A 211,047-nucleotide genomic window follows, 5' to 3' on the forward strand; every position below is an offset into this window, starting at 1 on the left:
TTTACTTACTTTTTGCTTTCTTTATATATTCTGACCTTCGGCCTAGCGTTTCTGGAAACCACCGCCAATCCTTATATTCTTTCCATGGGTGATCCGCAAACCGCAACCCGGCGCTTAAATCTGGCACAATCCTTTAACCCGCTCGGTTCCATCACCGGGATGTTTGTGGCCTCACAAATCGTGCTGACCAGTCTGGAATCCGACAAACGCGATGCGACCGGTAATCTGATCTTCACCACCCTGTCCGAAGCGGAAAAAGCCGCCGTGCGCACGCATGATCTGGAAATTATCCGTAATCCTTATCTGGTCGTCGGTCTGGTGGTGCTGGTCGTCATGCTGATTATCGCCTTATACAAAATGCCGAAAACCAAAGTGGAAGAAGGCACGCCAATCAGTTTTAAAACCTCTTTCAACCGTTTATACGCAAACGCCAAATACCGCGAAGGCGTTATCGCGCAGGTGTTCTATGTGGGCGTACAGATTATGTGCTGGACGTTTATTATTCAGTATGCGGAACGTTTAGGTTTTACCAAAGCGGAAGCGCAAAATTATAACATTATCGCCATGGCGCTGTTTATTACCAGCCGCTTTATCAGCACCAGTATCATGAAATTCTTAAGAGCGGAACTCATGCTGTATATATTTGCCTTAGGCGGTTTCTTCAGCATTCTGGGCGTAATGTTTATCGACGGGATCTGGGGATTATACTGCCTGATTTTAACCTCCGGCTTTATGTCGCTGATGTTCCCGACCATTTACGGCATCGCGTTATACGGCTTAAAAGAAGAATCCACCTTAGGTGCGGCGGGGCTGGTAATGGCAATTGTCGGCGGCGCACTGATGCCACCGCTACAGGGCATTATCATCGACCAAGGCGAAGTACTGGGCATGCCGGCGGTCAATTTCTCCTTCATCCTCCCACTGATTTGCTTTGTCATTATCGCCATCTACGGCTACAGAGCATGGAAAGTATTGAAATAAGATAAGCAATCATCTTGGAGAAAAAACATGCTGCACCGACATGCAGCATGTTTTAACCGTTCAGGCACTGTCTCGGTCGATTAAAACGGTGGGGAGTTCGATTCGTGTTTCGTCAAACAGGCGCTACATCTTTGCCGGTAAGCTCGCGGGCGTTGCGGTTTGATAAGTCGGCGGGCACTCCTGCCGCTTTTATCATACGAACGCCCGTTGTGCGGCATTATGACGATTCGCCTTTGCCCAGTCCCATTAAAATCGAACAATCCGGGCTGTCATTGCCTTTACAAGAACAATGCCAGCGTTGCAGTAATTTGAGCATGTTCTGCAAATCGGCGATTTTTTCTTGCAGTTCAAGAATATGCTGTTCAGTCAGGGCTTTTACTTCGCGACTGGTGCGATGCGGATCGTCGTTTAATTTCAGCAGTTGCGTAATCTGATGCAATGAAAAACCGACTTTACGCGCATTGCTGATAAAGGATAAACGGGTGAGATCCTGCGCCGAGTAAGCGCGGTAACCGGTTGCCGTACGTTGGGTTTTCGGCAGTAATCCGGCTTTCTCATAATCACGAATCTGCTTGGCCGATAACCCGGTTTTTGCTGCTGCCTGACTGATGTTCATGCTATTTCCTTTGTTATTAATCAATGCTAAGTCTAACCAAAGCGCCGCGCTTAAACAATCACTAAACAGGATAAAAAAACCACCGCACTTTACCTCTCAGAAAAAGCACGGCTCGCCGAAGTCTGCGCGTTGCCATGACGGTTATTTTAAAGAAATGTGATCAACATCACACTAAATGACAACAAATTGGGAACGTTCCCATTGCTAAAAAATCAGAACCTTTTATAATCTGCTTAATTTTTATCATCTCACCACCCGGCATCGAGGTTCCCATGGCGAAACAACCTATTAATCCGCACAATGTGGATAAATTAATCGAATATATCGGCGGGCGCGAAAATATCGCGACGGTCACCCATTGCATCACCCGCTTACGTTTTGTATTACATGACGAAAGCAAAATCGACAGCAAAGGCCTGGAAACCCTGCCGATGGTTAAAGCGAATTTCTCGACCGGCGGGCAATATCAAGTGGTTATCGGTCAGGAAGTGGGCGATTATTACAACATCCTGCTGCAAAAAACCGGTTTGGCAAGCGTGGACAAAGAACAGGTGAAAGCCGCCGCCCGCCAAAATCAAAAATGGTACGAAAGTCTGATTTCGCATATGGCGGATATTTTTATTCCGTTACTGCCGGCCTTAATCAGCGGCGGTCTGATTTTAGGTTTCCGCAACGTTATCGGCGATATTGCGATGATCGACGGCAAAACCTTAACCGAGACCAGTCCTTTCTGGGCCAGCATTCATAGTTTCCTCTGGCTTATCGGTGAGGCGATTTTCCATTTCCTGCCGGTGGGCATCTGCTGGTCTATTGCGCGCAAAATGGGCACCTCGCCGATCCTCGGCATTGTGCTTGGTATCACGCTGGTTTCACCACAATTAATGAACTCCTACGCGTTAGGTGTGCAGCTGCCGGAAAGCTGGGATTTCGGCTGGTTCGCCATTGAAAAAGTCGGCTATCAGGCACAGGTGATCCCGGCCATTATGGCGGGCTTAACCCTGTCTTATATTGAACGGGCGATGAACAAAATCGTGCCGGATTTTCTCAACCTGATTATCGTGCCGGTGGTATCGATTATTCTGGCGGTATTTCTGGCGCACACCATTATCGGCCCGCTCGGACGCGAAATCGGCAACGGCGTCGCCTTTGTGGTACGACACGCCATGACCGGCAGCTTCGCCCCTATCGGCGCGGCGCTGTTCGGTTTTCTGTATGCGCCGCTGGTGGTCACCGGCGTACACCAGACTTCGCTGGCCATCGATATGCAGATGATTCAAAACATGGGCGGCACGCCGGTGTGGCCGCTTATTGCGCTGTCAAATATCGCGCAGGCCTCCGCCGTACTTGCCATACTATTTATGAATAAAAAAGCGTCAGTGCGCGAAGTGGCGCTGCCGGCGGCGTTGTCCGCCTATTTAGGCGTAACTGAACCGGCGATGTACGGGATTAACCTGAAATACCGTTTCCCGATGTTATGCGCCATGATCGGTTCCGCCTGTGCGGCGCTGGTATGCGGTTTAGCCGGCGTGCTGGCAAGCAGTATCGGAGTCGGCGGTCTGCCGGGGATTTTGTCCATTCAGCATCAATTTTGGGGCGTGTTCGCGCTGGCGATGCTGGTGGCGATTCTCGTTCCGCTGTTACTGACCATGGCGATGTACAAACGCAAAGCGCTGCAAGGCGAAATCGAATAGCCGCACTGCCGGCATAAAGTGCGGTGCAAAAAACGGAAGAAAAAACCACCGCACTTTTTACTGACTATCAACCGATTTAAGGAACATAATATGCACGCAGACTGGTGGAAAAACGGGGTGATCTATCAGATTTATCCGAAATCCTTTCAAGACAGCACCGGCACGGGAACCGGCGATATTCAAGGCATCATCCGGCGACTGGATTATTTGCAGCAGCTCGATATCGACGGCATTTGGCTGACGCCGATGTACGTTTCGCCGCAAATCGACAACGGTTATGATATCGCGGATTACCGCAATATCGATCCCAGTTACGGCAGCATGGCGGATTTTGAACAGCTGGTCGCCGAAGCGCACCGGCGCCAGATCCGCATTATTATGGATATGGTATTTAACCACAGCTCGACGCAACATCCGTGGTTTAAACAGGGCGAAGATCCGCACAGCGACTATCACGATTATTACCTCTGGCGCGAACAGCCTACCAACTGGGCGTCCAAATTCGGCGGCAGCGCCTGGCAATGGTCGGACAAAGCGCAAAAATATTATCTGCACCTGTTCGCGCCGGAGCAGGCGGATCTCAACTGGGAAAATCCCAAACTGCGGCAGGAACTGTACGATATTTGCCGTTTCTGGGCGCAGAAAGGGGTGGACGGTCTGCGCCTGGATGTGGTTAATCTGATTTCCAAACCGGCGGTATATACCGACGACAACGAAGGCGACGGTCGCCGTTTCTACACCGACGGGCCGAAAATTCACCATTATTTACAGGACTTGAATAAACACGCCCTGACACCGTTCGGCTTAATGAGCGTGGGCGAGATGTCCTCTACCAAACTTGAACATTGCCAGCAATATGCCAATCTGGCCGGCAGCGAGCTTTCCATGACCTTTAATTTTCATCATTTGAAAGTGGATTACCCGAACGGCGAAAAATGGACTTACGCCAAGCCGGATTACGTGCAGCTGAAAGCCATTTTCAACTATTGGCAGCAAGGGATGCACAACCGCGCCTGGAACGCCCTGTTCTGGTGCAATCACGACCAGCCGCGTATTGTATCGCGCTTCGGCGATGAGGGCGCACGGCATAATGTTTCGGCGAAAATGCTGGCGATGCTGCTGCACGGCATGCAAGGCACGCCTTATATTTATCAGGGCGAAGAAATTGGCATGACCAATCCGAATTTCCGCACAATTGAGCAATATCGCGATGTGGAAAGCCTGAACGCATATCACGAGCTAAAGCAACAAGGTATTGAAGAAGCTATGATTCTAAAAATTCTGGCACAAAAATCGCGCGATAACAGCCGCACGCCGATGCAATGGTCAAACGCCGCACAAGCGGGATTCAGCAACGGCACGCCTTGGATCAGCGTTGCGGAAAACTATCCGCAGATTAATGTGGAAAACGCGTTAGCGGATAAAAATTCGGTCTTTTACTGCTATCAAACCCTTATCCGCCTGCGTAAACAATATCCGATTTTCACGGACGGCGATTATCAGGATCTGAACCCGACTCATCCGTCGCTATGGTGTTATCAGCGTCAGGCCGACGGTCATACCTTGCTGGTATTGGCGAATTTAAGCGACCGGCAGGATGTCTGCACCTTGCCTGCGGCATTACAGCAAAACAACTGGCGGAATTTAATGAACAATTATCCCGAGCCTGTTCAGTTCGACACCACAATCACCTTAAAACCCTATCAGGCGGTGTATTTATATTGTTAAAAACGGCCGAAAAAACCACCGCACTTTTGCCATCGTAAACGGGATCTAAACGCCGCGCTGCGTTTAGATCCGCCGCGATTACGCGTCATAAAGCTGATAATCCATTGATATACTTCATTAATTAACACGATTAAAACTATTTATTGATAGCGCGGAAAATATTTTTGCATTTTCTTATTTACGTCATATTGCTTTAGTTGTATGATACAACTCAATCAACACAACCTAAACAAGGAAACTCAGATGAAACGCAACACATTATATCTTTTTGACGTCAATGCCATTCTGCTGGATAACAACCTCAATTGTCCCACCGCTTCGTTTGTTCTCGGTTTTCCTGAATTTCTGGCTAAAATCGGCGGTGATAACATCAGAATATTCGTGCCGGCGCAGGATATTGCGCAACTGCCCGACATTGAACGCAAACTCGCAGCACTGAATATCCGCGATAAAATCGCCATTGTACATACCGATGACGAGATCATGCAGCACATCGCACATTCCTACGCAACCAACCATTACTTATTTATTCACCGGATCAGAATACAGCCGTCGCATTGCAAAAAACCGACCGCCGTGATTCTGATAGATAAACATGATGATCTTCTGCCGCAGAAAGATTGTCTGAACGTGCAAAACTATAATGAAATAAGCTATTTATTTTAAGCTGAAAAGATGATTTATGCGTCATAAAGGGATAGAATAAGCGCTGTCCCTTTGACTTTGCCAATACATGAAAAGCGCCAATGACCGATATTTATCAACATTTTAAAGATCATTTCATCCTGAACTATACCAGCGACATACCGCTTTATAAGCAGCTTGAAAATTATATCGTCGCCCAAATCCGCATCGGCACTTTCAAAGAAGGTGACAAAATGATTTCTGAAAATGAAATCTGTCAGTTATTCGATATCAGCCGCACCACGGTGCGTCAGGCAATGAACGGATTGTATGAAAAAGGCGTGATCATTCGTATCCGCGGTAAAGGCACTTTCGTGGCGAAAGAAAAAATTCAGTTTAATATCAACAACCTGTTCTATTTTACTCCAAGTATCATGGCGCTGGGTTTAGAGCCGTCCTCCACGATTGTCGGCTGTGAAGTTATCGACCCTACGGATGAGATCATGGAAAAACTGAAACTGACGGACAAAAGCCAAAAAGTCTTCCGCCTCACCCGGGTGAGAAAAGCCGATAATATTCCGGTTTCGCTGGATATCGCCTATATGCCTTATTATCTGTGTCAGGGCATTGAAAAAATTAATTTTGAGCACCGCTCTTTGTTCAATGTGCAGGAAAAAATCTACCAGCTCAGCCCGAAATATGCCAATTCGACCATTAACGCGATTTTGATTGATCATCCGAAAACCGCGAAATTACTGGAATCGAAAAAAGGTGCGGCGGGATTTCATATTCAGCTGACCTATTATCTGGAAGACGGCACCATTATGGAATTTACCGATTCCGTTACCCGCGCCGACAAATGTTCTTTTCAACTGACCATTACCAACGGTAAAAAAGAAGATTTGTCATTTTCTCAGTCATTTCATATTTAAAAGGAAAATATGGCCTTACACCGTTGCCCCGAATGCCGCCGCAAAATCAGCCAAAGCGCCCCGTTCTGCCCGCACTGCGGTTTCTCCTTTCAGGAAAAAGATCTGGCGCTTTACCGCCAAAAACTGGCACAACGCCGCCTGCACAATCAGGAAATCAACCGAAAGAGCGTAAAAATCCATCTATTCTGGCTGACAGTCTTTTCACTCGTCATCGGCATCGCCGCGTGGTGGCAGCGTTAGCCCAGATCCGCTTTTAGTAACACACTGTTATTAATGATAGAGGATCTACCGTCATTCCAGATAAAATACTTGCTCCAGCTCTTCAGAAATCGGGCTATTATCAGGATTAGACGGCATAATATCACGCATAAATGCCCACCATCGCTGACAGGCCGCCGTCTTGGCAATCGCGTTCCAACGGGCTTCATCCTCTAGTTCTACATATGCAAAGAGTAAATTACGCGTTTTATCCAAAAAAATAGAATAATGATGTGCACCATGCACTTTTAGTTCGGCCACTAATTCAGGGAAAATTTCATCGTGGCGTTTTTTATATTCATCATGACAATCAGGATTTACCTGCATAACAAAACCTTTTTTCAACATAATAATATTCCTTAATCAAATGGTATGAAAATATTAGCTCGCCATGCCTAAACCTACGATATTGGCCGCTAATACGATAATTAAACAACCGATACATAACACCCGGGTCGGTTTTACACCTGTGTTTCTCCATTCGTTTAAAACCAGTCCGACAATACCGCCACAGAGGACATAGAAACTCATATGTAACATCCAGCTCATAAAGCCGTATTCTGCCGGGATATTGGCATGCCCCCAAGCATAGAAGAAAAACTGGAAATACCACATAACGCCGCCTAATGCGGAGAATAAAAGATTGCTGCTTAACAAGCCTTTTGCTATATGCATATCCTTTTTAAACGATAACTCAGGTTTAATTGCCAAGCGGATAAAACAATAGCCTAAATTAATAAGCGCACCGCCTCCCATAATCACCACATAACTCGGTAATGCCACATATAACGGATCAACACCTAATTCAGCCGCCGTCTCATGCATCGGTGTAGCCGCGCTCATAGCAAAAGACATACCGGCAGAAAAAATACCGCACATAACGGCAAGCAATAGACCTTTTTTCAAATTAAATTCTTCTGCCGTAATTCCTATTGCTTTTTCTTTTAAAAGACCGGCATAGGACACGACGGCAACACCGATAACGGCAACAATCACCCCCAGCAGCGTCATTTTTCCACCGGTTGAAGCAATCAGGTCTCCAAAGCGTCCCTGAATGATCGGTGTCATTAACGTACCGACAATTAAAGTGATACCGATAGCGATACCGATCCCCATTGACATTCCGAGATAACGCATGGTTAACCCGTAACCGATATTTCCGATTCCCCACATGGCGCCAAATAAGAAAACCGGAATTAACACACTGCTGCTAAAAGATGCATAATAATTACAAAAATCAGGCAACAGAAAATAGCTAATCGACCAGGGTAATAAAATCCAGGAAAACAACCCTGCAACTGCCCACATAGTTTCCCATGACCAGCCGGCGACTTTTTTCAACGGCGCATAGAAACAGGCTGCCGATGTTGCACCGATAAAATGCCAGAAAATACCTAATAGAATCGAACCACTCATAATATTTCTCCTCTAATTCCTTTATAAAATTCGGCTCAATCCCGATGAAGAGATTGAAGCATTGTTCATTTATAACGTACCTTCCATCGGTACCACATCAAAACGTGCCGCCAGTAATTTAAATTGTTCATTGCTGATGGTTTGCCGTTTTCCCCCCATCGCAAGCACTTTTACCGCGATTTCCGCTGATTTTTCCGCAGTATCGATTAACCCAAACGCGTCATCTAAAGTGGCTCCCGTAGCAAATACGCCGTGAAACGCCCACAGAACAAGAGAATGTTTTGCCATCTCCTGCGCTGTGGCATAGCCAATTTCGTCTTTTCCCGGAACCATCCAAGGCAATACGCCGATACCATCCGGGAAAACCACCAAACATTCAGTACTCATTTCCCATAATTCTTTAGTAATGACTTCGCTTTTTAATTCCAGTACATAAGTCAATGCAATCAGGTTGGTCGCATGGCAATGCATAACAACCCGATCATGATTGCCGCTCACCCGCATACGCACAATATGGGATTGCAAATGAGCAGCCAGTTCTGAAGTCGGTACTCCCCCATTTATCAACCCCCACATAATGTAATAACCTTTACCCTGTTCATCGACTTTAATTACGGCTAACGTATCCGCAGGATCCAATTCGACATTACGGAAAAATTTACCGGAGCCGGTAACAATAAAGTAATGATTGGCTAACACGGAAACATCCTGAGTTAAAGGCTCATGACGGGGCTCCACATAAAAATCTGAGGCAAAAGAGGCGATATCATCATCTAATAGACGTAAACTAATATTTCCGCCATTGCGTTCATCCCAGCCTTTTCGCCACATATCACAAGTTGCTTTTACCATTGCCCGGACAAACCAAGAATTTAAAATACTCTGCATTTGAGCCCCCTTGAATTAACGTTGACTTAGTACATTTGCTTCATACTGACGAATATCATTTAACCAACGGCTGCCTACAGGCACATTATGACGTTCACAATACATATCCCATACAGCCTGCCAAGGCAGTGATTTCTGTTCTTCCAGTAATGCCAGTCTGGTTGTAAAATCTCGCGCATTTTCTGCATCAATCAATGTCGGAGTTGGTTCAAGCAGCGCTCGCAATAATGCTTTTTTCATATTGCGAGCACCGATAACCCAAGCGGCGATACGATTAATGGAAGCATCAAAAAAATCCAGACCGATATGTACCCGCTCAAATAATTTATGGCGAATAATTTCATTTGCGATCGCCTGCGTCTCATCATCCAGCAGCACAACATGATCGCTATCCCAGCGAACAGGCCGGCTGACATGTAATAACAAATGTTGAATAAATGGTAGCAATGCCGAAATTTTGTCCGAAATGACTTCAGTCGGATGATAGTGTCCGGCATCCAAACATAACGCAGTATGACGGGAAGTCGCATATGCCACATAAAACTCATTAGAACCCGCAGTATAAGATTCAACACCGATACCGAATAATTTGCTTTCCACGGCATCCAAATGATATTTCGGATCAATTTTTTCACACATAATCTCATCCAGAGATTCCACTAAACGTTGTCTTGGGGCAACTTTATCCACAACCAAATCTTTGCTACCGTCAGGCAGCCAGATATTCATAACAGAAGGGGTACCAAGTTCTTTACCAAAATATTCCGAAACCTTGCGACAGGCTTTGCCGTGTTCAATCCAAAAATCACGGATTTCTTTGTTTTGATGTGTTAATGTCGCGTCAGTGCTGAGCGGATGCGAAAAATAGGTCGGATTAAAATCTAAACCCAAATGTTGCTTCTTTGCCCAATTCACCCAATTAACAAAATGCTCGGGTTTAACTTCATTCCGTTCGACTTTCATGTCCGCCTCCAGATAGGAAGCATGCAGATTCAAGCGTTTCGGCCCCGGAATCAAACAAAAAGCCGCCTCTAAATCCGCGCGCAGTTCTTGCGGAGTCCGAGCTTTCCCCGGATAATTGCCGGTCGCCTGAATTCCGCCGGTTAAGCTACTGCCTACGGATTCAAATCCCCCAACATCATCCCCCTGCCAGCAATGCATTGAAATCGGCAGTATATCCAGCAACGCCATTGCGTTTTCAGTATCTACGCCGATATCGGCAAATTGTTGTTTCGCGAGTTGATACGTTTGATTTACCATTGTCATAATATGGTTCTCCCTGATTAGTTGAACTGATTAAATGCCTGCCATTGCTGATTAAAATCAGTATTTTCAAGCGATTGAGGATTTGCATAGAAATATTTAAGCGGAAATTTTTTGCTCACGATATTTCTGAATGCACGAACGTTTTTAATTTGATCCAATGCCATTAACTGACAACCTATATTCCCCAGTACGGAAGCTTCAACAGGGCCACTGACTACATTAACGTTGCATACGTCCGCACAAAGCTGATTTAAAAACGCATTCTGACTACCACCGCCAACAATATGTAAACAACTGATTGGTTTTTGTTGTAATGTGGCAAGTTGCTCAAAAACCTGACGGTATAACATGGCAAGGCTATCGAAAATACAACGCGCTAACTGCGCAGTAGTGAGAGGAATCGGTTGATGGTGCCGATAACAATATTGCTGAATACTTTCCACCATTGAAGGAGGATTCAGAAAACAGTCCGCATTAGGGTTAATTACACTGCGAAACGCCGTTTGCATCTGCACCTGACATATCAGTTCGGCAATATCCGTCACCTGACGTTCACTGCATAACCGGTTAAACAGCCAAAGCCCCATAATGTTCTTTAATACGCGATAATGCCCATCAATACCGCCTTCATTGGTGATATTAATATTCATGGCAAATTCATTATTACAAACCCGTTCGGTATCTAAGCCCATTAAAGACCAAGTTCCGGAACAGAGATACGCCGCCTGTTCATCAGATAACGGCGCAGAAATGACCGCACTTGCCGTATCATGACTGGCTACTGACATAACCGGCACGTTCACCGACTGATAATGCCATTCGCCGACTTGATGACCGGGGTGGCGAATCTCGCCGAACCAACTATGCGGCAATCCCAGATAATCCAACAAATCAGTATCCCAGTTATCGGTATTGACATTAACCAGCTGAGTTGTCGTTGCATTGGTATATTCTTGATTGAGACTGCCGGTTAAACGGTAATTAAGATAGTCGGGAAGCATGACGAAGTGCCGTACCTTCAATAACCACTCCGGCTTTTCATCTACCATCGCTTTAAGCTGGTACAAGGTATTAAAGCTTAAAAACTGAATACCGGTCTTCTGATAGATTACCGTTTTTCCCAGCGCCTGTATTACACCGGCCATCACGCCTTCCGTACGGGCATCACGATACGCATAAGCCGGTCCGACCAAACATCCCTGTTCGTCCAGCAACACATAATCCACACCCCAAGTATCAATACCAATACTGTGTAACGCCGTACCCGCATCCACAATCTTTTGCAATCCGGTAATAATTTCCTGTTCCAGGTACATCAAATCCCAGCAACTGTGTCCTTCTTTCTGCTGTAATTGATTTTTAAAACGATGAATTTCTTGCAGACTGATGTCATCATTATCCGATTGATAAGATGCAAGCATCACACGACCGCTTGATGCACCAAGATCTATCGCTGCAATATTAAATATGCTCATCTTCAATGCTCCTTTCACTGTAAGTCAGCTACAGTTTAGGTATCTTGCCGATGAGAAACCTGAGAATGGCTGCCACAATTTCCAAACCTGTGGCAATATTTTCAACTTTGATGTGATCCCTATCACAAATTTGAATATTAGCGCGGTTTCCTTAAAAATTTGATCCGACTCCGCCTTTTACTGCACAAAAATTCAAGATCTTGCAGCGCGAAATTCAATAAAATAGTTTCATGAATTTGCTGCATAGGAGACGAGCAATGATTCTTACTCTACTAGCATCAGAATTTTTCGTCGCGAAAGAACAACCGCTTACGGTTGAACCTCGCACTCCGCAACAGAACTTCCCCGAGCATACACATAATTTCGATGAGATCGTTATCGTTAGCCAAGGCAACGGCAGACATATTATCAACGGTTACCCACAGACATTACGACAGGGGATGATTTTATATATTGATGCAAAAGATCATCATCTTTATGAAAATGTCGATAATCTGTATCTCACCAATATTTTATTTCAATCCTATGATTTTCAGTATATCGCCAATATCAGTCAGGTGATAAACGCCATTAAAACCAACAATAACGGTAGCCAATGTATTAATCGAAAAGCATTGCACACATTGAAAAATCTGCTGGAACGACTGGAAAAAGAAACGGATAACTCCTTGCAAAAAGAATGCTTATTGCTGCGAATGCTTTCTTTTTTACAAAAACATCAATATGCTATTGAAGGCTTTGGTAATACGGAAAGAAAAATTCAGCAATTGCTACAGTGGCTGAAACATAACTTTACAGAAGAAATCAACTGGGAATCATTAGCACAACAATTTGATCTTCCGTTGCGCTCCCTGCACCGCTATATCAAAAATAATACCGGCTGCAGCCCGCAACACTATGTGACTAAATTAAAGCTCGCCGAGGCTTACTACCAATTACGTTATACAGATAAAAACATTACGGATATTGCTTATCAATGTGGCTTTAACGACAGCGGCTATTTTGCTACCTGTTTCAAAAACGAATTTATGATCAATCCGAAAGCACTAAGAGCAATGTGAAATGAAAACACCGATGACTTTATCTCATAGTAATTATTTCATTGCTGAAGAAAACCCGATTACGATAGAACGTCGTCATAATCAGGATTATTTTCCACTGCACAATCATGACTTTGACGAAATTGTTATTGTTTGTGCCGGAAATGGCATTCACGTCTGGAATAACCGGGTTTACCCGATTACCGCCGGCGATGTGCTGTATATTAATCATAGCGACGTGCATGCTTACGAAACGGTCGATCAGCTAAAACTGGACAATATTCTCTATCGCCGGGAAAAACTCACGCCGAATAATATTTTATTCGACTATCTGCCCGATGAACGGCTCACCGAGCAACAACGCCACACCAGAATCAATTTATCCTGTCTGCAGGAGCTTCAAGCCTTAGTGGCACAATTGGAAGCTGAATCTAAAAAAACCAACCAATCTTCCATTTATCTGGCGGAAACATTATTTACTCAACTGATTTTACTGTTGGATAGATACAGTTACACAGAAACAGTGCAGGATTCCGATGAACAGAAAATGGACAAATTATTCACCGCACTTTCACAGCATATTGACACCGCATTTAATCTGGAAAATTTCTGCGGCCAAAACAACCTTTCCGCCAGCTCATTACGCAGGCTGTTTAAACAACAGACTCATATGACCATCGGCCAATATTTACAACGGCTACGTTTATGCCAAACCATGACATTACTCAGAAACACGCAACTTTCCATCACGGAAATCGCCATAAAGTGCGGTTATGAAGACAGTAATTATTTTTCCACGGTTTTCCGTAAAGAAACGGCCTGTTCACCTTCCGAATACCGAGCCCAATTTATGCAGAAGCACTAAACACGGCTCTCAGCAAAAGTGCGGTAAAATTTTAACTTTTTTCACCGCACTTTTGCCCGTATTATTTTTGCATCTCTTCCGTTTTGTGCAGGCGTTGTTTATAGGCATAACTGCCCCATAACGCATAGGCTAAGGCTTCTTTTTTGATTTGTTCGGGAATATCCGCGCCGCTCAGCTCGCCTGTACGGTTATTGTAAATAAACCCGCGTGCCGGTTGTTCCTGCTGTAAAATCGCCACCTGATCGCCGCGCATATAAGCCAGCGTTTTGTCGAATTGCATCAGGGCGCGGTTCGGATCGGCCGGTTGGGTGAGGTCGTAGCCGAGCATCGGGTAATTGCCGCTGATGCCGATTAAAGACAGCAAAGTGGTCGGCATATCAATCTGACTGACCAGACGCGGATCCCGTTTCGCTTCAATGCCATCGCCGAGAATCAAGGCCGGAATATGAAAATGCGAAATCGGCACCAGGCTGTTGCCGTACACCCGCGAATCATGATCGGCGATAATCAGAAAGACCGTATCTTTCCAGTAGTCGGCCTGTTTGGCTAATTTGAAGAAATAGCCCAAGGCATAATCCGCGTATTTCGCCGCATTGTTGCGAGTAGCCTGCGGCTGTTCATACAGCTCAATTTTGCCCTCCGGAAACTCAAAAGGATCGTGATTGCTGGAGGTAAATACCAGACTGAAGAACGGCTTGCCCTCCTGATGCAGGCGTTTGAAAGTGTCGTCGGCTTTATCGAACAAGTCTTCATCGCTCATTCCCCAAGTGGCGACAAATTTCGGATGCGGAAAATCCTTTTCATCAATAATCTGCTGAAAACCGTTGCCGTAGAAAAAACTCGCCATGTTGTCGAAATGCTTTTCGCCGCCATAGATAAAGGAAGTCTGATAGCCTTGTTTCGCCAGTAAATCGGCGATGGTAAAAAAGCCGTTCTGGCTGCCGGATAATTTCACCACCGAACGCGCCGGCGTCGGCGTAAAACCGGCGGTGACGGCTTCAATGCCGCGTACCGAACGGGTGCCTGTGGCATACAGATTGTCAAACAGCCAGCCTTGTTTCGCCAGTTGGTCGAAATTCGGCGACAGCGGTAAACCGCCTAAGGTGCCGATAAATTGAGCGCCCAGACTTTCTTCCAGAATAATCACCAGGTTTTTCGGTTTGCCCTGATAGGTCGCATGGTTTTGCGTCAGCATCGGCAATGTGTCGGAAATATAATCGCTCTGCGGGCGGCCGCGCGCCTGTTTTAAGGTATCGACCACCTCTTCCAGCGACATTTTACCGTAGATTTCCGACGATTTATCTTCGTCTTTCATTTGCTGAATGGCAAAAATCACCGAATAACCGGAATTCAGCACCAGAGAATTAACCAGCGGATCGGAAGAAAACGCCACCATGGCAGGATTGATTCCGCGGTGCTGAAAACTCGAACGCGCGCCGATAAACGTCAACGCCGCCACCACCACAAATAACAGCGGGCGCCAGCGCCATGCCGGATAAGCCAGATTCCGCGTCACTTTGCCGGACAGTTTCCAGCAAAACAGGGCAAAAAGTGCGGTCAGAATCGGCGTTAAAATTAACGCGGCCGGATGTCCGTTCGCCAGCATCGTAAACACTTCTTTCGGGCTGACCAGATATTCTATAAATAAACGGTTCGGGCGAAAATCGTAAGTGTCGATAAAAGCCGGCGTACACAACTCCATAAACACGATAAAAACGCTGCTTAAGGTCAGCCAGAGGCGAACGAAAAAGCCGGCGGCACGCCCCGCTTTGCCCGCCCCGGAAAACAGACAGGCCACAATAATGGCGACGGAAAACAGCCAGCACAAACCGGCAATATCAATTCGTACGCCTTGCAGCAACAGCGGCAGCCAACCGTCAACCGCCTCGACCCGCTGCGCCTGCCACAACGACAAGCCGAGACGGCTTAAAGAAAGTATGAGCAAATTAAGACAGAAAAAAACAATAATCGGATAAAGCGGTCCGCAAGATTTTTTAAATGAGTACATTAAAGTGTCCTTTAGAATGGTTTTGGGCACCGAGTTAGACGGGAAAGTCGCGGAAAAGTTCTGCTCGCAAACAAGAATATTTTTTGACATAAAAAAAGATTTCCAGCCCAAAGGAGGAAATCTTTCTATTTTCAGACAGTGATAAGCGGTTAATTTTTCTCTACTTCCAGCCGCTCAAACGCCAGCACGCGACGTTCCAGCTGACGCAGCAGCAAGGTGGCGATGCCGGTAATCAGCAGATAAATCACGCCGGCGATGCCATAAATGGTCAGCGCATCATATTCCGTTCCGTAAAGCTGTCTGGCATAGCCCATAATATCCAGAATGGTAATGGTCGAGGCCAACGAAGTGCCTTTGAACACCAGAATAATTTCGTTGCTGTATGACGGCAGCGCACGCTTTAAGGCATAAGGAATCAGAATTTTTAAGGTTTGCCAGCGGCTCAACCCCAGCGCGGCGCAGCTTTCCCATTGTCCTTTGGCGATCGCTTTCACCGCGCCGTGAAATAACTGCGCCGAATAAGCCGCACTGTTTAACGCCAGCGTCAGCATCGCACAGAACCATGCGTTGGACAACAACGACCAGAACGGGCTGTTCACCACCCACTGAAACTGACCGGGGCCGTAATAAATCAAAAAGAACTGCACCAATAACGGCGTGCCGGTAAATAATGTCAGGTAAATATTGACCGCACTTTTCAGCAGCTTGTTTTGCATGGAAAGCAGAAAGGTTAAACCGACCGCCAGCACAAATGCAATCGCCAGCGCCACGACGGTGAGCAGCAGGCTGGTAGGAATCCCTTGCGCGATAGTCATAAAATAATCGTGAATCATTATTCCGTACCTCGCTCAAAACGGGTAAAGCGCCGCTCCAGTTGACGGATAATCACCTGGCTGACCAGCGTCACCGCCAGATAAATCAATGCGGCGAAACCATACCAAGTAAAAGGCTGATGCGTGTTGGTATTGATTAATTCCGCCTGCCGCATTAAATCCTGCACCCCGATCAGCGACACCAATGCGGTGTCTTTCAGCAATACCAGCCACTGATTACTGAGACCGGGCAGCGCATGGCGCCAGACCTGCGGCATAATGATATGCACAAAGGTATAGCTGCGGCTTAAGCCCAGTGCGGCGCCGGATTCCCATTGCCCCAGCGCAATGGCCTGAATCGCCCCGCGTAATGATTGCGACGCATAAGCCGCGAAAATAATCGACAGCGCCACCACCCCGCAACCGAACGGGCCGAATTCCACATAACGACCGGTAATAAGCTCCACCACTTCCGGCGCACCGAAATAAATTAAAAACACCACCAGAATTTCCGGCAGGCCGCGCAGTAAAGTAACGATAACCGCCGTCGGCCGGCGTACGCATGTCCATTTGCTGGTTTCCAGCACCACGAACAGCACCGCCAGAATCAGCCCCAATAATAACGAACACACCGCTAACCCGACCGTCATCAGGGTTGCGGTGTACATTAAAGGAAGATAATCAACGAACATACTGATTATTTCGTCATCCATTTATCATAAATTTTCTGATATTCGCCATTGGCTTTAATCGCGGCAATGCCTTTATTCAGACTGTCCAGCAGCGCAGTATTGGATTTATTGACCGCAATGCCCAGACCGTTATTGAAATAACGCTTATCCGTCACCCGTTCGCCGACGAAGCTCAGATCCGGATTTTTTTCAAACATATCGCGCAGCACGTCGGTATCCCCGAAAATCAGATCGATACGGCCGTTTTTCAAGTCAAGAATGGCATCCTGTACGCTGGCATAAGATTTCGCCGCATACTGTTTGGCTTCCGCATTCACATATTGCTGATAGGTGGTGCCGTTTTGTACGCCGACGGTTTTGGCGCTGGCTAAATCCGCTTTGCCTTTCACCGCAATAAAGCTGGCGGAACTTTCATAGTAAGGCGCGGAAAAGGCCACTTGCTTGGCGCGGGCTTCGGTAATATCGATGGCGGAAATTGCCGCATCAAAACCGCGGCCTTTGATTAAGCTCGGAATCAGGGCATCAAACGCCTGCGCCTTAAAATGGCAGGTCGCGTCGATTTCTTTACAAATCGCATTGGCGATATCCACATCAAAACCGATAATCGCGCCTTTGTCGTCAGTGGTTTCAAACGGCGGATAGCTCGGCTCCATCGCAAATGTGATGTCCTGTGCATTGGCAGCCAGCGCGGCGCCGGCTAATACGGCGGTTAAGACTAATTTCTTCATAATCAATTCCTTAATTCGAATGAGATAAATATTGTTTAAACTGTTCCGTCTGCGGATGGGCAAAGCAACCGGCATCGCCGATTTCCACAATATGACCCCGTTCCATATAAACCACTTTGGTCGCGACCTTTTTAGCCACCGCCACTTCATGCGTAACGATCACCTGCGTAATACCGGTTTCCTGCAACTCGCGGATAATTGATACAATCTGCGCGGTAATTTCCGGGTCCAGTGCGGCGGTCGGTTCATCAAACAGCAACACCTGCGGTTTCATCATCAAAGCACGGGCAATTGCCACCCGCTGTTGCTGCCCGCCGGATAAATGCAGCGGAAAACGCGCGCCGAATTCCTCCAGCCGTAAACGTTTCAGCAGCTCTACGGCATGGGCTTTGGCGTCTTCTTTATCCATACCGAGCACTTTAACCGGCGCTTCGATTAAATTCTCGATCACCGTCAAGTGCGGCCACAGATTATATTGCTGGAAAACCATGCCCACATCTTGACGCAGATGACGCATTTGTTTCGGGTTCGCCTTGGCGACGGAAAGATCGAATTTATTGTTGGCGATACTCAACTCGCCGGATTTTGGTACTTCCAATAAATTCAGGGTGCGGATAAGGGTGCTTTTGCCCGCCCCGCTGGGGCCTAATAAGACGACGGTATCGCCGTCTTCAGCGGTCAGATTGATATCAAACAACGCCTGCGACGCCCCGTAAAAAAAATTCAAATTTTTAACACTAATGGTCATGTTTATCGGTTATCTCTGTCTTTCGCAAAACTGAAAGAATATTAATATTTTTTGCATAAATATGCAATAAAATTTTATCCGGCAATAAAAAAGTGCGGTCGAAAATATCAAAATTTCCACCGCACTTTCGAACCGGTCATCGCGCCGGTAAGCAACGCCGCTTATTGGTGCTTCGCCATTTCAAATTCGATAATCATCATCAGAATATGAATCACTTTAATATGAATTTCCTGAATGCGGTCGGCATAACGGAAATGCGGCACACGGATTTCCACATCCGCCAGCCCCGCCATTTGCCCGCCGTCTTTGCCGGTCATGGCGATCACTTTCATGCCTTTTTCTTTCGCGGCTTTAATGGCGTTCAGCACATTTTTCGAATTGCCGGAAGTGGACAGCCCGAACAGCACATCGCCTTTTTGACCGACCGCTTCGATATAACGGGAAAAGACATAATCGTAACCGAAGTCGTTGCTCACGCAGCTTAAGTGGCTGACATCGGAAATGGCAATCGCCGGATAGCCCGGACGGTTTTCACGATAACGCCCGGTCAGCTCTTCGGCGAAATGCATGGCATCGCAATGGGAACCGCCGTTGCCGCAGGACAGCACTTTACCGCCCCGTTTGAAACTGTCGGCAATCAGCAACGCCGCCTGTTCAATCAGCTTAATATTATTGTCGTCATTGACAAAACGATCCAATACGCTCTGGGCTTCCACCAACTCGGCTTTGATTTGATCCAAATACATTCTGTTGTCTCCTTTTCGATCTATTGCATTGGTTTGATATTGCATTGGTTTGATCAAGCATTCCGGCTTGTAAATGCGAATAATTCTAAACTATTCCCGTTGCTTACGCTATTAAAGATTTCACCAAATCCGTCAAAAATGCCAACCGCACTTTATTCTCGCTCAAGGCTTTGACGAAGCGGAATTTGGTCGGGCCGTCGAAACGGTAAACCGTCGGTTCGGCGTTAATCAGATGCAGAAACTTCATCGGATCCGGATCCGCCGTCGGCGCAAACTCAATAAAACCGCCGTGCGCCGTCGCATCGATTTTAATGATTTTTAACGCTTTCGCCTGTAAGCGCAGCTCGGCGATTTGCAGCAGATTTTTGGTCGCCTCCGGCAGCAGACCGAAACGATCGATCAGTTCCACTTTCAGCTCGTCCAGTTCCTGCTTGCTGTCCGCACCGGCGATACGCTTATAAAAAGACAAGCGCATATTCACATCGCCGAGATAATCTTCCGGCAGCAGCGCCGGCACACGCAGATCAATGTCCACCTGTTGCTGGGTCAGTTCGTCCAGCGACGGTTCGCGCCCTTCTTTTAAGGCGTTGACCGCACTTTCCAGCAATTCCATATATAACGAAAAGCCGATACTTTCGATTTGTCCGCTTTGTTCATCACCAAGCAGTTCGCCGGCACCGCGAATTTCCAGATCATGGGTGGCCAACACAAAACCGGCGCCGAGATTATCCAGACTTTCCAGCGCTTCCAGCCGTTTCAGCGCATCTTTGCTCATCGCTTTCGGATGCGGCGTGAGTAAATAGGCATACGCCTGATGATGCGACCGCCCGACTCGCCCGCGCAACTGATGCAGCTGCGCCAGACCGAAATTATCCGCCCGTTCGATAATAATGGTATTCGCCGTCGGCACGTCGATACCGGTTTCGATAATGGTGGAACACACCAGCAGATTAAAACGCTGATGATAAAAATCCGACATCACCCGCTCCAGTTCGCGTTCACGCATTTGTCCGTGGCCGATGACAATGCGCGCCTCCGGAATAAGTGCGGTCAGTTTTTCCGCACAATTTTCAATACTCGCCACATCGTTATGCAGATAATAAACCTGCCCGCCGCGCAGAATTTCGCGCAATACGGCTTCGCGAATAATCACATCGTCGGTCTGACGCACGAAAGTACGAATGCTCAAACGGCGCGCCGGCGGGGTGGAAATAATCGACAGGTCGCGGATGCCGTTCATCGCCATATTCAGCGTGCGCGGAATCGGCGTGGCGGTGAGGGTTAAAATATCCACATTGGCGCGCAGCCGTTTGATTTTTTCCTTTTGCCGCACGCCGAAGCGGTGTTCTTCATCAATAATCAGCAGCCCCAAATCATGAAATTTGACTTCCGGTTGAATCAGTTTATGGGTGCCGATCAGAATATCGATCTTGCCCTGCGCCAGCTTTTCCAGAATCTGTTTCTGCTCTTTTGCACTGCGGAAACGCGACAGCATTTCCACATTAACCGGCAGATTGGCAAACCGGTCTTTAAAATTATCATAATGCTGCTGCGCCAGTAAGGTGGTCGGCACCAGCACGGCGACCTGTTTGTGATTCATCACCGCCAAAAAGGCTGCGCGCATCGCCACTTCGGTTTTGCCGAAACCGACATCACCGCACACCAGACGATCCATGGCTTTCGGCTGACACATATCGGCAATCACCGCATTAATCGCCATGGTTTGATCCGGCGTTTCCTCAAACGGGAAGGTGGCGGCAAACTGCATAAATTCGGCGCGATCATAATGAAAGGCGAAGCCCTGCTGCGCTTCCCGCTGCGCATACACATCCAGTAATTCCGCCGCCACGTCGCGGATTTTTTCCGCCGCTTTCTGGCGTGAACGCGCCCACGCATCACCGCCCAGTTTATGCAGCGGCGCGTTGTCTTCGGCGCCGCCCACATAACGGCTGATTAAATACAGCGAGGTGACCGGCACATACAGTTTGGCATCGCCGGCATATTCCAGCAACAGAAACTCCGCTTTCACGCCGCCGTTTTCCAGCGTCACCAGCCCGCCGTAACGCCCGACGCCGTGATCCAGATGCACCACCGGCTGGCCGATTTTCAGCTCCGCCAGATTACGGATTAAGGTATCCGGGTTGACGGCTTTGCGTTTGTCGCGGCTGCGTTGCTGCACTCGCTCCCCGAACAGTTCCGCTTCGCAGATAAGCGCCAGCGAACCTTGTTCGCGACGAAGGATAAAACCGTGTTCCAGGTTGCTTATCAGCAAACTTTGCGCCGCTTTGCCGGCATTCAGGGAATGGATCTGCTGCGGTTTGAGTTTCAACGGCGCCAGCAAATCCAGCAAGGTTTCGCGCCGCCCTTCGCTTTCCACCGCAAAAACGATTTGCCCGTCAAACTGTTGCATAAACTGACGCAGCGCCCGCAGCGGTTCTTTTTGCTGCGCCTGCACCGTCAGCGGCGGCAATGCCTCCAGCGGCAGGTTTTTCTGTCTGACGGAGGCGCGGGCGACTTTTTCCCGTTGCAGGCTGATACGCGGATACTGTTTAAGCTGCCGGTTCATGTCATCAACGGACAACCATAACGCATGCGGCGGCAACAGCGGGCGCATCGGATCCACCCGACGGCTGGCATAACGGTGTTCAATATCCTGGTAAAAACGTTGCGCCTGCGCCGGATTGCCTTCCAGCTCCACCACTAAACAGCCGGCGGGCAAATAATCGAACAGCGTCGCCATATGCTCAAAAAACAGCGGCTGCCAGTATTCAATGCCGGATACCAGCGTGCCTTTGCTTACCTGCTGGTAAATATGTTCCGGGTCGCGGCGGATTTCGCCGAAAGTTTCGCGAAAACGGCTGCGGAAAAACTCAATGCCTTTGCTGTCGCTCGGAAACTCGTGCGCCGGCAATAAATTCACCGCGTCAATGGCTTCCGCCGTGCGCTGGCTGTCCACATCAAAGGTGCGGATGCTGTCGATTTCATCATCGAAAAAATCCAGCCGGAACGGCACCGCACTGCCCATCGGAAATAAATCCAGCAAGGCGCCGCGCACCGCATATTCGCCATGCTCCAGCACCTGCTCCACCGCGCGATAACCGGCATTTTCCAGCTGTAAGCGCAGTTTGTCGATAACCAGCCGATCGCCTTTTTTAATCAACAGCACATGATGTTGTAGAAATTCCGGCGGACACAGACGCTGCATTAAGGTGGTGACCGGCAGGATAAAAATGCCTTGTTTGCTGTGCTGCAAGCGGAATAAGGCGCTTAAGCGGGCGGAAATAATTTCCTGATGCGGCGAAAAATTATCATACGGCAAAGTTTCCCAATCGGGAAAGATGCTGACAGGTCGTGTGCTGAACTCGCGCAATACTTTTTCCAAACGCACCGCACTTCGCATCTCCGGTGTGATCACTACGGTCATCCCGTTGTGTTGCTGAGCGATTTCTGCGATCACCAACGCATCGCTGTCGGCGATAACATTGGCGAGAATTTTGTGATCATGCGGGCGGGTCGGAATATCAGGATTAAAATACATCATAAAAGTGCGGTGGTTTTTTTCAACGTTTTTATTACATTCAAGTGTGGAATAGTTTAGCGGAAATTACAAAACTTGCAATGAAATACCTGTTTAAAAAAACAGGTATTTCAAGTGACTTTACGGCTTACTTCATCCCGCTTTCAAAGGCTCGGATTTTACGATAAGTCACCTCCAGATTGGCGCTGAAGATAATTTTTTTAATTTCTTTGACTTTGGCGGATTTGACAATCGTGCGCAGCGGTTGAAACTGCATATTACACATATACAGCTGCTGATGCGGCAGCATATTCTGCACAAAACGGGTAAGCGCGTGAATGCCGCCGGCATCTAGTACGGTCACCGCATCGCACTGCAAAACGATATGCTTGATTTCATGATCCGTATGCACGGTTTTTTCATGCAAATCGGCAAACAGGTTATCCGCCGCGGCAAAAAACAACGGGCCGCTGATACGATATACCAGAATATCGCTCAGATCTTCCGGATGGGCGATTTCGATGGATTTGGTCATTTCCGCCACCGTGCGGATAAACAGCAGGCTGGCCAGCAACACGCCGACAGTAATGGCAATTACCATATCGAAAATCACGGTCAGAATTAAGCAGGTCAGCAAAACCGCAATTTCATTACGTCCGGAGCGACGTATCAGCTGGATAATCTGCGGCAGATTCGCCATATTCCATGCCACGACCAGCAATAACGCCGCCATGGAAGACAACGGCAGGTAAGACAGCGCGCGGGCAAAAAACAGCAATGCGAACAGCACCAGCAACGCATGCACGATAGCGGCAAGCGGTGAGACGGCGCCGGCTTTCACATTGGCGGCGGAACGCGCAATCGCCGCCGTTGCCGTAATACCGCCTAAAAACGGTGAGGCGATATTGCCCAGCCCTTGCGCCAGCAATTCATTATTGGAATGGTGTTTGGTGCCGGTCATATTATCCAGCACCACTGCGCACAGTAAGGATTCAATCGCGCCCAATACCGCCATGGAAAACGCAGCGGGCAACAGCGCCTGCAATGTGTCGAAATTCCAGTTCACCGTTTCTCCCTGCGCATTCGGTATATTCCACGGCAATACCCACGCCGGCAATACATTCGGAATGCCATACCCGGTCGAGCCGTCGGGTAAGCTGTAACTGAACGCCGAGCCGATCGTGGCGATCTGAAAACCGCAATGTAGCAAAACCAGCGACAACAGCGTGCCGACAATCACCGCCGGCAAATGACCGGGCACCGGTAAACGCAGCTTATGCCACTGAGTCAGCACCAATAACGTGACGACGCCCACCAAGGTATCCGCCCAGTTAATCGTCGGCAGCGCGGCGAAAATGGTCTGAACTTTGCCGATATAATGCGCCGGCATCTCACCGATAGTCAGCCCGAAAAAATCTTTAATCTGCAACGTGGCAATCACAATACCGATACCGCAGGTAAAGCCAAGCGTCACCGGCAACGGGATATATTCGATCAAACGCCCCAAACGAAACAGCGCCATCAGCACAAGAATAATGCCGGACATTAGCGTTGCCATCAACAAACCGCTTAAACCGAATTGCTGCGTGATCGGATAAAGAATAACCACAAAGGCGGCCGTCGGCCCGGAAATATTAAAGCGCGAACCGCCGGTTAACGCGATCAGCGTCCCCGCCACAATCGCCGTATATAACCCGTGCTGCGGCGGCACCCCGCTGGCAATCGCCAGCGCCATGGATAACGGAATGGCAATTACACCGACGGTTAAACCGGCAATAATATCTCTGATCAGATGTTGTTTACTGTAACCCGCACGAAAGCTGTCGCGCAAAGCACTGAACGGTTTGACCGCAAGAAACACATTTTTTGTTAAAAACCATTTTTTTAACATAACTACCCTAATAGCATAAGCATAAAAAAATAAGGTCGTATTTTAGCTCAAAATTGGATAAAAAATGCTGTTTTAGCGCAATAAAAACAAAAAATACTTGACGAAAGGTGCGGAAATCTTTATATTTTCGCCCTGTCCAGAACCGGTGAGATGTCCGAGTGGTTGAAGGAGCACGCCTGGAAAGCGTGTATGTGCGAAAGTGCATCAGGGGTTCGAATCCCCTTCTCACCGCCATTCATACTTTTTCAATTTTTTCCTATTTTCCAACGCATTGAAAAACAATATTTTTGGCTTTTATATTTTTTCCGAGCCGTTTTGATTTCAGAAAAAATCCCAAATGATCCCGTTTGTCATGTATAGCAAATAAAAAATGATGTTTTAATTTTCAGGGATCATTCCATAAAAAACTTAGTAAAATCAACAGATAATATCGGCACACAAAAAAAGCCTGATTAAATAGCAGGCTTTTCGGTGATTCGGATACGTTTGGTATTAACGCGGCGGTTTACGAGCCGTTATTGTACGACAATCAAACCGAGGCAGCCTTTGTCCGCCAGCATTAAATCCGACGCGCCGAAAATAAACGGATAATTGTTCGACGACATATTGTCGAATTTAATCAGAATCCGTACCGTGCCGTTCACCTGAACTGTGTCTTTCCAACCGATTTCACTTTGCGCCAGCGGCTGATCGTCAATACTTTCAACAATGAATTTCGCCCCCTGCACCTTAAATCCCACCGGGGCAGAAGCGGTCAGCGTCCAGCGTTCGACAGAGCCGAGAGCGGCATTCACATCCACGCGGCGCGGGTCAAACCGCTGTTGGTTGAGCAGCGCATTGCCCGCATCAAGATGAAAAGTGCGCTCATTGGCGATATGGCTGTTCAACAATGTCGGCGCTTCAGTATTAAATTGCGCCGCCGGCTTGCCGTTAAAGGCGACCGCCAGCCCTTCCGGCCGCAGTTCGAGTACCGTATTATCAATCAGTTCATCATCGGCGCTAAAAAACTGACTGATTTTATTGATAAAATTGCGTTTTTTGCCGGTAATCAGCGTTGCGTTGCCGCCTTCGTTCAAATCCACCAGTAATTCGATTCGTTCGCCTGGGGCCAATGTCACCGCATTGACGGTTTTCGCCTGCGGCAGAAAACCCAAATCCTGCGCAATAATCTGGAACTCCCGTTCATCATCAAAACGCAGTTCATAGGCTCTTGATAAAGAGGCGTTCACCAAACGCAACCGAATCCAGCCCCGCGTCACGGTGATATAAGGCGCTTCCTGCCCGTTCACAAACAGCCGCTCGCCGAGAAAGTGCGGTTGATTTTGGTGAAATAATTGCACGCCTTCTGCGTTAAGCCGCATATCCTGCAAAATCAGCGGAATATCATCCACGCCGTATTTTTGCGGCAGGGACAGTTTCCGGCTGTCCTCATCTTCAATAATCCACAGCCCGGCTAAGCCGCGATAAGTCTGATAAGCCGAACTTGCCAGCGTGCAGGCATGATACCAGCAGGTTGCGGCGGGTTGGTTAATCGGCACAATCGGCGCCCAGATTTCGTTCGGTTTGAACGCGCGCGCCACGCCGCCGAATAGCTCTGCGCTTGCCTGCAAGCCCTGAATATTAATCGCCACGATCTGCGGCAAGTTATTGCGATAATTTAATTTGGCGAAGTCACCGCGACGAATTTTCACCGTCGGCCCCAGATAGGCGCCGTTAAATCCCCAGACTTCCGTATATTTTCCGGGAATCAGCTGGGTTTGCGTGCTTTCCATACCGAGAAACAGCGGTTTTCCGCGGCGGATTTCAATTAATCCCGGAATACGCAAGGGCTGGCGCTCGGCCGCCAGCAACGGCGCGGGAATGGCGGAAAATGCGCCGGCCAGCAATGCGGTTTTTAAAAGCTGACGACGGGAATAATGTTTCATGCTGCGTACCTGTCAGGATTAAGCCGGCGGATTGGACTGCGCCAGTTCGGCATCCAGTTCGGCGATGCGGCGCTGCATAATCTGATAACAATGTTCCGCCAGCTCGCGCACATTTTCTTTGCTATAACCGGATGTATCGACGGGGTCTAAAATTTCACAAATGACCTTGCCATTATGCCAACGGTTAAGATCCACCTGATTATGCGTGGTGGAACACACCACTGGCACAATCGGCACTCCGGCAGCGATGGCGGCATAAAAGGCGCCGGTTTTAAACGGCAGCAATCCGCGTCCGCGGCTGCGGGTGCCTTCCGGAAACATCCAGATAGAGAGCTTGTCATCATTAATCCGGCGCGCCAGCTCAGACATGGTGCTGTGCGCTTTGGTGCGGTTATCGCGATCCAGAAAAATATTTCCCGTCGCCCAATATAAAATACCGAAAAACGGCACCCAGATCAGGCTTTTTTTCCCGACACTCACCGTGCGCGGCATCACCATATAGGAAATGGTTACCATATCATAGTTATTCTGGTGATTGCCGATATAAATGCAAGGGCCGATATTGCCGGCATTCGGCGGAAAACGATGCTCGACCGCCAGCCCGAACAACGGGTATAAACGCCCGAACCAGCGCGCCACCGCACCGACATTGCTCGGATTCCGAAAGCGGATAAAAGAATAAAGCGTGCCGAGCAGGCAAATCAAAATACAACAACAGGTGATGACAATAATTCTTAGGATTTTCAGCATAATTCAAGACTCGAAAAAAATTTGCTCAAGTATAGCGAAAATAGGCAAATATGTGTAGAAATCGGGAGAAAAAATGATACTCTACGGAAAAAAATCACATCACCAACAGCTATGAAAAAAACATATTTTATCGCGGACTTACATCTCAGCGAAAACCGACCGCACTTAACCCGCCTGTTTACCGATTTTATGCGGCAAAAAGCGCCGCAGGCGGAAAAACTGTATATTTTAGGCGACTTATTCGATTTCTGGATCGGCGACGATGAACGCTCTCCCCTGATTGAACTGGTCCGTCATCATATCCAGCAACTGACGGACAACGGCATTCCGTGTTATTTTATTCACGGCAACCGGGATTTCCTGCTCGGGGAAAACTTCGCCCGCAGCTGCGGCCTGCAGCTCCTGCCGGAATATCAACGTATTGATTTATATGGCACGCCGACCTTAATTTGCCACGGCGATACGCTTTGCACCGACGATCACGCCTATCAGCAATACCGCCGCAAAGTACACCAACAATGGCGCCAACGGTTATTTTTGTGTTTACCGCTCAAAGTGCGGTTAAAAATCGCGCAGAAAATCCGGGCCAAAAGTCAGGCGGACAAAAAACAAAAATCCGAGCAGATTATGGATGTCACGCCGGATTTCGTATTGCAAATATTTGACCGCTTCCATGTCCGACAGCTGATTCACGGGCATACGCATCGGCAAAATATTCATAAAATCGAACCGCACTTTACCCGCATCGTGCTGGGCGATTGGGGCGAAACTGCCTCCGTACTGGAAGTTTCCGCGCACGATTTGCACTTTATCAACGAAAATTAGAAACGAATATTAAAAAAGGAGACCACAATGGCAGACCCGCATATTAAATCCCCGATGGACTTTTGGGATTATCTTACCGTAATCCTCTACCGCAGCGGCTTCGTTTTAGCCGCCATCATGACCGCATTGCTGCCCTACTACCCCGAACAGGCCTATACGGGATTATTAATCGCCGCCATGTGCTGCGCCTCATCCCTGCATATTTATCTGAAACACTTTCGTCTATTGCTACAGTTCGCCACCTGGAGCGCCCTGTTGTGCCACTTATTCGGTTTTCATGAACTGGCGCTGGGCGCGGTTTTCGTCACGCTGGGCGGCTTGGCTTATAAAGAATACTTTTGTTTTAAAATATTCTGCCTCAACCTGCAACCGTTGTTCCTCGCCCTGCTCTGGTTCAGCGCCCTATTTAATTTCACCTTTATTTTCAATATATTATCCGTTATCAGCAGCGTTTTATTCTTGCTTACCGCAATACAAAAATGGCGCATGCCGTTACATTTTGATATTGGTGATAAAATGAAGTATCAGGTTTAAACGCAAGCCAATTTTATCTGACGGTGATATTTTGAAGCGGCGATTGCTATGTTAGCGAGTAATGACTAATGCAGGAAAAGTAATAAAGTGCGGTAATTTCTAACATAATTTTCGCGGTGTGCTCATCCGAAAAAACACGCGTAAAAAGCACCGCACTTTTGGGGTAGGAGGTCGGGTTAATATTTTACGATATGGCCGTAACCTTCCAGAATTTGTTTGATATGTTCGAGGGATTCTTTAGTCGGCGGTTTGACATCTTCCAGCTCATATTTTTCGCCCATGGCCGCCCATTTATGCGCGCCCAAACGGTGATAAGGCAGCAGTTCCACCTTTTCGATATTGTTCATGCCCTGAATGAACTGGCCCAGCAAATGCACGTCATGATCGTTGTCCGTCCAGCCGGGTACCACGACATAGCGGATCCAGACCTTTTGATTGCGTTTTTGCAGGTATTTGGCGAATTCCAGCGTGCGTTTATTCGGTACGCCGATTAAATTCTGGTGAATTTTGTCGTTTAATTCTTTCAAATCCAGTAACACCAGATCCGTCACGTCGAGTAATTCGTCAATAACATGATCATAATGGCGCACAAAACCGTTGGTATCTAAGCAGGTGTGAATCCCGTTTGCTTTACAGGCCCGAAACCAGTCACGTACAAATTCGGCCTGCAAAATCGCTTCTCCACCGGATGCGGTGACACCGCCGCCGGAAGCGTTCATGAAATGGCGATAAGTCACCACTTCTTTCATAAGCTCTTCGACGGTAATTTCTTTGCCGCCGTGTAAATCCCAAGTGTCGCGATTATGGCAGTATTTACAACGCATCAGGCAGCCTTGTAAAAACAGGATAAAACGAATCCCCGGCCCATCCACGGTGCCGCAGGATTCATAAGAATGATAACGAGCCACAACAGACATAATGTTCCTTATTGATAAATAGCTGAGTAGAAAATAAAGTAAAAATCGATAGCATAATATGGGAAAATTCCCCTCTGTCAGACATAAAGGGGAATTTTCTGAAATAGTGCGGTTTAAAATCCGCAAAGATTATTTACCGTCCCACGCTTTGATCGCGTCATGGCGGATTTTAACACGACCTTGCGCGTCGTTTTTATAATAATCTTTTGCCAGTCCGCCTTCCCAGTCGCCGTAATTCGGGTTCGGCAGAACAATAAATTTTGTGCCGAACGCTTTACTGTTTTCAGCCACAAAAGCACGGCGTTCCGCATTGGATTTACGGTAAGTGGCATCGCCGAAATCGTTTAAGTTATCGCCGATATACAGCACGATTTCATAACCTTGCTGCTCAATTTCGGCAAAACGTACTGACTTATTCGATTTGTCTTTTTTCAGATATAATGTGTCGTCACCGACGCCGGTAAAGCCTAATTTTTTCATGTCATCCACAGTGCCGGCTTTTTCTCCCGCATCTTTCCGGTTGGAAACATAGAACATTTTGCCGCCGTGCGCATTGACATAATTATTGAATTCCACCGCTCCGGCAATGGCACCGGTCTGCCGCGCTTCAACCCAGCGGGTCCAGTCTGCGCCGTCGAAGGCTTTGCCGTTTTGCACCTGCCAGCCGGCATAAGCGCTGTTATCCACCATGGTTTCATCAAGATCGACGACAACGGCTTTTTTCTTTCCTTTGCTGACTTTAGCGTTATCAAACGCGACTTTTGCAATATTAAACGCCTGATACGCCAGCGCCTGATACTCACCGGACTGCTGCACCCAGTTCAGCCCCAATACGGCCTGTTCCTGCAGGCGGGCGTCACCTTCGATTTTATTGCCGCAGGCGGTCAACATAAAAGCGGATGCCAAAGCCAGTGTTGTGAGTTTAATCTTGATGTTTTTCATTCGATGTCTCCTTACATAAGGTGGAATAGTAGTGTTACGGATAATAAATAGACGACTGAATACAACGTTTACAACTTACATAAATGTAAGGGAACACTATATTTCATATATGTTCCCTTAGCAATCAATTACTTTATTCGGCGATAAGCGGTGCTGAAAATACCGTCTGTCAGCACGGATAATTATGATAAAACCACCTTACATAATTAACACTTACCGCCTTAACATTCACCGTTTACATTGACTGAGTAAATGTACGGGTAATGACGTCTTGCTGCTGCTCTCTGGTTAGCGAGTTGAAACGTACCGCATAACCGGAAACACGGATTGTCAGCTGAGGATATTTCTCAGGATGATCAATCGCATCCAATAAGGTTTCACGGTTTAATACGTTAACGTTCAAGTGCTGACCGCCTTCCACGGAGGCTTCGTGATGGAAGTAACCGTCCATTAAGCCGGCAAGATTGCGTTTTTGTGCGTCAATGTCTTTACCTAACGCATTCGGTACGATAGAGAAGGTATAAGAAATACCATCTTTTGCGTAAGCGAACGGCAGTTTGGCAACAGAAGTCAGCGAGGCAACCGCACCTTTCTGGTCACGACCGTGCATTGGGTTGGCACCCGGTCCGAATGGGGCGCCTGCACGACGACCATCCGGCGTATTACCGGTTTTCTTACCGTACACCACGTTAGAGGTAATGGTCAGCACGGATTGTGTCGGTGTCGCATTGCGGTATGTTTTGTGAGTCTGAATTTTCTTCATGAAACGTTCGACCAAATCAACCGCTAAGTCATCCACACGGCTGTCGTTGTTACCGAATTGCGGATATTCGCCTTCGATTTCAAAATCAATCGCCACATTGGAAGCCACAACATTGCCGTCTTTATCTTTGATATCACCGCGAACCGGTTTAACTTTCGCATATTTAATTGCCGCCAGAGAGTCTGCCGCCACGGAAAGCCCGGCGATACCGCAAGCCATGGTACGGAATACGTCACGATCATGGAACGCCATTAACGCCGCTTCATAGGCATATTTATCATGCATAAAGTGGATAATGTTCAATGCGGTCACATATTGGGTTGCCAACCAATCCATAAAATGATCCATACGATCCATCACGGTATCGAAATTCAGCACCTCATCGGTGATAGGTGCGGTTTTAGGGCCGACCTGTACGCCGGATTTTTCATCAACACCGCCGTTGATCGCATACAGCAGGGTTTTCGCCAGATTCGCACGGGCACCGAAGAACTGCATTTGTTTACCGACCACCATCGGGCTTACGCAGCAGGCAATCGCATAGTCATCGTTATTGAAATCAGGACGCATTAAATCGTCATTTTCATATTGTACGGATGAAGTATCAATAGACACTTTGGCGCAGAAACGTTTGAATGCTTCCGGCAACTGTTCTGACCACAGAATAGTTAAGTTCGGTTCAGGCGACGGCCCCATGGTATACAGCGTATGCAGCATACGGAAACTGTTTTTAGTCACCAAGGTACGACCGTCTAAGCCCATACCGGCTAAGGTTTCAGTTGCCCACATCGGGTCACCGGAGAATAATTGATCGTATTCAGGGGTACGCAAGAAACGCACCATACGCAGTTTCATGACTAAGTGGTCGATTAATTCCTGCGCTTCCTGTTCGGTAATTTTGCCGGCTTTTAAGTCACGTTCAATATAAATATCCAAGAAGCTGGATACGCGACCGAACGACATTGCCGCACCGTTTTGTGATTTCACCGCCGCAAGGTAGGCGAAATAAGTCCATTGTACCGCTTCCTGCGCGTTAGTCGCCGGATTGGAAATATCACAACCATAAGAGGCCGCCATTTCTTTGATTTTGCCTAAAGCACGGTGTTGTTCGGCGATTTCTTCACGCAGCTGAATGGTTGCCTGAATATCTTCACCGCTTTCCAGACGAGGCTGTAATGAAGTAAATTGTTTGAATTTATCTTTCATTAAGAAATCAACGCCATATACCGCCAGACGACGATAGTCACCGATAATACGACCACGGCCGTAAGCATCCGGCAAACCGGTAATCACGCCGGATTTACGGCAGCGCAAAATATCCGGCGTATAAACGTCAAATACCCCTTGGTTATGGGTTTTACGGTATTCCGTAAAGATATGTTCGATTTCAGGTTTTAATTCGCGACGATAAACCTGACATGAACCTTTCACCATCTTAATTCCGCCGAATGGCATGATCGCGCGTTTTAACGGCGCATCGGTTTGCAAACCGACGATTTTTTCCAATGCTTTGTTGATATAACCGGCTTTGTGCGAAGTAATGGTTGACGGTGTATCGGTGTCAATGTCATATGGTTCGTGTGTTTTATTCTCAACTTTAATTTTTTCCATGACATCATTCCATAATGCGGTGGTCGCTTCGGTCGCATCCGCCAGGAATGATTCATCGCCTTCATAAGGTGTGTAGTTTTTCTGGATAAAATCGCGTACGTTTACTTCGGTCTGCCAGTCTCCCGGCACAAACCCTTCCCACGCTTTCTGTTGAGCTTCTGTTAATTGAGTCATTGCTATAACTTCCTTCTCTAGTAGATAAATTTCAACAATGTAAAAACGGTGCCAAAATCAACCGCTCTTACCCCTAAACTAATGTGCATGCGGTTTATTGGTAAACCACTGCAGCAATGCGATACAAACCCCGCCGCCGACAATATTGCCCAAGGTAACGGGAATGAGATTTTTTACTACGAAATGATAAACGTCCAGATCCGCGAACTGCGCCGGATCCATTTCAATCGCCTGCCAGAATTCCGCCGAGCTGAAATGTGCGGTGAAAATTCCCATCGGAATCATAAACATATTCGCCACGCTATGCTCGAAACCGGAAGCCACAAACAGCCCGATCGGCAAAATCATAATAAAGGCTTTATCGGTTAAGGTTTTGCCCGCATAGGCCATCCAAATGGCGATACAGACCATAATGTTACACAGAATCCCTAAGCAAAAGGCTTCAAACCAAGTATGGTGAATTTTATGCTGTGCCGTGTTTAAAATGGTCAGCCCCCATTGTCCGTCAGCCGCCATTGTTTGACCGGCAAACCACACCAACAGAACAATCACGATTGCACCGACAAAGTTACCGCAATATACCACTGCCCAGTTACGCAGCATCTGGAAGGTATTAATCCGTCCGCCGGCGCGGGCAACCAGCGTCATGGTGGATGAAGTGAATAACTCACAACCGCATACCACGACCATAATCACACCGATGGAAAAAACCAATCCGCCGACCAGTTTAGTTAATCCCCATGGAGCGCCGGCGCTGCCGGTTTGAGTTGTCGTATAGAAGATAAATGCAAGGGCGATAAATGCGCCGGCGGAAATTGCCGATAAGAAAGAGTAGAATTGGTTTTTAGTGGCTTTATATGCACCGACGTCCTCGCCGATTTGCGCCATTTCTGTCGGGGTTGCCATCAGGCTGATTGAGTTTTCCGTTTTCATTATGTATCCCACAAGAATTAACTCCGCCTATTCTAAGGCATTCGGACAAAACTTTAAACTAAAAAAATTTTTATTTTTTATAAATTTTTTTAAAAATAGTCTTATTTAACATTTATTTAACATCGAGACCTGAAATAAATTTCTTGATTAACATTAACTTAACAAACACTTTCTCAAATTGCTATTTTAATGATTTTCTGCTAAAAATGTGCTCCATAAAACCCATTATAAACCAAGGATATTACTATGGCAGAAGAAACAATTTTCAGTAAAATCATCCGCAAAGAAATTCCCGCCGATATTGTCTATCAGGATGAACTGGTCACCGCTTTCCGTGATATTTCACCGCAAGCCAAAACCCACATTCTGATTATCCCGAACAAGCTGATTCCGACCGTTAACGATGTCACCGAGCAGGATGAAATCAGTCTGGGACGACTGTTTACCGTCGCCGCTAAACTGGCGGAGCAGGAAGGCATCGCACAAGACGGTTATCGCCTAATCGTCAACTGCAACAAACACGGCGGGCAGGAAGTGTTCCATGTGCATATGCACTTGGTCGGTGGCGAACCCTTAGGCAAAATGCTGGCGAAATAAACCTCATGAACAAAATACTTGCCTGCAGCATTCTGTGCGTTATGTTAACCGCCTGCGGTTCCACGCCGACACCGAATCTGGTGCACACCACAAAACCGATTCTGAATATGGAAGCGAATCTGGTCGATTTGATTGACGCCAGCGCCGAGCCTCATTCCGCCCGGATAAAAAATAAATCCGCACAACCGGTTAGCGTCGCCTATCATTTTTTCTGGTATGACAAAAACGGCGTAACGCAAAACCCGGACAGCGAGCTGAGCGCCTCGCCGTCGGTCAGCCTCATGCCGCAACAACAAACCGCACTTGAACTGCGCCGCCCGACAGCCGACAGCGTCAACTATCGTCTTTATTTACGCTTAAAATAAGGTTTACCATGTCCACACTGCTTATTGATTTGGCGGGTCAGGCGCTTACCCGGGAAGATGCGGAATTATTAGCGCACCCACTGATCGCCGGCGTCATTTTATTCAGCCGCAACTTTCACGATCGGGCGCAGATTCAGGCGCTGGTCAGTGCCATTCGTGACGTGAAACAAGACTTGCTGATCACCGTCGATCAGGAAGGCGGACGCGTACAGCGTTTTCGTGACGGCTTCACCCAACTGCCCGCGATGCAGGCTTTCGCCTCACTGATTACCGATCCCGCCCGACAGGCGGAAACGGCCTTACAGGCGGGCTGGCAAATGGCGGCGGAAATGACCGCACTTGGCATTGATTTAAGTTTCGCGCCGGTGCTGGATCTCGGTCATCAATGCAAAGCCATCGGCGATCGCAGCTTTCATACCGAATGCGCACCGACAATCCGCCTCGCCGCACAGTTTATCGCCGGCATGCATCAGGCGGGCATGGCGGCCACCGGCAAGCATTTTCCCGGCCATGGTCATGTACTGGCGGATTCGCATCTGGAAACCCCTTATGATGATCGCAGTCAGGCGGAAATTTTCAGCCGGGATATTCAGCCGTTCCGCCAACTGATCGCGCGCGGCTGTTTGGATGCGGTCATGCCGGCACATGTTATCTACACGCAGTGCGACGCCCAACCTGCCAGCGGTTCCGATTATTGGCTGAAGCAGATACTGCGCGAAACATTCCATTTTCAAGGGGCGATTTTTTCCGATGATCTGGGCATGAAAGGCGCCGGTTTTATGGGCGATTTTGTCAGTCGCTGCGCAAAAGCGCTGTACGCCGGCTGCGATTTACTGTTGCTGTGCAATGAACGCGACGGAGTGATTCAGGTGCTGGACAATTTCAAACCGCAGGAATCGGCACAGCAGGCCGCATTACGCCACACGCGGCGACAACGGCTGTTTAAACGGAAAACGCTCAGCTGGGATGAACTGCAACAGTCTGCCCGTTGGCGGGAAAATCATCAAAAACTGACCGCACTTCAGCAACACTGGCTGAGCGCGAAGGAATAACATGCCGCTTACGATTCCCTGCCGTCATTATCAGCAACAGGATTGCCGTTCCTGTCAATGGCTGGAAAAACCCTACGCACAGCAGCTGGCGGACAAGACCGCTCACCTGCAACGGCAACTTGCCGCGCTGGATCAAACCGCACTGGTTTGGCATACGCCCTATGCCTCGCCGCTAAACCGGTTTCGCAACAAAGCCAAAATGGCAGTCAGCGGCACGGTAGAACGCCCCGTGCTGGGCATTGTACCGGATCCGGCGAATCCGCAAAGTGCGGTGGATTTATGCGATTGTCCGCTCTACCCCGCTGCTTTCGCCGGGGTATTTCCAATCTTAAAGGATTTTATCGCCCGCGCCGGGCTAACCCCTTACAACACCGCCAAACAAAAAGGCGAGCTGAAATATATTCTGTTGACCGAAAGCCGTATCAGCGGCGAACTCATGCTGCGTTTCGTGCTGCGTTCGGATAACAAACTTCCGTTAATCCGGCGGGAGTTGCCCGCCTTGCGGGCGAAACTGCCGCAGCTGAAAGTGATCAGCCTGAATATTCAGCCGCAGCATGCGGCCATTCTGGAAGGCGAAACGGAAATCCTGCTGACCGAACAGCACAATCTGGCCGAATCCTTTAACCGTATTCCATTGTTTATTCGCCCGCAGGGATTCTTCCAGACTAATCCTGTTGTGGCGCAGGGATTATACGGCACCGCACAACAATGGATTAAGCCATTGCCCGTCCGCGGCGTTTGGGATTTATTCTGCGGGGTCGGCGGTTTCGGTTTGCATTGCGCCCATGCGTTGCAGCAGCAAGGAAACGATGTTGAGCTGACCGGTATCGAAATTGCACCTTCCGCCATTTTTGCCGCCGGGTTATCCGCACGGCAACTGAATCTCAAAAAGGTCAACTTTCAGTCGCTGGATGCCGCACAATTCGCCCTCGCCCAAAAACAAACGCCGGATCTGCTTATCGTCAACCCGCCCCGACGCGGCCTCGGCACACAATTAGCCCAATTTCTTAACCAATTACAACCGCACTTTATTCTCTATTCCAGCTGCAACGCGGTTTCAATGGCAAAGGATCTGACCTTCCTGACAAATTACCGCATGCAAAAAATCCAACTTTTCGACATGTTCCCTCATACTGCGCATTATGAAGTACTGGTGTTGTTAACCAGATGTTCTTAGCAATTCTCTCTTGATTATGTATTCTTTCCCACTGACATTTTATAACAAGACGCATGATGACTGACATGCGTCTTTATTTCGCCAAGGCTATGCTTTTTGAACTGCCGCTTCTTCAGCTGCAATTTTTTGGCCCGCCCATCCTTCCGCGGAATAAATACCTAGTTTATTTTTACGCATCTGTCGATCGAAAAAGGCAACAATAAAAGGGCAAAGGAATAATGTAATAATTGAAGCGGTCGCACATTGAGCGGTTGCTAACGGAACATGAGGCGCAAACATAGGGTCGGCATCAGCAACGGCAGCTGGTGTCATGGCTGAATTTAATGCTGTTGTGCCAATAGCCGCCCCCATTGCATTACGTTCCCTCTTCGGTAAGAAAATATTAAAAATATAGAAAAATACCGCCGCAGTAAGCGTGGATAACAAACCTAAAATAATACCTGACGCCCCGGCAACCAAAATGGTATTAATATCGGTACCGGATCCAATGGCAATCGTCATAAAGAAAATAATGACCGGTTGCGCTTTAGCACACAATGCTCGGAAAGTATTATCAATATTGCCCCAAATGAAACCTATCAGTAGCGGAATTAATGTCGCAACGACCGCCATAAACGGAATATTGGCTAAACCGCTTGCACCCAACGCAATCAAAGTAAAAAATGGCCCGTCATTCAGTGATAGAATAGAAATTGCCCCTGTATCGGTAGAGTTTCCAAATTGCGATGAAAGGGAAATATAAAGCGAACCGTTGGAATTTGTAATAGCAGCAATTAATACTATCGGAGATAATCCCCAAATGCCTTCCGGTCCAAAAAACATCCCCACAGACAATCCGACAGCGACACCTAAAACAAATTTAATCCCTGTTAATACTACACCTTTATACAGCGGCATTCCCACTTGTCTTATATTGATAGATGCACCGCATAAAATTAGAAAAATCCCCATCATGGCCGGTTGACCATTTTTGAACAGCCCACTGGTAAAACCGCCTATCTCAAAAAAGCCTGGGAAAAAATGTCTTAATGAAAACGGCAAGTAACAAAGGAATAATAACAAGCCCGCCGGGAATTTTCATCATTTTATCCATTAATCCAAGATCGATATGCCCTTCTTTATTACGTTTCAATTTAAACATAACTTGTCTCCTAATTATCATCCAGTAAGATCACGCTTTAATTAATAACGTTATTGTTTACGATACTTCGTATCAATCTCATTAATTCGTTTTACTTTGGGTACGGATCTCCCCTCTGCAAAGTCACACTTCAACCATACATCAATTAAAGATTTTGCTAGCTCAACACCAATGACACGTTCGCCCAAGCACATAATTTGGGCATTGTTACTTTTTCTTGAGCGTTCAGCAGAAAACACATCATGACATACCGCCGCCCGAATACCCGGTATCTTATTAGCGGTAATACACATGCCTATACCGGTACCACAGGTTAAAATACCTCGTTCATATTTTCCTTCAGCGACTGCAATTGCCACACTCTCGGCAACGTCAGGATAAAGAACAATGTCGCCTTCACCGGCACCGAAATCATCATATTCAACACCTAATTCATCCAAATGTTTCATAATTTCAACCTTTAAACGATAGGCCGCTTCATCACAACCAATTGCAATTTTCATATCCATTCTCCTGTTTATTAATTATCCGCGTCCCGACAAGCTTCAAGGAACAAGCGATCAACGATTTCACATGCCGTATTTTCGTTACCGGTCAGCCCGCCTTTTCCAATAATCGGCATGCTGTTATTAAATTTACCAATTAAACGTCCCACATCAGCTTGCGGAATAACATAATCAATGACTTCAATCGCGGAGACATCCAGTTGATTACATATATTCACCATCGTATCGCCGCCCGTTGCGTAAATACCGGCAAAACGCTCGAAACCGACAACGCTGAAAATTTCGGCAATAATCGTACCTAATCCCGCATTAATACGTTCAGCACTTTCACCATGAATATAATTACGTTTCTCATCTTCCTCATTTAAATTAAGTAAAGGCCCGTGTAGTGCAGTTTCAAGTAAGATTGCTCTTGGCGGCTGTTTATCTGACATGTAATTTTTAACGCGATTAATGATGCGTTTCGCCTCTTTATCCGCAATTTCGCCCCCTTCTATCAATAAAAGAGGATCGACGGAAATCACAGCGTTACGTTTATCACGACACAGCGCCTCCATCTGAAGTTTCGTCACCGAGGTTGCACTACCGGCAACAACCAACGCGGTTTTCCCCTCTGCACATTTATCCCCGTTTTTAGGTATATTCGGTTCTTCTTTATGAATAATTCCCCGATGAAAATTCAACGCGACCGTAAATGGACCGGGATCAACGGCTAAAATATTATTTTCAAGCAGTAAACAAGCATGCGCGATATTAGAAACGTCCTCTAACGTAATGGCGTCCACTACAATAATCTGATTGCCCTGCTTAATTTGCTCCATTAATGCGATCTTGATATCATAGATACCGTGCATTACATCATTGAGCCCGATAAGTCCGATTTTACGGTGCGTCTGAGTAGCCAATAGCGCGGGAATATACCCCTCTTTCACCGGAGTTCTGACATCTTGTGCCACCGGCGTACTTGTTAGTGCAACACCATCAATAACCGAATACCCACCAACCATAATGCGTCGGGATTGAGGCATCGCAGGCACAACAACCGCAATAAAATCTTCGGACAGAAGATCCAACATTGCGTCAATTTCCACGCCAATCCCGCCTCGCATAGTCGTATCAATACGTTTGGTAAAAAATTGGACGCCCATATTTTTTAAAACAGAAGTTGCGTCTTGCACATATTTATATGCTTCATGTTTCATTAACGGACGGCTGTTAGTACTGATTAAAACCGATTCAGAATCCATTTCGGAATTCAGTTTTTGAGCCGCTTCAGTATTAAAGAATACAGTGGTTTTAGAACCTGAACGCGCCAACAACACACCTGTTGTGGTCGCACCGGTCAAATCATCTGCTATAACTCCAATGACAGGCATAATATACCTCCTGAGATTTAAGAACTTTGCTGTTTATACACATTCAAAAGTGCGGTCAAAAATAACAACGTTTTTATATTGAGTTCCTTTTATTCATATATTTAGATGTGTATTCCGCGAGTACTTTGGTCGATTCAATCATACTGATGCCATTGGCAATATTTTTCCCTGCAATATCAAAAGCAGTACCATGGTCAACCGAACTACGCATAAACGGCAAACCAAAAGTAATGGTGACGGATTTTTCAAAATCATAAGTTTTACAGGCAATATGTCCCTGATCATGGTAAAGAGAAAGAATTGCATCATATTTACCCGATTTACCGATATGAAAGAGTGAATCGGCAGGAAGCGGACCAACCGCATTAATACCATGTTGTTTCGCTTCTTCCACTGCCGGAATCAGTTCGTTAATTTCCTCGCGCCCAAATAATCCGTTGTCGCCACCGTGCGGATTTAGCGCCGCAACTGCAATTAAAGGATTCTCAATACCGATATTTCTTAACTCCTGATCAATATTAACAATGCAATTCAAAACATTTTCTTTATTGGCGTATTTACATGCATCGATTAGTGACATATGACGACTAACGAAAAAAACTCTTAATTTATGACAGCTGAACATAGTCAAGCCATAAGATGAATTAGTCTCATTTTGATAAATTTCGGTATGTCCGGGTTCTTTCACGCCGACCAGTTTAATGGCTCCTTTGTGGATCGGCGCTGTTGAAACCGCATCAATTTTTTTTGCTAATCCCAGTTGAATAGATTTAATGATCCAATCGTAAGACATTTGTCCGGCCAGAGCCTGAACATCTCCCCATTTAATAGAGTCGATATCGTAATTACCAGTTTCCAAAACGTCTAAAGTACCAAACTCATAATCAGCTTCCGCAGGATCATTAATCTTTTTATATTTTGGAAAAACCCCTCTAACCTTGGCCGCTCTCTCTAAAATAGCAATGCTGCCAATAACAAAAGGTTTACAAACATCATGAATTTCTTTACACAGCATAGTGTCCATAACAATTTCTGGTCCGATACCAGCCGGATCACCTAGCGTTAATGCAATAACAGGTTTTATCATAAATCACTCCTTTCGATTTATTTTATACAAAGAAAATCGAAAATTATATTTGATCTTTCTTAAATGCTTATCAAGTCTTTTTTTATAAAAAATCATCACAATTGGATCTGGATCACAAAAATTATGTCAATTATATCCATTTATTTTCGTTTGCATTTAAAACGAAAATATTAGAGAATATAAAAAATCTAAGCGAGAAAGAAACCTATGAAATTTAGCGAAAAAGAGCAGAAAATTTTAGATTTACTGGAAGAACAAGGTCATGTGGACAATACGGAATTAAGCCATTATCTACAATGTTCTACAGTAACCATACGTACGATGATGAGATCACTGGAAAAACAAGGGCTATTGATCCGAACTCATGGTGGTGCAAGAAGTCTAGATAATCACTTAACTCTGACTGTTCCGGCCGGGAATATTTTTAAAGACAGTGAGAGTAAAATGAGGATTGCAGAACGCGCTTATCAATATATATCAGATAGGGACACGATTATTATCGATGAATCATCCAACAGTTATTACCTTGCTCAAGTAATAAAAAAATATGCAAATAAATATCTTATTGTCATTACCAATTCACTGGCTGTAGCGGCCGAACTATCAGAATGCAATTCTGTGGATGTCATTGCAATTGGAGGTATGCTTACTAAAAATCCTCCCGCTTTCGTTGGTGACTTTGCAATTAATACATTAAAAAATTTTAAGGCGGTAAAAGCATTTATCGGCGTACACGGGATCGATCCAGAAATAGGCATCACATCAATTGGTAATGAGCAGATGATGATCAAAAAATTAATTTTTGACATCACTCAACAAGTCTATGTATTGGCTTGCAGCAATAAATTTCGTACCGGATACTTATTGGTTTCTGCAAAATTGGAACAAATACACAAAATAATTACTGATACCGATATCAATCAAGATCACTATAAACAGATCTGTCAAAAAGTAAATTTAGACCTCGTTTAACCCATAAAATCAAGGCACCCAACCCGGATGCCTTGATGATACAGATGAGATAAATCAGAATAACCGTTTCGACATGGCCATTAAATCGGCTTTAAACTCACGGCGCATATTATTAATGGCGTCAATAATATCGTGGTGAACCAGTTGTTCGTTTTGGATGCCGACGCAATAACCGCCTTTCCCTTGCAGCAGCAAATCCACGGCATACACGCCCATACGGGAGGCCAGAATACGGTCAAAGGCGCAAGGCGTACCGCCGCGCTGGATATGCCCCAGTACAGTAGCACGGGTTTCATGGTGTACGCGCGATTCAATTTCTTTCGCCAAGGCATTTACATCACAAATTAATTCGGTAATCACAATCAGCGCATGTCGTTTGCCGTTTGCGATACTGCGTTCAATCTGTTGGATCAATTCTTCGCGGTTAAATTCCACTTCGGAGGCGACGATATATTCGCAGCCACCGGCAATTCCAGCGGAAATGGTTAAATCGCTGCAATGTCTGCCCATAATTTCCACAATGGAAATACGCTGGTGAGAACTTGAAGTATCGCGCAACCGGTCGATAGCTTCCACCGCAGTTTGCAAAGCAGTTTGATAACCGATGGTATAATCCGTTCCCGCCACGTCGTTATCAATGGTGCCCGGAATGCCGACGCAAGGAAAACCGTGTTCTTCGGTTAATAATTTCGCCCCCATATAGGAACCGTCACCGCCGATCACCACTAATGCGTCGATACCGTGCGAGCGCAGAATTTCCGCGCATTTGGCACGCACCGCAGGGTCTTTAAATTCCGGAAAACGCGCCGAACCTAAAAATGTGCCGCCGCGGTTAATCACATCGGATACGCTGTAACGGGTCAATTGTTTGATTTTATTGTGATATAAACCATGATAGCCGTCATAAATACCATACACGTCCAGCCCTTCCGCCAACGCAGAACGCACAACGCCGCGAATCGCGGCATTCATTCCCGGCGCATCGCCGCCACTTGTCAATACAGCAATTTTTTTAATCATAAATATACCTTATTAAACGTTACAATATAAAAACTGTCGCTAAGATTACACCATTCACCTAAGCCGCTCTAGCAAAATTTTTGTGAATTCTCACATATTTTGATTTAGGTCTAATTATGTTGCGCGGCGCTGAACGCTTATGGTTTGCCTTGCTGTTCCGTCTGCACCACACTGGTCGGTTCATGGTGAATCACAATATCGACCTGCGCAAACAATTCTCTTAACCGGCGTTCCAACTGATCCGTAATGGCATGCGCCTGCAAAAAAGACAGGTGATCATCCAGTTCCAGATGAAACTGGATAAAACGCACCGCACCGGAGCGTCGGGTGCGCAGATCATGAAAACCGAGAATCTGCGGATCGGATAAAATCAGCTGTTCGATGCGTTGGATTTCTGTCGGCGGCAGTGCCTGATCCAGCAATAACTGCACGGCATCAAATAACATTTTGCCCGCATTAAACAGAATATAAACCGCGATAAGAATCGCAAACAGCGCATCTGCGGCAATAAAGCCGTATGCGCTCAGCCCCAGCGAAATCAGGATCGCAATATTCATCAGCAAATCGGTCTGATAATGCAAACGATCCGCTTTAATCGCCGGACTGTCCGTCTGCCGGATTACGCGGCGTTGATAACACACCAACCCCAATGTGGCGACAATGGAAAAAAGTGTCACCGTAATCCCCAACGCCGTATTGCTTAACGGCTGAGGCGTATTTAAGCGGTGAATGCCCTGCAATAACAGGAAAATGGCGGAACCGGAAATAAACGCGCTTTGCGCCAGCGCCGCCAGCGATTCCGCTTTACCGTGTCCGAACGAGTGATTATGATCCGCCGGCATCAGCGCAAAACGCAAAATCAGCATATTCATGCAGGATGCCAGCAAATCCAGCAGGGAATCCGTGATCGACGCCAGCATACTGACAGAACCGGTCTGCCACCACGCAACGCCTTTAGCTAAAATCAGCACCAAGGCCGTCAACACCGCCAAATTTGCGGCTTTTTTTACCTGTAACGAATAAGTCCGCACTATTTTTCACAGCTCCATGGCCAGCTTGCCTGCTTCAGCTGCGCCATTTCCTTATCCGCAACATATTTTTTCAGATAACTGACGATTTTGCTTTTGCTCATATTCATCAGCTTTTTATTCTTGGCGATTTTTACCGAATACTGATATTGAATAAAGCCGCACAACGGTACATCTTTGCCCTTCGACACATCCACCCGCCAATCCTTATTCTGTGCGCTCGGCGGATAAATCACAAACCCATACAGCACATCATCCTGACGATAAAGATCAAAACGCGGCACGGCCGTATTTTGATACACCCGCCGGCGCAGCTGAATACGATCATCTAACGTTCGTTGCTGGCGGTTGCGATCCAATAATAATTCCACCGCACTTTTCCAATCCTGCGGCGTATCCTCTTTAGTAACATAAAAATAGCGCGCCATACTGCCTAAATCCTGCTGCGCGGCAAGATAGTAAGTGCGATTATTATGCCCGACCACCTGCGGCACGGACAATTCCGGCTGCGCGGCGCAGGCGGCAAGCAAAAGTGCGGTGCCGAAAAGCGATATTTTTTTTAACATCGCAACGATAGTCGGCAAGCCGCCGATATTCACTTTTTCTGTCATCTTATTCGCCCAAATCCCGTTTAAATACCAATTCATGGTTTGTCGATGCCGCACGGTCAAACCAATAACCGCCCAAATCAAAATCTTTCAGCTGCTCAACGGCGGTCAATCGGTGCTGAATGATGTAACGGCACATTAAACCGCGGGCTTTTTTGGCATAGAAACTGATGACTTTATAGCGACCGTTTTTATTGTCGAGAAAAACCGGTTTCACAATATCCGCTTTCAGCCCCTTTTCCTGCACGGCTTTATAATATTCATCGGAGGCCAGATTAATCAGCAGGTTGTCGCCCTGCTCGTCCAGCGCCTGCCGCAGGGAGCGGGTAATAATATCGCCCCAGAAATGATACAAATCACGCCCCTGTGCATTGGCAAGTTTAGCGCCCATTTCCAGACGATAAGGCTGCATTAGATCCAGCGGACGCAGCAGCCCGTATAAGCCGGACAACATTCTTAAATGCCGCTGTGCAAACCGAATATCCTCGCGCGACAGGCTTTCTGCCGCCAGCCCGGTATAAACATCGCCTTTGAAGGCATAAATCGCCGCGCGGGCGTTTTGTTCGTCATGATGTTTCTGCCATTGTGCAAAACGGGCGACATTTAAGCCCGCCAGTTTATCGCTGATCGACATCAGAGAGGCAAGTTGTGCCGGCGAAAGCTGACGGCAAAGCGCAATCAACTGTTCGCTGTAATCGGTTAAGTGCGGTTGAGAAAATTCGAATTTCGGCACCGCACTTTTGAAATCAAGGGTTTTCGCCGGAGAAATAATCGCGAGCATACTTCTTCCTTTTTATCTTTGTTATTCAACGGTTAACGGCAGCTGCCAATCGATAACCGGTAAATTATGCTGTTGTAAATACTGATTGGTTTTGGAGAAATGCCGACAGCCTAAAAAACCGCGGTGAGCGGAAAGCGGGGAAGGATGCGGCGCCGACAAAACGCAGTGTTTCGCGCGATCGATAAACTGCCCTTTACGCTGCGCATGGCTGCCCCATAACAGAAAAACCAAATGCTCCCGCTGCCGGTTTAAGGCGTTGATCACATGATCGGTAAAGGTTTCCCAGCCGAAATTGGCGTGGGAATGCGCCCGCCCGCGTTCGACCGTTAATACGGTATTGAGCAGCAGCACGCCCTGCTGCGCCCATTGCGCCAGATAACCGTGCTGCGGAATCTGAAAACCGGCAATATCAGCGGCAAGCTCTTTATACATATTGACTAACGAAGGCGGCGGCACGATGCCCGGCTTCACCGAAAACGCCAGCCCGTGCGCCTGATTAGGCCCGTGGTACGGATCCTGCCCTAAAATCACTACCTTAACCTGATCAAACTCCGTCAGTTTAAACGCATTAAACACCTCGGCGGCCGGCGGATAAACCGTTTTCCCCATCGCTCTTTCGTGCTGTACCTGCTGTAAAATATGCTGAAAGTAGGGTTGTTCTTTTTCTTTGCCGATTGCGTCTTTCCAGGTTTTCATATCACGCCTTATCCATTTATAATAGTGCAGAGATTATAAATAACCTGAGCTGAAATTAATAGTTCGTATTTGGAATAAATTGTTAAAATAAGGTTAAATAAAAGTTAATAAATATATCACAAGAATGCCTGTTCTTGTCGCAAAGTTGATGCATGTCAAAACATCTATTTTTCTTACAGTAAATTAATCTGATCCATATCAAAATAATTGAAAAGATAAAATTTCTTGATAAAATTTAGCCCAACTTAGCTTAATTAACACACAGCCAATCAGGAGGCACTTTATGATTAAAGGTATTCAAATTACTCAAGCTGCTAACGACAATTTATTAAACTCATTCTGGTTACTGGACAGCGAAAAAGGCGAAGCCCGTTGTTTGGCGGCCAAAGCGCAATACACGGAAGATCAGGTGGTTGCAGTGAGCGAATTAGGTCAAATCGAATATCGCGAATTACCGGTTGACGTCGCACCAACCGTCAAAGTTGAAGGCGGTCAGCACTTAAACGTTAACGTATTACGTCGCGAAACCTTGGAAGATGCAGTAAAACACCCGGAAAAATATCCGCAGCTGACCATCCGCGTTTCAGGCTATGCCGTGCGTTTCAACTCCCTGACACCGGAACAACAACGCGATGTTATCACCCGTACTTTCACGGAAAGTTTGTAATTTCTCGCTAAAATTTGCTTATTACGCTCCGCCCACTATCTGCGGAGCGTTTTTTATCTCTTGAATTTTTTAAGTAAACTCAAAATATTTTTCTATCCAAGCACATTGTGTACTGGCTTGTGGTAAATCATTCCTTCCTAAATTCTTCAATTAATTGCACGATAATGCTTTTCTGCGAATGACTAAGCTCTAACCAAGTTCTATCCAATTCATCCTGATTCCATTCAACACTATCCATACAATCCGCAAAAAAATAGCTAATTGGTGTTTTTAAAAACGTCGCAATCGCCACTAAATGCGCCACGTTGATTTTGTTGGTACCGCGTTCATAGCGAGAAAGTTGGGGCTGGGAAATATCCACATATTCGGAGAGTTTTTCAGCGGTAAAACCAAGCTCTTTGCGCTTTTTCTGAATCCGCTGACCGACTAATTTATCAATTTCACTTGGAACAAATTTTGCCATATCTCTACACTTAAAATATTCAATAAGTGCATATTTATAGTTATTTTCATTCTTGTAAAAAGCCACACAAAGGAATATAATGACAAAAATTATTCATTTATGTAATAAAACAAAGTAAGGAGCCTAAAAATGAATAAACTGAAAGCAATTTGGAATTTTTTATTTGGATTTAAAGGAAGAATCGGAAGATTGCATTTTGCGATTTTTTTACCCTTCTTAGTAATTTCATTTATGATATTCAATATGTTAGCCTTTGTTTCTTCAAAAGTACTCGCTCTTTCCTCGATAAAACAAACCAATACATACGAAATTATTCAAGCGATTGCTATTCTGCTCATAAGTTTTGTTTTTTATATACTTCTAAAGTATTCACATATTGTAAGACGCGTACATGACTACAATAAGTCTATAGGAAGCAGTGTGTTAGGCTCGACTATTATCATTTGTGAAATTTTGGTAACATTCCTCTCACTCCTTTCTTCTTTCATTTTAACTTCACATTCTCTTGAAGATATATATATAGCAATTACCTTACTAGGTTTCATAGGGTTAATCTGCCTTATTTCACTTATTTTTATAAAAGGGACAAAAGGTGAAAACCAATTTGGCAAAGAGCCTATTCCATTTTGGAAAAAACAAAACTCTGCATCACAACAGGAGTAAATTATGCATAAAGTAGGAAAATTAATGTTTTTAGCGATTGGTCTAGGGACTTCAAGTATGGCTTTAGCTGATTGGGACTCTGCCTATTATGAAGGTCAGGAAGATTGTCAATACCCATATTGTAGATGTACTTATTCCGTATATAACGGCTATCGATTTACTATTACAATAAGAGAAAATTACTGCCCATATAGTATCCAAGTTGATTTAGAACGGGGAAAATGGAAAAAATAAAATAAGCATTAGAATTTGATTAAATTGCGAAAACGATAGCAAACCTCAAGAATGTTTGAAGATTTATTTAAAAAGATTACACCTTCTTGAAAGAAGAAGTATAAGACAATATAGAAGATTTTAATTTTTATCTCTCTAAATGTCAAAGGTAAAGAACTATATGAAATCCTATACAGTTTAAAAGCCGGAATACTGAAAAAATACAACGCTAACTAGTAATTGCTGAAATTGAGATTACGCTTGAGACATTTTATTGCTTCATAAATTATGAGTCACATGGTTTGTCATTTGGCTCAAATTCAAAGTCAAAATGAGCCGAATAATTTCGTTATTCGGCTCATTCTATTTTTTAGTGCCAGAACGTCGAAAAAATGCGACACTTGGTTTGGTAAATACAATACGAATAAAAATTTACTAAAAAATTACCGCACTTTCCGCTATTCATATAGCGTACTCCTTGCTATTCAGGTACAATCCACCAGTTAAACTTTAGTGAAATCATGCTAACTGAAATATGAAGAACATACGTAACTTTTCTATTATTGCACATATTGACCACGGTAAATCCACCTTGTCGGATCGGCTGATTCAAACCTGCGGCGGGTTGTCTGATCGCGAAATGGCGGAGCAGGTGCTGGATTCCATGGATTTGGAACGTGAACGCGGAATTACTATTAAAGCCCAAAGCGTCACGTTAAATTATCGGGCTAAAAACGGCGAAACCTATCAACTGAATTTTATCGACACGCCGGGGCATGTTGACTTTTCTTACGAAGTATCCCGTTCTCTCGCCGCCTGTGAAGGTGCGCTGCTGGTGGTTGATGCCGGTCAGGGCGTGGAGGCGCAGACGCTGGCGAACTGTTATACCGCTATTGAAATGAATCTGGAAGTGGTTCCGATTTTAAATAAAATCGACCTGCCCGCCGCCGATCCGGAACGTGTCGCGGAAGAAATTGAAGATATTGTGGGAATCGATGCGCTGGATGCGGTGCGCTGTTCCGCCAAAACCGGGGTCGGTATCGAAGCGGTGCTGGAAGAAATCGTGCGCAAAATTCCTGCTCCGCAAGGCGATCCCGACGCACCGTTGCAAGCACTGATTATTGACTCTTGGTTTGATAATTATCTCGGCGTCGTCTCGCTGGTGCGGATTAAAAACGGTACGCTGCGCAAAGGCGATAAAATCAAAGTGATGTCCACCGGTCAGTCCTATAATGTCGACCGTCTGGGTATTTTCACCCCGAAACAAGTGGATACCGAACAGCTCAACTGCGGCGAAGTGGGTTGGGTAGTCTGTGCGATTAAAGATATTCTGGGGGCGCCGGTGGGCGATACCCTGACCTTACACAATCGCCCGGCAAGCTCGGTTTTACCGGGGTTTAAGAAAGTCAAACCGCAGGTTTACGCCGGCTTATTCCCGATCAGCTCCGATGATTATGAAGCCTTCCGCGATGCGCTGGGCAAACTGAGCCTGAACGATGCTTCTCTATTTTACGAACCGGAGAACTCCAGCGCGCTCGGTTTCGGTTTCCGCTGCGGTTTCCTCGGTTTGCTGCATATGGAAATCATTCAAGAGCGGCTGGAACGTGAATATAATCTGGATCTGATTACCACCGCACCGACCGTTGTCTATGAAGTGGAACTGACCAACGGCGAAGTGGTGTATGTGGACAGCCCGGCGAAACTGCCGCCGCTGAATAATATTGCGGAAATTCGCGAACCGATCGCCGAATGCAACATGCTGCTGCCGCAAAGTTATCTCGGTAATGTTATCACCCTTTGCGTGGAAAAACGCGGCGTGCAGACCAATATGGTATATCACGGCAATCAGGTCGCCTTGACTTATGAAATTCCGATGGGCGAAGTGGTGCTGGATTTCTTTGATCGCCTCAAATCCACTTCGCGCGGTTACGCCTCGCTGGATTACGGCTTTAAACGTTTTCAGGCAGCGGACATGGTGCGCGTGGATATTATGATCAACGGCGAACGGGTGGACGCGCTGGCATTAATCGTGCACAAAGATAACGCCCCGTACCGCGGCCGCGAACTGGTGGAAAAAATGCGCGAACTGATCCCGCGCCAGCAATTCGATATTGCCATTCAGGCCGCCATCGGCAACCACATTATTGCCCGTTCGACGGTTAAACAGCTGCGTAAAAACGTGCTGGCGAAATGCTACGGCGGCGATGTCAGCCGGAAGAAAAAGCTGTTGCAGAAACAGAAGGAAGGTAAGAAGCGCATGAAATCCTTAGGCAACGTGGAAGTGCCGCAGGAAGCGTTTCTGGCCATCTTACATGTGGGCAAAGATAAGTAAGGAATCATCAATGTCTAAATCAAATCTCGCTTTTATCATTCTGATTGCGGTCGGCTACGCGCTCTGGAAACTGCTTGATCATCTGGCGCTGCCGAATACCTTTACGATTTTATTGATTTTATTGACCGCACTTTGCGGCATATTATGGTGCTATCACCGCTTCGCCGTTTTGCCGAAACGCGCCAGACAAATCGCGCGCGCGGAACAACGCAGCGGCAAAACCCTAACCGACGCAGAAAAAAGTCAAATCGAACCGATCTCCGAAGGCGCGGAGTTTTTAGCCTCGCTGTTTCCGGTACTGGCTTTTGTGCTGATTCTGCGCTCCTTTCTGTTCGAACCGTTTCAGATTCCCTCCGGCTCGATGGAACCGACTTTACGCGTGGGCGATTTCCTGCTGGTGGAAAAATACGCCTACGGGATTAAAGATCCGGTGTTGCAGAACACGATCATCGAAACGGGCAAACCGCAGCGCGGCGATATTATCGTCTTTAAAGCGCCGCCGGAGCCGAATGTGGATTATATCAAACGCATCGTCGGCATTCCCGGCGACCGGATTCAGTATAACGAAGTGGATCGCCACATCACGCTGACCTACGGAAAAGACGGCAAAGAATGTACCGCCGATTGCATCAGCAAAGAGTTTGATTACAGCACGCCGCAGGAAGATACGGATTTCAACATTATCGTCGGACAGGATAACGCCGGCCTGCCGATTTACAGCAATCTGCATCCGCTGAAACTTACCGAAAGCGGCGATGTGACGCATCAGATTCACTGGGATCCGCAGCCGCCGAACGCCACCTATATGTACCGCGATTACGATTCGCAGCAAAATTATATTACCGAATGGGTGGTGCCGGAGGGTGAATATTTCGTGATGGGCGATAACCGCAATCACAGCGCAGACAGCCGCTTCTGGGGCTTTGTACCGGAAAAAAACATCGTCGGTAAAGCCTCGTATATTTGGTTGAGTCTGGACAAAAAACAAGGCGAGTGGCCGACCGGCATCCGAACCGAACGTATGTTCAGCAAAATCCGATAATCCTTATGAAAAATTTAGAACGACTACAACACAAAATCAATTACCGGTTTAACCGCAGCGCACTGTTAAAACAGGCGCTGACACACCGCAGCGCGGCGAAAAATCACAATGAGCGGCTGGAATTTCTGGGCGACGCCATCCTCAATTACACCATTGCCGACGCCTTATATCACCAGTTTCCACACTGTGACGAAGGGGAACTCAGCCGCATGCGCGCCACCTTGGTGCGCGAGCCGACCCTGGCCGAACTGGCGCGGGAATTTGAACTGGGCGATAATATGCTGTTAGGCCCCGGCGAGCTGAAAAGCGGCGGTTTTCGTCGTGAATCCATTCTTGCCGACTGCGTGGAAGCCATTATCGGCGCCATTTCGCAGGACAGCGATCTCAACACCGCCACCGCCACCGTTCGCATCTGGTATCAATCGCTGCTGCGAGACATCAAACCGGGCGATAATCAGAAAGACGCCAAAACCCGCCTGCAGGAATATCTACAGGGCCATCGCCTGCCCCTGCCGACCTATCATGTGGTGAATATTCAGGGCGAAGCGCATTGCCAGACCTTTACGGTGCAATGTAACGTGCAAAATATCGACCGCACTTTCAGCGCGACCGGCTCAAGCCGGCGTAAGGCGGAACAGGCCGTGGCGGAACAAATATTGAAACAACTGGACATCAAATGACATCAACACACCAAACTGACACGCCTGAAACCTATTGCGGTTTTATCGCCATTGTCGGGCGTCCGAATGTGGGCAAATCCACATTATTAAACAAAATTCTGGGGCAGAAAATCTCCATTACCTCGCGCAAAGCGCAAACCACCCGCCACCGCATTGTCGGCATTCACACCGAAGGCGCCTATCAGGCTGTGTATGTGGATACGCCGGGCCTGCATATTGAAGAAAAGCGCGCCATTAACCGTTTGATGAACCGTGCCGCCAGCAGCGCCATCGGCGATGTGGATCTGATTATTTTTGTGGTGGACGGTACCCACTGGAACGATGACGATGAAATGGTGCTGAACAAACTGCGTCAGGCCAAAGCGCCGGTGGTCTTGGCGATCAATAAAATCGACAACATCAAACACAAAGACGAACTGCTGCCGTTTATTACGCAGCTCAGTGCAAAATTCGATTTTAAAGACATTGTGCCGATTTCGGCCCAGCGCGGCAACAACGTGCAGAATCTGCAAAAAATCGTGCGCGGCTCCCTGCGCAAAGGCATTCACCACTTTCCGGAAGATTATGTCACCGACCGTTCGCAGCGCTTTATGGCCTCGGAAATTATCCGCGAAAAACTGATGCGTTTTATGGGCGAAGAATTGCCTTATGCCGTCACGGTGGAAATCGAGCAGTTCAAAACCAACGAACGCGGCACTTATGAAATCAATGGATTGATTTTAGTCGAGCGCGAAGGCCAAAAGAAAATGGTTATCGGCAATAAGGGACAAAAAATCAAAGTGATCGGCACCGAAGCCCGCGCAGATATGGAGCGCCTGTTTGACAATAAAGTGCATCTGGAACTGTGGGTGAAAGTCAAATCCGGCTGGGCGGACGACGAACGTGCGCTGCGCAGTCTGGGTTATATGGACGATTAGCGCCGACATATAAACGCAGAAAACGGGGCGAGGTTATTTCGCCCTGTTTTTTTATCTGCCGTCAAACCCGATCGCGCTTAGCAGTGCCGACAATTGACGGGCGAATGCCGCCGGATTCTCTTTATGCGCGTTATGCCCGGCGGCCGGAATCCGGGTCAGCGGCAACCCGCTCTGTTCGGCCATGCGGCAGAATTTTTCATCTTTTTCGCCGCAGAAATAAAAAATCGGCCATAAATTCGACCGCACTTTGGCGCGAAAATCCGGCTGTTTGGCAAGGGAGGTGGCGCGCAGCATGCGGGCAATGTTCTCGCCGCAATTCGCCGCCCGTTCACGGACTAACGCCTCGCGCTGATCTTCATGCAAATGGGCAAACACGCCCTGCCGATACCAATCCTGCAACACTTGCTGCGGCGGCTGTGTAGCAAAACGCTGCGCCCAGCGACAATCATGTTGCCAGCGCGCCTGTTTTTCCGGCGCCGATTGCAGCCCCAGATTTGCGCCTTCTAAAATCAGCCCCTGTAAATTGCCCTTGGCGCATTGTGCCTGCAACGCATAATATAAGGCTATCCGCCCGCCCAGCGAATAGCCCACCACAACATACGGGCGCCGCCCCACTGTTCGTTTAATGTTATCCGCCAGCCAATCCGCGCTCTGTTCAAAATCGTCAACCGCGATATTGCGCGCTTTACCGTGATAAGGCAAATCCAGCGCAATGCAGTCAAAGTGCGGTAGTTTTTCAATCAGTTTCCGCCAGTCGGCAGCGTTGCCGAGCAAGCCGTGCAGAAACACCAGGCAGGGCATCTCAGGCTCCGATAACGGCGTAACTGATCTGTTCGATCAGGCGTTTATAAATATTGCTGCCGTCGCTGGAGGCGACTTTGATCTCAATTAATGTGGTTTCGCGGCGCGAATAGGCATGTTTCAGCACCGAACTCAGATCCGCCCAAGTATAAGGACGGGCGTATTTCAGATCGAACATTGATGCCGCCTGCGAAAATTCCAGATTGTGCGGCATGCGGTAAAAACGATCTTTTAAGTCGGCGTCAACCGGCAGCATATCGAAAATCGCCCCACCGTTATTATTGATAATAAAAATAATCGTCGGTTGGTTGACATATTTAAACAATGCCAGCGAATTCAGATCATAAAGCGCGGAAGTATCGCCGATCATCGCCACCAAAGGCTGATTGGCGCCGACACCGAGCCCGGCGGCGGTGGCAAGCAGACCGTCAATGCCACTGGCACCGCGGTTGGTATAAACCGGATAGCCCTCCGGCAGCTTGGTCAGCGCGTCCACCAGACGCACAAATAAACTGTTGCCCAAAAACAGAATTCCGTTATTCGGCAATATCCGTTCGATATGATGAGCCAGCGACGCCTCGTTCAGATTGCCGCCAACTTGCTGTTCCACAAAGGTGGCGCAGAATTTTGCCAGCGCTAAAGGTTCAAGCAGCCAAGGCTTTTGCCGCAGCGGCGGATGGGCGCGCAGCCAGTGGTGAATTTTGGCATTAAAACGGGTATGCGCGTGATGATAAGGATCCACCGCCTTGCCGCTTTCTTCCACCACCCAGTATTCACCGTGAAATTCACTTAAAAACTGATTAATGCGCTTGCTGATAAATCGGGAACCGAGCTGAATCACAATATCGGCATCCAGCAATTTTTTTCTTACGGTTTGATTGGCAAGCCAGATATCCGCATACGGCAGGCTGGGTTCGACACCGGACTGAATGTCCGTCAGCAAAATCCAGCCCATGGTATTCGCCCAGGCGCTGATGCCCATCGCTTGTTCCAACGGCATTTTGCCCGCCACAATCACCCCGCGCTTAGTGCGCCAGTGATCCCAGTGTTCGTGCATCAACACTTCCTGTTGCAACGGCAAATGAACGCTGCGGGCTTTGTGCTGGCTCAACCAGCGCTGCACCTTCGCCAGCCAAGGGTGGCTATCGATTTCCTCGGGTTTCGCCGCATACAAGGGTTCGGCGAACGGCACATTGATATGCACTACGCCCGCCTGCCGTTTTTGCCGGTAACAGGCCTGTTCCAGCACGGAAATCAGCCAGTCCGCCGCATAATCCTCACTTGGACGCGGCAAATTCAGCGCAGCGATCGGATAATCGGCGAACATATGCGCCTGCACAATCGCCTGATTCGCGCCGCATTCCAGCAATTCCAGCGGACGATCGGCGGTTAATACGATTAAATTCACCGCACTTTGGCGCGCCTCCACAATGGCGGGATACAAATTCGCCGCCGCGGTGCCGGAGGTGACGATCACCGCCACCGGCGCGCCGACGGCTTTCGCCAGTCCGAGCGCAAAAAAGCCCAGTCCGCGCTCATCAAAATGAGTATGACAAACGGCACGGCGACCATCCTGCAAACGGGCGGCCTCAAGCGTTAACGGGGTGGAACGGGAACCCGGCGCGATACAAAAATGACTCACGCCCTGCCGGACAAGCGTTTCTAAAATCACTTTTGACCAACAACGATTAAATACACTGACAGACATAGTTGTTCTCCGTTTTTCATTCTTGTAATAATGAGACTAATCCTAACGCTTTACGTTCGATCTCCTGCCATTCTAGCAAGGGAACCGAACCTTCAACAATACCCGCGCCGGCAAATACGCGAATTTTATCCCCTTCGATAAAGGCGGAACGAATCGCCACGCAAAATTCCGCCCGCGCCGCCTCCATGATGCCTAATGCGCCGGCATACCAATCGCGATTAAACCCTTCCGTGCGGCGTAAAAAATCCAGCGCCGCCTGCTGAGGCAGACCGGCGACCGCGGCCGTCGGATGTATCGCCCGCAGACAGGTGTCATCCCCATAGCCGCTGTGCAGCTCGGCAACGATACGGCGTCTTAAATGCTGTACCTGACGCAGCCGTTTTAAGCCCAGTTCGGACACCGTCAAGCGACGGACATAGGGCTGTAGCTTGTGCCGGATATCATCCGCCACCAGTTGATTTTCATAAATATTTTTCTGATCCTGCAACAGCCATTGCCCCTGCTGACGGTTAAACTGCGCATCATCCGTCATCAGTGCCGTGCCGGCCAGCGCTTCGGTTTCCAGTTGTGTGCCTTCGCGCTGATATAAACGTTCCGGCGGCGAACCGACAAAGGCGCGCTCGGCATCCCACGCCCATAAAAAATGGTAACAGCCCAGATTGCGACGTTCGCTTTCCGCCAGAAAATCCTTGGCGTTCAGGCGGTGTGCCGTCTGAAAACAGGTTTCGTTCGCCAGTACGCTTTTGCGCAGTTCGCCGCCGCGAATCGCCTCCAGCGCCCGTTCGACCCATTGACACCAATCGGTCTGCGTCGCTTTTTGCGCGCACAGGCGGATTGTCTGGCGAACCGGGCAAAGTGCGGTCGTTTTATCAAACGTTTCCAGACAGCGCAACGCCGCCTGACATTCCTGCCGCAGCGGTTTGTCGTTATCAATAAACAGACTGACCGTCAATCGATTGTCCTGTTGGCGCAGCAACAGGCGCGGCAGAAAAAACTCGCCTTCGCCGTAAAATTTCAGGCCGCCGAGCAAAGGCAGCGCCAGCCGGCGCACAAAACGCTGCGCCAGATCCGGAGTCAAAAATGACCGCACTTTTCCTAACGCGGCGATTTGCCGGTGGCTGTCACGGCAATGAAAATAGAATTGGGGATAACTCTGCTGCGCTTTCAACCAACTCAGCATTTCCGCCGTCACCGCGGCCTCTATCCGAATCTCGCTGATTGGCCGCGTCTGCGGCTGATGAAGGCGAATCCGTTCCATTAACCGGTTCTTGATCGATTGCAAATTATCCATTGAGAAAAGCGTTGTTTTTAGCGATGAAATAAGTTAAAAATAAGCGTTAATTCTACCGCACTTTATAAGAATTTTTTACAAAATCTTTTCATCTTAAAAAAATAAGCGTAAAGTGCGGTGACAAAAACGCCATTTCCGTGCGCGAAGCGTGTCGAGTGCGGTATAACACGTCATTGACGGCCATTGTGCTTTCTCAATCACAAAGATATAAGGATTATCACCATGAAAACATTTCCTAAATCCGATAAGCTGGAACACGTCTGTTACGATATCCGCGGACCGGTACATAAAGAGGCGCTGCGGCTGGAAGAGGAAGGCAATAAAATCTTAAAACTGAATATCGGCAACCCCGCGCCTTTCGGCTTTGAGGCGCCGGATGAAATTCTGGTGGATATTCTGCGCAACCTGCCCGCCGCGCAAGGCTATTGCGATTCCAAAGGGCTGTATTCCGCGCGTAAAGCCATCGTGCAGTATTATCAGTCGAAAGGTATTCACGGTGCCACGGTCAACGATGTGTATATCGGCAACGGCGTTTCCGAGCTGATTATGATAGCCATGCAGGCGTTATTGAATAACGGCGACGAGGTGTTGATCCCAATGCCGGATTATCCGTTATGGACAGCGGCGGCAACGCTGGCGGGCGGTAAGGCGGTGCATTATCTGTGTGACGAACAGGCCGGCTGGTTTCCGGATATTGACGATATCAACAGCAAAATCACCACGCGCACTAAGGCGATTGTTATCATTAACCCGAATAATCCGACCGGTGCGGTGTACAGTAAAGCGCTGCTTGAACAGATCGTAGAAACGGCGCGCCGGCATAATCTGATTATCTTTGCCGATGAGATTTACGACAAAATTCTGTATGACGATGCGCAACATCATCACATTGCCGCACTAGCGCCGGATTTACTCACCATTACCCTTAACGGCCTGTCGAAAGCTTATCGGGTCGCCGGTTTCCGGCAGGGCTGGATGATTCTCAACGGGCCGAAAAAGAACGCCAAAGGCTATATCGAAGGGCTAGATATGCTGGCGTCCATGCGTCTGTGCGCCAATCATCCGATGCAGCATGCCATTCAAACCGCACTGGGCGGTTATCAAAGCATCAATGAATTTATTCTGCCGGGCGGGCGTTTGCTGGAACAGCGCAACAAAGCCTTTGAACTGATTAATCAGATTCCGGGCGTCAGCTGCGTTAAGCCGATGGGCGCGTTGTATATGTTCCCGAAAATCGACAGCAAAAAATTCAATATTTACGATGATGAAAAAATGGTGCTGGATTTATTGCGGCAGGAAAAAGTGTTGCTGGTACATGGACGCGGTTTTAACTGGCACGAGCCGGATCATTTCCGTATCGTCACCTTGCCTTATGTCCACCAGATCGAAGCCGCATTGACCAAATTTGCCCGTTTTTTACAGCATTATCGGCAATAGGCCGTGCAATCCCGTCGCCTAACCGCCGCTGCAACATAAAAACGGCGGTTTTTTAGTCGCCGAAATCCGGCGGTAAATGATGCAGCATGGATTTCCAGATCCCGCTGCTGCGCTCGCGGTTTTCATTCAGATAAGCGGCGGCTTTGTCTGCATCCCCTGCCTGACAACTGTCCCGTAATGCCTGATAAAACTGCAAAGTAAACTTTCTTGACTGTGCTTCGGAAAAGAATAACGAGGCGACCTGATGATATAACTCTTTAAAACTGTTTAAAATCAGCCCGTATACCGGCTTATTGGCCACAAAGGTGAAACTGCGGTATAAATTATAGTCGAATTCCGCATAAGCCTGCGGGGTATCTTCCAACTGCGGCAGGTTTTTAAATAAGGCCAGCGAGGCGGCCGCATCCAGTTGAATGGCTTCGGGAATATAATGTTCCCCCATTCGGGTACGCAGCGACACCACGTTGGTAATAATCACCGGAATGATGGATTTGTCCAGCTGAATCAAGGTGCGGATAATATTCGGCCCGGCCGTTTCCCACACATTGTTGACCCGGGTCGGTTTACCGTGCTGAATAATCAGCCAGCCGTCGCGCGCCAAACGTTGCAGCACCTCGCGCAGTGTGGTTCTGGTGACGCCGATTTTATCCGCCAGTTCCCGTTCGGCCGGCAGATCCGAGCCCGGCGGAAAATGATTATTCCAGATGCTTTTAACAATATATTCTTCGGCCAGACCGGCAGGGCTCTGCGCTTTGAGCAGCGGTTGATGATTATTCATGCGTTTCTTCTATATGAGATTGAAAAAATTGTGATATAGATAACAAAATAAAGATTTCTTATTATCCTTGAAAGCAGTATATATTACAATTACATGGATGCATTTTTTTATGTTAAGGTTGTAAATATTATGAGTTATACACAAGCATTTCTTAAAAACTTTTTAGGTTCCAGCCCCGATTGGTATAAATTATCTATTGTCGGGTTTCTTATTCTGAATCCGTTATTATTTTTTTTCGTCAGTCCCTTTCTTGCCGGTTGGGTGTTAGTCGCACAATTTATTTTTACCCTCGCCATGGCATTAAAATGCTATCCGTTGCAACCGGGCGGGCTGCTGGCGCTGGAAGCGGTGATCATCGGCATGACCAAGCCGGAACATGTGAAAGCCGAAATTATGGCTAACTTTGAAGTGATTCTGCTGCTGATGTTTATGGTCGCCGGCATCTATTTCATGAAACAACTGCTCTTATTCGTGTTCACCAAACTGCTGCTCAGCATCCGCTCCAAACTGGTACTTTCCCTTTCTTTTTGTCTCAGCGCCGCGTTTCTCTCCGCCTTCCTGGATGCGCTGACCGTCGTGGCGGTGATTATCAGCGTCGGTATGGGCTTTTACGGGGTATATCATAAAGTCGCCTCCGGAAAAAACTTCGACGATTCCGATGATATCAATGATGACAAACATATCGGCAATCGAAAAGAAACGCTGGAACAATTCAGAGCGTTTCTGCGCAGCCTGATGATGCACGCGGCAGTGGGTACCGCACTGGGCGGCGTCATGACTATGGTGGGCGAACCGCAGAACCTGATTATCGCGGAACAGGCGAAATGGGGCTTCGGCGAATTTTTCCTGCGCATGAGTCCGGTTACCGTGCCGGTATTGGTATGCGGCGTGCTGACCTGCGTATTGGTAGAAAAATTTCGTTTATTCGGTTACGGCGCAAAACTGCCGCGTAAAGTCTGGGGCGTATTAGCCAGATTTGATCGCAGCCGCGAACTGAAAATGAACAAGCAGGAACGCATTAAACTGGTGATTCAGGCGCTGGTCGGCATTTGGCTGGTTATCGGTCTGGCCTTTCATCTGGCGGCGGTCGGGCTTATCGGTTTAAGTATTATCATTTTCTGCACCGCACTTTGCGGCGTAACCAGCGAACATGCTCTGGGCAAAGCGTTTCAGGAATCCTTACCGTTTACCGCCCTGCTGGTCGTATTTTTCTCTGTGGTCGCCGTGATTATCGACCAGCAACTATTCGCACCGATCATTCATTTTGTTTTGTCTGCCAGCGAAAGCGCACAATTAATCCTGTTCTATATCTTCAACGGTGTACTGTCCGCGATTTCGGATAACGTATTCGTCGCCACGGTTTACATCAACGAAGCCAAAACCGCACTGGAACAGGGCGTCATTTCCCTAGGACAGTTCGAACTTATCGCGGTGGCGATCAACACCGGGACGAACCTGCCGTCGGTTGCCACACCGAACGGACAGGCGGCATTTTTATTCTTGCTCACTTCATCATTGGCACCGCTTATCCGCTTGTCTTACGGCAAAATGGTTTATATGGCATTGCCATACACCATTGTACTGTCATTGATAGGCCTACTTGCGGTAGAATATGTGCTGCCGGCGGTCACTCAGATGCTGACGCAGCTGGGGCTAATCATGCCGGTATAATGAAAAGATAAAGGACAAATAATGCTGAACTATTTAAAAGACTTATCAATACATCGCGCAGGCTGGCTGCTGCTGTTGCTGTCCGCACTGGCACTGGAAGGCAGTGCGCTTTACTTTCAGTACGGCATGGATTTGGCGCCCTGCGTCATGTGTATTTACGAACGTATAGCATTATTCGGTATCGCCGTTGCCGGGCTTATCGGGCTTATCGCGCCCCGTCTGCTGATTTTACGCCTGACCGCGTTATTAATCGGACTGGGCAGCGCCGTAAAAGGGCTGCTTCTGGCACTCAAGCATGTTGATTATCAGCTGCACCCCGCCCCTTGGAATCAATGTGCTTATAAAGCGGAGTTTCCCCACACCTTACCGCTGGATCAATGGTTTCCCGCAGTGTTCAGCCCTTACGGCTCCTGCTCGGATGTGGTGTGGGAACTCTGGGGACTGTCAATGGCACAATGGATTGCCGTGATCTTCGCTTTTTACACCCTGCTTTTCATCCTACTGCTGATAAGCCAGCTGAAAACAACTAAAAAGCGCCGCCTGCTGTTTAAATAATCTAAAAAAAGTGCGGTTTTTTTACCGCACTTTTCCAACTTTTTACCATCAACCTAACAACAAATATCCTGCACCACAAACTGCAGGGAGTGTCTTGCCCATAGTCGGATTTTTCGTTGTTTCAGGCGTTTCAGACGCAGTGCGCGTCCCTGCGATAAGCTGAACAGTTTACGGTTATTTTTTAAAAACGTTTTTCTTTTTACTGCCATAACAACCTCTTCGTTTATTTATTTTCCACTTGGTTATGTTTAATATCGTCGTCCGTCGCCGAAAGCGGTGTATATTGCGCCGCCGCGCCGTCATGCTGTGCCGTCGGTTGCGCGTCATTCTGTTCGGTCTGACTTTGCTGCACACGGTGATAATTGACAATACTGTTCATATACCGACGGATATTTTCCACATATTGAAACGCCTCGTAGCCGCGCGCATAACCGTATTTCAGATTAGTATAATGCCGTCTTTCCGCCAACAGCGGTAGATTTTTTTTCACATCCAGCCAATTATCCGGATCGCCGCCCAGATTTTTCGTCAGCCGGCGCGCATCCAGTAAATGCCCCAGCCCCATATTATATGCCGCTAAGGCAAACCAAATCCGATCCTCCGGCAAAATGCTGTCCGGCATTTGCCCCAGTAATAAATGCAAATATTCCGAACCGGCTTTAATACTCTGTTCCGGATCGCGCCGATTGCCGATTTTCATTCGATCGGCAGTGGCCTTGGTCAGCATCATCATGCCGCGAACGCCGGTGGGCGAAGTAGCATCCGGATTCCAGTGCGATTCCTGATACGCCACCGCCGCCAGCAAACGCCAGTCCAGCTCCCCCTTATATTTTTCGAACAACGGCGCGAATTTAGGCAGGGTCGTCTCAATCGCCGTCAGGTAAGAGCGGGTATCCACATAATCGAATTGCCCTAGATGATTAAAATATTTCTCTTCGATTCGCGCGATTAATCCGGTTTCAATCGCACCGTTCATAAAATCCAGCAATGCCGCCTGCAATTCGCTGTAGGAATTATTCGGCAAATACCAGTGTACGGTGGACTCATCAGTGACATCAAAGGCGACGGCGAGCTGAGGTTTAATTTGCTGGGTAATAGACACATCAATGGAATTTGCCACCGTATAATCAATTTTACCTTCCGCTACCTGTAGCAATAATTCTTCCTGCGTGTTATCCGCCACCGTCCAGCTCAACTGCGGATACTGCTCCTTAAAGGTCGCTAACAGCCCGTCAAGTTCCGAACCGGCAGCGATCACCAGTTTGCCGTTTAACTGCTGTAGCGAAAGCGGACGATTCTCCCCTTTGCGGTAAGCCAGCTGCCAGGATGCGGAATAATAAGCCGGGCCGATTTGAAAATTCTCCAGCCTGCCGGGCTGATACAGTAAATTGGCCGCCGCAATGTCGATCTGATGTTTCGCCAGCGCAGAAAACAACTCTTCGCCGGTAGCCATCGGACGCACTTCCAGTTCCACATTCAAATAATCGGCGAACGCTTTGCTTAATTCGTATTCCAGCCCGGACTGCCCTTCAATGCCGATAAAATAAGAAATCGGATTATTGATCGTGCCGACAATCAGCTTACCGCGGGATTGGATCGCGCTGTAGCGGTTTTCTTCCGACAGCATGATTTTCTGCCACGGAAACACCATGTCGATGGCCCACAGCAACAATGCAACGGCACCGATAATGCGTAGAAATAACCCTTTCACATGACACCTGCCAGATTAAAAACCGTTAACAATTTCACCGCACTTTTCAGGCGTCTTCGGACGGCCAGGCATGCACGACCGCTTTTACCAGCGTCGCTAACGGAATAGCAAAAAACACGCCCCAAAAGCCCCACAATCCGCCGAAAATCAGCACCGCAACGATAATGGTCAGCGGATGCAGATTAACCGCTTCGGAAAACAAAAACGGCACCAGCAAATTGCCGTCCAGCAGTTGTATGACCAGATAGGCGATCATCAGCGACCAGAATGTCGGCGTCGCACCGAACTGGAATATCGCCACCAGCACCACCGGTATCGTCACCAGCACCGCACCGATGTAAGGAATCAGCACCGAAAGCCCCACCGCCACCGCCAGCAGCAGCGGATAATTCAAACCGAAAAACAGAAAGATGACGTAGGTGATCACCGCGACAATCAGAATCTCGAAAATTTTACCGCGGATATAATTGGCGATCTGCAGCTGCATTTCCTGCCACACTTTATACGCCAGCGTGCGGTTGCGCGGTAAAAAACCGCTGATATAAGTCATCAGTTCCTGTTTATCCTTCAGCAGAAAAAACACCATCAGTGGCACCAAAAAGGCGTAAATCCCCAGCGTGACCAGACTGAGAATAGAGCTGACGGAAAACTTCAACGCAGATTCGCCGAAGCCCAGAATTTTACTTTTAATGCTGCTGAAAATCGCGTCAACCATTTGATAATCAACCACTTCCGGATAATCTTCCGGCAGAGAAAGCAGCCATTCGTTAAGCCGGTTGAACATATGCGGCAAATCGCTGAACAGATTTACGGTCTGATTGACCAGCGTCGGAATCAGCACCAGACTCGCCACCAGCACCAGCCCGGTAAAACTGCCCAGCACCAGAACGGTGGCCAACAGACGCGGACATTTCAGCTTTTCATTCAGAATGCGAATCGGCCATTCCAGTAAATACGCCAGCACAATCGCAATCAGCAACGGCGCCAGCAAATCACTGAAAAAATAAATCGCCACAAACCCAAACAGCAAAATGGCAAGCAGCGCCATCGCCTGCGGATCACTAAAACGGCGGTTATACCAATTTCTTAACATTTCCAGCATAAAATATCCTTACAACGAGCATTTCTACTGATTATAAGGTAAAATTTCAAGGATTTGTATCTGCAAAGGAGTTTTTCTATGAGCGTTAAAATCTATCATAACCCTCACTGTTCAAAAAGCCGCCAAACCTTGGCTCTGCTGGAACGGCACCACATCAACCCGGAAATCGAGTTATATCTGCAAAAACGCTATGGCGTGGCGGAACTGCAAGCGCTGGCGGACAAATTACAGGTCGGCAGCGTACGGGAAATGATGCGCACCAAAGATGAGCTGTACCGCACATTAAAGCTGGACGATACGACGCTCAGCGAACAACAGCTGTTGCAGGCTATCGCCGACCATTCCGCATTACTGGAACGGCCGATTGTGGTCAACGGTGAAAAAGCGAAAATCGGCCGCCCGCCAGAAAGTGTTTTAGCAATTTTATAATTTCGTTTATAATGACGCCCGCCCGAAACAGGGCGTTTATTTTATCAGGAGAGTTTATGAGCAAGAAACATCAACCGCATTTAGCGGTCAACAGCGAGGCCGGACAGCCGCCTGCCGCCTACCGGCACCATAAAGGCACGATTCGCGATAACGCACTGCAGGCCTTACTGCACGATCGCCTGTTTCGCCAGCGCATCGAGAAAAAACGCAAGGGAAAAGGCAGCTATCAGCGTAAAGCGAAACATGCCGGGAAATCACTCGAAAGCCCGATTATCAGATTTTTGGTGACAAAGATTTTATAATCGGGCTTTTTTTATTATGCAAACCACAGAGGTCATTATTATGTCAATAAAAACGGAAGTGTTATTCAGCAATAATTGGAATGTGCGTATCAGTGATCCGGGCGAAGAAGGCGCACGCAGCCATTTTTTTGAAAAAATTTATCTGACGCTGGAAGCCCATATTGACGGCGAAACGATCAGTTATGAATTTACCCGCAAAGTGGAAGATCAGGTCAAAATCAACCGCACTTTTACCGATTTGCAGGCATTATTTAAATTTTTGGGCGATTATCTGGATCCCGTCTCGCTCGGTTTCCTGGGCGTGAAAATCGGCAATCTGGGGGTCACGGTTTGATGTGAAAAGTGCGGTGAAAATTTTGGTATTTTTCACCGCACTTTTAACTTGCTAATTCCTTACCGAATACACCTTAAACTTTCCGGTTTTGGCCAGTACCTGATGCTGGCCGAAATGTTGATCCAGTAAATCGGGGTACGGCAGGAAGGCGTTTGCGACGAGGCGCAGTTCGCCGCCGGGGGTTAAATGCCATTTTGCCTGTCGGATTAATGTTTCCACCGCGCGGTAGGCGGTATCGATGCCGTCGTGAAACGGCGGATTGGAAATAATCAGTTCGAATTTGTCCGAAATCCGGGAAAACACGTCGCTTGCGATAACCTTGCCCCGCAATTGGTTTGCCGTCAATGTCCGCTCGGCGGAAGCCAGCGCCATGGCGTGAATATCCGTCATGGTGAGGTTGATTTGCGGGTTGCGCCGTTTGATATAGCTGCCGATCACTCCGGCACCGCAGCCGAGATCCAGCACATTGCCGCGTATGGGTTCATTTAAGGTGGAAAGCAGCAGTGCCGTACCGGCATCCAGTTCGTTGGCGCTGAACACACCCGGCAGGCTGTAAACGGTAAGGTTATCAAGCGGTCGATAGGTTTTCCAATAATGATCGGCTGCAAAGTGCGGTCGGTTTTGCAGCGAAAAATGATACAGCCCGCAACGACGGGCGCCGTCGATTTTCGCAATCTCACCGTAAGGCGTCAGCAGCGTTTCCGCCGAGCGCACGCCGCAACGGTTTTCTCCGATAATCAGCATTTCCTGCCCTTGCGGCGCCTGTGCCAGCAGCTGCATTAGCTGGAAATTGACTTCCTGTTTGTTTTTTGTCCAGTAATAAATCAGCAAATCCGCCTGTCCGCGAAAAAAGACGGAAAAATCCACCGCACTTTTGCCGTCAGCATAATCGAAATAACACGACCAAATTCGGACGGACTGCGCCGACCGTGCAAGCTGCGCCGGAAAATCATCATGGATCCCGCCGGCAATCAGCAGACTTTTACCGGCCAAAAAAGCCAAATGGCGTTCCAGAACCTGACTTTCGAGAGAAATCACCCTATCAATCCTCTACATTATTGGTTAAAATTGGCGCCTATTATAAAGGAAATCACATACCGATGAACAGACGCGATCTTCTCTTACAGGAAATGGGCATCACCCAATGGCGACTCAGCCGTCCCGCAGCATTGAAAGGTGCGGCGACGATGTCCGTCGGCCAGAATATCCGGTTGGTAATTATTGCCGAACAGGAAATTGCCAAAACACATCCGCTGCTCAACGACATTTTGCGCAGTATCGAAATGCCCGCGCAGGATTGCCTTTGCATCAATTTTGATTTTGCGCCGCTGCTTAACCTGCAACATTCGGTTCATTACTGGCTGCTGAGCGATAATGCGCAAAAAATCGACCGCACTTTGGTTTACTGTAAACAGGCGTTGGCGCAGTGGCAGTCGCCCGACTGGCCGACGCTGCAACAGGATCCGCAAGCCAAGCGCCGTTTATGGCAACAAATTCAACGGCAGGTCGATTGATGAAATTTAACGTTGCTGATCTTGAAGAGGCGGATTTTCCGCGCCTGTTCGCAATCGAACAAGCCGCTCACCTTGTGCCGTGGTCGTTCGGCACATTAAAAAACAATCAGGGCGAACGCTACCTCAATTTGAAAATCCGCAATCATCATGGCGAAATTCTCGGGTTTGCCATCTGCCAGACCGTGCTGGATGAAGCGACACTGTTCAACATCGCCATCGATCCGCCGTTTCAGGGGCAGGGTTTGGGCAAGTTACTGCTGGAGCATCTGATCGCACAATTGCGTCAGAAAGGCATCGCAACGCTCTGGCTGGAAGTGCGCCAATCGAATACCGGCGCCCAACATCTTTACCAACAATGCGGCTTTAATCAGGTGGATATGCGCAAAAATTACTATCCGACCCCGCAAGGCGGACGGGAAAACGCCATCGTCATGGCGTTATGTTTATAAAAGTGCGGTGCTTTTCGGCGCAGAATCGGCTAGCGAACTTTGGCCACCACTTCGCGGGTTAAGCGCCCGATTTCCGCCCAGTTTTTCGCTTCGATCAAGGATTTTTCCACAAACCACGAACCGCCGCAGGCAACGACATTGGCAATCGCCAGATAATCGGTAATATTCTGCACATTGATACCGCCGGTAGGCATAATCTGTAATTGCGCGTAAGGGCCAAGCAGAGCTTTAATCATTTTTACCCCGCCGCTGGCTTCTGCCGGGAAGAATTTCACCGCACTTAAGCCCATTTCCAACGCCGCTTCAATCGCCATCGGATTATTGACGCCCGGCGTAATCGGCAAATCCAGCGCCTGACAAAGCCGCACGATTTTCCGGTTAAATCCCGGCGTCACCACAAAATCCGCGCCGGCATTTTTCGCCTGCACCACCTGCTCGGCGGTCAATACCGTTCCTGCCGCAATCAGTATCTCCGACTGCTGACGGCGCAGCAAACGAATCGCCTCCGCCGCCGCGCCAGAACGGAAGGTAATTTCCACCACCGGCAAACCGTTTTCCGCCAAGGTGTGCGCCAGCGGCAGAATATCTTCCGCCTTATCCAGCGCAATCACAGGCACGACTTTAATCTGTCCGAGTTTTTCGATAATTTGTGCTGTTGTGTAAGTCATTAGCTATCCTCATTAAATGGTTTGATAAAATGCTGCGTCGCATAAGGCGGAATGATTGCGCCCTTGTGCTGAATGACAATGCCCGCCAGCTGATTTCCCTGCCGGCAACAATGCACCAAATCCTTTTGCAGCAGATAACCGTTTAAAAAACCGGCATTAAACGCATCGCCGGCAGAAGTGGTGTCCACCACCTGCGCCACCGCGGTCGTCGGCACGACGGTTTGTTCACCCTTATGCCACAAAATCGCACCGCACTTTCCCCGTTTCAGCACGATTTTACTCATGCCGTAGGCCGCTAAACGCCGCAAACATGCCTGCTCATCCGCATCGCCCCACAGCAAACGTTCATCGTCAACGGTGACCAACGCCACATCAACCTCCGGCAATAATGCCGCATAATACCGCTGTGCCTCCGCCTGATCCTGCCACAGAGACGGACGGTAATTACTGTCGAACACAATCTCAACGCCCGCCGCGCGTAACGATTTCAGCTGCTCAATCAGCAAAGTGCGGTCGTTTTGCGGCAAGATTGCCAGACTGATACCGCTTAAATACAGAATATCAACCTTAGCTAATTCCGATAAAACTTTAGGATAATCAGCATGTTGCAACAAATAGCGGGCGGCAGACTGCGCACGCCAGTACAAAAACGTCCGCTCCCCGTCGTTATCCAGCTGAATCAGATACAGCCCCGGCTGACGAACCGGATCACACAGCACCCAATCGGTGTTAATGCCTTCCGCCCGCCAACGCCGGCGCATCCCCTGACTTAATTTATCCGCCCCCAATACCGACACATAATGCACCTGAATCCGCTCCGGCAACGCCGTACGCGCCAGATAAACGGCGGTATTCAACGTATCGCCGCCGTAAGTCTGCCGCATCTCCCCGAACGGCGCACCATTCAGCTCAATCATACACTCACCAAGCAGGGCTATTTTTTTCATTGCACCACCTTATTTAAAATAATTTTCCGCATTGTGATAACAAATGTTACGCACCATATTTCCCAGCAGTTCAATGTCATGAGGAGCTTCCCCGTTCACAACCCATTTTCCTAACATGTCGCATACAATCCGGCGAAAATATTCATGCCGGGTATAAGACAGAAAACTACGGGAATCAGTCAGCATACCCACAAACTGGCTTAATAGCCCTAATTGAGCAAGCTGCTGCAGCTGGCGTTCCATTCCGTCTTTCTGATCATTAAACCACCAGCCCGAACCGAACTGAATTTTTCCTGCGACCCCACCGGTCTGGAAATTACCAATCATGGTCGCAATCATTTCGTTATCACGCGGATTTAGACAATACAAAATGGTTTTCGGCAGTTCATTATTTTGATCCATTGCATCCAATAGATGAGATAACGGCTCGGCAAAACTACGATCGGCAATAGAATCAAAGCCGGCATCTGCGCCCAATAACTTAAACATACGAGTGTTATTATTACGCAGCGCACCGATATGCATTTGCATAACCCATTGACGCTTAGAATATTCCGATGCAAGCCAAACAAAAAGTGCGGTCGAATATTGATCTATTTCTAACGTTGACAAGCGCTTACCGGCACGACGATCATACAAAATGCGATCCAATTCTTTTTCATCCGGAATCGGTGCAAAACGTACGATTTCCATACCGTGATCAGCCGCTTTGCAGCCATGTTGATCAAAATGGGCTAAGCGCTTAAATAACGCGTTTTTCAATGCACCGAAACTGTTAATGTCAGTATCCGAAACCTGTTCGAGCTGAACGAGATAGTCATTGAATTGCGGTAATTCAATTTTGACTATTTTATCTGGCCGCCATGTCGGCACCACCTGAATATCAAATGTTGTATCTTTTGCAATCGCTTTGTGGTATTCCAAACTATCAATAGGATCATCTGTGGTGCCGGATAATTTCACATTCATCTGCCGCATAATGCCACGCGCAGAAAATTCAGGCTGTTGCAGCATTTCATTACATTCATGCCAGATTTTGACCGCACTTTTTTCATTAAACAGTGTCTCGATACCAAACGGACGGCGCAATTCCAAATGTGTCCAGTGATAAATCGGATTGCCGATACACAAAGGAACGGTTTTCGCCCAAACCAAATATTTTTCATAATGATCGGCTTGTCCGGTAATAAAATGCTCTTCCACACCGGCAGAACGTAAAACCCGCCATTTATAATGATCCCCCTCCAGCCAAATTTCCGCCAAATCAGTAAATTGTCGGTTTTCGGCAATATCCTTCGGACTTAAATGGCAATGGTAATCAAAAATTGGCTGCGCTTTCGCATAATCATGATACAGCCGCCGGGAAATTTCATTTGACAGCAGAAAATCTTCACCCATGAACGTTTTCATCATTTATGCTCCCTTATACCCCGCTATAAGCGGAAAAACCGCCGTCGATCGGCAATACCACACCATTAATGAAACTGGCGTAGTTTTCATCCATTAGGAATAAAATCCCACCGATCAATTCATTTGCTTCGCCGAATCTTGCCATTGGGGTATTGGTCAGGATTTTATGCGCGCGCGGGGTTGGATTGCCGTTCGGATCAAATAACAACGCTCGGTTTTGATTGCCGACTAAAAAACCCGGCGCGATGGCATTACAACGGATTCCGACATGAGAAAAATAAACCGCCAGCCACTGGGTGAAATTACTGATCGCCGCTTTGGCGCCGGAATAAGCCGGAATTTTAGTCAGCGGCGTATAAGCGTTCATGCTGGAAATATTAATAATGTTCGCCCCTTTTTTGCCGATCATATCTTTAGCAAAAACCTGGGTCGGTAATAACGTCCCCAAATAATTCAGGTTAAACACAAACTCAATCCCGCTTTTGTCCAGCTCAAAAAATGATTTGGTCGTTTCGCTCAGATCGAATTCATGAAATTCGTTATCCGTGGTCGCTTTCGGATTATTACCGCCGGCGCCGTTAATCAGAATATCGCAAGTACCGAAATCTCTTGCAATAGCATCTCGCGCCGCCTGAATACTTTCCAGATCCAATACATTGGTCTGATAGGCTTTGGCAATATAACCCTGCTGAACAATTTCCTCCGCCGACTTACTTGCCGCCTCCAGATTAATATCCAGCAACGCCACTTTTGCTCCGGTTTTAGCAATTTCTTTGGCAAAATAAGCACATAACACGCCGCCGGCGCCGGTAATGATGACTAATTTATCTTTAAAATCATGATTTTTGGCAATACTCATGTTGATTTCTCCATGACAAGAAAAATAGGATATGAAAAACATATCCTACTGATTTAACCTTAGTTCCCCAATGCATCGATTTTTTCAATATATTGACCGATAACAGGGTCATTCTGTGCTTTATCATGCATTGGTTTGACCGCATCAATAAACGGCTGTTTATCTACGGTGACAAATTCCACACCCAGTTTTTCTTTGGCTTCTTTCACTTCCTTAGCCGTCATCTCAACCCACAGATCTTTATGATACATCATGGATTTATCCGCTGCTTCTTTCATAATTTTCTGTTGTTCCGGCGTTAATTTTGCCCATGTTTTTTCACTGATAACCAATACATCGGGAATAATGGTATGTTCATCTTCGCTAAAGAATTTCGCTACTTCACCGTGGCGCATTAACGTTAGTGCGGTTTGATTATTTTCTGCACCGTCCACAACGCCCTGCTGTAATGCGGTGTAAAGTTCACCAAACGCCAAAGGTGTTGGTGACGCGCCCAATAATTTCACCATCTCCAAGGCGCTCGGACTAGGTTGAACGCGAATTTTCATACCTTTCAAATCTGCCGGTGTTTTAATCGGTTTTTTGGCATAAAAACTCCGTGCACCGGCGTCATAATAAGTCAGACCGATAAATCCTTTGCCGGCGGAATTATTCAGAATCTTTTGTCCGACCTCCGCATCCTGTAGCACTTTATAATAGTGATCGCTGTTTTTAAACAAATAAGGTACGTTAAATGCGGCAAACGTCGGCTCAAACGCTTCCAGTTCACTGGCATTCGATTTTGCCATATCTAGGGAACCGGCTTGTAATAATTCCATGGATTCACGTTGATTACCGAGCTGACTGTTCGGATAAATCCGAATAATGAGGTCACCATCACTGGCTTTTTTTACTTCGTCAGCCATATACTGCATTGAAATATGCACCGGGTGGGTTTTATCATTATTATGACTGAGTTTCAGAACCGTTTTAGCCGACACGCCAACTGAAACCGCCGCCACTAATCCGCCGATAATCAAGGATAATGCCTTTTTTTTCATACACATAATTAAGTCTCCTTATTTGTTTGCATTAAATTATAGATCGCTACAACCACATACTTTTCACAGTAATTACCTCTCCATCGCCAAGATACTAAACCAATTAATAAAATTGCACCAATATATTTCATTAATTATGTGATGAAAGTCACATTTCACACAATTAAACATGCACAAAAAAATTAAAAACGCTATATTTGGTTTACCAATTTAATGTATTTCAACTAATAGGAGAAAGATCATATGGCCAGCAGACTCATATCCGCTCTTGATCGAATATTGGCAACTTTTTGCGTTGTCTTATGTTCCGCCCTTGTCTTATGTGTCGTATGGCAGGTATTTTCACGCTATGTATTAAATGATCCCAGCACAATAACAGATGAACTCGCCCGTTTCCTATTCATTTGGGTAGGCTTAATCGGCGCCGCTTACGGATTGGGACAGAAAAAGCATCTGGCGATCGATCTGCTTTTAACTAAATTAGAAAGTTCACCAATAAAACATACTGTTATGCAGATTATTATTACACTAATCGGCTTGGCATTTACCTTAATTATCATGTGTTACGGCGGTGGAAGACTGGTTTTCGATATCATGAAGGCCGGTCAGATTTCACCTGTTTTAGGAGTTGAAATGGGACTGGTTTACCTTGCGATTCCTATCAGCGGTTTCTTTATGCTTGTATTTCTAATCAGAGATCTTTTCAACGAATTCGGTCAATTATCGGCTAAAGATTAACAATTAAAAAGGTAAAATATTATGGAATGGTCAACAATCCTCGTTCTCTGCGGCAGTTTCTTTGCGCTTCTCGCTATTGGCACACCAATTTCCTTTGCAATTGGTATAGCATCATTATTAACCATTACAATGTCTATTCCCTTTGATTCTGCAATTGCGGTGATCTCACAAAAAATGGCATCTGGATTAGACAGTTTTTCACTGCTCGCCATTCCGTTTTTTATTCTGGCCGGTAATATTATGAATCGCGGCGGAATCGCATTACGCTTGGTTGAATTCGCTAAAGTACTGGGCGGGCGTCTACCGGGTTCGCTGGCTCATGTCAACGTATTGGCCAATATGATGTTCGGTTCGATTTCAGGTTCGGCCGTTGCAGCCACTGCCGCCGTCGGCAGCACGATGGGGCCTTTACAAAAGAAAGAAGGCTATGATCCGGCATTTTCCGCCGCAGTGAACATTACCTCATCCCCCACCGGATTGCTGATCCCGCCAAGTAACACTTTTATCGTTTATTCCTTGATTTCCGGCGGTACATCTATCGGCGCACTCTTTCTGGCCGGTTATATTCCCGGTATTCTGATGGGATTGGGCATTATGTTAGTGGCCGGTTTTATTGCCAAAAAACGCGGTTATCCGGTTTCACCGAAGCCTACTGCAAAAGAAGTTGTTCATAAAACGCTGGACGCTTTACCCAGTTTAGGGTTAGTCGTCGTCATTATCGGCGGCATTATTATCGGTATTTTCACCGCAACGGAAGCCTCCGCAATCGCCGTAGTTTACACATTAATTTTGTCGGTAGGAATTTATCGCGAAATTCCGTTAAAACAATTACCGTCAATTATTCTGGAAGCCATGGTCACAACCTCTATCGTGCTATTATTGATCGGTACGTCTATGGGGATGTCATGGGCGATGGCAAACGCAGATATTCCTTACATTATCAGTGACGCTTTATTAACGGTATCAGAAAATCCGATTATTATTCTGCTGATTATCAACCTAATTTTACTTATTGTCGGTACTTTTATGGATATGACGCCGGCATTATTGATTTTTACACCGATTTTCTTGCCGATAGCCTTGGAACTCGGCATGGATCCGGTACATTTCGGTATTTTAATGACATTTAACTTATCTATCGGAATTTGTACTCCGCCGGTAGGCAGTACCCTATTCGTCGGTTGTTCCGTTGCCGGTGTAAAAATCGATCGTGTGATTAAACCGTTACTTCCGTTTTACTCAGTACTGATCATCACCTTATTAATGGTTACGTTTATTCCGCAGCTGAGCTTATTGTTACCTCAATGGTTACTAGGCTACTAATTTTGGGAGTATCACAATGAAAACATTAAAAGCCGCTGGTTTTTTAACAAGACAACACAACCGCATTGATATTCAATGCGAACACGATATAACACTGCATATTTTTGTGCTGGAAGAAGATATTTTCCGTATTGCATTTACCAGAAACAATAAATTTAAAGTCCCGCATACCTGGGCAATCGCGCCAAATCAACAGGATGTGGAATGGCAAGGACGGGATAAATGGTCATCGGACGGTTTTTCACTGCCGGATTACCAATTCAGCCAAACAGAAAAAACACTGGAAATTTCGACCGCACTTTTGAAGGTCATTGTTCATCAACCACTCTATCTGGAATGGCAATATAAGAAAAACGGCAAATGGCAAACCTTTGTGACCGACAGAAAAACAGGCGCCTATTTATTCGGTATTTCCAACCCTCGGATTTCCCACTTTTTACAACGGGATACACAGGATCATTACTACGGACTGGGAGAAAAAACAGGAAATCTGAATCGCCACGGACGCCGATTCGAAATGCGAAACATTGATGCAATGGGTTATAACGCGGAATATATGGATCCGTTATATAAACATATTCCGTTTTATATTACCCACAGCTCGGAGGTCAGTTATGGTTTATATTATGACAACCTTGCGCCCTGCTGGTTTATTCTGGGCAGCGAAATCGATAACTATCACGCCTATTACCGCAATTATAAAACCGAAGACGGCGATCTTGATTACTATATGATTTTAGGTCCGCAAATATTAGCGGTAACAAAAAAATATACCAAATTAACCGGCGGTACGTTTTTCGGCCCGAAATGGAGTCTGGGTTACAGCGGTTCCACCATGAGTTATACCGATGCGCCGGACGCACAGCAACAATTAAAAAAATTCGTCGAGTTATGCCGTCAGCATGATATTCCCTGCGATTCATTTCAATTATCATCAGGTTATACGTCAATTAACGGTAAACGCTATGTGTTCAACTGGAATTACGATAAGATCCCTCAACCATTAGAGATGAGCGCAGATTTTCACCGTGCGGGCATGAAACTGGCAGCCAACATTAAACCCTGTTTGTTACAGGATCATCCTCGCTATGACGAGGCAGCAAAGCTTGGGTTGTTTGTTAAAGATTCCGCATCAGATAAGCCCGAACGTTCCATGTTCTGGGACGATGAGGGATCGCATCTGGACTTTACCAATCCGGATACCATACGCTGGTGGAAACAAAACGTCACAAAACAATTACTGGAATACGGCATTGATTCCACCTGGAATGATAACAATGAATTTGAAATCTGGGACGACAACGCAAAATGTCATTATTTCGGTAAAGGAATGCCAATTAAATTAATCCGTCCTTTACATCCTTTATTAATGATGAAATCGTCTTATGAAGCGCAACGAGAATTTGCGCCCCATTTACGTCCCTATCTGATTTCCCGCTCCGGAAGCCCCGGGATGAACCGTTATGTACAAACCTGGTCGGGCGACAATCGGACAAGCTGGAATACGTTAAAATACAATATCAAAATGGGATTGGGAATGAGTTTATCCGGCCTGTATAACATCGGTCATGATGTCGGTGGATTTTCGGGTAATAAACCCGATCCTGAATTATTTGTGCGCTGGGTGCAAAACGGTATCATGCATCCGCGTTTTACCATTCATTCCTGGAATGACGATAAAACAGTCAACGAACCTTGGATGTATCCTGAGGTCACCGACATTATCCGCGATACGATCAAATTACGTTATCGATTAATGCCTTATCTGTATAATATTTTCTGGCAGGCTCATTGCGAATTTGAACCGATGCTGCGTCCGACATTTTTAGATCACGAACATGACCCCCGCACTTTTGCAGAATGTGATGACTATCTGCTAGGAAAAGACTTGCTGGTTGCCTCTGTGGTTGAAGAACAGCAACGACACAGAGATGTCTATCTACCGCAAAATCATGTGGGATGGTTTGATTTTTATACTCATCAATGGTACGCAGGCGGCCAAACACTCACCGTTAATGCACCGCTGAATCAAATCCCGTTATTTGTAAAAGCCGGCGCCGTTATTCCGATGAGCGACAGAACTGCTTACGCCTGTGCGGAAAAAGATACCGTCAGAATCCTGGCAATTTATCCGTTTAAACAAAACGGCATAAGCGAATCAATAATTTTCGATGACGATGGAGAGAGTTTTGCATATCTCAATGGTGAATACCTCAAATTAACGATAAAATTAACCTGTGATTCAGCTGTCGTTGAATTAAATATTCATAAATCGGGAAATTGGCAACCGGCTTATAAACATTTACTCATCAGACTGCCTGATCACGAAAATAGAAAACTCGTTATAAATGGAAAACCAGTCAGTCAAGGAAGTCTGCTAAGTATGAACAAAATACCTAATGAGGTTTAACAAATGACAAAAAATGCAGAGTTACGCTCTTATAAAAAAATCGGTTCAATCCTACGGCAGGAACTGATTGACGGTGTTTATAAAATCGGAGACCGATTACCGCCGGAGCGAGATCTTGCAGAAAAAATGGATGTTAGCCGTACCGTTGTCCGCGAAGCCATTATTATGCTTGAACTGGAAAATCTAGTCTCCGTCCGAAAAGGTTCCGGTGTTTATGTCATCAATTTGCCACTGCGCCAAACAGCAACCGAAGCCTTTTATGAAGATGTAGGACCTTTTGAATTACTACAGGCCCGACAACTCATTGAAAGCAGCATTGCCGAATTTGCCGCCATACAGGCAAACCGCAGTGACATTCAACGGTTAAGAGAAATTCTGCACAACGAACGGATTATGCTGGAAGAAGATGACAGTGATTATTCTGCGGATGCGGAATTCCATAGTGCGATCGCAGAAATCACCCAGAATGAGGTACTGATTCAGACTCAGAAAAATTTATGGAAATACCGAAAAAATTCTATGTGGCAGGGCTTACATTCACATATTGCAGATCGGGAATACCGGAAACTGTGGTTAAAAGATCACGAACTTATTCTGAGCAGCATTCAACGTAAAAATCCCGCACTGGCTAAAAAAGCAATGTGGCAACACTTGGAAAACGTTAAACAGAAACTTTTTGAATTATCCGACGTGGAACATCCTGACTTCGACGGCTTTCTGTTTAATGTCAATCCCGTTGCCGTGGGACTTTAAACTAACAACATAATACAAGGAGTTTTCTATGGAACAAACCTGGCGTTGGTACGGGCCGAAGGATCCCGTCTCATTATCAGATATCAGACAAGCGGGGGCGACCGGTATTGTGACCGCACTTCATCATATTCCGAACGGGCAGGTCTGGAGTATCGAAGAAATTCAAAAACGCAAAGCGTTAATCGAACAGGCGGGGCTGAGTTGGTCGGTGGTGGAAAGCGTGCCGGTGCATGAAGAAATAAAAACGCAGACCGGCCGCTATCAAACCTGGATTGACAACTATAAACAGACGTTACGTCATCTGGCGCAATGCGGTATCGATACGGTTTGTTACAATTTTATGCCGGTTCTGGACTGGACAAGAACGGATTTGGCATACCAAATGCCGGACGGTTCCAAAGCCTTACGTTTCGATCAGATCGCATTTGCCGCTTTTGAACTGCATATTTTACAACGTCCGAACGCTGCGCAATCTTATACACCGGAAGAACAAGCCGCGGCGAAAACCTATTTTGAGCGGATGACAGCGCAGGACATTGAGCAGCTCACTCAAAACATCATTGCCGGTCTGCCGGGCGCGGAAGAAGGTTATACACTGGCCGAATTTCAGGGGCAGCTTGACCGTTATAAAGAGATTTCGGCAGAAAAATTCCGTACCCATTTGGCTTACTTCCTGAAAGAAATTATCCCGGTGGCGCAGGAAGTCGGCATCCGCATGGCGATTCACCCCGATGATCCGCCACGCCCGATTTTAGGTTTACCGCGGGTGGTTTCCACTATTGAGGATATGCAATGGTTTGTTGAAACCGAGCCGTTGCCGGCCAACGGCTTTACCATGTGTACCGGATCTTATGGCGTTCGTTCCGATAATGATCTGGTCAGCATGACGGAGAAATTCGCCGATCGCATTTATTTTGCCCATTTACGTTCCACCTGCCGTGAAGACAATCCGCTAAGTTTCCACGAAGCCGCTCATTTAGAGGGCGATGTGGATATGTTCCGGGTCACGAAAGCCTTATTAACGGAAGAATATCGCCGCAAGGCAAACGGTGATTCGCGCCTGATTCCGATGCGTCCGGATCATGGTCATCAGATGCTGGATGATCTACATAAAAAAACCAATCCGGGCTATTCCGCTATCGGCCGTTTAAAAGGGCTGGCGGAATTCCGCGGGTTGGAGCTGGCGCTGAAAAGAATCTTTTTTGACAAGTAAATTCCGTTGACTGCAACACAGGACGGGCTTTCACTTATAAAGCCCGTCTTGCTGCGATAATCTAAGCACAGGCTATGAATATCAAAACATATCGCGGTGAAGCGATATTATTTATCGTTACCCTGATCGCCGCTTCAGGCTGGTTCTTCTCCAAATATTCCATTGCGGAATTTCCGCCGTTGGGCTTTATCGGGCTGCGCTTTTCTGTTGCCGCGCTATTATTTCTGCCCTTTGCTTACCCGCAATTAAAACAACTCTCCAAACAGCAGATAATACGAGCCACCGCGGTCGGCCTGTGTTACACCTTTTATCTGACATTATGGCTGTTAGGCCTGCTAAACAGTCACCACTTCGGCGAAGGGGCTTTTTTGGTCAGCTTATCTATGCTGATTGCGCCGCTGTTATCCTGGTTGTTTTTCAAACAAGCACCGCATAAACTGTTTCGCTTATCCTTGCCCGCTGCCGCCTTGGGCTTGTATTTACTGTCTTATAAACCGGGCGGATTGAGCTTATCCCTCGGCAGTCTGATTTTTCTTTCCTCATCCCTGTCCGCCGCAATTTATTTTATTCTGAACAATAAATTCGCCCGCAATATTCCGGTTCTGTCATTAACCACCATTCAAATCGGCGTGGTCGGCCTTTGCTGTTCGCTGTATTCGCTGTGTTTTGAAAGCTGGTCGCAGCCGATTTCCGCTCAGGCGTGGCTGTGGTTTGCCGCCAGTGTGCTGATCGCAACCAATTTGCGTATGCTGTTACAAACGATGGGACAAAAATATTGTGATGTGACCAACGGCGCAATTATTATGATTTTAGAACCGGTGTGGACATTAATGCTGAGCGTGCTCATTCTGCACGAGACGTTGAGCGTTTATAAACTTGCCGGCTGCGCCTTGATTTTACTGGCATTAATTATTTATCGTCTACCCTGGCTGCGCACCAAAACAGACCGCTAGCGGCTTTACAACCAACGCCGCACTTTTCGACAATAGGCCCGGTATGCCTCACCGAACAGATTATTCAGCATATTCTCTTCCGGTTTGATCTGCAGATAATTCATCAGCAGCACAAATAACGGCAGACCGATTACCGCACTTAACGCGCCCAACCAGAGAAACCAGGCAATTAAAATAAGGAGCAGACTCAGATACATCGGATTGCGGCTAAGAGCATATACCCCGTTTGTCACTAAAACGGAGGATTTTTCAAGGCTTATCGGGCTAACCGTGGTGCCGCGATGATAAAACTGCCCTAAACCGGCCACAGCAATGCCAGCGGCAAGCAGTAATATGATAAAAACCCACCAAACAGACACGGAAAAAACATAAACGGGCGGCAAACACCCCATCAATGCGGCGCAGGCGATAAACAGCGGCGGCGGCGGAATGCGTATGCGTTTCATAGCAATGACCTGTTTTTGAATTGCAATGCTTAAATGAGTATCACCATACTAACAAAAAAGGCCTGAGGAAATACTCAGACCTTATGATAAAAACTATAAATTATTTAACCGCACTTGAATCAGTTGGGCTTCCAGCGGGCTGGCGTTGTGCAGCGCGTTTTCAAAACTGGTTTTGGCGCCGGCTTTATCGCCTTTGGCCAACAAAATATCACCGCGCATTAACTGTTTACGGCTTTCCCAGCTTTCGCCTTTCACCTGCTGCAAACTGTCCAGCGCCGCATCCAGCTGTTGCTGCTGGAGCTGAACCGCCGCTAAACGCAACAGACTGACTGAGGTCAGAATATCATCGGCGGATGCGCTTACCGCTTGTTTCAACAAATTTTCCGCTTGTGCAAAATCTTGTTTGTTGACCGCCGATTTGGCGGCATCCAGTAATGCGAACACCGCATAGCTGGTTTTATCATTATCTTTCACGAATTGCTCAAGCTTGGCGTTCTGCGCGGCAACGTCCTGCTGCGCGCCGTAAATCAATTGATCATATTGAGCCGAAATCCGCTGCATTTTACTCACCTGATGATCCTGCCAGTAGCGCCAGCCGAACACGCCGGCAAAGGTAAGCACCACGATCACAATGATGGATTTATAATTTTCTTTCCACCAGTTTTTCAGTTCGTTGAGTTCCTGTTCTTCTTCGACGGTGTACGCCATTTTTCTGTCCTCTTAGTAAAATTTCTCACTTAAATACTCAATCAGCGCAGATTGTGCCACAGTTTGCTGCTCGCCGCCACCGCGTAAATCCTTTAACACCACATTTTGCGTGGCCACCTCGCTTTCGCCCAGTACCAACGCAAATTTCGCGGCAAGTTTATCCGCACGTTTAAATTGTTTTTTAAAGTTTCCGCCGCTGCAATGGGTCATAATACGCAAGTGCGGTAGCGCGGTGCGCAGTTTTTCCGCCAGACGGAAAGCGGCAAGCGTCGTCCCTTCGCCGGCATACACCAAATAAATATCCACGGCATTGGGTAATACAATGTTTTTATTGACTTCCTGCACCAGCAGCACCAGACGCTCCAATCCCATAGCGAAACCAACGCCCTGTGTGGCATGACCGCCCAGTTGTTCCACCAGCCCGTCATAACGTCCGCCGCCACAAACCGTTCCTTGCGCGCCCAAGGCATCGGTGACCCACTCGAATACGGTTTTATTGTAATAATCCAGCCCACGCACCAGTTTCGGGTTAATCTCATAACCGATTCCCATGCCGTCCAGTAATTCGCACAACTGTTGGAAATGGGTACGGCTTTCATCATCCAGATAATCCAGCAATTTCGGCGCATCATTCAACACCGCCTGCAACGCCTGATTTTTAGTATCCAGAATCCGCAACGGATTTTTCACCAGACGTTCTTTTTCTTCCTCGCTCATCAGTGCGGTGTGTTTTGTCAAAAATTCCACCAAGGCAGAACGATAATTCGCCCGCGCCTGCGGCGAGCCGATAGAATTCAGCTGCAAAGACACATGCTGCTCAATGCCGAGCGCCTTCCAAAGACGGGCAGTCAACAGGATTAATTCCGCATCGATTTCCGGATTCGGGATACCGAAAATTTCCACGCCGGCCTGATGGAACTGGCGATAACGCCCTTTTTGCGGCCGTTCGTGGCGAAACATCGGGCCGAGATACCACAGCCGCTGTTCATTATTGTAAATCCAACCGTGTTCGATCGCCGCACGCACGCAGCCCGCCGTGCCTTCCGGACGCAGGGTTAATTGCTCGTCATTATCCCAAAAGGTGTACATTTCTTTGGACACCACATCCGTCACTTCGCCGATCGCGCGGGCGAACAACGGCGTCGCTTCCACAATCGGCATCCGCACTTCGGAATAGCCGTAACCGGCAAGCACGGTGCGAACTTTATCTTCAACCCATTGCCATAACGGACTTTCTGTCGGGGAACAATCGTTCATTCCCCGAATTGCTTGAATGGTTTTTGCCACAATATCTTCCTTAAATAATTCGGTTTTTCGAATCCTGTTGCGCCACTCTGGCACGGATTTTCGCTTCTAACTGATCAATCAGCGCGTCATTGTCAAAACGCTCTTTCTGCCGCTCGCCGTTAAGATAATAGCCGCTTTTTTTATTGCCGCCGGTTACGCCTAAATCGGAAACCAGCGCTTCGCCCGGGCCGTTTACCACGCAACCGATAATGGACACGTCCATCGGCGTAATAATATCTTCCAGACGCTGTTCCAGCGCATTGACCGTGCCGATTACATCAAATTCTTGACGGGAACAGGTCGGACAGGCGATAAAATTAATGCCGCGCGAACGAATGCGCAGGGATTTCAGAATATCGAAACCGACTTTGATTTCCTCCACCGGATCCGCCGCCAGCGAAACCCGCAGGGTATCGCCGATACCTTCCGCCAGTAGCATACCCAAACCGATGGCGGATTTCACCGCACCGGCACGCGCGCCGCCCGCTTCGGTAATTCCCAGATGCAGCGGCTGTTTAATCGCTTTAGCTAATAAGCGATAACTTTCCACCGCCAAAAACACATCGGAAGCCTTAACGCTGACTTTAAACTGATCAAAATTGAGGCTATCCAGAATCTCCACATGACGCAGCGCACTTTCCAATAGCGCTTCCGGAGTCGGTTCGCCGTATTTTTCCTGTAGATCTTTTTCCAGCGAGCCGGCATTCACCCCGATACGAATCGGGATATTGTTATCTTTGGCGCAATCCACCACCGCGCGGATCCGATCTTCACGGCCGATATTGCCGGGATTAATGCGCAGGCAATCTACGCCGTATTCCGCCACTTTCAGTGCGATGCGGTAATCAAAATGAATATCCGCCACCAGCGGAACCTGCACCTGCTGTTTAATGGCTTTAAACGCTTCGGCGGCGTCCATCGTCGGCACGGAAACCCGCACGATGTCCGCGCCCACGCGTTCCAGCGATTTAATCTGCGCCACCGTCGCCGCCACATCGGTGGTGCGGGTGTTGGTCATGGATTGCACCGCAATCGGCGCATCGCCGCCGATCGGCACATTGCCGACATAAATTTTGCTTGATTCACGGCGCTTAATCGTCGGTTTTGCTAACATCTTTTACTCTCTGCCTATTGCAATTTAAATTTCGCGACGCGACCGTCAACGGTTAACGGATAAAGCTCGCCTTTATAGGTGATTTTCACATTGCCCGGTGCACCGATAATCAGGGCATAAGGCGCGCCTTCATTAAAGCGGAGCACTTCACCCTGCTTATATTCTTTTTGCGCCAATACTTTGCGGTTGCCGTCTTTAACGCTGATCCAGCAATTCGGCCCGGTGATTTCAATTTGCAGCTCGGCGTTTGCCGTTGCCGAAACAGCGGAATTTTCCACCGCACTTTGCGCCTCATTCCCCGGCGTTTCACCGGCGCCGGTCGCGTTGATTTTATTCATTTCCGATTGCAGGGTTTGCGCCGATGTTCCCGCCGTGCTTTGCGGCTCCTGCGGCGAAAGGCTGTTCATGTTCCCATCGGTCGCCGCGTTAACGGCAGGCGGTGCAATCGGCTCGACCGCCACTGGCGCGCTGACTGCCGCGGCAGTTGTCTCCGGTGCTTGTTTTGCATCAGAAGTCGGCGTTTCACTGAGCGCCGGAGAAGCCGAATTTTCAACATAATGCTGCACCAGATGATCGCGCTCCGCATTGGATTTCTGATAATTTTCCCACCACCACATGGCGGTCATGCCGGTCAAAATCAGGATCACGATGACCGTAATATAGCCGACCCAGTGATTGTGCGAAGAATACTGATTCACCGCACGGGTCGCCCGCGCGTTTTTGCCCAAATCGTTATGCGTGGTTTCGCTGAGCGAAGTCACGGTGCCCAGCCAGTCCTGTTCCGGTAAACGCAGAAATTTCGCATAGTTTTTCACATAGCCTTTCATAAAAGTGGACGGGATCGACTTATGCGTAAATTCATTATTTTCAAGACATTGTAAAATTGAAGGACGTAAATTAATTTTTTCGGACACCTCTTCCAAAGAAAGGTTAAGAGCCTCTCTGGCTTGGCGAAAACGTTCGCCGAGGCTGAGTTCCGAATGTTCCTGACGGTGGGTTGGCGCGGTCATATGGGTTCTTCTTTAGTGTCTGATTTGAGTTAAAATTCAAATGCTAAAGTTTAAAGTCGCAGGGCATAATTTGCAACCGTTATTGTCGTGATCCGGCAAAAACCTGTTATTACAACCGGCAATGCGGCGCAATTTAACGCGGAGGCGTTGGTCCCGAAAGCGCCTGCAACGCCTCCGCCCGGGCGGGAGAAAGTTTCCCCAATAAAGCCAGATATTGCCGATAAAGTGCGGTGTTATTTTCCGATAATGCGCACAGCGCGATATTTTCGTAGGTATCGGCCTGATGATAGTAATCCGGCGTGTTCAGGGCGTGCTGAAACTGGGTATAAGCCTGTTCGAATTTGCCTTGCGAGCATAAAAACGTACCATAATTATTATACACATCACCCTGCTTTTTATCCGCCTTAATGGCGGATAAGTAGGCGCGTTCGGCTTGCGCCACATCGCCCTGCCGCTGATAATAATACGCCAGTGCGGCATGTACCAGATAATAATCCGGCGCATAAGAGAAAGCTTTATCGAAATTCAGCTTGGCCTGCGTCGGATTTTGCCGGTTCAGATAGCCCAGCCCCAATTCAACCCGCGCTTTGGCCGCCTGCTGTTTATCGAAATCCGCCGGCGCGGGCGATTGCACGCTGCACGCCGACAACATCAGAGAGAAAACCAAGAGAAATAAACGGTTGAATGTCGGTAGCATGTTCCTCTCCTTTTGCCGTCAACGCTATTGCACCTGAACGGCGTCAATCGGCGCGCCGAAACGTTTTTTCTGTGCCGTGCGTTTGGTACGGTCAATCACCTCTCCCGCCAGCTGACCGCACGCCGCGTCAATATCATCCCCGCGGGTTTTACGCACGATAACGGTAAAGCCATATTCCATCAGGGTTTTCTGGAAACGGTCGATACGCGTATTGGAGCTTTTCGCATAAGGCGCCTGCGGGAACGGATTCCACGGAATCAGATTGATTTTACAAGGCGTATTTTTCAGCACCGACGCCAGCTGGTGAGCATGTTCGATACCGTCATTAACATGATCCAGCATCACATATTCGATAGTGACTTTGCCGTGGTTGGCGTTGGATACGCTTAAATAACGATTAACCGATTCCATCAGCATTTTAATATTGTATTTTTTATTAATCGGCACGATCTCGTTACGCAGTTCATCGTTCGGCGCGTGCAGCGAAATCGCCAGCGCCACATCAATCGCCTCATGCAGTTTATCCAGCGCCGGCACCACGCCGGAGGTGGATAAGGTTACGCGGCGTTTCGACAGTCCGTAAGCGAAATCGTCCAGCATAATTTCCATCGCCGGCACCACATTCGCCACGTTCAGCAGCGGCTCGCCCATGCCCATCATCACCACATTGGTAATCGGACGCACACCGGTTAAGCCGAAATTACCGATAATTTTCGATGCCCGCCACACCTGACCGATAATTTCCGAGACCGTCAGATTGCGGTTAAATCCCTGTTGTGCGGTAGAACAGAAAGTACAGGCCAGCGCGCAGCCGACCTGCGAGGACACACACAGCGTGGCGCGATCCGCCTCCGGAATATACACCGTTTCCACCTGTTGATCGCCTACCTGCATCGCCCATTTAATCGTGCCGTCGGCCGAGCGTTGTTCCACCGCCACTTGCGGCGCGCGAATTTCCGCTACCGCTTTCAGCTTCTCGCGCAGGGGTTTGTTGATATTGGTCATATTATCGAAGTTATCTTCACCAAAATGGTAAATCCACTTCACTAATTGATCGGCGCGGAACGGTTTTTCGCCCAGCGCTTTAAAAAACTCGCGCATTTGCCGGCGGGTTAAATTCATTAAATTGATTTTTTCTGACATACTGTGCCTCGTTATTACACCTTGCGGCAATCTAAAAACAGGCAGCGATTGTACTGATTTCACCCCAATTAATCTAGCAGTTTTACGCCGTGATACAAAACAAAAGAAAAAACCACCGCACTTTTTTGCGATCCCGATCGTAATAATCACAGAAAGTGCGGTGATTTTTTTGTCCGTTTTTCTTATTTATCCGGCATTTCCTGTGCGCAGAACTGTTTTACATCTCCCAGCAATAAGGCATATTTGATCGTTGCCGGACTGGCTTCCAGCGCAATTTTCAGCACCATGGTCAACGGCACGGACAAAAACATGCCGACCGTGCCGAGCAGCCAGCCCCAGAATAACAGGGACAAAAACACCACCAGCGTGGACAACCCCAGTGTGCGCCCCATCATTTTCGGCTCCAGCATATTGCCCATTACCATATTGATGGCGATCACCCCGGCGGTTACGCTAAAGCCCGTGACAAAACCGTTCAGCAGAAAGGCCTGCAGGATAATCGGTATCGCGGCGATAATCGAACCGATATTCGGAATATAGTTGAGTAAAAAACTTAACGTCGCCCATAGCACGGCATATTGCACGCCGGTGATTTTCAGCAGTACGAAAACCAGCAGCCCGGTGGCCAGACTGACCAGCGTTTTCACTCCCAAATAGGTAATCACGCCCTGTAAAATCCGATCAATATACACGCTGTGCTGATTATCCTGATTTTCTGCACTGAACACTAACGCTAGTTTGCGTTTTGCCATCGGCGCTTCCAGCAGCATAAACACCACCACCAGAAACAACACAAAAACATTGGTGACCACGCCGGAAAAACTCAATAAAAAGTTACTGACGAAATTCATCAGCACGCTCGGATCAAAATGCTCCATCACCTGTTCGCGCGAAATGCCGAAAGACAGGTGAAAACGCCCGGCCAGCGCGGTGATATCCGCCAGACGCTGCGATAACAGATCCTTATACTGCGGTATGGAACGGGTAAATTCCTGCGCGGTACTGTTAATTAAGCCGATCAGAAAGAAAAAGATGATCAGAATCATCACAAATAACGCGCCGATTGCCAGCCAGTGCGGCACCTTGCGCGCGGTCATAAAATTGATAATCGGCGAACAGATAATGGCGATAAACAGTGACAGCAGAAACGGAACCGCAATTTCACTGGCGGATTTTACGCCGGCTAAAATAATCACCAGCGCGGCAATCCCCACCAGCAGCCTCAGTAATGTCGAATGCGTCTTGTCCATCGTTTAAACCGCTTCCTCGTTTTCTTCGCCGGTACGGATGCGGATCACCCGTTCCACGTCATAAATAAAAATTTTACCGTCACCGATTTTACCGGTCTGCGCGGTATCGATAATCGCCTCGATACATTGTTCCGTCAGTTCATCGGGGATCACGATTTCCATTTTGACTTTCGGCAGAAAATCCACCATATATTCCGCCCCGCGGTACAATTCGGTATGCCCTTTCTGGCGACCGAAACCGCGCACTTCGGTCACTGTCATGCCGGTAATGCCGATATCCGACAATGCCTCACGCACATCGTCCAGTTTGAACGGTTTGATAATCGCTTCGATTTTTTTCATCATAAAACTCCTCGCTTTTGTACCGCACTTTTTGCTTTGCCGCCGACACGGTTTCGGCCGCCGCTAACGTCGGGCGGATTTGGGTCTGAAACTTTCGATCACCGCGGCATTGGTGTCAATATAAATGCCGTCGATCAATTGTAAGCAATAGGGTACCGCGGCGAAGATCCCGCGCACCAGCACGTTGCCCTGCTCATCTTTCACCCCTTCCAGCGTTTCCTGAATCGCTTTCGGTTGTCCCGGCAGATTCAGAATCAGGCTGTTTTTACGGATAACGCCCACCTGACGGGATAAAATCGCGGTCGGCACAAAATGCAAACTCACCTGCCGCATCTGTTCGCCAAAGCCCGGCATTTCCCGATCCGCCACCGCTAAGGTCGCATCCGGCGTCACATCCCGTTTGGCAGGCCCGGTGCCGCCGGTCGTCAGCACCAGATGGCAGTGATGAACATCCACTAACTCGCATAACGTCCGTTCAATTATCTCCCGTTCATCCGGGATCAAACGGGTTTCCAGCGTAAAAGGCGCACTCAGCGCCCGTTCCAGCCAAGTTTGCAGAGCCGGGAGTCCTTGATCCTGATAAACACCTTGCGAGGCGCGATCAGAAACGGACACCAAGCCGATTTTTAAAAGTGCGGTCATTTTTTTCCTTATTTCTTAACGTTAAACATGATTTTCAGCCCTTCGCTTGCCATCTTTCTGGTGAATGCCGCGTTCTCAGAACGGGAATAACACTGGAACGAGGAAGATAGTCACCAGCATCACTAAAATCGTAAACGGCACGCCGACCTTAACAAAATCGCTGAATTTATAATTTGCCGGCCCCAGCACCATGGTATTGACCGGTGAGGAAATCGGCGTCATAAAGGCGGCGGAGGCGGCAACCGCAACGGTCATCGCAAAAGGCACCGGCGACAGATTCAAATGCTGCGCCATGGTGATGGCAATCGGCGCCATTAAAATCGCCGTCGCGGTATTCGAAATAAACAATCCGATCACGGCGGATAAAATAAACAGGCTGATTAAAATCCAGTGCTTACCCATTTCGCCGACGGTATTGATCATAAAATCCACAATCAAGTCTATGCCGCCGGTTTTCTGCAAGGCAATAGAAAACGGCATCATCCCGACAATCAGAATCAGGCTTGACCAATGAATCGAGCCGTAGGCGCTTTTGGCATCCACACAGCGGAATTTCGCCAGCAGCAGGCAGGCGATCAGCGCGGCGACCACATTCGGCACCACGCCGCTGACCATCAGCACCACCATCACAAAAATCGAGAATAATGCATGCGGCGCCTGACTTTGCGCCGGCACCGCACGTTCGATTTCCGCCGGGTAATCCAGCACAAAGAAGCTTTTCGTCTTATTGCGCATATCGCGGATCAGTTTCCAGGCGCCGATCACCAGCAACAAATCCCCGGCTTTCAGCGGCTCTTCCACTAAATTGCCGGTTAAAATTTCGTTATTGCGCTTAATGCCCACCACATTTAAGCCATAGCGGGAACGAAAACGCACTTCCGCGACGCTGCGGGTTAAATAATCGCTGTCGGGAATCGGCGTAACTTCAACCATGCCCATGGATTTCGATTGCTGGCTGAAATCATAACCGCGGATTTCCGCCGGTTCCAAATTGTGCTGACGACAGAATTCATCCAAATCCAGCTCCGGATTACTGATGTCGATTAATAAAATATCTTTTTCTTTGACTTCTTCTTTACCGAGGGAAGACAGCAGAAACACCGGGCGGAAACGTTTCCAGCGTTCAATCGCCAGCACATTGAGCCCGTAATTGGAACGCAAATGCAGCTCTTCCAGCGGCTGACCGATAAAATCCGAACCGGCGCGCACCACAAAGCGCTTCGTCCGCGCCTGCAAATTATATTCATCAATCAGTTCACGAATGGAACGCCGGCCAGCGGATTGATTGCGTTCATCCTCCGCACCGCCCAGCCAGTTGCGCGCGATCAGCATATACACAATGCCCATGATCAATACCACCAGACCGATAGGCGTAAACGAAAAGAAACTCAAACGCTCGCCCGTAGCCCGGATTAACTCGGCGTTCACCACCAGATTGGGCGGCGTGGCGATCAACGTCATCATGCCGCTGATAAGCCCGGCAAAACTGAGCGGCATCATCAAACGCCGCGCCGAAATATTCATTTTCTGGCAAATCACCAGCACCACCGGAATAAAAATCGCCACCACACCGGTAGAGCTCATAAAGGCGCCGAGGCCGGCCACCGCCAGCATCAATAAAATCAGCACGCGGGTTTCGCTGTTTTTCGACATTCTCAGCAGCCATTCGCTCACCTGATAGGCAATCCCGGTGCGCACCAGCCCTTCACCGACAATAAACAATAACGCAATCAGAATAATATTCGGATCACTGAACCCCGCCAATACTTCCTGCGTGGTGAGAATTCCGCTCAGACTGAATGCCAGCATCACCAGCAAGGCGATCACATCCATGCGGATTTTATTGCGTACAAATAAAACTATCGCAACGACAAGAAATGAAACCACCCAAAACAGAGGATCTGAAAATATCGTTTCCCGCCAATGTGCAAACAGTTCCGCCACCCTAACCTCCTTTTTGCTTTAATTTTATATCCGATGTTTGATTATACTTGTTCTAACAGTTTTCTGACAGGAGAAAAACTGCGCCGGTGCTGCGCCAAAGGGCCGAATTGCGCCAGTTTTTGCAAATGCAGTTTGGTCGGATAACCTTTATGCTGCGCAAAGGCATATTGCGGATACAAGCGATCCAGCGCCTGCATTTCCCGATCTCTTGCCACTTTGGCCAGAATTGAGGCGGCGCTGATTTCCGCCACCAGACGGTCGCCTTTCACCACCGCCCGCGTCGGTATATCCAATTGCGGCGTGCGGTTGCCGTCCACCAGCACAAAGTGCGGTTGAATTTTCAGCTGTTTTACCGCGCGTTGCATCGCAAGCATGGTGGCATGCAGAATATTGAGGCGATCGATTTCTTCCGCCTCGGCACGCCCCAGCGCCCAAGCCCGCGCTTTTTGTTTGATTTCCGCCTCCAGCAGCAAACGCTTTTTCTCCGATAAGGCTTTACTGTCGGCCAATCCCTCAATCGGATTATGCGGATCTAAAATGACCGCCGCGGTCACTACAGCGCCGACCAACGGCCCGCGCCCCACTTCATCCACGCCGGCGATGAGTTCATAATCAGGATAAATAAATGCGCTCATCGGCTATGCCTCCAACAAATCAATGACGGCCTGTGCGGCCTGTTTGTCCGCATCGCACTGAATTAATTGATGCAACGCGGTAAAACGCTGAATTAAATGATGCCGGTTTTGCACCGCACTTTCCGTTGTCGCCAGATAAGGCGACAGCGCCGCCGCCAGTTTTTCCGCGCTGCAATCCTGCTGAATCAGCTCCGGCACCAGCATTTCATCGGCCAGCAGATTCGGCAATGAAATATACCGGCTTTTTACCAGCCGTTTTGCCAGAAAATAGGTCAGCGGTTTCATGCGATAGCCCACCACCATCGGTGATTTACACAGCATACATTCCAGCGCCGCCGTGCCGGACGCCAATAAGGTCGCCTCGGCGGCTATCATCGCCTGACGGGCGTTGCCGTCCAGCAGCATAACCGCCAGCTCCGGCGCCACGCGGGCTTTAATCTGCTCAAACTGCTGACGGCGTTTATCATTAATCAGCGGTACTAAAAAATGGACATCCGGATAACTTTGCTGCAGCAATTGTGCGGCGCGCAAAAAAGGTTCGCTTAAAAATTCCACTTCGGCGCGACGGCTGCCGGGCAGCAGCGCAACATAACGCCGCTGCGGATCCAAACCCAATACCCGACAGGCCTCGGCACGATTCGGCTTCAGCGCAATCGCATCCGCCATGGTATGCCCGATAAAACGGCAAGGCACGTTAAAACGGTCATAAAAGGCTTTTTCAAAGGGCAAAAACGCCAGCACCAGATCCGTGGCTTTGGCAATTTTATGAATGCGTTTCTGGCGCCATGCCCATACCGACGGGCTGACATAATGCACGGTGCGGATGCCGGCGGCTTTGAGTTTTAACTCGATATCCAGATTAAAATCCGGCGCATCAATACCGATAAAAATATCCGGTTTCTGCGCCAGCATGGTATCGATTACCTGCCGGCGGATTTGCAGCAAACGGGGCAAATGTTTCACCACTTCCGCCAGCCCCATTACTGCGATCTCGTCCATATCCACCAACGTTTCGGCGCCTTCTTCCTGCATGTGTTTACCGGCGATCCCGATAAAACGCGCGTTCGGATAACGGATTTTCAGACTGCGGATCAAACCGGCGCCGAGAATATCGCCGGATACCTCGCCGGCGACCAGTGCGATAAGCGGTTGCTTAGTGATTGCTTGCATGGGTAAATTCCATAAAAAATAACCGCACTTTATGTTCCCAAAGTGCGGTTAAAAAATTAAACGTTTTGTGATCCTTAACGGATAATACCGCGCGTCGAGCGTTTGAAGAAATCCAGAAAGAAACTGATCGATGCTTCAGTCTGAGCATATTGTTCGATTTGCGGCATCGCTTCTTCTAAGGTTTTGCCGCTGCGGTAAATCAGTTTATACACGTTGCGGATCGCATGCAGCGCCGGTTTATCAAAACCGCGGCGTTTCAATCCTTCGATATTCACGCCGAAAGGCTGCGCATGGTTGCCCTGCGCCATGACATAAGGCGGCACATCCTGACTGACCATGGAGCCGCCGCCCAGCATAACGTGAGCGCCGATGATCACAAACTGGTGAATCGCCGACATGCCGCCGACCACAACAAAATCATCCAGTTCCACATGGCCGGCCAGCGTCGCGTTATTGGCCAGAATACAGCGGTTTTTGATTTGGCAGTCATGGGCGATGTGGGCGTTGATCATAAACAGGTTGTCGTCGCCCACCCGGGTCACGCCGCCGCCCTGTACGGTACCGCGATGAATGGTGACGCTTTCGCGGATGCGGTTACGGTTGCCGATCAAAGTTTTGGTCGGTTCGCCCTGATATTTCAAATCCTGATTAACTTCGCCGATACTGGCAAACTGAAAAATCTGATTGTCTTCACCGATTCGGGTGACGCCTTTTACCACGACATGTGAATGCAATACGGTTCCCTTACCGATTTCAACTTCCGAACTGATAATACAAAAAGGTCCGATAACCACGTTTTCACCGATCTTAGCCCCGTCCTCGACAATTGAAGTGGGATGAATTTTCGCACTTGGGTGGATCATTTTCGCTCCTTATCTGCGGGCACACATTAATTTTGCTTCACAGGCGATCTCGCCGTTTACCGTCGCCACGCCGGTAAATGCCGTTACCCCGCGACGTTCTTTAATCACCGTCACATTCAACTCCATTTGGTCTCCCGGCAATACCGGGCGTTTAAAGCGCGCTTCATCAATACCTGCAAAATAGAATAATTCTCCGCCTTTCAGCTCGTGCGTTTTGAACGCCAGAATCCCCATTGCCTGCGCCAGCGCTTCAAGGATCAACACACCGGGTAAAATCGGCTCGGCCGGAAAATGGCCGGTAAAACAGGGTTCGTTCACACTTATATTTTTTACTGCCTTAAGCCATTTCCCTTCTTCAAAATCCATAACACGGTCAACCAGTAAGAACGGATAACGATGCGGAAGCAAAGTCATAATCTCTTTTGCTTCAATAATTCTGCCTGCAGTATGTTCAGTTGTCACAATAACACCTTTCTTAAATAGAAAAATAATGAGAGAGTAAATCGGGTGAATTATACGATAATTAACAAATTAATACAAAATATCGCCGCGACAACAAAAAACCTTCTTGTTGTCACAAGAAGGTTTTTTAGTCAGCCCAGTTTTTTCTCAACCGCTTTCAGACGTTTATTCATTTTATCAATGTCCAGCGTTAAGGCCGCGGTTTTACGCCACGCTTTATTCGGCTGCAATGGAATGCCGGAAGAATACACTCCCGGTTCGGTAATCGGACGCATCACCATCCCCATGCCGGTAACGGTGACTTTGTCGCAGATTTCCATATGTCCGTTGAGCACGCTGGCGCCGCCAATCAGACAATAGCGGCCGACCTTCAGGCTGCCCGCCATAATCACCCCGCCGGCAACGGCCGTACCGGTGCCGATATGCACGTTATGCGCGATCTGACACAGATTGTCGATGATCACATTATCTTCGATCACCGTCGCATCCAGCGCGCCGCGATCGATACAGGTACAGGCGCCGATCTCCACATGATTGCCGATAATCACCGTGCCGGTCTGCGGAATTTTAATCCAGCGTCCGCGATCATTGGCATAACCGAAACCATCGGCACCGATCACCGCACCGGATTGAATCAGACAATGCCGTCCGATTTGCACCTCATGATAAACGCTGGCATTGGCCCAAAGCTGTGTGCCGCGACCGATGCGGGCATTTTTACCGACAAAACACCCCGCCCCGATGATCACATCGTCTTCCAGCACGACGCCCGCTTCAATCACGCTGTTGGCGCCCACGCAAACATTTTTGCCTAAACTGGCGGCGGGTGAAATTACCGCGCTCGGCGCAATGTCGGTCGCCGCTTTCGGCGTCGTGTCCATATATTGAGCTAAAACGGCATATGCCACATAAGGATCTTTGACAATCAACAGATTGCTGTGCGCGGCACAAAATTCGACGTCGCTTTCGCTGACAATCAGAATGCCGGCCTGAGATTGAGATAACAGTTCGCGGAATTTCACATTGGAAATAAACGTCAGCTGTTTTTCGCCCGCTTTATCCAGCGGCGCAATACTTTCCACAACGACATCGGCGTTACCGCGAACGGTAGCGCCGATTTGTTCCGCCAATTCCTTAAGAGAATATGCGCGCATTATTATTTAGCCTGTGCCGGTGCCGGAATGGCTTTTAACACCTCTTCGGTGATATTTTTGCCGTCGGCGGTATAAATCGCGGCTTTTTCATCAAGCACGGCGGTATAGTTTTTCGCTTTCGCCACTTCGGTCGCCGCGGTCTGAATGTCGCTCAGCAATTTCTGCTGAATCGCCATTTCTTTTTTCTGGCCGTCTTCGCGGAATTTCGCGACATTTTTCTGATGTTCATCCACTAAGGCTTTAAATTCTCCGTCGCGTTTCGCCGCTAATTTGGAAATTTCGTCCTGACGTTTTTTGATATCCGCCTGACGCAGTTTCGGCGCGTCTTTTTCCAATGCTTTCACTTTGCCGTCGATTTCTTTTTCAAAGGCAGCTTTCTTTTCCTGTAACGATTTTTCGACCGCTTGCAGTTTTTCCGCCGGTGCTTTGAATTCGTCATCTAACTTCTGTAATTCGATTTTACGCGCCGGGTGGTTGGCAAATAAATAATCCACATTGATAAATGCGATATTATCTTCGGCCATCGCCGCTGTGCTGAACGCTAACGCTAAAGAAAGTGCGGTTAATTTTACTGCTTTTTTCATTTTTATTTTCCTTAAAATAAAATAGGGTTAATTAATTTCTGTACTGCGCGCGGCAGTACAGACTTTCACTTAGACTGTATGACCGCGAATAAGTTCCGCTTAGAAGGTACCGCCGATACTGAACTGGAACTGTTCGATTTCGTCGCCGTCATATTTTTTAATCGGTTTCGCATAGGAGAACACCAACGGCCCGATCGGTGATTGCCACTGGAACGCCACGCCGGCAGCGGCTCTTACCCGCGAAGGATCACCGTAATCCGGCAGATTCGGATACAGCGATTTACCGTCGGATTTCCATTTCGTATTCCACACGCTGGCCGCATCCACAAACACCGAGGTTCTGACCGAACGCTGATTTTTATCCGCCACGAACGGCGTCGGTACGATTAATTCCGCGCTGGCGGTCAGCATGGCGTTCCCGCCGGTAATATCGTTATTGACATAGCAATAACCATTGGTGCCGCCCTGACAGCTGCCTTCTTTCCAATAAATCGCCTGCGGGCCGACCGCACCGTAGGCAAAACCGCGTAAACTGCCGATTCCGCCGGCGGTATAGTTCTGATAAAACGGCAGCCGTTTACCGCCGAAACCGTTGGCATAAGCCGCGCCTGCACGGGCGGACATCACCCAGGTCTGATCACGGTCCAACGGATAAAAGCCCTGCACATCGGCGCTGACTTTATAATATTTATTGTCGGAACCCGGAATCGTCACTTTACCGCCGAGCGAGGCTTTCATCCCGGAAGTCGGGAAATAACCGCGGTTTAAGCTGTTATAGTTCCAGCCGAAAGACAATTCAAAATCATGGGCTTTAAATTTCCAGCTGTCATAATTCATCGACTGGCGGTATAAATTACGGGTAAACTCAGGGGCGACATCCTTTAATTTATTATAAACGTAGCCTAAGCCCACATAATACGAGTTATTTTCATTGACCGGGAAGCCGAGCGTGCCGTTAATGCCATAAGTGGTACGGCTGTATGAGGCGGAGGTACTGCTTTTCGAGTTGTCATAGTCTTCAAAGAAAATATTCCCGCCCAGACTGACGCCGTCTTTGGTGAAATACGGTTCGGTATAGCCTAAATTCACGCTGGTACCGTAATCGTTACGGGAGCCGCCCAGGCTTACGGTGGATCCCATGCCGAGGAAGTTATCCTGTTTGATGCTCGCCTGATAGCTCAAACCGCTTTCGGTGCCGTAACCGATACCGAAGTTGATGCTGCCGGTATTGCGTTCTTTGACTTTGTAAATTACATCCAGTTCGTCATCCGTACCGGCGACATTTTCGTTGCGGGAATCCACGGTTTCAAAAAATCCGGTGCGTTCCAACCGCACTTTACCCAGTTCCACCAGTTTGGAAGACAGCCAAGTGCCTTCCTGCTGGCGCATTTCCTGACGTAAGGTACTGTCGGCACTGATGGTATTACCCTCGAAACGGATTTGGCGTACCGAATAGCGGCGTCCGGCATCCACGATAAAGGTTAATGCCACGCTGTGATTTTCATCATCGAATTCCGGGCTGACGTTAACCTGCGCATTGGCATAGCCCTGTTCGCCCAGCACCGATTTAATCCCCTCTTCGACCGCCGTGACATCGCTGCGGCGGAAAGTATCTTCAATTCGAATTTGTTGCAGAAGCGGTGACAGACGTTCCGACATCCCGCCGACGTTACCGATAATACGGGCGCTTTTTACCGTATATTTCTCGCCTTCATTGACTTTAATCAGCACCCGCGCTTCGGTCTGCTCATCGTTGAGTTGCACATCCGCATCGTCAATCCGGAATTTGGCATAACCGTTATCCAGATAATACGAACGCAGGGTTTCCAGATCCTTACCGAACTGGGTGCCGTCGAATTTATTACCGAAAAACTTCCACCAGGCATCCGGTTGCAATTCCATCTGTTCCTGCAGTTTACTGCTGCTGAACGCATTATTGCCCTCGAAAGTCACTCCCTTTAATAGTGCCACGTCATTTTCTTTGATCTGAATTTTAACTTCCGCCCGGTTATTCGGCAGCGTATTGACCACGGTTTCTACTTTGGCGTTATAGCGGCCGACACTTTTATAATGCTCCAGCAGGCTCTGACGAAAGGCCTCCAGTTTTTCCCGGTTCAGCACATCGCCGGCGGCAAACCCATTGGCGTTCAGGTTTTCTTTCAGCGCTTCATCGGGAATGGATTCGTTACCGTCTAACACCACATCGGCAATAATCGGCTTCTGCTGTACCGAAATCACCAGCGTATTGCCTTCCCGTGCGGCTCGTACATCTTCATAACCGCGCAAAAACAGCGTTTTCACCACATTGGCAATATCGCCGTCCGTCGCCCGTTGTCCGACACGTACAGGCAGGCCCGCCAGCACATTGGCCTCCGCCCCGGCCTGCACGCCGTCAACCCGAATATCCTGCACAACAAAAGGCGCGGCAACAACCGTTGTTGATCCGAAAAGTAAACTTGCAATTAAAAGTTTTTTCATTGTGACTTTTATCCTGTAAAAAGAAATAAATTATTATAAACGTAAAATATCGTTAAACAGCGCAAACGCCGTCAGCATTAACAGTAAAACCGCACCGATTCTATACGCAAAATTCTGAACCCGTTCCGACAGCGGCTTCCCTTTAACGGCCTCCGCCGCCAGAAACAACAGATGCCCGCCGTCTAATACGGGCAACGGAAACAAATTCATGATACCTAAATTGACACTGATCAGCGCCATAAAACTTAAGTAATAAACCAAACCGATTTCGGAAGACATTCCGGCGCCCTTCGCAATAGAGATCGGACCACTTAAATTGTTCAGAGAAAGATCGCCGCTGAATAATTTACCGATCACCTTAACCGTCAGCCAAGACAGCTGCACGGTTTTTTCCGCGCCTTTTTGCAATGCCTCAAAAATACCATATTTTAATTCAGTGCGATATGCCTCGGCAACGGGATGCAGCGTCGGTGACACGCCGACATACCACTTGCCCTTCCCGTCTCGCTCCGGTATCAGCGTTTTAGCCAGCCACTCGCCATTGCGCTCGACGTTCAGCGCAAAAGGCTCCCCTTTGGCCACAAGTTCGACAAAAGGCTGCCAGTCAATCGGCAAACCCTGTTCGTTATAAAGCTTATCACCGGTTAACAGCCCGGCTTTTGCGGCCGGCGAATTTTCCGCAACCTTAGACAAGGTCATCTCGACTTTAGTTCGCACCGGCACAATGCCCAACGCACCGAAAGCGCTTTCTTTTTCCGGGTCGAAACGCCAATCGGTTAAATTTAATACCTTATGCTGTTCAATGTTCGAACCGAAAGGCGATACGGTGATATCCACGCTGGCACTGCCGGTTTTGGTCGCCAGCAGCATATTAATGGTTTCCCAGTCAGGCGAAACGGTGCCGTCCACCGCAAGAATCTGGCTATTCGGCTGCATATCCGCCTGCGCGGCAATGGAATCCGGCCGGATTTCCGCGATCACCGGTTTTACACTCGGAATACCGACGGCATACACCAGCCAGTAAGCCAGTATGGCAAAAATAAAATTCGCCACCGGCCCTGCCGCCACCACAAACGCCCGCTGCGCTACGCTTTTGCTGTTAAAGGATTGGGATTTCAAGTGCGCCGGCACCGCTTCGTTGCGTTCATCCAGCATTTTGACATAGCCGCCGAGGGGAATTGCCGACAGCGCAAATTCGGTACCCTGCTTATCGACGCGCGACCACAGCACTTTACCGAACCCGAGAGAAAAACGATGTACTTTTATACCGCACTTTCTGGCCGCCCAGAAATGACCGTATTCGTGCACGGCAATCAATACGCCGATAACAATAATAAAAGAAACTAACGACCACAGAAATGACATGTAAAACCGTTCCTACAGGTAAAAATAAAAATAGGTAAAAAACGGTACCGCCGCGGTCAGGCTGTCAATACGATCCAAAATACCGCCGTGTCCGGGGATCAGATGACTGCTGTCTTTGATCCCGCTTTCGCGTTTAAACATGCTTTCGGTCAGATCACCCAGAATCGACACCGCAACCGTGCACACCGACAGCACAATAAACGGCGCAGTGGCGGAAGAAAACAGCTCATCGGGCACCAGTGCGATAAACAGCGCCGCCAGCACGGCGGCGGTAATCAGCCCGCCGATCACCCCTTGCCAGCTTTTATTCGGCGACACTTTCGGCGCCAGTTTATGCTTGCCGAACCGGCGACCGGCAAAATATGCGCCGGAATCCGCCGCCCACACCAGAATAAAAACATACAATAGCAGCATCACGCCGTGATAAGGGTGAGTAATATAGGCATCCAGCCGCAGACGCAGTACGCCGACTAAAAAAGGAATTAAGGTCAACAGGGCAAACACAAACTGCAACAGCGCAGACTTACCCCAGATTTTCACACTGGCCGGATAACTCAACACAAACCCCAGCGCCACCAGCCACCAAATCACGGCAACCAGCAAGAGCGGCTGTGCATAACCGCTGAATACCCGCCCGACATTCAGATAATCCGCCTCGCCGAAAAGCCAGAGAAATAAAAACGCACCGGCAAGCCCGGTAATCAATAAGCGCCAGAACCCCGTCTTAACCCGGGCAAACTGTGTCCATTCCCAGATTCCTAAGGTGACGACCGCGCCGACCGCCAGCGCAAAATAAAACGGTGAAAATAAAAATAAAGCGGCAAATACGGCGGCGATTAACACAATCGCCGATAACACGCGTTGTTTAAGCACAGTATGTTCCCCTTATTCGGTTCCGCCGAAACGACGGTTACGCTGCTGATACGCCACAACAGCCCGATTAAATTCCTGTTGGTTAAAATCCGGCCACAGCACATCGGAAAAATACAATTCCGCATAGGCTATCTGCCATAATAAAAAATTGCTGATCCGCTGCTCGCCGCTGGTGCGGATCAATAAATCCACCATGGGCTGCGCTTCGGTCACCAAATAACGCTGAAAAAGCGTCTCCGTAATCTCTGTGATCGCCAGCTGCCGTGCCTGAACCTGCGCGGCGATTTTCTGCGCCGCCTGCACAATATCCCAGCAACCGCCGTAATTGGCGGCGATATTGAGCGTAAGTGCGGTGTTTTTTTCCGTTAAATTTTCCGCATCGGTGATTTTTTCCCGCAGCCCGGCGCTGAAACGCGACGTATCGCCGATAATTTTCAGGCGAATATCATTTTTATGCAGTTTTTTCACTTCTCTCTCCAGCGCCTGCATAAATAATGTCATCAGCGCGTTGACTTCCTGCGCCGGCCGGTTCCAGTTTTCGCTGCTGAACGCATACAACGTTAAGACTTTTACCCCGATTTTACGGGCATACGTCACCGCTTCGCGCACCGCGGAAACACCGTTTTTATGCCCGAAAATACGCATTTTCCCTTTCTGTTTCGCCCACCGGCCGTTACCGTCCATAATAATGGCGACATGTTGCGGAATATTATTCGGATCAAGTTCTATCATGTTAATTTCGTTGTGGATTATCCAGCGTCATTTTGCCCGCCACTATACCACAGGGATGACAAGGTTAAAAAGCCAAAATCACTTGTTTTGCCAAAAGTCGCGCATTTTGATCCAATTGCAGCACATCCTCAATACTGTCAATCGGTTGCGGTGCGATTTTCTCCAGCACGGCGGCATTCACCGCGGCAATTTCGGTAAACCGGAGCCGAGCGTCTAAAAACGCTGCCACGGCAATTTCATTCGCCGCATTGAGCGCCGTGGTCGCATATTGTCCGGCGGCGAACGCCTCGATCGCCAGTTTCAAACAAGGATAGCGGCGGTAATCCGGCGGCAGAAAAGTCAGCCCGCTCAGCTGATAGAAATCCAATGCGCCGACACCGGCAAAAGTGCGGTTCGGATACGCCATGGTTTGCGCAATCGGCGTGCGCATATCCGGTTTGCCCATTTGCGCAATCACCGAACCGTCGCGATAGCGCACCATAGAGTGAATGATGGATTGCGGGTGAATAATCACTTCCATCTCGTCCGCCGAGGCATTAAACAGCCAGCGCGCTTCGATATATTCCAGTCCTTTATTCATCATCGTGGCGGAATCCACCGAGATTTTCCGCCCCATGGACCAGTTCGGATGCGCCACCGCCTGTGCCGGCGTAATGCTGTCGAATTGGCTTAAATCGGTATAACGGAACGGGCCGCCCGAACCGGTCAGCACAATTTTATCAATGCCTAATTCATGCAGCGGGCAAAACCCGATCTGTTGCTGGGCCTGCGGCGGTAAAGACTGAAAAATCGCATTGTGTTCGCTGTCCACCGGCAATAATTGCGCCCCGCTTTTTTTCACTTCATGGATAAACAGCCGACCGCAGGTAACCAGCGTTTCTTTGTTTGCCAGCAGTACCCGTTTACCGGCTTTCACCGCCGCAAGCGTAGGCAACAATCCCGCCGCACCGACAATCGCCGCCATCACCTGATCGGCCTCAGGGTGCGCCGCCAGCTCACAAATCGCCTGCGTGCCGGCCAGCACTTGCGTCGGCACACCAAGTGCGGTCAGTTTTATGCGCAAATCCTGCGCCGCCCGTTCATCATTCAGCGCGGCAAAGTGCGGTCGGAATTTCACGCATTGTTGCAGCATTAAATCCACGTTGCTTCCGCCTGCCAGCGCAAAAGCGCGGTATTGTGCGGGATTATGTTCGATCACAGACAGCGTACTGGCGCCGATTGAGCCGGTTGAACCGAGAATGACAAGATTTTGTTTATTTTGCATCATATTTTGACCGCACTGTTGCAGACATTGCCGGTTGGCGTTCCGTTTGCCGGAATCCGTCAACCGGTCAAGAAAAAGCGTAAAAAGGACGCTGAGTGCGTCCTTTGCCGAAAGCGAGGAAAATCAGAAGTCCATCAACTCTTTTTCTTTTTCCACCAGCGCTTCATCCACTTTCTTCACGAAAATATCGGTGATTTTCTGGATTTCATCCTGCGCTTTGCGTTCTTCATCTTCGCTGATTTCTTTGTCTTTCAACAGCGCTTTGATTTGATCGTTGGCATCGCGGCGTACGTTGCGTACCGCAATTTTCCCCTGTTCCGCCTCGCCTCTGACGATTTTAATCAGATCACGGCGGCGTTCTTCCGTTAACGGCGGCAACGGCACACGGATTGTCGTTCCGGCCGAGGCGGGGTTCAGCCCGAGATCCGAGGTCAGAATCGCTTTTTCCACCGCGCTGATCAGACTGCGATCAAACACTGTAACCGCCAGCGTACGTGCATCTTCGGCCACCACATTGGCCAACTGGCGCAACGGAGTCGCCGCACCGTAATATTCCACCTGAATACCGTCCAGCAGGCTTGGCTGCGCGCGGCCGGTTCTGACTTTTGCGATATGTCCTTTGAAGGTTTCAAGACTTTTTTCCATACGCGCTTGCGTATCTTTTTTAATTTCGTTAATCACAGCAATTCCTTTAATAAATGAGAATAATCAATCGACATGGCTTAATATGCGGTTTAATCGCAGATTAAAGTGCCTTCTTTTTCGCCCAGAATCACATTGCGCAAGGCGCCCGGTTTGCCCATGTTAAACACACGGATCGGCATGCCGTGATCGCGCGCCAGCGTAAACGCCGCCAAATCCATTACCTGCAATTCTTTTTCAATGACTTGGGCGTAAGTCAACTTGTCAAACAATACCGCCGCCGGATTTTTGGTCGGATCGCAATCATACACGCCCGCCACTTTAGTGGCTTTCAGCACCACATCCGCTTCAATTTCAATCCCGCGCAGACAGGCTGCGGAATCGGTGGTAAAAAACGGGCTGCCGGTACCGCCGGAAAAAATCACCACCCGTTTTTCACGCAGCATTTTGATGGCTTCGGACCAGTTATAAGTATCGCAAATTCCGTTGAGCTGAAACGCCGACATCAGTTTGGCATTGACGTCCGCACGATGCAGCGCATCACGCATTGCCAGCCCGTTCATTACCGTCGCCAGCATCCCCATATGGTCGCCGACTACGCGGTTCATGCCGGCTTTCGCCAGTTTTGCCCCGCGGAACAGATTACCGCCGCCGAGTACCACGCCGACTTCCACCCCCATCGCCAGCAATTCTTTAATTTCAATCGCCATTCTATCTAAAATCGACGGGTCGATGCCGAAACCTTCGGCACCTTGCAGGGCTTCTCCGCTTAGTTTGAGTAAAATACGTTTATAAACAGGTTTGCTCATTGCTTCCTCACAGAACTTGGACATAAAATTCCGCCTATTATAGAGCAACATCCGCTCACTGAAAATAGCTGCGGCTAAAAATAGCCATGGAAGCGCTTGATAAAATTCAGTAAAATAAGCAAAAAAGCAGACACTCAGCCAAGGAACCTATCGTGTCGTCCACCCCAACCAAGCCGCACCGCCGGATACCAAATTCAATCTCGTTAATCATGGCGCTCGTTGCGCTGACCTCGCTTTATGCGGCCGTCCGCCTGGCCTTAATCGGCTCCGGATATTTCCCCGAACCCTCATTGCGGGATATTTTATTATTCTCCTCGCTGATTATTATTCTCAACGCGTCGAAAACCTTATTTTATTTCGTTCTGTTGCCGTTATTATCCGTTTATGCGCTGTATTCTCCCGTCGGTTTAACCTTCGGCGCGCCCTCCTACCAGTACATCGCCTCGGTATTTGCCACCGATCTGATGGAAGGACGGGAATTTCTCGCCCAGTTGCCGCCGTTCAACTATCTGCTGCCGTTTATGATTATCGGTCTGGTTTTGCTGTTTCGTTACTGCAGCCAGAAATTCCGCCTTTATTTACACAAAAACAAGCTCTTTCTTGCCGCCGTCATTATTTTTGCGTTGTTCGACAGCATTCCTTTTAAACCGCTGCAGGATATTTACTACGCCGGTTTGAAAGTCGCGCGCGAACTGGATATGCTGAACAACCTCAGTATCGACAGCCAATGGGGCAACTCGCAGCTGAGCGCGGCGTCCCGTTATGACGATTATGTGCTGATTATCGGCGAAAGTGCGCGTAAAGATTATCATCACGCTTACGGTTATCCGATAGAAAATACGCCGTTTATGTCCACGGCTAACGGGATTTTGCTGGACGGCTTCACCGCCGGCGGCACCAATACGATCGCCTCGCTGAAACTGATGCTGACCAAACCCGATACCCGCAACTGGGAAGGCAATTATGCGTTAAATCTGATTGATCTGATCAAATCCGCCGGTATCAGAACCTATTGGCTGTCCAATCAGGGTTATCTCGGCCAATTCGACACGCCGATTTCGGCCATCGCCAAAAAAGCGGACGAACGGTTTTTTCTGAAAACCGGCGATTCGCTGAACACCAATACCAGTGATTTCGAGCTGCTGCCGAAATTCGAGCAGTCCATTCGTCGGCCTTATCAGGGCAAGCGTTTCATCGTGCTGCATCTGTACGGTTCGCACCCGATCAGCTGTGATCGTCTGAATGACTATCCTAAACTCATTGACGACCGTCAGATCAGCCAAAAATATTTCAACCTGAACTGTTATATTTCTTCCATTAAAAAAACCGACGAACTGCTGCGGCGGGTTTATACCAGCCTGCGCGAAAACGAGCAAAAAAACCACCGCACTTTTTCCATGCTGTATTTTTCCGATCATGGTCTGGCGCAGCATATCAGTGACGATAACATCGTTATTCACAACAGCAGCGGCAAAAGCAAACGCCATTACGATATTCCGTTGTTCAACATTTCCAGCGACGACACGCAACGCAAGGTCAGTCGAGTATTTAAATCCGGTTTAAATTTTACCGATGATATTGCAAACTGGATCGGCATCGATAATCCGCTGCTGAACAAAGCGGCGAATTTATTCGATGATCAGGCTGATGCGGACGACTACGGATTACAGCGTATCATCGACGCAATCGATGCGCCGGATGATCCCGCCGTTGCGATACCGCTGCATAAAGGATAAGGATAACAAAAAAGCAAGTCTGACGACTTGCTTTTCAATCTATAATCGCGAAAGATTACGCTTTTGACATCGCGGCAACTTCAGCGGCGAAATCGCTTTCGACTTTTTCGATACCTTCGCCCACTTCAAAGCGTAAGAAGCCGTTGACCTGCGCACCTTTTTCTTTTAACAAATCGCCGACCGATTTAGACGGATCCATCACGAACGGTTGACCGGTCAGGGACACTTCGCCGGTGAATTTCTTCATGCGGCCTTCCACCATTTTTTCTGCGATTTCACGCGGTTTACCGGATTGCATGGCGATATCCACCTGAATATTGCGTTCATGCTCAACCACATCGGCAGGCACATCGCTCGGATTAACATAATCAGGACGGCTGGCGGCAACGTGCATCGCCACATGTTTCACCAGTTCGTCATCCGCATTGGCCGCGGCAACCAACACACCGATTTTAGCGCCGTGCAGGTAAGAACCGATAACATCGCCGGAAATTTCAGCCACACGACGGATAGTCATGTTTTCACCGATTTTTGCCACTAAAGCCGCACGTTTTTCTTCAAACTGCGCCTGTAATTCTTCGATTTTAATGCCCGGATGCGCCAACGCATAATCCGCAATTTCATTGGCCAGCGCCTGGAAACCGGCATCTTTGGCGACGAAATCGGTTTCACAGTTCATTTCCACCAACACACCGCGGCCGTTTTCAACGCGGGCGATGATAACGCCTTCGGCAGCGACGCGACCTGCTTTTTTCGCCGCTTTGGCCTGACCCGATTTACGCATGTTGTCGATTGCCAATTCAATATCGCCGTTCGCTTCAACTAACGCTTTTTTACATTCCATCATACCTGCGCCGGTACGATCACGAAGTTCTTTTACTAATGATGCTGTAATTTCAGCCATGTTAAAATCCTCTGTTCACATGATTCAGTACGATTTTTTACCGCACTTTTATATGCAAAAAGCAGGGAACCGAAAGCCCCCTGCCAACCAATTAATCGTTGTGATTAATAAGGGCTTGCGCCTTACTCACCTGAATTATTCCGCCGCTTCGGTGGTTTCCGCCGCAACGAAATTGTCTTCCGTTACCGCATCCTGACCGCGACCTTCTTTCACTGCCGCCGCTGCCGCAGAAAGATATAACTGGATCGCACGCGCCGCATCGTCGTTACCCGGGATAACGAAATCCACGCCGTCCGGATCGGAGTTAGTATCAACGATCGCAAATACCGGAATACCCAGATTGTTCGCTTCTTTGACCGCAATATGTTCATGATCCGCACCGATAACGAAAACCGCATCCGGCAGACCGGCCATATCTTTGATACCGCCCAGACTTAATTCAAGTTTTTCCATCTCACGGCTGCGCATTAACGCTTCTTTCTTAGTAAGTTTTTCAAACGTACCGTCCTGAGACTGAATTTCCAAATCTTTCAAGCGTTTGATGGACTGACGGACTGTTTTCCAGTTAGTCAGCATACCGCCTAACCAGCGGTGGTTGACATAATACTGCTGACAGTCTAATGCCGCTGCCTGAACCGCTTCGGTCGCCGCACGTTTGGTACCGACGAACAGGATTTTACCGTTGTTGCTCGCAATACGGGTTAATTCCGCTAATGCCTCGTTGAACATCGGAACGGTTTTTTCCAGATTGATGATATGAACGCCGTTGCGCGGCCCGAAAATGAACGGTTTCATTTTTGGATTCCAGTAACGGGTTTGGTGACCGAAGTGAACGCCTGCCTGCAGCATATCGCGCATTGAAACTTGTGCCATGATATTTTCCTTTTGTTTGGGGTTTAGCCTCCACATACCAAGCAAATCGACCGTTTGGCACCCCGATTTACCCGAACAATATGTGTGTGATTTAAAATAAAAAGTGTCTTTAACGATTATTTTGAGAAATTCAAAACAACGGCGTGCTTTATACCATAAAGTGCGGTTAAAAACTAGCGAATTTTGCTCAAAACACAAAATTATCGCCTTCGCCTACCAGCGCTTTTCGCGCAAAAAAACACTCCCGCATAAAAACGGGAGTGGATTGACAATCATGAAACCGACGGCAGATTATTCCTGTTGGATAAACTCTTCGTTAATTTCAATTTTGGCTTTTGTGCGCAGCGCAGTCAACAATGCAGCCTGTAATTCGGTCTGGCGCACCTGTTCCAGCTGATGGTGGAATTGCTGCAACTGCTCAGGAGCCAGTTTGCCGTCCTGCACGTTGCTTAATTCAATCACCACCACATTGTTATCCGCCGTTTTCGCCGCCGCATATACCGGTTTATCCGCCGGTTTGCGCATGGAGAAAATCACGTTGTTTAAAGCGGGATCTTTATTTTCCGCATAAACCCATTTTTCCGCTTCGCCGAAGCTGACCTGTTCCGGCAATGCCGCCGAACTGTCGGCAGATAACGCCTGTACGGTTTTTTCCGCCTCGGCCAGTACGATTTTCTCCGCTTTTTCCTGTTTCAGGTAGGCGGCAATGTCAGCCTGCGCTTCTTCCAGCGTTTTCACCCCTTCCGGTTTGTGTTCCACAACCCGCACCACGATCGAATGCTGATCGCCCACATTAATCGCCTCGGAATTCGAACCGCCCTGAGCGATATCGGAATCAAACACGGTCGAGACCAGATTGGAATAATTCAGTGCCGCCGGAATATCCTTGCGCGAGAAATAACCGGTTTCCTGTACTTTCACATTCGCCGCCTGTGCCGCTGCGTTCAGGTTTTCCGGATTTTCAAACGCTTTCTCATTGACCCGTTTTTCCAGCGCATAAAATTCGTTAACCGCTAAATCATTGCGGATTTTCGCCGCAATTTCATCTTTCACCTCCGCCAGCGGACGTACTTTTTGATCTTCCAGTTTGATAATATGGTAAGCATTATCCACTTTCACCGGCCGGCTGTACTGACCGACGTCCAGTTTCGCCGCCGCGGCTTCAAATTCCGGCGGCATCATGCCGGCAACCACCCAATCCAGATCGCCGCCGTGTTCACCGGAAATTTTATCGGCGGAATACAGTTTCGCCAGCGCGGCGAAATCTTCACCTTTTTGCAGGCTGTCGTACACCGTATTCGCTTCCTGCTGTGTCGGCAGTTGAATGTGCGCCAAATGCTGAGTCATGTATTGCGCTTTATTGTCCTGATAATATTGCGCCACTTCCACATCACTGAGATTGACGTTTTTTTCCGCAACCGCACGGGTTAAATCGATATACTGCACTTTAACCAATTCCGGCACCGCAAATGCCGTGCGGTTCGCGTCATAATAAGATTTGATTTCCTGCTCGGTGACCTGCTGTTTCGCCACTTCCTGCGCTAAAGGGAAAGCGGCGAAGCGAACGTCGCGCTGCTGAAAAAAGAGTTTGACCAGATTATCCGCCTGTGACGGAACAAGGAAATCCGAACCGGCTAACCCGCTTTGCAGCTGGTCGAAACGTAATCCTTCACGCACATACTGGGCATACATATCACCGTTCAGCCCGTTTGCCGCCAGCATTTGCTGATACAGACGGTTGTCGAATTTACCTTCATTCTGAAATGCCGGGGTGGTGACGATAGCCTGCGTAATCTGGCTGTCCGCCGCATCCAGCTTCAATTCTGAGGCATATTGACGCAGCAGCTCCTGATCAATCAGGCGGTTTAAAATCGTCTGTCTTAAGCCATTGGTAAATTCCGGCGAGTCCGCCACCGCGGCGAACTGCGCGCCCAGCTGCTGACTCATTTTCTGATATTCTTCATTATATTGCTGTAAAAAAGTCTGCTGGGAAATCTCCTGTCCGTTGACTTTGGCCGCCGAAGTATCCGCCTGAGTAAACACATAACCGGCAACACCGCTCAGCACGAACGAAACCCCGATAAGACTAAAAACAATTTTCCACAGGATGCTGTTTGATGCACCGTTGAGTTTTTCCATTAACATTGACGTGATCCTATAAATGTTATCGTTAAAAGAAATCTGACAGATTATAATCGAAACTCAGGTTATTAGCACGATAAAATAAGCCGGATCCAATCATCCGGCTTATTAAACGCTAGGTTGAGCAAAAGCAAAACGTTAAATTAATTGACCGCACTTAAGCGTGGCCCCGTCTTGCGCCCGCGGGTGGCTTTAACTTTATTCACCGGCGTCAGTTTAACGAATTCAACGCCTTCCGGCGGATTTTCCAGTGCGATACTTAACACTTCGTCGATATTTTCCACCGCATGAATAGTCAGATTATTTTTCGCATTGTCCGGAATCTCTTCCAGATCTTTGACGTTTTCTTTCGGAATAATCACGGTTTTAATCCCGCCGCGGTGTGCCGCCAGCAGCTTTTCCTTTAATCCGCCGATCGGCAGCACTTTACCGCGCAGACTGATTTCCCCGGTCATCGCCACTTCCGATTTCACCGGATTACCGGTCAGACAGGAAACCAGCGCCGTACACATGGCAATCCCGGCGCTCGGTCCGTCTTTCGGCGTCGCGCCGTCCGGCACATGGATATGAATATCGCGTTTTTCATAAAAATCCGCAACGATGCCCAGTTTTTCCGCGCGGGCGCGTACTACCGTCATCGCCGCCTGAATGGATTCCTTCATCACATCGCCGAGCGAGCCGGTGAAAGTCAGCTTGCCTTTACCGGGTACGGAGGCGGTTTCAATGGTCAGTAAATCACCGCCCACTTCTGTCCATGCCAAACCGGTCACTTCGCCGACCCGGTTCTGAGTATCGGCGCGGCCGAACTCAAAGCGTTTCACGCCAAGATAATCATGCAGATTATCCGCATTGACGGTAATGGATTTCAGCGCCGGATCCAACAGCAGTTTTTTCACCGCTTTACGACAGATTTTTGAAATTTCACGTTCCAGATTACGCACCCCCGCTTCACGGGTGTAGTAACGGATAATATCAATAATCGCGCTGTCCTCAATGGTCAGCTCGCCGGCTTTCAGGCCGTTGCGGGCGATTTGTTTCGCCAGTAAATGCCGGGTGGCGATATTCAGTTTTTCATCTTCCGTATAGCCGGACAGGCGAATCACTTCCATACGATCCAACAGCGGGCCCGGAATATGCATTGAATTGGAGGTCGCCACGAACATCACATCGGACAGGTCGTAATCCACTTCCAGATAATGATCGTTAAAATGCGAATTTTGTTCCGGATCAAGCACTTCCAGTAAAGCGGAGGCCGGATCACCGCGCATATCGGAGGTCATTTTATCGATCTCGTCGAGTAGGAACAGCGGATTTTTCACCCCGGCTTTGGCCATTTTCTGAATCAGTTTGCCCGGCAGGGAGCCGATATAGGTTTTACGATGACCGCGGATTTCCGCCTCATCCCGCACGCCACCCAACGCCATGCGCACATACTTACGCCCGGTGGCATTGGCGATGGATTGCCCCAGCGAGGTTTTACCCACTCCCGGCGGCCCTACCAGACACAAAATCGGGCCTTTGATCTGGTTTAACCGGCTCTGTACCGCCAAATATTCCAGAATGCGCTCTTTCACCCGTTCCAGCCCGTAATGGTCGGCATCCAGGATTGCCTGCGCCTTGGCAATATCTTTTTTCACTTTGCTGCGCTTATACCAAGGCACCTGCAGCATCCAGTCGATATAGCTGCGCACCACGGTGGCCTCGGCGGACATCGGCGACATCATTTTCAGCTTTTGCAGCTCAGCCAGTGTTTTTTCCCGCGCTTCCTGCGGCATTTTCGCGTCTTCAATTTTCTGCCGCAGCTGTTCCACTTCGTCAATGGCATTTTCACCCTCGCCGAGTTCTTTCTGAATCGCTTTCATTTGTTCATTCAGATAATAATCGCGCTGGCTTTTTTCCATTTGTTTTTTCACCCGGCCGCGAATGCGTTTTTCCACCTGCAGTAAATCCGCCTCGCTTTCCATTAAACCGAGCAGATATTCCAACCGCGCCTCCACGTTAGCCAGTTCCAGCACCGCCTGTTTCTGCCGCACGGAAACCGGCATATGCGCCGCCATGGTATCGCTTAAGCGCTCGGCATCACCGATACGCTGCAACGCCGCCAGCACATCCGGCTGTAGTTTTTTATTCAGATTGGCGTATTTCTCAAATTCACTTAATACCGCGTTTTTCACCACTTCAAGTTCTTTTTCATCGCCGAACTGGGTTTCGATCGGATCTACGGTGGCGGAGAAAAATTCGCCGTTATCTTCCAAATGCCAGATTTTCGCCCGTTGCTGTCCTTCCACCAGCACTTTTACCGTGCCGTCCGGCAGTTTCAGCAACTGAATGATATTGGCGATCGTGCCGACATCATACACATCCTCCACCGTCGGCTCTTCCAGATCCGCCTGTTTTTGCGACACCAGCAGCAATTGCTTTCCGCTTTCCATCGCTTCATCAAGACTGCGGATAGATTTTGCTCTGCCGACGAACAGCGGCATCACCATATAAGGAAACACTACCACGTCACGCAATGGCAGAACCGGAATGATCTTTTGTTTAGTTCGTTTTGCGTTCATATATACTCTCTTATGTCAAAATCGGGATTATGCTCTGATATTGGGGCGGTTTGATAAAGATCAAGGCTTGCCAAAAGTGCGGTCGTTTTTAGCCTCATTTTGCCGCCTTGCGCGGCGACAGCCGTACTTTTTTCTAAGATATGTCTTTTATTTTTACGCTGATATAGCGAGATAATATGCCAAACGGATAAAAAATCCAATCATAAACGCTGATTGGATTTTCCATAAACCCGGCAAAGTGGGGCGAATAGCGGCAAAACCCGTTAAAATCCGACCGCACTTTATCCGCTAAATTACCTTAACGCATGGTGACGAATTCTTCCGCACCGGTAGGATGAATGGCGACCGTATTGTCGAAATCCGCTTTCGTCGCGCCCATTTTGATCGCCACCGCAAAGCCCTGCAGCATTTCGTCCACCCCGAAACCGATGCCGTGCAAACCGACAATGCGTTCGTCTTTACCGGCGCACACCAGTTTCATCCGGCACGGCTGGCGATGCGCGGTCACGGCGCTGTACATCGGCGTGAACGAAGATTGATACACCTTCACATTTTCCGCGCCGTATTGCTCGACGGCTTGCGGTTCGGTTAAACCGACGGTACCGATCGGCGGATGGCTGAATACGACCGTCGGCACCAGACGATAATCTAAATGTTCGGTCGGCTTATGGTTAAACAACCGTTCCGATAAACGCCGTCCCGCCGCCACGGCCACCGGCGTCAGCTCAATGCCGCCTTCAATAATATCACCCACCGCGTAAATATTTTTCACATTGGTGTTCTGATATTTGTCCACTTTAATAAAGCCGCGTTCATTGGTTTCCACACCGGCCGCCGCCAGATTCAGTTTATCGGTGTTCGGTTCGCGGCCAATCGCCCAGATTAAGGTATCCACGGTCTGTTCGCGGCCGTCTTCCAGCTTCAGCGTCAAAGAACCGTCCGGATTTTTCACCACTTCCTGCGGAATGGCATGGGTGTGCAGATGAATGCCGTCCTGCGCCATGACTTCCAGCAAGGTATCGACGATTAACGGATCAAAGTTACGCAACGGCGCATGACGACGTACAAACAAATGGGTTTGCGCGCCTAAGCTGTTCAACACGCCGGCCAGTTCCACCGCAATATAACCGGCACCGACCACCGCCACCCGTTGCGGCAGCGCTTGCAGGGCGAACACGCCGTCGGAATCGATACCGTACTGCGCGCCGTTAATCGCCGGACGGCTCGGCCGCCCGCCGGTGGCAATCAGAATATGATCGGCGCTAATCCGTTCGCCGTTCACTTCAACCGTGTTGGCATCCACAAATTTCGCCCATCCCCGAATCACATCCACATGATTTTTAGCCAGCCCGTTTTCATACGAAGTGTGAATACGCCCGATATAGGCCTGACGGTTTTCCACCAATTTGGCGAAATCAAAGCGATTCAGGCTGACATCAAAACCGTAATCCGGCGCGTAAAGTTTGATCGCCTCCGCCACCTGCGCGCCGTACCACATCACTTTTTTCGGTACGCAACCCACGTTCACACAGGTGCCGCCCAGATAGTTGGCCTCGATAATGGCGCATTTTTTGCCGTAACTTGCCGCGCGGTTAATCGACGCAATTCCGCCGCTGCCGCCACCGATAGCTAAATAATCATAATGTCTGCTCATCATAATCTCCCGATTTAATCAAAAATTCGTGCTATTTTGCCTAAAATTCTTACCCGATACAAACCGGCTGAGCGAATCAGTCCGATTGGTATTTTCTTATTCCGGCGTAATCCATTGCAGTGACCAGCTGCCCGTACCTTCCGGCACCAAAACACGGGCCAGATACGGCAGCACGGTTTTCATCTGCGCTTCCAGCGTCCATGGCGGATTCACCACAATCATGCCGCTTGCGGTCATGCCGTGCTGATCGGAGTCCGGGCGTACCGCCAGTTCAAGCTGCAGAATTTTGCGGATACCGCTTGCTTGCAGATTTTTAATCATCCGCTTGGTCTGCTGGCGCAGCACCACCGGATACCAAAGCGCATAAACGCCGGTGGCAAAGCGCTTGTATCCTTCGATCACCGCCTGCACCACCAGATCGTAATCCGCTTTCAGTTCATAAGGCGGGTCAATCAGCACCAGCCCGCGCCGCTCTTTGGGCGGCAAGGTGGCTTTCAACTGCTGGAAACCGTTATCCCGTTTGGTCGTCACATTGTCAAATTGCTTAAAATTATTACGCAGTAAAGGATAATCCGACGGATGCAGCTCCGTCAACAGAGCGCGATCCTGCGGACGCAGCAGACTCGCAGCAATCAGTGGCGAACCGGCATAATAACGCAGCGCTTTTCCGCCGTAATTGATTTTTTTGACCTGTTGCACATAGCGCGCTACGGCCTGCGGCAAATCCTGCCGTTCCCACAGCCGCCCGATGCCTTCGGCAAATTCACCGGTTTTTTCCGCCTCTTCACCGAACAGACGATAACGCCCCACGCCGGCATGCGTATCCAAATAATAAAATCCTTTTTCTTTTTGCTGCAGGCTTTCAATAATCAGCATCAAAACCAAATGCTTCAGTACATCGGCATGATTGCCGGCATGAAAACTGTGACGATAACTCAGCATAATATCCGCCTTTAAAAATCAATAAAAAAGAGACCGCACTTATTAAAAAGTGCGGTGGTTTTTCAAACAGTTTAGAATAATTCCTGCGGTTCCGACTGGCCGAACCCGCCGTTTAGGCGCTGCTGCAACTCCGGCGGCACATAATAACCGCGCTCTTCCACATAGGCGCGTTTCGGTTCTGTGCCCTTAATAAAATATTCGCTGCGTCCGCCGCCGTTGGACAACAAACCGGAGCGGGTATCAATATTTTTCTCTACGATGTTTTCCGGCAGCGGCAATTGGCGTTCCGGAATATCGCTCAGGCTGGTTTTCATATAGGCAATCCAGGCCGGCATCGCCGTTTGCGCCCCGGCCTCGCCGCGGCCGAGGCTGCGTTTATTATCGTCGAACCCGACATAAACCGCGGTGGTGATATTCGCGCCGAAGCCCGCATACCACGCCACTTTGGAATTATTGGTGGTACCGGTTTTACCGCCGATATCCTGACGGGAAAATTCCTTCGCCATGCGCCAGCTGGTACCTTTCCAGCCCAGCCCTTTTTCACCGTAAATCGCACTGTTCAGCGCACTGCGGATCAAAAACGCCAGCTCGCCGCTGATCACCCGCGGGGCATATTGCACCTGAGATTCTGCAGTCCGCGCCTCGGCCATAAAGTCCACCGCGCCGTCCTCCAGTTTTCCGCTGCCGGCGTTCAGTTCCGGCACATCGGTATCCTGTCCGTCCTGATCCACTTCTTCGCCGTTCGTGGCGCTGTCGGTGCGCTCCAGATGATCGGCCGCGGTTAAGTCAATATGTTTAAATCCGTCCAGCTTTTCCGTTTCGCCGTACACTACCGGAATGTTATTACATTCGATACAGGCAATCTTCGGATTGGCTAAAAAGATTTCTTTACCTGCGTTATCCAGAATTTTCTCAATCAGATAAGGTTCGATTAAAAATCCGCCGTTATCAAACACCGCATAGGCACGCGCCATTTCCAGCGGCGTAAACGACGCTGCCCCCAGCGCCAGCGCCTCACTGGCAAAATACTGCTCGCGCTTGAACCCGAAGCGCTGTAAAAAATCCGCGGTAAATTCGATGCCCGCCATCTGCATGGCGCGCACCGCAATCATATTTTTAGACTGTCCGAGCCCTACGCGCAAACGCATCGGGCCGTCATAACGATTCGGTGAATTTTTCGGCGTCCACACCTGCTGACCCGGTTTTTTAATACTGATCGGCGCATCCTGCAATACGCTGGACAGCGTTAATCCCTTTTCCAGCGCAGCGGCATAAATAAACGGTTTAATCGATGAACCGACCTGCACCAAAGACTGCGTGGCACGGTTAAACTTGCTCTGCTCAAAACTGAATCCGCCCACGATAGCTTCAATCGCACCGTTATCACTGTTTAACGACACCAGCGCGGAATTGACTTCCGGAATCTGCCCTAAAGTCCAAGCGCCCTCGCCGTTTTGCCGGATCCAGATCTGTTCCCCGCTTTTCGGCGTTTTTCTGCCTGCCCAGCGCATCGCCGCATTAGACAGCGTGACCGTCGAGCCGTTGGCCAGTAATACTTCCGCTCCGTTTTTATCGGTGCTCAGTACGGCGGCCGGAATAAACGGCTCGGAATTAGGTAATTTTCTTAAAAAACCGATAATCCGGTCGTGTTCCCAAGCCGTTTCATTGCTTTTCCATAACGGCGCGCCGCCGCGGTAACCGTGCCGCATATCATAGGCGATAGCATTGTTTCTGACCGCTTTTTGCGCTTCCGACTGATCTTTCGACAACACGGTGGTATAAACCTTATAACCGCTGGTATAAGCATTTTCCTCCCCGAACCGCTTCACCATTTCCTGACGCACCATTTCCGTCACATAATCCGCCCGAAAATCCAGCTGCGCCCCGTGATAACTGGCGACAATCGGCTCGTTCAGCGCCTGTTGATAATCGTCTTTACTGATAAACTTCATGTCCAGCATCCGCCCCAGCACCACATTACGGCGCTCTTCCGCACGTTTCAGCGAATACAGCGGATTCATGGTGGAAGGCGCTTTCGGTAAACCGGCAATCACCGCCATTTCCGACAGCGTAAGCGCATCGAGATCTTTACCGAAATAAGTCTTCGCCGCCGCCGCCACGCCATAGGCGCGATAACCCAGATAAATTTTATTCAGATAAAGCTCAAGAATTTCATCTTTGTTCAGCGTATTTTCAATGTTGATCGCCAAAATCGCCTCTTTGGCTTTACGGATCAGATTTTTTTCCGGTGTCAGAAAGAAATTGCGCGCCAGCTGCTGCGTGATGGTACTTGCGCCTTGCGACGCGCCGCCTTTGCTGATCGCCACCGACAGCGCACGAACGATGCCGACCGGATCCAGCCCGTGATGTTCATAAAAACGGCTGTCTTCCGTCGCCAGTACCGCTTCAATCAGCTTTTTCGGCACATTATTGAGTTTCACCGGAATGCGGCGCTGCTCCCCCACTTCGCCGATGAGTTTACCGTCTGCGGTATAAATCTGCATCGGCTGCTGCAATTCCACATTTTTCAGGGTTTCCACATTCGGCAGGTCGCTTTTAAGCTGAATATATAAAATTCCGGCCACAACACACCCCAGCACGATAATCGTCAACAGGGTACTCAATATTAATTTTGCGATCCGCATCGTAAAATTCTCTCTTGTTTAATGCAATATAGGAAATAATCAGAAACACTTAACCCCTATCTACTCGGTAAATAACGGCAATTTAGTCCGTAAGTATAAAGACAACCGGTATAAATCAAAAGCTAAAAGTAACATTTAAAGTGTAAAGATAAGGTAAAGTGCCAATGTTCAATCTCCGTAAAAACGCCCATTCTCCGCTACAAATCGGGTTACAGAAAACCGCAGACCATTACCATTGCCTGTGGTTTGATCCACATCACCAACCACAATCCGCCGTCTTAACACCGCCTTTATCGGCGGATAAAATTCATGAGCTTATCGCGCCTTACGGTCATAAGCGGCGTAATGCCATCAGTTTTGTGATCTCAATTCCGGGCCTATATGTTTGGACTCAGTCCCTGCTTTTGCCGCACAGCCTCAGTGCGGCGGAATCCGAACAGCAATGCCGTTTTTTACTGCAAAATGCGCTGCCGACGCCATTGGACAATATTTGGTTCGATTACGCCGCCACGCCGCTAACGCAGGGAATTCGACTGGATATTTTTGCCGTCCGGCAGGATATTGCAGAAAAGCACATACAGCAGTATGTGCCGCTGCCGATTAGCATATTAGACAGTCATATCAATGCGATAGTTCGTGCGTTTCATTATCTGCTTGACGGCGAGATCGCCGATGATGCGCTGTTTATGTATCAGGATGCGCAAATGAACATCGCCATACAGGAAACCGCGCAGCAGGCGAACGTTACCCAACAAATCGACCGGGATCTGACCGCACTTTATGACCAGTTCAGCCGCGCTTACGGCCGGCAGCCGCGTTCGGTGTATGTTTATACGCAGGACATGCAGGCACCCGCTTTTCCTGCCCATTGGCAGACGGTAACGACCGACTTGCCGCTGATTGCCTTAGGCAACGCCTTATGGCAACGCGATCTGCCGGCGGCATCACATTAACCGGAGCCGGCTTATCATGCCAAAAGCCGTTGCGATTAACCTGCTGCCTTGGCGTGTGCTTTGCCACCGGCAAAAACTGCGGGCGTTGTTGTATAAAGGGTTGTGCTGCTTATTGTGCAGTGCGGCCGTCTGCGTTTATTTGTTTTATCTGATCCGGCAAGACAGCCTTACCGTCAGCGCATATCACCGCCAATTACATCAGCTGTCACAGCAGCTGACGCAGCACATTGAACAAACCAATAAGCTGCGCCGCCATTATGCTGGTAAAGAACCACAGCCGTCGCTGCCGGCCTCCAGCGCCTTGCATTTTCTGGAGTTGCTCGCACAATTGCCGTTACAGCAGGGCGAATTAACCGAAGCCGCGTTTTCCGCCGCCCAACTGAAAGTTAAAGGATGGGTTGAGCAGCAACAGGAATTTGCCCAGATTCAGCATTTCCTGAGCGAACAACCGTGGCTTAAGGAAAGCCGGCTGATTGCCTTTACCCCGCAACCAACGGCCTTGTGGTTTGAATTCAGTCTGACGCCCAAGGATGAACCATGAGATGCAAAATCCTCGACAATCCGCACAATCTTTGCGGTAAATTGGCTGCGCTGACGCCGCTGCGGCAAAATCTGCTATTAGGCCTGCTGGGTTTACTTCTCATCGCATTTCCGCTGAGCAGTTATATGCAACAATCCCGCCTCATACGCCAACTGGAAAGCGCACTGCATGACAAAAATCAAAGCCTGACGCACCAGCAGAATTTACTGGCCGCACTGCAACAAAAATCCGCCCGGCAAGCGCCGGACAATCGCTTAACCGCCGTACTGCCGGCAATAAACCGGCAGATTCAGCATTATTTAACGGAAGAATTACAACTGCTGGGCAGCGACTGGGAATTTGCCCCCAATCCCCTGCTGCATCTGCAATTAGCGGGGCATTTTAGCGATTTTAATCGATTTATGACCGCACTTTTAACCGCCGACAATCAACTGAATCCGGTTTCTTTGCATATTCACCGGGCGGATCAAGCCAATCCCGCCGCTTCAATTCGGATTGACCTGTTACTACGCTTACATTTTGCTCAGGACTGACAATTATGCTACCCAAAACACTGTTGATGTTCACGCTTATCATGACTATTCAATTCGCATGGGCCGATCCTTTTGATAAAACCCGCCGCACGCCCCATGCGGATGACAGCGCCCGACACACGGTGCAAACGCCTGCGCCGGAGAATCATTGCCACGCCGGGCAACCGGTATTGGCCGACGACACCGCCTTTGCAGAATTAAACATTATCGGGGTGATAATTTATTCGCAGCACGGCGAAGTGTTGCTGACGGCGCAAAATCATGCCCTGTTCAGCGCCCGCCGGGGAGATTTTATCGGCCGCGAAAAACTCGAAATCGATCATATCGAGCCGCACCAGATCCGTTTTCTGCGCTGGCAGCAGGAGGCCGACTGCCGCCATCCGACAACGGTCACGCTGAAATTGTAGGAGGCCGGATGAAATTTCTTTCTTTATGTATCAAGTGCGGTCTGTTTTTTCTCTGTTTTTGCGCCTTCGCCGCGGCGGAAAACACCCGCTTTTCCATTCGGCTGAAACAGGCACCGCTGGTACCCACCTTGCAGCAGTTGGCATTACAACAGAATATCAGCCTGATTATCGACGATGAACTCGAAGGTACGCTATCGCTGCAATTAAACCATACCGATATGGCGCAGCTGTTGCGCGCGGTGGCTAAAATCAAGCAGCTTGCATTCTGGCAGGAAAACGACATTTATTATCTCGGCAGCGTTGCGGCCGAAAATCACACACATCCCGCAGCCGACATGACGATGCCCGCTGATTCCCGGCTGCTTGCCGCCTTTGAGGCGCCGCAACTGACGACCTCTTCTGTCAAGCTGCATTATGCCAAAGCCGCCGACGTGATGAAATCCCTCACCGGCGGCAGCGGCTCGCTGTTATCGGCGAACGGCAGCATCGCCTTCGATGAACGGGCCAATCTGCTATTATTGCAGGATGAAAAACAAACCGTTGAGCAAATAAAACGCTTGATTGCCGAAATGGACAAGCCCATTGAGCAAATCGCAATCGAGGCACGCATTGTCACCATCAGCGACGAAAGTCTGAAAGAACTGGGCGTGCGCTGGGGTATTTTTAATGCCTCACAGAGCAGCCACAAAGTCAGCGGCAGCCTGAATGCCAACGGGTTTGACGATATTACCAATCAGCTCAACGTCAATTTCGGCACCGCCACCACACCGGCCGGCTCCGTCGCTCTGCAAATCGCTAAAATCAACGGCCGCTTACTGGATCTGGAACTCACCGCGCTGGAACGGGAAAATAATGTAGAGATTATCGCCAGCCCGCGCCTGCTGACGACGAACAAAAAGAGCGCCAGTATCAAACAGGGAACGGAAATCCCCTATCTTGTCAGCAATACGAAAAACGACATCCAATCGGTAGAATTCCGCGAGGCCGTGCTGGGGCTGGAAGTGACCCCGCACATCTCAAGGGATAATACCATCCTGCTGGATTTGGTGGTCAGCCAGAACTCACCGGGAAACCGCATCACTTACGGCCACAGCGAAGTCGTCTCCATTGATAAACAGGAAATCAATACGCAGGTTTTCGCCCGCAACGGTGAAACCATTGTGCTGGGCGGGGTGTTTCACGACACCGTAACCAAAGGGACGGACAAAGTGCCGCTGCTGGGCGATATTCCGCTGGTAAAACGCTTGTTCAGCAAAGAAAGTGAACGCCATCAGAAACGGGAACTGGTGATTTTCGTGACGCCGCATATTCTGCAACCGGGTCAGCCGCCGGATAATTTTATCGCGGAAAAAAACTTACCCAAAACAGACCGCACTTTGAAATTTGCCCCGCACAGGAAATAAATCCGTTCGGAAGGTTGAAAAAGGTCACCATTTATTGCGATAATCTCATTTATTTTTTTGGGTGATCTTTTGACAGCCACATTATTATGTTTTGTGGTTGCGTTTTTTATTTGGTGAAAAGATCAATTTGTTTTAATTAATTTAAAGAAGAATAAACAAGAAATGGCAGAAAAACGTAATATTTTCTTGGTCGGGCCGATGGGCGCGGGTAAAAGCACTATCGGCCGTCAGTTGGCGCAGCTGCTCGGTATGGATTTTATTGATACGGATACGGAAATCGAACAGCGTGCCGGAGCCGATATCAGCTGGATTTTTGATGTGGAAGGCGAAGACGGGTTCAGAAAACGTGAAGAACGGATTATCAACGAACTCACTCAAAAACAGGGGATCGTCCTTTCTACCGGCGGCGGCGCGGTGCTATCGAAAGATAACCGCAATCATTTATCCGCCCGCGGTATCGTAATTTATCTGGAAACTACGGTAGACAAACAGTTCCAGCGCACGCAGCGGGATAAAAAACGTCCGTTGCTGCAAAATGTGGATGACCCGCGGCAGGTGCTGGAAGAACTGGCACAGATCCGCAATCCGCTGTATCGCGAAGTGGCGGATATTACCCTGCCGACCGACGAACAGAGTGCCAAAGTGATGGCCGGTCAGATCGTCGATTTAATTGAGAATTTCAACGGCTAATCGTTATCAGAAGGAAATCAGTATGTTGTGCGTGAACGTGGAATTAAAAGAACGCCGTTATCCTATTCATATCGGCGCCGGATTGTTGTCGGATCCGAGCGTATATCCGCTCAAACGCGGGGATAACGTCATGATCGTCACCAATCCGACCGTTGCACAATATTATCTGACACCGGTAACCGCTACATTGCAAAGCATCGGCTGTCGCGTAGCGCAGGTGCAGCTGCCGGACGGCGAAAAATACAAAACGCTGGATTCCCTGAATCTGATTTTCACCGCCTTGCTGCAAGCCAACCACGGCAGAGACACCACCATTATTGCGCTGGGCGGTGGGGTGATCGGCGATGTGGCGGGTTATGCGGCGGCAAGTTATCAGCGCGGCGTACGTTTTATTCAGATTCCCACCACATTACTGGCGCAGGTGGATTCTTCCGTCGGCGGCAAAACGGCGGTCAATCATGAGCTGGGTAAAAATATGATCGGCGCCTTTTACCAGCCTTGTGCCGTCATTATCGATACGCTGACACTGAATTCGCTGCCGAAACGCGAAATAAACGCCGGGCTGGCCGAGGTCATCAAATACGGCGCCATTTTGGATTATGACTTCTTTGTCTGGCTGGAACGGCAAATGGATGCACTGCTCGCTTTGGATCAAGCGGCACTGCAACAATGTATCGCTCGCTGCTGCCAGCTTAAAGCCGACGTGGTTGCGCGCGATGAAACGGAACAAGGCGATCGCGCCTTGCTCAATCTGGGTCACACTTTCGGTCATGCGATCGAAACCCATCTCGGTTACGGCAATTGGCTGCACGGTGAAGCCGTAGCGGTCGGTTGTATGATGGCGGCGGCACTATCTGAAATGCAAGGCGATCTGTCATGCGCTGAAGCCGCCCGACTGGAAAAACTGCTGGCCCGCGCCAATCTACCGACCGTATCACCGGACAGCATGCAGCCGGAAGACTACCTGCCGCATATGTTGCGTGATAAAAAAGTCCTGGCGGGTAAATTGCGTCTGGTATTACTGAAATCATTAGGTCAGGCTTATGTCGCCACGGACACCGATCAGGCCTCGGTGCTGGCGGCTATCCGTCGCTGCACGCAAACCGACTGACAGAATGCAGCCGCCCCGTTCCGTGATAAAATCCCGCTTAAAGCACCGCCCTTTTCTGAAATGGGCGGGCGGGAAATTCCGTCTGACCGAAGAAATCAACAAACTGTTGCCGAAGAAAAAACAGTGTCTGATCGAGCCTTTCGTCGGCGCCGGTTCGGTATTTCTGAACAGCCGCTTCGAGCGCTATGTGCTGGCGGATATTAACCCCGATTTAATCAATCTGTTCAATATCGTCAAACAGGATGTCGAACACTATATCGACGCCTGCCGCATACTGTTTCAGCACCCCGACGCCAACAGCGCGGCTTATTATTATCAGCAGCGCGATCAATTCAACCGTTCACAAAACAGCTTTGAACGATCGGTGTTATTTCTGTATCTGAACCGGTTCGGGTTTAACGGGCTATGCCGTTATAACTCAAAAAACGAATTTAATGTGCCGTTCGGCAGTTACAAAAAACATTATTTCCCCGAAGCCGAACTGCGTTATTTCGCTCAGAAAGCACAAAGTGCGGTGTTTATTTGCGCCGATTTTCAGGAAGCGTTTAAATTTGCCGACGAGCATTCGGTAATTTATTGCGATCCGCCTTACGCACCGATTATGCAAAACAGCAACTTTACCGGTTATGCCGGCAATGAATTCTCACTGCAACATCAGCAAACACTGGCTGAGCTTGCAAAACAAACCGCAAGCGAGCGGAAAATTCCGGTGATTATTTCCAATCACGATACCAAATTCACCCGTGAAATTTATCACGGGGCAAAATTAAAACGGATAAAAGTGCAGCGTTCGATCAGCCAGTCTTCGCTGAAACGGGTGAAAGTCAACGAGCTTATCGCGCTGTTTAAAACCTAAAAGGAAGGCGATGGACTATCTGGATCGTTTGCTGCAGCTGACAAAAATCGAAGGCGAAATCAACATACTGTGCCGTTTTCAGGGCGATTGGATCGTTTCTCACCCGCAAGCCGACGCGCTCGGTATTTTTCATCTGATCTCACAAGGCAGCTGCCGCGTGCAAACGGCGGATCAGTGCTATCATCTGCACGCCGGCGACCTGTTCTTTTTACCTTACGGTACGCCGCATACCCTCAGCAGCACGGAAACACAGCCTGACGCCGCCGCCCCCATCGTGAAGCAACAGCAGGGCGCGTTAACCTTTTGCCGCAATAATCAGCTTTCCCATGATTTTGAAATGTTCTGCGGTTACTTCCGTTACGCAAGCGACTCCCCGCTCGCTTTTCTGCACTTACCTCAACTGCATTTATCCGCCAATAACCGCTCGATTATGTCTCTGTTGACGCTTTTGCAGCAGGAAACCACGCCCGGACTGGCGAATAAATCCGTAATTGACGGCTTATGCACCGTATTGTTTACCTACCTGATGCGCGATTATTTACAAAGCCATGCGGTTAATCACGGCATTTTAGCGGCGTTGCAGGACAAACGTCTGTTTCACGCCGCCAACGCCATGCTGCAAAATCCCGCTTATCGCTGGACGATGGATAACTTGGCCGAACGCTGCGCCCTCTCTCGCGCCAGTTTTATCCGTTTATTCAAACAAAAAACCGGCGCACTGCCGGGAAAACTCTTATCCGATCTGCGCATGCAAAAAGCGCAAATGCTGGTACGGCATACCAATAAATCTATTTTCGCCATCGCCGCCGAGGTAGGTTATCAATCGGAATCGCATTTCAGTCAGATCTTTAAACGCTACTTTGGCAGCGCGCCGAGTCAATACCGCGCTGCGTGCGCTGCGCACCGGCCGGCAAGCGCCCGCAACGCGGCACAACAAGCGTAAAGCACGGAGCAGAACGGCGCCTGCTCCGAAATTATCGCAACGAAAACGCTTTACCTATCAGGCGGTTTTTCCTTGCGCCAGAATCCGTTTGGCACATTCGGCCGCGGCAACCAGACCGCCCGCCATCATAATAATATCCTTGATAATCAAGCGTCCGGCGGCGGAAAGATACGGAAAGCCGTAATGCGGCGTCGGCATATCCCCGCCTAAATTCGGCACCCAGGTTTCCGGCGTAAAGATCAGGAACGACAACGTGACGATTGACATCCCGAAGGTGAGCAGCCCGCCGAACATCCCGAGCGTCGGCGACCAAATGCCGGCCAACGTCAATAACCCGATCGTTACAATCATCGCACCGATGATATAAGAGGCGGTATACGTACCGTTTGCTTTATGCCATTCGATATTTTTCGCCACCATTTTTCCTTCCGGATTTTTATACAAGGTATATTCCTTAACCATTTCACCGTTTTCATTCGGCACTAAATTGGCACCGTTTTTATACAAAAAGCTCAGAAACGGGTTGTTCGATACAAAATGCGCAATGCCGTCGGCCTCATACTGGCATACTTTTAAACCGCCGATCCACACCATCACGATACAAATGGCGATCCGGATAAAATTAATAAACTGACGTTGCAGCGGGGCAACAATTTTTGCTAAAAATTCAATAAAAGTCGTCATTTTCACCTCTAAAATTCAATATCATTATACAACTTACGCCCAACACGGCGGCCGTAATAACAGCGGCGCCTCATGCGGCTAAACCTATCAAGATCATGTGTTGCGAAAAAGCAAACCGTTCGCTTATGCCATAAATGCCCTCCTTATACCGATAACAACGTGTGAGTAAGAGGGAGTAACCATATCCGTATCCTGACAGACTGATTATGATATCGGTCAAATTAGCGGGAAGATGACACTAAACCGACGGAATTTAAGACGAAAACGAATGGAATAAAGCTATTGAAGTTCGGGAAATGAATAACATGTGCCGCAATTAAAGCAAAACGGGCGAACGGCACGCTGCGCCCGATTCAGGGGTTATATTGAGGCGGCGGGGTAATCGCAAATCACTTAACGATAAAGCGGCATCGCTTTTGCCTGTAATCCCATCGCCTGCTGCCAGTAATCCAGCAAGGCATCGGCTAATAAGCCCAATCCGGCATAAAAAGCCGAGATTTGCTGCTCTGCCAACAAGGTCAGAAAACGAGGCGTCCAGGGCAGTAAATGCTGTTCCAGATATTCCGCCACTAAGTGCGGTTGATTTTCCGCCAGAAATGCCAGCAGCATTAACATCAGCCCGAAATGATCTTCCGGTTCATTGACCGGCAGCGACAATTCAATCCGGTTTTTCAACAGAAAATCCCGCATCTCCGATAATGACGCGCCGAAAATCACCGCATCCTTATCCAGATAAACCGATCCCCACGGCGGAGCGGGCAACGCATCCGGGCCGATAAACAACGCCTGAAACTGCGCCGCCAGCTGCGCTATATCTGCCGGATTGCGGGTAAACAAGGTTTGAATGCGCTCAAGCACCTCGGAAGGCAGAAAATTCACATCCGCCTGCCAGTTTTCGCGCTGAAAAAAGGTAATCAGCCATTGATTTTGTTCTTCCTCCGGCGCGTAATAAAACAGCGATCCCAGAATCCTTCCGAAATGAGATATTGAATGATAAATATCCTGCATTGTTTATCCTTAACCCAAAATACATTACAAAGCACCGCGCTGCGCCAGCTCGGGGTTGATTTTAAATATCAGCTGCCGAATCTGCGGATAGTCCGGCTTAATCAACGCCAGCAATTCCTGCTCTCTGAATAACAGCCCCTGCCGCACCATGGCATTTGCCGTCTCAATAAACAGTTTGTCGTTTTCCATCTGCGCCGCACGGTAAAGGCCTTTAAACTGCCGGGGAAATAAAGTCTGTATCCGTTCATTCAGATGATGCACCCGCAAGCCTTGCTGCATAATGCGCGCCAGACCGGAATGGGTCAGCACTTCCTGCACATTCACCGGTTTATGGTATCGTGTGGATTTCATTGCCTTGTTTTACCCGTTTTTGCCCCAATATGCCTAATGATTATGAGACATTGTAGCGAATTTCCGCTACAATAGGGCAGTTTTTTTAATGGGCAAAACGAATATCCGATGATCTCAACAAAGGGCAAACCGCATTTCTGGTCGCGATTACTGTTAAGTATGATCGCGATTTTTGCCTTACCCGCCGCACAGGGACTGGAAAATTCGCCGCTCGGCACCGACAGTTATCCGAACGAACAGCGTCAGGCGCAGCAACAGATTCAGCATACCGTTTCACTGGTCAGACAAGTTCAGTCGCTGCATATGCTGCAATCGCCGCATTTTTGCCGCGAAGCGCAGATTCTGCACCAAAACGAACCGCACTTTTGCACCGCCCTTTACAATTCTCGCCCGCCGATTCGCGCCGGGCCGCTTCTCACCTGATTTATTGATACCATTCACTGAATTCGCAGTTTAACGTACCGTTAAGCTGCATTGATTAATTTTATTATTTAGACAAGAAAAATCATGTTAAGAACTATTGCAACTAAAATCTTCGGCAGCCGTAACGAGCGTATTTTACGCCGTCTGAACAAACAGGTCGCTAAAATCAATAAACTGGAACCGGAATTCGAAGCCTTAAGCGACGACCAGCTCAAAGCCAAAACGGCGGAATTCCGCAGCCGGCTGCAAAACGGCAGCAAGCTGGAAGAACTAATTCCGGAGGCTTTCGCCACCGTGCGCGAGGCCAGCAAACGCGTCTTGGGCATGCGTCCGTTCGATGTGCAGCTTATCGGCGGTATGGTACTGAATAACCGCTGTATTGCGGAAATGCGCACCGGTGAAGGGAAAACCTTAACCGCCACATTGCCTTGTTATTTGAACGCGCTCAGCGGCAAAGGCGTGCATGTGGTGACGGTAAACGATTACCTCGCCCGGCGCGATGCGGAGACTAACCGCCCGTTATTCGAATTTCTAGGCATGACCGTGGGCGTCAACGTTCCGGGTCTGGCGCCGGAAGAAAAACGCGCCGCTTACGCAGCCGACATCACCTATGCCACCAACAGCGAGCTGGGTTTTGATTATCTGCGCGATAATCTGGCTCACTCGGCGCAGGATCGTTTTCAAAAACAGCTGCATTACGCCTTAGTGGACGAAGTGGATTCCATTTTAATTGATGAAGCGCGTACCCCGCTGATTATTTCCGGCCCGGCTGAAGACAGCTCGGAACTGTACATCGCTATCGATAAGCTGATTCCGATTCTGATCAAACAGGACAAAGAAGACAGCGAAGAATATCAGGGCGACGGCGACTACACGTTGGATCTGAAAAGCAAACAGGCTTATCTGACCGAGCGCGGTCAAGAGAAAATCGAACAATGGCTGATTAAACAAGGTCTGATGAGCGAAAGCGATTCCTTATATTCACCGTCGAAAATCACGCTGCTGCACCATGTGTATGCCGCCCTGCGCGCTCATACGCTGTTTGAACGCGATGTGGATTATATCGTGAAAGACGGCGAAATCGTCATTGTTGACGAACACACCGGCCGCACCATGGCGGGACGCCGCTGGTCGGACGGTTTGCATCAGGCGATCGAAGCCAAAGAAGGGGTTGCGATTCAAAACGAAAACCAAACCGTCGCTTCCATCACTTACCAGAACTATTTCCGCCTGTACGAAAAACTGGCGGGGATGACCGGTACCGCGGATACGGAAGCCTTTGAGTTCCAGCAAATTTACGGGCTGGAAACCATCGTCATCCCGACCAACCGTCCGATGATCCGCGACGACCGCACCGATGTGATGTACGAAACCGAACAATATAAATTCGATGCGATTATCGAAGACATCAAAGACTGCGTCGCGCGCAATCAACCGGTGCTAGTCGGGACTATCTCCATCGAAAAATCGGAATTACTGTCCGCCGCGCTGACCAAAGCCGGCATCAAACATAATGTGCTGAACGCAAAATTCCATGCACAGGAAGCGGAAATCGTCGCCAATGCCGGTTATCCGGGCGTAGTCACCATTGCCACCAACATGGCGGGGCGCGGAACGGATATCGTACTCGGCGGTAACTGGAAAGCGGAAGTGGCGAAACTGGATAATCCGACCCAGGCGCAAATCGACGCCATTAAAGCCGCCTGGCAGGAACGTCACGATATCGTCAAACAGGCGGGCGGGCTGCATATTATCGGTACCGAACGGCATGAATCGCGCCGTATCGACAACCAGCTGCGCGGACGTTCGGGCCGTCAGGGCGATCCGGGTTCTTCCCGTTTCTACCTTTCCTTAGAAGACGCCTTAATGCGCATTTACCTGAACGAAGGCAAACTGAACATGATGCGCAAAGCATTCAGCACGCCGGGCGAAGGGATGGAATCCAAACTGCTGGCCAAGGTCATCGCCTCGGCGCAGGCGAAAGTGGAAACCCACAACTTTGACGGACGTAAAAATCTGCTTGAATTTGACGACGTAGCCAACGATCAGCGCCATGCCATTTACCAGCAACGTAACATACTGCTGGATAACGAGGATATTTCCGACACCATTGACGTTATCCGCAAAGACGTCTTTAACAGCGTGATCGATCAATATATTCCGCCACAATCGCTGGAAGAAATGTGGGATATTCCGGCACTGGAACAACGCCTGAAACAGGACTTTGCCCTGGATCTGCCGGTCGGGCAATGGCTGGAAGAAAACAATGCGCTGCATGAAGAAACCCTGCGCGAACGCATTGTGGAAGCGGCCGAAGCGGAATATAAACGCAAAGAGGATTTGGTCGGCGCCGAAACCATGCGCAACTTTGAAAAAGGCGTAATGCTGCAAACCTTAGACGAACTCTGGAAAGAACATCTGGCCGCCATGGATCACCTGCGCCGCGGCATTCATTTGCGCGGTTACGCCCAGAAAGATCCGAAACAGGAATACAAGAAAGAATCGTTCCAAATGTTTACCGAAATGCTTGATGCGTTGAAATTAAATGTAATCACCACCTTAAGCCGGGTGCAGATCCGCACGCAGGAGGAAATTGCCGAAGCGGAACGCCTGCGTCAGGAAGCCGCGCAGCGGGAACAGGCCGCCATGAACTATCATGCGCCGAACGCCCAGCCGGAAGAAAACAGCGATGCCGTGCCGGAAACGGGACGTAAAATCGGGCGCAACGAGCCTTGCCCTTGCGGTTCAGGCAAAAAATATAAGCACTGCCACGGCAGCCGGGCGACACACTGATTGATCCGGCACAAGCGGTAAAATTATCCGTTTTACCGCTTTCCTACTGAGGGACGACAGCATGACAAAACCACTTATCCACGTTGCCGCCGGCATTATCCGCAATGAATTCGGGCAAATCTATCTCACTCAGCGCCTGGAAGGGCAGGATTTCGGTCAATCGCTGGAATTTCCCGGCGGTAAAGTGGATGCGGGAGAAAGCGCAGAGCAGGCGCTGGCGCGCGAACTGGAAGAAGAAATCGGTATCATCACCTTAAGTGCGGTCATTTTTGAGCGATTTTTATTTGAATATCCCACCAAGATCATTCATTTTCATTTCTATCTGGTCGAACAATGGATCGGCGAACCCTTCGGGCGGGAAGGTCAGAGCGGCATGTGGGTCGCGCAATCGGAGCTGGACGCGGGTAAATTCCCGCCGGCAAACGCCAAACTGATTCAACGTTTATTGGCGGAATGCTGATGTTTCACGTTTGTCACTGACACATTTGTGCCGACAGATGCGCCAGCTTATCCCACAGATCATCGCTGAATTCCTGCTTCGCGGCACGTTCCAGCTCCGCCAACTGTTGAATCAGCACATACAATTTACGATAAGTCAGACGCTGCACCGCCTGCACGAACAGCGGACGGCGGCTTTGCCAAACCTTTAAACGATCGAACTGTTCCCGTAACTGCGCGGTCGGCAACGGCTCATCAAGATTGTTTACCCGTTGCGACGGCCGGGTCAGCGTCAGAATCGTCATCAATTCCCGCTGTAAGCTGCGCAGCAAAATAATCGGCTGTACCTCTTCGGCGCGCAATCCCGCCAGAATCCGCCCGGCGCGCTGAATTTTGCCTTCCAGCAACGCATCAATCCACTGAAACGGTGAAAACACCGAAGACTGCTCCACCACATTCTTTACCCGGGCAAAGCTCAGTTTACCGTCGGGATACAGCAACGCCAGCAATTGCAACGCCTGCTTCAATGCCAGCAAATTATTCTCATAGCTGTAACACAGCAGCTGTAGCGCATCATGATCCAGCGTCAATTGCAGACTTTTCGCCCGATGACCGATCCAGCGCGGCAATTGATCAATGGTCGGTGTCTGGCAATTTACCAGTACGCTTTGCCCGTCGTACTGGTTGGCGCGCACGAACCAATCCTGCTTTTCCGTCGGCTTGGTCAGCTTACCGAGCTGCACGATCAACAACACATCCGCATGCAATAATTCAATGAATTGCAATAAATTTTTTTGTAAAAGTGCGGTGAGATTTTCAGCTAAATTTAAGCTGATGACCTGCCGGCTGAAAAACAATCCCATTGATTGTACGCGCTCAAACAGCCCATTCCAGTCGGTAGAAGCGTCAATAGCCAGTTCCGTTTTTTCATCGAATCCCGGCTTAAAGGCCGCATGAGTAATCAAATCGCGACTTTCCGCCAGCAATAACGGATCCTGCCCCACTAAATAATAGACTGAGGACAGGTGATTCGCTAATAGCCCGGACAGTTGCTCCGGGAAAATACGGTTCATTATTTAGGTGGCACCAGATAAAACACAATTTTGCAATAATAACATAACCGACATTAAAACAAAACTTCAAAAATGCCTTCTTATTATTTATATAACGCCATGATTTCATTGAATTTTACGCTATTTTTCACATTTCATAAATAGTCATTTTATAGCAAAAAAGCTTGTCTTTCATAGACGTATAAAAAACGAGTACCTATACTCAAATCATATTAAAAAGGCAACTCAACCTAGGAGGTATTATGAGCAAAACACTCTATGAAAAATATATTGATTCTCATACTATTAAAAAACTTGATGATGAAGGCAATGTGCTTTTATATATCGATCGTTCCATTCTTAATGAATATACCAGCCCTCAAGCGTTCAGCGGTTTGCGCGAAGAAAAAAGAAACGTTTGGAACCCTAAGTCTATTCTATTAAATATTGATCATGTAAATCCGACACGTCCTCAACGGAATGCCAATATGACCGATCCGGGTGGCACGCTACAAGTTAACTATTTCCGGGAAAACAGCAAGCTTTTCGATATCGAACTATTTGACGTCACCGATAAACGTCAAGGTATAGAACATGTTGTTGCACACGAACAAGGCCTGGTTTTACCGGGAATGGTTATTGCGGCGGGAGATAGTCACACCACAACTTATGGCGCGTTGGGTGCGTTCGGTTTCGGTATCGGCACGTCGGAAATCGAACACCTGTTAGCGACCCAAACGCTGGTATATAAAAAACTAAAAAATATGCGAGTAACTTTAACCGGCAAACTGCCGTTCGGTATTACGGCAAAAGATGTAATTATGGCATTGGTGGCTAAAATCGGCGCAGACGGTGCCACCGGTTATGCCATTGAATTCAATGGTGAGGTTATTGATGACTTAAGCGTCGAAGGCCGCATGACTATTTGCAATATGGCTGTAGAAGCCGGCGCCCGTGGCGCATTCATGGCCCCGGACGAAAAAGTTTTTGAATATATCAAGGAGACACCGAGAGCACCTAGAGGAGAGATGTGGAATCTTGCTACAGATGCATGGCAAACCTTAGCCAGTGATCCCGATGCAGTATTCGACAAAGAAATTCAAATGGATTGTTCTGATCTAGAACCTTTCGTCACTTGGGGGATCAGTCCGGATCAGGCTGACATAATTAGCGGTACAGTACCAGATCCGAATTCTTTGACCGATAAACAGAAACAGAAAGATTATCAGACCGCATTGGATTATATGGGCTTAAAACCCGGAATGAAATTAACAGATATTAAAATTTCTCACGCTTTCATTGGTTCTTGTACAAACGGTCGCATTGAAGATTTACGTGAGGTCGCCAAAGTTTTAAAGGGCAGAAAAATTGCTGATGGTGTACGCGGAATGATTATTCCAGGTTCAACACAAGTACGGGAAAAAGCGGAAAAAGAAGGATTGTCGGATATTTTCATTGCAGCAGGGTTTGAATGGCGTCAGTCAGGCTGTTCAATGTGTTTGGCGATGAATGAAGACGTGCTCTCACCCGGTGATCGCTGTGCGTCGGGAACGAATCGCAATTTTGCCGGCCGACAGGGAGCCGGCTCAAGAACTCATTTAATGAGTCCTGCAATGGTAGCTGCATCTGCCGTGGCAGGTCATTTAGTCGATGTTCGTAAATTTTTTGATGAGGCATAACTATGGACAAATTCACTTTAATCTCTGCAAAAGCAGCGCCCATGATGACAGCCAATATTGATACTGACGTTATTATGCCGAAACAATTTCTCAAAGGTATTGATCGTCAAGGCTTGGATAAAGGCGTCTTTTTCGACTTACGTTTTAATTCGGACGGTTCACCTAATCCTGATTTCATTCTTAATCAAAATGATTGGCAAGGCGCTAAATTTTTAATCGTTGGTCCGAATTTCGGCTGTGGTTCCAGTCGTGAACATGCGGTATGGGGATTAAAACAACTAGGAATCCGAGCTTTAATCGGAACATCTTTTGCCGGCATTTTTAACGATAACTGTTTAAGAAACGGTGTATTAACAATTTGTATTACCGAAACGGAAATCAAGAAACTGGCGAAATTGGCGAATAACCCATCTACAAATACAATCTCGATAGATTTAAAACATCAAATCATCTCAACCAAAGACGAAGACATTTCTTTTACCATTGATGAATTAAAAAAAGAGATGCTACTTAACGGGCTGGATGCAATCGGTTTTACCCTTTCAATGAGACAAGACATTTTAAATTTTGAAAATAAATATTATCAAATAAATCCGTGGTTAAAAATATAGTTCATTAATTAAGTAACTGTAAACAAAACAGATACACAATGGGGTGAATATTATGTCTATTACTATTGCATTTATCATCGGTGTCATAATCTTGCTATATTTGGCACTCAAAGTAAAAGTCAGTGCCTTTATGGCCCTACTGGCGACGGCGCTCACCATAGGAATATTATCCGGAATGGGAACTAGCGCTACAATAAATGATATTGTCACCGGGTTTTCCAAATCAGTGGGCAGTATTGGATTAGTGATTATCTTCGGTACGATGCTGGGAAATTATCTGGAACAATCAAGAGCTGCGCATAAAATGGCACTTGATGCAGTCAGGCTAGTCGGTACAAAAAATTCTTCAATTGCTATGTCAATCAGCGGCTACTTAATTTCCATTCCGGTATTCAGTGATGTGGGATTTCTGATCTTATCTCCATTAATTAAAGCTATTTCGCAAAAAAGTAAAATTCCTTTGGGCGTATTAGCCGTAGCATTATCCGCCGGTTTGTTGGCCACTCATGTATATGTCCCACCGACACCTGGACCATTAGCCGCCGCCGGCTTATTAGGGATCGATATCGGCCGGGCTATTCTATGGGGAGCTTTCGCCGCCGTACTGATGACTTTTTTCGGTTGGGCGTACGCATATTTTTATCTGATGAAAAAATCTGATGCTTATTACGGTTTTGTAGAAAATCTGAACAAGGAAGAAATATCCGTGGATGAAAAAGAGCTTCCGGGAAGTTTTGCTTCCGTATTACCTTTATTACTTCCAATTGTCTTAATTCTTTTAAACACAACCTGTGCTGCCATTTTTCCAAAGGACAGCCTTGTTTTATCGGTGACTAAATTTATCGGGGACTCCAATATTGCGCTTGTTATCGGCGCACTCACCGCAATTGCATTATTAGGTAAACGTATCGGTCAAGAAAAAGTTCTAAAATTGATGGATATTAGCTTAAAAGATGCCGGTTCCATTATCTTTATTACGGCAGCCGGCGGAGCTTTGGGACAAGTGTTAAAAACATCAGGTGCCGGAGACTCTTTAGCTCAAGCCGTTGTATCAAGCGGCCTACCATTTATTCTGATTCCGTTCGTTATTTCGGCTATCTTAAAAATCGTGCAAGGTTCTGGTGTTGTGGCAGTAATTACTGCAGCGACATTAACCGCACCGATTGCCAACCAGCTGAATATCGATCCGATTCTTATTTTCTTAGCTTCCGGCGCCGGTGCCCGCGCCTATTGTCATGTTAATGACAGTTACTTTTGGGTTTATACCAATTGTTGCGGATTCGATATGAAGACAGGATTAAAAACTCTGAGTAACGCTAGTATTTTCATGAGTCTAGGAGGGCTTTTAGCGACACTTATCGCCAGTTTAATCATCTAATCTTATAACCATCAACATATTCATAAAAAAGCTAAGGCCGTCAAACGGCTTTAGCTGAATTTTTTATTCTTAAAATATTCCATCAAAAAATTGACACAAGTCTCGATCTTCAAAGATTCCGTTAATTTATGAGGATAAACCGCCCATATCGAAGCGTCCTCATAGAACGACGGAAGTATGTGAACGAGCGCCCCTTTGTCAATATATTTTTGCGCATCCCACAAACTGCGATAAATAATACCATGTCCGTCCAAAGCCCATTGTAATATCACTTCGCCATTATTCGTAGTAAGTCCCCCGTTAACAGTCACAAACTGCGCTTTATTACCGTCGAACAACTTCCAGAGACCGAAAGCAGAATTTTTTTCCTTTAAAAATAAACAATGATGTCTTTCTAAATCAGTCGGTATTTTCGGTAAACCATACTTTTCAATATATGAGGGAGAAGCGCATAATATACGTTTGTTCTCCACCAATTTTTTAGCGAAATAACGATCGTTCAAGTCATTTCCGACCGAAATTTCAAGATCAACATTCTCTTTTATTAAATCAATTTTATGATCAGTTAATGTAAGGTCTAAGGTTAAATTAGGATATTCCCGGGCAAATAAAGACAACGGCCGGGCCAAATGCGTCCTACCGAAACCAAAAGAACTGCAGAGATGCAAATGACCAAACATCGTCTTTTTATTTTCAGCAATGTAAGCCAGCAAATTTTCCATTTGCTCAATAATAACCATTGCCTGCTTTTGTACGTATTCTCCCGCTGCGGTGAGTTTAATATGCCGAGTATTACGATAAAATAATGCCGTGTGTAGGCTTTCTTCAAGAATATTAATTCTTTTCGTAACATACGCATTTGATTGACCAAGCTCTTTAGCGGCGTTTGAAAAACTATTTTTTCGAACTACCGTTAAAAATACGATAAAGTCATCAATAAGCGGCCAATTTATTTTATCTTTTACCATTTTTCATCTGATACTGCAGCGCCACCATTTTGGTAATCAGCTGGCGGGCAGCCTGTTCGCGCATATCGTTCCAGATCACTTCTTTTTCCGCTGATTTAGCCAGCGCCGCACGGGAGTTGTCAAAGAAAGTGCGGTTGACTTTGGCAGAGATTGGGTAGGCGGCTTTATTCGGCAGCTGCACGGTAGCCTGTACGTCCAGGATCAGCATTTTTTCCGCTTCGCGCCCGCGTTTAAAAATCGACGCCACTTTATCGCTGGTGGTGGTTTTGTTGATCCGCAGCACCGGCACATTCGCCTTGGCATCGGCCAGATGAACATTATTGGCCTGCAATTGCCGGCGCACCGCCATGGTCATCGGCCCGTATTGGTCGCCGCTTTCCAGACGGAGGGTTTTTAATTCCGGCGGAATCAGCTCGCCGTTTTGAAAATGAAACCCGCAGGCGGTTAATGCCGTCAATGCGGCAGCCATTAACATTGTTTTGCATGATTTGAACATAATTTCTTCCTGACTTTGAGCAAACCGCGAATAAGCATATCCGCTGTAACAACAAAGGCGGACATGCGCCGCCCCGCAAGATTATTTAGCCACAAAACTTAACAATTTACCCGGCACATAAATCACTTTATTGAGGGTTAAACCGTCAAGGAATTTTGCCACATTGCCGTCCGCCAGCGCCAGCTGTTTAATTTCCTCTTCCTCCATCGCCGCCGGCACCGTGATTCTGGCGCGGACTTTACCGTTCACCTGCACCACCACCAGTTTTTCTTCGTCAATCATGGCATCCTCATCGGCCACCACCCAAGGAGCGAAGTCAATGGTCTGTTGATTGCCGAGATCCTGCCATAAGCGGAAGCAAATATGCGGCGTGATCGGATACAGCATGCGCACGACGGCGTTTAACGCTTCCGCCATAACCGCGCGATCCTGTGCATCCTGTAACGGGGCTTTGGTTAATTTGTTCATCAGCTCCATGATCGCCGCAATCGCGGTGTTGAAAGTCTGACGGCGGCCGATATCATCGCTGACTTTGGCGATGGTTTTATGTACGTCGCGGCGCAGCGCTTTCTGAGCGCCCGAAAGTGCGGTCGGATTGAGCGCAGTTTCCGCCGGATGTTTGCAATACTCAAAGGCTAAATTCCATAAGCGGGTCAGAAAACGCTTCGCGCCTTCCACGCCCGATTCCTGCCATTCCAGCGTCATTTCCGCCGGCGAGGCGAACATCATAAACAGGCGCACCGTATCGGCACCGTATTTTTCCACCATTTCCTGCGGGTCGATACCGTTGTTTTTCGATTTGGACATTTTGGTCATGCCGCTGTGCACCAGTTCGTGACCCTCGTCGTCCGTCGCTTTGATAATCCGGCCTTTTTCATCACGTTCCAGGGTGACTTTAGTCGGCGATACCCAAATCCGTTCATTGCTCGGGCTGGTATAATAAAACGCATCCGCCAGCACCATACCCTGACACAGCAGTTTTTTCGTCGGCTCGTCGGACGCCACTAAGCCGGCATCGCGCAACAATTTATGGAAGAAGCGGAAATACAGCAGGTGCATCGTCGCATGTTCGATGCCGCCGATATACTGATCCACCGGCAGCCAGTAATTGGCTTCCTCGCTGTCCAGCATGCCTTGCTGATAATCCGGGCAGGTATAGCGCGCATAATACCAGGAAGATTCCATAAAGGTGTCGAAGGTATCGGTTTCTTTCAGAGCCGGCTGACCGTTATAAGTGGTTTTCGCCCAGTTCGGATCCGCTTTAATCGGGCTTTTCACCCCGTCCATCACCACATCTTCCGGCAGCACAATCGGCAAATCCTGCAACGGTGCCGGCACGACCTCGCCGTTTTCCAGCGTCAGCATCGGAATCGGCGCGCCCCAGTAGCGCTGACGGGATACGCCCCAGTCGCGCAGACGGTAATTCACCTGACGTTTGCCCACGCCCATGGCTTCCAGTTTATCGGCGATGCCGTTAAAAGCGGCGTGAAAATCCAGCCCGTCAAATTCGCCGGAATTGATGTTTACGCCGTATTCCGTATAAGCTTGTGCGGAAATATCCAATTCGCTGCCGTCCGCCGGCGCAATCACTGGAATCAGCGGTAAACCGTATTTGGCGGCAAATTCATAGTCGCGCTGATCGTGCGCCGGCACCGCCATCACCGCGCCGGTACCATAGTGCATCAGCACGAAGTTAGCCACCCAAATCGGCACCGCTTTACCGGTCAGCGGATGAATGGCGTTAATGCCGGTCGGCATGCCTTTTTTCTCCATGGTGGCAAGTTCCGCTTCCGCCACTTTGGTGTTTTTACATTCCTGAATAAAACGGGCTAATTCGGCATTTTGCTGCGCCGCCTGTTCCGCCAGCGGATGACCCGCCGCCACCGCCATATAGGACACGCCGTAAAAGGTATCCGGACGGGTAGTATAAACCGCCACGGTTTGCTCGGAATGTTCAATCTTAAAGGTGATTTCCACCCCTTCGGAACGCCCGATCCAGTTACGCTGCATGGTTTTCACCATATCCGGCCATTCCGGCAGATTATCCAATCCGCCTAATAATTGATCCGCATAATCGGTGATTTTCAGGAACCATTGCGGAATTTCTTTCTGTTCCACCGGCGTATCGCAGCGCCAGCAGCAGCCTTCGTGTACCTGCTCGTTGGCCAGCACGGTTTCATCGTTCGGGCACCAATTCACCACGGAGGTTTTTTTATACACCAGCCCTTTGCGGTAAAGCTCGCCGAAAAACTGTTGTTCCCATTTGTAATAATCCGGTTTGCAGCTGGTCAGCTCGCGATCCCAGTCATAGCTGAAACCCAAAGCCTGCAACTGATTTTTCATATAAGCGATATTTTCATACGTCCACTTCGCCGGCGCCGTATTATGCTTAACCGCCGCGCCTTCCGCCGGCAGACCGAAAGCATCCCAGCCCATCGGCTGCAACACGTTTTTACCGTTCATGCGCTGATAACGGGACACCACATCACCGATCGTATAATTGCGCACATGCCCCATATGCAAACGGCCGGAAGGATAAGGCCACATGGAAAGACAATAATATTTTTCTTTGCTGTTGTCTTTCACCGCTTTGAAAGTTTTATTATCGCGCCAGTATTGCTGCACTTCCGGTTCGATCAGATCGGGACGGTATTGTTCTTGCATAGTTGTACCTTTAAAAATTCTTAAAAAAACGACCGCACTTTTGCGGTGGAAATTGACTTGGAAAATGGTGTATAGGATAGCCTAAAACCGGGAAAATTGACAGAACTTTAGGGCATCTCAGGCATTTATTTCCATTGCCCGCCGGTTTGAAATGTCAGGCGGAAACGGTCGGTTAAACCGGCTAAAAACCTTGCCGCGCGCAACAGAAAAGTGCGGTGGTTTTGGCGCGATTTTTTCATTCTCTGGCAGACAAAAAAGCCGCCGCAGGCCTGCCGGCAAAAAAACATAACGGCGAGAAAACGGCCGCGCACGCCGTTTATTCCACCGCTATTCCACCACTTCGGCATGATAATGCAGCTCATCTACCGCCTGAATCAGGGTTTGCACGTTCACCTGCGGCTGAGCCGTAATCCGCACCGATTGCGTTTTCAGGTTCGCTTTGGTGGAAATCACGCCGTCCACCGCCCGTAATTGCTTATTGACCAAATACGCGCACAGCTGGCAGGTCATTTCTGGGATTTTCAGCGTCAGCTGCTGTTCCGCCTGCGCGGCGACGGACAGACTGAACAGCAGTGTTGTCAGCATCACCGTCAGGAATTTTTTTATCATCATTCCTCCAATATCCAAGGCAACAAAGTCGGATAAAATAAGAAAAATAAAATCAACGCCAATACCAGCCAATACAGCAAAATCAAGCTGCGGCGGGATAAGTATCGGCTGCAAATGATTCGTTTGGAAAACACCAATAACCAGAATCCGTAGCCGAATGCCGCCAGCGAGCACAGCAACATCGGAATGCGCAGAAACTCGAATTGATTCAGTTCGATCAGCCATACCGACGAAACACCGAAAAGCAGATAAATCAGCGGCGCAATACAACACAGGCTTGAGGCCAGCGCGGCGGCAAGCGCCGTCAGGCAAACGGCGACAAAACGGTTAGTGTAATTTTTCGGCGCTAAACTCATAGCTAAATTCTTTCGGATCAAAGAAATTCAACGGATCGCCGCCCACTTCGGCATAAGGATAACCAAAATTGTTCAGCAGCGTCATTTCGCCCGCCGGATAGAGTTCAAAGTCGCGGCCGTGATTAAAGCCGATCCAGTTCATTTCCCAGTTACCGAACAGATACTGCGCCACCGCCTGCGTATCGGCATCAGCGACCGATTTTTTCTCCGCCAGCCGCATCTTCGCCACATCGGCGGAATCCACCGGCACCCAGCCGAAACCGGCTAAATAAAACTCGGCGCGGCAATGCTGTGCGCCACTGACATCGGCAATGCCTTGTTCGTTCGAGCTGCCGAATGCGGTGGCGGAATATCTGGCCATTTTCGGCGCGGCGCCCAAACGAATGCCGAACACTTCTCTGGCGGGAATGCCGGCGGCTCGCGCCAACGCCACAAATACCGAATTAATATCGGTACATTTACCGCGTAACACCCCGCTGGTCAGTATTTTTTCCACATCGCCGTCCCCGCAGCCGAGCACCGAATTATCCCGTTCCATATGGCCGACAATCCAATTATGGATAAGCGCCGCTTGTTTCAGCGGATTGGTTTCCTTGCCGATGATTTTATTGGCATATTCTTTCACGATACCGTCGGTTTTTATATGCGCCGTCGGCTGCAGATACGGTGCCACATCCACCGAATAATGAATCGTTTGCGGTGGCTGATAATCCGTCAGCGCCCCGCTTAAGCCCACTTCGCGGTCTTTGGTTTGCACCTCCAGCACCACTTTCAGCTCCCGTTTCTGCGCCTTGTCATCCCAGTCGGCATAAAGGGTTTTCGCGCCATAGGCATTATTTTCCGTGATGTAAGCCTGCCGGTAATTGCCTTCGTAACGAATGGATTTCACAGCCTGATAATCACTATTAAACGGCAGCGGCACCCATAATTTGGTTTCGCCCGCGGAACCTTGTGGCACGGCGATATTAAAGGATTCGGTTAAGCGGTAAGTATGTTCGACGGTGTTCGGATTCTGCCGTTCGGCGGCAAAGACAACAGCGGCGGCACAGGAAAGTGCGGTCGCCAGCAACAATTTTTTCATAAGGATTTCCTGCTAGATAATAAACAAACTTGTTATACATCCCGCATTTATTTACATAAATGCCCGCTAAGCATAAGCGAAAACGCCGAAAAAGGGAATCGGTTTATTGGTGGCATTTTTCATACAGCGGGGCGAGCGCCCGTATGTTGTCGGCGATAAATGCGACGGCGTCGATGTCGTCCAACTGCGCTTTTTCCGCATTTTTACCGATGCACCAGAAATCCTGCTCGTCGCGCAAGGTCAGATCCGCCGCACCGAGTTGTTTGAGCTGACGAAAATCGGCATATTCGCTCTCATCGCCGCGCCAGATATCAAAATCCGCATAGCGTTGAACATCCAGATCATCCAGCCAGCGATTATATTGCGCAACGCCGATTTGCGAACGGTCGGCGCGGTAACAATGCCAGTCCAGACTGACGGAAAGACGGCGGCTGTTTAAAATCACCGATAAAATCGCCGCCGAATTCAAATTGAATTCATATTTAAAATACGCGAAAAAATGCCCGCGCACCTGCCAGCCATTCGTCCAGCTTTCAATATGCGGTTTGGCAAAAGGTGTGCCGAGCTCGCCCGCAACCTGTAAAATACAGCGTTTCCAGTTATCCCAGCGGAATTTGTAATCCGCCTTGATGCGCGGGATATCCTCGGGACAGAATTTTTTCATTTGCGCAAACTGCAAAAAAGGCAGCGTAAACAACTCGCAGCTGGCGGAACAAATCAACGCATCGGTTGGCATAAACACTCCTGTAAAAACGACAAAAACAGCCGGATTTTTGACCGCACTTTTCCCCGTTTATCCCCTGCAACTAGGCATATCGCTTGACTGCCGGTTGGACAAAATAGCGCTTATCTTCCCAGCGCAGCATGGTCATCTGGTTGCCCCACACACAGCCGGTATCCAGCGCGTAAATCGTCGGCGGAGTCGGGGTATTCAACAGGCTCGCCCAATGGCCGAAAACGATATTTTCCTGCGCATACAACGGGTTATCCAGCTGAAACCACGGCGTCAGCTCGTCGGGCGCCTGTTGCGGCGGTGCTTTGCAGTCAAAATCCAGACGATGATCACGATAACAAAACCGCATGCGGGTAAACACGTTAATGCTATAGCGCAGGCGTTCCATGCCCTGCAAATCCGGTGACCAGCGCGCCGGCGAATTGTCATACATTTGCGCGATCATGGTGGCATAATCCCCGTGGCGCAGCACCTGTTCCACCTCCGCGGCGCAGGCCTTTGCCGTCGCCAGATCCCAGTCCGGCGAAATGCCGGCATGCACCATCACAAAGCCCGCCTGCGCATTATGCACCAGCAACGGCTGCTGCCGGAGCCAATGGATTAATTCATGAAAATCCGGCGCAGTAAAAATGGCATCCACCCGATCGCGCGCTTTGACTTTTTTAATCCCCAGTGCGGTGGAAATCAAGTGCAGATCATGATTGCCCAATACGGTATGCGCCCGCTCGCCCAGCGATTTGACCAATCGCAGACAGGCAAGGGATTGATCCCCGCGCGCCACCAGATCGCCGACCAGATATAACTGATCCTGTTGCGGATCAAACTTCACCTTATCCAACAGCAGCTGCAATTCGTCATAACAGCCCTGTAAATCACCGACTAAATAGGTTGCCATTGCCTTATCCGTTCCTGTGCTGTGCTGATGCCTTCATCTTTGCCCGCCTGATTATGCCTGCGCGTCACGGCGCTGTGCCGGAGCTGATGCCTCGGACGGCGGATTATCCGCCAGCCAATTTGCCAGACGGGCATAATCGGCAACGCTGAGATTTTCCGCCCGGGCGTTCGGATCAACGGCAAGTGCGGTCAGATTTTCCTCAGAAAATAAAGTGGAAAGCGCATTCCGCAAGGTTTTGCGCCGTTGGTTGAACGCCTGCGTACAAACACGGTTCAGCCAGGATAACTCTTTCACCGGATGCGGCAATTGCTCATGCGGCACCAGCCGAACCACCGTGGAATCCACTTTCGGCGCCGGTTTAAACGCACTCGGCGGCACTTCAAGCACCGGCAGCACTTGACAGAAATACTGCGTCATCACGGTCAGGCGGCCGTATGCTTTGCTGTTCGGCGCGGCGCACAGGCGTTTCACCACTTCTTTTTGCAGCATAAAGTGCATATCCTGAATGATGTCGTGATAATTAAACAGATGAAACATCAGCGGGGTGGAAATATTGTACGGCAGATTGCCGAACACGCGCAGCTTGCGCCGTGGCTGTGTCGGATTTTCATCCGCGTACAGTTTGCCGAAATCAAACTGCATCACATCGCTTTCAATGACATTCAGCTTCTGCTGTAAAAACGGGTGATGACGCAACCGTTCGGCTAAATCGCGATCCAGCTCAATGACGGTTAAACGCCCCGCTTTTTCCGCCACCGGCTCGGTTAATGCGCCCAGCCCCGGGCCGATTTCCACCAGCAACTGATCCGGTTGCGGATAAATCGCCATGACGATATTTTCAATCACCTGATTGTCGTGCAGAAAATTTTGCCCGAAACGTTTGCGGGCGGTGTGTCCTAAATGTGTTTTTGAATTCATAGTGCCGTTTTGTGTAAAAAAAGTGCGGTCTATTATAAAACAAAATCCCGGCCTTTGCGCCGGGATCGAGAAATTCGTGCCGATTAGTTGAAATATTTGATTTCCGCATGTTTACGCAGCGCGCTGACCCAGTCTTTGGAGGCGCTTTGCAGCTGCTGATTAACCAGCTGTTCGTAGGCTTTCTGCATATAGGCATCCTGCGTGCGGTCGCCCTGACGGGTGTCGGTCACTTCCAGAATATGCCAGCCGAATTCGGTTTTAAACGGCGCGGAAATCGTGCCCTGTTTGGTAGTTTGAATGGTTTTGCCGAACGCCCCGACATAGGCTTCAGGAAAGGCAAAACCCAAATTACCGCCGTTGGCGCCGGACAGATAATCTTTCGAATACTTTAACGCCGCATCGGCAAAACTGATTTTACCGGCGATAATATCGGCCCGAATCTGATTAAGCTGCGCTTTTGCCTGCGCATCGTTTAATAACGGATTTAATTTCAAAAGAATATGGCGCACCTGATATTCCGTACCGGTGACTTTCTTTTCCGTGCCCGTTTCTTTCGCCTGTTTCAGCATTTTTTGTCCCAGCGCCTGCACTTCCTCACGGGTGATGTCAACGCTTTTGCCGATCGCCTGATTGCGTACTTCCGCCATCAGCAGCTGATTAGCGATCTGGCGGCGATAATGCTGATAGCTGATGCCCTGATAATCCAGCGCATCCAGCAGCTGACCGAAAGTCAGGCCGTTTTGAGCGGCGATGCCTTCAATAATCTGATCCACCTTGGCATCACTGACTTTCACGCCGGATTCTTTAATCGCCTGATTCACCAGCATATCGTCGATAATCGAATTAAGCGCCGCTTGGCGATTAGTTTCTGTATTCGCCCGTTTGCCCAAAGCCTGTTTTACCTGACTTTCCAGAATCGGCGCACCGTTTACCGTCGCCACGACGCGCTCCGCCGCCTGTGCGGAGGAAATCATCAGTAAACCGATGATACTCAGAAAAAACGCTCTTAAATTCAATGCTTTCATATCTAGCCCATTCTTCAATTAAAAATTACCATTGTTAGAGTATTAATTCCTAAAAAGGTTCCGCCGATTTACGGAGAAATCAGCGCCACTTCATAGCAGTTATCGAATTTCATGGTACGCACCTGCACCTTTTCGCTGCGGCTGGTCGGTACGTTTTTTCCCACATAATCCGCCCGGATCGGCAGCTCGCGATGGCCGCGATCGACAAAGATCACCAGTTCCACTTTCGCCGCCCGCCCGAAATCGATCAACGCATCCAGCGCGGCACGGATTGTCCGCCCGGTAAACAGCACATCATCAATTAAAATCACCGTTTTATTCTGTATGCTGATATAGTCGGAAGCGCCGCTATATACCGGCGACTGGCTTTGCGGTTCCACATATTCGAGATCATCGCGGTAAAAGGTAATATCCAGATCAATGGAAGGCAATTGCGCACCGGTCAGATCAGCGATTTTACGTTTAATCAGCTCTGCAATTTCCGCCCCGCGACGCTTTACGCCGACAATCACCAGATCACTTAAATCCTGATGTTTTTCAATAATTTCATGGGCAATGCGCGAGATGGTACGCATAAACCGGTTTTCATCAATAATAATTTTTTCCGCCATTACGATATCCTGCCAAAAACAATAAAAAACAGCTGCTACTATAGCAAAAATTATCAAAAAAATGACCGCACTTAAGCAAAAAAAATCTCAGTCGTACTGAGATTCTATTCGCCGGCATAACCTTCGGCGGGTAACGGACAACCGTCCAGATAAGCCTTGTCGCCGACCAGCTGTAAACGCCCGTCAACAAACCATTTCACCACCAAGGGATAAATTTGCAGCTCCTGACTTTTTACCCGTTGCTCGATCTCCGCCACGCCGTCAGCCGGAAAAATCGGCACTTTTGCCTGTAGCACCACCGCGCCGCCGTCCACCTGTTCATTGACAAAATGCACCGTGGTGCCGTGTTCGCACTCACCGGCATCCAATGCCTGCCGATAGGTATTCAGCCCGGGATATTTCGGCAGCAGCGAGGGGTGAATATTCAGAATTTTACCGGCAAAACGGCGGGTGAACGATGCGCTCAGAATTTTCATATAACCGGCCAGTACGATTAAATCTGCGCCCAGCGATTCGATATAATCGCCGATCGCCTCATCTTGCGCGCCGCCGTCGGCATAGTCTTTGGCTAAGAAAACTCGGGTCGGAATTGCGGCCTGCGCGGCGCGGGTTAAACCGAACGCTTTGGCTTTATTACTGATTACCGCACAGATTTCCGCTTCGATCCGGCCGGACTGACAGGCATCGATCATAGCCTGTAAATTCAGTCCCTGTCCGGAAATTAATACGACGATTTTTTTCATCAGCGGATGACGACCTGCGCCTCACCGTCGGTGGCATGTTCGATCCGTCCGATCTGCCATGCCTGCTCACCGGCCTGATTGAGTAAGGCGATTGCGGTTTCCACATCTTCCTGCGGCAGTGCAATAATCATGCCCACCCCGCAGTTAAAGGTGCGATACATTTCATAACGGTCGATATTGCCTTGCTCCTGCAACCAGTTGAAAATCGGCGGCCACTGCCAGCTTTGCTCGTCGATCACCGCTTTCATTGAGGCCGGCAATACGCGCGGGATGTTCTCCCAGAAGCCGCCGCCGGTCAGATGCGCAATCGCATGCACATTGGCATGTTTAATCAATTGCAGCACCGATTTCACATAAATCCGGGTCGGCGCCATGACCTGCTCGGCGAACGGTTTGCCCGCCAGCTGCTCCTGCGCCGGATTAATGCCCGCCACTTCGATTACTTTACGGATCAGCGAATAACCGTTGGAATGCGGCCCGCTTGAGGCCAGCGCTACCAAGGCGTCGCCGGCTTTCACCTGCGTGCCGTCGATAATATCCGCTTTTTCCACCACGCCAACACAGAAACCCGCCAAATCATAATCGCCCGCATGATACATGCCCGGCATTTCCGCCGTTTCGCCGCCCACCAAGGCGCAGCCGGCCTGTTCACAACCGTCGGCAATGCCTTTGACGACACTTGCCGCCACATCAACCTCCAGCTTGCCGGTGGCGTAATAATCTAGGAAAAACAACGGCTCGGCGCCCTGCACCACTAAATCGTTCACACACATCGCCACCAGATCGATACCGATTGTGTCGTGTTTGTTCAGATCAATGGCAAGGCGTAATTTGGTTCCTACCCCGTCAGTGCCCGATACCAGAATCGGCTCCTTGTATTTGCTCGGCAATGCGCATAAAGCACCGAAACCGCCAAGGCCGCCGATCACTTCCGGACGCGTCGTGCGTTTCACATCGGCTTTAATTTTTTCCACTAACGCATTTCCCGCATTAATGTCCACACCGGCATCTTTATAACTTAAGGATTGTTCACTCACGATTGTATTTCCTATTGATTTGTTGAGGTAAATAAACCCGCGCATTGTATCACGGCATCGCAATCGTTTGCGATATTTTTGTGCCGCGCACCGGATTTTTTCTCCGCCGCCGGCATAAACACGCCGCGGCCGTTGTGCGCCGGCCATTTTTCAGTTAGAAATTCACGGCAAAATATGCCACAATAAAGCAACCTTAGTCGTCAGTATTAAGGCTTAAGGAGCTCAAAATGAAAAAAATAAATCTCGCGTTAAGTCTTGTCTTATTAGCCGCCTGTTCCGCCCAGACACCGCCCGTACAACATGCCGAAGTCGCACTGGTTCCGCCCCATATAGTCAAATCGGGCTACCTGAAACTGGCGCAGGATGCAGAATATTACGTCGATACCTCATCAATCTGGGTGGATAACGAAGATAAACGGCTGGTGCATTTCGACGCCGTGATCAATTCCGACAAAGGGCTTTTCGTTTATAAAGACAGACCCGAACTTTACGCCAAATCCATCCGTCAGTATAAAATTCTGAACTGCGAAACCCACCGCCTGACACAGATAAGAACCGATTACTACACGGAATTCTGGGGCGACGGTATCCGCGCGGCACCGAAACGGCAGGAAAAATATACCGTTACGCTGAAAAAGAATTCATCGCTTTATGTACTCAGTCAGGTCATCTGCGCCAATATTCACCGCAGCTGGTAACAAGGCGTGAGCATGCGCCGGTGCGGTGCGAAAAGTGCGGTCAAAATCACCGCACTTTTTTTGTATTTCGCTTATCAGGGTTTTGCAATCAAGCGTTTGCGCATTTTGATGTTGATCATCTCGACCACCACCGAGAAGCCCATGGCAAAGTAGATATAACCTTTCGGAATATGGAAATCCAGACCTTCGCCGATAAGCGCCACGCCCACCAGTATCAAAAACGACAGCGCCAGCACTTTCAGCGTCGGGTGGCTTTCCACAAAATCCCCAATCGGTTTTGCCGCGATCATCATCACGCCGACGGCCAGCACAATGGCAATAATCATCACTTCAAGATGATTGGCCATGCCCACCGCGGTAATCACAGAATCCAGCGAAAACACAATATCCAGAATGGCGATTTGCGCCAAGATACTGAAAAAGTTCGCCTGTTTTTTTACCGTTTGCCCGCCGTCCTCTTCCGGCAGCATGGCGTGATGAATCTCATGGGTACTTTTCGCCACCAGAAACAGCCCGCCGAGCAATAAAATTAAATCGCGCCCGGAAATTTCCTGCTCCAGCACCACAAACAGCGGCGTTGTCAGCTTCATCAGCCAGGAAAGCGACAGCAACAGCAAAATCCGGGTTCCCATCGCCAGCGCCAGCCCGAGAAGCCGTCCCGACTGGCGTTGACGCTGCGGTAAACGGGAAACTAAAATACTGATAAATATAATATTATCAATCCCTAATACGATCTCAAGCGCAGTCAGCGTCAACAACGCGATCCAAGCTTCCGGCGTTGCCATCCATTCAAACATAATTAAGTTCCTATGCGAAAAAATAAGCTGCAAATCTTATACGCTTGCAGCCGAAATGAAAAGCTGAAAATCAGCTTGTTACGAAAAATTGCTGCAAAATCTCCGCGGTAAATTCTTTGCGCAGATAAAACCCCAGCGGCAGGGTATCGATAATTTCTCCGTGTTTACCGATGCCTTGGGTCAGCGCCCGGCTATTGGCGCCTTTCGGGCGCAGCTGCATCACTTCGCCCAAACGGGCGTTGACCCGTGCAATATCGCCCAGCACGATATAATCCATCAGCTCTTCCCAATCCCGGCGCAGGCGCCGTTCCTGTTCTGCCGAAGGCTGCCACAGAATCGGGCTGCCGATATGCCGCCGGGCAAGCGGAATCGCCCGCGCGCCCTCAACCGGGATCCACAACACTTTAGACAGTTTATGTCTGACATGGGAATGTTCCCAGGTAATGCCGCTGTTGCGGATCAACGGTGCCAGACTGACGAACGTGGTTTCCAGCGGCTTGCCCTGAGCATTAACCGGAATGGTTTTTAATTCAATTCCTAAATGGCTGAAATCCTGTTCGGCTTTGCTGCCGGCACTGGCGCCCAGCGCGCTTTCGATCAGCATCCCGACCCAGCCTTTGTGCCGTTTCAGATCGCGCGGCACAGGCAGATGCAACTCCGCCGCCAGTTCAGCGAAAGTCAGACCGGCAATTTCCCTTGCGCGCCGTAATAATTCCTGTTCGTTATGCGGGATCATAAAAAGTGCGGTCAGATTTTATATTTTTTTAATAATTTCTGCTTCACATACTCCACGCCTTTATCTTTATAGTCGATATGTTCGAGCTGCAATAAAAAGCGTTTCGCCGGTAGGCCGCCGCCGAACCCGGTCAGCGCCCGGTCTTTCCCCAACACCCGGTGGCAGGGAATAATAATACTGATCGGATTGCTGCCCACCGCACCGCCGACTGCGCGCACCGCATTAGGATTGTTGATCTGCTGTGCCAGCGCTCCGTAAGTCGAGGTTTGACCGTAAGCAATGTGACGCAGCGCCTGCCAGATACGCTGCTGAAACGCGGTGCCTTGCGGTGCCAGCGGAATATGCGAAAAATCTTCCCTTTCACCGTTAAAATAACGGCTTAACGCCTGTTTCACCTGCATAAAGAGCGGTAAGTTTTGCTTGAGAATCCATTTTGAGTTGGGCGCGATTTGTTCACATTCAAAATCCAGATTGGTCAGTTGATCCTGCCGCCCGAGCATAAGCAAACGCCCTACCGGCGAATCAAAATAGCAATAATAGAGTTCGTCCATTGCACTTTCTCCAATAAAAAAGCCTATCCGAAGACAGGCTCTATTATCGTATATTTTGTGGTTGATTAGAAACTATAATTCAGATTCAAACCATACAGATTGGCGGTCGCTTTTGAATGATAGTTCGCCTCAACCGTCACTAAACCGCCGGCCAGCGACTGCTTCTCGGTAAAGTTAAGTTTTTTGCCGCGCAAGTGAGCAAAGCCGAAATCAACCGAAAGATTCGGGGTGAATTTATAGGTCGCACCGACGCTGTACCAAGTACGATCGGTATCCGGAATCGCCGCGCTGGCATATGGTGTTAAAGCCGCCGCCTGATCATAAGCAATCCCCGCACGCAGCGTCAGGTTGTCATTAAGTTCGTAAGTCGCCCCTAATGCAATACGCGAACTGTCATCATATTCTTCGTCTTTATGGAAGGCCAAATCGCCGTTATTGTAGGTTGCATGCAGATTTTTCAACCGGCTCCATTTACTGTATTTATAGCTGTAATGCATGGCAAAACGCTCGGTCAACTGATGAAAACCGGAAATTTCCAGATAACTTGGTAAATGCAGAATCAAACCGCCTTCACCGACATAGGCCTGTGTGCCGAGCGGTAAGTAACTGCTTGCGGTGTTGTCTTTAAAATCAATATCTAATTTGGAGTGATAGGCGATACCGATACGGTTGCCGGCATTAAATTCATATAACGCGCCCACATTCCAGCCGAACGCCCACGCATTTTTATCTTCTAGTCGGGTCACGACCGTGCTTTTATCAATATTAACGCCGATAGACGAGGCTTGTTGGGCTAATCCCGCATACGGGCTGCTTGCCGGAATAATGATCGCGACATTATCCAGTGCGGTATCTAAAATACCGGCGGTTCTTTCCACTTTCGCCCGCGCATAAACGGCATTTACTCCGGCACCGACGCTGAATCCCTGAGACACGCGGTATGAACCGCTTAAGTTTAAATTCACCGCACTTAATTCGGTTTTACCGCCGAATACACCGGCATCATAATTTTCGTCATATTCGCTTTTTAAGCCGAAGTTGACGTTCATACCGCCGCCGATCGCAAATTTATCGTTTATCGGTGCAACAAAATACAGATTAGGTATAAACGAGCCGGATACCACATCACCATTATCCGCACTGCCTTTCGCAATCGTTCCTAAATTCGCGCTTTTCGCCGCAACATCGCCGCTCATTCGGATTTTGGAATCAATATAAACGCCGCCGGCGGAAAACTGATTGGTTTTGAACAGGCTCATTAACGCCGGATTGGTAGCGACCACGGACGCATTATCCGCCATGGCGGCTTCCCCGGCATAAGCGCGTCCCAGTCCCACTGAGGAAATTTCTGCCAATTGGAATGCGGCGGCCGACGCCCCGCCGGCGGCAGTTAATAATAAAGAAGAGAGTAAAGTTTGAGTAAAAATGCTAGGTTTTGTCATTTTAGAGCCTTGTAATAGGGTTTTTATCAAAAAAAATCCGTCCGATTGTAAATAAACCCTTGATAGGGCGCAAACTAATTTTAAGTTCCGAAGAAAGTAATCCGACCAGTGACCCGACCATATCGCCCCGATCAAGCAAACGTTTGCCAAAAAAGAAAAAATTATTCCCGCACATTGGTACGGGAATACGGATAAATCCGAACGAAAGTCAGATTACAGGAACGTCCACAATAAAATGGCGAGCAGCTGCGGTGAAATAATACGCAGGAACATCACCAGCGGATACACCGTCGCATAGGAAAGTGCGGCCGCGCCGCTGTCTTCTTTGATTGCATTGGCGAACGCCAGTGCCGGCGGATCGGTCATGGAACCCGCCAATAGACCGCATAATGTCAGGTAATTTAAACGCATATAAAGCCGGGCGATAATCGCCACCGCCATCAGCGGAATAAAGGTAATCAGAATGCCGTACCCCATCCATTCCAGACCGGCGCCGTTGACTAAGGTATCGACGAAATTGCCGCCGGATTTCAGCCCCACCACGGCGAGGAACAACACAATACCGATTTCGCGCAAAGCCAGGTTGGCACTTGGCGGCATAAACCAATACAGTTTACCTACGCTGCCGATTCGCGCCAGAATCAGGGCGACCACTAACGGCCCGCCGGCCAAACCGAGTTTGAGCGCCACCGGAAATCCCGGAATGTAAAACGGCACGGAACCCAGCAACACACCCAGCCCGATACCGATAAAGACCGGCAGCATTTGTACATGTTGCAATTTCTGCTGCGCATTACCGATAATCGCAATGGCATTGCCGATTACATCGCTGCGCCCGACCACATGCAACACGTCACCGAATTGCAACGCGGTGTTGGCCGTCGGCACCAGTTCCACCCCGGCACGGTTCAAACGGGAAATCACCACACCGTATTTCTGGTGAATGCCCAGCGATTTGATTTTCTTGCCCAGCACTTTTTCATTGGTGACGACAATGCGTTCGGAGCGTAAATCGCCGCTGGTAAAGGTGGAATTCGGCAGATTACTTTCTTCACCGATGATAATTTTCATTTTTTTCAGCGCACCGGCCTCACCCACCAGATGCAGCAGATCATCAAGGAAAATCTCGGTATCCGCTTTCGGCACGCTGACATTTTCCCCCCGTTTCAGACGGGAGCAAACCACATCTTTGTTATCAAACCCCGGAATATCGACCAAACGTAAGCCGTCAAGATTAACGTTCGTAACCTTAATATTCATCGAACGCAGGCTTTCTTTGTCCTGCCCGCTGTCTTTGCGGAATTTCGCCGCTTCGTCTTCCACTTTAATTTTAAAGAATAAGCGAACCAGCCACATCGTCAGCAAAATGCCGCAAATCCCGAACGGATAAGCCACCGCATACGCCATCCCCATGGTGCCCTGCGCCTGTAGCATACCCAGTTCGTCTAAAATCTGCTGTCCTGCCCCTAATGCCGGCGTATTGGTCACCGCACCGGAATAGATCCCCAGAATAATATCCAGCGGAATATCCGCCACTTTATATAAAGCAACGACGCTTGCCGCCCCCAGTATGACAATCAAGGCCGCCAGTCCGTTTAATTTCAGCCCCGATTCGCGCAGCGAAGCAAAAAAACCCGGCCCCACCTGAATACCAATGGTATAAACAAACAGAATCAGACCGAATTCCTGAATAAAATGCAGAGTATGCTCATCCAGTTTTACGCCGTACTGATTCATAAAATGGGCAACGATTATCCCCCCGAAAAGCACCCCGCCGATGCCAAGTCCCACACCACGAATTTTCCAGTGCCCGATCCACAGTCCGATGACGGCGACGAGCGCAAGAATACTAATGGTGATAGCGATATCACTCATAGTTACCTCTGTTAGCTTAAATTTAAAAAAATGACTGCCGGAAATTATAGCAATCTCCATTTTTAAAAAACCAGCGAATTATAAAAAGTTGAACGTTTATCACATTTTTCTTGATTAATATGCTGTTTTTTTTAACAATATTTGAACAAGTTTTTAAATCGGGCAATTTATCGTCAGATGAATCGCTTTTTTAGTCGGAACAACACATGAACTGGTCGCAAGAACTCGTCACCTCATTACTTTGGATCGTCAAAAGTCTTATTATTACAGGCATTATTTTTTCCCTCCTACTTTATATTTTAGCCAGAACGACCCGCTGGGCGCATCAGTTCTGGTTACTGGCACAAGGCTATCTGTCACCGAAAAACAGCCTAAAGCCGTTGTGTTATTTTTTCGTTATTATCGCCTTTAATTTACTGTCCGTGCGGCTGGATATTTTATTTTCCAGCTGGTACAACGCCATGTACAGCGCCTTGCAGGAAATCAATGCCGAGGTCTTCTGGCAGCAGATGATCATCTTTTCGGTTCTGGCCGGCATACATGTGGTCAATGTTCTGTTTACTTATTATCTGACCCAGCGCTTTACCATTCAGTGGCGTATCTGGCTGAATGCCAATATGCTGGATAAATGGACGACCAATCAGGCCTATTACAAAGCCCAGTTTTTGTCTAATCAGTTGGATAACCCCGATCAGCGCATCCAGCAGGATGTGCAGTCCTATGTGTCTGAATCGCTGGGCTTTGCCACCGGCGTGATTTCCTCATCCGTCTCCTTGGTGGCATTTACCGTCATTTTATGGAATCTGTCCGGCCCGATGACCATCGGCGGCGTAGAAATTCCGCATATGATGGTGTTTTTAGTGTTTATTTATGTTCTGATCGGCAGTATCTTCGCCTTTAAAATCGGACGCCCGTTAATCCGGCTGAATTTTATTAACGAACGGCTCAACGCCAACTACCGTTATTCACTGATTCGTCTGAAAGAATATGCCGAAAGCATTGCGTTTTACCGCGGCGAAAAAATGGAAAAAAGCACGCTGCTGCGCCAGTTTGACAAAGTGATCGACAATGTCTGGCACATCGTGTACCGCAGCCTGAAATTATCCGGCTTCAACCTGCTGGTTTCGCAGGTATCGGTGATTTTCCCCCTGGCGATTCAGGCTGTCCGCTATTTCAGCCAACAAATCAAACTGGGCGATATGATGCAGACCGCACAGGCGTTCGGCAAAGTGGAAAGCGCGCTGTCTTTTTATCGTAACGCTTATGACAGTTTTACCGCCTACCGCGCGGTGCTGGATCGTCTGACCGGTTTTCACACTGCGATTATGGATACCAATCAACCGTCCAAAGTGGCAATGCGTGATACTGCCGGCAGCGTATTTTTCAGCGATCTGGATGTCAACACGCCGGACGGTCAAACCTTAATCCGTGCCCTCAATGTGCAACTGGCGGCGGGAACAAGACTGCTTATTCAGGGGCAATCCGGCGCGGGAAAAACCACCTTATTGCGCACCGCCGCGGGGTTATGGCCGTATTCGCAAGGCACCGTCGGCCGCCCGCAGCATAGCGCCTTGTTTTTATCGCAGAAACCTTATCTGCCGCAGGGGCGACTGATTGATGCGCTTTATTACCCGGATACGACGCCGCCATCTGCGGACATACGGCAAGCCGCCGAGCTGCTGCGCCGCGTCAGTTTAGCCCATCTGGCGGATAAACTGACACAGCCAAACGACTGGAGCCGCGTGCTGTCTCTCGGCGAACAGCAGCGTCTGGCATTTGCCCGCTTGCTGTTGCATAAACCTGCCGTCGCGTTTTTGGACGAAGCCACCGCCAGTCTGGACGAAGGGCTGGAAGACGCCATGTACCGGCTGTTAATCGCCGAACTGCCGCAGACCACTATTATCAGCGTAGGACACCGCACCACTCTGCGTCAGCATCACCAACAGCATTTACATCTCAACCCCGATCAAAGCTGGCAGCTGACCAGCCTCTAAGCCGGATAAAAAAGTGCGGTGAAAAAAATAAAAATTTCCACCGCACTTTTGTTATACGAAAGATTTCAACCCTACAGAATAAACCGGCTGAGATCTTCGTTTTCCACCACATCGCCCAGTGCGTCTTTTACATAGGCGGCATCGATCGTCACTTGCTGGCCGGTCATATCGCTGGCGTTAAAGGAAATTTTATCCATTAAGCGTTCCATCACCGTATGCAGCCGGCGGGCACCGATATTTTCGGTTTTCTCGTTCACCCGGAACGCCGCTTCGGCAATGGTTTTGATCGCATCTTCGGTAAAGTCGATATGCACCCCTTCGGTTGCCATTAACGCCTTATATTGCTCGGTTAAGGAGGCGTTCGGCTCGGTCAGAATACGCTCGAAATCTTTCGCGGTTAAGGCGGAAAGTTCCACCCGAATCGGCAAACGCCCCTGTAATTCCGGGATCAAATCCGACGGACGCGCCACCTGAAAGGCGCCGGAGGCAATAAACAGAATATGATCGGTTTTGACCATACCGTGTTTGGTGTTGATGGTCGAACCTTCCACCAACGGCAGTAAATCCCGCTGCACCCCTTCGCGCGAAACATCGGCGCCGCTGTATTCGCCTTTTTTACAGATTTTGTCAATTTCGTCGATAAACACGATGCCGTTTTGTTCCACCGCGTCGATCGCTTTTTGTTTCAGCTCTTCCGGATTGATCAGTTTCGCCGCTTCATCGTCGATTAACACTTTCAGCGCGTCCTTAATCTTCATTTTGCGTTTTTTGGTTTGTCCGCTGGACAAATTCTGAAACATGGACTGTAGCTGATTGGTCATATCTTCCATGCCCGGCGGCGCCATAATCTCGACGCCCATGGACGGCAGCGCCACATCAACATCGATTTCCCGCTCGTCCAGCTGGCCTTCGCGTAATTTTTTACGGAAAACCTGACGGGTATTGCTGTGATTATCATGGTTTTCCACTTCGCCCCACTGATTTTTTGCCGGCGGCAACAGCGCATCCAGAATGCGATCTTCCGCGGCTTCTTCCGCACGAAAACGATTTTTTTCGATCTCGCTCTGGCGCACCAGTTTCATGGCGCTGTCGGTTAAATCGCGGATAATCGAATCCACTTCTTTACCCACATAGCCCACTTCGGTAAATTTTGTGGCTTCCACTTTAATAAACGGCGCGTTCGCCAGTTTTGCCAGACGGCGCGCGATTTCGGTTTTCCCCACCCCGGTCGGGCCGATCATCAAAATGTTTTTCGGGGTGACTTCATGGCGCAGCGGCTCTTCCAGCTGCATTCTGCGCCAGCGGTTGCGCAGGGCGATGGCGACCGCTCTTTTGGCGTCCGCCTGCCCAATAATGTGTTGATCCAGTTCGGATACGATTTCACGAGGTGTCATTTCAGACATAATCAATTCCTTTGTTGCTCTATTGTCGATGCGTTGCGCTTAAGGCAATTCTTCAATGGTGTGGTGCTGATTGGTAAACACGCAGATATCGCCGGCGATGGTTAAGGATTTTTCCACGATTTCGCGTGCCGACAGATCGGTGTTCGCCACCAGCGCACGGGCGGCGGACAGGGCGTAATTGCCGCCCGAACCGATAGCCAGAATCTGATCGTCTTCCGGCTGTACCACATCGCCGATACCGGTAATAATCAGACTTTCCGTCTCATCGGCGACAATCAGCATCGCCTCCAGTTTGCGCAACGTGCGGTCGGTGCGCCAATCTTTGGCTAATTCCACCGCACTTTTTAATAAATGCCCCTGATGCATTTCCAGCTTGCGTTCAAACAGTTCAAACAGGGTAAAGGCATCCGCCGTACCGCCGGCAAAACCCGCCAGCACTTTATTATGGTACAGCCGGCGCACTTTGCGCGCGTTGCCCTTCATTACGGTATTGCCGAGCGAAACCTGACCGTCGCCGCCGACCACCACTTTACCGTTGCGGCGTACACTGACTATTGTCGTCATATTGTTTTCCTTCTGTAACTTGAGACTTGCCGTGATATATGCGGTTGGCGGGCGCCGGTTTCAAGGCGAACGGGCAAATATTTTCCGCCCGCCGTTTTGATGGGCGCAATATCCGTAATCCGATCAGCCGATTAAGGGGAAAGAGGAGGAGCCGAAAACGCCCGCCAGAACGGCGATAAAAACCGTCATGCCGAAATAGTTGTTATTCAGAAAGGCTTTGAAACAGTCTTCGCGGGTGCGGTTTTTGGTCAGCTTGCATTGATAAATAAAAAACAGCGCGGCAAAAAACAGCAAAATAAAATACCCCTGCGCAAGACCGGCGAGATAACCGACGGCAATCAGCGCCGACAGCGCGATAAACTGCAATAATGCGATGATTTTATTATCATATTGGGCGAATAAAATCGCGGTGGATTTCACTCCGATGCGCAAATCGTCATCCCTGTCCACCATGGCATATTGGGTGTCGTAAGCCACCGTCCACGCCAGATTGGCGATAAACAGCAGCCAGCATTCCGCCGGCAATCTTTCCAGCACCGCACCGTATGCCATGGGAATCGACCAGCCGAAAGCGGCGCCGAGAAAAAACTGCGGCAGGTGAGTATAACGCTTCATAAACGGATAGATAAACGCCAGCAACACCGCAATCACCGACAGCGCAATGGCGTAATAATTGAGAAACAGCACCAAAACAAAAGCGCACAACACTAACAGGATAAACAGCATTTTGGCTTCCTGCGGTGTTGCGCTGCCGGTTGCCAGCGGGCGTTGTGAGGTGCGCTTGACCTGCCCGTCGATATGCCGATCGGCATAATCATTGATCACGCAGCCCGCCGCGCGCATAAAAATCACGCCGAGGATAAAAATCAGCAATACCGATAAATCCGGCAGCGACTTGGCGGCTAAAAATAACGCCCACAACGTCGGCCAGAGTAACAGCAAGGTTCCGATCGGCTTATCAAGGCGCATCAGTTGCGCATAGGCGGTCAGTTTTGATTTCGATAACGGCATAATTCGATGGCTTCGGTGTAAAATAATGCCGCCATTTTACTGTAAATTCGGTTAAATTTCTTTAACAAACTGATTTAAATCGATAATCCGATGACAATAATGCGCAATTACATGCCGGTCGTGGCTGACGATCACCAACGCGCATTGCAGACAGGCACATTGTGCGGTCAGCAAATCCAGCGTGTCTTTCTGGGTGATGGGATCCAGCCGCGAGGTGACTTCATCGGCAAACAGCAACACGGGGTCAAACAGCAGCGCGCGTAAAATCGCCACCCGTTGCAGCTCACCGCCGGAGACATTTTCCGCCGTCCGTTGCAACAATTGCGGCTCAAGTTTAAGCTGCCGCAACAGCTGAGGAAGCCGGCTGCGATCCAACTGATGTTTATCGATCACATCATCCAGCAACACTTGCAGCGGAATATGCGGCGCAAATGCCGACGGTGGATCCTGATAGAGTTTCAGCACCTGCCGGCGCGCTACGTTTGCCTGCCAGCGGATGCGCCCGAATTCCGGCGCCAGCACACCGCACAGCGCATCACCCAGCGAGCTTTTGCCGATGCCGCTGTCGCCCACCAGCCCAAGCACTTCGCCGCGGCGCAAGGTAAAACTCAGTTCTTCAAACAATTCCCGTTTACCGCGCGCTAACGCCAAATCCTGCACATGCAGCAGCGGCGGCGTCATTAATTGCACTTTTTCCTGCTGCGGCCAGTTGTGCGGTGCGCTGGCAATCAACTGACGGGCATAATCCGAACGCGGTGCGCCCAGCACCTGTTCGGCCGCTCCTTGTTCCAGCAGCTGCCCTTTTTTCATCACCATAATCTGCCCGCCCAGCTGCTCCGCCACGTCAATATCATGAGTGATGGTCAGCAGCGCGCCGCCCTGCCGGGCAATGTGCCGCAATAAGTCGATGACGCTTTGTTTGTTGGCCTCATCCAGCCCTTTGGTCGGTTCGTCGGCAATCATCATATACGCGCCGCCGGCGGTGGCGGCCGCAAAGGCGGCGCGCTGCGCCATACCGCCGGATAATTGGTGCGGATAGGATTTTTCACCTTTTTCCAGCCCAAGTGCGGTCAGTTTTTGCCGTGTTTTTTGTCGCGCCTCGGCAAGGCTGTCCGCCGCGACGAAATACAGACTTTCCCAGATCTGATTAAACACCGTCATGGTCGGATCCAATGAGCGGCTCGGTTCCTGCGCCAGCATTGCCAGCTGTTTGCCCCAATATCGGCGGCGCTGACGGCAGCTTAAAGCGTTACCTTCAATCAATACTTGCCCCTCGGCCACCAGCGCATCCGGCAAAGCGCCCATAATGGCCTGCGCCAACAGACTTTTGCCCGATCCGGTCTCGCCCAGAATGGTCAGATTGGTGCCGGCCGGCAGCTGCAAACTGATCGGTTCGACTAAAGTCACGCCGTTTTTAGTGCGCACGCTGAGCTGTTCGGTCTGAATAAGTAACGTCATTATTTCACTCTCCCCGACATTAACTGAAAACTCAGCACCAGTAAAAACACCACGATAATCGGCAGCATGAAAATATAAGGCGCTTCATAATAATAAGGAAACAGCTCCGTCATCATCAGCCCCAGTTCCGGTATCGGCGGACGCAGTCCGACATTAATAAAGCCCAGCGTCGCCAGCGCCAGCACCGCATTCGCGGCGGAAAAAGCGCTTAAAGTCAGCACCACCGGCGCCAGTTTCGGAAACAGGTGACGTTTGAAACAATACCAGAATCCCATATCCATCAGATAGGAAGACTGAATTTCATTGCTGCCGGCGACGGTTTGCGTCATGGCGCGGATAACGCGGAAAAATTCGACCCACATCACCAGCGCAATGCCCAGGTACAACGACCAGAACGAACCGGGCGCCAGCGCGGCAAACAGCAACACGAACAGCAAACCGGGCAGCGCCATAATCATATTGCACAGAAAGCTGAACAGGCGATCCGTCCAGCCGCCCAGCATGCCGGCCATCACGCCGAACAACAAACCGAAAAACAGGGAACCGCCGACCGACATCACAATCAGCGAAAAAGACAACCGCACGGCCGACGCCAGTCTTGCCAGCATATCGCGCCCCAGATGATCGGTACCCAGCCAGTAAAGTGCGGTCGGTTTTTGCAACGTTTTGTTCAGATTCTGCAACGCCTCGTCCATCGGATAATAGCAGGGCTGTAAATAGGCGAAGGCCAGTAATAAAATCAATAAAAATGCACCGCACTTTTGCGCGCAGGAAAAGGATTGTTTCATCCGCGCAGCCCTCCGTGAACCGTCACCCGCGGATCAATCACCGCGCTTAACATATCCACCAGCATATTCAACAACACAAAAATACCGCCCATAATCAGACAGGTGCCCTGAATCATCGGCACATCGCGCGCAATCACCGCATGCACCAGCGCATGACCGCTGCCCGGCCAGGCAAACAGGCTTTCCACAATCACCACGCCTTCAATCAAATAAACCAACTGCACGGAATGATACGCCAGCACCGGAATGGCCACATTGCGCAGGCCGTGGCGCAGAAAACTGCGCATGTCGGTTAAGCCCTTCAGACGGGAAAACTGATAATAATCGGTATTCATCACCTCCACCAGCGCATGCCGGCTGACCCGAATAGACACCGCACTAAGTCCGAGCGCCAGCGTCAGCGCCGGCAGAATAAAATACTGCCCGCTGCCGTAACCCGCGGCGGGCAGCCATTTTAACCGCACCGCAAACAGGGTGATTAAGCCGATGCCGATAATAAACGCCGGCACGGAACGCAGCAGGGTGCTGAGCAGCAAGGTGAAACGGTCAAACAGACCGTTCGGCTTCCACGCCGCCAGCAATCCCAAAGGCGGGCCGATAAGCAGCGCAAACAACAGCGCAACCAGCGCCAATGCCAGCGTATGCCCGAACTGATGGGCGATTTCATGCCATACCGCCTCCCCGCTGACCAGTGAATTACCCAGTTTCAGCTGCACCAGATCGGTCAGCCAATGCACATAGCTCTGCCACCAGCTTTGATCCAGCCCCAGCTCGGCGCGCACCAGCTCCGCCGCCGCACCGTCGGTTTGATCATAGCCGTAGCGGCTGGCGGCAATGCGGTATGCCATATCCCCCGGCAGACTGCGGGTCAGTAAAAAGGTCAGCGTCCCCACCGACCAAATCACCAGTAAAATCTGCCCTAAACGTTTCGCAATCATATTCAGCACGACGGATCCTTATTCCTGCCAAGATAATTTATTCAGACCGAAACTGCGCTCGAAAGGATCGATTTCCAGCCCCTGAAGCGCTGTGTGCGCCGCCGCATTCTGCTGATAATAAACCACCGGCGTTATCGGGCGCTGCTGATAAATAATCTCGGCGATCTGTTGTTTCAACTGCCGCTGTTCCTGCGCATCCACACTCTTTTCCAGCTGCGCTAAAGCCTGATTCAGGCGTTCGTCCTGCCAGTTCATCACGCCCCAATCGCCGCCCTGCGGTGCAAAATCCTGCAATAAAGCGCCGATCGGATCCGGCACCAGGGCATAGTTGCGCGCATACAGCCCCATTTCCAGCGAACCGTCCTGATGGCCGGCCGGAATGTCGGAAAAATTCCCCACCGACACCGCCACATCAATGCCGATCTGACGCCATTGATTCTGCAGCGCGGTGGCGATAACCGGCAGTTCAGGACGATCGGAAAACGTCCGCAGCGTAAATTTAAACGGCTTACCGTCTTTAACCAGCATGCCCTGTTCATCGGTCTGATAGCCCAATGCCGTCAAACGGGCTTTAATCGCCGCATAATCCGGCCGTTCGGCGTCCAGCGGCAAACGCCAATCGGCAAATGCCGGCGGAAAAAGCTGCTGTGCCGCGCCGTTATCAATCCGCAGCACGGATTGGGCGATGCCCTGACGGTCGATAGCGTCGCTCAACGCCCGGCGCACCGCCGCATCGGCAAACAGCGGATTTGCCGCATTGACTTTAAACTGAATGGTTCGGGCGATGGATTTGAATTTCAGCCGTAGATTCGGATCCTGCTGCAGGCGGCTTACGCTGGCGGGATCAAGATTGAATACCAGAGAATTCGGTTCGCTTTGCGCCAATAACGTGCGGGTTTCGCTGCGGCTGTTCGCCAGATACGTCACCTGACGGATTTTCGCGTTTTCTCCCCAGTAATCGGCAAAGGCAACCTGCTCGATTTTCTGCGGCGGTTCGATCTTCACCACCCGGTAAGGCCCCGTTGCCACAATTTGTTGGACATTGTTTTGCGCGTCAAACGCCGATTTGGCCAGAATCATCGTCGAATAATGGGCTAAATAAGCGGGAAAAGCCGCCAGCGGTTTTGCCAGCGTAATATGCACCGTATCATCGCCTTGCGCGCTGATGGTTTTAATCAGCGTATTTTTCAGCGGCGTCGGTTTGTCAAGCGCCGCCTGTAGGCTTTGCACCACGTTTTCCGCTTTCAGCAACGAGCCGTCATGAAATTTTACCGCCGGCCGCAGTTTAAACGTCCATTCATCGGCCTTATCGTTCGCCTGCCAGCTTTCCGCCAGCGCAGGCTGCAAGCGCCCTTGCCCGTCGGTTTCCACCAGCGTTTCCGCCAGTTGCAGACGCTGAAAAATATAACCGGATTTGCTCGGATCCGTTGCCGTAATTTCCCACGGCGTAACGATGATCAACCCTTTCTGCGGCTGAGAAAACGATGAATTTTTCACCGCACTTTTATCGGCCTCAGACTTGCCGTCACCGACAAAAAGAAAGGCGAGACCGCCTAGCGCCGCTAATAAAACGAATAAAATAAGTTTTTTCATAGAGGCTAAAAACTCCCGTAAACCATACAAACCTGTCCTGTTAAGTGGGAAAATCTAGCACAAATGAGAAACAATTGCATTAATTATTTTACATTAAAAAATAAGATAATCATGAATTCCCCGCGCCTTCAGCCGCTATGATATTTACCCGTCCGGCGAAGAATGTTATATTGCCGCCATTCAAATTAACAATTTTTTAACCTTTAACGATGGCACAGTTTACCGATATTACCCCGCAACAGGCCTGGCAAATGCTGCGCGAAGACAATGCGATGTTAGTGGATATTCGAGATCAGCGGCGTTTTCTGTACAGCCATCCGCAGGGCGCCTTTCATTTAACCGAGCGAACTTACGCCGACTTTCAGCAACAGACGGATTACGCGCGGCCGATTATCGTCAGCTGTTACCATGGTGTCAGCAGCCGCAATGTCGCCGCATTTTTAGCCCAACAGGGATATGACAAGGTATATAGCGTTATCGGCGGGTTTGCCGGCTGGACACGAGCGGAATTGCCGATCGAGACGGCATACTGAAAAAGTGCGGGAAAACGCGGAGGATATTTTTTCGCTTATCACGCGGTATTTTGTCCGTCGCCGGCGGCAGGGCTTTCGCTTATCGCCATGGATTGATACTGTTCATCGAAAAACATGCGCATCACATTTTGCAGCAGCTGCGCCATTTGCGCCGGCGTTTCCTGCCGGCCGCGGCGGATCCATTCGTCCAGCGCGCCGAAACACACGCCGGTGGCAATGGATTTGCGGTACGCGGTGGGATTATCGTCTTGCGCTTTCGGGCCAATCGCCCATTGAAAATAACGCAGAAATAAATGAGTCAGGTTCTGGGCATACAGCAGGTCAATAATCTCGTGAATGCTGTTAATACTCACGAACATGGCTATTAATTTATCCTGAATACTTTCCGTTTTCTGGCTGCCGAAGGCGCTCATTGACCGTTCAAACATGGCTTTCAGTAAAATATCTTCTTTGGAATCGAAATTGCGGTAAAAGGAAATGCGGCTCACACCCGCCAGCTTGGTGATCTCGCTGATACTGATATGATCAAAGTCCTTTTTGCTCATTAACCGCAGCAGCGCTTCCGTGATGCTCTCTTTGACCACAAAGTTCAATGTTTTTTTCATACTGTTACAGATTCCCGGTTTATGTTTCAGTTTTTAGCGATAATCTTGACTGGCATGATTCGCCCATTACAATACCGAACCATTGATGTTACAACTGTAACACAGTTTGAAGCTAAATCTAATTAAGGAGCGCAGTGATGAAATCATTAATTGTAAAAAGCTTAGCTATCGTGGTAGTCGCAACATCCGTGTCAACCGGTGCAATGGCGCTGGAGCGCCAGCAGAAAGATACCGCCGTCGGCGCGTTATTAGGCGGTGCGGCCGGTGCCGTTATCGGTAACGATGTGGTTTCCACCGTCGCCGGTGCAGCCCTTGGCGGCGTTATCGGCAGCCAGTGGAACGCTAATAAATACGACAGAGATCGCAAGCCGCGTGATTTTCGTCCGCATCCGCGCGCCGCGCGAGACGTTCATCCGGGGCTGGCACGGGGCCACGGCCCGCGCCATGAAGCACGCGTTCCGCATGTTGAGCGGGCGCATCACAAACACCGCTAAGCGGTATAAAAACGGGTAAAAAAACCACCGCACTTTTAACCTACTTAAAACGCCCGCTGTACCTGCACAGGGGCGTTTTTTATGCTTCACGGTTTGCGTCTTGCCACGGTTAATTTTAATGAAAGCCGGTCAGCGCCACATAGCATAAAACCAGATAAAAAACCGCCGCACTAACAGCCAACCACCGTTTACCCTGCGACGGATCACGCTGGTGCAGGCGGTAAATCACTCTTGCCGCCACGCCGAGCACAACAGGATACAGCCACAGAAAAACCGACATGGCGGCTGCCTGCAAATCGGTCAGGGCGGGATTTTTTAATAAATTCGGTGAAATCAGCAACGCCAGCGGCCATAACAGTATCGGCAGGCAAAACCCCGCCAGCGCCCAAGAAAACGCGCTGAATCCGTTCGGCATATTTTGTTTTTTCATTTTAATATCCGTTTAGTTAAAATAAGCACACATGATGGAAAACAGGAATATAACAAATGCAGTATTTATTTGGTAGCGAAATCCCGTCTTTAGCGTTGCGTTTTCGGGATTATATTCGCAGCCGTTATCAGGTTGAACTCGAATTAAAGCAAATCACCGACGACACCGGCACGCTGCTGTACGGCGTGTTTATTGCCGAAGACCACCCGCAGATGGCAGAAATCAAACAGGAACAACAACGCTTTCTGCGCGAGCCCTTCAACGAGCGCTACGAACAGGCAAGCTGGCAGAACGGCGATATTCGCCCGTCCGCCGTCCAAACCGGCAACAGGCCGCCGAACCTTGCCGGATTAGGGCGGAGCTTGTTGCGCAACGGCAAATTTACCGTATTTCTGACCGCACTTTGTCTGCTGATTTATCTGCTGCAACTTAGCGGGTTTAACGATGAGGTGCTGGAATTCGCCCATTATCCCGCTTATCCGGATGAAGATGTGCAGCTTTGGCGTTATGTTACGCACAGTCTGGTGCATCTTTCTCCGCTGCATATTCTGTTTAATCTGGTGTGGTGGTGGATTTTCGGCGGCGCCATCGAACGGGTTTGCGGCAGCCGAACACTGATCGTGCTTTATCTGGTTTCCGCCCTGCTTAGCGGCATGGCGCAAAACCTGGCGTCCGGCCCTGCATTTTTCGGTTTATCCGGCGTGGTGTATGCGGTGCTGGGCTATGTGTTTGTCGCGGATAAATTCGGCGCCCGCCGGCGCTTTGACCTTCCGCAGGGTTTCTTTAATATGCTGCTGGTAGGGATCGCCGTCGGCTTTATGGCGCCGTTAATCGGTATTCAAATGGGCAACACGGCGCATATCAGCGGATTGGCGGTCGGCTGCCTGTTCGGTTTTTTTGCGGCAAAATCCAGCGCCCGCAGATGATTTCAGGTTAAAAATGCGCTAAAGTATCTGGCATTTTTACAGTTAAGGACAGGCAATGAAACAATCTATTCGGCATAAAAAAATCATTGAATTGGTCAAACAACGCGGCTATTTAAGTACCGAAGAACTGGTCAACTTACTCGGTGTCAGTCCGCAAACCATTCGCCGGGATTTAAACGAGCTGGCGCAAAATAATGTCATCACCCGGCACCACGGCGGCGCCACTTCGCCTTCCAGCTCGGAAAACAGCGATTACAACGAACGCAAGCAGTTTTTTTCATCAGAAAAACAGCTTATCGCACAGGAAGTGGCGAAAATTATTCCCAACCACGCGTCATTATTTATTGACATCGGCACCACGCCGGAAGCAGTGGCAAGCGCCCTGCTGACGCATCAGAATCTGCGGATCGTCACCAACAATCTGAACGCCGCCTATATTCTTATGCAGAATAAAACCTTTGATATCACCATGGCGGGCGGCTCGCTGCGTCAGGACGGCGGAATCATCGGCGAAGCCACTATGGCGTTTATTTCGCAATTTCGTCTGGATTTCGGTATCTTAGGAATCAGCAGCATTGATACGGACGGCTCGCTGCTGGATTATGATTATCATGAAGTGCAGGTTAAACGGGCGATTATCGAAAGCTCGCGCAATACGCTGTTGGTGACGGATCATTCCAAATTTTCCCGCCGCGCCATGGTGCGCCTCGGATCGATCAGCGAAGTGGAGTATTTATTTACCGACAGCCAGCCGCCGCAATCGATTCAGGAGCTGATCCGCAGCAGCAATGTCAAACTGCATATTTGTCAATAACGGCTGATATAAAGCGCGCAACCGTCGGTTTACGCGCTTTGTTCGCCGCGGATTTTATTGCAGCGCCATCGCCAGCAACGTGATCGGATGTAGGCAAGTGGTGTTGGTGGACATATCAATCTGCCATTTGCAGGTTTCACATTCGGAGATCACATAATCGAAGCCGCCGCGTTCGATATTTTCAAACAACGTATTGCCGATAGCCTGCGCCACCTCATAATTTTCCGCCTTGAACCCGTAAGTGCCCGCAATGCCACAACATTGCGACGGCAGCATAACGATCTCCAGATCCGGAATATGCTTCAGCACCTCCAGCGTATAAGGCGCCCAGCCGGCTTTATCCACATGACAGGCGGTATGATAAGCGATTTTCAGCGGCATGGATTTAAACTGCGGTTGTTTTCCCGCATTAAATAAGCGGTAAAGATAACGGGTCACGATATTCACATGGGAACGGACTTTCGCATTGTCCATGCCCAGAATATGACGATATTCGTCGCGCAGATTCATGGTACAGCTGGATGAGGTACCGATAACCTCCAATTCGCGCTCGATCACCGCTTTTTCCAGCTGCGCCAGATTAAATTCGGCCTGCTTTTTCGCCCGTTGCGGAAAACCGTTCACCATCAGCGGCAGACCGCAGCATTTTTCTTTTTCCAGCAATAACACGCCGATGTCCATGGCATTCAGCACCCGGATCAGATCTTTGCCCAGCTGCGGATTATTATAATTGACGTAACAGCCGTGGTAATACACCACTTTTTCCCGGTAATAACGCTGCCGTTCCAGCGCCTGTTTGCGGTACCACTGCCGGAACGAGCCGAAAGAATATTTCGGCAAACTGCGGTGCTGACTGATATTTAAGGTTTTTTCCAGCACAAAACGGGTGGCTTTCAAACCGGTAACGGCATTGACTATCGGCGCCAGCGGCGTATTCATCGTCCCCATCAGATCGGTATTGCTCAGCACCGCATCGCGTAATTTATGCATTAACGGTTTATGCTGCCGATCTAAATGACTATTGCGCGCCCGCACAATAATATCCCCGATTTTGACATCGGACGGACAGGCCACTTCGCAGCGCTTGCAGTTGGTGCAGTATTTCAGCGCTTCATCATATAACTCGGCGCTTTTCAGGCGCAAACGTTCGCCGTCCGGCCCGGCCTGTTTCGGCCCCGGATAAAACGGGTTCTGCCGCGAAACCGGGCAAACCGCGGTACAGGCGGTGCATTTAATACAGCTTTCGAAACTGCGGTCGATGCCCGGATGCGAAAGCGGTGCCGCGGTATTTTGTCCGGCGCTTTCAATTAATTCCTGAATATTCATCACTCCCCCCTACTGTTGCGCCGCAGCAATATGTTCGGCGGCGACCAGCGCAGTCACCACCGATACGCCCGACGCACAGCCGAGCTCAAGCCCGTTATAGCCGCCGATCACATTGCCCGCCGCATATAAATTCGGCAAAAACCGACCGCACTTTCTCACCCGGCAATTCGCATCGATCACCACACCGGCCGATTGATAAGGCTGCGGCGCGGCAAAGCGGTTTCGCGTCCAGGACAGGCGGGCAGCCGGCTCAAAGGCGCCGGTACCGATAATATCCGCGTTAAACACCGGTTCATAAATATGCTCGAAATCGGATACCAGCCCGTTACTGAAAAAGCTGCCGGAGGCCAGCACAAAATGATCGGCCGACAGCGCATCGTCCCGGTGCAGACGGGTATAAATCCGGCTTATCCGCTCACCGTCAAATTCGGCGCTCAGCGCTTTATCGCCGTTTAACATTAAACCGCCCGCCTGTTCAAAATGATAGCGCAGCGCTTTATGCTGGCGAATACCCAGCAAAGAAGGCGGCAAGGTCGGCAGTTCGTACAGATTCAGCCCGGTCGCCTGTTTTAAGCGGTTAAAAAACGCGGCGTTTTCAATGCCGAAACAGGCCGGCAGGAACACCGCCTGTGCATCCCCCGCCGCATTGCGGATTTCCTGCACCAGATCCCGGAATGCCAGTTCATGTTCCAGCAACTGCGAAATATTCACGCTGCGAAACTCCCGTGCCTCGCTGCGTAACTGATCCAATTCGGGAATATTCAAATACGCGGTCGTCACGCTGCAATGGGAAAAGGCCGGATTCTGCACCAGATTATCCGCCAGCAGGCGCGGTTGAAAATCATGATAACCGACAATGCCCAACACGGCGATCCGAGTATGAGGGAAAACACTTTCCCCATCATTTAACAGCGGCACGCTTGCGCACGACAGCCAAGTCCCGCGCAAACCGCCCAGCGGCGTGACGCGCAGATGATTTCTTTCGCTCGAGCCGAGCAGCTCCAGCCCGACGGATTGCGCCAGTTGTTCAAAGCGGCGGGCGGCCGCCAATACATTTTCTTTTCCCAGCACACAGTAAGGATGCTGCGGCAATTGTTGCGCCAGCCCATCATAACCGGATGCCAAGTCATCGACCGGTTTACCGTCGGGCAAACGGCTGAGCAAATCCATTGAGCCGGAAGAAAAATCAATCGCCGCCTGCCCGTTATTAATCATCACACAACGTTTGCCCTGTTGTTGCAGCGCAATGCCGCAAGTCAATCCCGCCAGTCCGCCGCCGATAATCGCTACATCAAACTTCATTGCTGTCCGTCCCCTGTTGCGCTTGCTCCGCAAGCGGTTGCACATCATTCAGCCCTAACAGGCTATAATAAATCCAGCTGGTAAATTCCGCCTCGCGGATGGCATCGCCCCAAGCTATCGGCTCAATGCCGCGCCAGCGCTCCTCCATAAAAGAAGCCAGTTGCAGCGTGGATTGACGCGGTGTGGCCACGTTAAAACGCGACATCAGCCCCGCCGCCCGACAGGCGCATAACTCCGCCTGACAGGTGCCCATACCGACACGGGTGCGGCGGCGTAAATCCACCAGATTATTCACTTTCAGCTCGTCCACCGCATAACGCACTTCGCCCGCGGTTACCGCTTCACATTCGCAAACCAGCGAACAATCCAACCGCTCTTTTTCCAGTAAACGGGTTGCTCGCCGACCGTGGCGGTACACCGCGGAAATGCGGATCGGCGCCGGCAGGGAAATCGTCTGGCGATGCGCCTCTTCCGTGCTGCTGTCCGAGCCCGGCAGCGGTTGATGCGCCGTCACGCAGGAGGCCGATTTATTCAGTTTTTTACACACTAAATCCGTCGCCCACTCGGCCATCAGCCGGTAAGTCATCAGCTTCCCGCCGGTAATGGTGATAAACCCGTCCAGTCCGTCGCGTTCCGCATGATCAAGCAATACAATGCCGCGGCTGACATTCCGCCCGGACGGATCATCGTCCGTCGCAACCAGCGGCCGCACGCCGGCATAAGCGCGCAGCACACGGGTATGACGCAGACTCGGCGCCAGTTTTTCGCCTTCGCGGAATAAAATATCCACTTCTTCCGGCGTCACCACCATATTATCGATTTGATCATAAGGAATGCGGCTGGAGGTGGTGCCAATCACACAAATGGTATCGCCCGGCACCAGAATATCGGCATCCGCCGGCTTGCGGCAGCGGTTAATCACCAGATTGTTAATGCGGTGCCCCATAATCAGCAGCGCCCCTTTCGCCGGGAACATGCGGATTTTCAGCTCGGCGTATTCGGCGATGCCCTGTCCCCAGATACCGCCGGCATTTACCACGATAGGCGCAAAAAACTGTCGCGCCGTTTTATTTTTATGATCATAAACCTGCGTACCGATAACCCGACCGCCTTCGCGGATCAAACCGGTGACTTCGCAATAGGTAAAAATTTTCGCGCCGTGTTCGCCGGCATCCAGCATGTTCGCCGCGGTCAGCCGAAACGGATCCACCGAACCGTCCGGCACCACCACCGCCCCGACCAGTTCGGGATTAACGGAAGGTTCCATCCGTCTTGCCAGCGCGGGATCAATGGCGACGGCTTCAATACCCGACGAAGTACAGGCATCGATAAAGGTTTTCTGGAACGCCATATCGTCTTCAGGCAGGGTGATGAATAATCCTTTGGTATCTTCGATACAATGGCGGGCAATGCGTTTCAGGATCAGATTTTCCTGAATACATTCGCGCGCCGATTCCTGATCATTGACCGCATAGCGCGCGCCGCTGTGCAGCAAACCGTGGTTACGTCCGGTCGCACCGGTGGCGATATCGCGCCGTTCCAGCAGCACGCAGTTCAGCCCGCGCAGTGCGCAGTCGCGGGCGATTCCCGCGCCGGTCACGCCGCCGCCGATAATAATAACGTCCGTATTGACCGGTGAAAAATCCGTGGACTGATGATAAATCTGAGGTGATATAGGCATCGCTTCTCCCCCACATGAATTGAAAAAATAAATAAACCGCTGTGCGTTTAAATAATCAATATCATAGTCTAAATGTTCGTTTTAGAAAATAATATGAGCGATTTTATATAAAATAATGTGATAAAGATCACTTTATTTTTTCTGTGTATCGGCGTAAGAAAAATATTTTGTGAGGTATATCACAATATAAAGCAAATAAAATTTTTCCTTTTCCGTTTTCCGCTATGATTGCCTGCCTAATGTTCGCAAAGGAACATTTGTTATAAAAAAACGATATTTTGGAGGATTCTATGTTTGGCCCATTTAAACCCGCGCCTTATATTGCGGAGTTACCCAAGGAAAAAATCGACCCGACCTACCGCCGTTTACGCTGGCAGGTATTTATGGGAATCTTTTTCGGCTATGCCGCTTATTATTTTGTGCGCGCCAATTTCGATTTGGCGCAAAAAGGCTTAATCGAAGCCGGTCTGTATAACAAGGCGGAACTCGGTATCATCGGTACCGGTGCCGGTCTGGCCTACGGGTTGTCTAAATTCGTGATGGCCAGTATTTCCGACCGTTCCAACCCGAAAGTGTTTTTACCCTGCGGTCTGCTGCTGTCCGGCTTATGTATGACCATGATGGGCTTAATGCCTTGGGCGACCTCCGGTATTGCCGTGATGTTCATTATGATCTTCCTGAACGGTTGGTTTCAGGGCATGGGCTGGCCGCCGTGCGGACGCACCATGGTACACTGGTGGTCAAAATCGGAACGCGGTACTATCGTGTCTATCTGGAACTGTGCGCATAATGTCGGCGGTATGATGCCGGGGCTGATGGTATTACTCGCCGGCGCGATTTATTTCGGCAATACCGGTGTGGAAGCCACCGCCAAAGACGTATGGCAGCAGGCGCTGTATTATCCGGGTATTGCGGCGATGCTGTGTGCCGTTCCGGTGTATTTCGTAATGAAAGATACGCCGCAATCCTGCGGGCTGCCGCCGATTGAGAAATGGCGCAACGATTATCCGGACGACTACAACGAAAAAACCTACGAACACAATCTGAGCACAAAAGAAATTTTTGTGACTTATGTGTTAAAAAACAAATTGTTATGGTATATCGCCATCGCCAACGTTTTCGTTTACCTGATTCGTTACGGCGTGCTGAAATGGTCACCGGTGTATTTGGGCGAAGTGAAGCACTTTAATATTAAAGGCACCGCCTGGGCCTACACCATTTATGAGCTGGCGGCGGTACCGGGTACGCTGTTATGCGGTTGGGTCTCCGATAAGCTGTTTAAAGGCAAACGCGGCTTAACCGGTTTTATCTTTATGATTCTGACTACCGCCGCCGTGGTCGCCTTATGGCTGAACCCGGCCACACCGGAAGCAGAACTTGCACAATATGCCGGCAAAGCCTGGTATGAAAATCCGTATCAGTTAACCGACTTCGTTTTAATGACGACGATCGGCTTCTTAATTTACGGCCCGGTGATGCTTATCGGCCTGCACGCCCTTGAGCTGGCGCCGAAAAAAGCAGCGGGTACTTCCGCCGGCTTCACCGGTCTGTTCGGTTATCTGGGCGGTACGGTTTCGGCCTCGGCGGTCGTCGGCTGGGCGGCGGAATACTACGGCTGGGACGGCGGCTTCTATGTCATGATTGCCGGCGGCGTAATGGCGATTCTGCTGATGTTTATCACCATGCTGGAAGAAAGCAAACATAAAGCCAAACTCAGCGATCACTACGGCAAATAATCATCGCATGACAAAAGGAAGAACGGCAGCGTTCTTCCTTTTTCTTTAACCGGTCGAAAATAGCCAGCCGAAAACTCCGCCATTTTCGACCGCACTTTCTAATCATCTACTCATTGATAAAGGAGAACACTATGAAATTAAAACTGCTCGCCGGCCTGATTGCGCTGTCACTGTTGACCGCCTGCCACACCTCAGGTAGCGCCCAAACGGCATCGCATCAGGACAAATTAATTATCGCCCACCGCGGTGCCAGCGGGTATTTACCCGAACATACGCTGGAAAGCAAGGCGCTGGCCTTCGGACAACAGGCCGATTATCTGGAACAGGATCTGGTGATGACCAAAGATAATCATCTGGTGGTGATTCATGATCACTTTCTCGACGGATTAACCGATGTGGCGCAGAAATTCCCGCACCGTCATCGCGCGGACGGGCGTTATTATGTGATGGATTTTACCTTAAAAGAAATTCAGTCGCTGAATATGACGGAAAATTTCAAAACCGAACAGGGCAAACAGGTACAAATTTATCCGAACCGCTTCCCGATGTGGCAATCCCATTTCAAAATTCATACCTTTGAAGATGAAATCGAATTTATTCAGGGCTTAGAAAAATCCAGCGGCAAAAAAATCGGTATCTATCCGGAAATCAAAGCGCCTTGGCTGCATCATCAGGAAGGCAAAGATATTGCGCTGGCCGCGCTGAAAGTGCTGAAAAAATACGGTTATACGCAAAAATCCGCCCCGGTGTATCTGCAAACCTTTGATTTCAACGAATTAAAACGCATCAAAGGCGAGCTGCTGCCGCAATTGGGCATGGATATTAAACTGGTACAGCTTATCGCCTATACCGATTGGCACGAAACCGAAGAAAAAAATGCCCAGGGGCAATGGGTGAATTATGATTATGATTGGATGTTTAAACCCGGCGCCATGGCAGAAGTGGCAAAATATGCCGACGGCGTAGGCCCCGGCTGGTATATGCTGATCGACGAAAAAGCCTCCAAAGCCGGGGCGATAAAATATACGCCGTTAGTGAGCGAACTGGCCGCCTCCGCGCTGGAACTGCATCCTTATACGGTACGCAAAGACGCCTTGCCGCCGTTTTTCAGCGATGTCAATCAAATGTATGACGCCCTGTTCAATCATGCCGGCGCCAGCGGTGTGTTCACCGACTTCCCGGATACCGGCGTGCAATTCTTAAGAGCGAAAAAATAATCGCGCCCATAACAAAAAGGCTTCATTACGAAGCCTTTTTTATGGCAGAAAACCGTGCCGAAAATGACCGCACTTTAGCGCTAATCTTATGCCATCACTAAACTGTACCCGAGCGCGGCAACAGCGGCACCAATGCAAGGGCCGACAACCGGCACCCAGGCATAGCCCCAATCCGGAGAAGCATTCAATTTTTTGCTTAACAATGCCAATGCAATACGCGGGCCGAGGTCACGGGCAGGGTTAATGGCATAACCGGTGGTGCCGCCCAGACTCAAACCGATCGCCCACACCAGAATCGCCACCGGCAACGCGCCGATTGATCCTAAACCGATTGGGGTTTCCATTTCCGTACCCGGTAAGCTGATAGAGCCGGCGGTAATATAGAAAATCACCGACACCAGCACGACGGTACCGACGATTTCGCTGAACAGGTTACTCGGATAACGGCGAATGGCCGGTTCGGTACAGAAACAGGCGCGTTTAGCCCCTTCCTCCGCTGTTGCGGCGAAATGATCGATATAAAATACATAAACCACAAATCCGCCTAATATGCCGCCTGCAATTTGCGCGGCAATATAGCCCGGTACCATAGCCCATTCGAAACTGCCGTGCATCGCCAAGCCGAGCGTGACCGCCGGATTTAAATGTGCGCCGCTGTACGGGCCGGTCGCCACTACCGCCACATAGACGGCGAACGCCCAGGCCGTCGTAATCACAATCCAGCCCGAACTGTTGCCCTTGGTTTTATTCAGACAAACATTCGCCACCACGCCGTTACCCATTAACACGAGTAAGGCGGTGCCCAGAAATTCGGCAAGATACGCGTTCATAAGAGAATCTCCTTTATTAATATATAGTTCAGATATAGCTTCATCCTAACGGGACGAGGCAAATGTAATTGTTCGTTTTCATCCAAAATAATATGTTTTTTAACTCTCTTCGCGGTGCAATGAGCATTATCGAAGCAAAAAAAATTAATTCAATAGGATTAGTAAGGTTTTTTATTAATTTGCTAGACAAGTCACATTTTTTTGCCGCCTGTGCGGATTAACCTGTTGATATAATTACACTGCTTAACTATATCGTACGACACAAAATAGTGTGAAGCGGATCAAATTATTGCGTGCCGAATGACAAAATTTTTTGAGCGAGTTCAAATATTTTAATTTTGCTTATTTTCATATTGAGTGTTTTTGATTAAATTGTGCCGGTAATTTGTTCGTTTTAGCTCAAAATTCAATTAACTCTTAAATGAAGGATTAAGGTGCGATTTGGGGAGATTATCCGTAATAGCAGTAAAATCACACAGAGGAATTCGTTATGACAGAGAAAAAATATATTATCGCGTTAGATCAGGGCACAACCAGCTCAAGAGCCGTATTGCTCGATCATGACGCCAACGTAGTCGAAATCGCACAACGTGAATTCACTCAAATTTATCCGCAGGCCGGCTGGGTGGAGCATAATCCGATGGAAATCTGGGCGACGCAAAGCTCGACCCTGAACGAAGTGGTCGCCAAAGCCGGGATTTCGTCCGATACGATTGCCGCCATCGGGATCACTAATCAGCGCGAAACCACTATCGTGTGGGAAAAAGAAACCGGCAAACCGGTGTATAACGCTATCGTATGGCAGTGCCGGCGCACCGCGGATATTACCGATAAACTGAAAGCCGACGGCCATGAAGACTATATCCGTAAAACCACCGGTCTGGTGGTGGATCCGTATTTCTCCGGTACCAAAGTGAAATGGATTCTGGATAATGTGGAAGGCGCAAGAGAAAAAGCCGAACGCGGCGAATTGCTGTTCGGTACGGTGGATACCTGGCTGGTCTGGAAGCTGACGCAGGGGCGCGTACATGTTACGGATTACACCAACGCATCGCGAACTATGCTGTTTAATATTCATACCAAACAATGGGATGACAAAATGCTGGACATCCTGAATATTCCGCGCTCTATGCTACCTGAAGTGCGTAATTCGTCCGAGATCTACGGTCAAACCAATATCGGCGGTAAGGGCGGCGTGCGTATTCCGGTGGCGGGGATTGCCGGTGACCAGCAGGCCGCGCTATACGGTCATCTGTGCGTGAAAGCCGGACAGGCGAAAAATACCTACGGTACGGGCTGCTTTATGTTAATGCACACCGGCGACAAAGCAGTACAATCGAAAAACGGTCTGTTAACCACCATCGCCTGTAACGCCAAAGGCGAACCGGCCTACGCCTTAGAAGGTTCGATCTTTATGGGCGGCGCGTCAATTCAGTGGCTGCGCGATGAACTCAAAATCGTGCATGACAGCTATGACAGCGAATATTTTGCCCAGAAAGTGCCGGATTGCAACGGCGTTTATGTGGTGCCGGCTTTCACCGGTTTAGGCGCCCCTTACTGGGATCCTTATGCGCGCGGCGCAATTTTAGGCTTATCGCGCGGCGCCAACCGTAACCATATTGTCCGCGCCACACTGGAATCCATCGCTTACCAAACCCGTGACGTACTGGAAGCAATGCAATCCGATTCCGGTGCAAAACTGCAATCCCTGCGGGTTGACGGCGGTGCCACGGCCAATAATTTCCTTATGCAGTTCCAAGCAGATATTTTAGCCACTCAGGTAGAACGTCCGGTCGTGAAAGAAGTCACCGCACTGGGCGCCGCCTACCTTGCCGGTCTGGCAACCGGATTCTGGAAAGATCTGGACGAGTTGCGCAATAAAGCGGAAGTGGAAAAAACCTTTATCCCGGACGGTAACGAAGAAAAACGGACACGCCGTTACAAAGGCTGGAAAAAAGCGGTAAAACGTGCGCTGGAATGGGAAAAAGACGAGGACTAACCTCCGCCGAACAACGTAATGCACAAATACAAAACGGCCGTCGATTTATTCCGGCCGTTTTTTTCGTCGGCATATTTATTTTTAACCAAACGATTACAGAATTATATTACATCAGGCTCAAAACCGCCCTTATAAAAAACAAATATTGAATCCGAAGGCAAGTTGATAATATAAATAAAAGCAAAAATAAACGGGCGTCATTATTATTAACTCATTCAAAGCGGTTAAATTAAAATAATAGACCGTTTTCAGCCGAATTTATTCATCTACCTCTTTCTGACTACTCCGCTAAAAAATAATAGGAAAACTCCATTAAAACATCATAACTGATTGGATTGACGAGATTAAAAATAAACCGTAAATAGAACAAGGTTATTATATCCAAAAAGTATGAAATATACACTCCATTTGCAATATATTTTTAACAAAATAAAAACATTTAACCAACATATCTTTTCTGCAATCTTACACAGCTTTACATACGATTACAAAATCACCAAAACTTGACGATAAAATAGCACTACACGATTTAAGCGTATTTTAATCGAACAATCTCAATTTAAATCTTAACCAAAAATTAATCAAACACAGCTGATACCAGTCAGTCATTAATAGAATTAAGTATTAACATATTAAAACTATATTGATATCAGACCGCCGATACAAAGCTATTTAACGCTTTTGTCATATAAAACGGTTTTATTTATTAAGGGAATAAGAATCTGAATTCTATTTCAAATTCTTATTAATACACTTATAAGCTTTTATAACCATTTTATTTATTCGTACATTATGAACAAATTTAATTTTAAACACAGTTTATTAACCCTATCCTGTCTAACGTTATTTCATGCGCCGGACGCACCGGCTGCGTCCTTATCCCGCATTGACAAACAGCGTGAAGAGAGCGTTATTTTATCCCGACAGGGGGATGAACAACTGAACCGCGCCATCACGCAGCTGACGCAGCTTTATACCGACACGCGGAATAATAAAGTGCGCGATGATCTAATCGCGCTGCTCATGCGGAAAGGCGATTTTAAACAAGTGCTGAATGTCTGCCCGCACTGCAATATCAATACCTTTTCCGCCAATGAGCTGGAAAATCTGGCGCGTGCGGCAAGAAATGAAAAACAATTTCAATTATCGTATAACTTTTATTCGCAGCTGCGCCAACAATATCCGTCCAATCCGAACGGTTTATTGGGCAGTGCGCTGGTTGCCACGGAATCAGGCAAATATCAGGAGGCGCAACATTATCTGCGCTTATACAGCAAGCAATTCGGTCAGGATGCCGGCTACCGGGATGCGGCCGATTACCTTGCCGATCACACCGAGGCGGATATCAGCAAACTAGGGCGCTGGCAAAAAGCGCTGGCCACGCAGCCGGATAACAAAGATCTGGCCTTAAGGCTCTATCGGCTTGCCGCCAAATACCGTATCTATCCGCTGCAAAGCCAGCTCACTGCCGACTATCCCGATTTATTCAGTGATAAGGATCGCGCCTGGCAGGATCATGCCGGTGCGCTTAATGTAAGCCGTGGCAACGCCGCATCAAAATCCCAGCTGAATCAATCCTATGCTCAATTAACGAAAGTGCTGGAAACACAAGAAAAAACCACCGCACTTTATCAGCAGGCATTACAGGATCGTCTAGTGATAGCGCAACGGTTGCATAACTCCGAACAAGTATTTGCCGATTATGCGACGTTATCGGCAGCCGGAAAACCGTTGCCGGCCTATGTGGATGAGGCCTACGCCGATGCGCTGCTGCGTACCGGTTCGCCTTTTAAGGCATTGGAGATTTATCAAAAACTGGCGCAGCAGGAACGACAAAATAATCAAAAAGTACGCAGCGACTTATTATATAAACTGGTCAACGCATCAAGCGATGCCGGTTATTTTACCTTGGCGCAGGATTATTTAGATCAAATCAATGAGCCGCTTTTCATCAATGATTACACGCGTAAATACCGGATTGTCAATAATAACTACGACACGTTATTCTTTGCCCGCGTGAATTTAACTCACTGGCGCGGCAATACCGCTGAAGCCGTCGAGCTGCTCACCGATCGCCTGACCACAAAAACGCCAGGCGATCCCTGGACAATGATGGCACTCAGTGAACTGGAGCGTTCGCGTTACCGCTATGACGACGCCCTTATCTTAGCGAAAAAAGCCTCCCGCTTTTTACGCCCGCAGGATCAAAAAAGTTACCAAGCCTTACGCGCCAATATCCTGCTTGACCGCGGAGACTGGCAAGGCGCCAGTGAAATCATCGCGCAATTATCGCCGCAGGACAAAGAAGACTCGACCAGTCTGCTTGAACGTTATGCCCTGTTAAGTGCGCCGAAATTTACCGCATCTTTCGGTATTCAGCATAAAACCTTCCCGCAGGATAATCAGAGTAACGAAGTCAGTCAGGAATATTATCTTTATTCCGGCAAAAGCCAAAACGGTCATCAGGCTTATGTGCATTATCTGGCTAACAACTCGCCGACCCGCGAGAAAAACCTGAAACAGCAACGCATCGGCGCCGGTGGTATCGTTAATTTTTAACCTTTCACACTCAATCTGGAAGCGGGTAAAGGCATTAAGCTCAACGATAAAGCCTATTTTTCCGCCAATATCGCTTATACCTTGAATGACAGCTGGGCTTTCACCCTCAACGGCAATTCAAACGGCAGCGAAACGCCGTTAAAAGCCATTAATCAGGCGGTTTACAGCAAAGATATCGGCTTTGCCGCAAATTATACCTACAGCGACCGCCTGCAAATGAGCGGCGGAGTTAATGTAATGAAATTCGACGACGATAACCTGCGTCGTTCCGCATTTTTCTGGGCGAATGTTGAAAGTTTTAAACACGATCGCTGGGAACTCAATAACAGTCTGCGTTTCGACTATCAAAAAAACGACGACATCTCCTCCGCCGCCTATTACAACCCGTCTCACAGCCGCAACATTGAGTTCGGTGCGGATCTGAGTTATTTGCAGCCGATGAATTACGCGCTGATTCTCACTCATCATCTCAAAGGCAGTGTCGGCCACTTTAATCAAAGTGACGAAGCAAGTGAAAATTCCTGGTCGGTGAGCTACGGGCACGAATGGCGGATCGGCAAAAAGGCCGGCATAACTTACGAAATCGGACGTAAGAAAAATATTTATGACGGCAATGCGGAATTTAACAATTTTGCCAATCTGAATTTTTCTATTTATTTCTAATTGACGGGAACTGAGAACAATGTTTTTACAAAAACTTTATCAAGCAACTATCATCATCTGCCTGTCGTTTATCATTTTCGGCGTACAGGCCAAAAATAACGAATACGGCGTACTGGCTTATCATTCCGTGATAGACGAAAGTGCGGCTCAAAAAGACAAATATTATTTGCCGCAAACCATTCCTGCCACCATGCTGATCGAACATTTTAACTGGTTGAAAACCAACGGTTACAACGTCGTCAGCTGGCAGCAAATCATTGATGCGGAAGAAGGCCGCGGCGAGTTACCGGACAAAGCGGTATTGCTCAGTTTTGATGACGGCTATGAAACCATGTACAGCGTTATTTATCCGTTATTACAAGCCTATCATTACGCAGCGGTTTTTGCTCCGGTAACCGGTTGGATTAATGCGCCCGCCAATTCGACCATTCAATACGGCGATGCCAAACTCGCCCGCTCGGCCTTTACCGACTGGCGGCAAATTATGGAAATGCAGCGTAGCGGTTTAGTGGAAATCGCCTCGCACACTAATGATCTGCACCACGGGGTTAAAGCGAATCCGGCGGGCAGTTCTTTGCCGGCGGTTATCGCCCCTGCTTATCAAAACGGCAAATACGAAACCGAAGCACAATACCAATCCCGTTTACAACATGACTTTGCCAGCTCGGCCGATGCAATCCGAACCGGCGCGGGCAAAGCGCCGCGCGTGATGGTCTGGCCGTACGGGCAGTTTAACGAAACGGCGGTAAATATCGCCGCACGCAACGGCTTTACCCATTACTTTTCGTTAAACAGTAAGAAAATCAACCGTGCCGGCGATCGATATGTAGGTCGTTTATTACTGGATGCGGAAACCGATATCACGACGATCGCGGAATATCTGGAAAACAAAGAACAGGATAACCCGATTCAACGGGTGGTGCATGTTGATCTGGATTACCTTTACGATCCGAATCCGGTGCAACAGCAAAAGAACTTTGACGATTTAATCGAACGCATTCATAACTACGGCGTCACCACCGTTTATTTACAAGCCTTTGCCGATCAGGACGGCAACGGAGTCGCCGACGCATTATATTTTCCGAATAAATACCTGCCGGTCAAAGCGGATTTATTCAGCCGCGTCGCCTGGCAGCTAAGCACCCGCACCGGCGTGAAAGTTTATGCCTGGATGCCGGTGCTGGCGTTCGATTTACGTCAATCGAACAACAGCTATCAATATGTGACGGATTCAAGAACGAATCGCCCGTCCGATTCGCATTATCTGCGACTGTCACCTTATAACCGGCAAAACAAAGAAGTGATTAAATCGATTTATCAGGATCTTGCCTTTTATGCCAAATTCAACGGCATCCTTTTCCATGATGACGCCTTTTTGACCGACTTTGAAGGCAAACCGGCCGACAGCCGTGCGGATCTGAACGGTCATTCCAAAACGGCGGATTTGATCCGATTTACCGATGAACTGAAAGAAGCCTTGGTGCCTTATTTCTGGAACGGCAGAGAAAACCTGAAAACCGCGCGGAATATTTACGCCTCGTTGATTACCGAGCCGGAAGCGGAAGCCTGGTTTGCGCAGAATTTTGTGGAATTCACCAAACACTACGATACCACCGCCATTATGGCGATGCCGTATATGGAAAACGAACAGCCTATTTCCAAAGCTCAGGCTTACGATTGGTTCAAGGAATTAATTCAGCGGGTTAAAACGCTGGATGTGAATCCGAATAAAGTGTTGTTTGAATTTCAAGCGGTCAACTGGCGAACCCAAAAACCGATCGATGCCAAAGAGCTGGTCGATTGGATTAAATTGCTGCAACAGCAAGGAGTGAACAATTTTGGTTATTACCCGGATAACTTCGTCACGAATCAGCCGGCGATCAAACTGATGAAACCTTATATGTCAGTTAATAAAGATATCTCCAAATAATGGCTAAGGAACCTTCAATGCTACTCGAAATTCTCGGCTTATTTGTGTTCAGCTATCCGGCGGTCATGGCGTTTTATTGGTCTGCCGCCGGCATCATTTACTTTCTTTTTATCGAAAAGAAAAAGCAGAAAGTGAATTTCCGCAACTTAACGCCGGATCAGATTCCCATGGTCAGCGTGATGATCCCGTGCTACAACGAAGCGGATAATCTGGATGAATCTATACCGCACTTATTAAAGCTGAATTATCCCAGCTATGAATTAATTTTTATTAATGACGGCAGCAAAGATAACACGGGAGAAATTATCGACAAATGGGCGCAAACCGATGCCAAAATCGTGCCGCTGCATCAGGAAAATGCCGGCAAAGCCAGCGCGCTGAATAACGCCCTCAGCATTGCCAGAGGGAAATACGTCGCCTGTATCGATGGTGATGCGATACTCGATTATTCCGCGCTCGGATATATGGTAAGCGCACTGGAAAACAACCCGAAATACGGCGCGGTTACCGGCAATCCCCGCGTCCGTAACCGCAGTACCATTCTGGGGCGCCTGCAAGTGTCGGAATTCAGCTCCATTATCGGTTTAATCAAGCGGGCACAAAGCCTGATGGGTACGATCTTTACCGTCTCCGGCGTGTGCTGCCTGTTTCGCAAAGACGCGATGCAAAAAATCGGCGGCTGGAGCACCAATATGATTACCGAAGACATCGACGTCAGCTGGAAACTGCAAACCGCCGGTTATGATATTTACTACGAACCGCGCGCATTGTGCTGGGTATTGATGCCCGAAAGCCTGCGCGGTTTGTTCAAACAGCGTTTGCGTTGGGCGCAAGGCGGGGCGGAAGTGATTATCAAATATTTTCCGCGCGTCTGGCGCTTAAGAAACCGTCGCTTATGGCCGATGTATATCGAATATTTCATTACCGCCGCCTGGGCGATGTTGCTGTTGGGCATCACGCTGGTGACGCTGTATAAGTTCGCCGTGGGAAATCCGCCGCAAACCGATATGACATTTCTGAAAACCAATATTTCGGTGTTGTTTTTAACCTTCATCATGCAATGTATTTGCAGCATTTATATTGATAGCCGTTATGAGAAAGGATTAATCCGTTATGCGATTTCCTGTATTTGGTATCCATGGGCTTATTGGTTGCTGAATACAGTTACGCTGCTTTTGGGCATACCGAAAGCGATTTTTAGAAATAAATCCAAACTTGCCGTTTGGATTAGTCCTGACAGAGGAGTTTAAATGTCACCACTTCAATTACAGAACTTAATGATCATTAATAAAAGCCGTCAATTACACTGGAAAGTAAAGACGAAAACACTGCTAATGGATTTAGTGACCTGGGGACTTTGGATTTATATCAGCGGCTTCATTCTGACGCAGTTTGATAATATTATCTCCAAACCCATATTCGAAGGACTGTTATTTGTTGAAATCATCGGCGCCATGTTGTCCGTCGCCGCCGCGCTCGTGCTGCTGACGATAATGTGGTCGGGGATGACTAAAACGAAATTAACCGCACCATAAAAAAATCAATAGCTTAATGTTAAATACATTAAGCTATTTTTTTGATGATTAACGCACGACCCGTTTGCTTTTCTTACGCATGCCCTGCAATAAATAGCCGATAACCAGACCGATTGCGGCAAACGGCAGCCATTCCATCGAATAAGATTTCAATGGCAGCTGTTCGATAAATTCAATGTGTTCGATACCGATCACCGATAAAATTGAAATCACCGACACCAGCCCCAAAGAAAGGCGATGCGCCAGTAACGGCAGCGGCACGAATAGGTTAATCAACAGCAATAAAATCACCGTCATGGAAATCGGGTATAACACCAGCAGCACCGGTAAGGACTTACTGATCACCTCTTTCAGGCCTAAATTGGCAATCGCAAAACTGATCAGACAAAATAAAATCACATAAGTGCGGTAAGAAATTTTAGGATAGATTTCATTGAAATATTCGCTGACTGACACCGCCAGCCCGACCGCCGTGGTTAAACAGGCCAGCGATACGATCACGCCCAGTAAGGTACGCCCCAGCTCACCGAATGCCATGGCGGTGGCATCATTTAAAATATAAGTGCCCAGATCCTGATTTTTCGCCGTCAACGCCGCCAGTTCCGCCGGCCCCAAGGCTAAATGATTACCGATCCAGCCGAGCGAAACATAAATCACGCCTAACGCCACTGCCGCGATAATGCCCGCCTGAATGGTCTGTTTCTGCAACGAAGTATGATCGGCGCTTTTTGCCTTAATCGCATTGATCACAATCACGGAATAGGCAATTGAAGCCAGTGCGTCCATGGTAAAATAGCCGTTGATAATGCCGTTAAAAAACGGCGATTTATCCGCTTGCGGCACATGCACAACATCGCTGCCACTCAACATAAAATAGGCTTTAATCACCAGCGCAATAATAGAAAGCAGTAATACCGGCGTCAGCACCGCCCCGATGCGATCCACCATTTTGGACGGATTCAGGCTCAGCCACAGCGTGAGGGCGAAATACACCAGACAAAATAAGAATTTTGACAACGCGCCCGGCTCGCCGACAAAAGGCACAATCGCGATTTCATAGGCGGTGGCGCCGGTACGCGGGCCGGCAAAAAAAGGCCCGATCGAAAGGTAAATCGCCACCAACAGCACCAGCGAAAACAGCGGATGGATCTGTTTCAGCGCTTCTTTATAACCGCCTTTATAAAAGGCGCTGACCACAATGCCGAGCAGCGGCAAGCCGATACCGGTCAGCACAAAGCCGGTAATCGACGGCCAGAATTCAGTCCCGCTTTCAAACCCCAGTTTCGGCGGAAAAATCAAATTGCCCGCGCCAAAAAAAATGGCAAACAGCATAAAGCCGACTACAAACGTATTTTTTGTCATTCCGTTATCCTTTTATTTTTTCCAGTTTTTTAACGCATCGGCAAAGGCATTGCCCATCGCATTGTTGCCGCCGTGGGCGCGGCTGTGGCGTGGTTCACGCGGCTCAGCGCGTCTTTTGGCGGCTAAAGTGCGGTCGGTTTTTTGTGAATTTTTAACCGCACTTTCCGCTAAGCGCATAGTCAGCGCAATACGTTTACGCGCCGCATCCACCTCCAGCACTTTGACTTTGACAATATCGCCGGTTTTCACCACCTGATGCGGGTCTTCCACAAATTTATCCGACAGAGAAGAAATATGCACCAGCCCGTCCTGATGCACGCCGATATCCACAAAGGCGCCGAAATTGGTCACATTCGTAACCGTGCCTTCCAGTATCATGCCCGCTTTCAGATCGCTGATGTCTTCCACCCCGTCCATAAAACTGGCGGTTTTAAACTCGCCGCGCGGATCGCGCCCCGGTTTTTCCAGTTCTTTAAAAATATCCTGCACCGTCGGCAAGCCGAATTGCGCATCAATAAACTGTTTGGCATCAAGCCGACGCACCGCACCGGCATTACCCATGAGATCCTGAATGGACTGTTCGGTGGCGCGCAGTATTTTTTCCACCACCGGATAGGCTTCCGGATGCACGCCGGAGGCATCCAGCGGATTCTCTCCCTGCGCGATACGCATAAAGCCGGCGCATTGTTCAAACGCCTTCGGCCCTAAACGCGGCACGTTTTTTAGCTGTTGACGGCTGTGAAAGCGTCCGTTTTCATCACGATAGGCAACAATATTCTGCGCCAGCGTTTTGGTCATACCGGCCACCCGCGCCAGCAACGGCGCCGAGGCGGTATTCAGATCGACGCCCACCGCGTTAACGCAGTCTTCCACTACTGCGTCCAGTTTACGCGCCAGCTGACTTTGATTGACATCATGCTGATATTGTCCGACGCCGATGGCTTTCGGCTCGATTTTCACCAGTTCCGCCAGCGGATCCTGCAACCGGCGGGCAATGGATACCGCACCGCGCAATGACACGTCAAGCGCAGGGAATTCCTGCGCCGCCAGTTCGGAAGCGGAATACACCGAAGCGCCCGCTTCACTCACCACTACGGTTTGCGGTTTGTTGCCGTCCAGCTGTTTGATCACCGCTTTGGCAAAGCGCTCGGTTTCACGCGACGCCGTGCCGTTGCCGATGGCGATTAATTCCACCTGATGCCGTTTAATCAGCTGAGACAGCGCAAGCATGGCGCGTTCCGTCTGCCCGGTGTGCGGATAAACCGTATCTGTTGCCAGCAATTTACCGGTGTTGTCCACTACCGCCACTTTCACCCCGGTACGCAGCCCCGGATCCAGCCCCATGGTATTTTTCGCCCCCGCCGGCGCCGCCATCAAAAGTGCGGTCAGATTGCGGGCAAAAACGTCGATCGCTTCCTCTTCCGCCCGCTCGCGCAGCGTTCCCATCAATTCCGTTTCCAGATGCAGGGAAATTTTAATCCGCCAAGTCCAGCTGATTACCTGCTCGCGCCATTTATCCGCCGCCTGATGGGTAAAATGCACGCCCAGATGTTCGCGGATAATCTCTTCGCAATAGCTGTGGCGCACGCCTTCTTCCTGCTCGGGATCGGCGTTTAAACTTAACTGTAGCACGCCTTCATTACGCCCGCGGAACATCGCCAGCGCCCGGTGAGACGGCACAGTGCGCAGCAATTCCTGATGGGCGAAATAATCGCGGAATTTTTCGCCGTCCTGCTCTTTGCCCGCCAAAACGTGCGAAATAATGACCGCACTTTGCTGTAGATAGCGGCGGACTTTCGCCAGTAATTGCGCATCTTCGGCAAAACGTTCCATCAGAATATAGCGCGCACCGTCCAGCACCGCTTTGATATCGGCAAAGCCTTTTTCCGCATCGATATAGGCCGCGGCCGCCTGCTCCGGATCATTATCCGGCTGGTTCCACAATAAATCCGCCAGCGGTTCGAGCCCCGCTTCAATGGCGATCTGACCTTTGGTGCGGCGTTTCGGTTTATACGGCAGATACAGATCTTCCAGCTCGGTTTTGCTTTGCGTGCGCTCGATTTGCTCGCGCAGCGCCTCCGTCAGCTTGCCCTGTTCGCCGATGGATTTCAAAATACTTTGGCGACGCTCTTCCAGCTCGCGCAGGTAAATCAGGCGGGTTTCAAAATGGCGCAGCTGCGTATCGTCCAGCCCGCCGGTGACTTCTTTACGGTAGCGGGCAATAAAAGGAATGGTGTTACCGTCATCCAGCAACTGAATCGCGGCCAGAATCTGCTGAGGTTGTACCGCAAGTTCGTCGGCAATAATATGTGAGATTTGTTGATTTAACATCATTATAATTGTTGATTATTAAAGTGAAATTTGTATAGGATACTGTTTTTATACATCACGCTCAAACAGTTATTCGAAAATTCGTTAAATTCGCGTAATAAATCGAACAATTTATTTAATATTCACTATGGCAAAATCAAATTATATTACCCGTGCCGGCTGGAATGCCTTAGATCAGGAATTAAAATACCTCTGGAAAGAGGAGCGTCCGCAAGTCACCCAAGCGGTTTCCGACGCCGCGGCACTCGGCGATCGCAGCGAAAATGCCGAATATATTTACGGAAAACGCCGCCTGCGCGAAATCGATCGGCGCGTACGTTTTCTGACCAAACGGCTGGAAGTGCTGCAAATTGTCGATTATCACCCGCGGCAGGAGGGCAAAGTCTTTTTCGGCGCGTGGGTGACGCTGGAAAATGAAGACGGCGAACAAAACCGCTACCGCATCGTCGGCTGCGACGAATTCGATCCGGCTAAAAACTGGATTTCCATCGACAGCCCCGTCGCCCGGGCGCTTATCGGCAAACAGGTTGACGACGAAGTCAGCGTCGCCACGCCGGCAGGCCGGGTGATGTTGTATATCAATGAGATTTGGTATGAAAAATAAGCTGAAAAAACCACCGCACTTGATAAGCCGCGGTGAGTGTTTTTTTGTCGGCGAACATCAATTTTATGACATGAAATAACGCTTCAAATGAATACCGGCTTAGCCTTTTCCTATTGGTGATTTTTTGCTTATAACTTGGGCTGAATGGCGTAAACGTCAGCCGATAACGCGCAATGAATGTGTCATCGCAACGGCACGAAAAATCCGTTTTATGAAGGAAAAATTCATTGTTTATTTTATGTTAATTAGTTGTTAAATAAGAAATTTTATCCAATTTGATCTAGATCACAGTTTAGCCTTTTTCTCGTTAAATTATTGGCTATCCCTTCCTCCGACTGAGTATAATTTTGCTCAGGAAAATTTTTTATATTTGTAAACTTTAGGAGAAATCATTATGAGTAACACTGTTGAAAACGCAGTTAGCCCGGCTCAGGCGGAAGTCAATGCGCTGGTGGAAAAAGGTTTGGTGGCGCTGGAACAATTCCGCCTGCTGGATCAGAAGCAAGTGGATTACATCGTGGCCAAAGCCTCCGTGGCGGCGCTCGATCAGCACGGCATCCTCGCCATGCACGCTTATGAAGAAACCGGCCGCGGGGTATTTGAAGACAAGGCGACCAAAAACCTGTTCGCCTGCGAATATGTGGTCAACAATATGCGCAATCTGAAAACCGTCGGTATCATCAGCGAAGACGATGTGACGGGAATCACCGAAATCGCAGACCCGGTCGGCGTTATCTGCGGTATTACCCCGACCACCAACCCGACCTCCACCGCCATTTTCAAATCTTTAATCGCCTTAAAAACCCGTAACCCGATTGTCTTTGCCTTCCACCCTTCCGCTCAGCAATCTTCCGCTCATGCGGCGCGTATTGTCTATGATGCGGCGGTTGCGGCGGGCGCACCGAAAAACTGTATTCAATGGATCGAAACTCCGTCCATGGAAGGCACCGGCGCCCTAATGAAACATCCGGGCATTGCGACAATTCTCGCCACCGGCGGTAACGCAATGGTGGAGGCCGCTTATTCCTGCGGTAAACCGGCGCTCGGCGTCGGGGCGGGTAACGTGCCGGCTTATGTGGAAAAATCGGCGGATATCAAACAGGCGGTACATGATATCGTGATGTCGAAAGCCTTTGATAACGGTATGGTGTGCGCTTCCGAGCAGGCGGCTATCGTGGATCAGGAAGTGTATGACGAATTCGTGCAAGAAATGAAATCCTACGGCGTGTATCTGGTCAATAAAAAAGAAAAAGCCCTGCTGGAAGAATTTATGTTCGGTGCCAAAGCCAACAGCGCCAACTGCGCGGGCGCCAAGCTGAATGCCAATGTGGTGGGCAAACCGGCGCACTGGATTGCCCAACAGGCCGGTTTCAGCGTGCCGGAACAGACCAATATTCTGCTGGCGGAATGTAAAGAAGTCGGCCCGAAAGAGCCGTTAACCCGCGAAAAACTCTCGCCGGTGCTGGCATTGCTGAAATCCCGTTCCACCGATGAAGGGGTCAATCTGGCGGAAGCGATGGTGGAATTTAACGGATTGGGTCACTCCGCCGCCATTCACACCAAGGATGCGCAGCTGGCAAAAACCTTCGGCGAACGGGTAAAAGCTATCCGCGTGATCTGGAATTCACCGTCCACTTTCGGCGGTATCGGTGACGTTTATAACTCCTTCCTCCCTTCCCTGACGTTAGGTTGCGGCTCTTACGGTAAAAACTCGGTCGGCAACAACGTTAGTGCGGTCAATTTATTAAATATCAAACGGGTGGGAAGACGGAGAAATAATATGCAATGGTTTAAAGTGCCTTCAAAAATCTACTTTGAGCGCGACTCAATTCAATATTTACAATCCATGAAAGGAATGGAACGCGTGGTGATCGTAACCGACCGTACCATGGTGGATTTAGGCTTTGTGGAAAAAATCGCCAAACAGATTACCGCCCGCGGCAATCATGTCACCTATCAGTTATTCGCCGATGTGGAACCGGATCCGAGCATCGAAACCGTACGCCGCGGGGTGGAATTAATCCGCAGCTATAAACCGGATACCATTATCGCACTGGGCGGCGGTTCGTCCATGGATGCGGCGAAAGTTATGTGGTTGTTCTACGAACAGCCGGAAGTGGATTTCCGCGATTTGGTGCAGAAATTTATGGATATCCGCAAACGCGCGTTCAAATTCCCGCAATTAGGCCGTAAAGCCCGCTTTGTCGGTATTCCGACCACCTCCGGCACCGGTTCTGAAGTGACACCGTTTGCGGTGATTACTGAAGGGGATAAAAAATACCCGATTGCCGACTATTCCTTAACCCCGACCGTCGCCATCGTTGACCCGGCGCTGGTGATGACCGTGCCGGCACATGTGGCGGCGGATACCGGTTTAGACGTGTTAACCCACGCCACCGAAGCCTATGTGTCCGTACTGGCGAACGATTTCACCGACGGTCTGGCGCTACAAGCGATTAAACTGGTATTTGAAAATCTGGAACGTTCGGTCAAAGAAAAAGACGAGCAGGCGCGTGAAAAAATGCACAACGCCTCTACCATGGCGGGGATGGCGTTCGCCAATGCGTTCTTGGGCATGAATCACTCGCTGGCGCACAAAATCGGCGGTCGTTTCCATACGCCGCACGGACGTACCAATGCGATTTTAATGCCGCACGTCATCCGCTATAACGGCACACGTCCGCAAAAAACCGCCACCTGGCCGAAATACAACTATTACAAAGCGGATGTGAAATATCAGGAAATCGCGCGTATGCTGGGGCTGCCTTGCGCCACACCGGCGGAAGGGGTGAAATCCTTCGCGCAGGCCTGCTATGATCTGGCTGTCAAAGTCGGTTTGAAAATGTCCTTTAAAGAACAGGGACTGGACGAACAAGTCTGGATGGACGCCCGTCGCGACGTCGCGCTGCTTGCCTTTGAAGACCAATGCTCACCGGCCAATCCGCGCTTACCGTTAGTGGAAGATATGGAAGTAATTCTGACCAACGCTTACTACGGTTACGACGCCAGCAAATATTAATTTGCGCAAAACTGACTAAAAACACACCGCACTTTCAGGTATCGCCCGAAAGTGCGGTGCTTTTTTGCTGAATTTTTTTATTATGCGTTATGGCAGCTTGCGCAGGCGGCAGTAAACATCCAGACCAGTTTTTCCTGCTCTTTGATGTAATCGCTCATTTGCGATGCGGTACCTTCATCATCGGCTTCGCCGGCAATGGCCAGAATCTCGCGCTGCTGTTTCAACAGGGTTTGAAAGCCCGCCAGCGTACCGCTTAAACAGGCTTGCGCACTGCTTGCCCCGACATGTTCTTTGATCAGGGATTTGGTCAGATAATCGCTGAATGCGTTGCTCGGCGTATAGCCCAAGGTCAGAATACGTTCGGCGATTTCGTCCACTTTCACGATCAGATCATCGTAAATTTCTTCAAATTTGGCATGCAGTTCGAAAAAATTCACCCCTTTGATATTCCAGTGATAACCGCGTACATTCATATAGAAAACCTGATAAGTGGCTAACAGGTTATTTAATTCGGCGGCCAGTTTTTGCGCCGCATTGCGATTTAGTCCGATAGTATTGGTTGTCATAGTATGCTCTCCTTATGTGTTTTGTCGGAGAACATCATAGGCAAAAATCACCTACAAATAAAATGGGTATGAATAATAGATTTAATAGCATTATTCTATCAATTTATAAAAATTGATAGTTTTAACTGTTTATCCAGTTGGCTAACAACTGATAACCGAATTCGGACATATAGGATTCCGGATGAAACTGCACGCCGTAAAGCGGCAGGCTGCGGTGCTGCACCGCCATAATCACATTATCTTCGCAGACCGCCGTGACCTGTAGCGCCGGCGGGAAATTTTCCGCCGCCACCGCCCAGGAATGATACAGCCCCACCTGAAACCGTTGCGGCAAGCCGCGAAACAGCGCGCAATCCGACCGCACTTGCAGGGTTTTTCTCTGCCCGTGGCGAACCTGCGGCAGATTATACAAACCGGCGCCGAAAAAACCACACAGCGTCTGATGGCCGAGGCACACGCCCAGCACGGATTTTTCCTGATAACCATGCGCCAGCATGGCAAACAGCTGCGGATAAGCCTCCGGCACATCGGGGCCGGGTGAAATCAGAATATGACTGAACGGCGCGCACTTTGTCGTCTCCAGCGCCTCCGTATTCACCAACGTGAACGGCACGCCCAGCCGGCGGATCAATTCCACCAGATTATAAGTAAACGAATCGTGATTATTGACTACCAATAAATTTGTATTCATCTTGGCTACTGAGATAAAATCGCTATTTAACATTGCGCTATCTTACTAAATTCACCGACGTTATGCCATTTAATCGCTTTATTCGTCAGGCCGATCAATTCGGCGGACAACAACAGCCTTTTTTCTTTCTGATCGATTTTGAACAGCAAAAACCGTTTATCTGCCCGCTGCAACAGGCGCCGGAACAGGATGTGTTTTTCTGCCTGCCCGGCATACACAATGCGCCGCGGCACGCCGAACGCCCGCCGGAAGATTTTCTTTTCACTCGGCAGCCGATGCCCTTTGCCGCATATCAACGGGGTTTTCGCCTGGTTCAGCAGGAATTACAAAACGGCAATTCTTACCTGCTGAATCTCACTTATCCGACCGAAATTCAGACCAACTACAATTTGGCTCAGCTGTTTTTACATTCGGAGGCCAAATATAAACTGCTGTTTAAAGACCAATTCGTCTGTTTCTCACCGGAACCTTTCGTCAACATTGCGCACAACAGAATTTATACCTATCCGATGAAAGGCACCATTAATGCCGACGCGGCGCAGGCCGAACGGCAGCTGCTGGATTCGCAGAAAGAACAGCGCGAGCATTACACCATTGTCGATCTTATGCGCAACGATCTCGCCATGGTGGCGCATAATATCCGCGTGACCCGTTTTCGTTATGTGGAGAAGATCAACACGCAAAACGGTGCGATTTTGCAAACCAGTTCGGAAATCTGCGGCGAACTGGCGCACAACTGGCAGGCGCGTATCGGTTCGCTGCTGGCCACTCTGCTGCCCGCCGGTTCCATCAGCGGTGCGCCGAAAGAAAAAACGGTGCAAATCATCCGCCGCGCGGAACAGCAGAAGCGGGGCTATTACAGCGGAATTTTCGGTGTTTTCAGCGGCGACGGATTGCAAAGTGCGGTGGCGATCCGCTTTATTGAACAGCGGGACAAGCGGCTGTATTTCCGCAGCGGCGGCGGCATTACCATCCAAAGCAATGTCAATGATGAATACCGCGAGTTAATCGAGAAAGTGTATGTTCCCCTAAGCCAAAATCAACGCAGGATTTAAGCATGTACCCGTTATTTGAAACCCTTTGCATCGAACGGGGCGAAATTCGCAATCTCGCCTTACACCAACAGCGTTATGCCCGCTCGCTGGCGGCATTTTACCGCGACAAACCGGCAAAGGTGTTCGATCTGAAAGAAATTATTCAAAAATCCACCGCACTTTTGTCCCTGCATAGCGAACCGTTGCTGCGCTGTCGGGTGGATTACAACCGGGAAACCTATCAAATCCGCTGCCTGCCTTACCGGCGGAAAATCTACCGCACTTTTCAGCCGGTGATTTGCGACCATATCGATTACGGGCTGAAATACAGCGACCGGCGGATATTCGACGAACTGCTGCGGCAAAAAGGCGACTGTGATGAAATCATCATTATCAAACGGGGTAAAGTGACGGATTGCTCCATCGGCAATCTGGTGTTCCGCCGCCACGGTCAATGGTTCACCCCCGACAGCCCGCTGCTGGCCGGCACGCAACGGGCAAAATTACTGGCGGAAAATAAGATTAAAGTGCGGTCGATTTTTTTGTCGGATTTGCCGCAATTCGAGGAAATTCGCCTCATCAATGCGTTAAACGGGCTGTAAGTTTCGGCATAACGGAGTACAATAAGCCGGCTTACCTCACAACAATAAGGAAATCACTATGAGCAAAATTATTCATACGGAAAACGCGCCTGCCGCTATCGGCCCTTATGTTCAGGCGGTCGATTTGGGCAATCTGGTCTTCACCTCCGGACAAATTCCGGTTAATCCGGCCAACGGCGAAATCGCCGCCGATATTACCGTCCAGGCGCGTCAATCGCTGGAAAATATCAAAGCGATTATTGAACAGGCGGGGCTGACGGTGGCCGATATTGTGAAAACCACCGTGTTTGTGAAAGATTTAAATGACTTTGCGGCGCTCAACGCGGAATACGAACGTTTCTTCAGCCAACACGGGCATCCGAATTTCCCTGCCCGTTCCTGTGTGGAAGTGGCGCGTCTGCCGAAAGATGTGGGCGTTGAAATCGAAGCCATTGCGGTTCGCCGCTAAGCCGCACCACGAAAGGGCGTGTCAAACGCCCTGATAAGTTTCGATGCCGTAGCGTATCAGCCCGAAGGCAATGCCCCACATAATAATCCCCGTTATCGCATCCAGCAGTCGCCAGGTTATCGGCCGTCTAAAAAACGGAATCAGCAGTTTGGAGCCGTAGCCGACGCCGAAAAACCACAGTCCCGAGGCGCTGATCGCCCCGAGCAGAAAGCCGATTTTTGCTGCCTCCGCTAATGTACCGGCGATGCCGCCGATAATCACGATCGAATCCAGATAAACATGCGGATTTAATAAGGTGATGGCCAAGGTAAACCACAAGGTTTTCCACAGGCTTTGCGTATTGCCGCCCTGCGCCACCACCAGCGCGGTGTTGCCGCGATAAGCGGAAAGAAATGCGCGCGCGCCGTACAGCGTCAGAAACAACGCGCCGATTGCGGCAAGCCCTATCGTCGCCGCGGGCAACCGGCGGATAAATGTGCCTAATCCGAACACGCCGATACTGAACAGCAGGCAATCGCACAGAAAACACAGTCCGCACACCAGAAAGACATGTTGTCTGAGCAACCCCTGTTTCAGAATAAACGCATTTTGCGCGCCGATAGTGACAATTAAACCGGCGCAAATCAGAAATCCCTGAATGAAATGTTCCATAACCCATCCGAATAAAGCCGACGATGGCGTTATTATAATGATTTCACTGTATAATTTCCTTAAATTTTGCACCGTTAAGTAGTACACTAAAGCCTGTTTATTTTCGCCAGTTCAGAGGAATAACATGAAACCTTATTTAATCGCTCCATCTATTCTGTCGGCGGATCTCGCCCGCCTGGGCGACGATGTCGAAAATGTGCTGAAGTGCGGTGCGGATTTGATTCATTTCGATGTAATGGATAATCATTATGTACCGAATCTCACTTTCGGCCCCGCCGTTTGCAAAGCCCTGCGCGATTACGGGATCCGTGCGCCGATTGACGTGCATTTAATGGTCAAACCGGTGGATCGGCTGATTCCCGATTTTGCCAAAGCCGGCGCCAGTTATATCACCTTTCATCCCGAAGCCAGCGAACATATCGACCGTTCGCTACAGTTGATTCGCGACAACGGCTGCCAGGCCGGTTTGGTGTTTAATCCGGCGACCCCGTTAAGCTATCTGGATTATGTGATGGATAAAGTGGATATTATTCTGCTGATGTCGGTCAATCCGGGCTTCGGCGGGCAATCTTTCATTCCGGCGACGCTGGATAAATTAAAACAGGCGCGCCGGCGCATTGACGAAAGCGGTTTCGATATTCGTCTGGAAGTGGACGGCGGAGTGAAAATCGATAACATTGCACAAATCGCCCGTGCCGGCGCGGATATGTTCGTGGCGGGCTCGGCCATTTTTGATCAGGCGGATTATCGGAAGGTCATCGACGATATGCGCCAACAACTCGCAACGGTAACGCAACCATGACATTACAGACTTCACAATTTAAACTTATCGGCTTCGATCTGGACGGTACACTGGTTAACAGCCTGCCGGATCTGGCGCTGTCGGTAAACGCCGCACTGGCGGAATCCGGCTTGCCGCAAGCCTCGGAACAATTAGTGTTAACCTGGATCGGCAACGGCGCGGATATTCTTATCGGCCGCGCCTTGGAATGGGCGGCGCAGCACAGCGGCCGCCAACTGAAAGACGCGGAATTCGAGCAGGTCAAAGCCCGTTTCGGCGTGCATTACGGCGAAAACCTGTGCAATATCAGCCGCCTTTATCCACATGTCAAAGAAACGCTGGAGCAGCTGAAAGCGCGCGGCTTTATTCTGGCGGTGATTACCAATAAACCGACCCGACACGTTCAGCCGGTGTTAAAAGCCTTCGGGATCGATCATCTATTCAGCGAAACCCTCGGCGGTCAGTCGCTGCCCGCCATCAAACCGCATCCGGCGCCGCTGTATTATCTGTGCGGCAAATTCGGCTTATACCCGAAACAGGTGCTGTTCGTGGGCGATTCCAGAAACGATATTTTAGCCGCTCATGCGGCAGGCTGCGCCGTGGTAGGTCTGACTTACGGCTATAACTACAATATTCCTATCGCCGAATCAAAACCGGATTGGGTATTTGATGATTTCGCGCAAATTTTGCACATTGTTTAAACAGAATAAAATAAGGAAAATAACATGACAAAACCAGTTGTATTCAGCGGTGTTCAGCCTTCCGGCGAACTGACTATCGGTAACTATCTGGGCGCGCTGCGTCAATGGGTGGCCATGCAGGACGATTACGAATGCCTGTTCTGTATCGTGGATCAGCACGCCATCACCGTGCGTCAGGATCCGGCCACGCTGCGCAAAGCCACGCTGGATGTGCTGGCGTTATATCTGGCCTGCGGTATCGACCCGCAGAAAAGTACCATTTTTATTCAGTCTCATGTGCCGGAACACGCCCAGCTGGCATGGATTCTGAACTGTTATACCTATTTCGGCGAAATGGGACGCATGACCCAGTTTAAAGACAAATCGGCACGCCATGCCGAAAACGTCAACGTCGGTCTGTTTACCTACCCGGTGCTGATGGCGGCGGACATTTTACTCTATCAGGCTAATCAAGTGCCGGTGGGCGAAGATCAGAAACAACATCTGGAAATCACACGCGACATCGCGCAGCGTTTTAATGCGCTGTACGGACCGCACTTCGCCATTCCGGAAGTGTTTATTCCGAAATCCGGCGCGCGTGTGATGTCCCTGCTGGAGCCGGAAAAGAAAATGTCCAAATCCGACGAAAATCGTAATAACGTCATCGGCTTACTGGAAGATCCGAAAGCGGTGGCGAAAAAAATCAAACGCGCGGTCACCGATTCCGATGAGCCGCCGGTCATCCGTTATGATCTGCAAAATAAAGCCGGCGTATCCAACCTGCTGGATATTCTCGCCGGTGTCAGCGGCAAATCCGTCGCCGAGCTGGAAGCGGAATTTGCCGGCAAAATGTACGGTCATCTGAAAAGTGCGGTGGCGGATGAAGTCTCGGCGATGCTAAGCGCGCTGCAGGAACGTTATCATCATTTCCGCAGCAACGAAGCACTGCTGAAAGATATTGCGGCACAGGGAGCGGAAAAAGCCCAGCAACGTGCCAAAGCCACGCTGGAGGCGGTTTATAACGCTGTGGGCTTCGTGGCGCGTTAATCTCACCGGCAAGGGGCGGCGCGCCGAAGTTGGCCCTTTGCCTGAACTAATCCGCATAAATGAACTCTAAGTATATACTTTTTATCTTATTTTGAGGGAAGTAGAATGAAACTGATCAAAGTATTACTTATCGCGCTCTTTGCCGTACCCGCTTGGGCGAATCTGAATACCAATATTAAATACAGTTCCAATTATTTAATGCCCGCCTATGTGCACTTCAACGCGGACGGCAAACAATATTACGTCAACGCTCAGATTAACGTGCCGCTGTATAACATCAAATTTAAATCCAACGGGACGCAAAGCAACCGCCAGTTCAATATGCTCAGCTATCAGGACACCCGCAACGACAAAGTCTATGCCAAAGCCAATATTCACGGCAATACCATCGAATACGGTAAAGTTAAAGACGGGCTGAAAACAGAAACGATGGCCATGCCGACCTTTGATTTGTTTACGGTGGCCTTTCAGCTGAGTTATTACGATAAATTACCGGTGAATTTTCAGATCACCAACGGTAAAAAACTGTACCCGATGACCAATGTGTTCGTGAAAAAAACCGAACGTCAGGTGAAATCTAACAACCAGACCGTCACCGAAATTACCTACCAGTTCCATACCGGTGAAAAAGCCTTTATCGTGAAAAAACACGCCGGCGAGCAGTTTCCGCGCTATATTTCCTATGATAAAGACGGCGATCACTACGAGCTGACCTTCAGCGAATTCGTCAAATAACCGATTGATTGAGATTAAAAAGCCGGCAGGGAAACTATCCGCCGGCTTTTTATCAGCCCAGAAAATACTGATAGGCGGGGCTATCCGTGACATCCTGATAGCGATACGCCAATTCTTCCAAATGCCCGTTAAAACGGATTTCATCATCCTGATTCAATTGAAATCCGGCCAGCACATTGCCGTAATCCGCACCGTGGGCGCGATAATGGAACAGGGAAATATTCCAGTGAGTACCCAGCATTTCCAGAAATTTCAGCAGCGCGCCTTTCTGTTCCGGAAACTCGAAACTATACAACCGCTCTTTAGCCGGACTGGAAGAACGCCCGCCGATCATATAGCGAATATGGGTTTTTGCCACATCATCGTCGGATAAATCCATCACCGCATACCCGTTGTGCTGCAATTGTTGGATAATTTCCGCTTTTTCCTTCTCCCCGCTGATGCGCACCCCGACGAAAATACAGGCCTGTTTATGATCCGCATAGCGATAATTAAATTCCGTCACCGCCCGATCGCCGAGTAAATGACAAAAACGCAGGAAACTGCCTTTTTCTTCCGGAATGGTCACCGCCAGCATGGCTTCATGTTTTTCCCCGATTTCACAACGCTCGGACACATAACGCAAGGTGTGAAAATTCAGATTGGCACCGGACAGCACATTCACCAGCGTTTCGCCCTGAATATCGTGTTGTTTGACATATTTTTTCAATCCTGCCAGAGATAACGCACCGGAAGGCTCGGAAACCGCGCGCACGTTTTCAAACATGTCTTTCATCGCTGCGCAGATTTCATCGCCGTCCACCAACACCACATCGTCCAGATATTGCCGGCATACCCGAAAGGTTTCATCGCCGATCCGTTTCACCGCCACGCCGTCGGCAAACAAGCCCACCCGTTCCAGTTCCACCGGATGTTCCGCTTTCAGCGCAGCATATAGGCAGGCGGAATCTTTGCTTTCCACGCCGATGACTTTAATTTCCGGCATCAGCTGCTTAATCAATACCGCCACGCCGGCCGCCAGACCGCCGCCGCCCACCGGCACGAAAATGCGATCGATATGGGTATTCTGCTGTAGCAGTTCCATCGCCAGCGAGCCTTGACCCGCAATTACCGCCGGGTGATCAAAAGGCGGAATAAAGGTCATGTTGCGCTGCTGCGCCAATTCGATCGCCTTGGCTTTGGCCTCATCAAAATTCGCCCCGTACAGCAACACTTCGCCGCCGAAGCCGCGCACCGCATCCACTTTAATGCTCGGCGTATTCTGCGGCATCACAATCAGCGCCTGCAACCCGAGATGTTTTGCCGACAGCGCCACGCCCTGCGCATGATTGCCCGCTGAGGCGGCGATAACGCCCGCCGCTTGCTGCGCCGGCGTTAAACCGGAAATCATCGCATAAGCGCCGCGTAATTTAAAACTATGCACCGGCTGACGGTCTTCCCGTTTTACCAGCACCTGATTGCCCAAACGGGCTGACAGTTTTTCCATCGCCTGCAACGGCGTTACCTGTGCCAGTTCATATACTTTTGAACTTAACACCGCTCTGAGATATTCCGCCCCGCTGGGCTGACTTGTTAAACTATGCACCATTTTATCGTCACTCATTAAAAAGTGCGGTGATTTTTACCGCACTTTTCGGTTAATTAAATTTTGCTTTTATCCCGCACTGCGCCTTTGTCGGCGGAGGTGGCGAAATGTCCATACACTTTTAATGCGAAAGACACTTCACGTTGGCGGTTGGCCGGTTGCCAGCCTAATGCCGCTTGCTGTGTACGACGCGCGGCCAGTTCCTGTTCGCTCACCGCCAGATGAATGGAGCGGTTGGGAATATCGATGTCGATACGGTCGCCGTCCCGCACCAGACCGATCGCCCCGCCCGCCGCGGCTTCCGGTGAGCAATGGCCGATAGACAATCCGGACGTGCCGCCGGAGAAACGACCGTCGGTCAACAGCGCACAGGCTTTGCCCAGCCCCATGGATTTCAGGTAGCTGGTCGGATACAGCATTTCCTGCATGCCCGGCCCGCCTTTCGGGCCTTCGTAGCGAATCACCACCACATGCCCGGCGCGCACTTTACCGCCGAGAATGCCTTCCACCGCCTCTTCCTGACTTTCAAAGACAATGGCCTCACCGCTGAATTTTAGAATAGACTCATCCACGCCGGCCGTTTTGACGATACAACCGTCCAGAGCGATATTACCCGACAGCATCGCCAGTCCGCCGTCCTGACTGTATGCGAACGCCTTACTGCGGATACAACCCTGCTGACGATCCTTATCCAGACTGTCCCAGCGGCAATCCTGTGAGAACGCCTGCGTGGTACGGATTCCGGCGGGGCCGGCGCGGAAGAATCGGTGTACCGCTTCATCCTGCGTCTGCATAATATCATAGGCGGCAATCTGTTCGCCCAGACTGAGCCCCAGTACGGTGCGGGTGTCATTATGCAGCAGATCGGCGCGCGCCAGTTCGCCTAAAATCGCCATAATGCCGCCGGCGCGGTGCACATCTTCCATATGATATTTATTGGTATTCGGCGCCACTTTAGCCAAACAAGGCACGCGACGGGATAAACGGTCGATATCCGCCATGGTAAAATCCACTCCTGCTTCCTGCGCGGCGGCCAGTAAATGCAGCACGGTATTGGTCGAACCGCCCATGGCGATGTCCAGACTCATGGCGTTTTCAAACGCCGCTTTGGTGGCAATCGCACGCGGCAGAACGGAACCGTCATCCTGCTGATAATATCGTTTACATAAAGTCACAATCTGCGCGGCGGCTTGCAGGAATAACTGTTTACGATCCGCATGGGTCGCCAGACAGGAACCGTTGCCCGGCAGACTTAACCCCAGCGCTTCGGTTAAACAGTTCATGGAATTGGCGGTAAACATGCCGGAACAGGAACCGCAGGTCGGGCAGGCGGAGCGTTCGATCGCCGCCACATCCGCATCAGAAACGTTGCTATCCGCACTTTGCACCATGGCATCCACCAAATCCAGTTTAATCAGTTGATCGGAAAGTTTGGTTTTGCCCGCCTCCATCGGCCCGCCGGAAACGAAAACCGTCGGAATATTCAGACGCAGCGCCGCCATTAACATGCCCGGGGTGATTTTATCGCAGTTGGAAATACACACCATGGCATCGGCACAATGGGCATTGACCATATATTCCACACTGTCGGCAATCAGATCGCGCGACGGCAGGGAATACAGCATGCCGCCGTGCCCCATGGCGATACCGTCATCCACCGCAATGGTATTGAACTCTTTGGCCACCCCGCCGGCGGCTTCGATGTGTTCCGCCACCAGTTTGCCGATGTCGCGCAAATGCACATGTCCCGGCACAAATTGCGTAAAGGAATTCACCACCGCAATAATCGGTTTACCGAAGTCATCTTCTTTCATGCCGGTGGCGCGCCATAATGCGCGGGCGCCGGCCATATTGCGACCCTGAGTACTGGTCGCAGAACGTAGTTTAGGCATAATCTCTCCAAGTTAATTTAAAACGGGTTAGCTGTCAGTATAATCATATTGCCAAAAAGTGCGGTCGGTTTTTACCTGGTTTCTAAAATAAATTCCGCCGCCATTTTGGCGTGCAGTTCGGCCGTATCAAAAAACGGCAGATGATAATCCGTCTGCCGAATCAGCAAGCCGATTTCGGTACAGCCTAACACGACGCCCTGTGCGCCTTGTTTTTCCAGTGCGGCAATCGTATCCAGATAAAATTGTTTCGACTGCGATAAAAATTTCCCCACACACAGTTCTTCAAAAATAATACGGTGGATTTCCCGTTGTGCGGCATCATCCGGCACAAGCGGCTGAATCCCGCGTTCCAGCAGGGCATCCCGGTAGAAGTTGTCCTGCATCACGAAACGGGTGCCGAGCAGCGCGACGCGCTCAATGCCGCACGCCTTAATCGCTGCGGCCGCCGCATCTATAATATGCAGAAACGGCACCTTAACGGCGTCGATAATCGGTCGGGCGACTTTGTGCATGGTATTGGCGGACAGCACGATGCCCTGTGCGCCGATACGTTCCAGCTTGTGCGCCGCCTCGGCAAGGATTTGCCCGGCCTGTTGCCAGTCGCCGCGGTTCTGGCATTGCACAATGTCGGCAAAATTCACACTTGCTATCAATAACGGCGCGCTGGCGTTGCCGCCCAAGGTCTGATTGACCAGACGGTTAATATCACGATAATAGGTGACGGTGCTTTGCGGCGACATGCCGCCGAGAATGCCCAGTGTTTTCATACCGGTTTCCTGTTTTAGTGTAGTTCTATCACATCCGGCAGTTTGGCCAGCTGGTTAAACAGCAATTCAACGGGTCTTTCGCTTTGCAGCCGAACCTGTAGCCGAATTTCGCTCTGCCGGGTTTCCGTTTGTAATCCGATCACTTCAAAGCCGCGGTGGCGCATAACCCGCAATAAGCGTTCCAGCGTTTCCGGACGTCTGCCGGCTTTGATGGTTAATTGGTATTGCTGCATATTATCCTCCCATTTCTTCTTCAAGCATATCTTTATTACAGGCATTCGGCGGCACCAGCGGCCAAACGTTTTCTTCCGCCGGAATGCACACATGCAGTAAATACGCCTGTCGGCTGGCAAACAGGCGATCCAGCGCGGCATCAACATCGGCGCCCCGTTCAATGCGCTCGCCCTGAATGCCGAAGGCGGCGGCAAGGGTGACAAAATCCGGGTTGTCATCCAATATCGTGCTGCTGTGGCGGGCTTGGAAGAATAAAGTCTGCCATTGACGCACCATGCCCAGCCGCTGATTATCCAGCAAGACGATTTTAAGCGGCGTCTTCGCCCGTTTAATGGTACCCAGCTCCTGCACGTTCATCATTAACGATCCGTCGCCGGTGATCAGAATCACCTCGTCCTGCGGGCGGGCTTTTTGCGCGCCGATCGCCGCCGGCAGACCGAATCCCATGGTGCCGAAACCGGCGGAAGTAATATAATTCTGCGGCGCATGATGCTGCATATGTTGCGCCGACCACATTTGATGCTGCCCCACATCGGTCACCACAATGCCGTGCGGATGTTTTCTGGCGGAGATACTGTTCAGCAGCCACCACGGATTAATCGGCTGCTGGCCTAAGTTTTGCGCATAACGGAAATCAAACGCCGCTTTCAGGCGCTTGACTTCCGCCTGCCAGTCGGCGATATCCAGCGGGCGGCTTAATGCCTTGAACACCTCGCTGAGATCGCAGCATAACGCCACATCGGGACGGCGCAATTTGCCCAATTCCGCCATATCGATATCACAATGAATCACTTTGGCATGCGGCGCGAAGGTGTCCAGCTTCCCGGTGACCCGATCATCAAACCGGGCGCCGAAGACCAACAACAAATCCGCTTCCTGTGTCGCCAGATTGGCCGCTTTGGTGCCGTGCATCCCGATCATGCCCAGATAATAAGGCGTATCCGCCGCAATGGCGCCGAGGCCTTTTAAGGTGGAAATGCTGGGAATTTGCGTCTGCGCCAGAAATGCGCGCAGCGCCGGCACCGCATTCGCCATGCCGACCCCGCCGCCCACATAAACGATCGGCCGTTCGGCCTGTTGCAGTAATTGCACGGCTTGCTGCAGTTTATCGTGACAAAGTGCGGTCGGTTTTTTAACAGGAAGTGTAAAAGGTGTCAGGTCGGTTTCGGCGAATTGCACGTCTTTGGGAATATCAATCAGCACCGGACCGGGGCGACCGCTGTGTGCGATGTGGAAGGCTTTGGCGAAAATTTCCGCTAATTCGTCGATGTGTTGAACGATAAAACTGTGTTTGGTACAGGCTAAGGATAACCCTAATACATCCGCCTCCTGAAAAGCATCGGTGCCGATAAACGGTGAAGCCACCTGCCCCGTAATCGCCACCAGCGGCACCGAATCCATTAACGCATCGCCTAAGCCGGTAATCAGATTGGTGGCGCCCGGCCCCGATGTGGCGATACATACCCCGGTTTTTCCGCTGGCTCTGGCATAACCGATGGCGGCCATGGCGGCGCCCTGCTCGTTGCGACAGAGCAAATGATCCAGCCCGGAATCATAAATCGCATCATACACCGGCATAATCGCGCCGCCCGGATAACCGAATACTGTGGTTACATTGTGTGCTTTCAAGCACGCCGTTACTAATTTAGCCCCGTTCATTGTTCACCCATTTCCATTAAATTAACGCCGATAAAAAACCCCTCGCCGATCTGTGCGAGGGGTTTTCCGATAGAAGAAATCACATTACATTCCGAGTATCAGCAACCGCTCGCCTCGCGGTAATAATAATCACCGCGAGGTTAATAATAATGCCGATCAGGGAATAGTGTTTGTTCATGTATTCAATCCGTGCAAGCCGGTATGGCTTTTCATCAAGTGTTAATATTGATAGCACATTTTAAAGATAAATCAACTTATTTTTTTATTTAGCGCAAAGGATTGCGCGAAATGCGGAAAAAGTGCGGTCTTTTTTGCCGTAATTTTGTTATCATAGCGCCTGATTTTAGCATTCGATAATAAGGTCTTTTAATTTATGCACCCGCTTCCCTTTCGTGCCGTGGTTTCTGATCTGGACGGCACGCTGCTTAACGGCAATCACGTCATCGGCGATTTTACTATCGAGACGCTGGAAAAATTAGCCGCCGAACAGGTGGATATCATTCTGGCGACCGGCCGTAACTATACGGACGTATCCTCCATTCTGAGCAAAGTTAGTGTGAAAAAAGCGCTGATGATCACCTCCAACGGCGCCCGCGTACACGACCTGCAGGGCAATCTGCTGCTCAGCGATAACCTACCGGAAGCCCTCGCGCTGGAGATTATGAATCTGCCGTTCGATGCGCAAAATGTGTTTGTCAATTCTTATCAGGACGATGGCTGGTTTATTAGCACAGACGTACCGGAAATGGCGAAATACCATCAGGATTCCGGTTTTATGTATCAGGTTGTGGATTTCGCCGAACATCACGGGCGCGGTACGGAAAAAGTGTTTTTTATCGGCCGCACGCCGCAGGATGTGGCGCCGATCGAACAAACCCTGCAAGCGCGCTTCGGTGAGGTCGTCAATATCACTTACTCAACGCCGAGCTGTCTGGAAGTGATGAATAAAAATGTGTCAAAAGCCACCGCACTTGCCCGTATTATCCAGCCGCGGAATTACACGCTGAAAGATTGTATCGCTTTCGGCGACGGCATGAACGATGTGGAAATGCTGAGCGAAGTGGGAAAAGGCAATGTGATGGGGAATGCGGATCCGCGCCTGTTGCAAGCCTGTCCGCAGCTGGAACGCATCGGATTGAATAAACATGAAGCGGTGGCCAGTTATCTGCGTGCCGTATTCGGGCTTTGCTGATGTCGGCGTGGCAATCCGTTCTATTAGTCGGCAGCGGTGCCGCACTGGGCGCCATCGCGCGCTGGGGATTGGGTCAACTGTTAAATCCGCTGTGTTCGTTTCTGGCGTTCGGCACGTTGATCGCCAATTACGCCGGCTGTTTTATTATCGGTCTGCTCTTGGCGGTTTTCTGGCAGTATCCGCAGATTTCCGCTGAGTGGCGCTTGTTTCTGATCACCGGTTTTCTCGGCGGTATGACCACGTTTTCCTCATTTTCCGCCGAAGTGGTGGAATATTTTCTCAGCGCGAAATGGCAGCCGGCGCTTGCCGTGATGTCGCTGCACCTGTTCGGCGGCCTGTTATTTACCGCACTGGGCCTGTGGTTGTGGCGCTGTTTTAGTTAATCATTCCGCGGGCGCCTCATGTTCGACAAATTGAAAAATTTGTTCCAGCGCCTGTGCACGCAGCGGATCGCGTTCGAATAAAATTTCATGCTTGGCGTTATCCATGGTGATTAACCGGTGATGCGGCAAAAGTGCGGTCAATTCCTGCAGCTTTTCATTGCGCACGATCTTTTCCTTTCCGGCCTGAAAAACCAGCACCGGGATTTCAATGCGCGGCAGAATTTTCGGCAGACCTTTGATCGCGGTCAGACACAGATGCACCCAGCGAAATGTCGGCCCGCCCAGATTTAACTCGGGATAATTGCGGTTGATCCGGTTCATCCATTTCATTCGGGTTTTACAAAAACTCAGCTCATTATTGTTTAAATTTGCCGGTTTATACGGCGTTTTGCCGAACACATAACGCTTGCCCTGCCCGAACAGCATCATCAGGTTAATGATCAGCTCATCGCGCAGCGGGTGGCGGGTCGGCAAGCCGAAAAACGGCGAAGAAAAGACCGCACTTTTAATCCGGTGATCATAATTTGCCAGATAATACGCCGCGATCAACGCGCCCAGCGAATGGGCGATAACATGCTGGCTATGATAAGCATACAGCCCACCGACATGTTCAATCAGCGCCGCCATATCATCGGCATAAAAATGAAATTCGTCAATGTAGCCTTTCTCCCGGTCCGCCAGCAAACGCTGTGAATAGCCCTGTCCGCGATGATCGAAGATCAGCACATCATAACCGCGCAAATAAAAATCATAGGCCACTTCCGACCATTTCAGAATATTTTCCGCCCGCCCGTTGACCAGAATCATCAGCTTGCGTTGCGTGACGGTCGCCGGCTGAACAAAATGCCGGTAAGCGATACGGCAGTGATTTTTGCCGTGTATATATTGAATGGGAAACTGCGCAATAAAAGGGATCAATTGCAGCAAAGCAAATTGACAAAAACGAGGTTCTCTGATCATTGGACTCATTTATCTGTTTTATTTTCCGCTGAAAACGGGCTTATCGGCAAATATACCGGCGGTGAGAGAATATGACTACACGACAGATTCCCGATAAACGAACTTTCTTCCCGCCCTGATGTAATGAAGGGTTATCCGAAGACAACCCTTATCACATGAGATTAAGCCACTAACTGTTTAAGAATACGGCGAACAGGCTCCGCCGCGCCCCATAATAACTGGTCGCCGACGGTAAACGCCGCCAGATATTGCGGCCCCATCGCCAGTTTGCGTAAACGGCCGACCGGCACGCTTAAGGTTCCGGTGACTTTCGCCGGGGTCAGTTCGCGCAAGGTGGCCTCTTTATCGTTCGGGATCACTTTCACCCATTGGTTATGAGCGGCTAAAATCTGTTCAATTTCGGCTAACGGCAGATCTTTTTTCAGTTTGATCGTAAACGCCTGACTATGGCAGCGCAGCGCACCGATACGCACGCACAGACCGTCCACCGGAATCGGATTGTCGCTTAAACCGAGAATTTTGTTGGTTTCCGCATAGCCTTTCCATTCTTCTTTGGTTTGTCCGCTTTCCGGCAACAGTTTGTCGATCCAAGGAATCAGGCTGCCGCCTAACGCCGCGCCGAAATTGTCGGTCGGGAAATCGTCGGCACGCATTTGCGCGGTAACTTTACGTTCAATATCCAGAATCGACGATGCCGGATCGGCCAGTTCGGCTTTCACGCTGGCTTCCAGCTGCCCCATTTGCACCAGCAACTCACGCATATTTTTTGCCCCCGCACCGGATGCCGCCTGATAAGTGGCGACGGAAATCCATTCCACCAAATCGTGCTGGAACAGACCGCCCAGCGCCATCAGCATCAGACTGACGGTACAATTTCCGCCGACAAAGGTTTTCACCCCGTTTTTCAGGCCTTCGCTGATAACATGCTGGTTTACCGGATCCAACACGATAATGGCGTCTTTTTCCATTCGCAGCGCAGACGCCGCATCCACCCAGTAGCCGTTCCAGCCGGTCGCTCTCAGTTTCGGATACACCGCATTGGTATAATCACCGCCCTGACAGGTAACGATAATATCCAGTTTTTTTAATTCGTCGATATCGAAAGCGTCTTTCAGTTCGCCCGCCGCTTTACCGCCGAACACCGGCGCTTTTTGTCCCGCCTGCGATGTGGTGAAAAACAGCGGATTAATATTGCTGAAATCATTTTCCTGCTGCATGCGATCCATTAACACGGAGCCGACCATGCCGCGCCAACCGATAAAACCTACGTTTTGCATAAAATTTTCCTTATTGATAATGTTGTGTCTGAAATAAAAAATATCAGTTAATTAATTACAAGATACATTGCACAAAAGCAAGTCTTTTTATGAAAAAAAGCGCTGAATTTGATTAAGCCGTTTGTTTTCTCGGTATATTCAGCCTTTTTTATCCAGCACCTGAATGTAGCGGGTCGCCGACAGCCACGCGCCGACATAGCCCACAATGGCACAAATCACCAATAAGAACAGCAATTCGCCGAATGCAATACCGTGCAAGGAAAAATTCACCGCAAAAATATCCGTCACATATTTTACCGCACTGGTGAAATACCCAATCAGACAGGCGCTGAAAATACAGGCCAGCAGCCCGCCCGCCAAGCCGTAGAGAATGCCGGTATAAAGAAACGGACGCAGAATGAACTGCTCCGTCGCGCCGAGTAATTTCATGATCTCAATGCTGGCCTGACTGCTGTACACATCGGAACGAATGCTGTTACCGATAACCAGAAAGACCGAAACCGTCATCAGCACCGTACATAAAATCGCAACGTGCGCCACCAGCCACGAAAGTGCGGTCAATTTTTCCATCCAATCGTTATCCAACCGAACTTCCTGCACCCCTTTGATTTTATTTAAATTATCACGCAATGTATCGCGCTTCTGGCTTTCATTATATTCTTTGCTCGGTTTAATCATCACCACTGCGGGCAGCGGATTGTCATCCAAAATATCCAGCCCTTCGCTGAATCCCGACCAGTTGCGGAATTCGTTCAGACTTTCCTGCCGCGAGACATAGTTCAGACTGTCGACGCCGTCCTGCTGACGGATTTTATCCACCACCAGATTGGCATCCTCTTCACTCAGATTTTTATGCAGATAAACGGTTAATTCGCTTTCCGGATAAAACTGCGATGTGGCCTGATGAATGTTTTTCCACAACAAATAACTTATGGTCGGAATTGTCAGAGACACCGCAATCACCAGCACCGTCAGCAGCGTGCCGTATTTTTTCTTCATCAAATCGGCCAGCACCGCACGCAACACATAATTTACTTGCACCCATAACGAGGCATTAATCGGACGAGAACTCATCACTACTTTCCTTAACGTAAATACCCTTGTTCAAGTACAAGACAGGGTTTTGGTTTTTGTTGCACAATATTAATGTCATGGGTGGCGATCAGCACCGTCATCCCCAAACGGTTGAATTCTTCAAACAGATTAAAGATCTCCAGAGAAAGTGCGCTGTCTAAATTGCCTGTCGGCTCATCGGCCAGCAATAATTGCGGTTTATGTACCACGGCGCGGGCAATATCCACCCGCTGCTGCTCACCGCCGGACAAATGCAACGGCAGATGATTGGCGCGATCACGCAGCCCTACCCGATCCAGAGAAGCCAGCGCGCGGGATTGCGCTTCTTTCGGATGTATGCCGCTAATAATCAACGGTAACGCCACATTATCCGCCACCGACCGATCCGGCAGTAAACGGTAATCCTGATGCACCATACCTATTTGACGGCGTAAAAACGGAATTTCATATTTGGATAAGCGGGTAATATCATGCCCGTTGAACCAAATCTGCCCGCCATTAGCGCGTTCCATACCCATAATCAGTTTCAACAGTGTACTTTTTCCCGCACCGGAATGTCCGATCAGATAGGTCATACTGCCGACCGGCAAATGAAAAGTAAGCCCCTGCAAAGCCGGCTTACCGCCCAAATAAGCTTTGCTGACATTCTCAAAACGTATCATATTTTCCTGTCTCTTTAGAAATCTTGCGCGGTTTCCCCGCTGTTAAACGGCAAACCGCGACCAATTATAACGGATATTGCATATCCTTGTTATTAATTTATTATGCTTCCGTCCAATGCCTGAAAATTCATCACGCCGCTGAAAAATACCAACTTGTTTGTTTTTATTTACCCGTTTCGGCTTTAACTAACAGAATAGAGAGCAAACACAACAATCAGTCCGACCCGGCAAACAGCGCATCAATAAATTCGGTGGCGCGGAACTGGCGCAGATCATCAATTTTTTCGCCCACGCCGATATAGCGGATCGGTAAGCCGAACTGATCGGCGATGGCAAAAATCACCCCGCCTTTCGCCGTGCCGTCCAGTTTGGTCAGGCTGATGCCGGTCAGCCCTACCGCTTCGTTAAACAGTTTCGCCTGACTGATGGCGTTTTGTCCGGTGCCGGCATCTAAGGTCAGCATAATTTCATGCGGCGCGCTGTCGTCATATTTTTTCATAACGCGCACAATCTTTTTCAGCTCGTCCATCAGGTTATTTTTATTTTGCAGACGTCCCGCCGTATCGGCGATCAGAATATCAATACGACGCGCCGCGGCGGATTGCATGGCATCAAAAATCACCGACGCCGAATCGGATCCCGTAGGTTGTGCGATGACCGGAATATGGTTGCGCTCGCCCCAGACTTGCAGCTGTTCCACCGCGGCCGCCCGGAAGGTATCACCGGCCGCCAGCATTACGGATTTGCCCTGTTGCTGAAACTGGCGGGCTAATTTGCCGATGGTGGTGGTTTTTCCCACTCCATTAACGCCGACCATTAAAATCACATAAGGTTTTTTGTCGCCGTCAATGCGCAGCGGCTGTTCCACCGGCTGCAGAATATCGGACAATTCCGTTTTCAGTTGCTGATACAGCAGTTCCGCGTCTTTCAGCTGTTTGCGGCTGGCATGCCGGGTCAGGTTGTCAATGATTTTCGCGGTGGTCGGTACGCCGATATCGGCTATCAGCAATTGTTCTTCCAGTTGCTCAAACAGGTCGTCATCGATTTTTTTACCGGAAAACAGGCCGCGGAAACCGTCGCCGATATGCTGTTTGGTTTTTAATAGTCCTTTCACCAGACGACTGAAGAAACCGCCTTCGCTCGGTTTTTCCTGCTCCTGAAAAACCGTTTCCGTTTCCGTTTCCGTTTCCGTTTCCGTTTCCGTTTCCGTTTCCGTTTCCGTTTCCGTTTCCGTTTCCGTTTCCGTT

General features: G+C 49.2%; 199 protein-coding genes, 1 tRNA gene and 3 pseudogenes (1 of these 203 running past the window's edge). 77 read left to right on the forward strand and 126 right to left on the reverse strand.

What is annotated here, in order from left to right; all coding sequences use genetic code 11:
• Window positions 1-981, forward strand: the 3' portion of a protein-coding gene (gene fucP / locus ACESOH_RS00510) for an L-fucose:H+ symporter permease (RefSeq protein ID WP_373098963.1). The gene continues 306 nt to the left of window position 1, outside the view; the window shows 981 of its 1,287 coding nt (coding positions 307-1,287); the start codon falls outside the window, past its left edge; its stop codon occupies window positions 979-981.
• A 217-nt stretch (window positions 982-1,198) separates the two neighbouring features.
• On the opposite strand, the gene ACESOH_RS00515 is transcribed toward fucP, so the two are convergent.
• Window positions 1,199-1,597: a Cu(I)-responsive transcriptional regulator gene (locus ACESOH_RS00515; RefSeq protein ID WP_032092606.1), complete on the reverse strand. Its 399-nt coding sequence runs from the start codon at window positions 1,595-1,597 to the stop codon at window positions 1,199-1,201.
• 272 nt (window positions 1,598-1,869) lie between these two features.
• On the opposite strand from ACESOH_RS00515, the gene treB reads away from it, so the two are divergent.
• The 5 genes from treB to ACESOH_RS00540 all read left to right on the forward strand — a co-directional run bounded on the left by treB (window position 1,870) and on the right by ACESOH_RS00540 (window position 6,812).
• A complete protein-coding gene (gene treB, locus ACESOH_RS00520; RefSeq protein ID WP_373098965.1) occupies window positions 1,870-3,288 on the forward strand; it encodes a PTS trehalose transporter subunit IIBC in 1,419 nt (472 codons plus the stop codon).
• Window positions 3,289-3,378: 90 nt separating this feature from the next.
• Window positions 3,379-5,016 (forward strand): alpha,alpha-phosphotrehalase, encoded by a 1,638-nt coding sequence (gene treC / locus ACESOH_RS00525; RefSeq protein WP_373098967.1) that lies wholly within the window; start codon window positions 3,379-3,381, stop codon window positions 5,014-5,016.
• Window positions 5,017-5,259: 243 nt separating this feature from the next.
• Complete coding sequence (locus tag ACESOH_RS00530) at window positions 5,260-5,682, forward strand: hypothetical protein (protein ID WP_373098969.1); 423 nt, start codon at window positions 5,260-5,262, stop codon at window positions 5,680-5,682.
• Window positions 5,683-5,762: 80 nt separating this feature from the next.
• On the forward strand, window positions 5,763-6,572 hold the full coding sequence (locus ACESOH_RS00535) for a GntR family transcriptional regulator (RefSeq protein ID WP_373098970.1): 810 nt from the start codon (window positions 5,763-5,765) through the stop codon (window positions 6,570-6,572).
• A gap of 9 nt (window positions 6,573-6,581) precedes the next feature.
• Window positions 6,582-6,812, forward strand: coding sequence for a zinc ribbon domain-containing protein (locus ACESOH_RS00540; protein WP_373098972.1), 231 nt, complete (start codon window positions 6,582-6,584; stop codon window positions 6,810-6,812).
• A 51-nt stretch (window positions 6,813-6,863) separates the two neighbouring features.
• Here the strand turns inward: ACESOH_RS00540 and rhaM are convergent, their stop codons facing one another.
• The 5 genes from rhaM to rhaB form a co-directional block, all read right to left on the reverse strand.
• Entirely contained in the window at window positions 6,864-7,178 is a 315-nt protein-coding gene (gene rhaM / locus ACESOH_RS00545; RefSeq protein WP_373098973.1) for an L-rhamnose mutarotase, read from the reverse strand.
• 33 nt (window positions 7,179-7,211) lie between these two features.
• On the reverse strand, window positions 7,212-8,246 hold the full coding sequence (gene rhaT, locus ACESOH_RS00550) for an L-rhamnose/proton symporter RhaT (RefSeq protein WP_032092600.1): 1,035 nt from the start codon (window positions 8,244-8,246) through the stop codon (window positions 7,212-7,214).
• A gap of 69 nt (window positions 8,247-8,315) precedes the next feature.
• A complete protein-coding gene (gene rhaD, locus ACESOH_RS00555; protein WP_032092599.1) occupies window positions 8,316-9,134 on the reverse strand; it encodes a rhamnulose-1-phosphate aldolase in 819 nt (272 codons plus the stop codon).
• 15 nt (window positions 9,135-9,149) lie between these two features.
• A complete protein-coding gene (locus tag ACESOH_RS00560) occupies window positions 9,150-10,400 on the reverse strand; it encodes an L-rhamnose isomerase (protein WP_373098976.1) in 1,251 nt (416 codons plus the stop codon).
• 17 nt (window positions 10,401-10,417) lie between these two features.
• The gene (gene rhaB, locus ACESOH_RS00565) at window positions 10,418-11,875 is read right to left on the reverse strand and encodes a rhamnulokinase (protein WP_373098977.1); all 1,458 of its coding nucleotides are present in this window, start codon (window positions 11,873-11,875) and stop codon (window positions 10,418-10,420) included.
• Window positions 11,876-12,132: 257 nt separating this feature from the next.
• On the opposite strand from rhaB, the gene rhaS reads away from it, so the two are divergent.
• Window positions 12,133-12,936 carry an HTH-type transcriptional activator RhaS gene (gene rhaS, locus ACESOH_RS00570; RefSeq protein ID WP_373098978.1) on the forward strand — a complete coding sequence of 268 codons (804 nt, stop codon included), beginning with the start codon at window positions 12,133-12,135 and terminating at the stop codon, window positions 12,934-12,936.
• Window position 12,937: 1 nt separating this feature from the next.
• On the forward strand, window positions 12,938-13,780 hold the full coding sequence (locus tag ACESOH_RS00575; protein WP_373098980.1) for a helix-turn-helix domain-containing protein: 843 nt from the start codon (window positions 12,938-12,940) through the stop codon (window positions 13,778-13,780).
• 61 nt (window positions 13,781-13,841) lie between these two features.
• Here ACESOH_RS00575 and ACESOH_RS00580 read toward each other — a convergent pair whose 3' ends face one another.
• The 8 genes from ACESOH_RS00580 to dauA form a co-directional block, all read right to left on the reverse strand.
• Window positions 13,842-15,788 carry an LTA synthase family protein gene (locus ACESOH_RS00580; RefSeq protein ID WP_373098982.1) on the reverse strand — a complete coding sequence of 649 codons (1,947 nt, stop codon included), beginning with the start codon at window positions 15,786-15,788 and terminating at the stop codon, window positions 13,842-13,844.
• A 149-nt stretch (window positions 15,789-15,937) separates the two neighbouring features.
• Window positions 15,938-16,621 carry an arginine ABC transporter permease ArtM gene (artM, locus tag ACESOH_RS00585; RefSeq protein ID WP_032092594.1) on the reverse strand — a complete coding sequence of 228 codons (684 nt, stop codon included), beginning with the start codon at window positions 16,619-16,621 and terminating at the stop codon, window positions 15,938-15,940.
• The gene (gene artQ / locus ACESOH_RS00590; protein WP_032092593.1) at window positions 16,621-17,292 is read right to left on the reverse strand and encodes an arginine ABC transporter permease ArtQ; all 672 of its coding nucleotides are present in this window, start codon (window positions 17,290-17,292) and stop codon (window positions 16,621-16,623) included. Before artQ ends, artM begins: the two co-directional genes overlap by 1 nt.
• Window positions 17,293-17,297: 5 nt before the next feature.
• Window positions 17,298-18,020: a transporter substrate-binding domain-containing protein gene (locus tag ACESOH_RS00595; RefSeq protein ID WP_373098984.1), complete on the reverse strand. Its 723-nt coding sequence runs from the start codon at window positions 18,018-18,020 to the stop codon at window positions 17,298-17,300.
• Window positions 18,021-18,030: 10 nt separating this feature from the next.
• Window positions 18,031-18,768, reverse strand: coding sequence for an arginine ABC transporter ATP-binding protein ArtP (gene artP / locus ACESOH_RS00600; RefSeq protein WP_373098985.1), 738 nt, complete (start codon window positions 18,766-18,768; stop codon window positions 18,031-18,033).
• A gap of 161 nt (window positions 18,769-18,929) precedes the next feature.
• Window positions 18,930-19,514, reverse strand: coding sequence for a D-sedoheptulose 7-phosphate isomerase (lpcA, locus tag ACESOH_RS00605; protein ID WP_373098987.1), 585 nt, complete (start codon window positions 19,512-19,514; stop codon window positions 18,930-18,932).
• A 103-nt stretch (window positions 19,515-19,617) separates the two neighbouring features.
• Window positions 19,618-23,055, reverse strand: coding sequence for a transcription-repair coupling factor (mfd, locus tag ACESOH_RS00610; protein ID WP_373098989.1), 3,438 nt, complete (start codon window positions 23,053-23,055; stop codon window positions 19,618-19,620).
• 124 nt (window positions 23,056-23,179) lie between these two features.
• A complete protein-coding gene (gene dauA / locus ACESOH_RS00615) occupies window positions 23,180-24,922 on the reverse strand; it encodes a C4-dicarboxylic acid transporter DauA (protein ID WP_373098991.1) in 1,743 nt (580 codons plus the stop codon).
• Between the two features lie 144 nt (window positions 24,923-25,066).
• Here dauA and ACESOH_RS00620 point away from each other — a divergent pair.
• Window positions 25,067-25,156: transfer RNA gene (locus ACESOH_RS00620), tRNA-Ser, on the forward strand.
• 281 nt (window positions 25,157-25,437) lie between these two features.
• Here ACESOH_RS00620 and ACESOH_RS00625 read toward each other — a convergent pair.
• Window positions 25,438-26,847, reverse strand: coding sequence for a multicopper oxidase domain-containing protein (locus tag ACESOH_RS00625; protein WP_373098993.1), 1,410 nt, complete (start codon window positions 26,845-26,847; stop codon window positions 25,438-25,440).
• Between the two features lie 18 nt (window positions 26,848-26,865).
• Complete coding sequence (locus tag ACESOH_RS00630; protein WP_373098994.1) at window positions 26,866-27,597, reverse strand: 1-acylglycerol-3-phosphate O-acyltransferase; 732 nt, start codon at window positions 27,595-27,597, stop codon at window positions 26,866-26,868.
• Window positions 27,598-27,708: 111 nt separating this feature from the next.
• Here ACESOH_RS00630 and lpxH point away from each other — a divergent pair, with 111 nt between their 5' ends.
• Entirely contained in the window at window positions 27,709-28,422 is a 714-nt protein-coding gene (lpxH, locus tag ACESOH_RS00635; RefSeq protein ID WP_373098996.1) for a UDP-2,3-diacylglucosamine diphosphatase, read from the forward strand.
• A gap of 27 nt (window positions 28,423-28,449) precedes the next feature.
• Window positions 28,450-28,956: a DUF2301 domain-containing membrane protein gene (locus tag ACESOH_RS00640; RefSeq protein WP_373098998.1), complete on the forward strand. Its 507-nt coding sequence runs from the start codon at window positions 28,450-28,452 to the stop codon at window positions 28,954-28,956.
• Window positions 28,957-29,132: 176 nt separating this feature from the next.
• On the opposite strand, the gene pflA is transcribed toward ACESOH_RS00640, so the two are convergent.
• The 4 genes from pflA to focA form a co-directional block, all read right to left on the reverse strand.
• Entirely contained in the window at window positions 29,133-29,873 is a 741-nt protein-coding gene (gene pflA, locus ACESOH_RS00645) for a pyruvate formate lyase 1-activating protein (RefSeq protein WP_032092563.1), read from the reverse strand.
• 129 nt (window positions 29,874-30,002) lie between these two features.
• A complete protein-coding gene (locus ACESOH_RS00650) occupies window positions 30,003-30,815 on the reverse strand; it encodes a 5'-nucleotidase, lipoprotein e(P4) family (protein ID WP_373099000.1) in 813 nt (270 codons plus the stop codon).
• 235 nt (window positions 30,816-31,050) lie between these two features.
• Window positions 31,051-33,363, reverse strand: a complete 2,313-nt coding sequence (gene pflB / locus ACESOH_RS00655) for a formate C-acetyltransferase (RefSeq protein WP_032092561.1) — start codon at window positions 33,361-33,363, stop codon at window positions 31,051-31,053.
• Window positions 33,364-33,441: 78 nt separating this feature from the next.
• On the reverse strand, window positions 33,442-34,296 hold the full coding sequence (gene focA, locus ACESOH_RS00660) for a formate transporter FocA (protein ID WP_373099003.1): 855 nt from the start codon (window positions 34,294-34,296) through the stop codon (window positions 33,442-33,444).
• A 246-nt stretch (window positions 34,297-34,542) separates the two neighbouring features.
• Between focA and hinT the strand changes: the two genes are divergently transcribed.
• Genes hinT through rlmC form a run of 4 tightly spaced genes read left to right on the forward strand, consistent with a single transcriptional unit; the run spans window position 34,543 to window position 37,487 of the window.
• Window positions 34,543-34,893: a purine nucleoside phosphoramidase gene (gene hinT / locus ACESOH_RS00665; protein ID WP_032092559.1), complete on the forward strand. Its 351-nt coding sequence runs from the start codon at window positions 34,543-34,545 to the stop codon at window positions 34,891-34,893.
• A gap of 5 nt (window positions 34,894-34,898) precedes the next feature.
• Window positions 34,899-35,258, forward strand: a complete 360-nt coding sequence (locus ACESOH_RS00670; protein ID WP_373099005.1) for a YcfL family putative periplasmic lipoprotein — start codon at window positions 34,899-34,901, stop codon at window positions 35,256-35,258.
• 8 nt (window positions 35,259-35,266) lie between these two features.
• A complete protein-coding gene (gene nagZ / locus ACESOH_RS00675; RefSeq protein WP_373099007.1) occupies window positions 35,267-36,310 on the forward strand; it encodes a beta-N-acetylhexosaminidase in 1,044 nt (347 codons plus the stop codon).
• 1 nt (window position 36,311) lies between these two features.
• Entirely contained in the window at window positions 36,312-37,487 is a 1,176-nt protein-coding gene (gene rlmC / locus ACESOH_RS00680; RefSeq protein ID WP_373099009.1) for a 23S rRNA (uracil(747)-C(5))-methyltransferase RlmC, read from the forward strand.
• Window positions 37,488-37,574: 87 nt separating this feature from the next.
• Here rlmC and ACESOH_RS00685 read toward each other — a convergent pair whose 3' ends face one another.
• The 5 genes from ACESOH_RS00685 to pdxA all read right to left on the reverse strand — a co-directional run bounded on the left by ACESOH_RS00685 (window position 37,575) and on the right by pdxA (window position 41,597).
• A complete protein-coding gene (locus ACESOH_RS00685; RefSeq protein WP_373099010.1) occupies window positions 37,575-38,528 on the reverse strand; it encodes a 2-keto-3-deoxygluconate permease in 954 nt (317 codons plus the stop codon).
• Window positions 38,488-38,628, reverse strand: a complete 141-nt coding sequence (locus ACESOH_RS00690; RefSeq protein ID WP_373099012.1) for a 2-keto-3-deoxygluconate permease — start codon at window positions 38,626-38,628, stop codon at window positions 38,488-38,490. Before ACESOH_RS00690 ends, ACESOH_RS00685 begins: the two co-directional genes overlap by 41 nt.
• 50 nt (window positions 38,629-38,678) lie before the next feature.
• Window positions 38,679-39,131 carry a ribose 5-phosphate isomerase B gene (gene rpiB, locus ACESOH_RS00695; protein ID WP_373099014.1) on the reverse strand — a complete coding sequence of 151 codons (453 nt, stop codon included), beginning with the start codon at window positions 39,129-39,131 and terminating at the stop codon, window positions 38,679-38,681.
• Window positions 39,132-39,148: 17 nt separating this feature from the next.
• Window positions 39,149-40,510 (reverse strand): four-carbon acid sugar kinase family protein, encoded by a 1,362-nt coding sequence (locus ACESOH_RS00700; RefSeq protein WP_032092554.1) that lies wholly within the window; start codon window positions 40,508-40,510, stop codon window positions 39,149-39,151.
• A 73-nt stretch (window positions 40,511-40,583) separates the two neighbouring features.
• Window positions 40,584-41,597 carry a 4-hydroxythreonine-4-phosphate dehydrogenase PdxA gene (gene pdxA / locus ACESOH_RS00705; RefSeq protein WP_373099016.1) on the reverse strand — a complete coding sequence of 338 codons (1,014 nt, stop codon included), beginning with the start codon at window positions 41,595-41,597 and terminating at the stop codon, window positions 40,584-40,586.
• A 207-nt stretch (window positions 41,598-41,804) separates the two neighbouring features.
• Here pdxA and ACESOH_RS00710 point away from each other — a divergent pair, with 207 nt between their 5' ends.
• Complete coding sequence (locus ACESOH_RS00710; RefSeq protein WP_373099018.1) at window positions 41,805-42,569, forward strand: DeoR/GlpR family DNA-binding transcription regulator; 765 nt, start codon at window positions 41,805-41,807, stop codon at window positions 42,567-42,569.
• Window positions 42,570-42,623: 54 nt separating this feature from the next.
• Here ACESOH_RS00710 and pfkA read toward each other — a convergent pair whose 3' ends face one another.
• The 5 genes from pfkA to ung form a co-directional block, all read right to left on the reverse strand.
• The gene (pfkA, locus tag ACESOH_RS00715; RefSeq protein WP_032092551.1) at window positions 42,624-43,589 is read right to left on the reverse strand and encodes a 6-phosphofructokinase; all 966 of its coding nucleotides are present in this window, start codon (window positions 43,587-43,589) and stop codon (window positions 42,624-42,626) included.
• A gap of 137 nt (window positions 43,590-43,726) precedes the next feature.
• Window positions 43,727-44,623: a cation diffusion facilitator family transporter gene (locus tag ACESOH_RS00720; RefSeq protein WP_373099843.1), complete on the reverse strand. Its 897-nt coding sequence runs from the start codon at window positions 44,621-44,623 to the stop codon at window positions 43,727-43,729.
• Window positions 44,620-45,183, reverse strand: a complete 564-nt coding sequence (locus ACESOH_RS00725) for an HI_0983 family protein (protein WP_032092625.1) — start codon at window positions 45,181-45,183, stop codon at window positions 44,620-44,622. Before ACESOH_RS00725 ends, ACESOH_RS00720 begins: the two co-directional genes overlap by 4 nt.
• Before the next feature lie 46 nt (window positions 45,184-45,229).
• The gene (gene yaaA / locus ACESOH_RS00730) at window positions 45,230-46,006 is read right to left on the reverse strand and encodes a peroxide stress protein YaaA (protein ID WP_373099020.1); all 777 of its coding nucleotides are present in this window, start codon (window positions 46,004-46,006) and stop codon (window positions 45,230-45,232) included.
• Between the two features lie 21 nt (window positions 46,007-46,027).
• Window positions 46,028-46,702 carry a uracil-DNA glycosylase gene (ung, locus tag ACESOH_RS00735; RefSeq protein WP_032092548.1) on the reverse strand — a complete coding sequence of 225 codons (675 nt, stop codon included), beginning with the start codon at window positions 46,700-46,702 and terminating at the stop codon, window positions 46,028-46,030.
• A 283-nt stretch (window positions 46,703-46,985) separates the two neighbouring features.
• Between ung and grcA the strand changes: the two genes are divergently transcribed.
• The gene (gene grcA / locus ACESOH_RS00740; protein ID WP_373099021.1) at window positions 46,986-47,369 is read left to right on the forward strand and encodes an autonomous glycyl radical cofactor GrcA; all 384 of its coding nucleotides are present in this window, start codon (window positions 46,986-46,988) and stop codon (window positions 47,367-47,369) included.
• Between the two features lie 127 nt (window positions 47,370-47,496).
• Here the strand turns inward: grcA and ACESOH_RS00745 are convergent, their stop codons facing one another.
• Window positions 47,497-47,832, reverse strand: coding sequence for a helix-turn-helix domain-containing protein (locus ACESOH_RS00745; protein WP_373099022.1), 336 nt, complete (start codon window positions 47,830-47,832; stop codon window positions 47,497-47,499).
• Window positions 47,833-47,961: 129 nt separating this feature from the next.
• Between ACESOH_RS00745 and ACESOH_RS00750 the strand changes: the two genes are divergently transcribed.
• From ACESOH_RS00750 to era, 6 genes are all read left to right on the forward strand, one after another.
• Window positions 47,962-48,495, forward strand: coding sequence for a DUF805 domain-containing protein (locus ACESOH_RS00750; protein ID WP_373099024.1), 534 nt, complete (start codon window positions 47,962-47,964; stop codon window positions 48,493-48,495).
• A gap of 3 nt (window positions 48,496-48,498) precedes the next feature.
• On the forward strand, window positions 48,499-48,729 hold the full coding sequence (locus ACESOH_RS00755) for a hypothetical protein (protein WP_373099025.1): 231 nt from the start codon (window positions 48,499-48,501) through the stop codon (window positions 48,727-48,729).
• A gap of 514 nt (window positions 48,730-49,243) precedes the next feature.
• Entirely contained in the window at window positions 49,244-51,040 is a 1,797-nt protein-coding gene (lepA, locus tag ACESOH_RS00760; protein ID WP_373099027.1) for a translation elongation factor 4, read from the forward strand.
• A 10-nt stretch (window positions 51,041-51,050) separates the two neighbouring features.
• Entirely contained in the window at window positions 51,051-52,082 is a 1,032-nt protein-coding gene (lepB, locus tag ACESOH_RS00765; protein ID WP_373099029.1) for a signal peptidase I, read from the forward strand.
• 5 nt (window positions 52,083-52,087) lie between these two features.
• A complete protein-coding gene (gene rnc / locus ACESOH_RS00770; protein ID WP_032092544.1) occupies window positions 52,088-52,762 on the forward strand; it encodes a ribonuclease III in 675 nt (224 codons plus the stop codon).
• Window positions 52,759-53,679, forward strand: coding sequence for a GTPase Era (gene era / locus ACESOH_RS00775; RefSeq protein WP_032092543.1), 921 nt, complete (start codon window positions 52,759-52,761; stop codon window positions 53,677-53,679). Before rnc ends, era begins: the two co-directional genes overlap by 4 nt.
• A gap of 51 nt (window positions 53,680-53,730) precedes the next feature.
• On the opposite strand, the gene menH is transcribed toward era, so the two are convergent.
• Genes menH through ACESOH_RS00790 form a run of 3 tightly spaced genes read right to left on the reverse strand, consistent with a single transcriptional unit; the run spans window position 53,731 to window position 57,479 of the window.
• Window positions 53,731-54,480, reverse strand: a complete 750-nt coding sequence (menH, locus tag ACESOH_RS00780) for a 2-succinyl-6-hydroxy-2,4-cyclohexadiene-1-carboxylate synthase (protein ID WP_373099031.1) — start codon at window positions 54,478-54,480, stop codon at window positions 53,731-53,733.
• A gap of 1 nt (window position 54,481) precedes the next feature.
• Window positions 54,482-56,188 (reverse strand): 2-succinyl-5-enolpyruvyl-6-hydroxy-3-cyclohexene-1-carboxylic-acid synthase, encoded by a 1,707-nt coding sequence (gene menD / locus ACESOH_RS00785; protein WP_373099033.1) that lies wholly within the window; start codon window positions 56,186-56,188, stop codon window positions 54,482-54,484.
• Between the two features lie 16 nt (window positions 56,189-56,204).
• On the reverse strand, window positions 56,205-57,479 hold the full coding sequence (locus tag ACESOH_RS00790) for an isochorismate synthase (RefSeq protein ID WP_373099035.1): 1,275 nt from the start codon (window positions 57,477-57,479) through the stop codon (window positions 56,205-56,207).
• 222 nt (window positions 57,480-57,701) lie between these two features.
• Between ACESOH_RS00790 and ACESOH_RS00795 the strand changes: the two genes are divergently transcribed.
• Complete coding sequence (locus ACESOH_RS00795; protein ID WP_373099036.1) at window positions 57,702-58,916, forward strand: pyridoxal phosphate-dependent aminotransferase; 1,215 nt, start codon at window positions 57,702-57,704, stop codon at window positions 58,914-58,916.
• A 52-nt stretch (window positions 58,917-58,968) separates the two neighbouring features.
• Here ACESOH_RS00795 and fadR read toward each other — a convergent pair whose 3' ends face one another.
• Window positions 58,969-59,694, reverse strand: a complete 726-nt coding sequence (fadR, locus tag ACESOH_RS00800) for a fatty acid metabolism transcriptional regulator FadR (RefSeq protein WP_373099038.1) — start codon at window positions 59,692-59,694, stop codon at window positions 58,969-58,971.
• A gap of 129 nt (window positions 59,695-59,823) precedes the next feature.
• Between fadR and nhaB the strand changes: the two genes are divergently transcribed.
• Window positions 59,824-61,365, forward strand: coding sequence for a Na(+)/H(+) antiporter NhaB (gene nhaB / locus ACESOH_RS00805; RefSeq protein WP_373099040.1), 1,542 nt, complete (start codon window positions 59,824-59,826; stop codon window positions 61,363-61,365).
• A gap of 21 nt (window positions 61,366-61,386) precedes the next feature.
• A complete protein-coding gene (dsbB, locus tag ACESOH_RS00810; RefSeq protein ID WP_373099042.1) occupies window positions 61,387-61,920 on the forward strand; it encodes a disulfide bond formation protein DsbB in 534 nt (177 codons plus the stop codon).
• Between the two features lie 53 nt (window positions 61,921-61,973).
• Here the strand turns inward: dsbB and ACESOH_RS00815 are convergent, their stop codons facing one another.
• The 3 genes from ACESOH_RS00815 to ACESOH_RS00825 are packed head-to-tail and all read right to left on the reverse strand — an operon-like array spanning window position 61,974 to window position 64,733.
• Complete coding sequence (locus ACESOH_RS00815; RefSeq protein ID WP_373099043.1) at window positions 61,974-62,129, reverse strand: hypothetical protein; 156 nt, start codon at window positions 62,127-62,129, stop codon at window positions 61,974-61,976.
• A gap of 14 nt (window positions 62,130-62,143) precedes the next feature.
• Window positions 62,144-63,631 (reverse strand): membrane-bound lytic murein transglycosylase MltF, encoded by a 1,488-nt coding sequence (gene mltF / locus ACESOH_RS00820; protein ID WP_373099045.1) that lies wholly within the window; start codon window positions 63,629-63,631, stop codon window positions 62,144-62,146.
• A gap of 46 nt (window positions 63,632-63,677) precedes the next feature.
• The gene (locus ACESOH_RS00825) at window positions 63,678-64,733 is read right to left on the reverse strand and encodes an AI-2E family transporter (RefSeq protein ID WP_032092536.1); all 1,056 of its coding nucleotides are present in this window, start codon (window positions 64,731-64,733) and stop codon (window positions 63,678-63,680) included.
• Between the two features lie 78 nt (window positions 64,734-64,811).
• Between ACESOH_RS00825 and arsC the strand changes: the two genes are divergently transcribed.
• The 3 genes and pseudogenes from arsC to ACESOH_RS00840 all read left to right on the forward strand — a co-directional run bounded on the left by arsC (window position 64,812) and on the right by ACESOH_RS00840 (window position 65,798).
• On the forward strand, window positions 64,812-65,162 hold the full coding sequence (gene arsC / locus ACESOH_RS00830) for an arsenate reductase (glutaredoxin) (protein ID WP_373099047.1): 351 nt from the start codon (window positions 64,812-64,814) through the stop codon (window positions 65,160-65,162).
• Between the two features lie 56 nt (window positions 65,163-65,218).
• Window positions 65,219-65,514, forward strand: a pseudogene (locus ACESOH_RS00835) (alternative ribosome-rescue factor A).
• Complete coding sequence (locus ACESOH_RS00840; RefSeq protein WP_032092533.1) at window positions 65,505-65,798, forward strand: DUF5377 family protein; 294 nt, start codon at window positions 65,505-65,507, stop codon at window positions 65,796-65,798. Before ACESOH_RS00835 ends, ACESOH_RS00840 begins: the two are co-directional and overlap by 10 nt.
• A 51-nt stretch (window positions 65,799-65,849) precedes the next feature.
• Here ACESOH_RS00840 and rsmC read toward each other — a convergent pair whose 3' ends face one another.
• Entirely contained in the window at window positions 65,850-66,836 is a 987-nt protein-coding gene (gene rsmC, locus ACESOH_RS00845; RefSeq protein WP_373099048.1) for a 16S rRNA (guanine(1207)-N(2))-methyltransferase RsmC, read from the reverse strand.
• A 62-nt stretch (window positions 66,837-66,898) separates the two neighbouring features.
• Here rsmC and ACESOH_RS00850 point away from each other — a divergent pair, with 62 nt between their 5' ends.
• Both ACESOH_RS00850 and rimI read left to right on the forward strand, forming a co-directional pair.
• Complete coding sequence (locus tag ACESOH_RS00850) at window positions 66,899-67,312, forward strand: DNA polymerase III subunit psi (RefSeq protein WP_373099050.1); 414 nt, start codon at window positions 66,899-66,901, stop codon at window positions 67,310-67,312.
• Window positions 67,312-67,761, forward strand: coding sequence for a ribosomal protein S18-alanine N-acetyltransferase (gene rimI / locus ACESOH_RS00855; protein WP_032092530.1), 450 nt, complete (start codon window positions 67,312-67,314; stop codon window positions 67,759-67,761). The genes ACESOH_RS00850 and rimI overlap by 1 nt, the downstream gene beginning before the upstream one ends.
• A gap of 29 nt (window positions 67,762-67,790) precedes the next feature.
• On the opposite strand, the gene ACESOH_RS00860 is transcribed toward rimI, so the two are convergent.
• From ACESOH_RS00860 to ACESOH_RS00880, 5 genes are read right to left on the reverse strand one after another with little or no spacing between them, the layout of a single operon-like run.
• Entirely contained in the window at window positions 67,791-68,429 is a 639-nt protein-coding gene (locus tag ACESOH_RS00860) for a bifunctional 4-hydroxy-2-oxoglutarate aldolase/2-dehydro-3-deoxy-phosphogluconate aldolase (RefSeq protein WP_373099052.1), read from the reverse strand.
• Complete coding sequence (locus ACESOH_RS00865; protein ID WP_373099053.1) at window positions 68,429-69,376, reverse strand: sugar kinase; 948 nt, start codon at window positions 69,374-69,376, stop codon at window positions 68,429-68,431. The genes ACESOH_RS00860 and ACESOH_RS00865 overlap by 1 nt, the downstream gene beginning before the upstream one ends.
• 9 nt (window positions 69,377-69,385) lie before the next feature.
• Window positions 69,386-70,786, reverse strand: a complete 1,401-nt coding sequence (uxaC, locus tag ACESOH_RS00870; protein ID WP_373099845.1) for a glucuronate isomerase — start codon at window positions 70,784-70,786, stop codon at window positions 69,386-69,388.
• 13 nt (window positions 70,787-70,799) lie between these two features.
• A complete protein-coding gene (locus tag ACESOH_RS00875) occupies window positions 70,800-71,645 on the reverse strand; it encodes an SDR family oxidoreductase (RefSeq protein ID WP_373099055.1) in 846 nt (281 codons plus the stop codon).
• 59 nt (window positions 71,646-71,704) lie between these two features.
• A complete protein-coding gene (locus tag ACESOH_RS00880) occupies window positions 71,705-72,691 on the reverse strand; it encodes a TRAP transporter substrate-binding protein (protein ID WP_373099056.1) in 987 nt (328 codons plus the stop codon).
• A 237-nt stretch (window positions 72,692-72,928) separates the two neighbouring features.
• Between ACESOH_RS00880 and ACESOH_RS00885 the strand changes: the two genes are divergently transcribed.
• From ACESOH_RS00885 to ACESOH_RS00910, 6 genes are all read left to right on the forward strand, one after another.
• The gene (locus tag ACESOH_RS00885; RefSeq protein WP_373099058.1) at window positions 72,929-73,423 is read left to right on the forward strand and encodes a TRAP transporter small permease; all 495 of its coding nucleotides are present in this window, start codon (window positions 72,929-72,931) and stop codon (window positions 73,421-73,423) included.
• A gap of 21 nt (window positions 73,424-73,444) precedes the next feature.
• Window positions 73,445-74,746, forward strand: coding sequence for a TRAP transporter large permease (locus tag ACESOH_RS00890; RefSeq protein WP_373099059.1), 1,302 nt, complete (start codon window positions 73,445-73,447; stop codon window positions 74,744-74,746).
• Window positions 74,747-74,762: 16 nt separating this feature from the next.
• Window positions 74,763-77,156, forward strand: a complete 2,394-nt coding sequence (locus ACESOH_RS00895) for a glycoside hydrolase family 31 protein (protein ID WP_373099061.1) — start codon at window positions 74,763-74,765, stop codon at window positions 77,154-77,156.
• Between the two features lie 3 nt (window positions 77,157-77,159).
• The gene (locus tag ACESOH_RS00900) at window positions 77,160-77,909 is read left to right on the forward strand and encodes an FCD domain-containing protein (RefSeq protein WP_373099063.1); all 750 of its coding nucleotides are present in this window, start codon (window positions 77,160-77,162) and stop codon (window positions 77,907-77,909) included.
• Between the two features lie 28 nt (window positions 77,910-77,937).
• Window positions 77,938-79,122 (forward strand): mannonate dehydratase, encoded by a 1,185-nt coding sequence (gene uxuA, locus ACESOH_RS00905; RefSeq protein WP_373099065.1) that lies wholly within the window; start codon window positions 77,938-77,940, stop codon window positions 79,120-79,122.
• Between the two features lie 74 nt (window positions 79,123-79,196).
• Window positions 79,197-80,075, forward strand: a complete 879-nt coding sequence (locus ACESOH_RS00910) for a DMT family transporter (RefSeq protein ID WP_373099067.1) — start codon at window positions 79,197-79,199, stop codon at window positions 80,073-80,075.
• 5 nt (window positions 80,076-80,080) lie between these two features.
• On the opposite strand, the gene ACESOH_RS00915 is transcribed toward ACESOH_RS00910, so the two are convergent.
• The 24 genes and pseudogenes from ACESOH_RS00915 to pyrH all read right to left on the reverse strand — a co-directional run bounded on the left by ACESOH_RS00915 (window position 80,081) and on the right by pyrH (window position 103,689).
• The gene (locus tag ACESOH_RS00915; RefSeq protein ID WP_373099069.1) at window positions 80,081-80,521 is read right to left on the reverse strand and encodes a methyltransferase family protein; all 441 of its coding nucleotides are present in this window, start codon (window positions 80,519-80,521) and stop codon (window positions 80,081-80,083) included.
• Window positions 80,522-80,614: 93 nt separating this feature from the next.
• Entirely contained in the window at window positions 80,615-81,229 is a 615-nt protein-coding gene (locus tag ACESOH_RS00920; protein ID WP_373099071.1) for a YfgM family protein, read from the reverse strand.
• 12 nt (window positions 81,230-81,241) lie between these two features.
• On the reverse strand, window positions 81,242-82,516 hold the full coding sequence (gene hisS / locus ACESOH_RS00925) for a histidine--tRNA ligase (protein WP_373099072.1): 1,275 nt from the start codon (window positions 82,514-82,516) through the stop codon (window positions 81,242-81,244).
• Between the two features lie 10 nt (window positions 82,517-82,526).
• Window positions 82,527-83,630: a flavodoxin-dependent (E)-4-hydroxy-3-methylbut-2-enyl-diphosphate synthase gene (gene ispG, locus ACESOH_RS00930; RefSeq protein WP_373099074.1), complete on the reverse strand. Its 1,104-nt coding sequence runs from the start codon at window positions 83,628-83,630 to the stop codon at window positions 82,527-82,529.
• 14 nt (window positions 83,631-83,644) lie between these two features.
• Window positions 83,645-84,640 carry a RodZ domain-containing protein gene (locus ACESOH_RS00935; RefSeq protein WP_373099076.1) on the reverse strand — a complete coding sequence of 332 codons (996 nt, stop codon included), beginning with the start codon at window positions 84,638-84,640 and terminating at the stop codon, window positions 83,645-83,647.
• A 133-nt stretch (window positions 84,641-84,773) separates the two neighbouring features.
• Window positions 84,774-85,337: a type IV pilus biogenesis/stability protein PilW gene (gene pilW / locus ACESOH_RS00940; RefSeq protein WP_373099078.1), complete on the reverse strand. Its 564-nt coding sequence runs from the start codon at window positions 85,335-85,337 to the stop codon at window positions 84,774-84,776.
• A 24-nt stretch (window positions 85,338-85,361) separates the two neighbouring features.
• Entirely contained in the window at window positions 85,362-86,480 is a 1,119-nt protein-coding gene (rlmN, locus tag ACESOH_RS00945) for a dual-specificity RNA methyltransferase RlmN (protein WP_373099080.1), read from the reverse strand.
• Window positions 86,481-86,689: 209 nt separating this feature from the next.
• Window positions 86,690-87,730, reverse strand: a pseudogene (locus ACESOH_RS00950) (AI-2E family transporter); the annotation flags it as partial.
• Between the two features lie 3 nt (window positions 87,731-87,733).
• Window positions 87,734-88,072 carry a nitrogen regulatory protein P-II gene (glnB, locus tag ACESOH_RS00955; RefSeq protein WP_373099846.1) on the reverse strand — a complete coding sequence of 113 codons (339 nt, stop codon included), beginning with the start codon at window positions 88,070-88,072 and terminating at the stop codon, window positions 87,734-87,736.
• 63 nt (window positions 88,073-88,135) lie between these two features.
• Entirely contained in the window at window positions 88,136-88,714 is a 579-nt protein-coding gene (mog, locus tag ACESOH_RS00960; RefSeq protein WP_373099083.1) for a molybdopterin adenylyltransferase, read from the reverse strand.
• Window positions 88,715-88,789: 75 nt separating this feature from the next.
• Window positions 88,790-90,649 carry an SLC13 family permease gene (locus ACESOH_RS00965; RefSeq protein ID WP_032092622.1) on the reverse strand — a complete coding sequence of 620 codons (1,860 nt, stop codon included), beginning with the start codon at window positions 90,647-90,649 and terminating at the stop codon, window positions 88,790-88,792.
• Window positions 90,650-90,699: 50 nt separating this feature from the next.
• On the reverse strand, window positions 90,700-91,293 hold the full coding sequence (gene rnhB / locus ACESOH_RS00970) for a ribonuclease HII (RefSeq protein ID WP_373099084.1): 594 nt from the start codon (window positions 91,291-91,293) through the stop codon (window positions 90,700-90,702).
• Window positions 91,294-91,296: 3 nt separating this feature from the next.
• Window positions 91,297-92,463 (reverse strand): lipid-A-disaccharide synthase, encoded by a 1,167-nt coding sequence (gene lpxB, locus ACESOH_RS00975; protein ID WP_373099086.1) that lies wholly within the window; start codon window positions 92,461-92,463, stop codon window positions 91,297-91,299.
• A gap of 74 nt (window positions 92,464-92,537) precedes the next feature.
• Window positions 92,538-93,326 (reverse strand): acyl-ACP--UDP-N-acetylglucosamine O-acyltransferase, encoded by a 789-nt coding sequence (gene lpxA / locus ACESOH_RS00980; protein ID WP_373099088.1) that lies wholly within the window; start codon window positions 93,324-93,326, stop codon window positions 92,538-92,540.
• Window positions 93,327-93,335: 9 nt separating this feature from the next.
• The gene (gene fabZ / locus ACESOH_RS00985) at window positions 93,336-93,788 is read right to left on the reverse strand and encodes a 3-hydroxyacyl-ACP dehydratase FabZ (RefSeq protein WP_032092506.1); all 453 of its coding nucleotides are present in this window, start codon (window positions 93,786-93,788) and stop codon (window positions 93,336-93,338) included.
• A gap of 131 nt (window positions 93,789-93,919) precedes the next feature.
• Window positions 93,920-94,942 carry a UDP-3-O-(3-hydroxymyristoyl)glucosamine N-acyltransferase gene (gene lpxD / locus ACESOH_RS00990; protein WP_373099089.1) on the reverse strand — a complete coding sequence of 341 codons (1,023 nt, stop codon included), beginning with the start codon at window positions 94,940-94,942 and terminating at the stop codon, window positions 93,920-93,922.
• A gap of 2 nt (window positions 94,943-94,944) precedes the next feature.
• On the reverse strand, window positions 94,945-95,526 hold the full coding sequence (locus ACESOH_RS00995; protein WP_040975992.1) for an OmpH/Skp family outer membrane protein: 582 nt from the start codon (window positions 95,524-95,526) through the stop codon (window positions 94,945-94,947).
• Window positions 95,527-95,625: 99 nt separating this feature from the next.
• On the reverse strand, window positions 95,626-98,004 hold the full coding sequence (bamA, locus tag ACESOH_RS01000; RefSeq protein ID WP_373099091.1) for an outer membrane protein assembly factor BamA: 2,379 nt from the start codon (window positions 98,002-98,004) through the stop codon (window positions 95,626-95,628).
• 33 nt (window positions 98,005-98,037) lie between these two features.
• On the reverse strand, window positions 98,038-99,369 hold the full coding sequence (gene rseP, locus ACESOH_RS01005) for a sigma E protease regulator RseP (RefSeq protein WP_373099093.1): 1,332 nt from the start codon (window positions 99,367-99,369) through the stop codon (window positions 98,038-98,040).
• 12 nt (window positions 99,370-99,381) lie between these two features.
• The gene (locus ACESOH_RS01010) at window positions 99,382-100,242 is read right to left on the reverse strand and encodes a phosphatidate cytidylyltransferase (RefSeq protein WP_373099095.1); all 861 of its coding nucleotides are present in this window, start codon (window positions 100,240-100,242) and stop codon (window positions 99,382-99,384) included.
• 12 nt (window positions 100,243-100,254) lie between these two features.
• Window positions 100,255-100,974 carry a polyprenyl diphosphate synthase gene (gene uppS / locus ACESOH_RS01015; RefSeq protein ID WP_032092500.1) on the reverse strand — a complete coding sequence of 240 codons (720 nt, stop codon included), beginning with the start codon at window positions 100,972-100,974 and terminating at the stop codon, window positions 100,255-100,257.
• Window positions 100,975-101,038: 64 nt separating this feature from the next.
• On the reverse strand, window positions 101,039-102,238 hold the full coding sequence (ispC, locus tag ACESOH_RS01020; protein WP_373099848.1) for a 1-deoxy-D-xylulose-5-phosphate reductoisomerase: 1,200 nt from the start codon (window positions 102,236-102,238) through the stop codon (window positions 101,039-101,041).
• 123 nt (window positions 102,239-102,361) lie between these two features.
• Window positions 102,362-102,919: a ribosome recycling factor gene (gene frr, locus ACESOH_RS01025; protein ID WP_373099097.1), complete on the reverse strand. Its 558-nt coding sequence runs from the start codon at window positions 102,917-102,919 to the stop codon at window positions 102,362-102,364.
• A gap of 53 nt (window positions 102,920-102,972) precedes the next feature.
• Window positions 102,973-103,689, reverse strand: coding sequence for a UMP kinase (gene pyrH, locus ACESOH_RS01030; protein WP_032092498.1), 717 nt, complete (start codon window positions 103,687-103,689; stop codon window positions 102,973-102,975).
• A 209-nt stretch (window positions 103,690-103,898) separates the two neighbouring features.
• Here pyrH and ACESOH_RS01035 point away from each other — a divergent pair, with 209 nt between their 5' ends.
• Window positions 103,899-105,425, forward strand: a complete 1,527-nt coding sequence (locus tag ACESOH_RS01035; protein ID WP_373099099.1) for a phosphoethanolamine transferase — start codon at window positions 103,899-103,901, stop codon at window positions 105,423-105,425.
• Window positions 105,426-105,480: 55 nt separating this feature from the next.
• On the opposite strand, the gene tsf is transcribed toward ACESOH_RS01035, so the two are convergent.
• The 7 genes from tsf to ACESOH_RS01070 form a co-directional block, all read right to left on the reverse strand.
• Window positions 105,481-106,329 carry a translation elongation factor Ts gene (gene tsf / locus ACESOH_RS01040; RefSeq protein ID WP_032092497.1) on the reverse strand — a complete coding sequence of 283 codons (849 nt, stop codon included), beginning with the start codon at window positions 106,327-106,329 and terminating at the stop codon, window positions 105,481-105,483.
• Window positions 106,330-106,464: 135 nt separating this feature from the next.
• A complete protein-coding gene (gene rpsB / locus ACESOH_RS01045; protein WP_373099101.1) occupies window positions 106,465-107,202 on the reverse strand; it encodes a 30S ribosomal protein S2 in 738 nt (245 codons plus the stop codon).
• Window positions 107,203-107,493: 291 nt separating this feature from the next.
• Window positions 107,494-109,347, reverse strand: coding sequence for a peptidylprolyl isomerase (gene ppiD / locus ACESOH_RS01050; RefSeq protein WP_373099103.1), 1,854 nt, complete (start codon window positions 109,345-109,347; stop codon window positions 107,494-107,496).
• Between the two features lie 140 nt (window positions 109,348-109,487).
• The gene (lon, locus tag ACESOH_RS01055; RefSeq protein ID WP_373099104.1) at window positions 109,488-111,905 is read right to left on the reverse strand and encodes an endopeptidase La; all 2,418 of its coding nucleotides are present in this window, start codon (window positions 111,903-111,905) and stop codon (window positions 109,488-109,490) included.
• Between the two features lie 298 nt (window positions 111,906-112,203).
• Window positions 112,204-113,559, reverse strand: a complete 1,356-nt coding sequence (gene gorA / locus ACESOH_RS01060; RefSeq protein ID WP_032092493.1) for a glutathione-disulfide reductase — start codon at window positions 113,557-113,559, stop codon at window positions 112,204-112,206.
• A gap of 96 nt (window positions 113,560-113,655) precedes the next feature.
• Window positions 113,656-114,501, reverse strand: coding sequence for a 23S rRNA (adenine(2030)-N(6))-methyltransferase RlmJ (locus ACESOH_RS01065; RefSeq protein ID WP_373099106.1), 846 nt, complete (start codon window positions 114,499-114,501; stop codon window positions 113,656-113,658).
• Between the two features lie 71 nt (window positions 114,502-114,572).
• Window positions 114,573-117,146 (reverse strand): penicillin-binding protein 1A, encoded by a 2,574-nt coding sequence (locus ACESOH_RS01070; protein WP_373099108.1) that lies wholly within the window; start codon window positions 117,144-117,146, stop codon window positions 114,573-114,575.
• Between the two features lie 164 nt (window positions 117,147-117,310).
• Between ACESOH_RS01070 and ACESOH_RS01075 the strand changes: the two genes are divergently transcribed.
• The 9 genes from ACESOH_RS01075 (at window position 117,311) to ACESOH_RS01115 (ending at window position 124,583) form a co-directional block, all read left to right on the forward strand.
• Window positions 117,311-118,099 carry a competence protein ComA gene (locus tag ACESOH_RS01075; protein ID WP_373099110.1) on the forward strand — a complete coding sequence of 263 codons (789 nt, stop codon included), beginning with the start codon at window positions 117,311-117,313 and terminating at the stop codon, window positions 118,097-118,099.
• A 16-nt stretch (window positions 118,100-118,115) separates the two neighbouring features.
• Window positions 118,116-118,640: a PilN family protein gene (locus ACESOH_RS01080; protein ID WP_373099112.1), complete on the forward strand. Its 525-nt coding sequence runs from the start codon at window positions 118,116-118,118 to the stop codon at window positions 118,638-118,640.
• Window positions 118,637-119,173, forward strand: a complete 537-nt coding sequence (locus ACESOH_RS01085; RefSeq protein WP_373099114.1) for a competence protein — start codon at window positions 118,637-118,639, stop codon at window positions 119,171-119,173. Before ACESOH_RS01080 ends, ACESOH_RS01085 begins: the two co-directional genes overlap by 4 nt.
• 5 nt (window positions 119,174-119,178) lie before the next feature.
• Window positions 119,179-119,580 (forward strand): hypothetical protein, encoded by a 402-nt coding sequence (locus ACESOH_RS01090; RefSeq protein ID WP_373099116.1) that lies wholly within the window; start codon window positions 119,179-119,181, stop codon window positions 119,578-119,580.
• Between the two features lie 8 nt (window positions 119,581-119,588).
• Window positions 119,589-120,983 carry a type IV pilus secretin PilQ gene (locus tag ACESOH_RS01095; RefSeq protein ID WP_373099118.1) on the forward strand — a complete coding sequence of 465 codons (1,395 nt, stop codon included), beginning with the start codon at window positions 119,589-119,591 and terminating at the stop codon, window positions 120,981-120,983.
• Window positions 120,984-121,145: 162 nt separating this feature from the next.
• Window positions 121,146-121,673 (forward strand): shikimate kinase AroK, encoded by a 528-nt coding sequence (gene aroK, locus ACESOH_RS01100; protein ID WP_032092487.1) that lies wholly within the window; start codon window positions 121,146-121,148, stop codon window positions 121,671-121,673.
• A 22-nt stretch (window positions 121,674-121,695) separates the two neighbouring features.
• Entirely contained in the window at window positions 121,696-122,784 is a 1,089-nt protein-coding gene (aroB, locus tag ACESOH_RS01105; protein WP_373099120.1) for a 3-dehydroquinate synthase, read from the forward strand.
• Window positions 122,785-122,788: 4 nt separating this feature from the next.
• The gene (locus tag ACESOH_RS01110) at window positions 122,789-123,640 is read left to right on the forward strand and encodes a Dam family site-specific DNA-(adenine-N6)-methyltransferase (protein WP_373099122.1); all 852 of its coding nucleotides are present in this window, start codon (window positions 122,789-122,791) and stop codon (window positions 123,638-123,640) included.
• A gap of 10 nt (window positions 123,641-123,650) precedes the next feature.
• Entirely contained in the window at window positions 123,651-124,583 is a 933-nt protein-coding gene (locus ACESOH_RS01115; protein ID WP_373099124.1) for an AraC family transcriptional regulator, read from the forward strand.
• Between the two features lie 57 nt (window positions 124,584-124,640).
• On the opposite strand, the gene ACESOH_RS01120 is transcribed toward ACESOH_RS01115, so the two are convergent.
• The 3 genes from ACESOH_RS01120 to ACESOH_RS01130 all read right to left on the reverse strand — a co-directional run bounded on the left by ACESOH_RS01120 (window position 124,641) and on the right by ACESOH_RS01130 (window position 126,626).
• On the reverse strand, window positions 124,641-125,267 hold the full coding sequence (locus ACESOH_RS01120) for a YkgB family protein (protein ID WP_373099125.1): 627 nt from the start codon (window positions 125,265-125,267) through the stop codon (window positions 124,641-124,643).
• A 393-nt stretch (window positions 125,268-125,660) separates the two neighbouring features.
• Window positions 125,661-126,275 carry a Tat proofreading chaperone DmsD gene (gene dmsD / locus ACESOH_RS01125; RefSeq protein ID WP_373099126.1) on the reverse strand — a complete coding sequence of 205 codons (615 nt, stop codon included), beginning with the start codon at window positions 126,273-126,275 and terminating at the stop codon, window positions 125,661-125,663.
• 24 nt (window positions 126,276-126,299) lie between these two features.
• Complete coding sequence (locus ACESOH_RS01130; RefSeq protein ID WP_373099128.1) at window positions 126,300-126,626, reverse strand: DciA family protein; 327 nt, start codon at window positions 126,624-126,626, stop codon at window positions 126,300-126,302.
• Between the two features lie 159 nt (window positions 126,627-126,785).
• Here ACESOH_RS01130 and secM point away from each other — a divergent pair, with 159 nt between their 5' ends.
• The 3 genes from secM (at window position 126,786) to mutT (ending at window position 130,302) form a co-directional block, all read left to right on the forward strand.
• Window positions 126,786-127,049, forward strand: a complete 264-nt coding sequence (gene secM, locus ACESOH_RS01135) for a secA translation cis-regulator SecM (protein ID WP_373099130.1) — start codon at window positions 126,786-126,788, stop codon at window positions 127,047-127,049.
• An 84-nt stretch (window positions 127,050-127,133) separates the two neighbouring features.
• Window positions 127,134-129,842, forward strand: coding sequence for a preprotein translocase subunit SecA (gene secA, locus ACESOH_RS01140; protein WP_373099132.1), 2,709 nt, complete (start codon window positions 127,134-127,136; stop codon window positions 129,840-129,842).
• A 61-nt stretch (window positions 129,843-129,903) separates the two neighbouring features.
• Window positions 129,904-130,302, forward strand: a complete 399-nt coding sequence (gene mutT / locus ACESOH_RS01145; RefSeq protein ID WP_032092478.1) for an 8-oxo-dGTP diphosphatase MutT — start codon at window positions 129,904-129,906, stop codon at window positions 130,300-130,302.
• Window positions 130,303-130,315: 13 nt separating this feature from the next.
• Here the strand turns inward: mutT and holA are convergent, their stop codons facing one another.
• The gene (gene holA / locus ACESOH_RS01150) at window positions 130,316-131,353 is read right to left on the reverse strand and encodes a DNA polymerase III subunit delta (RefSeq protein ID WP_373099134.1); all 1,038 of its coding nucleotides are present in this window, start codon (window positions 131,351-131,353) and stop codon (window positions 130,316-130,318) included.
• Between the two features lie 242 nt (window positions 131,354-131,595).
• Between holA and leuC the strand changes: the two genes are divergently transcribed.
• From leuC to ACESOH_RS01165, 3 genes are read left to right on the forward strand one after another with little or no spacing between them, the layout of a single operon-like run.
• On the forward strand, window positions 131,596-133,011 hold the full coding sequence (gene leuC / locus ACESOH_RS01155; RefSeq protein WP_373099136.1) for a 3-isopropylmalate dehydratase large subunit: 1,416 nt from the start codon (window positions 131,596-131,598) through the stop codon (window positions 133,009-133,011).
• A gap of 2 nt (window positions 133,012-133,013) precedes the next feature.
• On the forward strand, window positions 133,014-133,622 hold the full coding sequence (gene leuD, locus ACESOH_RS01160) for a 3-isopropylmalate dehydratase small subunit (RefSeq protein ID WP_373099138.1): 609 nt from the start codon (window positions 133,014-133,016) through the stop codon (window positions 133,620-133,622).
• 52 nt (window positions 133,623-133,674) lie between these two features.
• Window positions 133,675-135,000: a GntP family permease gene (locus ACESOH_RS01165; protein WP_373099140.1), complete on the forward strand. Its 1,326-nt coding sequence runs from the start codon at window positions 133,675-133,677 to the stop codon at window positions 134,998-135,000.
• A gap of 50 nt (window positions 135,001-135,050) precedes the next feature.
• On the opposite strand, the gene ACESOH_RS01170 is transcribed toward ACESOH_RS01165, so the two are convergent.
• The 14 genes from ACESOH_RS01170 to purM form a co-directional block, all read right to left on the reverse strand.
• Window positions 135,051-135,968 (reverse strand): LysR family transcriptional regulator, encoded by a 918-nt coding sequence (locus tag ACESOH_RS01170; RefSeq protein ID WP_373099142.1) that lies wholly within the window; start codon window positions 135,966-135,968, stop codon window positions 135,051-135,053.
• Window positions 135,955-136,464, reverse strand: coding sequence for an LPS assembly lipoprotein LptE (lptE, locus tag ACESOH_RS01175; RefSeq protein WP_373099144.1), 510 nt, complete (start codon window positions 136,462-136,464; stop codon window positions 135,955-135,957). Before lptE ends, ACESOH_RS01170 begins: the two co-directional genes overlap by 14 nt.
• Window positions 136,465-136,545: 81 nt before the next feature.
• The gene (gene leuS, locus ACESOH_RS01180) at window positions 136,546-139,128 is read right to left on the reverse strand and encodes a leucine--tRNA ligase (protein ID WP_373099146.1); all 2,583 of its coding nucleotides are present in this window, start codon (window positions 139,126-139,128) and stop codon (window positions 136,546-136,548) included.
• Between the two features lie 125 nt (window positions 139,129-139,253).
• Entirely contained in the window at window positions 139,254-139,490 is a 237-nt protein-coding gene (locus tag ACESOH_RS01185; RefSeq protein WP_373099148.1) for a hypothetical protein, read from the reverse strand.
• Window positions 139,456-139,734 carry a heavy-metal-associated domain-containing protein gene (locus ACESOH_RS01190; RefSeq protein ID WP_032092617.1) on the reverse strand — a complete coding sequence of 93 codons (279 nt, stop codon included), beginning with the start codon at window positions 139,732-139,734 and terminating at the stop codon, window positions 139,456-139,458. The genes ACESOH_RS01185 and ACESOH_RS01190 overlap by 35 nt, the downstream gene beginning before the upstream one ends.
• A gap of 2 nt (window positions 139,735-139,736) precedes the next feature.
• Window positions 139,737-140,093 (reverse strand): mercuric transporter MerT family protein, encoded by a 357-nt coding sequence (locus tag ACESOH_RS01195; protein WP_373099150.1) that lies wholly within the window; start codon window positions 140,091-140,093, stop codon window positions 139,737-139,739.
• Window positions 140,065-141,174 carry a transglutaminase-like domain-containing protein gene (locus ACESOH_RS01200; RefSeq protein WP_032092472.1) on the reverse strand — a complete coding sequence of 370 codons (1,110 nt, stop codon included), beginning with the start codon at window positions 141,172-141,174 and terminating at the stop codon, window positions 140,065-140,067. The genes ACESOH_RS01195 and ACESOH_RS01200 overlap by 29 nt, the downstream gene beginning before the upstream one ends.
• Before the next feature lie 103 nt (window positions 141,175-141,277).
• Window positions 141,278-141,910: an HI_0552 family protein gene (locus ACESOH_RS01205; protein WP_373099151.1), complete on the reverse strand. Its 633-nt coding sequence runs from the start codon at window positions 141,908-141,910 to the stop codon at window positions 141,278-141,280.
• Between the two features lie 70 nt (window positions 141,911-141,980).
• Window positions 141,981-142,802: a bis(5'-nucleosyl)-tetraphosphatase (symmetrical) ApaH gene (gene apaH / locus ACESOH_RS01210; protein ID WP_373099152.1), complete on the reverse strand. Its 822-nt coding sequence runs from the start codon at window positions 142,800-142,802 to the stop codon at window positions 141,981-141,983.
• A 51-nt stretch (window positions 142,803-142,853) separates the two neighbouring features.
• Window positions 142,854-143,720, reverse strand: coding sequence for a 16S rRNA (adenine(1518)-N(6)/adenine(1519)-N(6))-dimethyltransferase RsmA (gene rsmA, locus ACESOH_RS01215; protein ID WP_373099153.1), 867 nt, complete (start codon window positions 143,718-143,720; stop codon window positions 142,854-142,856).
• 83 nt (window positions 143,721-143,803) lie between these two features.
• The gene (locus tag ACESOH_RS01220) at window positions 143,804-144,745 is read right to left on the reverse strand and encodes a peptidylprolyl isomerase (protein ID WP_373099155.1); all 942 of its coding nucleotides are present in this window, start codon (window positions 144,743-144,745) and stop codon (window positions 143,804-143,806) included.
• A gap of 68 nt (window positions 144,746-144,813) precedes the next feature.
• Window positions 144,814-145,356: a bifunctional pyr operon transcriptional regulator/uracil phosphoribosyltransferase PyrR gene (pyrR, locus tag ACESOH_RS01225; RefSeq protein ID WP_032092467.1), complete on the reverse strand. Its 543-nt coding sequence runs from the start codon at window positions 145,354-145,356 to the stop codon at window positions 144,814-144,816.
• 104 nt (window positions 145,357-145,460) lie between these two features.
• Window positions 145,461-146,099: a phosphoribosylglycinamide formyltransferase gene (purN, locus tag ACESOH_RS01230; RefSeq protein ID WP_032092466.1), complete on the reverse strand. Its 639-nt coding sequence runs from the start codon at window positions 146,097-146,099 to the stop codon at window positions 145,461-145,463.
• Window positions 146,099-147,136 carry a phosphoribosylformylglycinamidine cyclo-ligase gene (purM, locus tag ACESOH_RS01235; protein WP_373099157.1) on the reverse strand — a complete coding sequence of 346 codons (1,038 nt, stop codon included), beginning with the start codon at window positions 147,134-147,136 and terminating at the stop codon, window positions 146,099-146,101. The genes purN and purM overlap by 1 nt, the downstream gene beginning before the upstream one ends.
• A gap of 227 nt (window positions 147,137-147,363) precedes the next feature.
• On the opposite strand from purM, the gene ACESOH_RS01240 reads away from it, so the two are divergent.
• Window positions 147,364-147,834 carry a surface-adhesin E family protein gene (locus tag ACESOH_RS01240; protein WP_373099159.1) on the forward strand — a complete coding sequence of 157 codons (471 nt, stop codon included), beginning with the start codon at window positions 147,364-147,366 and terminating at the stop codon, window positions 147,832-147,834.
• 74 nt (window positions 147,835-147,908) lie between these two features.
• Here ACESOH_RS01240 and ACESOH_RS01245 read toward each other — a convergent pair whose 3' ends face one another.
• From ACESOH_RS01245 to ACESOH_RS01265, 5 genes are all read right to left on the reverse strand, one after another.
• A complete protein-coding gene (locus ACESOH_RS01245) occupies window positions 147,909-148,631 on the reverse strand; it encodes a TerC family protein (RefSeq protein WP_032092463.1) in 723 nt (240 codons plus the stop codon).
• Window positions 148,632-148,701: 70 nt separating this feature from the next.
• On the reverse strand, window positions 148,702-149,367 hold the full coding sequence (mutH, locus tag ACESOH_RS01250; protein ID WP_373099161.1) for a DNA mismatch repair endonuclease MutH: 666 nt from the start codon (window positions 149,365-149,367) through the stop codon (window positions 148,702-148,704).
• 11 nt (window positions 149,368-149,378) lie between these two features.
• Window positions 149,379-149,918: a methylated-DNA--[protein]-cysteine S-methyltransferase gene (locus ACESOH_RS01255; RefSeq protein WP_373099163.1), complete on the reverse strand. Its 540-nt coding sequence runs from the start codon at window positions 149,916-149,918 to the stop codon at window positions 149,379-149,381.
• Window positions 149,919-149,983: 65 nt separating this feature from the next.
• Window positions 149,984-151,360 (reverse strand): outer membrane protein transport protein, encoded by a 1,377-nt coding sequence (locus ACESOH_RS01260; RefSeq protein WP_373099165.1) that lies wholly within the window; start codon window positions 151,358-151,360, stop codon window positions 149,984-149,986.
• A 213-nt stretch (window positions 151,361-151,573) separates the two neighbouring features.
• The gene (locus ACESOH_RS01265; protein ID WP_373099167.1) at window positions 151,574-153,235 is read right to left on the reverse strand and encodes a putative transporter; all 1,662 of its coding nucleotides are present in this window, start codon (window positions 153,233-153,235) and stop codon (window positions 151,574-151,576) included.
• A 206-nt stretch (window positions 153,236-153,441) separates the two neighbouring features.
• On the opposite strand from ACESOH_RS01265, the gene ACESOH_RS01270 reads away from it, so the two are divergent.
• The gene (locus ACESOH_RS01270) at window positions 153,442-155,229 is read left to right on the forward strand and encodes an ABC transporter ATP-binding protein/permease (RefSeq protein WP_373099169.1); all 1,788 of its coding nucleotides are present in this window, start codon (window positions 153,442-153,444) and stop codon (window positions 155,227-155,229) included.
• A 71-nt stretch (window positions 155,230-155,300) separates the two neighbouring features.
• On the opposite strand, the gene hslU is transcribed toward ACESOH_RS01270, so the two are convergent.
• From hslU to ACESOH_RS01305, 7 genes are all read right to left on the reverse strand, one after another.
• Window positions 155,301-156,632 carry an ATP-dependent protease ATPase subunit HslU gene (gene hslU, locus ACESOH_RS01275; protein ID WP_373099171.1) on the reverse strand — a complete coding sequence of 444 codons (1,332 nt, stop codon included), beginning with the start codon at window positions 156,630-156,632 and terminating at the stop codon, window positions 155,301-155,303.
• Window positions 156,633-156,671: 39 nt separating this feature from the next.
• Window positions 156,672-157,196 (reverse strand): ATP-dependent protease subunit HslV, encoded by a 525-nt coding sequence (gene hslV / locus ACESOH_RS01280; protein WP_373099173.1) that lies wholly within the window; start codon window positions 157,194-157,196, stop codon window positions 156,672-156,674.
• 123 nt (window positions 157,197-157,319) lie between these two features.
• Entirely contained in the window at window positions 157,320-158,207 is an 888-nt protein-coding gene (ubiA, locus tag ACESOH_RS01285) for a 4-hydroxybenzoate octaprenyltransferase (protein WP_032092455.1), read from the reverse strand.
• A 51-nt stretch (window positions 158,208-158,258) separates the two neighbouring features.
• On the reverse strand, window positions 158,259-159,665 hold the full coding sequence (locus tag ACESOH_RS01290) for an ABC transporter ATP-binding protein (RefSeq protein ID WP_373099175.1): 1,407 nt from the start codon (window positions 159,663-159,665) through the stop codon (window positions 158,259-158,261).
• A complete protein-coding gene (locus ACESOH_RS01295; RefSeq protein WP_032092453.1) occupies window positions 159,665-160,453 on the reverse strand; it encodes an ABC transporter permease in 789 nt (262 codons plus the stop codon). Before ACESOH_RS01295 ends, ACESOH_RS01290 begins: the two co-directional genes overlap by 1 nt.
• Window positions 160,450-161,391: an ABC transporter permease gene (locus ACESOH_RS01300; RefSeq protein WP_373099850.1), complete on the reverse strand. Its 942-nt coding sequence runs from the start codon at window positions 161,389-161,391 to the stop codon at window positions 160,450-160,452. Before ACESOH_RS01300 ends, ACESOH_RS01295 begins: the two co-directional genes overlap by 4 nt.
• Window positions 161,392-161,409: 18 nt before the next feature.
• Window positions 161,410-162,984 carry an ABC transporter substrate-binding protein gene (locus tag ACESOH_RS01305; RefSeq protein WP_373099178.1) on the reverse strand — a complete coding sequence of 525 codons (1,575 nt, stop codon included), beginning with the start codon at window positions 162,982-162,984 and terminating at the stop codon, window positions 161,410-161,412.
• 209 nt (window positions 162,985-163,193) lie between these two features.
• Between ACESOH_RS01305 and glpE the strand changes: the two genes are divergently transcribed.
• Window positions 163,194-163,517 carry a thiosulfate sulfurtransferase GlpE gene (gene glpE, locus ACESOH_RS01310; RefSeq protein WP_373099179.1) on the forward strand — a complete coding sequence of 108 codons (324 nt, stop codon included), beginning with the start codon at window positions 163,194-163,196 and terminating at the stop codon, window positions 163,515-163,517.
• 38 nt (window positions 163,518-163,555) lie between these two features.
• On the opposite strand, the gene ACESOH_RS01315 is transcribed toward glpE, so the two are convergent.
• On the reverse strand, window positions 163,556-164,122 hold the full coding sequence (locus ACESOH_RS01315; protein WP_373099180.1) for a TetR/AcrR family transcriptional regulator: 567 nt from the start codon (window positions 164,120-164,122) through the stop codon (window positions 163,556-163,558).
• A 137-nt stretch (window positions 164,123-164,259) separates the two neighbouring features.
• On the opposite strand from ACESOH_RS01315, the gene ACESOH_RS01320 reads away from it, so the two are divergent.
• Window positions 164,260-164,616 (forward strand): glycine zipper 2TM domain-containing protein, encoded by a 357-nt coding sequence (locus ACESOH_RS01320; protein WP_373099181.1) that lies wholly within the window; start codon window positions 164,260-164,262, stop codon window positions 164,614-164,616.
• Between the two features lie 115 nt (window positions 164,617-164,731).
• On the opposite strand, the gene ACESOH_RS01325 is transcribed toward ACESOH_RS01320, so the two are convergent.
• On the reverse strand, window positions 164,732-165,046 hold the full coding sequence (locus ACESOH_RS01325) for a DUF5389 domain-containing protein (RefSeq protein WP_373099183.1): 315 nt from the start codon (window positions 165,044-165,046) through the stop codon (window positions 164,732-164,734).
• Between the two features lie 56 nt (window positions 165,047-165,102).
• Between ACESOH_RS01325 and ACESOH_RS01330 the strand changes: the two genes are divergently transcribed.
• Both ACESOH_RS01330 and ACESOH_RS01335 read left to right on the forward strand, forming a co-directional pair.
• Complete coding sequence (locus ACESOH_RS01330; RefSeq protein WP_373099184.1) at window positions 165,103-165,972, forward strand: rhomboid family intramembrane serine protease; 870 nt, start codon at window positions 165,103-165,105, stop codon at window positions 165,970-165,972.
• Window positions 165,973-166,027: 55 nt separating this feature from the next.
• Complete coding sequence (locus ACESOH_RS01335; protein ID WP_373099186.1) at window positions 166,028-166,786, forward strand: DeoR/GlpR family transcriptional regulator; 759 nt, start codon at window positions 166,028-166,030, stop codon at window positions 166,784-166,786.
• A 54-nt stretch (window positions 166,787-166,840) separates the two neighbouring features.
• Here ACESOH_RS01335 and glpC read toward each other — a convergent pair whose 3' ends face one another.
• From glpC to glpA, 3 genes are read right to left on the reverse strand one after another with little or no spacing between them, the layout of a single operon-like run.
• Window positions 166,841-168,112 (reverse strand): anaerobic glycerol-3-phosphate dehydrogenase subunit GlpC, encoded by a 1,272-nt coding sequence (gene glpC, locus ACESOH_RS01340; protein WP_373099188.1) that lies wholly within the window; start codon window positions 168,110-168,112, stop codon window positions 166,841-166,843.
• Window positions 168,113-168,121: 9 nt separating this feature from the next.
• Window positions 168,122-169,414 carry a glycerol-3-phosphate dehydrogenase subunit GlpB gene (gene glpB / locus ACESOH_RS01345; RefSeq protein WP_373099190.1) on the reverse strand — a complete coding sequence of 431 codons (1,293 nt, stop codon included), beginning with the start codon at window positions 169,412-169,414 and terminating at the stop codon, window positions 168,122-168,124.
• The gene (glpA, locus tag ACESOH_RS01350; protein WP_032092444.1) at window positions 169,404-171,095 is read right to left on the reverse strand and encodes an anaerobic glycerol-3-phosphate dehydrogenase subunit A; all 1,692 of its coding nucleotides are present in this window, start codon (window positions 171,093-171,095) and stop codon (window positions 169,404-169,406) included. The genes glpB and glpA overlap by 11 nt, the downstream gene beginning before the upstream one ends.
• A gap of 290 nt (window positions 171,096-171,385) precedes the next feature.
• Here glpA and glpT point away from each other — a divergent pair, with 290 nt between their 5' ends.
• Together glpT and glpQ are read left to right on the forward strand one after the other, a co-directional pair.
• Complete coding sequence (gene glpT, locus ACESOH_RS01355) at window positions 171,386-172,831, forward strand: glycerol-3-phosphate transporter (protein ID WP_373099192.1); 1,446 nt, start codon at window positions 171,386-171,388, stop codon at window positions 172,829-172,831.
• Between the two features lie 131 nt (window positions 172,832-172,962).
• The gene (glpQ, locus tag ACESOH_RS01360; protein ID WP_032092442.1) at window positions 172,963-174,048 is read left to right on the forward strand and encodes a glycerophosphodiester phosphodiesterase; all 1,086 of its coding nucleotides are present in this window, start codon (window positions 172,963-172,965) and stop codon (window positions 174,046-174,048) included.
• Window positions 174,049-174,134: 86 nt separating this feature from the next.
• Here the strand turns inward: glpQ and ACESOH_RS01365 are convergent, their stop codons facing one another.
• Window positions 174,135-174,878: an MIP/aquaporin family protein gene (locus ACESOH_RS01365; protein ID WP_032092441.1), complete on the reverse strand. Its 744-nt coding sequence runs from the start codon at window positions 174,876-174,878 to the stop codon at window positions 174,135-174,137.
• A 490-nt stretch (window positions 174,879-175,368) separates the two neighbouring features.
• Here ACESOH_RS01365 and glpK point away from each other — a divergent pair, with 490 nt between their 5' ends.
• From glpK to ACESOH_RS01395, 5 genes and pseudogenes are all read left to right on the forward strand, one after another.
• A complete protein-coding gene (gene glpK / locus ACESOH_RS01370) occupies window positions 175,369-176,877 on the forward strand; it encodes a glycerol kinase GlpK (protein WP_032092440.1) in 1,509 nt (502 codons plus the stop codon).
• Between the two features lie 792 nt (window positions 176,878-177,669).
• Window positions 177,670-180,099 (forward strand): annotated as a pseudogene (gene pgaA / locus ACESOH_RS01375) (poly-beta-1,6 N-acetyl-D-glucosamine export porin PgaA).
• A 19-nt stretch (window positions 180,100-180,118) separates the two neighbouring features.
• Window positions 180,119-182,029, forward strand: coding sequence for a poly-beta-1,6-N-acetyl-D-glucosamine N-deacetylase PgaB (pgaB, locus tag ACESOH_RS01385; RefSeq protein WP_373099197.1), 1,911 nt, complete (start codon window positions 180,119-180,121; stop codon window positions 182,027-182,029).
• 17 nt (window positions 182,030-182,046) lie between these two features.
• Window positions 182,047-183,279 carry a poly-beta-1,6-N-acetyl-D-glucosamine synthase gene (pgaC, locus tag ACESOH_RS01390; protein ID WP_373099199.1) on the forward strand — a complete coding sequence of 411 codons (1,233 nt, stop codon included), beginning with the start codon at window positions 182,047-182,049 and terminating at the stop codon, window positions 183,277-183,279.
• Window positions 183,280-183,564, forward strand: a complete 285-nt coding sequence (locus ACESOH_RS01395; RefSeq protein WP_032092437.1) for a hypothetical protein — start codon at window positions 183,280-183,282, stop codon at window positions 183,562-183,564. It begins immediately after the preceding gene.
• 48 nt (window positions 183,565-183,612) lie between these two features.
• Here ACESOH_RS01395 and brnQ read toward each other — a convergent pair whose 3' ends face one another.
• Entirely contained in the window at window positions 183,613-184,926 is a 1,314-nt protein-coding gene (gene brnQ, locus ACESOH_RS01400) for a branched-chain amino acid transport system II carrier protein (protein ID WP_032092436.1), read from the reverse strand.
• A 12-nt stretch (window positions 184,927-184,938) separates the two neighbouring features.
• Complete coding sequence (locus ACESOH_RS01405; RefSeq protein WP_373099853.1) at window positions 184,939-187,257, reverse strand: Tex family protein; 2,319 nt, start codon at window positions 187,255-187,257, stop codon at window positions 184,939-184,941.
• Between the two features lie 127 nt (window positions 187,258-187,384).
• Here ACESOH_RS01405 and greB point away from each other — a divergent pair, with 127 nt between their 5' ends.
• Window positions 187,385-187,861, forward strand: a complete 477-nt coding sequence (gene greB, locus ACESOH_RS01410; RefSeq protein ID WP_373099202.1) for a transcription elongation factor GreB — start codon at window positions 187,385-187,387, stop codon at window positions 187,859-187,861.
• A 394-nt stretch (window positions 187,862-188,255) separates the two neighbouring features.
• Window positions 188,256-190,880 (forward strand): bifunctional acetaldehyde-CoA/alcohol dehydrogenase, encoded by a 2,625-nt coding sequence (adhE, locus tag ACESOH_RS01415; RefSeq protein WP_373099204.1) that lies wholly within the window; start codon window positions 188,256-188,258, stop codon window positions 190,878-190,880.
• An 80-nt stretch (window positions 190,881-190,960) separates the two neighbouring features.
• Here the strand turns inward: adhE and ACESOH_RS01420 are convergent, their stop codons facing one another.
• A complete protein-coding gene (locus tag ACESOH_RS01420; RefSeq protein ID WP_032092433.1) occupies window positions 190,961-191,446 on the reverse strand; it encodes a Dps family protein in 486 nt (161 codons plus the stop codon).
• Between the two features lie 121 nt (window positions 191,447-191,567).
• Window positions 191,568-192,137 (reverse strand): anthranilate synthase component II, encoded by a 570-nt coding sequence (locus ACESOH_RS01425; protein ID WP_373099206.1) that lies wholly within the window; start codon window positions 192,135-192,137, stop codon window positions 191,568-191,570.
• 62 nt (window positions 192,138-192,199) lie between these two features.
• Between ACESOH_RS01425 and ACESOH_RS01430 the strand changes: the two genes are divergently transcribed.
• The 3 genes from ACESOH_RS01430 to ACESOH_RS01440 are packed head-to-tail and all read left to right on the forward strand — an operon-like array spanning window position 192,200 to window position 194,221.
• Window positions 192,200-193,192, forward strand: a complete 993-nt coding sequence (locus ACESOH_RS01430; RefSeq protein ID WP_373099208.1) for an aminodeoxychorismate synthase component I — start codon at window positions 192,200-192,202, stop codon at window positions 193,190-193,192.
• Window positions 193,193-193,194: 2 nt separating this feature from the next.
• A complete protein-coding gene (locus ACESOH_RS01435; RefSeq protein ID WP_373099209.1) occupies window positions 193,195-193,773 on the forward strand; it encodes an aminotransferase class IV family protein in 579 nt (192 codons plus the stop codon).
• Window positions 193,774-193,831: 58 nt separating this feature from the next.
• Window positions 193,832-194,221, forward strand: coding sequence for a RidA family protein (locus tag ACESOH_RS01440; RefSeq protein ID WP_373099210.1), 390 nt, complete (start codon window positions 193,832-193,834; stop codon window positions 194,219-194,221).
• Between the two features lie 21 nt (window positions 194,222-194,242).
• Here ACESOH_RS01440 and ACESOH_RS01445 read toward each other — a convergent pair whose 3' ends face one another.
• On the reverse strand, window positions 194,243-194,872 hold the full coding sequence (locus tag ACESOH_RS01445) for a LysE/ArgO family amino acid transporter (protein ID WP_373099212.1): 630 nt from the start codon (window positions 194,870-194,872) through the stop codon (window positions 194,243-194,245).
• Between the two features lie 124 nt (window positions 194,873-194,996).
• Here ACESOH_RS01445 and rpe point away from each other — a divergent pair, with 124 nt between their 5' ends.
• From rpe to ACESOH_RS01465, 4 genes are all read left to right on the forward strand, one after another.
• On the forward strand, window positions 194,997-195,674 hold the full coding sequence (rpe, locus tag ACESOH_RS01450; protein WP_373099213.1) for a ribulose-phosphate 3-epimerase: 678 nt from the start codon (window positions 194,997-194,999) through the stop codon (window positions 195,672-195,674).
• Entirely contained in the window at window positions 195,671-196,354 is a 684-nt protein-coding gene (locus ACESOH_RS01455; protein WP_373099215.1) for a phosphoglycolate phosphatase, read from the forward strand. The genes rpe and ACESOH_RS01455 overlap by 4 nt, the downstream gene beginning before the upstream one ends.
• A gap of 24 nt (window positions 196,355-196,378) precedes the next feature.
• Window positions 196,379-197,380: a tryptophan--tRNA ligase gene (gene trpS, locus ACESOH_RS01460; RefSeq protein WP_373099217.1), complete on the forward strand. Its 1,002-nt coding sequence runs from the start codon at window positions 196,379-196,381 to the stop codon at window positions 197,378-197,380.
• Window positions 197,381-197,485: 105 nt separating this feature from the next.
• Window positions 197,486-198,115: a hypothetical protein gene (locus tag ACESOH_RS01465; RefSeq protein ID WP_032092425.1), complete on the forward strand. Its 630-nt coding sequence runs from the start codon at window positions 197,486-197,488 to the stop codon at window positions 198,113-198,115.
• A 52-nt stretch (window positions 198,116-198,167) separates the two neighbouring features.
• Here ACESOH_RS01465 and ilvA read toward each other — a convergent pair whose 3' ends face one another.
• The 5 genes from ilvA to ilvG all read right to left on the reverse strand — a co-directional run bounded on the left by ilvA (window position 198,168) and on the right by ilvG (window position 204,252).
• On the reverse strand, window positions 198,168-199,703 hold the full coding sequence (ilvA, locus tag ACESOH_RS01470) for a threonine ammonia-lyase, biosynthetic (protein WP_373099854.1): 1,536 nt from the start codon (window positions 199,701-199,703) through the stop codon (window positions 198,168-198,170).
• A gap of 53 nt (window positions 199,704-199,756) precedes the next feature.
• Window positions 199,757-201,592: a dihydroxy-acid dehydratase gene (gene ilvD, locus ACESOH_RS01475; protein ID WP_373099219.1), complete on the reverse strand. Its 1,836-nt coding sequence runs from the start codon at window positions 201,590-201,592 to the stop codon at window positions 199,757-199,759.
• A 71-nt stretch (window positions 201,593-201,663) separates the two neighbouring features.
• Window positions 201,664-202,359: an aspartate/glutamate racemase family protein gene (locus tag ACESOH_RS01480; RefSeq protein ID WP_373099221.1), complete on the reverse strand. Its 696-nt coding sequence runs from the start codon at window positions 202,357-202,359 to the stop codon at window positions 201,664-201,666.
• A gap of 14 nt (window positions 202,360-202,373) precedes the next feature.
• On the reverse strand, window positions 202,374-202,592 hold the full coding sequence (gene ilvM, locus ACESOH_RS01485; protein WP_373099222.1) for an acetolactate synthase 2 small subunit: 219 nt from the start codon (window positions 202,590-202,592) through the stop codon (window positions 202,374-202,376).
• 1 nt (window position 202,593) lies between these two features.
• Window positions 202,594-204,252: an acetolactate synthase 2 catalytic subunit gene (gene ilvG / locus ACESOH_RS01490; RefSeq protein WP_032093849.1), complete on the reverse strand. Its 1,659-nt coding sequence runs from the start codon at window positions 204,250-204,252 to the stop codon at window positions 202,594-202,596.
• 373 nt (window positions 204,253-204,625) lie between these two features.
• On the opposite strand from ilvG, the gene ACESOH_RS01495 reads away from it, so the two are divergent.
• Complete coding sequence (locus ACESOH_RS01495) at window positions 204,626-205,444, forward strand: Cof-type HAD-IIB family hydrolase (protein WP_373099224.1); 819 nt, start codon at window positions 204,626-204,628, stop codon at window positions 205,442-205,444.
• The gene (crcB, locus tag ACESOH_RS01500) at window positions 205,444-205,827 is read left to right on the forward strand and encodes a fluoride efflux transporter CrcB (protein ID WP_373099226.1); all 384 of its coding nucleotides are present in this window, start codon (window positions 205,444-205,446) and stop codon (window positions 205,825-205,827) included. Before ACESOH_RS01495 ends, crcB begins: the two co-directional genes overlap by 1 nt.
• Here crcB and ACESOH_RS01505 read toward each other — a convergent pair whose 3' ends face one another.
• The 5 genes from ACESOH_RS01505 to ftsY all read right to left on the reverse strand — a co-directional run.
• On the reverse strand, window positions 205,828-206,787 hold the full coding sequence (locus ACESOH_RS01505; protein ID WP_373099227.1) for an alpha/beta fold hydrolase: 960 nt from the start codon (window positions 206,785-206,787) through the stop codon (window positions 205,828-205,830).
• A gap of 161 nt (window positions 206,788-206,948) precedes the next feature.
• The gene (gene asd, locus ACESOH_RS01510) at window positions 206,949-208,064 is read right to left on the reverse strand and encodes an aspartate-semialdehyde dehydrogenase (protein WP_373099229.1); all 1,116 of its coding nucleotides are present in this window, start codon (window positions 208,062-208,064) and stop codon (window positions 206,949-206,951) included.
• Between the two features lie 138 nt (window positions 208,065-208,202).
• Window positions 208,203-209,138: a permease-like cell division protein FtsX gene (ftsX, locus tag ACESOH_RS01515; RefSeq protein WP_373099230.1), complete on the reverse strand. Its 936-nt coding sequence runs from the start codon at window positions 209,136-209,138 to the stop codon at window positions 208,203-208,205.
• 11 nt (window positions 209,139-209,149) lie between these two features.
• Complete coding sequence (gene ftsE / locus ACESOH_RS01520; RefSeq protein WP_032093843.1) at window positions 209,150-209,800, reverse strand: cell division ATP-binding protein FtsE; 651 nt, start codon at window positions 209,798-209,800, stop codon at window positions 209,150-209,152.
• A gap of 214 nt (window positions 209,801-210,014) precedes the next feature.
• Window positions 210,015-211,047, reverse strand: a 1,033-nt coding sequence (gene ftsY, locus ACESOH_RS01525) for a signal recognition particle-docking protein FtsY (RefSeq protein WP_373099232.1), incomplete at its 5' end; no start/stop codon positions are given.

It is taken from the genome of Necropsobacter rosorum (assembly GCF_964241405.1).
Lineage (GTDB): Bacteria > Pseudomonadota > Gammaproteobacteria > Enterobacterales > Pasteurellaceae > Necropsobacter > Necropsobacter rosorum.

Bases quoted from the DNA above. Each gene is read 5' to 3' on its own strand.
- ACESOH_RS00515 (WP_032092606.1), bottom strand. From the start codon at position 1,597: ATGAACATCAGTCAGGCAGCAGCAAAAACCGGGTTATCGGCCAAGCAG.
- treB (WP_373098965.1), top strand. From the start codon at position 1,870: ATGGCGAAACAACCTATTAATCCGCACAATGTGGATAAATTAATCGAA.
- treC (WP_373098967.1), top strand. From the start codon at position 3,379: ATGCACGCAGACTGGTGGAAAAACGGGGTGATCTATCAGATTTATCCG.
- ACESOH_RS00530 (WP_373098969.1), top strand. From the start codon at position 5,260: ATGAAACGCAACACATTATATCTTTTTGACGTCAATGCCATTCTGCTG.
- ACESOH_RS00535 (WP_373098970.1), top strand. From the start codon at position 5,763: ATGACCGATATTTATCAACATTTTAAAGATCATTTCATCCTGAACTAT.
- ACESOH_RS00540 (WP_373098972.1), top strand. From the start codon at position 6,582: ATGGCCTTACACCGTTGCCCCGAATGCCGCCGCAAAATCAGCCAAAGC.
- rhaM (WP_373098973.1), bottom strand. From the start codon at position 7,178: ATGTTGAAAAAAGGTTTTGTTATGCAGGTAAATCCTGATTGTCATGAT.
- rhaT (WP_032092600.1), bottom strand. From the start codon at position 8,246: ATGAGTGGTTCGATTCTATTAGGTATTTTCTGGCATTTTATCGGTGCA.
- rhaD (WP_032092599.1), bottom strand. From the start codon at position 9,134: ATGCAGAGTATTTTAAATTCTTGGTTTGTCCGGGCAATGGTAAAAGCA.
- ACESOH_RS00560 (WP_373098976.1), bottom strand. From the start codon at position 10,400: ATGACAATGGTAAATCAAACGTATCAACTCGCGAAACAACAATTTGCC.
- rhaB (WP_373098977.1), bottom strand. From the start codon at position 11,875: ATGAGCATATTTAATATTGCAGCGATAGATCTTGGTGCATCAAGCGGT.
- rhaS (WP_373098978.1), top strand. From the start codon at position 12,133: ATGATTCTTACTCTACTAGCATCAGAATTTTTCGTCGCGAAAGAACAA.
- ACESOH_RS00575 (WP_373098980.1), top strand. From the start codon at position 12,938: ATGAAAACACCGATGACTTTATCTCATAGTAATTATTTCATTGCTGAA.
- ACESOH_RS00580 (WP_373098982.1), bottom strand. From the start codon at position 15,788: ATGTACTCATTTAAAAAATCTTGCGGACCGCTTTATCCGATTATTGTT.
- artM (WP_032092594.1), bottom strand. From the start codon at position 16,621: ATGATTCACGATTATTTTATGACTATCGCGCAAGGGATTCCTACCAGC.
- artQ (WP_032092593.1), bottom strand. From the start codon at position 17,292: ATGTTCGTTGATTATCTTCCTTTAATGTACACCGCAACCCTGATGACG.
- ACESOH_RS00595 (WP_373098984.1), bottom strand. From the start codon at position 18,020: ATGAAGAAATTAGTCTTAACCGCCGTATTAGCCGGCGCCGCGCTGGCT.
- artP (WP_373098985.1), bottom strand. From the start codon at position 18,768: ATGACCATTAGTGTTAAAAATTTGAATTTTTTTTACGGGGCGTCGCAG.
- lpcA (WP_373098987.1), bottom strand. From the start codon at position 19,514: ATGTATTTGGATCAAATCAAAGCCGAGTTGGTGGAAGCCCAGAGCGTA.
- mfd (WP_373098989.1), bottom strand. From the start codon at position 23,055: ATGATGTATTTTAATCCTGATATTCCGACCCGCCCGCATGATCACAAA.
- dauA (WP_373098991.1), bottom strand. From the start codon at position 24,922: ATGTTAAAAAAATGGTTTTTAACAAAAAATGTGTTTCTTGCGGTCAAA.
- ACESOH_RS00625 (WP_373098993.1), bottom strand. From the start codon at position 26,847: ATGAAACATTATTCCCGTCGTCAGCTTTTAAAAACCGCATTGCTGGCC.
- ACESOH_RS00630 (WP_373098994.1), bottom strand. From the start codon at position 27,597: ATGCTGAAAATCCTAAGAATTATTGTCATCACCTGTTGTTGTATTTTG.
- lpxH (WP_373098996.1), top strand. From the start codon at position 27,709: ATGAAAAAAACATATTTTATCGCGGACTTACATCTCAGCGAAAACCGA.
- ACESOH_RS00640 (WP_373098998.1), top strand. From the start codon at position 28,450: ATGGCAGACCCGCATATTAAATCCCCGATGGACTTTTGGGATTATCTT.
- pflA (WP_032092563.1), bottom strand. From the start codon at position 29,873: ATGTCTGTTGTGGCTCGTTATCATTCTTATGAATCCTGCGGCACCGTG.
- ACESOH_RS00650 (WP_373099000.1), bottom strand. From the start codon at position 30,815: ATGAAAAACATCAAGATTAAACTCACAACACTGGCTTTGGCATCCGCT.
- pflB (WP_032092561.1), bottom strand. From the start codon at position 33,363: ATGACTCAATTAACAGAAGCTCAACAGAAAGCGTGGGAAGGGTTTGTG.
- focA (WP_373099003.1), bottom strand. From the start codon at position 34,296: ATGAAAACGGAAAACTCAATCAGCCTGATGGCAACCCCGACAGAAATG.
- hinT (WP_032092559.1), top strand. From the start codon at position 34,543: ATGGCAGAAGAAACAATTTTCAGTAAAATCATCCGCAAAGAAATTCCC.
- ACESOH_RS00670 (WP_373099005.1), top strand. From the start codon at position 34,899: ATGAACAAAATACTTGCCTGCAGCATTCTGTGCGTTATGTTAACCGCC.
- nagZ (WP_373099007.1), top strand. From the start codon at position 35,267: ATGTCCACACTGCTTATTGATTTGGCGGGTCAGGCGCTTACCCGGGAA.
- rlmC (WP_373099009.1), top strand. From the start codon at position 36,312: ATGCCGCTTACGATTCCCTGCCGTCATTATCAGCAACAGGATTGCCGT.
- ACESOH_RS00690 (WP_373099012.1), bottom strand. From the start codon at position 38,628: ATGTTTAAATTGAAACGTAATAAAGAAGGGCATATCGATCTTGGATTA.
- rpiB (WP_373099014.1), bottom strand. From the start codon at position 39,131: ATGAAAATTGCAATTGGTTGTGATGAAGCGGCCTATCGTTTAAAGGTT.
- ACESOH_RS00700 (WP_032092554.1), bottom strand. From the start codon at position 40,510: ATGCCTGTCATTGGAGTTATAGCAGATGATTTGACCGGTGCGACCACA.
- pdxA (WP_373099016.1), bottom strand. From the start codon at position 41,597: ATGATAAAACCTGTTATTGCATTAACGCTAGGTGATCCGGCTGGTATC.
- ACESOH_RS00710 (WP_373099018.1), top strand. From the start codon at position 41,805: ATGAAATTTAGCGAAAAAGAGCAGAAAATTTTAGATTTACTGGAAGAA.
- pfkA (WP_032092551.1), bottom strand. From the start codon at position 43,589: ATGATTAAAAAAATTGCTGTATTGACAAGTGGCGGCGATGCGCCGGGA.
- ACESOH_RS00725 (WP_032092625.1), bottom strand. From the start codon at position 45,183: ATGTTAAAAAAAATATCGCTTTTCGGCACCGCACTTTTGCTTGCCGCC.
- yaaA (WP_373099020.1), bottom strand. From the start codon at position 46,006: ATGCTCGCGATTATTTCTCCGGCGAAAACCCTTGATTTCAAAAGTGCG.
- ung (WP_032092548.1), bottom strand. From the start codon at position 46,702: ATGAAAACCTGGAAAGACGCAATCGGCAAAGAAAAAGAACAACCCTAC.
- grcA (WP_373099021.1), top strand. From the start codon at position 46,986: ATGATTAAAGGTATTCAAATTACTCAAGCTGCTAACGACAATTTATTA.
- ACESOH_RS00745 (WP_373099022.1), bottom strand. From the start codon at position 47,832: ATGGCAAAATTTGTTCCAAGTGAAATTGATAAATTAGTCGGTCAGCGG.
- ACESOH_RS00750 (WP_373099024.1), top strand. From the start codon at position 47,962: ATGAATAAACTGAAAGCAATTTGGAATTTTTTATTTGGATTTAAAGGA.
- ACESOH_RS00755 (WP_373099025.1), top strand. From the start codon at position 48,499: ATGCATAAAGTAGGAAAATTAATGTTTTTAGCGATTGGTCTAGGGACT.
- lepA (WP_373099027.1), top strand. From the start codon at position 49,244: ATGAAGAACATACGTAACTTTTCTATTATTGCACATATTGACCACGGT.
- lepB (WP_373099029.1), top strand. From the start codon at position 51,051: ATGTCTAAATCAAATCTCGCTTTTATCATTCTGATTGCGGTCGGCTAC.
- rnc (WP_032092544.1), top strand. From the start codon at position 52,088: ATGAAAAATTTAGAACGACTACAACACAAAATCAATTACCGGTTTAAC.
- era (WP_032092543.1), top strand. From the start codon at position 52,759: ATGACATCAACACACCAAACTGACACGCCTGAAACCTATTGCGGTTTT.
- menH (WP_373099031.1), bottom strand. From the start codon at position 54,480: ATGCCCTGCCTGGTGTTTCTGCACGGCTTGCTCGGCAACGCTGCCGAC.
- menD (WP_373099033.1), bottom strand. From the start codon at position 56,188: ATGTCTGTCAGTGTATTTAATCGTTGTTGGTCAAAAGTGATTTTAGAA.
- ACESOH_RS00790 (WP_373099035.1), bottom strand. From the start codon at position 57,479: ATGGATAATTTGCAATCGATCAAGAACCGGTTAATGGAACGGATTCGC.
- ACESOH_RS00795 (WP_373099036.1), top strand. From the start codon at position 57,702: ATGAAAACATTTCCTAAATCCGATAAGCTGGAACACGTCTGTTACGAT.
- fadR (WP_373099038.1), bottom strand. From the start codon at position 59,694: ATGAATAATCATCAACCGCTGCTCAAAGCGCAGAGCCCTGCCGGTCTG.
- nhaB (WP_373099040.1), top strand. From the start codon at position 59,824: ATGAGTTATACACAAGCATTTCTTAAAAACTTTTTAGGTTCCAGCCCC.
- dsbB (WP_373099042.1), top strand. From the start codon at position 61,387: ATGCTGAACTATTTAAAAGACTTATCAATACATCGCGCAGGCTGGCTG.
- ACESOH_RS00815 (WP_373099043.1), bottom strand. From the start codon at position 62,129: ATGGCAGTAAAAAGAAAAACGTTTTTAAAAAATAACCGTAAACTGTTC.
- ACESOH_RS00825 (WP_032092536.1), bottom strand. From the start codon at position 64,733: ATGCTGGAAATGTTAAGAAATTGGTATAACCGCCGTTTTAGTGATCCG.
- arsC (WP_373099047.1), top strand. From the start codon at position 64,812: ATGAGCGTTAAAATCTATCATAACCCTCACTGTTCAAAAAGCCGCCAA.
- ACESOH_RS00840 (WP_032092533.1), top strand. From the start codon at position 65,505: ATGTCAATAAAAACGGAAGTGTTATTCAGCAATAATTGGAATGTGCGT.
- ACESOH_RS00850 (WP_373099050.1), top strand. From the start codon at position 66,899: ATGAACAGACGCGATCTTCTCTTACAGGAAATGGGCATCACCCAATGG.
- rimI (WP_032092530.1), top strand. From the start codon at position 67,312: ATGAAATTTAACGTTGCTGATCTTGAAGAGGCGGATTTTCCGCGCCTG.
- ACESOH_RS00860 (WP_373099052.1), bottom strand. From the start codon at position 68,429: ATGACTTACACAACAGCACAAATTATCGAAAAACTCGGACAGATTAAA.
- ACESOH_RS00865 (WP_373099053.1), bottom strand. From the start codon at position 69,376: ATGAAAAAAATAGCCCTGCTTGGTGAGTGTATGATTGAGCTGAATGGT.
- uxaC (WP_373099845.1), bottom strand. From the start codon at position 70,786: ATGAAAACGTTCATGGGTGAAGATTTTCTGCTGTCAAATGAAATTTCC.
- ACESOH_RS00875 (WP_373099055.1), bottom strand. From the start codon at position 71,645: ATGAGTATTGCCAAAAATCATGATTTTAAAGATAAATTAGTCATCATT.
- ACESOH_RS00880 (WP_373099056.1), bottom strand. From the start codon at position 72,691: ATGTGTATGAAAAAAAAGGCATTATCCTTGATTATCGGCGGATTAGTG.
- ACESOH_RS00885 (WP_373099058.1), top strand. From the start codon at position 72,929: ATGGCCAGCAGACTCATATCCGCTCTTGATCGAATATTGGCAACTTTT.
- ACESOH_RS00890 (WP_373099059.1), top strand. From the start codon at position 73,445: ATGGAATGGTCAACAATCCTCGTTCTCTGCGGCAGTTTCTTTGCGCTT.
- ACESOH_RS00895 (WP_373099061.1), top strand. From the start codon at position 74,763: ATGAAAACATTAAAAGCCGCTGGTTTTTTAACAAGACAACACAACCGC.
- ACESOH_RS00900 (WP_373099063.1), top strand. From the start codon at position 77,160: ATGACAAAAAATGCAGAGTTACGCTCTTATAAAAAAATCGGTTCAATC.
- uxuA (WP_373099065.1), top strand. From the start codon at position 77,938: ATGGAACAAACCTGGCGTTGGTACGGGCCGAAGGATCCCGTCTCATTA.
- ACESOH_RS00910 (WP_373099067.1), top strand. From the start codon at position 79,197: ATGAATATCAAAACATATCGCGGTGAAGCGATATTATTTATCGTTACC.
- ACESOH_RS00915 (WP_373099069.1), bottom strand. From the start codon at position 80,521: ATGAAACGCATACGCATTCCGCCGCCGCCGCTGTTTATCGCCTGCGCC.
- ACESOH_RS00920 (WP_373099071.1), bottom strand. From the start codon at position 81,229: ATGGCGTACACCGTCGAAGAAGAACAGGAACTCAACGAACTGAAAAAC.
- ispG (WP_373099074.1), bottom strand. From the start codon at position 83,630: ATGTTAGCAAAACCGACGATTAAGCGCCGTGAATCAAGCAAAATTTAT.
- ACESOH_RS00935 (WP_373099076.1), bottom strand. From the start codon at position 84,640: ATGACCGCGCCAACCCACCGTCAGGAACATTCGGAACTCAGCCTCGGC.
- pilW (WP_373099078.1), bottom strand. From the start codon at position 85,337: ATGCTACCGACATTCAACCGTTTATTTCTCTTGGTTTTCTCTCTGATG.
- rlmN (WP_373099080.1), bottom strand. From the start codon at position 86,480: ATGTCAGAAAAAATCAATTTAATGAATTTAACCCGCCGGCAAATGCGC.
- glnB (WP_373099846.1), bottom strand. From the start codon at position 88,072: ATGAAAAAAATCGAAGCGATTATCAAACCGTTCAAACTGGACGATGTG.
- mog (WP_373099083.1), bottom strand. From the start codon at position 88,714: ATGACCGCACTTTTAAAAATCGGCTTGGTGTCCGTTTCTGATCGCGCC.
- rnhB (WP_373099084.1), bottom strand. From the start codon at position 91,293: ATGAGCGCATTTATTTATCCTGATTATGAACTCATCGCCGGCGTGGAT.
- lpxB (WP_373099086.1), bottom strand. From the start codon at position 92,463: ATGCAAGCAATCACTAAGCAACCGCTTATCGCACTGGTCGCCGGCGAG.
- lpxA (WP_373099088.1), bottom strand. From the start codon at position 93,326: ATGATCCACCCAAGTGCGAAAATTCATCCCACTTCAATTGTCGAGGAC.
- lpxD (WP_373099089.1), bottom strand. From the start codon at position 94,942: ATGCGCGCATATTCTCTTAAGGAATTGGCGGAACAAATCGGCGCTACC.
- ACESOH_RS00995 (WP_040975992.1), bottom strand. From the start codon at position 95,526: ATGAAAAAAGCAGTAAAATTAACCGCACTTTCTTTAGCGTTAGCGTTC.
- bamA (WP_373099091.1), bottom strand. From the start codon at position 98,004: ATGAAAAAACTTTTAATTGCAAGTTTACTTTTCGGATCAACAACGGTT.
- rseP (WP_373099093.1), bottom strand. From the start codon at position 99,369: ATGTCATTTCTGTGGTCGTTAGTTTCTTTTATTATTGTTATCGGCGTA.
- uppS (WP_032092500.1), bottom strand. From the start codon at position 100,974: ATGATAGAACTTGATCCGAATAATATTCCGCAACATGTCGCCATTATT.
- ispC (WP_373099848.1), bottom strand. From the start codon at position 102,238: ATGCAAAATAAACAAAATCTTGTCATTCTCGGTTCAACCGGCTCAATC.
- pyrH (WP_032092498.1), bottom strand. From the start codon at position 103,689: ATGAGCAAACCTGTTTATAAACGTATTTTACTCAAACTAAGCGGAGAA.
- ACESOH_RS01035 (WP_373099099.1), top strand. From the start codon at position 103,899: ATGGCGCTCGTTGCGCTGACCTCGCTTTATGCGGCCGTCCGCCTGGCC.
- tsf (WP_032092497.1), bottom strand. From the start codon at position 106,329: ATGGCTGAAATTACAGCATCATTAGTAAAAGAACTTCGTGATCGTACC.
- rpsB (WP_373099101.1), bottom strand. From the start codon at position 107,202: ATGGCACAAGTTTCAATGCGCGATATGCTGCAGGCAGGCGTTCACTTC.
- ppiD (WP_373099103.1), bottom strand. From the start codon at position 109,347: ATGTTAATGGAAAAACTCAACGGTGCATCAAACAGCATCCTGTGGAAA.
- lon (WP_373099104.1), bottom strand. From the start codon at position 111,905: ATGAACGCAAAACGAACTAAACAAAAGATCATTCCGGTTCTGCCATTG.
- gorA (WP_032092493.1), bottom strand. From the start codon at position 113,559: ATGAGCAGACATTATGATTATTTAGCTATCGGTGGCGGCAGCGGCGGA.
- ACESOH_RS01065 (WP_373099106.1), bottom strand. From the start codon at position 114,501: ATGCTGAGTTATCGTCACAGTTTTCATGCCGGCAATCATGCCGATGTA.
- ACESOH_RS01070 (WP_373099108.1), bottom strand. From the start codon at position 117,146: ATGCGGATCGCAAAATTAATATTGAGTACCCTGTTGACGATTATCGTG.
- ACESOH_RS01075 (WP_373099110.1), top strand. From the start codon at position 117,311: ATGTTCAATCTCCGTAAAAACGCCCATTCTCCGCTACAAATCGGGTTA.
- ACESOH_RS01080 (WP_373099112.1), top strand. From the start codon at position 118,116: ATGCCAAAAGCCGTTGCGATTAACCTGCTGCCTTGGCGTGTGCTTTGC.
- ACESOH_RS01085 (WP_373099114.1), top strand. From the start codon at position 118,637: ATGAGATGCAAAATCCTCGACAATCCGCACAATCTTTGCGGTAAATTG.
- ACESOH_RS01090 (WP_373099116.1), top strand. From the start codon at position 119,179: ATGCTACCCAAAACACTGTTGATGTTCACGCTTATCATGACTATTCAA.
- ACESOH_RS01095 (WP_373099118.1), top strand. From the start codon at position 119,589: ATGAAATTTCTTTCTTTATGTATCAAGTGCGGTCTGTTTTTTCTCTGT.
- aroK (WP_032092487.1), top strand. From the start codon at position 121,146: ATGGCAGAAAAACGTAATATTTTCTTGGTCGGGCCGATGGGCGCGGGT.
- aroB (WP_373099120.1), top strand. From the start codon at position 121,696: ATGTTGTGCGTGAACGTGGAATTAAAAGAACGCCGTTATCCTATTCAT.
- ACESOH_RS01110 (WP_373099122.1), top strand. From the start codon at position 122,789: ATGCAGCCGCCCCGTTCCGTGATAAAATCCCGCTTAAAGCACCGCCCT.
- ACESOH_RS01115 (WP_373099124.1), top strand. From the start codon at position 123,651: ATGGACTATCTGGATCGTTTGCTGCAGCTGACAAAAATCGAAGGCGAA.
- ACESOH_RS01120 (WP_373099125.1), bottom strand. From the start codon at position 125,267: ATGACGACTTTTATTGAATTTTTAGCAAAAATTGTTGCCCCGCTGCAA.
- dmsD (WP_373099126.1), bottom strand. From the start codon at position 126,275: ATGCAGGATATTTATCATTCAATATCTCATTTCGGAAGGATTCTGGGA.
- ACESOH_RS01130 (WP_373099128.1), bottom strand. From the start codon at position 126,626: ATGAAATCCACACGATACCATAAACCGGTGAATGTGCAGGAAGTGCTG.
- secM (WP_373099130.1), top strand. From the start codon at position 126,786: ATGATCGCGATTTTTGCCTTACCCGCCGCACAGGGACTGGAAAATTCG.
- secA (WP_373099132.1), top strand. From the start codon at position 127,134: ATGTTAAGAACTATTGCAACTAAAATCTTCGGCAGCCGTAACGAGCGT.
- mutT (WP_032092478.1), top strand. From the start codon at position 129,904: ATGACAAAACCACTTATCCACGTTGCCGCCGGCATTATCCGCAATGAA.
- holA (WP_373099134.1), bottom strand. From the start codon at position 131,353: ATGAACCGTATTTTCCCGGAGCAACTGTCCGGGCTATTAGCGAATCAC.
- leuC (WP_373099136.1), top strand. From the start codon at position 131,596: ATGAGCAAAACACTCTATGAAAAATATATTGATTCTCATACTATTAAA.
- leuD (WP_373099138.1), top strand. From the start codon at position 133,014: ATGGACAAATTCACTTTAATCTCTGCAAAAGCAGCGCCCATGATGACA.
- ACESOH_RS01165 (WP_373099140.1), top strand. From the start codon at position 133,675: ATGTCTATTACTATTGCATTTATCATCGGTGTCATAATCTTGCTATAT.
- ACESOH_RS01170 (WP_373099142.1), bottom strand. From the start codon at position 135,968: ATGGTAAAAGATAAAATAAATTGGCCGCTTATTGATGACTTTATCGTA.
- lptE (WP_373099144.1), bottom strand. From the start codon at position 136,464: ATGTTCAAATCATGCAAAACAATGTTAATGGCTGCCGCATTGACGGCA.
- leuS (WP_373099146.1), bottom strand. From the start codon at position 139,128: ATGCAAGAACAATACCGTCCCGATCTGATCGAACCGGAAGTGCAGCAA.
- ACESOH_RS01185 (WP_373099148.1), bottom strand. From the start codon at position 139,490: ATGAGCTGCATTATCATGCCGAAGTGGTGGAATAGCGGTGGAATAAAC.
- ACESOH_RS01195 (WP_373099150.1), bottom strand. From the start codon at position 140,093: ATGAGTTTAGCGCCGAAAAATTACACTAACCGTTTTGTCGCCGTTTGC.
- ACESOH_RS01200 (WP_032092472.1), bottom strand. From the start codon at position 141,174: ATGAAAAAATTGTTGCTGGCGACCGCACTTTCCTGTGCCGCCGCTGTT.
- ACESOH_RS01205 (WP_373099151.1), bottom strand. From the start codon at position 141,910: ATGCCAACCGATGCGTTGATTTGTTCCGCCAGCTGCGAGTTGTTTACG.
- apaH (WP_373099152.1), bottom strand. From the start codon at position 142,802: ATGGCAACCTATTTAGTCGGTGATTTACAGGGCTGTTATGACGAATTG.
- rsmA (WP_373099153.1), bottom strand. From the start codon at position 143,720: ATGAATTCAAAAACACATTTAGGACACACCGCCCGCAAACGTTTCGGG.
- ACESOH_RS01220 (WP_373099155.1), bottom strand. From the start codon at position 144,745: ATGAAAGCATTGAATTTAAGAGCGTTTTTTCTGAGTATCATCGGTTTA.
- pyrR (WP_032092467.1), bottom strand. From the start codon at position 145,356: ATGGCGGAAAAAATTATTATTGATGAAAACCGGTTTATGCGTACCATC.
- purN (WP_032092466.1), bottom strand. From the start codon at position 146,099: ATGAAAAAAATCGTCGTATTAATTTCCGGACAGGGACTGAATTTACAG.
- ACESOH_RS01240 (WP_373099159.1), top strand. From the start codon at position 147,364: ATGAAAAAAATAAATCTCGCGTTAAGTCTTGTCTTATTAGCCGCCTGT.
- ACESOH_RS01245 (WP_032092463.1), bottom strand. From the start codon at position 148,631: ATGTTTGAATGGATGGCAACGCCGGAAGCTTGGATCGCGTTGTTGACG.
- mutH (WP_373099161.1), bottom strand. From the start codon at position 149,367: ATGATCCCGCATAACGAACAGGAATTATTACGGCGCGCAAGGGAAATT.
- ACESOH_RS01255 (WP_373099163.1), bottom strand. From the start codon at position 149,918: ATGGACGAACTCTATTATTGCTATTTTGATTCGCCGGTAGGGCGTTTG.
- ACESOH_RS01260 (WP_373099165.1), bottom strand. From the start codon at position 151,360: ATGACAAAACCTAGCATTTTTACTCAAACTTTACTCTCTTCTTTATTA.
- ACESOH_RS01265 (WP_373099167.1), bottom strand. From the start codon at position 153,235: ATGAGTGATATCGCTATCACCATTAGTATTCTTGCGCTCGTCGCCGTC.
- ACESOH_RS01270 (WP_373099169.1), top strand. From the start codon at position 153,442: ATGAACTGGTCGCAAGAACTCGTCACCTCATTACTTTGGATCGTCAAA.
- hslU (WP_373099171.1), bottom strand. From the start codon at position 156,632: ATGTCTGAAATGACACCTCGTGAAATCGTATCCGAACTGGATCAACAC.
- hslV (WP_373099173.1), bottom strand. From the start codon at position 157,196: ATGACGACAATAGTCAGTGTACGCCGCAACGGTAAAGTGGTGGTCGGC.
- ubiA (WP_032092455.1), bottom strand. From the start codon at position 158,207: ATGCCGTTATCGAAATCAAAACTGACCGCCTATGCGCAACTGATGCGC.
- ACESOH_RS01290 (WP_373099175.1), bottom strand. From the start codon at position 159,665: ATGACGTTACTTATTCAGACCGAACAGCTCAGCGTGCGCACTAAAAAC.
- ACESOH_RS01295 (WP_032092453.1), bottom strand. From the start codon at position 160,453: ATGAAACAATCCTTTTCCTGCGCGCAAAAGTGCGGTGCATTTTTATTG.
- ACESOH_RS01300 (WP_373099850.1), bottom strand. From the start codon at position 161,391: ATGATTGCGAAACGTTTAGGGCAGATTTTACTGGTGATTTGGTCGGTG.
- ACESOH_RS01305 (WP_373099178.1), bottom strand. From the start codon at position 162,984: ATGAAAAAACTTATTTTATTCGTTTTATTAGCGGCGCTAGGCGGTCTC.
- glpE (WP_373099179.1), top strand. From the start codon at position 163,194: ATGGCACAGTTTACCGATATTACCCCGCAACAGGCCTGGCAAATGCTG.
- ACESOH_RS01315 (WP_373099180.1), bottom strand. From the start codon at position 164,122: ATGAAAAAAACATTGAACTTTGTGGTCAAAGAGAGCATCACGGAAGCG.
- ACESOH_RS01320 (WP_373099181.1), top strand. From the start codon at position 164,260: ATGAAATCATTAATTGTAAAAAGCTTAGCTATCGTGGTAGTCGCAACA.
- ACESOH_RS01325 (WP_373099183.1), bottom strand. From the start codon at position 165,046: ATGAAAAAACAAAATATGCCGAACGGATTCAGCGCGTTTTCTTGGGCG.
- ACESOH_RS01330 (WP_373099184.1), top strand. From the start codon at position 165,103: ATGCAGTATTTATTTGGTAGCGAAATCCCGTCTTTAGCGTTGCGTTTT.
- ACESOH_RS01335 (WP_373099186.1), top strand. From the start codon at position 166,028: ATGAAACAATCTATTCGGCATAAAAAAATCATTGAATTGGTCAAACAA.
- glpC (WP_373099188.1), bottom strand. From the start codon at position 168,112: ATGAATATTCAGGAATTAATTGAAAGCGCCGGACAAAATACCGCGGCA.
- glpB (WP_373099190.1), bottom strand. From the start codon at position 169,414: ATGAAGTTTGATGTAGCGATTATCGGCGGCGGACTGGCGGGATTGACT.
- glpA (WP_032092444.1), bottom strand. From the start codon at position 171,095: ATGCCTATATCACCTCAGATTTATCATCAGTCCACGGATTTTTCACCG.
- glpT (WP_373099192.1), top strand. From the start codon at position 171,386: ATGTTTGGCCCATTTAAACCCGCGCCTTATATTGCGGAGTTACCCAAG.
- glpQ (WP_032092442.1), top strand. From the start codon at position 172,963: ATGAAATTAAAACTGCTCGCCGGCCTGATTGCGCTGTCACTGTTGACC.
- ACESOH_RS01365 (WP_032092441.1), bottom strand. From the start codon at position 174,878: ATGAACGCGTATCTTGCCGAATTTCTGGGCACCGCCTTACTCGTGTTA.
- glpK (WP_032092440.1), top strand. From the start codon at position 175,369: ATGACAGAGAAAAAATATATTATCGCGTTAGATCAGGGCACAACCAGC.
- pgaB (WP_373099197.1), top strand. From the start codon at position 180,119: ATGTTTTTACAAAAACTTTATCAAGCAACTATCATCATCTGCCTGTCG.
- pgaC (WP_373099199.1), top strand. From the start codon at position 182,047: ATGCTACTCGAAATTCTCGGCTTATTTGTGTTCAGCTATCCGGCGGTC.
- ACESOH_RS01395 (WP_032092437.1), top strand. From the start codon at position 183,280: ATGTCACCACTTCAATTACAGAACTTAATGATCATTAATAAAAGCCGT.
- brnQ (WP_032092436.1), bottom strand. From the start codon at position 184,926: ATGACAAAAAATACGTTTGTAGTCGGCTTTATGCTGTTTGCCATTTTT.
- ACESOH_RS01405 (WP_373099853.1), bottom strand. From the start codon at position 187,257: ATGTTAAATCAACAAATCTCACATATTATTGCCGACGAACTTGCGGTA.
- greB (WP_373099202.1), top strand. From the start codon at position 187,385: ATGGCAAAATCAAATTATATTACCCGTGCCGGCTGGAATGCCTTAGAT.
- adhE (WP_373099204.1), top strand. From the start codon at position 188,256: ATGAGTAACACTGTTGAAAACGCAGTTAGCCCGGCTCAGGCGGAAGTC.
- ACESOH_RS01420 (WP_032092433.1), bottom strand. From the start codon at position 191,446: ATGACAACCAATACTATCGGACTAAATCGCAATGCGGCGCAAAAACTG.
- ACESOH_RS01425 (WP_373099206.1), bottom strand. From the start codon at position 192,137: ATGAATACAAATTTATTGGTAGTCAATAATCACGATTCGTTTACTTAT.
- ACESOH_RS01430 (WP_373099208.1), top strand. From the start codon at position 192,200: ATGCCATTTAATCGCTTTATTCGTCAGGCCGATCAATTCGGCGGACAA.
- ACESOH_RS01435 (WP_373099209.1), top strand. From the start codon at position 193,195: ATGTACCCGTTATTTGAAACCCTTTGCATCGAACGGGGCGAAATTCGC.
- ACESOH_RS01440 (WP_373099210.1), top strand. From the start codon at position 193,832: ATGAGCAAAATTATTCATACGGAAAACGCGCCTGCCGCTATCGGCCCT.
- ACESOH_RS01445 (WP_373099212.1), bottom strand. From the start codon at position 194,872: ATGGAACATTTCATTCAGGGATTTCTGATTTGCGCCGGTTTAATTGTC.
- rpe (WP_373099213.1), top strand. From the start codon at position 194,997: ATGAAACCTTATTTAATCGCTCCATCTATTCTGTCGGCGGATCTCGCC.
- ACESOH_RS01455 (WP_373099215.1), top strand. From the start codon at position 195,671: ATGACATTACAGACTTCACAATTTAAACTTATCGGCTTCGATCTGGAC.
- trpS (WP_373099217.1), top strand. From the start codon at position 196,379: ATGACAAAACCAGTTGTATTCAGCGGTGTTCAGCCTTCCGGCGAACTG.
- ACESOH_RS01465 (WP_032092425.1), top strand. From the start codon at position 197,486: ATGAAACTGATCAAAGTATTACTTATCGCGCTCTTTGCCGTACCCGCT.
- ilvA (WP_373099854.1), bottom strand. From the start codon at position 199,703: ATGGTGCATAGTTTAACAAGTCAGCCCAGCGGGGCGGAATATCTCAGA.
- ilvD (WP_373099219.1), bottom strand. From the start codon at position 201,592: ATGCCTAAACTACGTTCTGCGACCAGTACTCAGGGTCGCAATATGGCC.
- ACESOH_RS01480 (WP_373099221.1), bottom strand. From the start codon at position 202,359: ATGAAAACACTGGGCATTCTCGGCGGCATGTCGCCGCAAAGCACCGTC.
- ilvM (WP_373099222.1), bottom strand. From the start codon at position 202,592: ATGCAGCAATACCAATTAACCATCAAAGCCGGCAGACGTCCGGAAACG.
- ilvG (WP_032093849.1), bottom strand. From the start codon at position 204,252: ATGAACGGGGCTAAATTAGTAACGGCGTGCTTGAAAGCACACAATGTA.
- ACESOH_RS01495 (WP_373099224.1), top strand. From the start codon at position 204,626: ATGCACCCGCTTCCCTTTCGTGCCGTGGTTTCTGATCTGGACGGCACG.
- crcB (WP_373099226.1), top strand. From the start codon at position 205,444: ATGTCGGCGTGGCAATCCGTTCTATTAGTCGGCAGCGGTGCCGCACTG.
- ACESOH_RS01505 (WP_373099227.1), bottom strand. From the start codon at position 206,787: ATGATCAGAGAACCTCGTTTTTGTCAATTTGCTTTGCTGCAATTGATC.
- asd (WP_373099229.1), bottom strand. From the start codon at position 208,064: ATGCAAAACGTAGGTTTTATCGGTTGGCGCGGCATGGTCGGCTCCGTG.
- ftsX (WP_373099230.1), bottom strand. From the start codon at position 209,138: ATGAGTTCTCGTCCGATTAATGCCTCGTTATGGGTGCAAGTAAATTAT.
- ftsE (WP_032093843.1), bottom strand. From the start codon at position 209,800: ATGATACGTTTTGAGAATGTCAGCAAAGCTTATTTGGGCGGTAAGCCG.